The sequence below is a fragment of the Curtobacterium sp. 314Chir4.1 genome (assembly GCF_900215175.1).
GTDB classification, from domain to species: domain Bacteria; phylum Actinomycetota; class Actinomycetes; order Actinomycetales; family Microbacteriaceae; genus Curtobacterium; species Curtobacterium pusillum_A.
In genome coordinates, this window is record NZ_OCMI01000002.1 from 684,516 (window position 1) to 854,549 (window position 170,034).

Consider the following 170,034-nt stretch of genomic DNA (forward strand, 5'->3'; position numbering starts at 1 on the left):
GCCGGCGTCGTTCACCTGGGCGACCGGAGCGAGGCTGGTCGACACGATGCCGACGAACGGCAGGATCACGACGAGGCAGATCACGAGCAGGACGAAGCCGGTCAGGAGCCGTCCGGGCAGCGGCGGGGCGTCCGGTCCCCCGCGCTTGCGCTTCCGTGGCCCGGGGACGGTGACGGTGTGCGTGGCGGTCACTTCGACTCCTTCTGGTAGACGCCCGCTTCGCCGAAGACGTGCGCGAGCTTGTTGGCGCCGAGGACGAGCAGGACGCCGACGACGCCCTTGACGAGGCCGACCGCGGCGGCGACGCCCCACTGCCCGCCGAGCACGCCGTTGTTGTAGACGTAGGTGTCGAGGACCTCGCTCGCGGCCCGGCCGACGGCCTGCTGCTGGAGGAGGATCTGCTCGAAGCCGACCGTCAGGGAGTCCCCCAGCCGGAGGATGAGCAGCAGGATGATGATCCCGCGCATGCCCGGCAACGTGACGTGCCAGAGCTGGCGCCAGCGGGAGGCGCCGTCCATCTTCGCCGCCTCGTACAGGCTGGCGTCGATCGAGCTGAGGACGGCGAGGAACAGGATCGTCGCCCACCCGGTGTCCTTCCAGATCACCTGGCTGGTGAGCAGGGCGATGAAGCCGTTCGGGTTGCCGAGGAAGTCGATCGCGTCGCCGCCGGCCGCTCGGATGGCGTTGTTGACGAGCCCCGATCCGCCGAGGATCTGCTGGAAGACCGCGACGACGATCACCCACGACAGGAAGTGCGGCAGGTAGAGGACCGACTGCACGACCTGCTTGATCCGCTCGGAGAGCAGCGAGTTGAGCATGAGCGCGAGGATGATCGGCGCCGGGAACACGAAGACGACCTGCACGAGCGTGATGAGCAGCGTGTTGCCGAGGGCGCGGAGGAACTCGGGATCGCCGTCGAAGATCACCGAGAAGTTCTCGACGCCGACCCACGGGCTGCGGCCGAGCGGCACGAACGGCAGGTACTCCTGGAACGCGATGAGGTTGCCGAGGAGCGGCAGGTAGTGGAAGGCGAGCAGCAGCGCGACGCCCGGCAGGCCCATGAGGAGCAGGACCCGGTCGCGCCGGATCCGCTGCCAGGTGCTGCGGCGGCGGAGCCCGGGGTCGGGCGGTGGTGCGGTGTGCGCTGTGGTCGTCGCGCGGACGTCGAGCTTCGTCACTCGTGGGGCCTCCTCCGTTGGATTCCTGGAGCGACCCTCTCGGCCGTGGCAACGGTGCGGCAACCCGTTGCCAAGAATTTCCATCGTTGTAACGGTCCATCGTCGGCGCGCTCGCGGCGGTGGCCGATGATCGGACTGGAGGCACGTGGCGGCCCCGCCCCGCGCCTCCGGGATTCGTGTCGTCACCACACGACGCGGTAGATTCGCAGCGCGCGTCGCAGCCGCGCATCGCGTCGTCGAGCAGTCGCGCATCGCGCAGCAGGGGGGATTCCGTGACCGTCGCGCCACCGGCGCCCCGCCACGACGTCGCGGCCGCCCGCCACCGGGCCGGACGCGTCAGGCGGCATCCCGGCACCGCGGCGTCCACGAAGAACCTGCGCCTCGAGATCCAGGCCGTCCGTGCCGTCGCCATCGCCGCGGTCGTGGTCTACCACCTGTTCCCCGGCATCCTGCCCGGGGGCTACGTCGGCGTCGACGTCTTCTTCGTGATCTCCGGCTTCCTCATCACGGCGCACATCGCGAAACCGCTCGCCGCCGGCCGGTTCAGCTTCCGTGTGTTCTACGCGCGACGAGCGTGGCGACTGTTGCCCGCGTCACTGGCCACCCTCCTGGTGACGGTCGTGCTCACCGCGGTGTTCGTGCCACGGACACTGTGGATGGACTTCACCGAGCAGATCATCGCGAGCGCGCTGTACGTCGAGAACTGGGCACTCGCCAGCAACTCCGTGGACTACTCGGCGCTGGCCTCCGACTCGAGCATCGTGCAGCACTTCTGGTCGCTGTCCACCGAGGAGCAGTTCTACGCCCTGTGGCCGCTCGTGCTCTGGTTCTGCGCGCGGCTCCGCTACCGCCGCCGCCGTCGCAGCGGGGTCTCACTCGCCCCGGCCATCGCGATCGCGCTCGGCGCCCTGTTCGCACTCTCGCTCGCGTACTCGATCTGGCAGACCGGCGAGTCCTCGGCGGCCTACTTCGCCACCACGACCCGCGCATGGGAGTTCGCCGCGGGCGGGCTGCTCTGGCTCGGGCTGCAACGGGTCCGGATCCCGGACGTCCTCGCAGCGTCGATGGGCTGGGCCGGGCTCGCGGTCATCGCGGTGACGGCCCTGACCTTCGACGCATCGACGCCGTTCCCGGGGTGGATCGCGCTCCTGCCGATCACCGGGACCGCGCTCGTGATCGCCGGCGCGATGCCCGAGGCACGCTGGGGTCCGGGGTTCCTGTACCGGCTCCGCCCCGTGCAGTGGCTCGGCGACGTGTCGTACTCGCTCTACCTCTGGCACTGGCCGCTCCTCATCGTGATGCCCTTCGTGATCGGGCTCGCCAGCGGTGTGGCGACGCCGCTCTGGGCGAAGGGCGTCGTGCTCGCGATCGCCCTCGTGCTCGCACACTTCTCCCGTCGCCTGATCGAGCTCCCGGTGATCGCCTTCTCGACCGAACGGATGCGCGCTCCCCGTCCGCGCCACCGCGGCGTCCTGGTCCTCGCCGTCGCCGGTCTGCTCGTGGTCGCCCTGCCTGCCGCCGGCATGTACGGCTCGGCGGCGCGGGAGCAGGCCGCCGCGACGACCACGGTCGGCGTCACCATCGCCGCCGACGGCACCCTGACGATCCCGTCGTGCTACGGCGCCGCCGCCATGCAGGACGGTGCCGACTGTCCACAGGTCGAGCGGGCCGACATCGTGCCGAGCCCCGTCCAGGCCGCGGCCGACGACTTCGCCGACACGTCGGGGAAGGGCTGCCAAGTCGAGGGCTCGGACACCACGGTCAAGGGCTGCGAGGTCGGCGACCCCGACGGCACCGTGCGACTGGCGATCGTCGGGGACTCCCACGCGGCGAACGTCGTCCCGGCACTGCAGCTCATCGCGAAGGCGCACCACTGGAGCCTCACGACCTACCTGCACTCCGGGTGCCCCATGACCCGGGCGGACATCACGCCGTCCTGCGACACGTGGAAGGCCGACACGCTCGACACGCTGCAGCAGGAGCGGTACGACGTCGTGTTCGTGGCGGCGATGTCCCGGACGCCGTGGCCCGGCGGCATGGTCCGCAAGGCCGACGAACTGACCCCGGCGATCCGCGACCGGGCAGCCGCGGCGTACGCGACGACGTGGGAACGACTGCAGCAGGCCGGGTCCACCGTCGTCGCCCTGCGCGACAACCCCGACCCGAGCATCGGCGGCGTGCCGGACGTGCCGAGCTGCGTGGAACAGTCCGGCGACGGCGACGCGTGCGACTTCAGCGAGGCCGCAGGGCTCCTCGACGACCCGGTGGCGCAGGCCGCGCGGACGACGCCCGGCGTCCGACTGATCGACCCGACCCCGCTGTTCTGCGCCGACGGCACGTGCCCGTCGGTGATCGGCGGGGTCGTCGTCTACCGGCAGGTGCAGCACGTGACCCAGACGTACGCGAGGTCGATGGCGCCGTTCCTCGAGCCCGAGGTCGTCGGCGCGGTCGACGCCGCGCGCACCAGCTGACCGGCGGTGCGGGCATGCTGGGGGCATGACCTTCGAGCAGCACGCACAGTCGTTCGGAGCAGCGGCCGACGCCTACGAGCGCGGACGGCCCGGGTACCCGGACGCCGCGGCCGCCTGGCTCTTCCCGGACGGCGCCCCGCTCGTCGTGGACGTCGGAGCGGGCACCGGCAAGTTCACCCGGACGCTCCTCGGCCACGCGACCGAGGTCGTCGCCGTCGAACCGGACGCCGCGATGCGTGCGCGCCTGCAGACGGCGTTGCCCGAGGTCCGGGCACTGGACGGTGCGGGCGAGTCGATCCCGCTCGGCGACGGTCTGGCCGACGGTGTCACCTTCGCCCAGGCATGGCACTGGGTCGACCCGGCGCGGGGTGCCGCCGAGGTGGCACGGGTGCTGCGCCCCGGTGGCGTGCTCGGCCTGGTCTGGAACGTCCGTGACGAGACGAAGCCCTGGTCCGCACGGCTCGGAGCGCTCATGAAGCAACCGGAGTCCCGGGTGATGGACTACGGCGCACCCGTCGTCGGTGCACCGTTCGACGACGGCGAGTACGAGCAGTTCTCGTGGGTCCACGAGCAGGACCGATCGGCGTTCCTCGACATGGTCGCCTCGCGCAGCTACGTCATCGTCCGGCCCGAGTCCGAGCGGACCGCGCTGCTCGACGCCGTGCAGCGACTGCTCGACGACGACCCGGACACCGCGGGACGAGCGACCGTCCCCGTCGAGTACACGACGTACGTGCACAAGTACGTCCGCCCCTGACGCCACCCCGCGCTACGCTCGACCCGATGCGCGCAACCGTGCGGGACGTGGCAGCCCTCGCCGGGGTGTCGCCGAAGACCGTCTCCAACGTCATCAACGGCGGCGTCGTGGTGCGCCCGGAGACACGGGAACGGGTGGAGCAGGCGCTCGCCGAGCTCGACTACGTGCCGAACCTCTCCGCCCGGGGACTTCGCAACGGCCGTTCCGGGGCGATCGCCCTGACCCTGCCCGAGATGGCCAGCGCCTACTCGGCGGAACTCGCACAGTGGTTCGTGGAGCTCGCACGCGAACGCGGGTGGACCGTGCAGCTCGACCAGACCGGCAACGAGCCGACCCGCGAGCGCGACCTCGTCTCCCGCGCGCGGGCGCACCTCGTCGACGGACTCATCCTCAACCCGGTGTCGCTCAGCGCGAGCGTGCTCGCCTCGACCGAGGGGCTGCCGCCGACCGTCGTCATCGGGGAGGTCGAGCCAGAGCACGTCGACCAGGTGCACGTGGACAGCCGAGCGGCGGCCGAGCAGGTCACGGCGTACCTGCTGTCCCGCGGACACCGTCGGATCGCGATCGTCGGTGCCGCACGGGCCACGGCGGCGACGGCGACGAGCGAACTCCGGGAGCGCGGCCACCGCACCGCGCTGGCCGCCGCGGGCATCGAGCCCGATCCGACGCTCCGCGTGCCGCTGCCCTCGTGGACCACCAGTTCGGCGGCCGAGACGTTCGCGGCCTGGCTCGACGAGCACCCGCTCCCCGACGCGGTCTTCGCCTTCACCGACTCGATCGCGTTCGCCGTGCTCCACGTCCTCGCCGCGCGGGGCGTCCGGGTTCCCGAGCAGGTGAGCGTCATCGGGTTCGACGACGTGGACGGGGCCGCCTACGCGATCCCGGCACTCAGCACGGTGTCGTTCGACCGGCGAGCCTTCGCGACCGCCGCCCTCGACCTGCTCACCCGGCGGATCGCCGAGCGCGACGCCGCACCCGAGACCGTCGTCATCCCCCACCGGATCGTCGAGCGCGCGAGCGTCGCCGACCGCTGAGGGCGGTCTGTCCGCCGAACCGCCACGACGGGCTCGGCGTACGATCCCGCGCATGACCGCCGCTGACCCGTCGATGCCGACGCTCGCCGCCACCGTCCTGCAGTCACCCGAGCCACTCGCGCTCGCCCGGTTCTACGGCGCGCTGACGGGCTGGAGCGTCCACGAGGACGACCCGACCTGGGCGCGCATCCGACCGGCGGACGGGCCCGGCCTCTCCGTGCAGTACGAACCCGCCTACGTGGCACCGACCTGGCCCGGCACCGAGGACGCCCCAGGAATGCAGCTGCACCTCGACTTCCAGGTCGAGGACCTGCCCGCGGCGGTCGCCCGCGCCGAACGGCTCGGTGCCCGCCAGGCGGAGTACCAGCCCCAGGAGGACGTGCGCGTGCTGCTCGACCCCGACGGACACCCGTTCTGCCTGTTCCTGCCGGGCGCCTGACGACCCGCCGGCGAACGGGAGCAGCCGACGCACCCGAGGTCAGGCCGAGCGCGCCGGGTCGGTCGCGGCGAGCACCTCGGTCCGCGTCCGCGGGTCACCGAGGATCCGGAAGTGCCCGCCGACGGGCAGCCGCACGTTGGTTGCTCCGGCGAGCTCGCTGCCCTCCGGGATGAGCGTGTCGAACACCCCGTACACCGACGTGATCCTCGTGTTCACCTCGAGTTCCCGTCCGAGCGCGGCGAGCACCGGGTCCGCCGCCCGGAACGCCCGGAGGTGTGGCACGGGGGCGAGCCGTGCCCACCCGGAGCCGCCGAACGGCGTCGAAACCGCGACCATCCGGTCGATGCGCCTGTCGTCGTCGTGGGTCATCGCGTACTTCCCGATGAGGCCGCCCTTGCTGTGCGTCACGAGCAGCACGCCGTGCAGGTCGAGTTCCTCGAGGGTCGCCAGGACCTCCCGCGCCGACTGCGGCACGGGCCGGACGTTGTGCCGCAACACCGGCAGCACGTGCACCGGGTGACCGCGGTCGTGCAGGGCGTCCATGAGCGGGCGCATGAAGTGCCAGGTCTCGTAGACCCCCGGCACGACGACGACCGGCTGGCCGTCGCCGTCCCGGTAGTCGTCGGCGGTGGTCGGTCCGAGGCTCCGGACCTGCCACCGGATCGCGTACCACCAGTCGAGTGCGGCCCATCCGGCCCGGCGCAGCAACGGCAGGCGGACTGGAGGCGCGACTCGGCCCGCGTCCGTCGGCCCGCCTCCGGGCGTGGTCGGGTCGGTCATCGCAGGCCCTCGAGCGTCCGCACCCGCTGGAACTCGTCGACGAGCCGGGCGAAGGCGACCGGCTGGCGCTCCTGCACGTGGTGCGGCCCCGGCAACTCGACGAGGACGCCCCGCTGCGCGGACGACGCCACCCGCCCGGACCAGTCCTCGCGGGCGATCGGGTCCTGGGTGCCGCGGACGACGAGCACGGGCTGGGTGAGCCGCGGGACGGTGTCCTCGAGGCGGTGCCGGAGCATGGGCCGGAGTTCACGGAGGTACTGCGGCACGCTCCGGAGGTAGTCGGTCGTGAGGACGGTGTTCATCCGGACCCCCTCGACGAACGAGTCCCGCGCGAGGTCGACCGCCTGCAGGACAGCCGACCGCCGCTCCGGCACGATCACGGGGCTGATGAGGACGACCGAGCGGACGATCTCGGGGTGGAGCCGCGCGGCCTCGGCGACGACCTGGGTGCCCATCGACTGCCCGGCGAGGACCAGTTCGCCGGTACCGGCGGACCGCACCGCCCGGACGACGAGGTCGCCGAGCTCCTCGATGGACAGCCGTCGTCCGGCGCCGGGGACCCCGCCGAAGCCGGGGAGGTCGACGCTCACCGTGCGGTGCTCGGCGGCGAGGGCCACCTGCGACCGGTGGAACGAGCGGTGCGACATGCCGATCCCGTGCACGAGGACGACCGTCGGGGCGAGGGAGTCCCGCACGCGTCCCGCGGGAGCGAGGGTGTGGAGGCGCACCCGGAGTCCCCCGACCTCGACCGTCTCGACCTTCGCGCGCACGACGTCGACCGTACGCGGCACTCCACAGTGCGGCGTCAGCGTCGCCATCGTCGGCTCATAGGGAGGCGGTGTGCACTCGTCCCCATGACCGACACATCCTCCACGAGCCCCGCGGACCGCGGCGACACGTCCGTGGACCCCACCATGACGCCGACCCCGTCCGCCGGGCCGGCTCCCACGCACGCGCCCAGCCCGGCCGAGTGGGGAGCGGCTCCGACGCCGACCCCGACCGCGACGCTCGACGCCTCGGCCCCCGCCTCCGCTGACCCGTGGGGTGCGCAGAACCCGTACGCGCAGCAGAACCCGTACTTCCAGCAGTCCGCGCACGCCGGAACGTGGAACGCAGCGGCCCCGGCCGGCACGACGCCGTGGTACGGCTCGGCGGGCACGACGCAGAGGAAGCGCGGACCGAAGCCCCCGTGGTTCTGGCCCGTGGTCGCGGTGGCCGTCGGGATCGCGGCGCTCCTGGTCGGCGGCGGCATCGGGTTCGCCGTCGGACACGCGATCGGCGCGCACACGAGCACGTCGACCACGCAGGTACCGGGCACGAACGGCGGGACGAACCAGTTCCCCGGCGGCGGCACCGGACGGTTCCCGGGCAGCGGCACGCAGGGCGGGACCGGCACGGGTTCGGGCTCGGGCACGGGTACCGGTGCCGGTGCCGGTTCGGACACGAGCGGTTCCGCTTCGAACAGCTGAGCGCTACGCTCCGAGCATGCGCAAGGTCACCGCAGGCCTGTTCACCTCCGTCGACACCGTCGTGGACGAGCCGTACAAGTTCCAGTACGACAGCTTCGACGACGAGCTCGGGGCGGGGATGGGCGCGTTCATGGCCCGCACCGACACCGTCCTGCTCGGGAGGAACAGCTACCTGGAGTGGGCCGAGTGGTGGCCCGCCCACGCAGACGACCCCTTCGGCCAGTGGATCAACCCGATCGAGAAGCACGTGGCCTCGACCACGCTCGGCGACGACCTGGCGTGGGAGAACAGCACCCGGATCACGGGCGACGTCCCGGAGTTCGTCCGCGGGCTGCAGCAGCAGGACGGCGCCGACATCGCGGTGTGCGGCAGCGTCACGCTCGTCCGCAGCCTGCTCTTCGCGGGGGTCCTCGACGAGCTGCAGCTCATGGTGCACCCGGCGATCGCCGGGTCGGGCCGCAAGCTCTTCGAACCGACCGACCCACCCACGCGCCTGCGCCTGGTCGACAGCACCGTGACGAGCAAGGGGAACGTCGTGAGCACCTACGCGAGGCTCGACGTCTGACGGGCGTCAGCCGCGCCTCCAGGTCAAACAGCCCGCGGAACCGCGCGTACCCTCGGTGGTGACCATCTCACCATCCGAGGAAGCCGGAGTCAGCATGCCCCAGGACACCCGCCCGCACGTCGTCATCGTCGGCGGTGGATTCGCCGGTGTCGCCGCCATGCGCGAGCTCGCCGACGCACCGGTGCGGGTGACCCTGGTCGACCGCCACGTCTACAACATGTTCCAGCCGCTCATGTACCAGGTGGCGACGGGCGGGCTGAACGCCGGCGACGTGACGTACTTCCTCCGGAGCCTCCGCGCGAAGCAGAGCAACGCTGAGTTCCGGCACGGCCTGCTCACCGGCATCGACCCGGTCGAGCGGGTCGCCGAGATGTCCGACGGCGAGCACCTGCACTACGACTGGCTGATCCTCGCCAACGGCGTGAACACGAGCTACTTCGGCACCCCGGGGGCGTACGAGTACGCGTACTCGATGTACTCCCGCTCGCAGGCGCTCCGCATCCGCGACGAGCTGTTCACCCGCCTCGAGGAGGCCGCCGCCAACCAGGGCCCCGACGAGATCAAGATCGTCATCGTCGGCGGTGGCGCGACCGGCGTGGAGATGGCCGGTGCGCTCGCCGAACTCCGCGACCAGGCCCTCGTCGGCGCGTACCCGGAGATCGAGCGGGGCAACATCTCGATCACCCTTGTGCACCGCAGCGGCGAACTCCTGAAGCCGTTCGCTCCGCGTCTGCGTCGCTACGCGGCCAAGGTGCTCCGCAAGCGCGGGGTGGTGCTGCGGCTCAACACCGGCGTCTCCGAGGTGAAGCCGGACGGCGTGATGACGGCCGCGGGCGAGTTCATCCCGGCCTCGCAGGTCATCTGGGCGACCGGTGTGGCCGCGCACAAGGAGGTCTCCGGCTGGGGCATGCCGCAGACCCACGGCGGACGCATCCAGGTGAACGACGACCTCAGCGTGAAGGGCGTCGAGCGCATCTTCTCGGCCGGCGACATCGCCGCGCAGGACGACGCGCTCGCCCAGCTCGCCCAGCCGGCGCTGCAGGGTGGACGGCACTCCGCACGGCAGATCAAGCGTCTGCTCGAGGGCAAGCCGACCGAGCACTTCAAGTACTTCGACAAGGGCACGATGGCGACAATCGGCACGAACGCCGCGGTCGCCCAGCTCCGCGGGGGCATCACGATGGTCGGGCCGGTCGCGTGGGCGGCCTGGGTCGCGGTGCACATCGCGTCGCTGCTCGGCAACGGCAACCGGCTGTCGACGCTGTCGCACTTCTTCGTGCGCTACCTGTGGTTCATGCGGAAGCGGGCGATCCCGATCGTCGGCGACGTCCGGCCCGTGCGGCCGAACGGCGACCGCGAGCCCGAGCCGTGGCAGATGCAGAAGGCGGAGTAGTCCGCCCGGCGCGCGGTCGCCCGTTCAGTGAGCAGAAGTGGTCGGGTCCGGAGACGGGACCCGACCATTTCTGCTCGCTGGATGCGGTGGTGCCGACCGGCGACGGCCTGGAGGCGCGGGGCAGGGCCGCCACGCGCCTCCAGGCCGGTCGGTGGTTGCGTGGGGCTGGCGCCGCGCGCGGACCGACCCGATGCGACAACGTCGACGTCGTGCGACAGCGCCTTCGTCGCTCCGCGCGCCGCGCGGCATCCCGTGCGCGCAACGAACGACAACACCGATGTCGTACGACATCGGTGCTGTCGTTCCGGGTCGGTCGGGTCAGCGCCGCGCGGTCACCTCGAAGTAGGCGCCGGCGGCGATGTCCTCGAGCAGCCCCGGACCGGTGGGCTCCCAGCCGAGGAGCTTCCGCGTCTCGTCCGAGGTCGCGGACATCTCCATGCCGAAGAACTGCCCGATGAACCCGAAGTGGGACACCGCGTCGGCCGGGTCGACCGAGGTGACGGGGAGCCCGAGTCCCTCGCCGATGGCCTCGGCGATCGCCCGGGTCGTGATCGCGGTCTCGGCGACGGCGTGCAGCTTCGTGCCGGCGGGCGCCTGGTCGAGGCCGAGCCGGACGAGTCGCGCCGCGTCGGTGACGTGCACGGCGGCCCAGCTGTTCGTGCCCTCGCCGATGTAGCCGGACACGCCGCTGCGCTGCGCGGCGCCGACGATCGCGGCGATGAAGCCGTGGTCGCCCGTGCCGTGCGTGGTCGGGCTGAAGCGGGCGGCGATGGTCCGGACGCCCTGGTCGACGAAGTCGAAGCCGCGGTTCTCGCTACCGCCGCGCATGCTCTCCGGCCCGACGAACGGGTTGGGGTCGGACTCGGTCGAGGGGCGACCCTGTGCGAGTCCGGCGACGCCCGAGGCGACGACGAACGGGCGGTCGGTGCCGACGAGTGCCTCGCCGATCGTCTCGACCGCGGCACGCTCGCTGGCGTTCGTGGCGGCGGCGTTCGCCCAGTCGTGCTTGTTCGCGAGGTGCAGGACGCCCTCGGACCCGGAGGCCCCGCGGCGGATGGCGTCGAGGTCGTCGAGGTCGCCCCGGAGGACGGCGACGCCCTTCGCTTCGAGCGCTGCGGCGGAGGCGTCGGAGCGTGCGAGGCCGGTGACGGCGTGTCCGGCGGCGAGGAGGTCGTCGACGGTGTGGGAGCCGATCCAGCCGGAGGCTCCGGTGACGAACACGTGCATGTGTCTTCCCTTCACAGGTGTCCACGGCGGTGATGTCATGAACTGACATCACCGTAGCACTCGATGTCAGCCGCTGTCATCAGTAGACTGCGCACATGGCCCGATGGCAACCCGGAACCCGTGAACGTCTGCAGACGACCGCGCTGCAGCTGTTCGCGGAGCAGGGCTACGACCAGACGACCGTCGCCGGTATCGCCGCCGCCGCCGAGGTCACCGAGCGCACCTTCTTCCGGCACTTCGCCGACAAGCGCGAGGTCCTGTTCGCCGGACAGGACGACTTCCTCGGCATGTTCACCACCCCGATCGAGGCAGCACCGGCCGACGCACCGCCGTTCGACCTCGTCCGTCGCGCGCTCGAGGCCGCGGCTGCGTTCTTCCCAGAGGAACGCCGTCCGTGGTCCCGCACCCGCCAGGGCATCATCGACGGCAACCCGGCGCTCGGCGAGCGGGAGCTCGGCAAGCTCGCGACCCTGAAGGTCCGCCTGGGCGAGGTCCTGCGCGACCGCGGCGTGCCCGAGCCGGCTGCGACGATCGCCGCCGAGACCGCCGTCACCGTGTTCCACCTGTCGTTCGCCCAGTGGATCGCCGACGACGAGGACCGGCCGTTCGCCGAGATCGCCCGCGAACGGCTCGACGCCCTGACGAGCCTCGTGCACCCCGGTCGTTGAGACCGCTCTTACGTTCCGCGAGCATCCTGTAACGAAACGGTCACGACCCGACGGTCGGTGACCCCCGCAACCCCATCTCGCAGGAGGCGTCCGTGGCGACCACCACGCTCACGCCGGAGCGGACCCGTACCACATCCGCACCGGCCGACACCGACGGCAGGGCCGCACGACCGACGCCCCCGCCGCCGCTGACCCACCGGGCCCCGGCGCTCGACGGCCTGCGCACGGTGGCGATCCTGATCGTGATCCTGTACCACCTGCACGTGCCGCAGTTCGAGGGCGGCTTCATCGGCGTGACGGTGTTCTTCGTCCTCTCCGGGTTCCTCATCACGACCCTGCTGCTCGGCGAGCGGCGTCGCACCGGCCGCATCCGACTCGGCTCGTTCTGGACGAAGCGACTCCTGCGCCTCTACCCCGCGCTGCTCGCACTCGTCGTCGTGGGGCTCGCCCTGTGGAACTGGGTCGGCGACTACAAGGGCGCCTCGTTCTCCCCCGGTGAGGCCGCGTTCATCGCGCTGAGCTACACCGGCAACCTCTTCCGCTCGTACTGGGACACCACGCAGGGCGTGTTCGCGCACACGTGGAGCCTGTCCATGGAGGAGCAGTTCTACCTCGTCTGGCCGCCCGTCCTCGTGCTGCTGTTCGCCCTCCGTTCCCGCCGCCTCTGGCTGATGACGGGCCTCGGCGTGGTCATCGTCGGAGCGGCTGCCGCGTCGTGGCTGAGCTACCGGACCCCGAACGCCGGCGCGACACCGGACGTGTACTTCTCCCCCGTGCTGGGCGTCGTGCCACTGGCGACCGGGTGCCTGCTCGCGCTGCTGCTCGACGACGAACGCATCCGGACCTGGGCGTCCGGGATCGCCGGACACGTCGGCACCTGGGTCGGCATCGGGTTGCTCGCCGGCGTGCAGTTCTGGATCGACGACGACTGGACGCAGCACGCGTGGTCGTTCGGCGTGGTGCTGCCGGTGACCGGACTCATCTCCGCGCTGCTCATCGGCGGCCTGGTATCCGTGCGGTCCCCGCTGTCGGCAGCGCTCGCGTGGCAGCCGATCTCCTGGTTCGGCCGACGCGTGTCGTACTCGGCGTACCTCTGGCACCCGCTCGTGATCGCGCTGCTCGGCACGTTCGCGATCGGCGCCTGGGGAAAGGTGTGGCTCGTCGGCGCCGCGCTCCTCGTGGCCGTCGGTGCTGCCTACGCGGTCGAGGTGCCGGTCGAGAAGGCGCGGAAGCGCTTCCGCGAGGCGCGACGCCTGGTCGCCGCGGACCGGTCCGCGCGCGACACGGCGGACGCGACCGGCTGACCGGACCACGTCCCGGACCGGAGGCACGGGTCGGGCCCGCCCCGCGCCTCCAGTCCGGCTGTTCGAACGTCCTCGCCGCGCGCGAGACGCCGCGCCGCGCGCGAGACACCGCCGGATCCGGCGGTGTCTCGGTGATCGCACGATGTCTCGTGCCCGCGGCGGCGCCTGGGCGGCCAGCGTGCCGCCGTCCGTAGGCTCGGCTCGTGACCACGGAGCGCGTCGACGTCCTCGTCGTCGGCGGCGGCCCCGTCGGCCTCTTCGCCGCGGCGCTCCTGGCGGCGCGGGGCGTCCACGTCGCCGTCTGGGAACGTCGCACGGCCGATCCGACCGGATCCCGCGCGATCGGCATCCACCCGCCGTCCCTCGACGCGTTCGCCGCGATCGACCTCGACGGACCGGTGCTCGCCGAGGCCACCCGGGTCCGCGCCGGCGTCGCCAGGAGCCGGGGACGCGACCTCGGCACCCTGACCTTCGACCGGGTCTCGGCCACGCACCCGTACGTCGTCACGCTCGACCAGCACCGCACCGAGTGCCTGCTGCGCGACCGCCTCGCGGACCTCGCGCCCGGAGCACTGCGGGTCGCCACGACCCTCACCGGACTCGAGCGGCACCCGGACCACGTCGACGCGACCGGCACCGGACCGGACGGCGGCAGCGTGGCCGTGCGGGCGTCGTTCGTCATCGGAGCGGACGGTGCCCGGAGCGCCACCCGCGGTCTGCTCGGCATCACGACGCGTGGACGGGACTACCCGGACCACTACGTGATGGGCGACTTCGCCGACGTCGAGGGCGCCGCCGCCCGGTCCGCAGCGATCGTCGACGTCGGACCCGCCGGGGTCGTCGAGTCCTTCCCCCTGCCGGGAGGCCGCCGCCGCTACGTCGTCCTCGTCCCCGACGGATCCGGGGTGGACGCGCCGCGGCTCGCCTCGATCGTCGCCGAGCGCACCGGCACGGCGCCGGACGGTGCGAGCTGCACGATGCTCAGCGGGTTCCGGGTCCGGCGACGCGAGGCGGTCCGCGTCGGGGTCGGCCGCGTGGTCCTCGCCGGCGACGCCGCGCACGAGATCAGCCCGATCGGCGGGCAGGGCATGAACCTCGGTTGGCTCGACGCCGCCGAGCTCGCGCCGCTGCTCGCCCGGGCGGTCGCGTCCGGCGCGCCCGGCCCGTGGCCGGACCACGCCCGACGACGCCAGGCGGTGGCCCGCCGGGCCGCGCGGCAGGCGGAGGTCAACATGGCCCTCGGCCGTCCGCTGGGCGGGTTGGGGACGATCGGCCGGGAGGCACTGCTCCGGACGGTCCTGTCCCTCCCGACCGCGGACGGGCTGGCCGGGGTCTACGCGATGCGCTGGGCGTGACGGGTCGCGGTGTGCGGTGCCGTTCGGCCCGCGCTGCTCGCTGACGTTGCTCGCGCGGTCACCCCACCAGGCGGGCGCCGGCGAGGCCGAGCTCGACGACCAGGACGAGCGACGAGGCGATCACCAGCCGGAACAGCGTCCGCGACGCCAGGCCCCGCACCACGAGCCGGACCCCCGCCGCCGCGAGCACGACCACCACGACCGTCCCGAGCGCCGCCAGGGCCACCCCGACACCACGCACCGGGTCCGTCCCGGACACCTGCCCGCCGAGCACGAGCAGCGCGGCGACGACGAGCGCTCCGAACGCCGTGACCCCGGCGCCACGGAGCCCCAGCCGGTGCGGGAACCCGCGGACCCCGGTGGCCGCGTCGTCGACGAGGTCCGGCAGGACGTTCGTGCAGTGGATCGCGACGCCGAACACGGCTCCCGTCGCGATCGCCCACCACGCCGGCCAGTCGCCGTCCGGCCCGGCCGACACCGCCACGACCGGGAGCAGCCCGAACGCGACCACGAACGGCACGACCGACCACACCGTCCGCTTCAGGCCGGCGTCGTAGGCCCACCCCGCGGCGACGAGGACGAGGTGCGCGACGGCAGCGACCGGTCCGAGGAACACCGAGAGCACGACCGCGACGCCGGCGGCGACGAACGCCGCGGTCCGGACCGTGCCGACCGCGATCAGGCCCTGGGCCACGGGCTTGTCCGACCGGCCCACCGACCGGTCGCGATCGGCGTCGATCCAGTCGTTCGCCAGCCCGATCGACAGCTGTCCGGCGACCACGGTGAGCGCCACGAGGACGACCAGCCACGCCGGGTGTCCGACTGCGGCGGCGATCACCGCGGCGAGCACGGTCACCGTCACGGTCGGACCAGGGTGGGACGACGCGAACAGCAGGCGTGCGGTCGAGGGTCGGCGGCTCGGGGTCACACGGTCAGCGTACGGACGGGGTACTGCGCGGGCGCCTGCGCAGCGGTCGTCGCCGCTCCCGGACGCAGTCGAGCCGTTCCGGGAGCGCCGCGAAGCCGGCAGACCGGTAGGTCGCGACGGCGCTGTCGAGGCCGCTCGGGGTGCAGACCCACGCGATCGACGCTCCCATCTCGCGGAGCAGTGCCGCGGCAGCGGCGCAGATCGCGGTCCCGTGTCCGGCACGACGGTGGTCGGCGTGGACGCCGAGCGGCTCGATGAGTCCGGGACGGCCGGGGCCCGCCGACCAGACGGTGATCCCGGCGACCGGGACCTGCGCGTCGTCCCTGCCGAGCAAGCAGCTGGCCTCGGCGAACGGCGCACCGGCGGACATCGCGCCCCAGAGCTGGTCGCTGAACGACCCGTTGTCCCAGGCCGATCGGTGCACCGCGGTGAACTCGGACGTGTCCGTGCCATGCACGACCTCGACGTGCAGCGCCGATCCGTGTGCTCCGACCGGTTCGGACAGGTCGAGGGACAACGGCGACCACGCCTCGCCGGCTCCCCATCCGGCAGCGTGCAGCGCTTCCCGCACCGCGGTGCCGTCCGGTACCTCGATCGAAGCGGGGCCGCTCGGGAGCACGCCGGCGCCCGGGTCGGAGACGTCGGCCACCAGGACGCGCGCGAGGCCCGGGTCCGTCCAGCGCTCCGGCGCCACCGTCATGCGGAGCGTGGCCGGCCCGTCGAGGAAGCCGATGGCGACGATCCGCCCGTCGTCCTCCCAGGTGCGGACCGCACGCGCGACCGCGTCCGGCCCGTGACGCCATGCCCAGCCGAGGTCGCCGGGTGGAGCTGCACGAGCGCATCGTCGCGCTGCCACGACCGCAGCGCGTTCACGACACGATCGAGTCCGGCCGGCGAGGGTGACCGCACCACGGTGCCCATCGCCACGTCAGCCGGCCGCCGGCACCTCGCGCGCACCGAACCGGTCGACCAGCTCGCGCTTGAGCACCTTCCCGCTCGGGCCCAACGGCAACGCGTCGAGCACGTGCACGGCGCGCGGGTACTTGTAGGCGGCGATCTCCGCGGCCACGAAGTCGATCAGCTCCTGCGGGGTGACCGCAGCCTCGGCACGCAGGACCACGGCTGCCTCGACCTCCTGGCCGTGCACCTCGTGCGGCACCCCGAACACCGCGGCCATCGCCACGTCCGGGTGGGCTGCGAGGACCTCCTCGACCTGCCGCGGGTACACGTTGTAGCCGTTGCGGATGATCATGTCCTTGGTCCGGTCGACGATCGTCAGGTACCCGTCGTCGTCCTTCGTGCCGAGGTCACCAGTCCGGAACCAGCCGTCGACGATCGCCGCCGCGGTGTCCTCGGGACGGTCGAGGTACCCGTTCATGAGGTTGTGCCCGCGGATCACGAGCTCGCCGATCTCGCCGTGGGGCAGCATCACGATCGCGTCGTGCTGCTCCGGGTCGGCGATCTCGACGTCGATGCCCCACACCGGTGTACCGATCGTGCCGGGGCGTGGCGGCCGTCCGACGTGGTTGAAGGTCGCGACGGGCGAGGTCTCGGTGAGGCCGTAGCCCTCGTGGATCGGCGCGTCGTACACCTGCTGGAACCGCTCGAGCACGGCCAGGGGCAGCGAGGCACCGCCGGAGATTGCGTAGCGCAGGGACGGTCGGGCGTCGGAACGCGTCGCGGCGTCGAGGAGCGCCATGTACATCGTCGGGACGCCCATGAAGACTCCGCAGCCGTGCTCGACCATCGCGGCGAGCGCCGAGTCCCCGTCGAACTTCGGCAGCATGACGATGGTCGCGCCGACTCGGAAGCCGGTGTTCATCGTGCAGGTCTGCCCGAAGGTGTGGAACAGCGGCAGGGCGCCGAGCAGGACGTCCCCGCGGTGCATGTCGAACGTCGTCATCAGGTTCGTGTTGACCTGTTCGAGCAGCGAGAAGTGCGACCCTTCCGCCCCCTTGGGCTTGCCGGTGGTGCCGCTCGTGTACAGGATCGTGGCGGTGTCGAACGGGTGCCGGGGGACGTAGGTGTCGAGCGGTTCCGCCTGCTCCGCGAGCGCTTCGAGCCGGTCCGGGGACCCTGCCGGTGCGAGCACCGTCACCACGTCGACGTCGGCGAGCTCGGCACCGGCCTCGCCCTCGCCGAGCAGCGGTGCGGCGCAGACGAGCAGCGAGGCGCCGCTGTCGCGCAGGACGTACTCGATCTCGCGGCGCTTGAGCAGCGCGTGCACCGGCACCGCGACGGCGCCGAGTGCGAGCGTCGCGTAGTAGACCCGCGGGAAGTCCTCGACGTTCGGCACGAGCATCGCCACACGGTCTCCCGGCCCCACACCGCGGACCCGCAGCGCACCGGCGTACGCGAGCGTCTGGCTCCAGAGCTCGGCGTAGGTGGTGCGCCGGTCGCCGACGATGACGGCGACGTCCTCCGGGTACCGCGCTGCGGACTCGGCGAGGATCGCCGCGACCGAGGCGGTGGCGCTGGTGTGGTGGGTGGCGGTCATGACCGGTCTCCGTCTCCGTCGACGACTCCGTGGACGACTTCTCGGCCGATCCTACGGCCGGGGCCGCTTCCGGATCCGGCCCCCGTTCAGGCGGGAGCTCGCACGCCCAGACGCCGCCGGCCCACCACACCCGAGGCCAGGGCGATGCCGAGCAGCACCACGAGTCCTCCGACCGGCTCGTTCCACCGCACGTGCTCGCCGAGGACCAGCACGCCGAGCACCACCCCGACGACCGGCGTCAGGTAGGTGACCGTCGAGGCACGGCCCGCTCCCCACGCCTGCACCAGTCGCGTGTTCCACGCGTAGGCCAGCCCCGTGCCGACGCAACCCAGGGCTGCCATCGCGGCCACGATCCTCCAGTCCAGCTGCACCGGGCCGGTGGCGATGACGGGCGCGACCAGCAGGAGGAGTCCGGAGGCCAGCGTCAGCTGGACCGTCGCGAGCGTGACCGGGTCGTACGAACTGCCGACCGCGACCCGCCGGAGGTACGCGAGCCCGATGCCGTAGCAGGCGGTCATCCCGAGCAGCGCGACCTGACCCGGGACGCTCGCCAGCACCGCCGGGTCACCGACGACGCTCCACGGCCCGACCAGCACGAGCACCCCGACGATGCCGAGCACGATCCCGAGGACCTGCCGCCCGCGGAGCTTCTCGGACGGCACGAGCACGGCGAGCGCCGCCATCGTCATGATCGGCGTCGTCGCGTTGTAGATGCTCGCGAGACCGGACGGCACCGTCTGCTCGGCCCACGCCATGAGCGACGACGGCACGGCGTTGAGGAACACCGAGACGACGAGCAGGTGCCCCCACACACGCGGTTCGCGGGGCCAGCGGCGTCGGGTCGCGAGCAGGACCGCGACGAGCGTGAGGGCGCCGAGGACCGTGCGCACCGTGGCGACCTGCTGCGGGGCGAGCCCGTCGAGACCGATCTTCGCGAAGAGGAAGCTCGAGCCCCAGGTCAGTGCCACGAGGAGGTAGAGGACCGCGTTCATGTGGCCTAGTGTCGACATCCTCGGCGCATGCGGCAAACGCATGCCGCTCATGATCAGATGAGGAAGACGCATGCCCGTTTCGGTGCCGCAGCTCCGCGCGTTCGTCGCGACCGTCGACGCGGGCTCCTTCACCAGCGCCGCCCTCGCCCTCGGCGTCGGCCAGTCCGCCGTGTCCCACGCCGTCGCCGGACTCGAACGCGAGGTCGGCGGCCCGGTGGTCCGCCGCGGCGCCGCCGCGGTCCCGACCTCGCTCGGGGACCGCCTGCTGGCGCACGCCCGCAGTGTGCTCGCCTCGGTCGACGCCCTGGAGGCAGTGGTCCGGCCCGCCACGGCGCGCGGCACCGTGCGCCTCGCCGCCGTCCCCACCGTCTGCCAGGGCCTGCTGCCGCGGCTCCGCGAGCTCTGGGCGGTCACCCTGCCCGACGTGGACGTGCAGGTCTACGAGGGCGACGACGACGAGATGCCCGAGTGGCTGGAGGCCGGCACGGTCGACGCCGCCGTGCTGGTCGACCCCTCGCCGGTGCCGGACGGCGGGGTCGTCGTCGCGCAGGACGAGATGGCCGCGGTCGTCCGCCGGGACCACCCGCTCGCAGACCTGCCGGCGCTGACCCTCGACGACCTGCACGAGGACGGCCTCGTCGCGGGCGGGGGCGGCTGCGAACGGCAGATCCAACGGTTGCACGAGCTCGAAGGGCAGCCGTTCCGGTGGGCGCACCGCGTGCGGGAGATGAACACCATGTTCGGGATGATCGAACGCGGCGAGGGCGTGTCGATCGTGCCGACACTCGGGCGCGGGATGCTGCCGCCTGACCTCGTCATGGTGCCGATGGCCCGGCGACTCGAACGGACGCTGGTGCTGAGTGGGCCGGTGTCGCGGGAGTGGCACCCGCTGGCGAGGGCGCTCGTCGACGCAGTCTGACGCCGCCGGCCCTCTGACCCGGCACGGAGGGACGCTCGGCAGGATGGGCTGATGGCCGAGACGCACGTGAAGACCTTCACCGATCCGCACGAAGCCGCAGCCGAAGCCGCCGGTCTGGCCTGGCTGGCCTCTGCCGAGGACGCTGGCGGCACCCGGGTCGCCCGGGTCCTCGGACGCCCGACCCCGACCGTGCTCGAACTGGAACTGATCGACAACGGCTCGCCGACCTCGGCGCAGGCGGAGCGCTTCGGACGCTCCCTCGCGCACACGCACGCCGCCGACGCTGACGGATGGGGAACGCCCGCGCCGGGCTTCCCGAACGACGGACCACTCCGGATGGGTCGGTCGGGCACACCGTTCGTCACCGCGGCGGACGCCCCTGCGACCTGGGGGGCGTTCTTCGCCGAGTACCGCATCCGTGACTTCGTCCGCCGGATCGTCGACCGCGGCGGGTTCGACCACGCGCAGGCGGCGGTGTTCGACCGCGTTGCCGATCGCGTGCAGGACGGGACGCTCGGGTCGCCGCAGCCGGCGCTCGTCGGGGACCGTCCGGCGAGGTTGCACGGCGACCTGTGGGCGGGGAACGTCCTGTGGCCGGGCGACCCCGCCGAACCCACCGGCGCGGTCCTCATCGATGCCAACCCGCACGGTGGCCACGCGGAGACCGACCTGGCGCTCCTCGGGCTCTTCGGACTCCCCCGGTTGGAAACCGTCCTCGCCGCCTACGACGCCGAGTCCCGGCTCGCTCCGGGCTGGCAGGAGCGCGTGGAGCTGCACCAGCTCGCACCGCTGCTGCTGCACGTGTTCCTGTTCGGCGGCTCGTACACGGGTGCCGCGCTCCGGGCGGCGCAACGGTACGCCTGACCTCGCACGGTGCGAGGTCAGCAGCGGCACGGTGCGAGGTTCCGCGCAGTGTGCGACCCGCGGGGCATCCCACGCTGCGCGGAACCTCGCACACTGCCGCCCGCCCGCGAACCTCGCACGCTGCCGCCCGCCCGCGAACCTCGCACGGTGCGAGGTCAGCCGCGCGCGGCGGCTCTTAGGAACCGCCAAGCCCCGCCATCGGGTCGTTCGGGGAACGCCCGGAATCCTCACTGGCATGACCACGTACCCGATACCCGTGACCGATCGACGCGACCGCGCGCACAGTGACGCGCGGGATCGGCGTCGCAAGCCCCTCGCACGCCTCTTCCTCGGCGAACGCGAGGACGCCCGCTGGCTCCGCCCGGCGTTCTGGGCGCTCCTCGTCGTGACGGCGGTGGTGTACCTCTGGGACCTCAGCGTCTCCGGGTACGCCAACAGCTTCTACGCCGCAGCCGTCCAGGCCGGCACGAAGTCGTGGGAGGCGTTCTTCTTCGGCTCGCTCGACTCGTCGAACTTCATCACGGTCGACAAGCCGCCGGCCTCGCTCTGGGTGATGGTGCTGTCGGCGCGGCTGTTCGGCTTCTCGAGCTTCAGCCTCCTGCTCCCTCAGGCGCTCATGGCCGTCGGCTCGGTCGCCCTGGTGTGGGGTACGGTCCGCCGCACCCTGGCCCGCCTCGGCGCGACGACCGCGAACGTCGGTGCGCTGCTCGCGGGGTTCGTGGTCGCGGCGACCCCGGCGGCGGCGTTGATGTTCCGCTTCGACAACCCGGACGCGCTGCTCGTGTTCCTGATGACCGCGGGCGCGTACTGCACGGTCCGGGCGCTCCCGCGCGGCAGCTGGAAGTGGATCGCCCTGGCCGGTGTCGCCCTCGGCTTCGCGTTCCTGACGAAGATGCTGCAGGGGCTCCTGGTCCTGCCGGCGTTCGGGCTCGTGTACCTGTTCGCCGCCCGCACCACCTGGGGCAAGCGGGTTGTCGGCCTGCTCATCGCCGCGGGCTCCCTCGTGGTCTCCGCCGGGTGGTGGGTCGTCGCCGTGTGGCTCTGGCCGGCGGAGTCCCGCCCGTACATCGGCGGGTCGACGAACAACACCGTCCTGGACCTGGTGTTCGGTTACAACGGCCTCGGCCGCATCTTCGGCGGGTCGGGCAACGGCGGCGGTGGAGGCGGCATGACCGGCGGCACCGCGGGCTCCTCGTTCGGCGGCTCGACCGGGCTGAACCGACTGTTCTCGTCGGAGATGGGCCTCGAGATCTCCTGGCTCCTGCCCGCGGCGCTCATCGCGCTGGTGCTCGGTCTCGTCGTCGTCGGCCGCCGGCACCTCGCCGATCCAGCTCGTGCCGGACTCGTCCTCTGGGGCGGCTGGCTCCTCGTCACGGGGCTCGTCTTCTCGTACATGTCCGGGACGATCCACCCCTACTACACGGTCGCGCTCGCCCCCGCGATCGCCGGTCTCGTCGGCACCGGAGGCGCGCTCCTCTGGCACGCACGCGAGCGGTTCCTGGGTCGCCTCGGCCTGGCCGCCATGATCGGGATCACCGCGTTCTGGGGCTGGTGCCTGCTCAACGAGAACCCGAGCTGGATGCCGTGGCTGCGCTGGGTGATGCTGTTCGGCGGGCTGCTGTCCGCCGCGGTGATCGTCATGGGCAGCGTGCCGACGCTCCGCAAGCTCGTCACCGTCGGTGTCCTCGCCGGCACGCTGTTCGGGCTCACCGGCACCACCGCCTACGCCCTCGCGACGACGACCGTCGCGCACTCCGGGTCGATCCCGAGCGTCGGTCCGGCGGGCAGCAGCTCCGGCGGCACGGGTGGTGGTGGCGCGGGTGGCGGTCTGCCTGGAGGCACGGGGGGACCCGGTGGGTCGGCCTCCGGTTCCGAGACGGACGGCTCCGACAGCACGGACGGCACCCAGCAGGGTCCCGGCGGCACACCGCCCGAGGGCATGACCGGCGAGATGCCCGGCGGATCGGCCGACGGGACGTCCGGCGGTGCGCCGAGCGGCACCGGAGGCGGCACGGGCGGCGAGGGATCGACGACCTCGTCGGCACTGCAGAAGCTCCTCGAGGCCTCGGACGCCAAGTGGGCCGCCGCGGTCAACGGTTCGCAGTCGGCGGCCCAGATCGAGCTCGACACCGACACCGCCGTGATGGCGATCGGCGGCTGGTCGAGCGACCCGGCGCCGACGCTCGCCGAGTTCAAGGCCTGGGTCGCGGCCGGCGACATCGGCTACTACATCTCCTCGGGGACCGGTGGCGGCATGGGCGGCGGATCGTCCACGGCCTCCGCCATCCAGGAGTGGGTCGCGGCGAACTACGCCAGCACGACGGTCGGCGGCCAGACCGTCTACGACCTGAGCGCCACGAAGTGATCGGCGACGAGGGCGCGGTGGATAGGCTCCGGGACATGCCCGCGTCACCGCTGCAGCGCACCGACGGCGGCCCCGTCCGCGCCCTCGTCGTCGACGACGAGCACGCCCTCGCGGACGCCGTCGCCCTCGCGTTCGAGGGCGACGGCTGGTCCGTGCGGGCCGTGCACCGCGGACGCGACGTCCTGTTCGCGGCGCGGGAGTTCCAGCCCGACGTGATCGTGCTCGACGTGATGCTGCCGGACATCGACGGCTTCGCGGTGCTCGAACGGCTGCGGGACGCCCGGGACGACGTCCGCGTGCTGTTCCTCACCGCGCGGGACGCCCCCGAGGACCGGCTCGCCGGGCTCACCGGTGGCGGCGACGACTACCTGACGAAGCCCTTCGGCGTCGACGAGCTGCTCGTGCGGGCCCGGATCCTCGCACGGACCTCCGCCCGGGTGGCGGCCACCGGTGGCGCGTCGGAGACGACCGTCGGCGACCTCCGCCTCGACGAGGACGCCCGGACCGCGAGCCGTGCCGGCGACCCGCTCGACCTCACCCCGACCGAGTACGAGCTGCTGCGGCACCTCGCCCGGAACGCCAACCGGGTGCTGTCCCGGGAACAGCTCCTCGCGAACGTGTGGGGCATGGACTTCGGGACGTCGTCCAACCTCGTGGACATGTACGTGTCGTACCTGCGGAAGAAGCTCGACGCCGGACGCGAGCCGATGCTGCAGACGGTCCGCGGGGCCGGGTACGTGCTCAGGCCGACGACGTGAGCCGATCGCCCGAGGCGATCCGCGCCTCCAGGCCGCGTCGCGTGCCGTCGCTCCGGTGGCGGATCGTGGCGGCCGTGGCGCTCCTGCTCGTCGCGACCAACGTCGTCGTGGGAGCCGTGACCGTCGTCGCGTTCCGCGGGTACCTCGTGCAGCGACTCGACGCCGAACTGTCGACGGCGGCGAACCGGACCGTCGGCGGGCCGGACGGCCAGCGGCCACCCCCACCCTCGAGCGCGACGGGCTCGGACCCGGACAACGCGTTCATCGGCGCACCCGGACAGTCGGCCGGCACCGTCGTCGCGATCTTCCGCGACGGCAAGGTCGTGCTCGGCGGGTACACCGACAGCGACGGCCAGCAGCACGGGCTCACCTCGGCGCAGGAGCGGACGCTCGCCGCGGTGTCGAGCGACGGCGACCCCGCCACGATCGACCTCGGCGCGCTCGGCACGTACCGGGTGCAGGCGGTCGGCGACGACGGCGACGTGTTCGTCACGGCGCTGCCGCTCGGCGACCTCGACGCGGCGATCACCCGACTCCTGCTCGTCATCGGCGTCGTCACGGTGGTCGGACTGCTCATCGCGGCGCTCGCCCTCCGACTGCTCGTCCGGCGATCCCTCCGGCCGCTCGAACGCGTCGCGTCGGTGGCGTCCGACGTGACCGCCCTGGACCTGGAGCGCGGCGAGCCGGAGATCCCCCTCCGCGTCGCCCCTGCCGACCTGGAGGCGAACCGGGAGGTCGCGCAGGTCGGCACCGCGCTGAACCGGTTGCTCGGACACGTCGCCCGTGCGCTCACCGTCCGGCGTGACGCCGAGACCGGGATGCGGACCTTCATCGCCGACGCCTCGCACGAACTGCGGACGCCGATCGCGACCGTGCGGGCGTACGCCGAGCTCACGGCGACCTCGACGGACGTCGACGCGATGCACCGGAACGTCGACCGGATCGGGCGTGAGGCCGTGCGGATGGGCGACCTCGTCGAGGAACTGCTGCTGCTCGCGCGCCTCGACGCCGCGGCGATGGCATCCGGGCCGGCACCCGCTCGGGAGCCCGTCGACCTGACGTCGCTCGTCGTCGAGGCCACCATGGACGCCCGCGCGACCGCCCCCGGACACCGGTGGACGCTGCAGATGCTCGACGACCACCCGCTCGTGGTGTCGGGCGACCCGCGGCAGCTCCGCCGGGTGGTGACGAACCTGCTCGCCAATGCCCGGACGCACACGCCCGCCGGCACCGCGGTCGTCGTGTCGTTGCAGCGGGTCGGCGACGTCGTGCGCTTCGTCGTGGCCAACGACGGACCACCGATCCCCGCTGAAGCCATGTCGACCCTGTTCGACCGGTTCACCCGTGGCGAGGCCGCACGCTCCCGGGAGGCCGGGACGAGCGGCCTCGGCCTCGCGATCGTCCGGGCCGTGGTGACGGCGCACGAGGGGCTCGTCCGGGTGGCTTCGGAGCCGGGCCGCACGGCGTTCACGGTGGACCTGCCCGCAACGGGGCGCACGGCGCACACTGGGTCCACCGGGACGAGGGGGTCACGATGACGAACGCCGACGACTTCGCACGACTGCCGGAGCGTCCGCGCGCCGACGACCTCGTGGTCGAGGTGCCCGCGTTCGAGGACGACCGGCCGCAACCGGAGCCCGCGCCGCCCGCGGCAGCCCCCGAGCTCGTCGCCGCGACGGAGTTCGCGCGCACCTCGCACGCCCGACCAACGATCCGCCGGACGCAGATCCGCGCTGGCGTCTGGATCGCCGGGGTCCCGATCGTGGCGCTCGCGGTGGTCGCCGTCGTGCAGATCCTGCTGTCGCGCTGACGCGCAGGCAGCGCACGCGCGACTCTCGCGCTGAGCGACACATCACGCGCTTGCGTGCCCGAGGAGTGTCGCTGCGCACGAGACTCGGCCATCGCGTGCCGAGCCGGGGTTCTTAGGGACGACACAGGCCACTGCTTCGGTCCCCGTATGCCCGCTGCCGAGCATGAGCGCATGACGGAGACGAACCAGACCCTCGACATCGACATCGTCGTCCCCTGCTACAACGAGCAGGACACGCTCGCCGCCCACGTCCGACGCCTGCACACGTTCTGCCGCACGTCGCTCCACCACTCGTGGCGGATCACGATCGCGGACAACGCCTCGACGGACGACACCGCCCGGATCGCGGACGACCTCGCCGCGATGCTCCCCGACGTGCACGCCGTGCACCTGCCGCAGAAGGGCCGTGGCCGAGCGCTCAAGGCCGTCTGGGGCGCCTCCCCGGCGACCGTGCTCGTCTACGTCGACGAGGACCTGTCGACCGACCTCGCCGCGCTCGAGCCGCTCGTGGCACCGCTGCTGTCCGGGCACTCGGACGTCGCGATCGGGACTCGGCTGGCCGACTCGGCGCGGGTGGTGCGCGGCGGCAAGCGCGAGTTCATCTCCCGCTCGTACAACCTGCTGCTCCGCACCACGATGGGGGTCTCGTTCTCCGATGCGCAGTGCGGGTTCAAGGCGATCACCCGCCAGGCTGCCGAGCACGTGCTGCCGCTCTGCGAGGACGACGCCTGGTTCTTCGACACCGAGATGCTCGTCCTCGCCGAACACGCGGGGCTCCGCATCCACGAGGTCCCCGTCGACTGGGTCGACGACGTCAACTCGTCGGTGCACATCGCCTCGACCGCGACGGAGGACCTCAAGGGCATGTGGCGGGTCTCCCGCGGCATCGCGTCCGGCCGTGTCCCGGTCGCCGACGTGTACGAGGCGATCGGCCGTCGACCGTTCACCCCGCCGCATGTCGGGATACTCGGGCAGGTACTGCGGTTCGGCACGATCGGGGTGCTGTCGACCATCGCGTTCGCGGTGCTGTACGCCCTGTTCCGGCCAGCGATCGGCGCACAGACGGCGGACTTCCTCGCGCTGCTGGTCACCGCGATCGGCAACACCGCACTGAACCGACGGTTCACCTTCGGGGTGCGGGGCAGGGCGGGTGCGGGCCGGCACCACGTGCAGGGACTCGTGGTGTTCGGCATCGCGTGGGCGATCACCTCGGGGTCGCTCGTGGTGCTGCACGCCACCGCTCCGGGGTCGTCGCACGGTGCGGAGATCGTCGTGCTGACGGCGGCGAACCTCGTCGCCACCGGCGTCCGGTTCGTCCTGTTCAAGGCGTGGGTGTTCCGTGCCCGTCGGCGGCCGGAGCTCATCCGCCCGGGCACGACACCGGCAGCGGACGCGAGCACCGCGGCCACCGAGCCGATCGCCGCGGTGGAGGACCGCGCAGCGTGACCCCGGCGGCTTCCGGCCGCCCGCCGACTGCCCGGCATTCGCACAACCGAAGTCACTCCGAACCGCGGGAATCCGTGGCGCGGAGTGACTTTCGTTGTGCGAGAGCGAACCGCGCCACACCCGCACCGCGCCCGCACCGCAGCACCCGCCGCGCGACCCGACGTCGCGGTGTTGCGCGGGCGGTATACCGCGCCGTAGCATCGCCTCACCGCACCACAACCCCACAGGGCCCGACTGCCACCACCGGTCTGCCCGCGGCGAGCGCTCCACTGATGCAGCCTGGCCGTCCGCTGCCGGCAACGCCCCACTGGACCCGCACACGTGAACCCCTCCTCCTTCGGTCTCTACGACCCTGCCCGCGAATCGAGCGACTGCGGCGTCGGTTTCATCACCCGACTCGACGGCACGCCGAGCCACGACGTCATCCGCAAGGGCGACGAAGCGCTGTGCGCCATCCCGCACCGCGGCGGCAAGTCCGCCGAGGGCGTCGGTGACGGTGCGGGCGTCAGCATCGACCTGTCGGTGGAGTTCTTCAGCGCGATCACCGGCGAGGAGCTCCGCGCGGGCCACTTCGGCGTCGCGAACTGCTTCGTGCCGTCCGGTGCCGACGAGCGGACGGCAGCCCAGCGGACCGTGACGGACGCCATCGAGCACGAGGGCTTCGAGCTCCTGCTCGTCCGCGACGTCCCGGTGGACCACTCGGTCGCCCGCCCGGAGGCCGAGCAGTACCAGCTGCCGATCGTGCAGTGGGTCTTCCGCGCGCCGGACGAATGGACGAGGGAGGACGTCGACGCCGCTGCGAACCGTGCCCTGCTCGCGATCGAGGCCGTCTCGTACGGGCAGGCCGCCGCCGACCACGCCGAGCACGCCGCCCTGTACCCGCTGTCGCTCAGCGCGCGGACCCAGATCCTGAAGGGGCGTCTGAACTCCGGCGAGGTCATCGGCTACTTCACCGACCTGCGGGACCCGCGCCACTCGGTGCGGACGCTGTACTTCCACACCCGGTTCTCGACCAACACGGAGCCGCACCCGACGATGGCGCAGCCGTTCCGCCTGATGGCGCACAACGGCGAGCTGAACACCGACCGGAAGAACCGGCTGTCCGACGAGGCCCTGGCCCGCGCGCGCACCCGCAGCATCGTCCGCCCGCCCGGACAGTCCGACTCGAGCCGGCTCGACCAGACCCTGCAGAGCCGCGTGTTCGACGACGGCCTCGAGATCGTCGAGGCCGTGGTGTCGCTCATGCCGCCGGCGTGGGAGAACGACCGCACGCTGACGCCCGACGTGCGGGACATGCTCGAGTACTTCTCGTTGTACGAGGAGAAGAACGACGGCCCGGCCGCCGTGATCTTCAGCGACGGCGACGTCGTCGGCGCGCGCCTCGACCGCCTGGGCCTGCGCCCGCTGCGTTCCGTGCAGACCGCCGAGTACCTCATGGTGTCGTCCGAGGCCGGTCAGGTCGAGTTCGACGCCGACGAGGTCGTGCACCGCGGCCGGATCGAGGCCGGCGGCATGCTCGTCGTCGACCACCGCACGGGCACGCTCATGCGCACGCGCGAGGTGCTCGAGATGCTCGCGGCGCGGAAGCCGTACGGCACGCTGCTCGACGCCGCCCGCGTGAACCTCGACGACCTGCCTGCACCGGAGTACCAGCGCACGACGACGACGCTCGGCTACGAGGGCGACCTGTCGCTCGCGGGCCGCTACGTCGCGTACTCGCTGAACCAGGAGAGCTTCCGGTTCATGCTCGACCCGATGCTGCAGAACGGCTCGGAGCGCATCTCGGCGATGGGCTACGGCAACGCCATCAACGCCCTGAGCGACACCGAGGGCGGCATGGCGAAGTACTTCTCGCAGCGCTTCGCCCAGGTGACGAACCCACCGCTCGACTCGATCCGCGAGGCCGACGGCATGTCGATGCGCGTGGCCCTCGGTGCGAAGCCCGACGGCACGGGGTCCGCGACCCGGCAGCTCGTCGTGCAGTCCCCGATCCTCGGACACCTCGACATGGTCCGACTGCGCGACCAGGACATCGTGCCGCTCGAGCGGTTCGAGATGCTCTACGTGCCGGTGCTCGGCGACGAGCAGGCGAACGCGGCCGCCGTGCGCACCGCGGTCGACGAGCTCTGCGCCGCCGTCGAGCAGTTCGCCGAGCGCACCGGCGGGATCGCCGTGCTCACCGACCGCAACGTGTCCTCGACGCACGCGCCCCTCCCGGTCATCCTCGCCGTCGCCGCCGTGAACCAGCGGCTCATCGAGACCGGCCTGCGGCTGCGGGTCTCCGTGGTCGCCGAGTCCGGTCAGCTGCCATCGTCACACCACGTGGCGACGGCGCTCGGCTTCGGTGCCGCCGCTGTGTACAGCCTGTCGGCACGGCTGCGTGCGGAGGAGAAGTACCCCGCCGCCCCTGCCCCGGCCGGCGAGCTGACCGCGACCGACCTCGCGCTCAAGCAGTTCCGGAAGGCGGCCGAGAAGGCCCTCGCGAAGACGATGGGACGCGTCGGGCTCTGCACGGCTGAGAGCTACATCGGCGGCGAGTTCTTCGAGCCGAACTACCTCGACACCCGTGACGACCTGTTCGCCCGGGTCTTCCCGCACATGCAGGCCCCGGTCGGTGGCGTCGGCTTCGCCCGGATCGCGCAGGCCGCGACGGACTGGCACGAGCGCGCCCGCAGCGTCGAGTCCGAGGGCCAGGTGCCCATGCTCGGCCTGTTCAAGGAGCGTTCGGACGGAGCAGGGCACTCGTTCGGTGTCGCCAGTGTCCGCGGCTTCGGCGGCATGACCGAGGAGCGGCCGTCCTTCGAGCGCTCCGGCGACTCCGAAGCGCTCCGGCTCCTCACCCTCGGGCAGCTCGACGACGCGTTCGGCATCACCGACACGGCGTACCGGAACACCGGCTACGACCGGCTGAGCGACGCCGAGATCGACGCGCACCGGATCACCCCGGGCTACGTCACGTTCCTCCAGACCACGCACGACGAGCGCTCGCGCCGTCCCGCGGCCCTCCGCGACGTGCTCGCGCTGCCCGCGGACGTCACCGGCATCGACACGGCAGAGGACTTCGCCCGCGAGCTCGGCCGCTTCGCGACGAGCGGCAACGCGAGCATCACGGTGCGCGGACTGTCCGGCTCGCGTCCGGCGGACGACCAGGACCTGCCGGGAGGCACGACCCGCTTCCGCCTGGAGCTCACGTCCACGGGAACCACGGGTGCACTGCGCCACGCGGCCCTCGCGGACGGGCTCGCGCTGCTGCACCCCGGTCAGGTCGACGTCGACTCCGTCGACGCGACCCAGGTGACGCTGCGCGCCACCGGCACGGCGGTCGACCTGCTCGTGCTGCTCGAGAGCGCCCCGGACAGCGTCGCGCTCGACGAGGTCCAGCCGGCGCACGAGATCACCCGGACCCTGGCGTCCGGCGCGATGAGCCACGGCGCGCTCGTCGCCACCGCGCACGAGGCGGTGGCGCACGGCACGAACATGGTCGGCGGCATGTCGAACAGCGGTGAGGGCGGCGAGCACCACTCCCGTTACGGCACCATCCGCGGCTCGCGGATCAAGCAGTTCGCCTCCGGCCGGTTCGGCATCTGGGCTGGTTACCTCGCCGATCCGATGCTCGAGGAGCTCGAGATCAAGATCGGCCAGGGTGCGAAGCCCGGCGAGGGTGGGCAGCTACCCGCGCCGAAGGTCACGGTGGACATCGCCGCGGCCCGTGGTGGCACGCCCGGCGTCGAGCTCATCTCGCCGCCGCCGCACCACGACACGTACTCCATCGAGGACCTCGCGCAGCTCATCCACGACTGCAAGGCCGCCCGCGTCCGGGTCATCGTGAAGCTGGTGTCCTCCGAGGGCATCGGCACCATCGCGGTCGGTGTCGCGAAGGCCGGCGCGGACGTCATCAACGTCGCGGGCAACACCGGCGGCACCGGTGCCGCGGCAGTCACGAGCCTGAAGTACGCGGGTCGCTCCGCGGAGATCGGCGTGGCCGAAGTGCACCAGGCCCTCGTCGCGAACGGCCTCCGCCAGAAGGTCACGCTGCGCTGCTCCGGCGCGCACCAGACCGGCAGCGACGTCGTGACGAGCGCCCTGCTCGGCGGCGACAGCTTCGAGTTCGGCACCACCGCGCTCATGATGCTCGGCTGCGTGATGGCGAAGAACTGCAACGTGAAGTGCCCGGCGGGCCTGACCACGAACGCCGAGGCGTTCGAGGGCGACCCCCGTGCGCTCGCGCAGTACCTGCTCAACATCGCCCACGACGTCCGGCAGATCCTCGCCCGCCTCGGCCTGCGCTCCCTGCGCGAGGCCCGCGGCCGGACCGACCTGCTGCAGCTCCTCGACCACCCGGCGAGCGTCGGACGCCTCGACGTCCGGAACCTCCTCGCGCAGGTCCCGGAGAAGGTCGTCGAGGACCCGGAGTACCTCGAGAAGGACTTCCACACCGACGACGCGCTGCTCGAGCGGGTCCGCACGGCCCTGGTCGACCACGAGCAGGAGCACGTGCTCGTGCACGGCGTGCTGCTCGGCAACAGCGACAAGTCGGTCGGCGGCCAGCTCGGCATCGACGTCGAGCGACTCCTCAACCACGAGCTGCGCGACACCGACCTCTCCGGGCACCCGGCGATCACCACGGACGACCGTGGCCGCCGTCGCCTGGTGGACGGCGCGGTCACGATCCGCACCCTCGGGTCGGCCGGGCAGTCGTACGGCGTGTTCAACAACGACGGCATCGTGCTGGAGCACACCGGCACCGCGAACGACGGCGTCGGCAAGAGCCAGAGCGGCGGCCGGATCATCGTCCGTGCCCCCGGCGGTGGCAGTGGCCAGCAGGGCGGCAACGTCCTCGTCGGCAACTTCGCCCTGTTCGGCGCGACCGGTGGCCGCACGTTCGTCGAGGGCGAGGCCGGCGACCGGTTCGCCGTCCGCAACTCCGGGGCGACCGCGGTCGTCGAGGGCGTCGGCGACTTCGGCTGCGAGTACATGACGGGCGGTGCCGTGTTCAACCTCGGTGCGTTCGGCAAGGGTCTCGGCAACGGCATGTCCGGCGGGTTCCTCTACCAGTACGACCCGTCCGGCCAGGTCACCGAGCGCGCGAGCACCGACTCGCTCCTCGTGTTCCCCGTCACCGACACCGAGCGCGGGTCCTTCCACGAGGCAGCCGCCCGCCTGCTGCTCGAGTGGCACCTCGAGGCCACGGGTTCGGCGCTGGCCGAGCGCCTGCTCGCCGAGTGGGAGACCACCCGCCGGCACGTGTACGTCGGGATGCCCCGGGCACTCCTGCTCACCCAGGACGCCGGCGAGATCCTGGCCGCGGCGAGCCGGAACGAGCTGCTCGACGAGCTGGCGACCTCGATCGCGACGGACAAGCTCCGCGCGTTCAAGGTCGACTACCGCGACCAGCGCGCCGTGCTCGGCGGCCGTGCCCCGGCGCTCGGCGACCAGGGCGACGACATGTTCTCACTACTGTCGTCGTACACGGTGCTCGGCGTCGCGCAGGACCTCGCGCTCGAGCGGGTCCCCGGTGCCGCGGGTCCGAACGACCCCCGTGTGACCGAGGCCGTCAAGAACCTCATCCTCACCGAGGACTTCTTCGTGAAGCAGCGCGTCGTGAAGTACCTGCGCGGCACGCTCGACCGGTTCGCGGACGACCAGCTCGCGACCCTCATCGCGATCAAGCGACTCGACGACTACAAGCGCGCGCTCACGCAGCGGAACAACCGCAGCATGGACGCGCCGGGCACCACCGGGTGGATCATGCACCAGAACGCCAAGAACGACGGCCGCGTCCGCGAGGCCCGCTTCGACGAGCTGCTCGCGAACGCGGCGCTCGAGGACATCGCCCGCCGTGCACCGCAGGCGCCGACCGAGGCGGTGTCCGCGTGAGCCTCCTGCCCCCGACCGGATCCCTGATCCCGGTCGACGCACCGTTCTCGGCCGCCCAGGAGTCCTGGCTCGCCGGGTTCATCGCGGGCATCGCCGCCGCGGGCAAGCGCGCGTCCGGGAACGCCCCGACGACCACGATCGACGTGCTGTTCGGCACGCAGACCGGCAACGCGGAGTTCCTCGCCGACGAGCTCGTCACCGGCGCGAAGGCCCGCGGGCTCGGCGGTCGGGCCACCGCGCTCGACGCCGTCACGCCGGAGCAGCTCGCCGGGATGTCGCACGTGCTCGTCGTCACCTCGACGTACGGCGAGGGCGAGATGCCTGACAACGCCGGCCTGTTCTGGGACGCGATCCAGGCGACCACCGTGCCGCGGCTCGAGGGGCTGCAGTACGCGGTCCTCGGACTCGGCGACACCAGCTACGACGAGTTCTGCCAGGCCGGCAAGCTCCTCGACACCCGCTTCGAACAGCTCGGCGCGACGCGGATCCACGACCGTGTCGACTGCGACGTGGACTTCGAGGACCCGGCTGCGCTGTGGACCGCCGCGGTGCTCGACCGACTCGCGGCAGAGGCCGGTGCGCAGCCCGGCGCGTCCGGCCCCGCCGGCGACCCGGCCACGTCGGCGACCGCGACCGGCGGGGCGGGCGCGAGCCGTGCCTCCAGGCCGGGTTCCCAGTGGAACAAGCGCAACCCGTTCCCGTCGAAGCTGGTCGAGAACCGGCTGCTCTCCTCGCCGCGCAGCGCGAAGGAGATCCGGCACTACGAGTTCGACCTCGGCGACTCCGGCATCGAGTACTCCGCCGGTGACGCCCTCGCGGTCGTGCCGGTCAACGACGAGGTGTTCGTCGGCGAGCTGCTCGAGCAGGTCGGCGCGAACGGGTCCGAGTCGCTGGACGGCCGGCCGATCGCCGAGGTCCTGCGGACCGACCGCGAGATCCGGACGCCCTCGAAGGACCTCATCGCCGACCTCGTGCAGCGCGCACCGTCGAGCGAGCTCGCCGCCGTGGTCTCGCACGGTGACAAGCACGAGCTCGACCGCTGGCTCTGGGGACGCGACGTCCTCGACCTGCTGCGCGACGCCGGTCCCGCGGCACCGGGACTCGACGAGCTGCTGCCGAACCTGCGCCCCCTGCAGGCGCGGCAGTACTCGATCTCGTCGAGCCCGCTCGCGCACCCGGACCGGATCCACCTGACGATCGCGTCCGTCCGCTACGGCGACCCGCACCGCATGTACGCCGGTGTCGCGTCGACGTTCCTCGCCGACCGGGTGTCCCCCGACGGCACCGTGGACGTATACCTGCAGCCGAACGCCTCGTTCGGGGTGCCGGCGGACCCGTCCGCGCCGATGATCATGATCGGCCCCGGAACCGGTATCGCACCGTTCCGCGGGTTCCTGCACGAACGTGCGGTCGCGGGTGCCACCGGCCGGAACTGGCTGTTCTTCGGCGACCAGCACCGCGACACCGACTTCGTGTACGAGGACGAACTCACGACGCTGCAGGAGCAGGGCGTGCTGAACCGTCTCGACCTGGCGTTCTCGCGCGACCAGGCCGAGAAGGTCTACGTGCAGACCCGGATGCTCGAGCAGGCGTCGGAACTGTACGCCTGGCTCGAGGACGGCGGACACGTGTACGTGTGCGGCGACGCCTCGCGGATGGCGAAGGACGTCGAGTCGGCACTGCTGTCCGTCATCGGGTCGCAGCGCGGCAAGGGCGAGGACGACGCCCAGGCGTACCTCGCCGACATGCGCCGCGGGAAGCGGTACGTCCGCGACGTGTACTGAGGCGCGGGGGCGGCGGCGCGGGCGCGGGGGGCCGCGGACCGCTCGGCCGGCTCCGCCGGCTCGGCAGTGTGCGAGGTTCCGCGCTCCGTGCGAGGGCGCGAGCGTCCCACCGTGCGCGGAACCTCGCACACTGCGGCGGGCCCGTCGCACCGTGCGAGGGCACGCGGCACGCACACGCGCACGCGCACGCGCACGCGCACGCGCACGCGCACGCGCACGCGCACGACGCCGTCGTCCCGGTGCGGAACCCGAATCCGCGACCGGGACGACGGTGAGGGGGCGTGGGCCGGGAGGCCCCTGATCCGGGACTCCTCGCGCGTCGCGTGGTTCCCCCCTCGACCGCCGGCGGACCCGTTCCGGCTCCCTGGGCCGGCGCAGACGCTCGCGGTGCACCTCAACCTACGGCCTTGCACGTGCGTGCGGTACCCGTTGACCGCGATGGCTCGCTCGTGCTACCGGCCGGAGTCGTCCTCCGCGTCGCCCGGGACCACGGCGCGCGACCAGGCCGAGTCCTCCGCGGTGCTGGTGTCCGGCGGCTCGGGGGTCAGGACCAGACCGGAGCCGGAGGTCGCCGCCGCGTAGAGCTCCTCGAGCCAGCTGCGGTTGATCGAGGGCACCCGGCTGCCGGAGAACTTGAAGTGCAGGCTCACGTTCGGGTGGAGCCAGATCGCACTCCGGCCGTCGCCGCGCAGGACGTCGTCCTTCCACGAGAACACGAACCGGTGCTCCCGGCGGAGCAGGTTCACGATGACGATCTGCAGGTGCGTCAGGGCGCGGTCGTCCACCGTGAGGTCGAGTTGCTCGCCCGCGTAGATGAGGTGACCCATACGCCCTTGTACACCGACCCTCTTGTGCGATGCGCCCACTCGGCGTAACGTGCAACCAAATGGTTGTACGAATCGAACTGAGCGACGCCGAGGTCGACCGGGTGTTCCACGCACTGGCCGACACGACCAGGCGCGACATCGTCCGTCGCACCCTCGTCGGCGAGGCGTCCGTGAGCGAGCTGGCGGACGCCTACGCGATGTCGTTCGCCGCCGTCCAGAAGCACGTCGCCGTCCTCGAAGGAGCAGGACTCGTGACCAAGGAACCCCGGGGGCGCACCCGCATCGTGCGCGCCGACCCGGGACAGATCGACCGGGTGCGCGGGCTGCTGGACGCCTACGCCGACCTGTGGCGCGGGCGGATCGACCGCCTCGACGCACTGCTGGGAGCCAACCAAGCACCGCGTGACGACCACGCGCCGCGCGACGACCACGCGCCGCGCGGCGACCACGCGCCGCGCGACGACCACGACCGAGAACACGACCGCGAACAAGGGAGCCACTGATGCCGACCACGTCCGTCCACACCGACCCCGAGGAACTCACGATGACCCTCGTGGCCGCGTTCCCCGTCCCCGTCGAACGCCTCTGGGCCGCGTTCGCCGATCCGCGCCAGCTCGAGCGGTTCTGGGGTCCGCCCGGGTTCCCCGCCACGTTCACGTCCTTCGACCTCCGCCCCGGCGGCCGCGCCGACTACCGGATGACCTCCCCGCAGGGCGAACGCTTCCTCTCCCTGTGGCGGATCAGCGAGGTGGACGAGCAGCGTCGGATCGTCTTCGAGGACCTGTTCTCCACCGAGGACGGCGCCGTCGACGAGTCGATGCCGGGGAGCGAGACCGTGTTGTCGTTCGAGCGTGTCGGCGACGGCTCCCGCGTCACCGTCCTGACCTCGTTCGGGTCCGCCGCCGACCTCGACCGGATGCTCGAGATGGGCATGCTCGAGGGGTACACGCAGGCGTTCGGGCAGCTCGACACCGTGCTGGCCGACCTCCGCGAGTACGCCCTCGGCAAGGGCACGGTCACCGACCTCGTCGACGACACCCACGTGAAGATCACCCGCGCGTTCGCTGCGCCGCGGCACCTGCTCTGGCGCGCGCACACCGAGCCGGAGCTGATGCGGCGCTGGCTGCTCGGACCGGACGGGTGGGAGATGACGGTGTGCGAGAACGACCTGGTCGTCGGCGGCTCGTTCCGGCAGGCCTGGGCGCCCGTCGGGGACACCGAGGGCGAGCCGTTCGGATTCGAGGGGGAGAACCTCGTCGTCGAGCCGGAGCGCCGCATCGTCACGACCGAGCGGATGACCGGCGCGCCGTTCCCGGCGAACGTCAACGACCTGCAGTTCGACGAGGCGGACGGCGTCACCCTCATGACGCTGCTCGTCACCTACCCGGACCAGGCGCAGCGGGACATGGTCCTGGCGACCGGCATGACCGACGGGATGGAGTCCAGCTACGCACGTCTGGAACGCGAGGTACTGACCGCCGCGGCGTGAGCAGGAGACGGCCTGGAGGCGCGTGGCGGGCCCGCCACGCGCCTCCAGGCCGTCGCTGGGTCGCGTCGGACCGAGGCAGTCGCTGCTGCCGAAGCGACGGATGCCTGCCTTCGCCGCGCGTCGCTCCCGCGGAAGCGACAGTCTCCCGCGGGAACTCCGCGGGAGACTGTCGCTTCCGCAGGGGCGGCCGGCCCGAAGCGGCGGGGGTCGCGTCAGACCGAGGCGGTCGCCTCGTACCGGCGGGCGCCGCCGCGCACCCCGGCGAACCGGTACGGCGCAGCCGTGACGTGTGGACGCTCGACGTCCTCGCTCGTCGCGGCACCCGCGGCGTGCAGCTCCCGGTACGCGTCCACCGTCAGCGGCACCCGGGCGGCGAGGAGTTCGCGGACCCGACCCTGCCGGCGGTGCTCCCGGTACGCGGGCTGCACGATGCCCGTGATGAGCTCGCCGACGCTGCCCGAGCCGTAGCTGAACAGGCCGATGCGCTCCCCCGCGAGGTCGTCGTCGAGGTCGAGCAGCGCCGCGAGGCCGATCCAGAGCGACGCCGTGTACGTGTTGCCGGTCTGCTTGTTGTAGGTGAACCCGAGCGCGAGTTCGGACTCGTCGAACGGGACGCCCACGTGCTGCGTGAGCTTCCGGTGCGCCTTCAGCGCCATCTTCGTGAACGGCTGGTGGTGCACGAAGCGGACGATGTCCTCGTAGGCCGGACCGCCCTGCGCGGCGAGGTCGTCCCAGGCGCCGACGAACGCGTCGACGTACGCGCTGACCGACAGGCGACCGTCGACCAGCGCGGTGGAGCGGTCGTTCGGTCGCCAGAAGTCGTCGACGTCAGCGGTGAAGACGCCCGCGGCCGGTTCGATCTCGATGAGGTCGGGGTCGGCCGAGACGAGGATCGCGGCGGCCCCGGCACCCTGGGTGGGCTCGGCGGCGGTGTCGACGTCGTAGCGGGCGACGTCGGCGGCGATGACGAGCACGCGCTCCTGCGGTGCCCGCGCGACGATGCCGAGGGCGAGCTGCACGGCAGCGGTCCCGCCGTAGCAGGCCTGCTTCAGCTCGACGACGCGGACGTTCTGCGGCAGGCCGAGCAGCCCGTGCACGAACACCCCGGCGGCCTTCGACTGGTCGACGCCCGACTCGGTCGCGAACAGCACCGTGCGGATGCCCTCGACCCCGTGCCGGTCGACGATCTCCTTCGCCGCGGCGGCGCCCATGGTGACGATGTCCTCGTCGGGAGCCGGCACGCTGAACGCGTCCTGCCCGATGCCGACGTGGTACTTCGCCGGGTCGACGCCGAGACGCTCCGCCAGGTCGTCGAGCTCGAGGACGTGGTGTCCGGTCGCGACGGCGAGGTCGTGGATGCCGATGCGGGTCATGCTGCGCCTCCGGCCGGCTTCGCGCCGCGGCGCTCCATCGCGACGTGGGCGGCCATCAGCTCGCCCGGGTTGGTCTGCGCGGCGAGCAGCGAGAGCTCCCCGCAGAGGACGGTGGCCGCGCACAGGGCGGCGAGGCGGCGGGCGTTGGCGCCGGGTTCGCCCTCCTGCCGGCAGCCGAGGCGCACGAGGGCGTCCTCGACGACGGGCAGGTCGCCGCCCTTGCCGTTGCCGACCGTGCCGACGATGAGGTGCGGGAGCGAGGTGGCGAAGTACAGGTCGCCGTCGCGGTCCTCGGCACTCGTGATGCCCTGGGAGCCCTCGACGATGTTCGCGGCGTCCTGCCCGGTGGCCAGGTAGAAGCCGAGGAGCATGTTCGCGTAGTGGGCGTTCGCGGAGCGGATGGCCCCGGCGATGGTCGACCCGACGAGGTTCTTCGCGACGTTCAGCTCGGCGATGCGCGCAGCGCTCGACCGGAGCCGCTTCTCGACGACCTCGCCAGGGATGACGATCTCGGCGATCGTGTTCCGGCCGCGGCCGCGGATGCCGTTCACGGCGGTGGCCTTCTTGTCGGTGCAGAAGTTCCCCGACACGGACACGTACCGCAGGCCCGGCTCCCACGCGAGGATCGCCGGCAGGAGCTTGTCCGCCGCCTGCGTGACCATGTTGTGCCCGGAGGCGTCACCCGTGGTGAACGCGAAGCGCAGGAACAGCAGGTCCCCGACGATCTCCGGGTGCACCTCGATGAGCTTCGCGAAGCGGCTCTGTCCGGCGACGATCTGCTCGAGCTCGTCCTGGCGGGCGAGGATGCGCCCGGTCGCGAGGTGCGCGGCTGCGGCGCTGTCGGCGCGGACCACCACGGAGCGGGTCATGCGCTCGTCGACGACGGTCGAGACGATGCCGCCCTCGACCATGCGCGAGATGCGGGCGCCACGGCCGACGGACGGCCAGAGGGGCGACTCGTAGGTGGCGAGCGGCACCTCGTGCTCACCCTCCACCGCGTTGCCGCTGATGCGGATCGGCCCCACCCACTTCGTGGGGATCGGGGTCAGCAGGTCGGTCATTCGACGCTCCCTTCGGGCGCTTGCACCGCGACGCTGAGGTGTCTGATGTCGTGCGCCTCCCAGGCGCGGTGGATGCCGGCGAGGTCGGTGTCCGCCGGGACGAGCGCGATGCCGCAGTCGCCGCCGCCGGCTCCGGACGGCTTCGCCGCCCCGCCTGCCGACTCGACGACGTCGCACAGGGTGGCGAGGCGCTCGGTCTCGATCTGCGACCCGACGGACGCGCCGAGACGCTGCAGCAGCACGCGCGCGCGACGCAGGGCGTCCAACGTCATGGAGCCGTCGCCGGTCTGGAGGCCCGTGGTCAGGTCGTCGACGCAGGTGCGGCTCTCGTCGAGGAACGCCTGGTACCCGCCGTTGCGGTGTCGACGGACGACGCCGACGAGCTTCGTGGTGGACGCCGGCGAACCGGTCCAGCCGACGAGCAGCTCGAGGTTCTCGGGCGCGGGCAGCCGCTGGACGTCGAAGCCCTCCCACGCGTCGCCGCCGTGCTCGGTGTCGTCGAGGATCTCGGTCACGGTGCGGGTGTCGAGGTGCGCCGCGAGCCGTTCACGGTCCGGCGCGCTGTACCGCAGCCAGCCGCCGAAGGTGCTCGCTGCGAGGTCACCGCCGGACGCGCGGGGGTTCACCCGGATCGTCGCGAGCAGGGCGAGCTGGAATCGCTTCCGCTGGGACAGGCCGAGCCCGTAGAAGCGGTCGAGCGCTCCGACGGTCGCCACGGTCACCGCCGCCGAGGACCCGAGCCCGAACTTGCGGCCGCTGGCGTCGTCGAGCTGGCTGTGGATGCGGAGGTCGTGGAAGCGCGGGGCGATGCCCTGCTCGTCGCGGAGCTTCTCGACGAGGTCGATGGTCGCCATCACGTAGTCGTACGGGTGGTGCTCGGTGTCCAGTGCGATGCCGTCGTCCGCGCGGGTCCAAGTCACGGGGAGGTGCCCGTACTCCTCGGAGTGCACGCTGCCCGAGCCGTGGCCCTCGGTCACCCGAGCGGTGATGGCGCGGTCGAGCGCGATGAGCACGGACGGCTGCCCCGGCTCGACGACGGCGTACTCCCCCGCGACGAACAGCTTGCCGTGGGCACGGAACTCGATCACTCGGCGCTCTCCTCCGGGTCGGGGACGACACCCGGGTCGGGCGTCCCCGTTCCTTCGGAGCGGACGAGGCGCGCGCCTGGTCCGGTGCCGGACTCGATGACGTCGCCGAACCCGGCCAGCGCGGACGCGACGGCACCGCGGTCCTCCGGCTTCGTGAGCACGACGACGTTCGGCCCGGCGTCGGCGGTGGCGTAGGCCTCGACCCCGGCGGCACGGAGCTCGGCGACGGCGTCGAACACCGCGACGCTGCGGGCGTTCAGGTAGCGGATCGGGGGGAACGCGCCCTCGATCGTGGCGTGCATGCGGAGCGCGTTGCTCTCGGTGATCTCGCCGATGCGGGTGAAGTCCCCGGCGGCGCACGCATCGAGCATGTCGCCGACGGTCTCGGTGGTCGAGGTCACCCAGGCGGGGTAGAACGGCGAGGTCGCAATCGTGCGCCGCATGGCCTCGCGCGACCCGATCGGCTTCGGGCCGGCGTCGATCGTCACGACGACCATCGCCATGGGCGGTGCGGGGATCGGCTCGGCGTACGAACCCTGGTCGTCGCCGGCGTGCCAGACCGCCACCCCGCCGGGGATCGACCGCGTGGCCGAACCCGAACCGCGCCGTGCGAGCCGGGAGAGGTCCCGCACGGACAGGTCGAGGCCGTACGCCGCCGAGGCCGCCGTGGCGAGGGCTGCGAAGCCCGAGGCGCTCGAGGCCAGTCCGGCGCCGGTCGGCACCGTGTTCTCCGACACCACGGACGCACGCGCCGAGGACCCGGCGAGGTCGCGCACGAGGTCGAGGAACTCCGTGACCCGCACGAGCGCCCCGTCGGTGGAGACCGAGTCGTTGAGCGTGAGGGTGTCGTCCGCCATGTTCCCGACGGTCACGGTCGTCGTCGTCGGGAACACGTCGAGCCCCATCGACACGCTGCCCGTGGCGGGCAGCGCGAGCGATGCGTCCGCCTTGCCCCAGTACTTGACGAGGGCGATGTTGGGGTGCGCGACGGCGGTGGCGGTCATCAAGCGCGGGCTCCGATCGTGGTGGTCCAGGTGGCTGCGGCACCTGCGCCGCGGAGTGCGGCCGCGATGCGGTCCGCGTGCTCGCCGTCCGTGGCGAGGGCGAGGACGCATCCGCCGCGCCCGCCACCGGTGAGCTTCGCGCCCAGGGCGTCCGCAGCACGTGCGGCGCCGACGAGTCGGTCCAGGTCGTCGCTCGACACGTCGAGGGCGGTGAGGAGGTCGTGCGCGGCGTCCATCGTGGCACCGAGTCCCTGTGCGTCGCCGTCCACGAGCGTCCCCCGGGCTCGTCGGGCCAGTGCACCGATGCGGTCGATGACGCCGCCGACGGTCGCCGGGTCCGCGTCGTGGCGGTCCCGGACGGCGGCGACGGCTTCGCGCGTGTGACCCGGGACCCCGGTGTCGGCGACGACGAAGGTGAACGGTGCACCGAGTTCGACCGGTTCGATGCGCCCGGCCTCGAACCAGACGGGTGCGTCCGCGACCACCCCGCGGGCGTCCAGGCCGGAGGGACGGCCGTGGGCGACGCGCTCGCACTCCTGGATGAGCTCGTGGTGCGCCTCGGCGTCGAGGGTCTCGCCCAGTGCGTCGGCGACCGCTGCGGTCACGGCGGCGGCGACGGCGGCGCTCGACCCCATCCCGCGGGCGGTGGGGACGTCGCTCTCGACCCGGACGTGGAAGTCCTGGTCGGTGATCCCGAAGTGCCGCAGTGTGGCGGTCACCGCGGTGACGGTGGGCATGACAGCGGCGGGGGCGAGGTCCAGGGGTCCGGTGTGGACGGCGGACTCCAGGTGGTGCCCGTCGCCCGAGGACACCGGGGTGACGGTGGCGACGACCGTTGCGTCGAGGACCGGCAGCACGAGCGCGGGTGCGCCGTAGACCACGGCGTGCTCCCCGATCAGGATCGTCTTGCCGTGGGACGACGCCCTCCCGGTGCGGCGAGTGGTGCCGGCTCCCGTGGTCGCTGGGTTGTCGAGGTCGTTGCTGGTCATCTTGGGTCACGTCAGCCTAACCGTCCCGGCCATGCGCGCGCTCGACGGTGTCCGTACCCCGGCCGTGCGCGCGCTCCACGCTCGGCCAAGAAGGTTGTGCACAACTGAGTTGCGTGCAATGCTTGCGTCATGCCTGTGACCGACGAGATGGTGTGCTTCTCCCTGTACGCAGCGAGCCGAGCCACCACGCAGGCGTACCGGACCCTGCTGGAACCCTGGGGACTCACTTACCCGCAGTACCTCGTCCTCGTAACGCTGTGGATCGAGGGCGACCAGACCGTGACGAGCCTCGGGGACCACCTGCAGCTCGACTCCGGCACGCTCTCGCCACTCCTCCGCCGCATGGAACAGGGCGACCTGGTCCGCCGGGAGCGCCGGAGCACCGACGAGCGGGTCGTCACCGTCACACTCGGCGACCGCGGCCGCTCCGTCCGCGGCGAACTGGCGCACATCCCGTCGACGATCGCCGCCGGGATGGGCCTGCCCGACGAGCACGCCGCGATGGAACTCATCGCGACGCTGCACCGGCTGACCGAGACCATGCACGCCGCCGCGACGCCGAAGCGCGCCGCCGCGGACCACTGACCCCCACGAAGGAAGGAACACCATGGAAGCCCTCTACACCGCCGAGGCCCTCTCCACCGGCGCCGGCCGCGACGGCCGCGTCGCCACCAGCGACGGATCGTTCGCGCTCGACCTCGCGATCCCGAAGGAGATGGGTGGCTCCGGCAACGGCACGAACCCCGAGCAGCTCTTCGCCGCCGGGTACGCCGCGTGCTTCCACTCCGCACTGCAGGGCGTCGCCCGCAGCCAGAAGGTGAAGATCGAGGACTCGTCCGTCGGCGGTCGCGTGCAGATCGGCCCGAACGGCGAGGGCGGCTACCAGCTCGCCGTCCTGCTCGAGGTCGTCCTGCCCGGCCTCTCGCACGAGGTCGCACAGGGCCTCGCGGACGCCGCGCACCAGGTCTGCCCCTACTCGAACGCGACCCGCGGCAACATCGACGTCACCATCACCGTCTCGGAGGACTGAAGCATGACCACCACCCCCACCACGATGCGCGCCGTCGTCCACGAGACCTTCGCCGAGCCCGCCGAGGTCCTCGGCGTCCAGGAGCGCCCGGTCCCGACCCCCGGCGCCGGCGAGGTCCTCGTCCGCACGGTCCTCTCCCCCATCCACAACCACGACCTCTGGACCGTCCGCGGCACCTACGGCTTCAAGCCCGAGCTGCCAGCAGCTTCCGGCACCGAGGCACTCGGCGTCGTCGAGGCGCTCGGCGAGGGCGTCACGAACCTGACGGTCGGCCAGCGCGTCGCCGGCGGGGCGTTCGGCGTCTGGGCCGAGTACTACACCGCGAACGCCGCCGGGCTCGTCCCGGTCCCCGACGCCATGCCCGACGAGGCCGCCGCCCAGCTCGTCTCGATGCCGTTCAGCGCCATCAGCCTGCTGCACTCGCTCGACCTGCACGAGGGCGACTGGCTCATCCAGAACGCCGCGAACGGTGCGGTCGGCCGCATGGTCGCCCAGCTCGGTGCTGCCCGCGGCATCAACGTCATCGGGCTGGTCCGCCGCGCCGCCGGCGTCGAGGAACTGCGCGAGCAGGGCATCGAGCGCATCGTCGCCACGGACGCGGACGACTGGAAGGCCCAGGTCGCCGCGATCACCGGCGGCGCCCCGGTCGTCGCGGGCGTCGAGTCCGTCGGCGGGAAGGCAGCCGGTGACATCGCGAGCGTCCTCGGCGAGAACGCCACGCTCGTCGTGTTCGGCGCGATGGCCTCTCCCACGCTCGAGATCCCGTCCGGCAAGGTCATCTTCGGCCAGCTCACCGTGAAGGGCTTCTGGGGCTCCGTCGTCAGCAAGACGATGCCCGGCGAACTCAAGGGGCAGCTCTTCGGCGAGCTCATCACCCGTGTGCTCGACGGCTCGCTGACGCTCCCCGTCGCCGAGACGTTCGCCTTCGAGGACGTCCGCGACGCGGTGCGCGCCTCGGACACCGCCGGCCGCGTCGGCAAGGTGCTCCTGCGCCCGTAGACGCAACCGATGACGGACGGGAGGCCCGTGGCGGGATCGCCACGGGCCTCCCGTCCGTCACGCGGCGGGACCAGGGCCCGGAGCGCGTCCGTCTCAACCGCCGAACGCCGAGATCTCCTCCGGGAGCGGCTCGTCCATCGCCTGCCGGAGCGCCCGCATGCCCGCGATGACCGCGGGGCGATCGGCTCCGGGCACCCGGTCGAGGATGCGCTCGAGCTCTCGGGCACGCTCGGCGCTCACCTCGTCGACCAGTGCCCGGCCGGCATCGCTCGCCGCGATCAGGACCTCGCGCCGGTTGTCCTCGCTCGCCTGCCGCACGACCCAACCACCCGCGACCAGCCGGTCCACGTTCCGGGTCAGGGTGGACGGTCCGACGGCCAGGCGCTCGGCAAGGTCACCGGAACGGGTCGGCCCGAGGGTCGTCACGAGCACGATGAGGCGGAACTGCGGCACGGTGACGTGCTCGAGCGCTGACGTCAGCGAACGAGCGACGACACCGAGCAGCCCCCTGGAGGCTGCGAGGACTTCATCGAGGTCGGCCACCCGTCCATCTTCGCAGGGCCTCACATCGCTTCCTTGAGCCCGATGCGCACGAGCCACGCGTTCACCGGGAAGGCGCAGGCGAACCCGGCGACCATGGCGAGTTGCATCGCCACCCAGAACTCCGGGGTGAGCGCCGTCGCCCGGCCGCCGAAGACCGCCGGGAACAGCGCGAACTGGAACACCGCCATGACGCCGTACATCCCGACCTGCCACGCCGAGATCGACAGCGCGTCGGCCTTGAGCGCCGCGACGATGCCGTCCCGGACACCGAGGCCGCGCATCGGTGCGATCGCGAAGTACTGGAACGCGATGCCGACCACGAACGCGATGACGAAGTCGATCACCCACCCGGCGACGATGCCGTCGTGGTACAGCCAGCCGAGGCCGACGAGGGCACCGAGACCCGGGAACGCGACCAGACCGAACTCACCCACCAGGTCCCCGAGCGCACACCCGGCGCCGCAGTGGCTCGTGTCGATGGCCGTCCCCGCGAACCGACCGTGCGGCGGCGAGGTCGCCCGCCCGCGCCGCAGGTAGAAGGCGAACCACACGACGCTGCCGAACAACATCGTCAGCGGCCACACGATGGCCATCACCCGCATCTGCGGCGGGTGTCGCACGACGTCGACCGTCACGGCGACGCAACACACCATCGCCACCGCGAGCAGGACCCAGCACACGGCCGTGAGCGTCTCGGGGAACAGGTCAGCCCCCGATCGTGTGGATGCCGTAGCTCGCGAAGAACCCGACGACCGCGATCAGGCCCGTCCACGTGCCGGTCTTCCGGAACGCCTCGGGGAGCATCGTGTCGGCGAGCATCGCCAGGATGGCGCCCGCAGCCACCGCCGTGACCGCACTCTGCACACCGGCCGGGGCGTGGCCGAGGAGCGCGTACCCGCCGAGCGCGGACAGGGCGCAGGCGACGGCGATGCTCCCCCACACCGTGAACACGTAGCCCGCGCCTCGACCGTTCTGCTTCATGTCCGCCGTGCTCGAGAGCCCCTCCGGCAGGTTCGAGATGATCACGGCCGCGACGACCGCCACGGACAGACTGCCGCCCGCAGCGAGCCCGATGCCCTGCACAGCCGTCTCGGGGATGCCGTCGAGGAGCGCCCCGAGCGCGATGCCGAGCCCGGTGCCGGACCCGCCAGAACCGCCCCTGCTGCGGCGCTTCCGCGACCCCATCCGGTCGAGCAGGACGTCGAGCAGGACGTAGACGACCGCGCCGCCGAGGAACCCCGCCATCGCGGTCCAGAAACTGCCGGAGCGGGTCGCTTCCTCGACCAGGTCGAACGAGAGCGCGGAGATGAGGACGCCGGCGCCGAAGGCCATGATGGCTGCCACCACCGTCCGCGGGACGCGCACGAACCAGGCCACCGCCGCGCCGACGACGAGCGCCAACCCGGACGCCAGGCCCGCTCCGGTTGCCAACACAATGGGGTGCACCGCGCTCCTCCGATCGCTTGTACTCGTACAAGCGACGAGCGTAGAGAAGTCGCGTCCGCCCTTTCCCAGGTCCGCCCGAACGGACGGGAGGCACGGTGCCAGCTGGCACCGTGCCTCCCGTCCGTCTGTCGGTCGGTCCTACCGCCGCGCCTTCTTCGCGGGGACCGTGAAGATGTTGCCGGTGGTGACGCCCTCTTCGACCTCTTCCAGGGTGCGACCGCGGCTCTCGGGCACGAACTTCCAGATGAAGAGCAGTGCGAGCACGCCGACGATCGCGAAGCCGAAGAACGTCCCCGTGATGCCGGTCGCCGCGACGATGGTCGGGAAGTAGAGCCCGAGGAACGCGTTCGCGATCCAGAGACAGAACACCGAGATGCCCATGCCGAGCGCTCGGATCTGCGTCGGGAAGATCTCGGACAGGATCACCCACGTGGCGATGTTGAGGAACGTCTGCATCGAGCCCACGAACGCGACGACGAGGAACAGGATGACCCACGGGCGAGCCGGGTTGCCCTCGACGAGCGTCATCGAGGCGATGCCGATGAGGAAGTGGCAGACCGTCGTCAGCGAGTAGCCCAGGATGAGCGTCGTGCGGCGATTGATCTTCTCCATGTTGTAGATCGCGATGACGCCACCGATCACCGCGATGATGCCCGGGGCGATGTTCGCGATGAGTGCCGCCGACTGCTGGAAGCCCGACTCGATGAGCACGGTCTGGCCGTAGTACATGATCGAGTTGATGCCGGTGAGCTGCTGGGCGACACCGATGCCGGCGCCGATGAGCACGATGCGGATGAGCCACTTGTTGCCGAGCAGGGTGCGCCAGCCGCTCTGCTGCTGGACCTTCGCCTCGAACTCGTTCGAGCGCTTGATGTCCTCGAGCTCGGCCTCGGCACGTTCCTTCGAGCGGATCTGCCCGAGGACCTCGAGCGCCTCGTCGTTGCGGCCCTTCGACGCCAGCCAGCGCGGCGATTCGGGGACGCGGAGCATGCCGATGAACAGTGCGATGGCGGGGAGCGCGCAGACGGCGAGCATGACGCGCCAGACGCCGTTGCCCTCGCCCCAGAGGTTGCCGATGATCGCGTTCACGACGAAGGCGGCGAGCTGCCCGATCACGATCATGAGCTCGTTGCGACCGGAGAGCGACCCGCGGATCTCGTAGGGGGCGAGTTCGGCGAGGAACACCGGGACGACCGTCGACGCACCGCCGACCGCCAGTCCGAGCAGGACACGACCGACCACCATCACGCCGAACACCGGGGCGAAGACGCAGATCAGGGTGCCGACGAAGAACGTGACCGCGAGCAGGATGATCGTCTTGCGGCGACCCCAGCCGTCCGCGATCCGGCCGCCGAGCATGGCGCCGATCGCGGCACCGAAGAGGAGCGAGCTGGTGACGACGCCCTCGGTGAGGTTCGTCAGGCCGAGCTCCTGCTTCATCGGCAGGAGCGCGCCGTTGATCACACCGGTGTCGTACCCGAAGAGCAGGCCACCGAAGGTGGCGACGAGGGCGAGGACGCCGAGCCGGCGGACGTGCGGACCGTGTCCGACCGGCGGGAGCGGGACGCTCGGGGCTGTCGGTTTGATGTCGACCATGCGGGTGACTCCTTCGTCAGTGATCAGGCTGCATCGCTTGGAAGGATCGTAACCCGTTTCCATGTCCTGTCAATCGGTCATGAAGACATCTGGACGATTGGACCGGTCCACACAATCCCTGATCAGCGGTCAGTCTGCATCCGAGGTCGTTTCGTCGGCGTCCTGGGCGGGCTGGTCGAGCACGTCCCCCAGCGAGGGCATGTCCGCCCCGTGGTCCGTGTACCGGCGGACCGTCCGGCGGGCGGCGGCACTCGCAGCGCCGGAGAGTCGTGGGTTGCGCTTCGCGGCGTCGGCGACCCGACCGGCGTGCCCGGCCGTGGACAGCAGGACGTTCGCCAGTGCCCGGGCTTCACCCGGTTCCGGGACTCCCGCGATCGACCAGGCCGAGCGGACCTGCTCGTCCGGCGTGACACCCCGCCGGGTGCCCATCCGGTGCCAGTCCGACAGCGCGCCCTCGGTCCGGGAGGCCGCACGGTCTGCCTCGCCCACCCGGTGACGCTCGCGATCGGCGTCCGCAGCCTCGCTCCGCTCGATCCGGTCGGTCAGGCCGTCCGCACGCTTGCGGACCGCTTCGGCCCGCTCTCGTGCAGCGGCGTCGTCCCCGCCGGCTTCGGCGATGCGGGCGGCGTGTGCGGCGGCGGCCGCGGCGAGGATCTCCGAACGCTCCATGCCGTCGACGGTAGCCGGTCCGACCGACACGGGCGCCGTGCGGAGCGGCCGAGCGGTGGCGGCAAGCAGGAGGGCTGTACCCGAGGACACATCTCGATCACGATCCCCCCTGCGCCACCCGGTGCTCGGCTAGCGTCGAACCGAGGGGGAATCATGAAGCGGATCGTGACGGTCGGTGCCGTCGTGCTGGCCACCGTCGCGCTGTCCGGTTGCTCGTTGCTGCGCGGGTCGGACGGAGCGTTGCCCGCTCCGTCCAGCCCGCCGGCGACCACCGCGTCACCGACGCCGAGCGACACCGCGACGCCCGACGGCGAGTCAGCGGCCGACCTGCTCGAGGCATCCGCGAACCCCCGGACGCCGACGCCCGCCCCGACCGAGGCCGCCGCCCCCGCTCCCACGCTCACGCCGATCCCGGCCGGGACGGTCCTGGCACAGGGCGACGTCGCCTCGCCGAAGGGCAGCATCCACTTCCACTTCCGGATGGTCGCGAACGGTGACGACACGTTCACCGCGCAGTACTCCGGGGTGACGTCGACGCTGCCCGTCCCGATCGGCGTCGGCCTGTTCGACCTGTCCCGGAAGGTCGGGGACGGCCTCACCTACCGGGGCGTCGGGGACCACACGCTCGGCGGACCGACCAGCACGGCGATGGCGGCGAACGTGCCCCTGAGCGGCTCCGGCGTCGACCCGTCCCACCTCGGCACCCTCGTGACCTACTCGGCAGCGGCCCCGGGGCAGGACGTCCCCGTCGAGATCGCCGCCGAGAAGGTGCTCGCGGTCACGTCGGTGCGCTGGTCGGTGCCGGCACGGCAGACGAACGTGCACCCGAAGGACGCCGGCGCCCGGGCGAACGCGACCGGCTCCGTCACCGCGACGACCGCCGGCGGGGCCCCGAAGTCGTACACGGTCGCGCCGGACGACCTGATCGGCGACGTCGCCGCACGCTTCGGCATCACGGTGCGGGCGCTCGTGTGGCTCAACGAGGGCGTGCAGGTCTTCGGCGAGGACCAGCACCTCTACGAGGGCACCTCCCTCAACCTCGACCCGCTCGGCCGCTGACCCGGCGGGCCGGGCCCGGCCGGGCCGCTCCGGCGGCCGGCCGCGCTCAGCTCTGACCGCGAAAGCGACAGTTTCCCGCCGGATTCCGGCGGGAGACTGTCGCTTTCGCGGAGGGGTCCGTGGCTCGCACCAGGATCTTGTCGCTTTCGCGGCACTTGGGCGCGACCCATGGACAGACCGGAGGCCCGTGGCGGATCCGCCACGGGCCTCCAGGCCGTCAGGTGCGTGCGTTACTCGCCGCGCAGCTCCAGGTACTTGGCGATGAGCGCCTTCGTCGAGGAGTCCTGCGCGTCCAGCGCAGCCTGGTCGCCGTCGACCGCCGGAGCGATCTGCAGCGCCAGCTGCTTGCCGAGCTCGACGCCCCACTGGTCGAACGAGTCGATGCCCCAGATGGTGCCCTCGGTGAACACGATGTGCTCGTACAGCGCGATGAGCTGGCCGAGCACGCTCGGGGTCAGCTCCGGCGCGAGGATCGACGTCGACGGCTTGTTGCCGGTGAACGTGCGGGCGGAGACGATGGCCTCGTCAGTGGTGCCCTCGGCGCGGACCTCCTCCGCGGTCTTGCCGAACGCGAGCGCCTTCGTCTGCGCGAAGAAGTTCGCCAGGAAGAGCGCGTGGACGTCCTGGCCGGGCTGCACGGCCTTGCCGTCGCCGGTCTCGTCCTTGAGCGGACGGGCCGGCTTCGCGACCGTGATGAAGTCCGTCGGGATGAGGCGCGTGCCCTGGTGGATCAGCTGGTAGAAGGCGTGCTGGCCGTTCGTGCCGGGCTCGCCCCAGAAGACCTCGCCGGTCTCGGTGGTGACGGGCGAGCCGTCCCAGCGGACGCGCTTGCCGTTCGACTCCATGGTGAGCTGCTGCAGGTACGCGGCGAAGCGGTGCAGGTACTGCGTGTACGGCAGGACCGCGTGGCTCTGCGCGCCGAGGAAGTTCGAGTACCAGACGTTCAGCAGGCCCATCAGGACGGGGACGTTCTGCTCGAGCGGCGCCGTGCGGACGTGCTCGTCGATGGCGTGGAAGCCGGCGAGGAACTGCTCCCAGTTCTCCGGACCGATCGCGATGACGACGCTGGTGCCGATGGCGGAGTCGACCGAGTAGCGGCCACCCACCCAGTCCCAGAAGCCGAAGGCGTTCTCCGGGTCGATGCCGAACGCGGCGACCTTGTCGAGGGCGGTCGACACGGCGACGAAGTGCTTCGCGACGGCGTTCGACTTCTCGTCGTCCGAGGCGTCGGTGAGGCCGAGCTTCTCCCAGAGCCACTGGCGGGCCAGCCGGGCGTTCGTCAGGGTCTCGAGCGTGCCGAAGGTCTTCGACGCGACGATGAACAGCGTGGTCTCGGGGTCGAGGTCCGCGGTCTTCTCGTAGATGTCCGCGGGGTCGATGTTCGAGACGAAGCGCGCCTCGAGCCCGGGCTGCACGTACGGCTTGAGGGCCTCGTAGACCATCACCGGACCGAGGTCCGAGCCGCCGATGCCGATGTTCACGACGGTCTCGATGCGCTTGCCGGTGACACCGGTCCACGATCCGTCGCGCACCTTCGTGGCGAAGGCGTACACCTTGTCGAGCGTGGCGTGCACGTCGGCGTCGACGTCCTGGCCGTCGACGACGAGCGCCGGCGAGGCACCCTTCGGACGGCGGAGCGCGGTGTGCAGGACCGCGCGGTCCTCGGTGGCGTTGATGTGCTCACCCGCGAGCATCGCCTGGAAGCGCTCGGCGACGCCGGTGTCCTTCGCGACCTGCAGCAGGTCCTGGAGGATCTCGTCGGTGACGAGGCCCTTCGACAGGTCCACGGTCAGGTCGGCGGCCTGGAAGGTGTAGCGCTCGGCACGACCGGGGTCGGTGTCGAACCACCCTCGCAGGTCCGGGGTGAAGCCGTCGGCGATGCCGGCGAGCTTCTTCCAGCCGTCGGTCGATGTGGGGTCGACGGGAGCGGATTCGGTCACTTGGGTCCTCCTGGGATCACCTTCAAGACGGTCAAGCCCGCGGGTCACCGCAGCATCGCGTCGCGGACCGTGTTCGAGCGTAGCGCCGTCCGACTGGTGGTGCGCACCGCCGGACTGGAGGCACGTGGTGCGTTCGCTGCGCGCGTCACCCGAGCAGCGTGGCGAGTGCGTCCGCGACGGGTCCGGTGGGTGCGTCGCGCCAGGCGCGTCCGGCCCACAGGTGGAGACGCTGCGCGTCGTGGCCGGCGGCCGCAGCGCTGCGGATCGGCTTCGTGAGGTGGTGCAGCGCCGGGTAGCCGAGTGGTGCGTCGGCGTGCGCGCGGACGAAGTCGTTGACGAGCGCCCGCGCCGGACGGCCCGTGAACGCCCGGGTGAGTGCGGTCTCCTGGAACGCCGGGTCGGCGAGCGCGCTGCGGTGCGTGTCGCTCGTGCCTGCCTCGTCGGTGCGGAGCACGAAGGTACCGACGGCGGTCGCCCCCGCACCGGCGGCGAGCGCGGCGGCGACGTCGTCCCTGGTGCCGATCCCGCCCGCTGCCACGACGGGCAGCGCGGTCGAGCCCACCACGGCCCGCACCAGGTCGGGCAGCGGCCGGTCGGTGCGTGCCCGTGCGGGGTCGAGCACCGCGGAGTGTCCGCCCGCGGCGATGCCCTGCACGACGAGGGCGTCGACACCGAGGTCCTCGGCCGCCCGCGCCTCGTCGGGGTCCGTCACCGACTGGACGGTGACCGTGCCGCGCCGCCGGAACGCCTGCACGGTCGTGACGTCGGGCAGCCCGAAGGTGAACGACACGACGGGCACGGGGTCGTCGAGCAGCAGGGCGACCTTCTCGTGCCAGGCGTCGTCGTCCTCGCGCTTGGCCACCGCCGTGGCGCCGGGCTCGTGCGCCAGGAGCGCCCGGTAGCGGTCGTACTCGGCGTCGTCGATCGGCACCGGGTTCGGCACGAAGAGGTTCACACCGAACGCGGTCGTCCCCGCGGCCCGGACCGCAGCGATCTCGGCGGCGACGGAGTCCGGCGTCCGGTACCCGGCCGCCAGCTGGGCGAACGAACCCGCACGTGCCGCGGCCGTGACGAGGGTCGGGGTGCTCGGGCCCCCGGCCATCGGCGCGACGTGGACGCACCCGACGGTCCCGAGGACGCCTGGCAGCTGCACCATCTGCCCATCCTGCCCGATTCGGTGCCGACGAAACACCGGCGATGTCGTCCGTCAGGTCCCGCCGTGCCATCGTGGCCGGATGCCTGGAGGGACATGATGCTGCACGCCTAGATCGACGAGAGTGCGCGCGTCGCGAACGCTGAACCTCCTGCCTACTTCCTCGGGGGCGTCATCGCCGCGCCCGATGCGAGCGAGGCCCACCGTGACGCTCTGCGACCACTCCAGAACACCCGCCGCAAGTTGCACTGGCGGGACATCGACGGACCACACCGGCGGCGAGTGATCTCCGTCATCCGCGGCTTCGACGTCCGCCACGTGGTGGTCGTCGCGACACCGATGGACCCGAAGCGACAGGAACGTGCTCGCGCGCTGTGCCTGGAGCGTCTCGCGTGGGAACTCTGCGAACGCCACCGCGTGATCCACACGACGTTGGAGGCGCGCACACCCTCGTTGATGCAACGTGACCGCCGCACCATCGACGCGTTGCGCGGTCGCGGAGGCCTGCCGCGAGGGATGCGCGTCGACCACGGCAATCCGCTCGACGAGCCGATGCTCTGGATCGCCGACCAGGTCGTCGGCGCCGCGGGTGACGCACACACGGGGGACGATCGATGGTTCCGCGCCCTGGCCGACTCGGTCGAGCTCGTTCGCATCGAGCTCTGAACAGCGCGAAAGCCGGGTCCCGTCAAAGGGCGGGGGTCCCGGCTTCTACTTCCACATCCCCCAGCGGGGGCAGGCGCGTCCAGTGTACACCGGGCGGCGCGCCCCCGCGGGGAACGGCTCCCGTCAGGGGAGCGGGGTGAAGCGGCGGAGCCGCAGGCTGTTCGTCACGACGAAGACCGACGAGAACGCCATCGCCGCGCCGGCCAGCACCGGGTTGAGCAGTCCGGCCATCGCGAGCGGGATCGCCGCCACGTTGTACGCGAACGCCCAGAACAGGTTCCCCTTGATCGTGCGCAGGGTGGCCCGGGACAGCCGGATCGCCTCGGCCACGACCGTCAGGCGACCGCTGACCACGGTGATGTCGCTCGCCGCGATCGCCGCGTCGGTGCCGGCACCCATCGCGATGCCGAGGTCCGCCGCGGCGAGGGCTGCGGCGTCGTTCACACCGTCGCCGACCATCGCCACGCTCCGCCCCTCGGCCTGCAGGCGACGCACGGTGTCGAGCTTCGACGCCGGTGTGGCCCGGGCGTGCACCTCGTCGATGCCGACCGCGGACGCCACCGCACGGGCGGCTCCCTCGTTGTCACCGGTGAGCAGCACGGGGCGCAGGCCGAGTTCGACGAACCGGCGCACGGCGTCGGCGGCCTCGGGCTTCACCGTGTCGCCGACGACGACCACGCCGAGCGCGGTGCCGTTCCGGGCGACGACGACCGCGGTGCCGCCCTCGGACTCGGCGGCGTCGACGGCGTCGGACACCTCCGCGGGGACCGTGATCGACCACGAGTCGACGAGCCACCGGACCGTGCCGACGAGCACGACGTCGCCGTCCACGACGGCCTGCACGCCCGCACCGGGCGTCGCGGTGAACTGCTCGGCACCGGTTGCGTCGAGGCCGCGCGCACGCGCCGCCCGGACGACGGCACGGGCCACGGGGTGCTCGGAGCCGTCCTCCACCGCCGCTGCGAGTCGCAGGACGGTGTCGTCGTCAGCGTCCGGCGTGCCGGTCACCGATCGGAGGGTCATCGTCCCGGTGGTGACGGTGCCGGTCTTGTCGAGGACGATCGTGTCGACGCCGCGGGTCTGCTCGAGGACCTGGGGTCCACCGATCAGGATGCCGAGCTGCGAGCCGCGCCCGGTGCCGACCAGGAGCGCCGTCGGTGTCGCCAGGCCGAGCGCACAGGGGCAGGCGATGATGAGGGTCGCGACGGCGGCGGTGAACGCGGCGGTCAGGGAACCGCCGAACACGAGCCAGCCGGCGAACGCCAGGACGGCGAGACCGATGACGATCGGCACGAAGATCCCGGAGACCCGGTCGGCGAGGCGCTGGACCTCGGCCTTCCCGGTCTGCGCGTCCTCGATGAGCCGACCCATGCGGGCGAGTTCGGTGTCGGCGCCGACGCGGGTGATCATGACGACGAGCCGCCCGCCGACGTTGATCGTGGCGCCCGTCACGGCGTCGCCGGGGCGGACCTCGACGGGGACGGACTCGCCGGTGAGCATGCTGAGGTCGACGGCGGAGGAACCCTCGCGCACGGTGCCGTCACTCGGGATCCGCTCCCCCGGGCGGACGACGACCACGTCGCCGACGACGAGCGAGGCAGCGGGCACACGGGTCTCGATCGCCCCGCGCAGCACCGTGGCGTCCTTCGCGCCGAGTTCGAGCAGGGCGCGGAGCGCGGCGCCGGACTGCTGCTTCGCGCGGGCCTCCATGTACCGCCCGGCGAGGATGAACACCGTGACGGCGGACGCGACCTCGAGGTAGAGGTCGCTCGCCTCGGGATCGGTCGCGAACCACGAGAACGTCATGTGCATGCCGGTCGTCCCGGCGTCGCCGAGGAACAGCGCGTACAGCGACCACCCGAACGCCGCGAGGACGCCGACGCTCACCAGGGTGTCCATCGTCGCGGCGCCGTGCCGGGCGTTCACCCACGCGGCACGGTGGAACGGCAGGGCACCCCACACCGCGACCGGGGCGGCGAGCGCGAGGGCCAGCCACTGCCAGTTCGGGAACTGCAGCACGGGCACCATCGACAGGACGACGACCGGGACGGCGAGGACCGCCGAGACGACCAGGCGCTGCCGCAGCGGCCCCGACGGGTCGTCGGTGCGGTCGCCGGGGGCGTCGTCCGGCGCCGGCGGTGCGGGCACGGAGGCCCCGTACCCGGCTGACTCCACGGCGGCGATGAGGGCATAGGTGTCCGAGCTGCCGGACACGGTGGCCTTCTCGGTGGCGTAGTTCACGGTCGCGGTGACGCCGGGGAGCTTGCCGAGCTTCCGTTCGATGCGGTTCGCGCACGAGGCGCAGGTCATCCCCGTGATGTCGAGCTCGACGGCGCCGTCGGTCATGACCGCACGACCTCGTACCCGGCCTCGGCCACGGCACCGCGGAGTGCGTCTGCGGGGACGGGAGCGTCCGTCGTGACGGTGACCTCGGAGCGACCACCGGGCACGAGCTGGACGGCCACGCCGGACACCCCGGCGACCTCGCCGAGTTCCTCGGTGACGCTGATCACGCAGTGTTCGCAGGTCATGCCCTCGACGAGCAGGAGTTCGGTGTTCACGGTGGTTCCCTTCTGGATGCGGACGGGGGTCAGGAGCGGACGAGCCGGGCGATCGCCTCGCTGGCTTCGCGGACCTTCTCGTCGGCTGCGTCGCCACCCTCGGCCACGGCCTCGGCGACGCAGTGCTTCAGGTGGTCCTCGAGCAGCGACAGCGCGACGCGTTCGAGCGCCCGGTTCGCCGCGGAGATCTGGGTGAGGACGTCGATGCAGTACGTCTCGTCCTCGACCATGCGGGCGATGCCGCGCACCTGCCCCTCGGCTCGACGGAGTCGCTTGAGCAGGTCGTCCTTGTCGCCGATGTAGCCGACGTGTTCGTGCATGCTGACCTCCGTCGTGTTCAATACGGTACCCCCCTAGGGTATTCCCGGACGCGCGGAGCGCAACCGTGGCAGGATGCGCGCATGACCGACGCGGCGACGAACGGCTTCCGCAGACTGCGGTTCACCGACGCCGACGGATCGGACTACTCCGCCATCTTCGAGGCCGAGTACCACGGCTCGGACTTCGCCTCGGAGACGTACGCGACCGAGGACGCCCGGTACGAGTACACCGTGGTCGGCGACGACGACCTGACGCTCCGGACCATGCGCGCCGAGGGTGGTCGACGCGGCGGCGTGATCGGCGCCCGGGACGACCACGTGGTCTTCTGGCTCACCAGGGGTCGGCTCGAGATGCACTTCGCCGACCGTTCCCGTGTGGTCGAGCCGGGGAGCCCGTACATCGCGTCGGCGTCGGAGGCGTACCGCTTCGAGTCGACCGGGACGGTCTACAACGGCGTGCACATCGCCGACCGCTTCCTCCGCGCGGTCGGTCGGGACCTCGGCTTCCGACTGCCGGACGGTCCCCTGTTGTTCGACCAGCAGGACGAAGCCGTCGCCCGCCAGGAACCGCTCCGACACCTCATCGGCGAGATCGGTCCGATGCTCGTGGACGACCGGGTGGTCGGTGCGATGCGCACGGCCCTCAACCGGCGGTTGGCGATCGTCGTGCTCGACACGTTCCCGATCCGGAACCGCGGCGCCGACGTACCGGTCGCGAACCGCCTGCGCGATGCCGTGCGGTACATCGAGGCGCACGCCGCCGACCGCCCCTCGGTCCCCGAGATCGCCGCGGCCTGCGGACTCAGCCAGCGCGGGCTGCAGGACGTCTTCGCACGGACGCTCGACTCGAGCCCGCACCGGTTCCTCCGCGACCACCGGCTCGACCGCGTCCGCCGCGAGCTCCTGCGCGCCGACGGCGACGACACCGTCGCCGTGATCGCTGAGCGGTGGGGTTTCACGAACCACGGCCGGCTCGCCGTCGCGTACCGCGACCGGTTCGGCGAGGACCCCGCCACCACCCTCCGTTCCGCGCGCGCCGCCCGGCCGGGTCGGGCATCGTGGCGGCTCCGACGGGCCGTCGCGTTCATCGAGGAGCACCTCGACGAGGACCTGACACTGCAGGCGGTCGCCGACGCCGCCGGCGTGCGTCCACGACGCCTCCAGCAACTCTTCCTGGAGGAACGGGGCGAGTCCCCGATGGCGGCCGTGCGGTCGATCCGTGGTGCGTCCACACGCAACGCAGCAGACGGTTCCGGCGACCGCGACTGACCGCGAGACCCTCCGGGGTACGGGAACACGGGCATCCGGCGGTGTCACTGGAAAGTTCCTGAATCCGGATGCCCCGGTGTGACGAACGTCAGGTGAGCCCCGTCTCATCCGTGAACAGCAACCGCTGGGAACGCCCGGCGGGTCATCGGAAGGAACGAACATGGCTGACACCACGACCACCACCCCGGCCGCCACCGCGCCCCGCGCGATGACCTCCACCGCCGCGACCGGCGGCGTCACCGGCAAGACCGTCATCGACGACACCGTCGTGTCGAAGGTCGCCGGGATCGCCGCCCGCGAGGTCAACGGCGTGCACTCCCTCGGCAACGGCGCCGCGCGTGCCATCGGCGCCCTCCGCGACGCCATCGGCCAGCGCGACTTCGGTCAGGGCGTCAAGGTCGAGGTCGGCGAGAAGCAGGTCGCCGCGGACATCGTGATCGTCGCCGAGTACCCGGTCGCCCTCCAGCAGGTCGCCGACGGCGTCCGCGCTGGTGTGGCCCGTGCGCTCGAGCAGATCGTGGGCATGGAGGTCGCCGAGGTCAACGTGACCGTCCAGGACGTCTTCATCCCGGGCGACGACGACGACAAGGACGACGAGAAGAAGGAAGCGCGAGTCGCATGAGCAACACACTGATCGGCGCCCTCATCGGCGCAGTCCTCGCCGTCGTGGCGCTGCAGTTCGGCTTCTGGGGCTTCGTGCTCGTGGTCGTGTTCGGAGCGGTCGGGGCCCTCGTGGCCGCACTCGCCACCGGGCGCATCGACCGCGGTGCCCTGACCGACGTCCTGACCGGACGCCGGAGCTCCCGGTGAACGCCGGCCCGGACGTCCCGGGCCGCGTCGAGATCACTGCTCGTGCGCTGACCTCGCTGGCGCGGGCCGTCGCGGCCGAAGGGCTCGGCGCCCCCGCCAAGCGGGTGCGGGTCGGACTCGGCGACGCCTCGGGGGCACTGTCCCTCGACATCACCGGCCCGATCGCCGCGCACGACGACCTCGTCGCCCACGCGGGGCAGGTCGCCGACGCGGTCAAGGTCCGCGTCGGCGAACTCACCGGCCGCCGTGTCGGTAGCGCCCACATCGAACTGACGGGGATCGTGCGCGAGCGCGAGACCCGGATCCGCTAGGAGGCCATCATGAGCAACGGTTCCGTCGAACGACGCATCCGACGCCGGAGCGTGCACCGCTCCCGCTCGACCGCAGTGGCGGTGTCGCTCGTGGTGCTCGCCCTGGTGGCCGCCTGGATCGGCACCGAGTCCGTGCTGCGGGCGATCGGGCGACCTCCGCTCCTCGCCGACCCGCAGACCGCGGTCGACGCCGCACTCCGGCCGGACGCCGCGTTCGTCACGATCGCCGAGGTCATCGCCGTCGTGCTCGTGGTCCTCGGGGTCGTGCTCGTCGTCCTCGCCCTCAAGCCCGGTCGGCAGCACCGCTCGGTCGTCCAGCACGACCGCGGGGCCGTCATCATCGACACCCGCATCGTCGCCTCCACCGCGGCCAACGCGGCCGGATCGGCAGCGGGTGTCCCGGAGGGCAACGCCTCGGCCACCGCCCGTGGCCGCCGCACCGACGTCCGCGTCGTCCCGGTGACGGGCGTCCCCGTCGACGAGAGCGTCGTCCGCGATGCCGTCCGGGACCGCCTCAGCGGTCTCGACGAACGCTTCGGCCAGCGCGTCCGCGTCCGGGTCGAGGAGAAGGGAACCCTCGCATGACCAGGAGCAACCGGACCCTCAACCGGATCATCCTCTTCGTCCTCGGACTCGTCGCGATCGTGGTCGGCCTCGTCATCGGCGCGGGTGTCCTGCCCGCCGTCCGTGACGCCCTCGCCCCGTACGTCGACATCCCCCGACGCCTCGACGTCCCCGCGTCGTCGCTCTGGATCGTCGCCGGCGTCTGCCTCGTCGTCATCGTCCTCGCCCTCGTCTGGGCGACCACCCGAGGTGGGGGCGGCACGTCCGTCGCCGTCCGGGAGCGCACCGGCGACGACGCCGTGACCGTGAACGTCGCCCTCGTCCGTGACGTCGTCGAGCACGAGCTCGCCGGTGTCCGTGACGTCGTCGGCTCCCGGGTCGACACCTACCTCGTCCGTCGGCAGCGCGCCGCACGGATCCGGGTCGCCGTCCGACGGGGTGGCGACGCCGTCACCGCCCTCGAGGCCGTCGACCGTGCCGTCGCCGTGCTCGACCGGACCCTCGGTCGGCAGGTGCCCGTCCTGGTGCACCTGACCGGCGGAACCCGTTCGGCGCTCGCGAAGCCGACCCGCGTCCGCTGACAGCCGTCAGCCGGACGCAACACCGGGCCTCCCGGCCCACCTTCCTGGAACACCCACCGGGCGCATGCCCGACCGACGAAAGGACCCGTCATGGGACTCGACGACAAGATCAAGAACGCTGCGCAGGACCTCGCCGGCAAGGCGAAGGAAGCCGTCGGCAAGGCGACCGGTGACGACCACAAGGTCGCCGAGGGCAAGACGGACCAGGCCTCCGCGAGCGTCAAGCAGACCGGCGAGGACGTCAAGGACGTCTTCAAGAAGTAAGACCCTCGAACCGTGCCGGGGCACCCGCGAGTCGGGTGCCCCGGTGCGTTCCGGCGGAACCGAACGAGGAGGAACCATGCAGCACGACCCGAACGCGCACACGCAGGTCACCGAGGTGGCCCTGCCCGCGGAGCTCACGGAGCCGCTGCCCGACGACGCGAACACCGTGACGATCGTCGCGCGGACCGCGGCGGAGACCGCACTGGCCGTGCCCGGCGTGCACCACCTCGGCGGGATCGCCGCCCGAGCCGCCGACCAGCTGCGCAAGCAGCTCGGCCGGAGTGCGGGCACCGCCGGGGTCCAGGTCGACGAGGACGACGGCGCGCTCGGCGTGCAGGTCTCCGTCGTCGTCAGCTACCCGCACCCGGTGATCGCGGTCGCCGACGAGGTGCGCAAGCAGGTGTCCGCTGCCACGCGGCAGGTGTCGGACGTCCCGACGACCGTCGACGTCCGGGTGCTCGACGTGCACGGCCCGTTCGACGACGAGCCCTCCCCGCTCGGCCGCGCCGCCGAGGCGACGGGCGATGCCGTCACGCAGGCCGCGGCCGCCACGACCGACGCGGTCAAGCAGGCCGCGAACGCCACCGGAGACGCCGTCACGCAGGCCGCCGAGGCAACCCGCGACGCCACGAAGCGCGCCGCGACGGCCACCGCGGACGCGACGAAGCGCACCGCGGAGGCCACCGCCGACGTCACCCGCCGGGCGGCCGACGCGACGGCCGACGCCGCGAAGCACGTCGTCGACGGTGCTGCCGAGACCACCGACCGGGTGGGTGACGCCGCCGCCGGTGTCCTGGCCCGGTCGTCCGAGCTCGCCGCCGATGCAGCCGAGTCCGCGAAGGACGCCGCCGCAGGTGCCCGTGACGCGGTGACGCCCGCGACCCCCGCCGACCGTGCCGCAGCAGCGGCCGACGCTGCCGACGACGCAGCGGACGCAGCACAGGACGCCGCAGACGCGGCCGAGTCCGCAGCCCGCTCGGCCGAAGCCGTCGACCGGCAGGACCGACCGTGACGACCGCGTGGTCGGGCAACCGGCGGACGAAGGTCCGTCGGCCCCGCCCGCGCGGCGTCTGGATCGCGGGCGGGATCGGCGTCGTCCTGGTCGTCGGCACCGTGCTCGGCGTGTTCCTCCCCCTCGTCGGCTTCCTCGGTGGCATCACGGCCACCACGGCGGGCCTCGTGCCGTTCCCGTTCCTCCGTGTCACGGTCGCGGCACTGATCGGAGTCGTGGTCGTGCTCGCGCTGTTGCTCCTCGCGTTCACGCGTCGGCACACCACCACGGCCTCGATCGCCGTCGTCCTCGCGGTCCTGGTGAGCCTGGCCGTCACGGCCGTCCCGGTCGTGCTGGTCGCCGTGGGGTCCGCGGACCGTGCGGGCGACGTCTGGCCGATCGTCACCGAGCTCTGGCAACGCTTCACCGGCTGACGGACGCTCCCCACATCACCATCGGATCACGACACGCGGAACCCGCGGCGTGATCCGTGTCATGTTCGTCGTTCTCTCGACATTGTTCAGGTGAAGGGAGAACCGTGGACAACACCGCAGACGACGACGCCGGTCTCGTACGGCGCCTCGCGTCCGGGGACCGAGCAGCGCTCGCGACGGCGTTCGACCGCTTCGCCCCGACGCTCACCCGGTACGCGTGGGCGATCGCGGGCAGCCGCCAGGACGTCGAGGAACTCGTGCAGGACACGTTCCTGACCCTCTGGCAGCGTGCCGACGGGCTCCAGCTCCCGACGGGGACGCTCCTGCCGTGGCTGCTGGTCGTGTGCCGCAACCACGCGAAGAACCTCGCACGACGGAACGCGAAGCACGCCGACGACGAGCTCCCCGCCGAACTCGCCGCACCCGCGGACACCACCGAGGCGTCCGAGCAGCTCCGCTGGGTCCGCGACGAGATCGCCGCCCTGCCGGAGACCGACCGCCGGATCTGCGAACTCTGCCTCCTGCAGGGACACTCCTACGGCGAGGCCGCGCAGCTGCTCGGCCTCAGCGTCGGAGCGGTCACCCAGCGCGTCTCCCGATCTCGTCGACGACTGCGGAAGGCGGTGCGCCACGATGAACACTGAGCCTCCCGTGGGAGACGACCTGCAGCGCATGCTCGTCTCGATGAAGCAGAACGTCCTCGAGCGCGCCACCCCGCGTCCGAAGCGCCGCGGCCGCCGAGCCGGCATCGCGATCGGCATCGTCGGCGTGCTGTTGCTCGGTGCCGCCGGTGGCGGTGTCGCACTCGGCCTCATCCCGACCTCCCTCACCGCCGATCCCGCCCCAACGGCGACGACGACGCCGGAGCCGACGCAGACCGAGACGCCCTCGGGCGCCCCGGTCATCGGCCGACCGACGCCGACGCCGACCCCCACACCGACGTCGACCCGGCCGCCGTACTCCCTGTCGGACCCGGGCACGTGGACGATCTCCGGGGATGAGGTCGGGCCGATCGCGCTCGGCGGCCAGGACGCCGTCGAGACGGACGACCTGACGGGCGTCTTCACCGCCGACACCGGCTGCCTGAACCCGAACGTCACCTTCTGGGTGCCGGTCGATCCCGCCTCACCGTGGCTCACGGTCGTGCGAGCAGACGACGGGACCGTGCAGAGCATCCAGATCGGGAACGGTGCGCAGAACGAGGGGCAACGCGGCCCGACCACCGTGCAGGGGATCGGGGTCGGCAGCACACTCGCCGAGGTGCGCGCTGCGTTCCCGGACGCCCGCTACACGGAACCGGGGAACGACACGGACGCGGTCCCGTCGGACTCCCCGTACGGCGGCTGGACGACGACCATCAACGGCGTGTACGTGAGCTTCCGGGTTCCGCCCGTCAACGAAGAGCAACGGGTCGACGGCGTCTGGGTGAGCACGACCGACCAGGATCCGCCGACCGAGTTCTGCGGCTGACGCCGCGTGCCGGACTGGAGGCACGGATCACGCGGGCCGGTCGGCTCGCGTGATCCGTGCCTCCAGTCCGCTACCCTCGCGACGTGAAGCGTCTCTCGCCCGGCCAGCGCTGGGTCATCGGTCTCGGCACGTTCGCGATGGTCTGCCTCGTCGTGGGGATCGTCGCGATCGCCGTCGGCGTCGCCAACGGCAACGCGATGTGCGGACCCTTCGATGAGGACGGTGTCCTCGAGGCCTGCCCTGGTGACACCTCGGGCATCGTCTGGGGCAGCGTCCTCGGCGTCGTCGGGCTGCTCCACCTCGGCCTCACCGGGCTCGCTGGAGCGCTCGTGTGGACCTCGTCCCCGACGATCGGCCCGAAGCCGGTCGTGCGCCCCGCTCCCGTCGCCGGCGCCACGCACCGGGTGTTCTCATACGGGACGCTCCGGCAGCCGCTCGTGCAGGAGTCGCTGTTCGGCGACCACGTGCCGACCGAACCGGACGCCCTGCCGGGGTGGCGACTCGACTGGGTGACGATCACCGACCCGGACGTCATCCGGACGAGCGGCTCCGACCGGCACCCGATCCTGCGCCGGGGCACGCCGGAGGACCGCGTCGACGGCTCGTACCTCGTGCTCGGGTACGAGTGGCAACTGCGCGCGGTCGACGACTACGAGGTCGCGGACTACCAGCGGATCGAGGTCACCCTGGCGTCCGGCACGACCGCGTGGGTCTACGTGGCCGCCGAGGACGCCTGAGCTTCGCCGCCGCCGGCCGAGACTCGCGCCGGGCGGGGCGAGACTCGCGCTGAGCGACCGTTCTCGCGCTCGAGCGCCCGAGAACTGTCGCCCAGCGCGAGACTCGGGTCACGGGGCGCCAGCGCGCGGCCGCGTCAGCGCGCGGCCGCGGCCAGGCGCGCCAGGCCCTCGTCGATCGACACGGCGGGCGCCCACTGCAGGTCGTGCCGGGTCCGACGCTGGTCGAACCAGTGCGCCGTCGACAACTGCTCGGCGAGGAACCGCGTCATCGGCGGTTCGTCCTCCCCCGGTCGCACCCGCCACACGGCCTCGACGAGGGACCCGGCGACCCGTGCGACGCCGGCCGGCACGTGCACCCGCGGCGCCGGGACACCGGACGCGGTGCAGATGCCGGCGAGCAGGTCGCCCACGGGGCGGGGTTCACCGTTCGTCACGACGTACGCGTTCCCGTGCACGCCGTCGTCGGTGGCGTGCTCCAGAGCTGCCACCATCGCGGACGCCGCGTTGTCGACGTAGAGCGTGTCGATGAGCGCTGCGCCGGAGTCGAGCAGCGGCAACCGGCCCTTGCTCGCGCGGTCGACGATCCGGCCGACGAGCTGCGTGTCGCCCGGGCCCCACACCAGGTGCGGGCGGACCGCGACGACGGCGAACCCGGGGTCGTCCGCTCCGAGGGCGACGAGTTCGGCCGCGGCCTTCGTGCGGGCGTAGTCCCCCCGGGCATGCGCGGGTTCAGCGGGCCCGGCACCGGCGCCCACGAGGGACGAGCCGGTGTGCGCGACCGACGGCGAGGACACGAACACGAACCGGCCGACCCCCGCCGCACGGGCAGCCTCGACGAGGGTCCGGGTCCCGTCGACGTTCACGCGGACGAAGTCGGCGGGGTCGCCGGCGAGTGAGACCTTCGCGGCGAGGTGGACGACGGCGTCCGTGTCCGCCACAGCACGGGCGACCGCGGCACCGTCGGTCATCGAGCCGAGCACGTCCGACACCCCGGGTACCCCCGACGGACGGCGCTGGAAGGTCCGGACCTCGTGGCCGGCGTCCCGCACGGCAGCGGCGGTCGCCCGACCGAGGAAGCCGCTGGCGCCGGTGACGAGGACCCTCACGGCCGGGCCATCCGTCCACCCGACAGCACCGAGTCCGCCCACCGGGACAGCCGCGCCCGGTCGACCTTCGAGTTGTGCCGGATGTCGGTCGGCAGCACCGGCACGACGAGCACCGCGGCGAGCGGGATCCCCGCTGCGGAGCGGACGGCTGCGGCGACGTCGGGATCGGCGAGTGCGGGACGGCGGACGCGGCGGGGACCGGTGGTCTCCACGACCGCGACGGCCTGCTGGGTCCCACTCGGCCCGATGCCCGCGAGCCCCGCACGGCCGACACCGTCGACGCGCTCGATGCGCTGCTCGGGACCGACCGGCGTCACGACACCGTCCGGGGTGGTGAGCACGTGCTGCAGCCGACCCTCGACCCAGAGCCGACCGGAGTCGTCGAGGTGTCCGACGTCACCGGTGCGGTGCCCACGAGGGTCGTCCACGCCGAGCCGCGAGACCCGGTTCTGTCGCCAGAGCCGGTCGTAGCGCTCCCGGACGTGCGGCGCGGCCACCACGATCTCGCCGGTGACACCCGGCTCGTCCGTCAGCGCACCGGTCGGCTCACCGGACCCGTCGAGCGGCGCGATCCGGACCCGGACGTTCGCGGCAGGGACCCCGACGCAGATGCCCTCCTGGTCGGCGGCACCGGCGGCACGCACCCCGTCCAGGTCGACGTCGGTCATGAGCAGCCCCTCGGTCATGCCGTACGGGGTGTGTGCGCTGGCGTTCGGCATGAGCTCGGTCGCCGCGGTGAGCAGCGCGGCCGACACGGGAGCGCCCGCCGACAGGAACAGCCGCACCCGGCCGAGCGCCGCACGGTCCGCCTCGGTCAGCGCAGAGGCGGTGGCCACGACGTTCGCGAGCGCCGCGGGCGAGAGGAACACCACCGTCGCGTCGGCCGCCGTCACGGATGCGGCAACGGCCGTCGCCGTGAGGGTCCGCGGCGCGGTGACGTCCATGTCCGGCGCGACCGAACGGGCACCGAGCGCGGGGCCGAGCAGGGCGAAGGGGGCGAAGCCGGCGACGAGTCCGGTGCCGACACCGATGTCGTACTGGGTGGCCAGGGCGTCTCGGACGGCACCGAGCTGACCGTGCGTGTACACGACGCCCTTCGCCGGACCGGTCGAGCCCGACGTGAAGAGCACGGCGGCGGGCGCGTCGGACGACGGCGCCTCGGGCAGGGCGGCACCGTCAGCGAGGCGCCGGGCACCGCGACGGGCGACGTCGACGAGCGTGTGCTCCACCCGCAGTGCACGACGAGCGGGCGCGGGCAGCGCCACGGTCGCGATGCGCCGACCGGGCCAGCCGAGCGCGCGGGCGGCACCGAGACCCGGCAGCGCGCCGATGATCCAGTCGGGGCGGGCGCCGCGGACGGCACGGGTCAGCCCGCGCAGCCCCAGCCCGGCATCGGCCACGACGACGACCGCGCCGATCCGCACGCACGCGTACAGGACGGCCGTCAGGTCTGCGCCGGGGGTCACGAGCAACGAGACGCGGTCACCCGGTCGGACGCCGAGGTCGACGAGCCCTGCTGCGATCTCGTCCACCCGTCGGGCGAGGAGTCGCCACGACACGGTGCGGGGGCCGCCGGCGACGGCCATCTCGACGAGTGCTGCCTCGTCGCTGTCGCGCAGGTCGTCGAGTGCCGCCCAGAGCGGGCGGCTCGCGTCGGTACTGCTGTCGCCGTCGTCGGACTGGAGGCGCGGCTCGGCCCCGGCTGGCGTGTGGCCGTCCGGCAGGTGGTCGCCGAGCCAGTCGAACACCGTCCCGGCGACGTCGGCGTCGTCCGGCAGCAGGTGGCCGGCGCCCTCGAAGCGGTGGACGTCGGCGTGCGGCAGCCGCTCGGCGAGGTCGTCCAGGTACCGCTCGAGGAACACCGGGTCGCGCGGCCCCCACATGAGCAGCGCCGGGACCTCGAGCGCCGCGACCCCCGCGGCGATCCGGTCGAGCTCGGGCGCACTCGGGTGTGCCGCGTCGACGGGGATGTCCGCCACGAAGCCCCCCACGCCACCACGGCGGGCAGCACCGCGGTACGGCGCCCGGTACGCGTCGGCGACGGGACGGTCGAGCCGGGGATGCGCGATCGCGAGCGTCGTCTCGAGGAACGCCGGCGTCAGGACGGTCGCCCGACCGAGCAGCTGCGGCCGGAGTGCGAGCCGCAGGGGTGCGGGGATCTGGGCGTCGTCGGGTTGGTGCACGGCGGTGTTGCACGTCGTGACGCCCACCACGAGGTCCGGGTGGTCGACCGCCCACCCGAGCGACACCACGCCGCCCCAGTCGTGGCCGAGGGTGACGACCGGTCCGGTCAGTCCGAGTTCGTCGGTCAGGGCACCAAGGTCGGCGACGCGCTGCGGCAGCCCCCGCTGGACCCCGGTGCGCTCTGAGAAGCCCATGTCGAGCTGGTCGACCGCGACCACGCGCCAGGCGGGACCGCCGGCGGCGGCGACCTCGAGCGAGGTGCGGAGCACCGACCGCCACAGGTACGACCACGTCGGGTTGCCGTGCACGCACAGCAGCGTGCCGACCGGTTCCACGCCGAGCGCGGCCAGGGAGCCGGCCGTGTCGAGGAGGTGCCACGTGCGCTCGTGGCGATCCGTGCCTCCCGGACGATCTCCGGACCTTGCCGGCACCGTGACCAGACGCGACCACGCGGGGTCGAGCCCGGGCAGGGAGGGCGGCTGCGTCGCCGGAGCCGTGCTCGCGGCGACGCGGGGCAACCCCGCTGTCACCAGCGGAGTTCCATCATCGCCGTGTTGATGCCGGAGCCGACCCCACCGAGGAAGACCCGGTCGCCGGGGCGGATCGACCCGCGGGCGACCTCGTCGGCCAGGGTGATCGGTATCGACGCCGGGCCGACGTTGCCGAAGCGCTCGTACGTCGTGGGCACCTTGTCGCGCGGGACGCCGATGGCCTCGACGAAGGCGTTCGTGTGCACGTCGGAGACCTGGTGCAGCACGTACCGGTCCATGTCGGCCCAGTCGAAGTGCGCGCGGGCCTCGTTCCAGGCGGCGACGACGAGCTCCATGCCGCCCTTGAGCAGCATCTTGGCGTCCGTGAACATGCCGTCGACGCTGCCGACGCAGAGGTCGTACCACTGGGTCGCCGCGCGGGTGACGCCGCCGACGATCCGGTGTCCGCCCGGGTGCTGGTCCGCCGGGCCGAGCACGGCCGCGGCAGCGCCGGAGCCGAGCGTGAGGCTGGCGAACTCGCTCATGAAGTCCTTGCGGTTCCGGCCGCCCTGGTTGAGGCGCTCGATCGTGTTGAGCTGCACCTGGTCGGCGTCCTCGCCGTCCACCACGAGCGCGTACTTGATCTGACCGGAGTCGATCATGCCCGCAGCGACGCTCATCGCGTTGACGAACCCGAGGCACGCGTTCGCGATGTCGAAGTTGATCGCCGACGAGGGCAGACCGAGTCCGTGGTGCAGGCGCACGGCGACGCTCGGCTCCAGGTGCGGGCGCGTCACCGACGTGTTGATCAGGAGGCCGACGTCCTCCGGGCGGATGCCCGCCTCGGCCATGGCGCGGCGACCGGCGTCGATGGCGGCGTCCTGGAAGGACTGCCCCTCACCCCAGTTGCGGCGCTCCTTGACCCCGGCCACGCGTTCGAGCAGACCCATCGGCAGGCGCAGGCGGCGGAGCACGCCGCGGAGCTTCTCCTCGATGTCGGCCGAGGTGGTCACGCGCTCGGCCACGGTGGTCGCGACGGAGAGCAGCGCGACGTTGTCGTGCTTGGCCGTGGCGTTGCCGGGCCGTTCCGTTTCGCTGCTCGTCGCCTGGTCGACCGGCCGTTCCGTCATGATCGTCACCGACACATACTTCCGCATCCGGCCTGGGTACGCGATCCGGATGCGCTGTACGGCGGGTTCACGCCTCGGTCTGGCGGGGTTCCTTCGGCAGTTTCCGGAGCTTGGCGCGGCGCTTGCGGCGCTCCGGGATCATCGACCGCATCTCCTCGAGCTTGCCGAAGCACAGGAGCCGGTCGCCCGGTTCCAGTGCGACGCCGCTCCGCGGGTTCGGGATCACGCCCGAGCCGCGGTGCAGCGTGAGGACCGTGATGTCGCGGTCCCAGAGACCCGATTCCTTGATGGTCTTGCCCACGAGGTCCGCGTTGGTGTGCACGAGCAGCTCGGCGACGCCGTACCCGGTCGACACCGACAGCCGCTGCCGGACGTCGATCTCCGGGAACGCGACCTGGTTCGCGATGAAGTCGATGATCGCGCCGGCGATGTCGAGGCCCGTGGCGCGCTCGATGCCCTCGAGCCCCGGTGACGAGTTGACCTCCATCACGAGGGGTCCCTCGTTGCCCTCGAGCATGTCGACGCCGGCGACCCGCAGGCCCATGATCTGCGCCGAACGGACGGCGGCCTCTTCGTACTCGGGCGTCAGGGTGACCTGCTCGACCGTCCCACCGCGGTGCACGTTCGACCGGAACTCGTCACCGGACGCACTCCGACGCATCGCGGCCACCACCCGGTCACCGACGACGAGCGCCCGGATGTCCTTGCCGCGGCTCTCCGAGATGAAGCTCTGGATGAGGACGTTCTGCTTCGTCGAGTGCAGCGTCTCGACGATCGACTCGGCGACCTTCGCCTCGGGCGCGAGGATCACGCCGATGCCCTGCGTGCCCTCGAGCAGCTTGATCACGACGGGCGCTCCGCCGACGCGCTCGATCGCCCCACGGACGTCGGCGCGGCCGTTCACGAACGTCGTCGCGGGCATGCCGATGTCGTGGCGGGACAGGATCTGGTTCGCCCGGAGCTTGTCGCGGGAGTTCGTGATGCCGTTCGCGGTGTTCGGCGTGTACACGTCCATCTGCTCGAACTGCCGGACCACCGCGGTGCCGTAGTAGGTGATCGAGTTGCCGATGCGCGGCAGGACGGCGTCGTAGTCGGAGAGCAGCTTCCCCCGGTACTGCAGGTCGGGGTCGTCCCCGGTCAGGTCGATCGCGAACCGCAGGGTGTTCAGCACCTTGACCTCGTGCCCGCGGTCGATCGCGGCGGCCCGCAGGCGCTCCGTCGAGTACGCGTGCGGGGCACGCGACAGGATGGCGAGTTTCATCGGGGGTGCTCCGCTGGGTGATCGGTATCGACGGCGACGCTCCATCAAAGCATGCGGACGACCGGTCCGAGCATGCGACAGGATGGGCACATGGCCCGAACACCGAAGTCCCCGAACGGCGGTCTCGTCGTCGCCGGGTGGCGGGAGTGGGCGGCGCTGCCGGACCTCGACATCCCCTGGATCAAGGTCAAGCTCGACACCGGCGCCCGCAGCTCGGCGCTGCACGCCTTCGACCTCGAGGAACTCCCCGGAGACCGCGTCCGGTTCTCGGTGCACCCCTGGCAGGACACCGATGCCGACGCCGTCACGATCGAGTGCGACGTGCACGATCGACGCATCGTCCGGAGCTCGACCGGCCACACCCAGGAGCGGATCGTCGTCCTCACGAAGATGACCCTCGCCGGGCGTGTCTTCGACGCCGAGGTCACGCTGAGCAACCGCGACCAGATGGGCTTCCGGATGCTCGTCGGCCGCGAGGCCCTGCGCCAGGGGTTCCTCGTCGACCCAGCTCGGTCGTTCATGGCCGGTCGGGCGCCGAAGGAGGTCCGGCGCCGCAACCGCGGGCGCGCGTAGGGGTACTCGGTCGATTCGGGCGTACCTGGTCAGTTGTTCTGTCCTGTTACGCCCGATCCGACCAGCCATCGCGGGCGTTCTGGGAAAGCTCGGGCACAGAGTCAGGCGTGCAGGTGGCGCGCGAGGAAGGCGAGCTGCTGCGGTGCGAGCCGCCGCCAGTAGGCCGTCGTGTGCCCGCCCGGTTCGAACCCACCGGCCGGTGCGGTCGCGAAGCCGTCGACGTACGTGCGGACCGCCGGCTCGAAGCCGTCGCCGGTGCCGCAGTCGACCCGGACCGCGATGCCGTCGAGCGACCGTTGCCGTCCGATGACCGTGTTCGCCCGGAAGTCCGCCGCGTCGTCGAACGCACCGCGCGCGGTGTCGCCCGCCGACGTCCAGAGCGCGGGGCTGATCGCGGAGACCGCGCGCACCCGCGCCGTGCCGAGGACGCCGGCGAGGTGGAGCGCGCCGTACCCGCCCATCGAGTACCCGGTGAACGCGAGCCGCGCGGTGTCGAACCCGCGACGCGCGAGCAGCGGGAGGAACTCGTCGACGACCATCGCGCCGGGGTCGTCGCCGTCCGCCCGTCGGTGCCAGTAGCGGTTGCCGCCGTCGACGGCCGCGATCGCGAAGGGCACGCCGCCGGCGGCCACGTGCGCGGCGAGGAACCGGTCGTAGCCGAGGTGGGAGCCGAAGAAGTCCGTGTGGTCGTCGCCGTAGCCGTGCAGGGCGACCGCGATCGGCAGGGGCCCGTCTGCCTCGGGCGCGGCGATGGTCCAGCCGACGGTCTCACCCCGCCGTGCGGACGAGACGAACGATCCCGAGGTCGACGGGACGGGGTCGACGTCGGGAACGGTGCCGGCCGGGCCGTCGAGCCCGAGCACCCGGTACATCGTCGACCGGCCGGGCAGGAGGCGCAGGTTCACGGCCTCGGCTGCGGCACCCGCGACCACCACGGCGGCACCACCGACGACGAGCGACCGGCGCGTGATCCGGGCCGCGCGCGAGCCGGTCATGCGAGGGGCACCGTGCCGTCCGAGGTCACGCGCTTCATCACGAGGGTCGAGGAGATCCGCTGCACACCGGGCAAGGTACCGAGTTCGGTGTCGTAGAACTCCTGGTACGCGGCGAGGTCACGTGTGAGGACGCGCAGGAGGTAGTCCGGGTCACCGAACAGCCGCTGCGCCTCGACCACGTTCGGCATCGCCCGGACCCGCTCCTCGAACCCGCCGATCGTCTCGAGGTCCGTCCGCCCGAGCGTGGCGAAGACGATCGCCTCGAAGTGCAGCCCCACGGCCTCCGGTGAGACGACGGCGCGGTACCGCTCGATGGCTCCGGACTGCTCGAGTGCCTTGAGCCGACGGTGGCAGGACGACAGGCTCAGTCCGACCTCGGACGCCAGGTCGGTGGCACTCATCCGGCCGTCGTGCTGCAGCAGTGAGAGGATCTCCCGGTCAAGTGCATCCATGGCGGCAATCATTGCAGAGCAAGCGGGTGTCGCGCGGAAGAACCGGAGCACATTCCAGCCGATTGTCCGTAGCGTCTCGGGCTGTGGACCTGACCCTCATGCTGCAGTTCTGGACGGTGGCGCTCCTGCTCGCCCTGACCCCAGGGGCCGACTGGGCGTACGCCATCGCGGCGGGTCTCCAGCCGCGGTCCGTGGTGCCCTCCATCCTCGGCATGGTGAGCGGCTACGTGGTCGTCGTCGTGGTGGTGGCGCTCGGGATCGGCGCCCTGGTGACGGAGTACCCGGCGGCCCTCACGGTCCTGACGCTGGCGGGAGCGGCGTACCTGCTGTACCTCGGCGTCAGCACGCTGTCCGCGCGGACCGGCACCGTGGTGGCGGCGAGTGACCGGCCGCTCGGGACGAGTGCGCGGTCGCGGTTCCTCCGCGGCGCCGGGGTGAGCGGCATCAACCCGAAGGGCGTGCTGCTGCTCCTCGCGCTCCTGCCTCAGTTCGTGTCGCCCGGGGGCTGGCCGGCTCCGGTGCAGATGGGCGTCCTCGGCAGCCTGCACCTGATCGACTGCGCGGTCGTCTACCTGCTCGTCGCCCTGGCCGCACGTCGGATCCTGCGGTCGCGTCCGCGGGCGAGTGTCGTCGTGACGAAGGTGTCGGGTGTGCTGATGGTGCTCATCGGCCTCGGGCTGCTTGCCGAGCAGGTGCTCCCGCACCTCCACTGAGCGGAGCGCCAGCACCATCAGCGGCACCGAGCAGGGCGTCGGCGATGGACCGCGCCGCGCCGGTCCCGAGGCCCGGGTCACGCAGACGCATCGCGAGGTACCCGGACACGACGAGCAGCAGCTGGTCGGCGAACGCCGCGGACCGGGCGCCGACCACGGGCACCGCGAGTTCGGCCAGGCGGCGACGCAGGGTTCCCGTCTCCAGGTCGAGCACCGCGCGCACGCCCTCCGGGGCGTCGACGTACTCGGCCGCCGTCCCGAGGAACGCACACCACCGCGACCCGGCCGGGGTCGAACGGTAGGCGTCGAGTGCGTCGAACACGGCGAGCAACCTCCCCCGGTCGTCGTGCGCTGCGGCGACGGCGGCGTCCCACGTGGCGAGCCAGTCGTCGTGCCGCCGTCCGAGTGCCGCTGCGACGAGGGCCTCCTTGCTGGCGTACCCGCGGTAGAGCGTGGCGCTGGAGATCCCCGCCCGCTCGAGCACGGCGTCGATCGGTGTCGCGGCGATGCCCCGGGTGAAGAAGAGTTCCTCGGCGGCGTCGAGGAGCTTCTGCTCGGTTCCTGGACGCATCGCCATGAGAGCACCCTAGGCTCTCAAAAGTGAAACGATCGTTTTTGTTGCGACAGCGTGTCCTGGTCGCGAGTGGACTCGGGCTCATCGCCGCGACCTACGGGCTCGTCCGGCTGGCGTACGGACTGTTCCTGCCCGACGTGCAGCGCGACCTCGGGCTGTCCTCCGGCGCCGCCGGGTGGATCTCGTCCGGAGCGTCGGTGCTCTACTGCGTCGGCGCGCTCGTCGGCTTCGTCCTCGCCGCGAGGGCGCCGCGGGCCCTGGTGCTCGCGGCCGCGCTCGTCGCCGGGGCCGGAGCACTCGGGATGGCGGCCGCTCCGGGCACGATGGTGTTCGGGGCGGCCTCGGTGCTCGGGTCTGCGGGCGCGGGACTGGCCTCGCCCGCACTCGTGCGGCTCGTCGCCGAACAGGTGCCGGACGCCGCGCAGGGTCGAGCACAGTCGATCGTCAACGCGGGCACCGGGCCCGGGCTGGTGGGCGCGGGGGTGCTCGCGCTCGTGCTCCTGCCGGACTGGCGTGCGGCGTGGGCGGTCTCGGGGGTGTTCGCGCTGGCGGTCGGCGGCGTCCTGCTCGCGGCGAGCCACGGCCGCGGCGGCGGTGGCGGTGGCGGTGGCGGTGGCGGTGGCGGTGGACGCACCCGGCACGCGGCATCCGCGAGACGCCCGGACCGCAGATGGACGCGAGCGCACCGCGGGGTGGTCGGCCTCGCCCTGCTGTTCGGCGCGGGTTCGGCGGTCGTCTGGACGTACGGTCGCTCGGCCCTGGTCGACGCCGGAGCGCCGGTCGCCGTCTCCGTCTCGGCGTGGATCGCGCTCGGCATCGGCGGTGCGGCCGTGGTGCTGACGGCACGGTGGACGAGCCGGCTCCGTGCGGCGACGGCCTGGACCGCCACGACGGGTGCCGTGGCGGTGGCCGTCGTCGTCCTCGGCGTCTGGCCGCAGTCGACCGTGGCCGCGCTGGTGGCGTGCGCGGTCTTCGGCTGGGGCTACACCGCGGCGACCGGAGCGCTGATCACCTGGACGACCGAGATCGATGCAGACCGGTCGTCGGCGGGCACCTCGGTGCTCTTCGTGGCGCTGGTGCTCGGTCAGGCCGCGGGCGCTGCGCTCGCGGGAGTGCTCGTCGGATCGGCCGGCACCGTCGTGGCGTTCGTGGCCGGGGCCGTGGTGACCGTGGTCAGCGCCGCGCTCGGGCCGGTCGTCAGAGGATCGGCCGCAGCTCGATCTTCCGGTTGCACGCCACCGACGCCTCGTTCGCGACGCGCAGGGCGGTCTCGGCATCCGGCAGCTCCATGACCCAGAAGCCGGCGACGAACTCCGCGGGGTCGCCGAGCAACCCCGGCGTCCTGGTCGCTTCGCCACCGCGGGCGTCGACCACGACGGCGTCGGCGGGAGCGGACACCCCGGCCGCGATGACGACCGCGTCCCCGAGGCGCTGGTTGAGCGCGTCGACCGCGTCCATCTCGGCCCGGGAGGCGGACTCGGTCCGACCGGCGGCCTCGGCCTGCCCGTCGTCGATGACGTTGACGAGGAACTGCATGGTCTCTCCCCTGCTCCGTTGGCCGGAGGCTACTCCTGCGGTAGCGTGACGGCGAACACCCGATCCCGACGACAGCGGAGTCATGGCAACGAAGCGCTGAGCCGGCACCAGAGCCGGCTCCCCCTCCACGCGGACCACCCGTCCGCACGCTTCCTGCACGCCCGCGCGGCACCGACGCCGTGCGACGACACCGAGGGTCTCCCGTGTTCTCCATCCGCGCCCGTTTCCGGGCCTCGTTCTCCACGCTCTCCGAGCACCGCTTCGTCACGTTCGCGGTGCTCGTCGACACCATCGGCGCCGGCCTCACGCTGCCGCTGACGATCGTCTACTTCACCCTGACGACCGACCTCTCACTCGCGGTGATCGGCGTGCTGTCGACCGCTGCGTCACTGCTCGCACTGCCGATCGGGTTGCTCGGCGGAGTGGTCACCGACCGGTTCGGCGCCAAGGCGTCCATGATCACCAACAACCTGCTGTCCGCCGCCGGGTTCACGCTGTACCTCGTCGCCCACGACCCGGTGGTGGTGTTCGCGGCGATCTTCCTCGCGAACGCGTCCGAACGGCTCTACTGGACGTCGTGGACGGCGTACGTCCACGACCTGTCCGACGGCCGGCCGTTCGAGCGTTGGTTCGCCTTCCTCGAGGCCACGAAGGCCGCAGCCCTCGGCGCCGGCGCGATCGTCGCCGCCGTGACGCTCGCGGGCGGCGGGCACGACGGGCTGCGCTGGCTCGTGGTCGCGAACGTCGTGACGAGCGTCGCCGCAGCCGTCGTGTTCGCCTCCCAGCGGACAGGTGGCGTTCACCCAACCGCACCGCGGGCGCGGGACCTCGACGACATCAGGACCGGGTCGCTCCGCGAGTTCGCCGCCGACCGCTCGATGCGGCTGATCACGCTCGGGCAGTTCCTGATCGGGCCGGCGATGGTGCTGCCGAACGTCGCGCTCAGCGTGCTGTTCGTCGAGCGGTGGCACATGCCCGCGGCCGTCGCTCCCGTGCAGTTCGCCGTCGCGACCGGGCTCGCCGCCTGCCTGCAGACCTCGGTGACGCGGTGGGTCGCCGGCTTCGACCGCGGCGTGCTCGTCGCGGTCGGAGCAGCGCTGACCGCGCTCACCGCCGTGCCGCTCATCGTGCTCCCGCCGCTGGAGGGGGTCACCGCCTGGGCGTACGTGGTCCTCGTGGCGGTGCTGCTGGCCGTGGCGGACATGATCGCGTTGCCGGCCGCGAACGCCGTGATGGCCGAGGCGCCGCACCCCCGGATCCGTGGCCGGGCGATCGGGGTGTTCCAGACCGCGAGCTCGGTGGGCATGGCACTGTTCCCCCTGTCGCTCGCGTTGCTCGACACGGACGTGCCGTGGGTGCTCTGGCTACTGACCGCCCTGGTGTTCGCGGCGGCGGCCTGGGTGTGGCGCGCCGCGGTCGCGGGCCTGCCGGCCCGTGTGCGCATCGCGACGACGGCTGACGCCGACGGCTGACGGCCGCAACGGGCACTGGACTGGAGGCGCGGTGCGGGTGACCGACGTCGGTCACCCGCACCGCGCCTCCAGTCCGACGGCCCCACCCGCTAGCGTGGTCCGCATGGGGACGGCGACGGAGTGGACGCGGCTGCCGGTGGGGCGCCGAGAACTCCGTCAGGACGCGGTCCTCGCGATCGTCCTCGGTGCCGGCCTGGCGGTCACCACGACGCTCTACGCCGCCGCGGGCACCTACGGCGACGACCAGGCGGCGTGGTGGGTCTCCGCGCTGATGATCGTCGCGAACGCCGCCCCGGTCGCGTTCCGCCGGCGCTGGCCGATGAGCATGGCCGTCGTCTCGGCCCTGGCCTTCGCGGCGCTGCAGATCCTGCACGTGCCCGAGGTCTTCCTCGTCAACTTCACCCTGTTCATCGCGCTCTACACGGTCGGCGCGTGGTGCTCGGACCGGGTCCGCGCCGAGGTCGTCCGGTGGGTCGTCATCGGCGGCATGTTCGCGTGGCTCTTCATCGCGATCGCCTTCGGCTGGGCGGTCCCGAACGCGTTGCCCAACGAGGACGACAGCCTCATCCCGCCGTACATCGCGTACTCGCTGCTCAACATCGTGATCAACGTCATCTACTTCGGGGCCGCCTGGTACGCGGGCAACCGTGCGTGGGCCTCGGCCGTCGCGAAGCACGAGTTGGACGTCCGGACCGCCGAACTCGCCGCCGAACGCGAGCGCAGCGCCGCACAGGCCGTGACCATCGAGCGCGTCCGGATCGCCCGTGAGCTGCACGACGTCGTCGCGCACCACGTCTCGCTGATGGGCGTGCAGGCCGGCGCCGCCCGACGCGTGGTCGACCGCGACCCGGCGCAGGCCACCGTGTCGCTCGGCGTGGTGGAGGAGAGCGCCCGCACCGCCGTCGAGGAGCTCCGCCGGATGCTCGGCACCCTCCGCTCCCACGACGATGCCCCAGCGGGCGACGACCACCGCGACGCGCCGAGCACCGAGGGACTCGGTCGCATCGGGGAGCTCGCCGACGCCGCGCGCACGGCAGGTCACCCGACCGAGTACGTGGTCGTCGGCGACGCGCGGGAGGTCCCGCCGACGGTGTCCGCCGTGGCGTACCGGATCGCACAGGAGGCCGTGACGAACGTCCTCAAGCACGCCGGTCCGACCGCCCGGGCCGACGTCCGCGTGCGGTACCTCGCCGACTGCGTCGAGGTCGAGGTCACCGACGACGGACACGGCGACCGCGCTCCGCGGAACACGGCGGGCAGCGGACTCGGCCACGTGGGCATGCGCGAACGCGTCGCCGCAGTGGGCGGACGGATCGAGATCGGGCCGCGCGCCCGGGGAGGCTACCTGGTGCGGGCATGGCTGCCGACGACCTGACGATCGTGCTCGCGGACGACCAGGACCTCGTCCGGGCCGGCTTCCGCGTCATCCTCGAGTCCGAGCCCGGGTTCCGCGTCGTCGGCGAGGCGGCGGACGGCGCCGAGGCAGTCGAGGCCGTCCGGCGACACCGGCCGGACGTGGTCTGCCTCGACGTCCAGATGCCGAACGTCGACGGGCTCGAGGCCGCGCGGCGGATCGCGGCGCTCCCCGATCCCCCGGCGGTGCTCGTCCTGACGACGTTCGACCACGACGACGCCCTGTTCCAGGCGCTCGAGGCCGGGGCGAGCGGGTTCCTGCTGAAGAACGCCTCGCCCGAACGGCTGATCGACGCGGTCCGCACGGTGGCCGCGGGTGACGCGCTGCTCGCGCCGGACGTGACGCGGCGGGTGATCAGCCGGGCCACGGCGACCGCCCCGCCGACGAGCGCCGACGCCGTGCCCACCGCCGACGCGGCGCTGGCGTCCGCGGGGCTCACCGAGCGGGAGACCGAGGTCCTGCGGCTGCTCGCCCGTGGCCTGAGCAACGCCGAGATCGCCGCCGAGCTGTTCGTCGGGGACGCGACCGTGAAGACCCACGTGTCGAACGTGCTGCAGAAGCTCGGCCTCCGCGACCGCATCCAGGCCGTCGTGTGGGCGTTCGAGCACGGCGTCGCCGGCACCGCGGGCTGACCCGGCACCGCGCGCGGCTCCGGCACCACGGGCTGACCGCGGTCGCCTCCCCTCCCCCGCGCGGCGGAGCCGCCCGCGCCCCGATCCCCGTCCCCCGCCGGAGGCACCGCCCCGGCCCGGCGCAATAGCGTCGACGCAGGCGGACCGAACCGCCGCGAGAGGGGAACGACATGCTCACCATCGACGGGGTGACCAAGCAGTACGGCGACCGCCGCGTGCTCGACGACGTCACGTTCACGGTCGGTGACGGACGCCTGACCGGGTTCGTCGGCGGCAACGGTGCCGGCAAGACCACGACGATGCGGATCCTGCTCGGCGTGCTGCAGGCCGACGCCGGCACCGTGTCGATCGACGGCACCACCATCGGCCCGGCCGACCGGCGCCGGTTCGGCTACATGCCGGAGGAACGCGGGTTGTACCCGAAGATGCCCGTCGCCGAGCAGATCACGTACTTCGCCCGGCTGCACGGCGTCGACAAGCGCACCGCAGCGAGCCGCACCACCGACCTGCTCGACCGGCTCGGCCTCGCGCCGCACGCCGACGACGCGGTCGAGAAGCTCTCGCTCGGCAACCAGCAGCGCGTGCAGGTCGCGGCCGCGCTCGCCCACGACCCCGAGGTCCTCGTGCTCGACGAGCCGTTCTCCGGCCTCGACCCGATGGCCGTCGACGTCGTGCTCGCGGTGCTGCGCGAGGCCGCGGCCGGCGGTGTCCCGGTGCTCTTCTCGAGCCACCAGCTGGACGTCGTCGAGCGGCTCTGCGACGACGTCGTGGTGATCGCCGGCGGCACCATCCGTGCCGCCGGACCGCAGGACGAACTGCGCAAGCAGGCCGGGCCCCCGGCGTGGGAGCTGCTCGTCGAGGGCGACGTCGCCTGGCTCCGCGACGAACCGGGCGTCACCGTCCGCGAGTTCGACGGCGGCTACGCCGTCTTCGAGGCTGACGACACCACCGCCCAGCGGGTCCTGCAGCGAGCCGTCCAGCACGGCACCGTCGGGTCGTTCTCGCCGCGTGTCCCGCGGCTCAGCGAGGTCTTCCGGGAGGTCGTCCGGTGAACGGCTCGTTCGTCCAGTCCGTGCGGCTGGTCGCCGCGCGCGAGATCCAGGCACGCGTCCGCAGCAAGGCGTTCGTCGTGTCCGCCTGCATCCTCATCCTGATGGTCGTCGCCTCGATCGTCGTCGGTGGCATCGTCGGCAAGGCGACCGCGGGCGACACCACCCCGGTCGCGGTCGTCGACGGCGTCAGCCTGCCCACGAGCAAGGGGCTCGACGTCACGGAGGCACCGACCGTCGCCGCCGCCGAACGACTCGTCGAGAACGGTGACGTCGACGCGGCGGTCCTGCCCTCGGACGACCCGCTCGGCTACAAGGTCGTCGGGCTCGACGACGCCCCGACCGACGTCGTGCAGGCGCTCAGCGTCTCGCCCCGCATCGAGCTGCTCGACCCGAACGCGATCCCCGGTGGGCTCATCTACATCGTCGCGCTGGCGTTCGGGGTGGTGTACTTCGCCTCGGCCGTGACGTTCGGCCAGTCGATCGCGCAGAGCGTCGTCGAGGAGAAGTCCACCCGGGTGGTCGAGATCCTGATGGCGGCGATCCCGGCACGGGCACTGCTCGCCGGCAAGGTCCTCGGCAACAGCGTCATGGCGTTCGCGCAGATCGTCGCGGTGGCGATCGCGGCGGCGGTGACGCTCGCGGTCACCGGGCAGGACAACATGTTCACCGTCCTCGGGCCGAGCATGCTGTGGTTCGTCGGCTTCTTCGCGATCGGGTTCGTGCTCATCGCCTCGCTGTTCGCCGCCGCCGCGGTGCTCGTCTCCCGCCAGGAGGACGTCGGCAGCGTCACCACCCCGGTGATGATGCTCGTGATGATCCCCTACATCCTGATCATCGTCGCGTACAACAACCCGACCATCCTCGGCGTCATGTCGTACGTGCCGTTCAGTGCGCCGATCGGCATGCCGATGCGGATCTTCCTCGGGACCGCCGAGTGGTGGGAGCCGATCCTGTCCCTCGTGATCGTGGCCGTCTCGGTCGTGCTCGTCGTCGTCATCGGAGCGCGGATCTACGAGAACGCGCTCCTGCGCACCGGCAGCCGGGTGAAGCTGGCGGAGGCGCTGCGCGGCTGACGCCGCGGTGGTCGGACTGGAGGCCCGGATCACGTGAGCTGGTCGGCTCACGTGATCCGGGCCTCCCGTCACTGCATCAGGCCGGGAAAGCGCGCAGCGCGCGTTCGACGACGGCCGCCAGCTCCTGCCGGGTCGCGCCGCTGCTCGCCTGGACGGCGAGCCCGGCGGACACCGTCACCACGTACTTGGCGAGCTCGTCGGGGTCCTCCTCCGGAGCCAGGTCACCGGCGTCCCGCGCCGCGTGGAACCGTTCGGCGATGCGTCGCTCGCCGCCGGCACGACTCTCCTCGAGGAAGTCGACGATCCGGCGGTCCTCGTCGCCCGCGGCGAGTCCGCCCTGGATCGAGAGGCACCCCGCCGGCCGCCCCGGGGTCGTCACCGCGGCGACGTTGCTGCGCAGGTAGTGCTCGGCGACCGCACGTGCCGTCGGCTCCGCGAGGGCATCCCCGACGTAGGCCATCTCGACCTCGGCGTACCGCCCCAGCGCCTTGCGGAACGTGGCCTCCTTGTTGCCGAACGCGGCGTAGAGACTCGGACGGTTGATGCCCATCGCGGTGGTCAGGTCCTCCAGGCTGGTGCCGGCGTACCCCTGGCGCCAGAACACCTCGACCGCGCTGTCGAGTGCTTCGTCCGTGTCGAACCCGCGCGGCCGTCCTCGTGCTGCCATGACGCGCCTCCGATCTGTACCGATCGGACCAGAATAGCGCGTCGGTCGATTTCATACCATCCAGTACAGATTTGACAGATCGAGCCGAGCGGTCTACGTTCCATATCTGTACCGCTTGGTACGCAAATGAGAGGAACGATCATGGGTGACTTCACCGGGACCACAGCACTCGTCACGGGCGGGACGTCGGGCATCGGCCTGACCGTCGTCCACCGACTCGTCGCGGAGGGCGCGCACGTCGTCGTCACGGGGCGACGCCAGCACGCACTCGACGCGGTGGCGGCCGAGCTCGGCGACGCCGTCACCACGGTGCAGGGCGACGTCGCCGTGGCCGAGGACGTCGAGCGGGTGTTCGCGGCGGTCTCCACGCGCGGGGACGGACTCGCGCTCGTGTTCGCCAACGCCGGCGGCGGCGAGTTCGCACCGCTCGGGCAGATCAGCTGGGACCACTACACGACCACCTTCAACGCGAACGTCGGCGGCGTGATCAACACCGTGCAGGGCGCGCTGCCGTACCTGACGAAGGGGTCCGCGATCGTGCTCACCGGCTCGAACATCGACGTCAAGGGCAACCCCGCGTTCAGCGTCTACGCCGCGACGAAGGCCGCGGTCCGGTCCCTCGCGCGGAGCTGGGCGGCCGAGCTGGTCGAGCGGGGGGTGCGCGTGAACGTCGTCGCCCCGGGGCCGATCGGCACGCCGGGCCTGTCCGGGCTGGCGGGCAGCCCGGAGGACGCCGAAGCACTGCTGGGTGGCCTGGCCTCCGGCGTCCCGATGCAGCGTCTGGGGACGGAGGACGAGGTCGCTGACGCCGTGCTCTTCCTCGGGTCGCCGCGCAGCAGCTACGTCACGGGCGCAGAGCTGTACGTCGACGGGGGCGCGAGCCAGGTCTGACGGACGCCGCTCCGGCGCGTCAGAGCAGTCCGAAGACCGCCTGCGCGCCGAGGCTCGTCCCCGCCACGAGCACCCAGAGCGCGATGCCGAGCAGCATCGGTCGGAACCCCGCGCGCCGGAGTGCGCCGAAGTCCGTCGAGACCCCGATGGCGGCCAACGCCACCGTGATGAGGAACGTCGCGGCGGTGGAGAACCCCGGGGCCGCGGCGGCCGGCAGCACTCCGAGGGTGCGGAGCAGGACCACCACGAGGAACCCGATCAGGAACCACGGCACCAGCCGGAACACGCGGACGCCCCCGGCGCGACCCGACCCGTCGTCGGCGGCGAGCTGCTCGCGGGAGGCTCGCCGTGCCTCCAGGCCGGCCAACCCGATGACGATCGGGATGATCATGAGCGTCCGGACCAGCTTGACGACCACGGCGGTGTCGGTCGCCTGGCGACCGTAGACCGTCGCCGTGGCGACGACCGAGGACGTGTCGTTCACGGCCGTGCCGGCGAAGATGCCGAAGGCGTGCTGCGAGAGCCCCAGCGCGTGACCGAGCAGGGGGAAGACGAAGACTGCGGCGATGTTGCAGAGGAAGATCGTCGACATCGCGTAGGCGACGTCCGCGCTGACGGCACCGATCACGGGCGTGACGGCCGCGATCGCCGATGCCCCGCAGATGCCGGTGCCGACCCCGATGAGCGTGCGGAGCGCGCTCGACACCCGCAACAGTCTGCCGATCCCCCACGCCGCGGCGAGGCACACCACGAGGGTCGTGAGCATGACCGGGAGCGTCTCCCCGCCGATGCGGAGCACCTCGCCGATGGACAGCTGCGCACCGAGCAGCACGACGGCGAACTGCAGCACACGGCTCGACGCGAACTTGACGCCGGGTCGGAGTGCGTCGAGTCCGCCCTGTCGTCGACGCCGGACGAGCCAGCCGACGACCGCACCGATGACGACGGCGGGCACCGGGCCGCCGATGACCGGCACCTCGGTCCCGACGAGGGTGGCGACGAGTCCGATCGCGACGGCGAGCGCGATGCCGGGGACGACGGCAGCGGCGTCCGCACGCGTGAGGGGCATGCCCTCCAGCATGGCAGGCAGGGCGTCGGACGACCGTCAGCCGACGGGCGGCGTCTGTCCGCTCATGTCGACGCGGCCGGTGCTGTCGTTCCACGTGAAGGTGGCGTTCGTGCGGCCGCTCGCCTCGGCGGTCGACTCGTCCGGCTTCGCGTAGTGGTAGGTCACCGCGATCGTGGACGGGTCGGTGCGCGCGACGTCGGGGACGAACGAGTAGGCCTCCTTGGTCGCGGTGCCGAGGTACCGGCCCTGGTGGAACAGCAGGATCGCGACCGGTGAGCTGCCGGTCGCGTGGTCCAGGTTCACGAGCGACCAGGACAGCGGGGCGCACGCGTCGTAGCCGGAGTAGTCGGAGTTCGCGGCGTCCCACTCGGCGTCCTCGAGGCCGGTCGGCAGCGGCAGGTCCGCGATCGCCCGCGAGGCTGCTTCGGCGCCGCTCGACGGACCGCAGGTCTGGGTCGGCGTGGGCGTGGGCGTCTCCGCTGCTGCCGTCGCGCTGGCCGTCGGGGTGGCCGTCACGGTCCGGGTGACCGTCGGCGCGGCCGGTCCCCCGCCGCTGCAGCCGGTCAGGCCCGCGGCGAGCGCCGCGACGAACAGGAGTCCCCCGGTGGTCCTGGTGATGCGCATGCCCACAGATTCCTCCTCGCCGTTCGCAGAGTTCACGGCGTATTCTTGGGTTCGGAAGCAACGACGATTCCGGCCATGCCTCGTCGTGCTCGCGTTCCCCGGGCCCGACGGGACGAACTGCGACCAAGAGCCCCTTCGTGTCTGAACACCTCATCGAGTACGTCGCCCGTGACCGAACGGGCATCACCGCCGTCGTGACGACCACCAGCGTCATCGACGTCGACACCGTGATCAAGAACATCCACGCCGGGCACGCCGGGTACTACGTCGCGGCCGACTCCTGGAAGCGCACGCCCGTCCGGAGCCTGTCGTTCCTCGGCGGCGCGTACCTGTTCGCGAACTGGGACGGCTCGAAGCGGAACATGCTGCACGACCTCGCGTTCCGCGCGCCGACCCGCTCGATCGAGACGAAGCCCGTGGCACGTCCGCGGCCCGGTCTGCCCCGGCTCCTCGCCGCACTGTTCGGCCGACGGCGGAGCCCGCGGCACTGATCCTGCGCGGGCGGCGTTGCGGCGCGGCGTCCGGCCGCTGCGTCTGCTCGCGTCGACGACAGGTGCGCACGGTCCACCATGCGCACTCGTCGCCACGACGCGCACATGACGCAGACCGCCCGGCAGCTCGACGCCCGGACGACGCAGTCCGCCCAGCACCCCGCCGTCCGTGCCAGTCTTGGCGCAGTCCCGGAAGGAGCCGCACCATGGAGACCGTCGACGTCGTCGTGATCGGAGCCGGGGTCGCCGGGCTCACCGCCGCGCGACTGCTCGCCGGCGAGGGCCGTCGGGTCGTCGTGCTCGAGGCCCGCGAACGCATCGGCGGCCGAGTCCACTCCGACCGGACCGGCGGACACGTGACCGACCTCGGCGCCTCGTGGATCCACGGCGTCGACGGCAGCCCGGTCGCCGAGGCCGTCGCCGCGTTCGGCATCCGCACCGTCGAGTTCACGGTCGGCAGCTACCAGGTGGACAGCCGCCCGATCGCGTACCACGGAGCCGACGGACACCGGCTCGACGACGACGCCACCCGACGGTTCGCCGCTGACGTGCACACGGTCGACGCCACGCTGGCCGACGTCGTGGCCGGATCGGGTCCGACCGACACCTACCGCGACGTGGTCGAGCGCGCCGTCGACCTGCAGGGCTGGGACGCGTCGCGGGCCGAACGGGTCCGCGAACACCTGGAGCACCGGAGCGAGGAGCAGTACGGGGTCCCGAGCGACGAACTCGCGGCGCACGGCCTCGACGACGACAGCATCGACGGCGACGAGGTGGTGTTCCCGGACGGCTACGACGCGCTGCCCACGCGCCTGGCAGCGGGACTCGACGTGCGACTCCGCCACGTCGTCCACAGCGTGCACCACGGCGACGACGGCGTCGAGGTCACGATCGATCACGGGTCCCTCCACGCCGCTGCCGTCGTCGTCACGGTGCCGGTCGGGGTCCTGCAGTCCGACGACTTCGTGATCGAGCCTCCACTGCCCGAACGCCACCGGCAGGCCCTCGGACGGCTGCGGATGAACGCGTTCGAGAAGGTCGTCCTGCGGTTCCCGGAACGGTTCTGGGGCGAGGACGTCGCCGCGATCCGGCAGCTCGGTCCCGAGGGCCGGTGGTGGCACTCCTGGTACGACCTCACCCGGCTCGACGGTGTGCCGACGCTGCTCACCTTCGCCGCCGGGCCGGCAGCCCGGGCGATCCGGGGGTGGAGCGACGAGCAGGTCGCCGCCTCCGTGCTCGAGCAGCTGCGGCGGTTGTACGGCGACCACGTTCCCGCACCCACGTCTGTGCAGGTGACGGCGTGGCATGACGACCCGTTCGCGCGGGGGTCGTACGCGCACATGCTCCCGGGGTCGACCACCGACGACCACGACGACCTCGCGGTGCCGGTCGGCGGTCGGCTGCACCTGGCCGGCGAGGCCACCTGGACCGACGACCCGGCGACGGTCGCGGGCGCGCTGCACTCCGGCCACCGCGCGGCGGAACGCGTGCTCGGGCGGGACGTGCCGATCGCTCGGCTCTGGTCCGGTGCCCTGAGCGGCACCACCTGACGGACGGGAGGCGCGGGTCGGGCCCGCACCGCGCCTCCAGTCCGACGATCGGTACCGTCTACAGCCGCAACGCCAGCGCGTTCGCGGTGAGGCCCGCGGCCGTGCCGCACAGCAGCACGGTGTCGCCCCGCGACAACCGCCCGTCGTCCAGGCAGCGCGCCAGCGTGTACGGCACCGACGAGGACACCATGTTCCCGTACTCCGCGACCGCGTCCACGTACGCCCCCGACGGGATCCCGATCCGCCGCATCGCGATGCCCAGCGCACCGCTGGCCTGGTGCGGGACGACGAGGTCGACGTCCTCGAGCCCGAGTCCCGCCTTCGCGAAGAACCGGTCGAAGAACCCGGGCAGCACCTTCAGCATCCCCATCAGCGCGCGCCGTCCGTGCATGTCGAACCGGTAGTCGGCGGGGTCACCGTCGGCGTAGTCCTGCGCCGGGTACCGGGACAGGCCGCCCCGCAGCTCGGTGTCGTGCGCGTGCTCCGGCCAGGTCTGCTGCAGGCTCGCGAGCACGCCCTGCCCGTCGTCGCCGCGCGTGAGCACGACCGCCGCGGCAGCGTCCGAGAACAGCTCGAAGGACTCCCGCTGCTCGGGGTCGAGGAACCGGGTGCCGACGTCCCCGGACACGATCAGGATGCGCTCGTACTCGCCGTCCGCCAGGTACCGCGAGGCGACGTCGACCGCGGTGATGAAGCTCGTGCACGTCGAGTTCACGTCGAACGCGGCAGCACGGGCACCCGGCGCGACCCGCTCCATGACGAGCGCAGCGGTGCACGGGATCGGCTGGACGCCGGCCGCGCAGGCGGCGATGACGCAGTCGACGTCATCCGGGCTGATGCCCGCGTGGCTGATGGCCCGCTCGGCGGCCGTCGCGAGCATGTCGAGGTGCGAGACGTCGTCGGCGATCCGGTACCGGGTGACGGCGCCCGACCTCGACGGGAACGTGACCGTCGTCTCGGGCAGGGACGTGCCCCATCCGCTGATCCGGCAGCTCCTCATGACGGTCCCCCTTCGTCGGTGCGCTGGTCCTGCAGCAGGTCGGTGTCCACCGGGTGGTGGTCGTGGCTGAACAGCAGGCGGACCCCGGCCCGTTCGGCGTCGAGCAGGAGCCGCGCGGTCTCGGCCTGCGCCGCCGCGTCGTGCGCGACGGCGCGCGGGACCGGGCGGATCCGTGCCTCGTGTCCGAGCAGGTCGCGTCCCCAGGCGGCGTCGCCGGCCAGCAGGACGTGGCCGTCGACCAGCGCGCCGACGTGGCCGTCGGCGTGGCCGGGCAGGTCCACGAGTCGGTAGGTGCCGTCGCCGAACAGGTCGACGGTCCGGAGCCCCGTGGTCGCGTCGATCCGGAACGCCCGGTCGGGCACGGCCTGGAGGCGCGGCTCCAGCCCGGCGGGCAGCAGCCCTTTGAGCACACCAGCACGCAGCGTCGGATCCGCCATGGTCCGTCGCATCGGCTCGGTCACGACGACGGTGGCGTGCGGGAACGCCGCGAGGCCGCCGATGTGGTCGGGGTGCAGGTGGGACAGGACGACGTGCGTGACGGTCGCGGTTCCCGCTCCGAGCTGTTCGCCGATGCTCGCGCCCGGAGGGACCGTCGGCGGCAGCAGTCGTCGGTAGGCCCACCCGGCGGGTCCGGTGCGCCAGGGCAGCGGGGCGTAGCCGGTGTCGAACAGGACTCGGCGGTCGCCGTCCTCGTACAGGAAGGCGTTCGCGGGGAAGACCCGCCGTTCGCGAGGAGCGCCGCGGAGGAGCTGGTGCACGCCGTGGACGGTCGTGCCGCAGGCGAGGGCGCGGAGGCTAGGCACGGTCGGCTCCGGACGCGTAGCTCGCCAGGCTCTCGTCGAGGGTGACCGTCGGCTCGTACCCGAGCACCTCGCGAGCCCGGGTGATGTCGAGGGTCTGCGAGTGCGTGATCGTCGACACGGTGTACCGCGTGACCGGTGGTTCGGGACGGCCAGGGAGCACCCCGCAGACCGCCTCGAGCAAGCCCGCGACGCCGTAGACGACACGTGCGGGCAGTCGCCGGTGGCGGAGCGGGAGCCCGAGGCCGGTGAGGAGCTGGTCGAGCAGGTCGACGAACGGCCGCGGGTCACCGTTCGTGATGTTGAACGCGCGTCCGGCCGCCTCGGGCACCTCGGCCGCGAGCCGGACGGCGAGCGCCACGTTCTCGACCGCGGTCAGGTCGACGAGGCCACGGCCGCCGTGCATGAGCGGGACGCCGACCCGTTCGTGCACGCGGAGCAGGCGCGGGACGAGCGCGGGATCGCCCGGTCCGATGATGCCGCGCGGACGCAGGACGACGACCTCGGGGCGGTCGTTGCGGTCGTTGCGGTCGCTGCGGTCGCTGCGGCCGCTTGCGGCGCGGAGCAGCGCCTCGGCGTGCAGTTTCGAGCGGATGTAGTGGTTCATTGGGCGGCTCGGGTCGACCTCGTGCTCCCGGATCGCCACGCGGTCTCGCGGTGCGGCGTAGATCCCGGGCGACGAGACGTGCACGAACCGCCGGGCACCGACCCGTCGGGCGTACTCGAACGCCCGCGCCGTCCCGGTGACGTTCGCGTGCTCGAACTCCGACCACCGCCCCCACGGCGATGACAGCGCAGCGCAGTGCACGACGACGTCCACCGGGAGGTCGAACCGGGCCAGGTCGTCGAGGTCACCGACGAAGGTCGCACCCTCGGGCAGTGCCGCGGCACGCCGACCAGCAGCCGTCACCGCGTAGCCGTGCGCCCGCAGGTCCCGGACGACGTGGCCGCCGAGGAACCCGCTGGCACCCGTGACGAGCGCGCTCTCCCCCATCCCACCGATACTAGGTGCCGCCCGCGATGCCGTCGTTCGGCACCGCCGGCTCCTCCCCTAGGCTCACGCGTGTGCGGATCGCCCTCGTCACCGACTACTACCTGCCGACGCTCGGCGGGGTGCAGACGGCGGTCCGGGCCCTGGCCGAGAGCCTCCGAGCGGACGGACACGAGGCGATCGTCTTCTGCCCGCTGACCGGTCCGTCCGACGATCCCGAGGTCGTCGGGCTCCCGGTCTCGAGCGTGTTCCGGCCGGACGGGTACCCGTTCGCGTGGTCGCCGCGACGCCTGCGCGAGGTGCTCGGTCGTGAGTTCGCCGCGCGCCGCATCGACGTCGTGCACACCCACTCCGAGATGTTCGCCGCGCTCGGGGCCATCCGCGCCGCGCACGACCTGGGCGTCCCGGTCGTGCACACGATGCACGGCCGGATCGACGTCTACACCCGGAACGTCCTGCCGCTCCCCGCCGTCACGACCATCCTGCTCGCAGCGCTGCACGGTCGGCAGGTCAGCGCCGCCGGGATCCAGGTCGCCGGCGACACGCCCTACACGGCCACCCGCACCGCGCGACGGATGTGGCGGGTGATGCTCGCGCAGTCCCGCGCGAGCGACCACGTCCTCGTGCCCTCGCAGCACTTCGCGGCGAAGCTCGTCGCGCAGGGTGTCCGGACGCCCGTCACGGTGCTCACCAACGGCATCGAGCCGTCCGTGCTGGACAGCATCGGCGATGCACCCGTCCGCACCCTCCGGCCCGACGAGCCACTGCGCATCGTGTGGGTCGGGCGGCTCTCCCCCGAGAAGCGTCCAGACGTCCTGGTCCGTGCCGCGCACGCGTTCCCCGGCGGGGTCCACGTGGACGTGTACGGCGACGGGGTCGCGCGTGCGGCGATCGCCCGCGCCGCCGCAGGGGCACCCGTCACGCTCCACGGCTCGGCCCCACACCCCGAGGTCCTCGCCGCCATGCGCTCGGCCCACCTGCTCGTCTCGAGCTCGTTCGACTTCGACAACCAGCCCATGGTGATGCTCGAGGCGATCGCCACCGGGCTCCCCGTGCTGTACTGCGACCCCGACCTCGCCGAGGTGGTCCCGGACGGCGGCGGCTTCCGCACGGTGACGCCCGACGCGGACGGCATCACGACCGAGGTCCGGCGACTGCGGGACGATCCGGACGCGATCGCCCGGGCGTCCGAGGTGATGATCGCCGCCCGACCGCGTATCGAACAGCGCACCGAGACGGTCGTCGACGTGTACCGATCCGTCGTGGCCCGCTGAGCACGGCCCTCGTGCCAGGATGTCCTGGCAAGCACAACGAGGGGGACGACATGCTCGCAACGGACGTGGCCGCCAAGCGGTTCCAGCCGACGAAGTTCCGAGAGGGCTACGACCAGGGGGAGGTCGACGACTTCCTCGATCGGGTCCAGGCGGTCTTGGCTGGGTACGAGCAGGGGCGGCCGGTCGACGCGCTCACCCCGGAGGACGTCGTCAACACCCGGTTCCGCCCCACTCGTTGGCGTGACGGGTACGACCAAGACCAGGTCGACGACTTCCTCGACGAGATCGTCGTCGCGCTCCGCCAGCACGCCACTCGCTGACCGTGCTCGTGGGGACGACGCAGCGCTGGCCGGTCGCCGCGACGGTGCTCGTCGCCGCCGTCGCGTTGACCGGCTGCGCATCGGCAGCACCGGGCGACGCGCAGCGGACCCAGGGCCGCTCGATGACCGCGGAGTCGGCGAACACCGAACAGCTGGACCTGCTCGACGCGCTGAAGGCGGCGGCCCCAGCGTCCTGGGGTCAGACGATGGTCAATCGATTCCGGACCTGCAGCACCGCATCGGGCGAGGGCGGCATCCAGATCACCCGTGAGATCCGCGGGAGCGGGATCTCGGACGCGCGTGCCGCCGCCCGCGCGTTCCGGGACGAACTCACGGCGAACGGGTTCGACGCCGAGATCCGCCGCGGAACCGAAGTCGTCGGGACCGGACCCCTGAACCGCTTCGCCGCGTTCAACGCGGACGACGGAGCGTCGATCATCCAGGCGTACAGCGCCTGCTACCGGTTCGACCTGGAATCGAGTACCCCGACCGTGCCCGCGACCGCTGACGACTGAGTTCTCCACCGGACGTCGTCGCTCGACTTGCAGCGGATGCTCGGTTCCGTAGTATGTTGCGTACAAGGGGGCACCATGGGGAACGGGTGGAAGGTGGACATCGCCGGGTCGGAGGCGATCGTCCGAGATGCAGCGACGGCCGGGTCGTCGATGCAGAACGCAGCAGCGGACGTGGACACCGCGCTCCGGGACGTCGTCGCAGCGCTCGCGGGAACTGACGCCGCCGGCGCTGCCCAGGGGTTCCTCGGCGCGCGACAGGGTGACGCGACCAACGCTGTCGGCGCCGTCGAGAAGGCGATCAGGGCCGCAACCGGCGCGATGAACGCGTTCGCCGAGGCAGACGCCGGGATGGCAGACCACGCCACCGCGAGTACGCCACGCGGCTTCGGGCGGACCGTCAAGTGAGCGCGACACTCATCGACGAGAGCGCGCTGCCGACCGTGACACCGACGGCCGCAGCGGTGAACGACAGTGCGACCGCCTTGCGGACCTCCACTGATGCAGTGCGCCAGGCTGCCCAGGACGCACAGCGCTCGTGGAGCGGCATCGACGGCGTGCTCTCCTCGCCCGGCGCGACCGACGCCCTGTCCGACGCGATGAGCGCAGCAACCGGACCGGCCGATGGGCTCGCGACCGCAGCCGGTTCCGTGGCCACGGCGCTCGAGACCTTCGCCGACGACGTGACCACGATCCGCCGGACCCGTCGCTCCCTGTTGGCCGACATCGAAGAACTGCGCGCGCGCGTCGCGGCATCGGACAGCGACGACGCCGTCCCCGACGAGTACCGCGCCGCGAACGACGATCTGCACGCGCGGGCGAGTCGACTGCACACCCGTTGGCGAACGGCGCAGGACGACCTCGCCCAGGCGATCCGCGGACAGATCGGGGGCGCTCCACGGCTGTTCCCGACGCTCGGTGGCAGCATGCTCGCCGCGCCGTTCGCCAGGATCGACTTCGGCGCGGCATCTCGTGCGTTCCGGGATGCCGGACGTCTCCCGCTGCTCGCGGGCCTCGCGGCGCAAGGGCCGGACGCGCTCCGGAAGTGGGCCGCGGACCACCCTGGGGAAGCACAGCGGCTGCTCGACCACCCGCCGTCGGCCGACGACGTCAAGGCGTGGTGGGCCGGCCTCGACGCGGATGATCGCACCGCGCTGGTGACCGGTCTGTCGACAGTGGTCGGGAACCTCGGGGGTGTGCTGTACGCCGACCGCGGCCGTGCGAACCAGCACACGCTCGACACGGAGCTCCCGAAGGCACAGGCGCGCTACCGAGAGCTCTCCGGCAAGGTGTCCCGGAACGACGAGCTGACGCCCGCCGAACGAGCGGAGTACGCGCGGCTGTCGGAGATCGTGGGATCGCTCGAAGCCCTCGACAAGACGCTGCTGGCGGGCACTGCCTCGGCGCCGCGAACGATCGTCTCGCTGACGCTCGGACACCCGCCGCTCGCCGCCGTGGCGATCGGTGACCTCGACACGGCGACGAACGTGACGGTGAACGTGCCGGGGATGGGCAACACCGTGGCCGAGAGCATGCAGGGATGGGCGGGTGGCGCGGACAACCTGTTGAGTGAGCAGCGCGTCGCTGCCCAAGAGGCGCATGCAAGCACGAACATCGCCACCGTCGCGTGGATCGGCTACGACACCCCCGACATGCCGCCGAGCGTCGAGGTGCTCGCCTCAACGAAGGCCGAAGCGGGCGCTCAGAACCTCAGCCGATTCCTCGGAGACGTCTCTGGCACCAGGGGCTGGAACGGCGGAGATCACCTGTCGGTGGTTGCTCACTCCTACGGCACGACGACTGCGACGCTGGCGACGGCGAAGACCCCCGTGAACAACCTGACCCTGCTCGCTTCCGCTGGCGTCGACGGGCGAGTGCCGACTGTGCACGCGGTCGAGGTGCCGAACGGTCACGTCTGGGCTTCGCAGGCCAACACCGACCTCGTCGCGAACATCGGCCGGGGATCCGTCGAGACTCCGTGGGGCTACGTCCTCGGGCGCCAACCCATCGACACCGGAAACCCCTTCACCTCGACGCGAGACCAGATCCTCACCCTGCCGAGCACGCACCGACTCAATCCCGGAGATCCGTCCTGGGGTGCTCGAACCTTCTCGTCCGATCCCGACGTCATCAACGGAGAGCCCTACGCTGGGTCTGACGGTCACCCGGCAACGCCGGGTACTGAGGCCAAGATCGCAGGCGAGGACAGTGACGCACACGGGTACCTGGATGCCGGAACGACCTCGCTGTACAACACTGCCCGCACGAGTCTCGGGTACACGCCCGAAGGGAATGCCATCCCATGATCCGAGAACGCACGGGCCGCCTCGTCACCCTCGCAGCGCTCCTCGCAGCAGGACTCGCCCTGACGGGGTGCGCGAGCGATCCCGCACCGAAGGAGCCACGTATGACCGCGTCGAACAACAGCGCTGCGAAGCAGGTGTGGGACGAATTCAACGCCGAGGCCGAGGCATCCCAGGAAGTCATCGGCGGAAGCTGGCTCGCCTCCGACACCGCGGCGCGTGCGTGCGGATCCGGGGGAGCTCAGTGGGTGTTGACGCGGCTCGGACCCGGGACGACCGTCGCCGACCGTGACCGGGTGCTCGCGGACCTGTCGACGCGTTGGCAGGCGAAGGGGTGGACGGCGGACCGGTCTGCGACCACGGGCGACTACCCAGGCGTCCAGCTGCGGTACCCCGGGGGTTCCACACTGGAATCCGGCTTCTTCGTTCGCTTCCGTTCCAATGAGAACGGTTCTTCCCTGCAGATCCAGACCCCCTGCACCCCCGGCGACGTCGACCAGCTCAACCGCGAGAAGTACGCCGAGAAGCACACGAACACCCCGCCCGACATCCCCGGCGCATCGAGTCCCTCGGCGGAGGCCACCCCGTGAGCGCCCAGATGGGGGCGGATCACCTCGCCCGCGAGCAGGAGCGCCTCGACCGCCCCCGCGGCTGGTGGATCGCCGGACCAGGTCTCGGTGCCGTCCTGCTCGGCATCGTCTCCGCCGCGGTGGCAGGCGGTGCGATCGAGCACATCTGGCTCCTCGCGGTGATCGCCCTGGTCCAGGTCGGACTGCTCATCTGGACGGCGATTGCTCTCCACACGGTGCGCGGTCGGCGGCCACTCGCGCGGACGGCCGGCATCATCGGCATCGTCGTCGCGGCGCTCTCCATCCTGCAGGGGCTGGGCTTGGTCGTCGGGTTGGCCATCCTCAGCACTGCCGTCTGAGACTCCCGCGATCGGCCCGGCGCAGACGCTCAGGCGCTTGCGGCAGCTTCCGCCGCACCGATCCGCAGTCCCGTCTCGACGAGTCGCCCCACTGACGGCGTCGACCGACCTGCCGGCCACGCGAGCACAGTCGTCGCGAGGGGCGCGTCGAGCACGGGTACCGCCACGTGCTCGGGCCACTGCCACGCTCGGCTCGAGCGCGGGATGACCAGGAGCGTCCGCCCGAGCGCGACGAGCTGCGCGAGCTGGGACTGCGAGTGCACCTCCGGCCCGGGGCCGGGCGGGTAGCTCCAGTCAGCGAGCGGCCAGCGAGCCATCGGGAGGTCCGGCACCGACGAGACCTCGGCCATCGTCAGCGACCGCCGTCGAGCGAGCGGGTGCGACGCCGGGACGATCGCGACCTGGGGCTCGGAGTACAGGTCGACGGCGTCGATGCCCGTGAAGTCGTCGAACGGTCGGTGCATCACGGCGACGTCGGCGGTGCCGTCGCGCAGCAGTCCTGCCTGCTCCCCGATCTCGCACAGGGTGACGTCGACCGGCAGGTCGTCGGGGGCGGCGTCGAGCAGCGCCTGCAGGAACTCGTGCGACGATCCGGCCTTCGTCGCGAGGACCAGTCGGCGCTCGGGAGCACCGGCACGACGGGCGCGGCGGACCGCAGCCCGGACGGCGTCGAGAGCTGCCGGAGCCTCGCGGAGCAGCGCTTCCCCGGCAAGCGTCAGGCGCACGCCCCGCCGGTCGCGGTCGAACAGCCGAGCGCCGACACGCTCCTCGAGCTGCCGGATCGCCCGTGACAGGGGCGGCTGTGCCATCCCGAGCCGGAGCGCCGCCCGGCCGAAGTGCAGTTCCTCGGCCACGGCGACGAAGTACCGGAGTTCACGGGTCTCGACATCGTCCACGGGCCGAGCCTACGTCCGCGATACCCGTCGGGTACCACAGCGGACCGGATCGGTGTTGGACGCTGAGCGAGCTCCGGACGGACGATCGAGCCATGCAGAACGAGAACACGACAACCGCCCTGGTGACGGGCGGCAACAAGGGCATCGGCTACGCGATCGCCGAGGGGCTCGGCCGGCAGGGACTCCGCGTCCTCGTGGGCGCCCGCGACGACGACGCGCGCCGCAGGGCCGTCGAGCAGCTCCGCGCGAGCGGGATCGACGCCGACGGCGTCCGCATCGACGTGACCGACGACGCGAGCGTAACCGCTGCCGCGACCGACGTCGAGGAGCGCTTCGGTCGGCTCGACGTCCTGGTCAACAACGCCGGGATCTCCGGTCCGTTCGACCCGGTCACGTGGACGCAGGACCCGACGACACTCGACCTCGACGTGGTCCGGCAGGTCGTCGACGTCAACGTGTACGGCGTCATCCGGGTGACGAACGCGATGTTGCCGTTGCTCCGCCGCTCCCCCGCGCCGCGGATCGTGAACGCGTCGAGCAGCATGGGCTCGCTCGGTCGACAGCCCGGCCCGGTGATGGCGGCCTACTCGCCGTCGAAGACGTTCCTCAACGGGATCACGACCCAGTACGCCCGTGCGTTCGCGGACACCCCGGTCATCGTGAACGCCGCGTGCCCGGGCCTCGTCGCGACGGACTTCAACGGCTTCGCCGGCGAGCGGACGGCGGCGCAGGGTGCCGCGACCGCGGTCCGGCTCGCGACCCTGCCGGACGACGGCCCGCGCGGCGGGTTCTTCGAGGACGCGGGCGTCGTCCCCTGGTGACCTCGAGCCCGAATCACGAGGCGGGAAAAACCGAATTCCGATTGCGATTCATTTGCGAACCGCGATAGGTTTTGGCGACATCCGAGAGATACTCGGAATTTCGCAAGGGAGCGGAGACCTCATGAAGAACATCCTCAGCCGGAGCATCAAGATGGCGGTGGCAGTCGCAGTGGTCGGCGGAGCAGTCCTCGGGACAGCCAGCACGGCGAGCGCCGACACGATCACGCTCAACAAGGGCGCGAAGGGTGCCCCGAACTGCAGCAAGGGGACGCAGCAGGTGTTCACCACTCCGCTCACGTACTACATCTGGGGGCGGACGAACGGGTCGAAGACGAAGTACGTCGGCACGCTGTGGGTCTACCAGTCGCAGATCGGGTGGCTGTCCTCGAACACCACCTACAAGTACAACTGCTGACCCACCGCCATCGCGGCGACGACGAGGCCCTGCTCATGCTCCGCACGGTTCGGAGGTGAGCAGGGCCTCTTCGTCGGTCAGGTGCTCCCGTCTCCGAGGCCGTGGCCCGACGTCAGGAGGTGCGACCCATGGACGAAGCATCGACAGTGGGCGCTCCCTCGCCGTCCACGATCACGCGACTCCGGTGGTCGCCGCCGCCCGGACTCTGCCCTCGCGGGTCACCGGCTCGGCGCGGCGCTCGCCGCACGCCTCGGAGCGTTCTGGCGCTGAGCCACGCGGGGCTACTCCGCGTCGCCGTCCTCCTCCGGGTTGAAGTGCGAGTCGTCCCCGACGTGTCCCGCGGCGAGACCGTCGGGCTCGTTGGGGATGGTGCCGTCCTCGCCGAGGCCGTCCGGCTTCGGGGTGCCCTCGGAGTCGTTCTCCGGCGTGGTGCCCTCGGTGTCGCTCATGGTCTGCTCCCTCGCAGTGGTCGACCCGGAACCGCCGTGGCTCCGGTGCTGCTGACTCGGAACGTACGTGCCGTCCCTGACGAGATCCCTCGGGGCACGCCTTGTGGACGGCCCGGCGCCTAGGCTGACCACGTGAACTCGGCGCGTCAGCAGCTGTCCGCGCTCGTCGGACCGGGCGCCGCGCCGCTCGTGACCGGGATGCCCGTGGCCGATGCCTCCCGGAACGCTGCGGTCCTCATCCTGTTCGGCGAGCTCGACGACGTTCCGAGCGACCGTGCCGCCGACGACGCGTCGGTGACCCGGGACCTCGACGTCCTGCTGCTCGCCCGGGCCGCCACGCTCCGCGCGCACCCCGGCGAGGTCGCGTTCCCGGGTGGCCGGGTCGACCCCGGCGACACGGACGCGATCGCCGCCGCCCTCCGCGAGGCACGCGAGGAGACCGGACTCGACCCGGCCGGTGTGGACGTCCTCGGCACGATCGCCCCGGTGCCGCTCGCGTTCTCACGGCACCTCGTCACCCCGGTGCTCGGGTGGTGGCGGGAGTCCTCCGCCGTGCGCGTGGTCGACGAGGCCGAGTCCGCAGCGGTGTTCCGTGCCCCGGTGGCCGACCTGCTGGACCCCGCACACCGCGGGGTGACGGTCATCCGCCGCGGCGGGCAGGAGTGGCGCGGCCCGGCGTTCACGGTCGACGACGCGTCGGGCGAGCACGTCGTCTGGGGGTTCACGGCGATGCTGCTCGACGCCCTCTTCGACCGCCTCGGCTGGGCCGAGCCGTGGGACGACCGCCGCGAGATCGCCCTGCCGAGCCGACGGACGTGACGGGCTCCGACGATCAGTCGAGCCGTTCCACGGCGTCGGGGACGATGAGCCGCCAGAGCCCGTCGCGCTCTTCGTGCAGGTACAGCCGGTAGGCACCGGGCTCGTCGAGCGGATCCCCCTCGGAGTACTCGACGGCCTGCCCACCGGTGGTGCACTGGTCCGACGGTGCGAACACGTCGAGCGTGCGTGCCGGCGCGGTCCCCTTCCGGACGTCGGTCACGGTGGCAGCGTGCAGCCGGTACACGCCGTCGACGTCCACGGTCCGGTCGGTCGTCCTCACCCGGGCGTCGACCACGAGGGCGGCTTCGCCTGTCCACGCTTCGTCGGTGTCGAGCTGGACGTAGTCGCGGCAGGAGCTCGTCTGCAGCGCGCAGCCGGTCAGGCTCGCGACGAGCAGCACCAGCAGTCCCGCCCCGGCACCGATCGTCCTCCGCACGGCTTCCCCTCCCCTTGCCCTGCGCACACCCTGCCACACCGTCACGTACTGTTCGACTGTGCCCACCGACCCGCGCGACTGGTTCCTCTCGAGGGAGGAACGCGGCAACCTCGCCACGAGCATCCACGCCGGGCGCGCGAGCGACGACGCCACGAGCGCAGACACCGGAAGCGCAGCCCCCGACGCCGAGGGCGACACCGGCCGCGACGCCGCCCCGTAGTCCGAGGGCAACCACGTCAGCCCGCTGGTGCACGGCGCCCCCTACTTCGCCCGCATCGAAGCCGAGCTGTCCGCGCTCGAGCCCGGCGACCGCGTGTTCTTCGCGGACTGGCGCGGCGACGCCGACGAGCGCCTGCTGCCCGACGGCCCGACGATCGGCGAGCTGCTCGCCGACTCCGCGCGCCGGGGCGTCGAGGTCCGCGGGCTGATCTGGCGCTCCCACGGCGAACGGATCTCCGCCTCGATCAGCGCCCGCTCGAACGAGTTGCTCGGCAGGAAGATCAACGACGCCGGCGGCGAGGTCCTGCTCGACCAGCGGGTTCGGGTGTTCGGTTCGCACCACCAGAAGTTCTTCGTCATCCAGCACCGTGCCGACCCGTCCCGCGACGTCGCGTTCGTCGGCGGCATCGACCTGTGCCACAGCCGTCGCGACGACGCCGCACACGAGGGCGATCCGCAGCCCGTGTCGATCGACGCCCGCTACGGCGAGCGCCCCGCCTGGCACGACGCGTCGATGGAGCTCCGGGGCCCGGTGGTCGCCGACGTGCTCGCGGTGTTCGCGGAGCGGTGGGACGACCCGCTCCCGCTGGACCGCAGTCTGCCGTACCGGATGCTCCTGCAGCGTCTCGTCCACATGCCCCGTCGCCCCGAGCCGTTGCCGGAGCGCACGCCGCCACCCCCGGCTGCGGGGAGCCACGCCGTGCAGCTCCTCCGCACCTACGGGGTGAAGCACCCGCCGTTCCCGTTCGCTCCGCTCGGCGAGCGGAGCATCGCACGTGCGTACGCGAAGGCGTTCACCCGGGCCCGGTCGCTGCTCTACATCGAGGACCAGTACCTGTGGTCCCGCGAGGTCGCGACCGGCATCGCCGAGGCCCTCGAGCGCAACCCCGACCTGCACGTGATCGTCCTGGTGCCGCGGTACCCGAACTCCGACGGTGCCCTCGGTGGTCCGCCGAGCCGGCTCGGACAGTTCGACGCGCTGCGCACGCTGCGCCGGACGGCCCCGGACCGGGTCGGCGTCTTCGACCTGGAGCACGAGTCGGGCCGCCCGATCTACATCCACGCGAAGGTCTGCATCGTCGACGACGAGTGGTTCACGATCGGGTCGGACAACTTCAACCGGCGCTCGTGGACCTCCGACAGCGAGCTCACGTGCGCCGTGGTGGACACGAGCGAGGACGGACGCTCGCTCGCACGGGACCTCCGCCACGAGCTCTGGGCGGAACACCTCGCGACGACCCCCGACGACGAACGGTTCGCCGGGTCCGGTGCGGAACTCCTCGCACTCTGGCGCTCGCACGCCCGCGCGGTCGACCACTGGGACGAGGACGGCCGGTTCGGCCCCCGCCCTGCCGGCCGCATCCGGCAGCACGAGCCCGAGCCGGTCTCGGCGCTGCAGCGCCTGTGGGCGCGCCCCGCCGCGCGCATCGCCGTCGACCCGGACGGCCGGCCCCGCGGTATGCGCGGCTCGACCCGCTTCTGACTGGAGGCGCGGTGCGGGCCCGCCCCGCGCCTCCAGTCCGACATCCGCGGTCGTCCACCGCCGTCGCCTACGGTGGACGCGTGGGGGCACGCGAGGACTGGTGGGACGATCCCGGGGACGACCTGGAGCTGCACCCGGCACGCGCCGAGCGGGTCCGGAGCGCTCAGGTCCCGGGGACGGCCGACCTCGTCGCCACCGTCCTGCTCCTCGGCGCGGCGGTCCTCGTGAGTCCCGCGGCCTGGTTCGGCATCCTGGTCGGCCAGCTGGCGTTCACCGGGTGCGCGCTTCCCGACCCGGGGTGCGCCACTGCTCCCGACCGCGGGACGATCGTGGCGGGGTGGCACCTCGCACTCACGATCGTGGTCCTCGTCGGGGGGATCGTCGGAGCGGCGGCACGCCGTGCTCGTCGGCGCACCGGATGGCCAGTGGCCCTCGCGACCCTGCTCGGCGTCCTGGGCGTCTTCGCCGGGGCGGTCGTCGCGCTCCAGATCGCCAGCGGCGGCAACCTGTTCCTGTGACGACCCACGCGGCCGTGCAGGCACCACCGGCGCTCAGCCGAACGGGATGACCCGCACCACGATCGCCACCGCGAGCATCGCCACGGCGACCACCGCCGCCCGCCAGAGCACCTTCTTGTGGTGGTCGCCGAGGTTCACGTTCGCCAGGGACACGAGCAGCAGGATCGCCGGGACGAGCGGACTCTGCATGTGCACCGGCTGCCCGACCACCGATGCCCGCGCCATCTCCGCGGGCGTGATGCCGAACGACGCCGCACTCTCGGAGAGCACGGGCAGGATGCCGAAGTAGAACGCGTCGTTGCTCATGAAGAACGTCAGCGGCATGCTCAGCAGACCCGTGATGCCCGCCAGGTACGGCCCCATCGAGTCGGGGATGACCGCGACGAGCCAGTCGGCCATCGCGGACACCATGCCGGTGCCGTCGAGCACGCCGATGAGGACCCCGGCCGCGAACACCATCGAGACCACGCCGACGATGCTCGGCGCGTGCGCGACGATCTGCGCGGTCTGCTGCTTGAGCTGCGGGAAGTTCACGAGCAGCGCGATCGCCGTGCCGATCATGAAGACGAAGTGGAGCGGCAGGAGTCCGACCACGAGGGCGACCATGACCGCGACGGTCAGTCCGAGGTTGACCCAGATCCTGCCGGGTCGGAGCGTCGGGCGGTTCGGGTCGAGCATCGTCTCGGCCATCGTGCCGGCACCGTCGGGCTCACCGGACGAGGTCGGTCCGTCCACGCCCTCGCCGTCCGCGCGGCGTCCGTCCGCCTTCCCGCCACGCAGGCCGAGCGCGACCGTCGGACTGGTGAACATGCCACCGCCGGTGCCGCCGACGGCCGCGAGCATCCGGGACCCGGCACGCGAGCCAGCGGACGCACCGGCCGTCGCCGGCTCCCGTCCACCGCGTGCCGCCGTGGTGAACTCGATCAGCCCGAGGCGCTTGCGCTCCCGGAGCCCCATCGACCACGCGAACCCGAAGCACAGCAGCAGTCCGACGACCAGGGACGGCACGAGCGGCACGAAGATGTCCGTCGGGTCGATCCCGAGCGCCGCAGCGGCACGCGCAGTGGGTCCGCCCCACGGCACGATGTTGAGTGTCCCGTTCGTGAGTCCCGCCACGCAGGTCATCACGACCGGACTCATCCCGAGCTTCAGGTAGATGGGCAGCATCGCCGCCGTCACGACGATGAACGTGGTCGATCCGTCGCCGTCGAGCGAGACCGCACCCGCCAGGAGCGCCGTCCCGAGGACGATCTTCGCCGGGTCGTTCCCCGTGACGCGCAGGATGAACCGGACGAGCGGGTCGAACAGGCCGACGTCGATCATCAGCCCGAAGTACATGATCGCGAACATCAGGAGCGCCGCGGTGGGGGCGAGCGTCCCGATCGCCTTGGTCACCATGTCCCCGAGCCCCAGCCCGGCGCCGGCGAAGAGGCCGAAGACGGTGGGAACGATGATCAGGGCGAGCACCGGTGACATGCGCTTCGTCATGATCAGGACCATGAAGGTCAGGACCATCGCGTAGCCGAGGATGACGAGCATCAGGACTCCTTCGTCCGTGTCGAGCAGTCCGGGCACGCTACGACCCGGCCTGGAGGCACGGCTCGCTTCTGCGCGTTGGCCCACCAACGCGCGTTGACCGCTTTCTGCGCGTTCTGCTCACGAGCGTCGGCTCGCGATCCGTACGCTGTCCCCGTGACCGACGACCGCTCACGGCGCCCACGGCTCCGCTTCGCCACCGAGGTGCTCCTGCTGCAGCTCCTCGTCGTGGTCGCGGTCATCGCGCTGACGAGTGCGGTGTTCGTCCGGATCGAGGTCGGCCGGCTCGAACGGGCAGCGGAGGGGACGGCCCTCGCGATCGCGCAGAGCGTGGCGTCCCAGCAGGACCTCCGCTCCGAGGTCGCCCGGCTCAGCGTCGACGGCACCTCCCTCGACCGAGCCGCACTCGCCGACGGCCCGGTCCAACGGGCGGCACGCGCGACCCAGCGGCGCACGGGAGCGCTGTTCGTGGTCGTCACCGACGACCGCGGGATCCGGCTCGCCCACCCGGACGCCGACCGGATCGGGCAGATGGTGAGCACCTCGCCGGAGGAGGCCCTCGACGGCCGCGAGTCCGTGTCCTGGGCACGCGGCACCCTGGGCGAGTCGGCGCGGGCGAAGGTGCCCGTCCGCGCACCCGCAGCCGGCGGGACGGCGACGAGCCGCGCCTCCAGTCCGCTGCCCGTCGTCGGCGAGGTGAGCGTCGGGTTCAACCGGGCCCGCGTGTACGACACGCTCGTCGAGGACAGCGTGCCCGTCGTCGGGGCGGGACTCGTCGCCGTGCTGCTCGCGGTGATCGCGTCGGTGCTGCTCCGCCGACGCCTCGTCCGGCTCACCCTGGGGCTGCAGCCCGAGGACCTGGTGACCCTCGTGCAGAACCAGCAGGCCGTCCTCGGCGGCGTGGGGGAAGGCGTGATCGCGATCGCACCGTCGGGGGCCGTGACGGTCTGCAACGACGAGGCCGCACGCCTGCTCGACCTGACCCGACCGGTCGGGCGTGCGCTGCCGTCGCTCGCACTGCCGGCTCCGTTGGCGGACATGCTCGACCGTTCCGCGCCCGTCCCCTCGAGCGCGACGATCGTCGCCGGCCACCGGGTGCTGCTCGTCGACGTCCGCGCGGTCCACCGCGACGGACGCGACCTGGGTCGGGTCGCCGTGCTGCGCGACCGGACGGACGTCGAGGCCCTCACCCGCAGGCTCGACGCGGTCGGTTCGATGAGCGCCGCCCTGCGCGCCCAGCGGCACGAGTTCGCGAACCGCCTCCACGCGATCTCCGGCCTGCTCGACACCGGTGAGGCCGACCGGGCGCGGGCGTACCTGGCCGACGTGCAGGAACGCGGGCCGCTGCACTACCCGGTGCAGCACGCCGATCGGCTGACCGAGCCGTACCTGCAGGCGTTCCTCGGCGCGAAGGGCGTCGAGGCCGCCGAACGCGGAGTCCTGCTCCGGATCGGACCGGAGACCCTGGTGCAGGGCACGATCACCGAGCCCGGGGACGTGACGACCGTCCTCGGCAACCTCGTCGACAACGCGGTGACGGCGGCGCTCGGCGGTGACGACCCGTCGCCGTGGGTGGAGGTCGAGGTCCTCGACGACCGCGAGACGCTGCACCTGTCGGTGATGGACTCCGGACCAGGGGTCGTGTCCGGGGAGGACCTCTTCACGCGAGGCGGGCCGGACACCGGCGCTCCTCGGGATCCCGCGCAGGTGCACGGTCTGGGGATCGGCCTGCCGCTCTCGCGGGAGATCGCTCGACGACGCGGTGGCGACGTCTGGCTCGCGTCCCCCGGTGGGGACGACCACGGCGCGGTCTTCTGCGCCCGACTCGAAGGAGTGGTGGCATCGTGACCGCGACGTTCACCGTGCTGGTGGTCGACGACGACTTCCACGTGGCCGACCTGCACCGCCGGCAGGTCGACGAGGTCCCGGGCTTCCGGGCGCTCGACCCCGTCGGGACGCTCGCGGCCGCACGGTCCGTGCTCGCGTCGACCGTGGTCGACCTGGTGCTCGTCGACGTGTACCTGCCGGACGGCAGCGGACTCGACCTGCTGCGCTCCGTCGACACCGACGCGTTCGTGCTCAGCGCGGCGTCGGACTCGGACACGGTGCGCCGGGCGATGCGCCGCGGTGCCCTGGCCTACCTGCTCAAACCGTTCCCGTCGACGCTGCTCGCGGAGCGACTGCGGTCGTACGCCCGCTTCCGGAACGTCCTGGACGAGCGCGCGACCCTCGACCAGGAGGCCGTCGAGCGGGCGTTCCGGATCCTGCACTCCGGCGATGCTGCTGGTGCCTCCCCGTCACGAGCGGCGACCGCGGCGCTGGTGCTCGAGCAGCTGTCGGTCGACGTCGAGCGGTCGGCTGCGGAGGTCGCCGCCGGCATCGGGGTCTCCCGGGCGACGGCGCAGCGGTACCTGGCGCAGCTCACCGCCGACGGCACCGCGGCGATGCAGCTCCGGTACGGCGCGGCCGGGCGTCCGGAGCACCGGTACACCCGTCGTTGACCCGGCCGGACGGCCGATGTCCGTCGCGGGGATGACGACCGACGGAGGCGTGCTCCGTATCGTGGCTGCCGCCCGGATGGTCGTCGTCACGGGCGACGAGGGGAGAACGACATGCTGGGCAACGTCAGCGGAGCACACGTCCTGGTGATCGCGGTGATCCTGGCGATCGAGGTGCTGGCGCTCGTGCAGGTCTGGCGGGACCGGCGGCGCAGCGACGTCGTCAAGGTCGTGTGGACCGTCGTGATCATCGCGGTGCCGGTCATCGGCGTCGTCGGCTGGGCCGTGAACTGGTTGCTCGGCCGTGCCGCCGAGCGGTTGAACCGCTCGAACGGACCCGCCGCCTAGGACCGCTCGTCACCGATCGTCCGAGCGGCGAGCTCCGAGCCGAGCATCATCGTCATCGCGACGTCGACGAGCCGGTCGCCCTCAGGTCGTGGGATGCGGTGCGACGCGACCAGCGCCGCGATCCCCTGCATGGTGGCGGCGAACAGGAGCTTGAAGGCATCACGGTCGCCACCCGTGTCGGTGTCCGTGGCGGCTCGTCGGGGGCCCATCGCCTGGTCCAGCTCCGTGAACAGCGCACCGGCGGCCTCCTGCACGGCTGCGCCTCCCCCGTCCGCCTTCGCCTGGAACATCAACTCCATGAGCGCGGCGTCGTCGATCGCGAAGTCGACGTAGGCCTGCGCGACCCGGTGGAACCGATCCGGGAGGTCACGCCCCGCGGCGAGCGCTTCCCTCGTCCGCTGCCGCAGACGGTCGAAGCCCTGGACGGCGAGCGCGTCGAGCAGGGCCCGCCGGTCGACGAAGTGGCTCCGGGGTGCTCCGTGGCTGACACCGACGCGACGAGCGAGGTCCCGGAGCGAGAGCCCGTCGACACCGGAGCTCCGCAGCACCGTCACGGCCTCGTCGAGCAGGGCCGCTCGGAGGTTGCCGTGGTGGAAGGGCCGCTCGGTCATGCCGCCATCGTACCGAGAAGTGGGCATTGACTACTTTCTAGGCAGTGTCTAGATTGAGTGCATGAGCACACAGCAGTCCCTCCTGGTCCTCGGCGCGACCGGACAGACCGGACGCCACTTCACCCGGCTCGCCCTCGCCGACGGTCGTCGTGTCCGCGCGCTCGCCCGGACCCCCGGCAAGCTCGGGATCGCCCACGACGCGCTCGAGGTCGTCCAGGGCTCGATCACCGAGCCGCTCGACCTCGACCGGCTGCTCGACGGCGTCGATGCCGTGGTCGCCATGCTCGGGGACGTCGTCGCGCAGCGCGAGCGGCAGGTGAACACGGAGTTCGTCCGAGCCCTCGTGCCGGCGATGCGCCGCAACGGCACCCGTCGCTTCCTCTACCAGGCGGGTGGCCTCAGTGCCACCCCCGGGACCCGCCTGGCGCTTCCGCTCCGCCTCGTCCGAAGCACGCTCGCCCGCGGGTACATCGGACAGCACGAGGACAACGAGGCGGTGATGCGGTACCTCACCGACGAGGCCACGGACCTCGAGTGGATGGTGCACCGGGCCGGCATCGGGTCGGACGGACCGTCGAAGGGGGCCCTGCGTCGCTCCCGACGGTGGATCAGCATCGCCACGTTCGTGGACTGCGCGACCTACAGCCTGCGGATGCTCGACGACGACAGCGCGGTCCACAGCTGCGACGGGAGCGCCTACGCGCGGGGACGCTGACGCCGCACCGGGTCAGACCGTGGCCTGGGTGCCCCGCACCTTCCCGACGACCACGTCCACGATGCCCGCGAGCAACGCCGCCCCGACGAACCCGAGCGACACCCCGAGCCCGAGCGGGAGCCCCTGCGCGTAGTCGCCCTTCGAAGTCGCCAGCACCGAGTAGAAGACGCTGCCGACCGCGGCGATCCCGATGGCGGACCCCACCCGGGCACCGACCTGGATGAGTCCGCCCGCCGAGCCGCCCTGCGCGACCGGCACCTCGGACAGGGTGAGCGTCTGGTTCGGCGAGATCGTCAGCCCCGAGCCGATGCCCGCGACGAGCAGCGGCACGACCAGCCACCAGCCGAGGTCGGACCGGTAGTGGTTCGCGACGACCCAGACCACGGCGCCGAGCCCGAGGAGCACGAGGATCGTCCCGATGACGATGAGCTGGCGACCGAATCGGTGCACGATGCGGCCGCCGATCGTCGAGGCGACACCGGAGCCGACCGCGAACGAGACCGACGACAGCCCGGCCAACAGCGCCGAGTAGTGCAGCCCGGACTGCAGCGCGAGCGTCAGGACGAAGAACAACGGGGTGAACCCGGCGAAGTACAGCGTCGCGAGTCCGACACCGAGCGAGAAGGACCGTCGGCGGAACAGCGCCAGGTCGATCACCGGCTCCTTGGTCCGTCCGTACCGCCGCTCCCACAGGACGAACAGCACGGCGAGCACGACGGCGACGACCACGAGCCACCACTTCGTGTTCCCCTCCCACACCTGCGACTGCACGAACGGCAGGAGCAGGGCGACCACGGCGGCGCCGAGCAGCACGATGCCGACCGGGTCGAAGTCGTGCCGCTTCCCCCGCTCCGCTCGGCTCGCGGCGGGCAGGTACCGGAAGGCCAACAGGATCGTGACGAGCCCCACCGGCAGGTTCACGAAGAAGACGAAGCGCCAGCCGTTCTCTGTGCCGAAGGCCGTGATGAGCAGACCACCGACGAGCGGACCGATCGCCGTGGCGATGCCGACCGTGGCGCCGAAGAGCCCGAAGGCCGTGCCGCGTTCCCGGCCGCGGAACAGCTGCTGGATGAGCGCGGTGACCTGCGGGGTGAGCAGACCACCGGCGAGCCCCTGCACGAGGCGGGCGATCACCAGGACGATGCCGTTCGGGGCGAAGCCGCAGAGGGCGCTCGCCAGGGTGAAGAGCCCGACGCCCGCGATGAACATCCGCCGGCGTCCGGTGGCGTCGCCGAGGCGCCCGCCGGGGACGAGCAACAGGCCGAACGACAGCGCGTACCCGGAGAGGATCCACTGGACGGCCTCGGGGGTCGCGCCGGGGAGCCCCGTGGAGATGGACTGCAGCGCGACGTTGACGATCGAGACGTCGAGCAGCACGATGCCACCGCCGAGCAGGCAGATGACGAGCGCCTTCCAGCGGTTGGGGTCGGGCTGGTCACCGGTGTCGGCCGACCCGGCAGGCGTCTCGGGTGACTCGGGTGCTTCGGCGGTGGCCGCGTGGTGCGCGGCGTGGTGCGCGACGAGCGGAGCCGCATCGGGCTCGACGGGTTTGCGGTGTGCAGCTGCCATGACGATGCCACGCTAGGCCGCGGTTGCTGTCCGGTCCGGAGACTCCGGGCCCGTTCGTACCCCACCGCCGGTCGGCTAGGCTGCCCTCGAAGGAAAAACACGGCCGATCCGGTCGTGGCGACACGTGGGCCGTCCGGTCCGCCACTTCTGAGCAGTCAGGAGTGCGCGATGCACGACACCCTGTCCCGTCCCCCGTTCGACACAGAACTCAGCGGCTTCCTCGATGCGCTGCACGCCCGCGGACCGTTCCGCTTCGACCCGGCGATGCTGCCCCGGATGCGGCAGCTCGACGGCACCGAGGCCGAGCTCGACGCTCGGCTCGCCGCACGCGGCCTCGAACGCCACGCGCGGACCATCCCGGGGTACCTCGGTGACCCGATCACGATCGCCGTCATCCAGCGCACCGGTCGGACCGGCACCGCGCCGGTCTTCCTCGCGATGCACGGCGGCGGGATGATGTTCGGCCACCACCTCGGCAACCTGGAGTCCTACGATCCGCTGCTCGAGCACGACGCCGTCCTGATCAGCGTCGACTACCGGCTCGCACCCGAGCACCCGGACCCGACCCCGGTGGAGGACTGCTACGCGGCCCTGCTCTGGACCGCCGCGCACGCGGACGAGCTCGGGATCGACCCCGAGCGGATCGTGCTCGTCGGCCAGAGCGCCGGCGGTGGGCTCGCTGCCGGCACGGCGCTCCTCGCCCGGGACCGACGTGGCCCCGCGGTGTTCGCACAGATCCTGGTGTCGCCGATGCTCGACGACCGGGACGCCACCGTCTCGACGCAGCAGTTCGACGGCGTCGGTGTCGCCGACCGCGACTTCGTCCGCACCGGGTGGAGTGCGTACCTGGGCGACCGGCGCGGCACGGACGCCGTCTCGCCGTACGCCGCGCCGGCCCGCGCGACCGACCTGAGCGGGCTCCCGAAGACCTACGTCGACTGCGGCAGCGCCGAGGTGTTCCGCGACGAGACCGTCGCGTTCGCCAGCCGGCTCTGGGCCTCCGGCTGCGATGCGGAACTGCACGTCTGGCCCGGCGCCTTCCACGGATTCACGAGCATGCAGCCCGACGCGCGGATCTCGCACGTCGCCGTGGCGGCGCTAGCCGACTGGACGGCGCGGCTCTTGCAGGCGTAGGGACCACCGGACGGGAGGCGCGGGGCGGGCCCGACCCGCGCCTCCCGTCCGGTGGTCGGTCCGGCGCGTCAGCGGCGGTTCGCCGCCGACGAGTGCTGGGACTCGTTCTCGGGCTCGACGATGGTGCGGACCGTTTCGGTGGAGATCCGCTCCGTCTCGGACTCCGTCGCAGCCGAGCCGCCGTGGTCGTCGGCGGACATCGTGCGCTCGTCGAAGGGCGAGCCGCCGGAGAGCACGCGCTCCACCTGGTCCTTGTCGATCTGTCGCGTCCACGTACCGACTAGGACGGTCGCGACCGCGTTCCCGGTGAAGTTCGTCAACGCGCGGGCCTCGGACATGAACCGGTCGATCCCGACGATGAGGCCGACGCCGTTCACCAGGTCCGGGCGGTGCGCCTGCAGCCCGCCGGCGAGGGTGGCCAGTCCGGCACCGGTGACGCCCGCCGCACCCTTCGAGGCGATGATCATGAACACCAGCAGCGAGATCTGCTCGGGGATGTTCAGCGGCGTCCCCAGGGCGTTGGCGATGAACAACGACGACATCGTCAGGTAGATCGCGGTGCCGTCGAGGTTGAACGAGTACCCCGTCGGGACCGTCACACCGACCACGGGCTTGGAGACACCGAGGTGCTCCATCTTGGCGATGAGGCGCGGCAGACTGACCTCGCTCGACGACGTCGACACGATGAGCAGGTACTCCCGCCCGAGGTACTTCATGAGCCGGAAGAGGTTCACCCCGGTGACGACACGGAGCAGGACGCCGAGCACACCGACCACGAAGACGATGCAGGTGATGTAGAACGCGACCATCAGCGTGCCGAGGGCGACGAGCGCCGACACCCCGGTGGCGCCCACCACGGCTGCGATCGCACCGAACGCGCCGATCGGGGCGACCCACATCACCATCGCCAGGATGCGGAACACGAGCGCCTGGAGGTGTCGGATCCCCGTGAGGATCGGGGCGCCCTTCGGCCCCATCGCCTGCAGCGCGAACCCGACGAGCAGTGCGACGAAGAGGGTCTGCAGGATGCTGCCGCTGGTGAGGGAGGACACGAGCGTCGCCGGGATGATGCTCAGCAGGAAGCCCGACGTCGACGACGTGTCCTCGCCGGTCGCCGCGGGTGCCTCGTACGTGGCCTTCGACATGTCCAGGTGGTCACCCGGGTGGATGAGGTTGCCGACGACGAGCCCGATCGCCAGCGCGAACGTGGACATCGCGATGAAGTAGCCGAGCGCCAGCCCGCCGACCTTGCCGACCGTCGCGGCCTTCGCGATCGACCCGACGCCCAGCACGATCGTGCAGAAGATCACCGGCGCGATCATCATCTTGATCAGCGCGATGAAGCCGTCGCCGATCGGCTTGAGGCCCACAGCGAAGGACGGCGCCGCGAGTCCCACGGCGACGCCGGCGGCCACCGCGACGATGACGGCGATGTACAACCAGTGCGAACGGTCGAGGCCGCGGCGTCGGCCGGAGCGCGCCACGGAGGATTGCGTCGATGCCATGAGACTTCCTTGTCGTCAGGACCGGAGCGTCGTCGCGCCGGTCGGCTGCTCCCCGAGGGATCTGCCCACCCTGGTGCCGCCGGCGGCCGGGTGACGGGTTGCGTTCATTACGTTCACGGGCGGTGCCGTCGGTGGCGTCGATGCCGTGGAGAATGGTGTTCCCGCAACGAGGCGAGGAGGCCGGGTGGTGACAGGGAGACGGTGGAGCATCGCTCGGAGGCTCTTCGCGCTCCAGCTGCTGTTCGTCGTCGTCGGGGTCGCGGTGGGCGGCGCCTGGAGCTGGGCCTCGGCACGAGCCGACCTGGAAGCCGATGCGGGCGCCGAGTCCACCGCCGTGGCCGTCGCGATCGCGCGCAACCCGTTCGTGCTCGAACAGGTCCGCACCGCGGACCCCTCGGCGGAGCTGGAACCGTACGCGCTCGACGTGATGCGTCACACGCACACCGACTTCATCACGATCATGGCGCCGGACCGGACCCGGTGGACGCACCCGGATCCCGCCGAGATCGGGCGGCCGTTCCGCGGGACGATCGCCCCGGCGCTCCGGGGGACGACCTTCACGGAGACCTTCGCCGGGACCCTCGGACCCTCGGTGCGTGCCGTCACACCGATCAGCGACCGGGACGGGGAGGTCGTCGGGCTGGTCGCCGCCGGCGTCACCGTGGCCAACATCTCGTCCGCGCTGGTCCCGAGGCTCGTGTCCGTCGTCGTTCTCGCCCTGGCCGTGGTCGCCGTCGCGGCGCTGTTCTCGTGGCTGCTCAGCCGATACCTCGGCCGGGTCACCGGCGGCCGCGGTCCGGAGGAGCTCGCCCGCGTCTTCGCCTCGTACGAGGGCGTGTTGCACTCCGTCCACGAGGGACTCCTCGTCGTCGACCGCTCGGGGTCCGTGGTGCTGCGCAACGACCGCGCCGCGGAGCTCCTGCACCTCCCCGCCGGCGCGGAGCACGACGCCCGGTCCCCCTCGCCGCGATCGACCTGCCCGACGGGCTCCGGACCTTGCTCGTCTCGGGTGACCGCGCCGTGGACGAGACCCACGCGACGCGGGATCGTGTCCTCGTCGTGAACCAGGAGATGGCGTTCTCGCGGGCGACCGGCAAGCCGCTCGGCACGGTGGTGACCATGCGCGACCAGACCGAGTTCCTGCACCTGTCCGGTGAGCTCGCCGCGACGCGGACCCTCACCGACGCGCTGCGGTCGCAGACGCACGAGTTCGCGAACCGCCTGCACACCGTGGTCGCCCTCATAGAGCTGGGGCGCGTCGACGACGCGATCCTGTACGCGTCGGACGAGATCGACCGGCACACACGGGCACGCTCGGACGGGGACGCGCCGGGCGCCGGCGCCACCGCGGAGGTCATCGAGGTCGTCCTCGCCGCGAAGCAGGCACAGGCGCGCGAGCGTGGGGTCACCCTGACGGTCGACACCACCCGGCTCCGTGGGACCCTGCCGTCCGACCCGGGCGACGTGGTGACCGTCATCGGCAACCTGGTCGACAACGCAGTCGACGCCGTCACGGAGGCCCGGTCCGAGGACAGCGACCGCGACCGCGACCGCGACCGGAGCGTCTCCGTCACCGCGGAGACCGTCGGCCGCGGGGCCCGCTTCGTCGTCCGGGACGACGGGGCGGGCATCCCCGACATCGACGCCGCGTACGGGCGAGGATGGTCGTCGAAGTCGTCCGGCCCGGAGGGCCGAGGGATCGGCCTAGACCTCGTGCGGTCGACCGTCGCGCGGATCGGCGGCGGGGTCACCGTCACGACCGGCCCGGACGGCACCACGTTCGTGGTCGACCTCACGCCCGGGGAGGCACCCGCGTGACCGACGTCATCCGTGTCCTCATCGTCGAGGACGAACCCCTCACAGCGGAGGCGCACGCCGCCTACGTCTCCCGCCTCGACGGGTTCACCGTCGCCGGTTCGGCCGCGACCGGCCGGGCGATGCTGGAGGCCGTCTCGTCCGATCCGCCGGACCTCGTCCTGCTGGACTTCAACCTGCCCGACGCGCACGGGCTCCAGCTCGTCCGTGCCCTGCGGACCGCCGGTTCAGCGGTCGACGTCATCGCGGTGACCGCGGCGCACGACGCACGCGCCGTCCGGAACGCGATCGCGCTCGGGATCGTGCAGACCTCGTCAAGCCGTTCAGCTTCCGCACGTTCGCCGAGCGGATGAACACGTACCGCGAGTTCCGCCGCGGGTTCGAGGACCGACGCTCACTCACGCAGGCCGACATCGACCAGAGCCTCGGCACACTCCGTCCGGCCACGGCGCCCGACACCGAGAAGGGCATCGCCCCCGAGACCCTGCAGTCCGTCCGGGAGGTCCTGCGGCAGGCGTCGGAGGGCGTGTCCGCGACCGAGGCCGGCGTGGCGTCGGGCATCTCCCGGGTGACCGCACGCCGCTACCTCGAACACCTCGTCACGGTCGGTCAGGTCGACAAGGACGTCCGGCACAGTGGCCCCGGTCGGCCCGAGTACGAGTACCGATGGCTGCGGTGAGCTGCGGCACAGGGCACCTCAGCCGCAGACCACTCCGGTGATCGGACACCGGTTGCCGTCGAGTTCGTCCGTGTACTCGTCGCCGTCCCCGAGCAGCACGTGCCGGTACGCCGCGTCCCCGATCGGCTCCGCGGAGCGGACGGCTTCCCGCAGGACCGCGACGTCCACCTCGGTCCGGGCGCTGACCGCGACCAGGGTGTCGCCGACGACCGCGGACACCTCGTGCCCGTGGGGACTCACCCGGTGGGTGAAGCGATCGCCGACGGTGCACGAGGTCTCGGACTCGGATCCGCCGTCCACCCCGACACCCTCGACCGGTCGACCGCAGACGGCCGTGTCCGCCGCGACGGTGACGACGGTCAGGTCGTCGCCGCTGGTCTGCCCCGGCGCGTGCCCCTTCGACGCCGGCGACGAGAACACCTGCAGGAACCCGGGCAGGCGCTTCTCGATGTTGGCCTCGAAGATCGAACCGTAGCCGGACGGGGCGATCGTCACCGGCCGGAAGTCGGCGCCGATCTCGACCTGGGCGCGGGCGATCGCCTGCTGATCGCGTTGCACGACCCCGTTGTGGGCGCTGACGCCGACCACCGTGGCGACCACGACGATCGCGACGACCCCCGCGCCGGAGACGGTGAGGCCGACCAGCCGTGCTCGTCCGGCGTGCAGCAGCAGCGCGGGCGCGGCAGCCAGGACCGCGCCGACGGCGTACGGGAGCAGCCCGGGCGACGGGTCGAAGGCGCCGGCACCGCCTCCGCCGCCCAGGAGCCCGGGACCGAAGTCCGCGAGGAGCACCGCGGGCACCAGGACGACCGCGCTCAGCCCGAGCCACGCGCCGGCGGCTCGACGGGTCCCGACCACGGCGACCGCGGCGAGCGCCACGCCGGTCGCCGCGGTCACGACCAGCAGCGCCACGAGCCCGCCGACGCCGGTGAAGAAGACCAGGAAGGCCGCGACGTGCGCGAAGTGTGCGGCTCCGACACCGACCACCGCGGCCAGCAGCGCGTGCAACCACGGTCGTGCGGTCTCGGCGGCACGCGGCCCGGTGGCGGCCGAGGGGTCCGTGTCCGTCATGGCACGAGCATGGCAGACACCCGACTCGCCGTGGCGGACGACGGACCGGAGGCCCGGGGCGGACCCGACCCGAGCCTCCAGACGGGTTAGGCTCGCCCGGTCCACCCGACGCGCCGACGGCCCTGCCGGGTCAGATCCCACGAGAGGCACCTGCGATGAGCATGGAAGGCGCGGCCTGGAGCTCGCTGTACAAGATCTCCTCCGCCCGGGACGGCGGGCGCGGGTTCTCCCGCGAGTCCCTCCGGCGGATCATGACGTTCGCAGTCCCCTACCGGGCCAAGCTGGTGGTCTTCATCGCGCTGTCCGTCGTCGGGGCGTTCCTCGCCGTCGCGACACCGGTGCTCGCCGGCCAGGTGGTCGACGTCATCGCCGCTCGGGGCGCGGTCTCCACCATCGTCTGGCTCGCCGTCGTCATCGCCCTGGTGGCCGTGGCCGACGCAGCCGCGTCCCTGCTGACGCGCTGGTACTCGGCGCGCATCGGCGAGGGCGTGATCCTGGACCTCCGCACCGCGGTGTTCAACCACGTGCAGAAGATGCCGATCGCCTTCTTCACCCGGACGCGCACGGGCGCCCTCGTGAGCCGCCTGAACAACGACGTGATCGGCGCGCAGCAGGCCTTCAGCGGCACCTTGTCCGGCGTCGTCACGAACCTGGTGGCGCTCGTCCTCACCCTCGCGGTGATGCTCAGCACGTCCTGGCTCGTGACCGTCATCGCGGTGGTCATGCTCCCCGTCTTCCTGATCCCGGCCCGCCGGATGGGCAGCCGCCTCGCCGCGCTCCGTCGCGAGGCCGCGGACCACAACTCCGCGATGAGCACGCAGATGACGGAGCGGTTCTCCGCGCCGGGCGCCACCCTGGTCAAGCTGTTCGGCCGGCCCGACGAGGAGGCCGAGGAGTTCCGCGTCCGCGCCGCACGGGTCCGGGACATCGGGGTCCGCACCGCGATGCTGCAGTTCGTCTTCGTCACCGCGTTGATGCTCGTCTCCGCACTGGCCCTCGCGCTCGTGTACGGTCTCGGCGGCTCGCTCGCGCTCGGCGGATCGTTGAACACCGGCGACGTCGTCACCCTGGCGCTCCTCCTCACCCGCCTGTACGCCCCGCTCACGAGCCTCGCCAACGCGCGGGTCGAGATCATGAGCGCGGTGGTCAGCTTCGAGCGCGTCTTCGAGGTGCTCGACCTCGAGCCGCTCATCCAGGAGAAGCCCGACGCGTCCGCCGTGCCCGAGGGGCCGGTGTCCGTCGAGTTCGACGACGTCCGCTTCGCCTACCCGTCCGCCGACAAGGTGTCGCTCGCCTCCCTCGAGGAGGTCGCCACCCTGGACACCCGCGGTGGCGAAGAGGTCCTGCACGGTGTCTCCTTCCGGATCGAACCCGGGCAGACCGTCGCCCTCGTCGGGACGTCCGGCGCCGGCAAGTCCACGATCGCGCAGCTCCTCTCGCGCCTGTACGACGTCGACAGCGGCGCCGTCCGGCTGGCCGGCGCGGACGTCCGCGACGTGACGTTCGCCTCCATGCGGCACACCCTCGGCATGGTGACCCAGGACGGCCACCTGTTCCACGAGACCATCGGCTCCAACCTCCGGCTCGCCCGGCCCGGAGCGACCGACGACGAGGTGTGGGACGCCGTCCGCCGTGCGCGACTCGAACCCCTCATCCGGTCCCTGCCGGACCAGCTGGACACCATGGTCGGTGAGCGCGGCTACCGACTGTCCGGCGGCGAGCGCCAGCGCATGACCATCGCGCGGCTCCTGCTCGCCCAGCCGCGCGTCGTGATCCTCGACGAGGCCACCGCGGCACTCGACTCGACCTCGGAGGCCGCCGTGCAGGCCGCCCTGAGCGAGGCGCTGGAGGGCCGCACCGCGATGGTGATCGCCCACCGGCTCTCCACCATCCGGAGCGCGGACCTCATCCTCGTGGTCGAGGACGGTTCGATCGTGCAGCGCGGCACCCACGACGAGCTCCTCGCCGCGGGCGGACGGTACGAGGAACTGCACCGGACCCAGTTCGCGGTGCAGAAGAACGTCGCCGCCGACGAGAGCGCGCTGCACGCACCCCGGTGACGGCGCCGACGTCGCGCCCCTCCTCGTGTGGCGCCGGACTCGTCAGTGACGAGCGGCGAGGCGGCGCAGGCGCGCGATGACGGTCAGGCCGACGCCGGCCAGGAGCAGTCCTCCCGCGACGCCGAGGGGCACGGTCGGGTCGCTGCCGGTGAACGCGAGCTCACCGGTCGGGGTGGTTCCGCCACCGCCCGCCGCGGCCGTCGGTGTCGCATCGGTGACCGGCGTCGTCACGGGGGCGGACGGCGTCGGGGTGGACGACGCCGTGGCGATCGGCTGGACGGTGATGACCACGGTCTGGGTGTCGTTCGGCGCAGTGCCGTTGGACGCGGTGATCGTGACCGTGGAGGACCCCGGCGTCGTGGGGGTGCCGGAGATGACACCGGTGGTCCCGTTGATCGTCAGGCCGGCGGGCAGGCCGGTCGCGGTGTAGGTCGGGGTCGGTGTCCCCGTCGCGGTCACCGTGTACGAGTACGGCGTCCCGGCCGTCGCCGTGCTGGGCGCGCCCGAGGTGATGACCGGCGCGGTCGTCTCGGAGGGAGCGCCAGGAGCGGGGCAGCCAGAGGACGCGGTGATGGTGTTGGTGTCGAGCGTCACGGCACCGGTGCGGGCGAGCAGGCGACCCTGCACGGTCGCGCCGGTCGTGGCCGTCACGGACTGCTGTGCCAGGACGGTGCCCTGGAACTGGGCACCGGTGCCGACCGAGGCCGAGCTGCCGACCTGCCAGAAGACGTTGCACGAGCTCGCGCCGCCGGTGATCGTGATCCGGCTGGCGGAGCCGATGGTGAGCGTCGATGCCGCCTGGAACACCCACACGGAGTCCGCGCTGCCGGCCAGGGTCAGTGCGCCGTTGTCCGCAAGCGCCAACGCGCCGCCGGAGTACACCCCGGGCGTGAGCGAGAGCCCGTTGAGTTCGGTGAGCCCGGTCTGCGTCGGGGACAACGACGCAGCGACGTCGTACGCCGTCGTCGTGTCGCGCTGGGCTTGTGCCGCGGCGGCGTCGGTCTGGTGCGTGGTGCCGTTGACCGAGCCGTTCGGTGCGCCACCGAAGCCCGTGATCGACGTTCCCGGCGACAGCCCGAGGTCGCCGTTGACGACGGACGGGCCGGTGTTGGTGACCGCGCTTGCACCGAGGACGCCGTAGGTCGCGGCCGTGCCGAGGTTCACCGGGCCGTCGATGACGGTCGCGGCAGAGGCTGCGGAGGTCGTCATCACCGACAGCGAGGCAGCAAGACCGATGCCCGTCAGGGCGACGATCGTGGGACGGAGGAAACGGGCGGTGGCCATGCTGGCCCCTGTCTGATCGGGAGAGGCACTGGTTGCACGTCGACGACGCGGGAACGTTCTCCGTCACCGAAGCATGCGCGGAGACGGCTGGGAGCAGTCACAGCCTGCCTGCGCTTTCCGACGACGCTGCACCCGCCCGGTGTCACGACGCGCGCTCGTCGCGCCCGACGGTCCGGTTGATCCGGTGCGCCTCGATGAACGCATCGATCGGCGGCCACGTCGCCGCCGGGTTCTCCAGGTGCGGGAGGTGTCCCGCTTCGGGGACGACGGCGAACTCGGCGGTCGGGATCGCCGCGGCGACCGCTCGGCCGTGTGCCGGTGTGACGACACGGTCGCTCGCGCCGAAGAGGACCAGCACCGGGACCTCGAGGTCGCCGAGCCGGGCGAGGAGGTCGGGGTCGCTCATCGACCGCCCGGCGATCGCCGCCATCGTCTTCCCGTTGGCCAACTGCACGGCTCGCTGCTCGTCGGTGAACGACGACGGATCGACGAAGCCGCGGTCGGGGTCGTGCCAGGCGGCCTCCGCGAGCTGCCGAGGATCCAGGGAGAAGAAGTCGGCGATCGGCTCCCCGTCGACGACGGCCCCGACCCCGTCGATGTCGACGACGGCTCCGATGATCCCGGCGAAGCGCTCGTCGGACCGGGCTCGGATCGCCATCTCGAGCGCGATCCACCCGCCGATCGAGGATCCGACGAGGAGGACGGCCCGGCGCCCCTCGGCGTGCAGGCGATCTAGGTAGACCCCTGCGAGCGCTCGGATCGAGTCGATGTCCTCGGGCCGATCGGTGCCGTCCCAGCCCGGATGGGTCGGTGCCAGCACGTCGAACGTCGGCGTGAGGTGCGCGACGATCGGGGCGACGGTTCGTGGGCCGCCACCGCCGTGCAGGACGAGCGCGAAGGGAACTCGGGGGTTCATGACCACTCCTGTCTCAACATGTTTATGTAAGCCTGTTGATACAGTAGCACCATGACGACGGACCTGGAGGCGCTCGGTCAAGCGATCAAGCGGGCGCAGTACCGCAACCACCGGGCGATGGACGCAGCGCTCCGCCCCATCGGGATCTCACTGGTGCAGTGGGACGCGCTGCGAGCGATCGCCCGCATGCCCCATGCGTCGGGCCACGACCTCGCCGTCGCGACGTTCCAGAGCGACCAGGCCTTCGGCACCCTCGCGGCGCGGCTCAGTGACGCCGGACACATCACCCGGACGGCAGGTCGCGGCCGGCGCCTCGAGCACTCGCTGACTCCGAGCGGCGAGGCCGCGCTGCAGGCCGGACACGAGATCGCCGTGGACGTGCTGGAGGACCTCTTCGCACCGCTCGACGAAGCAGACCGGCGGAACCTCGCCACGGTGCTCACTGCACTCCTCGCGGACGTCCACTAGGGTCCTGCCGTGCTCGAGTTCCCCCTGCTGACCGAACGCTTCGCACTCACGCCGCTCGGCTCCGCCGACCGGGTCGCGTTCACCGCGTACCGGCGTGACCCGGACATTGCCCGGTTCCAGTCATGGAGCCCCGACTGGTCCGACGCAGACACCGATGCCCTCATCGCGGACCAACCGACAGAGCTGCGCTCGCAGTCCGGCGCGTGGCTCCAGCTGGCCGTCCACGATCGGACCACCACGAGGCTCGTCGGGGACGTGGCCGTCCACGCCCTCGCCGACCAGCCCGACACGTACGAGGTCGGCGTGACCCTCGCGCCGTCCTCGCAGGGCGTCGGGGCCGGCCTGGAGGCACTCGGTCACCTCGTCGACGTCCTCTTCCGCGCACAGGGTGCTCACCGCATCACCGCATCGACGGACGTCCGCAACGCTGCCGCGGCACGCCTGTTCCGGCGGCTCGGCTTCCGGCACGAGGGCCGGGCCGTCGACGCCGACTGGTTCAAGGACGAGTGGACGAGTCTCGACACCTGGGCCGTGCTGCGCGACGACGGCCGACCGGTTGCGCCCGCTTTCCGCCTCAGAGGTGCTGTGGAAGCGGACCACGACGCCCTCGTCGCGGTGTGGCGGCGAGCCGTCGACGCAACGCACCACTTCCTCGCCGAACGCGACCGCGACGCGATCGAAGAACTCCTGCCCACGCAGTACCTCCCTGCGGTGACACTGATCATCGCCGAGGCGGACGGTCAGCCCATCGGGTTCGCAGGCGTGCACGACGGCGCGCTCGAGATGCTCTTCGTCGACCCGACCCACCATGGTTCCGGTGTCGGTTCGGCGCTCCTGACCGCTGCGGTCCAAGACCACGCGGTCACCCGTGTCGACGTCAACGAACAGAACGCCGCAGCGGCCGACTTCTACGCCCGCCGAGGGTTCGAGGTCGTCGGACGGAGCAGCGTCGACGACACCGGACGGCCGTACCCGATTCTCCATCTGGAACTGCACCCGCCCCGGTGAGGTCGGAACTCCTAGGAGAAGACCTGCTGGAACGTGGTGACGGCCCGCGCGATCCCCAGCACGACTCCGAGGACCGCGACCGCGATGCCCACCCAGAGCGGCCACATCGGCCGACCGGGCGCCACCTTCCGGACGACCACGTACCGGCCGATGAGGTAGAGGACCGGCGACAGGAGGAACGCCCAGCCCCACGAGAACGGACGCACCACCCCGCGACGCCGCAGTTCGCGGTGGTCGAAGAACGCGAGGACGACCTCGCCGGCGAAGAGCAGGACGCTGAAGAGCTGCAGCAGGAAGTACGCGGGCGTGTAGATCGAACTCGGGTCCACCGTCCGGACCCCGCCGGGTGCGAGCGTGGTGGACCGGAACTCCGGGTGGTACATGAGCGAGATCGGCAGCGCGATGAGCGGGAGCAGCGCGAGGATCCAGACGAAGACGGTGTCGGTGGACACGTGGTCGGAGATCCGCGGGCGGCCCGCCTGTGCGGTCGGCCCGTCGACGTGCTGCGTCCACTGTCCGCCGTCCCACCACCGGGTGCCGTGTTGTCCGGACGGGTCCGGGTACCAGCCAGGGGGTGTCGTCGACATCGAAGCTCCTCGTGATCCGCGGGAGCGGCGGGCCCCCGGTTCCGACCGTAGAGCAGGTGGGAGCGGACGGCTGCCATTCGGACATGCCGGATCGTTCAGTTCCGTCCGCCCAGCTCCCGCGGCGTTGACTGCGTCCATGATCTCCAAGAGCCTCATCCACCAGGTCGAGGGCGCGACGCTCCGTGACCGCGACGGCGCGTCGGTCGGCAGGGTGACACAGGTGTTCCCCTCCGACGAGGACGGAAGCGCCGCCTACGTCAGCGTCGCGTCGGGCCTCCTCGGAAGGCGCCAGGCGCTCGTCCCGGTCGAGGACGCCACCCTCGACGGCACGGACCTGCACGTCGGGTACACCAAGGACGCCATCGACGGCGCGCCCCACCTCGGGCCCGGACACACGCTGTCCGTCGCCGAGGCGAACGCCGTCCGCACGCACTTCGGGCTGTCCGCCGTCGGCGCAGCGACCGGGGACATGGGCGACCCGAACGAGAACCTCGACCAGGCCGGGACGGGTCCTGCAGGCGCGGACGACACCGAGGGCGCAGGGACCACGCCGCCGGCGTGAGCGGAGACGGGCAGCGTCATCGGTCCGTCGGCAGACTGGGTCCCATGCATCCCACGCCGAAAGCCGACGTCACCGCAGCACTCATCGACCTCACCGGGCGGGGCGAGCACCCCATCGTCGTCACCGCCGACGGCGACCGCGTCACGGGGACCTGGTCGACGAACCTGTCCGGGCAGCCCACCGGGGACGGGGGCATGACCCTCCTCGGCAACGCCACCTGGAACTGGCACGTCACCCTCCTCGAAGGTGGTGTCTACAAGGCGTCGATGAGTTCGAGGAACTGGCCGAACGACGGCGGGTTCTTCACGTTCAAGTCGTCGTGGGTCGCCGACCCGATGAAGCAGGTCCTCGCCGACCACGGTTGGCAGCGTCGGAAGAACCCGTTCGCCCGCGCCTGGGGCGCGCTGACCGGCAGGCGGTGACGGCCGCGCTGCCCGACTCCTCAGACTGGAGGCGCGGTGCCAGCTGGCACCGCGCCTCCAGTCCGTCGCTCAGCGGCCCGCTGGCTCGTCGACGTCGTCGACGTCGCGCCAGTTCCCGATCACCGGGAACTCGGTGACCCGCAGCCGAGCGGAACCGTACGGCACCAAGCGGAGGTCGTCATCGGGCCCGTGGTCGAGCACCGGACTCGCCGGCGGCACGTCCGCCTGCGCTCCCGCCATCCGCCACTCGGTCGCCCGGGCGCCTGGCGCGTGCAGCACCACCGCAGCACTCCGCCGGTCACGGAGCGACCACGGTGCTGTCGGAACGGCTCCGCGGGTCACCCGCCACGAAGCCGCTGATCCGACCCGATCAAGCGCCCAGTTCCAGGAGCCGCGCGGGTGCACCTCCCACTCGCCGATGCCCGGGGCCCCGTCGTGCGACACCCACCGCTCGCCGGGCGAGTAGACCATCGTCAACGGGCCGAGCCGCACCGCAGCCGCCTGGCGTTCGCGTCGGACCACCCGGGCGCGCATCGGCAGCACGAGGACGACGTCACCGGCCGAGGACCAGTCCCGCGACAGCGTCACGTACCCGTCGACGGCGGTGTCCAGCGCGACCGCCGCTCCCCCGACGGTCAGCGTCGCTTCGGTCGCCCACGTCGGCATCCGGAGCCGCAGTGCGAACGGCTCGGTCCGCTCGGTCGTCACCCGGATCGTCACGGTCTCGTCGAACGGGTACTCGGTGTCGACGGTGATCGCCACCGGGTCGTCCCCGACGGACGTCGACACCTCGGAGGGTGCGTACGCGACCACCCGCAGCCCGTCGCCGTCGCGCAGCCACAGGTGCGACACGAACTTCGGCCACCCCTGGTGCAGGTTCGCCGTGCAGCACCCAAAGTGCGGCTCGAGGCCGAAGATCCCGGCGTCGTCGGAGGAGAAGCTCCACTCCCGACGGGCGACGGACACCTCGACCTGGTTCGCCTGCTGGTGGTACTGGTGCCCGCGCATCTCGGGGTCGCTCGACGCCGGCAGCAGGTTGTACGCCAGGTTCTCGAGCCGGTCGCCGTCGACCGCGCGCCCGTACACCTGGGCGTGCACCGACGCGGTGAACATCATCTCGACGACCTGGCAGGTCTCGATACCGGCGGTGGCCTCGCGGCCACCGAGCCACTCGTCGCCGGAGAACCAGCCGTTCGCCTGACCGTGCCAGCGGTCGAGGTTCCCGAACGACGACTCCGTCCGGCGCGCATGGCCGTCGACGTCGTGGTCTCGGAGTGCGTCGACGGCACCGGTCTTCAGTCCCATCGCCACGTTCGGCCCGTGGGTCCGGTGCGAGAACGTCCGCGCGGGTCCGGTGATGAGGTCGTTCGCCAGGTAGTCGTCCCACCGGATCGTCTGGGCCGCCAGCAGGTCGACGAGCTCGAGCAACCAGGCATCCCCGGTCCGCTCGTACAGCCACCAGACGGACAGCGCGTTGTCGGCGCCGCGGGCCCGGCCCCAGGACGTCAGCGGGCGCCCCGGCAGGGCATCGAGCTGGTGTCGGAAGTACCGTTCGAGGAAGGGTGCGACCCGCTCGTCGCCCGTGGCGTCGGCGTGCTGCGTGAGCACCTTGAGGGCGACCATCCGCGGCCACCAGTCGTCGTTGCCCGACGGCCCGAAGAACCCGTCCTCGCGCTGCGACCCGAGGATCCACTCGATCCACGGCGTCGCGAGGTCGAGCAGCCGCTGGTCGTGCAGCACGTGCGCGAGCGGCACCAGGCCGTCGAGGTAGTACGGCCCGCGCTCCCAGTTCTCACCAGGGCCGCCGCGCCAGCCGCTGTCCGGGCCGACGTCCGGCCAGAGCGCCTCGAGCTGCCCGGTGATGTTGTCCGCCTGCAGCCGGAGCTGGGCGAGCAGCCAGCCGCGGGGTCCGATGCTGCCGAGCGACAGGGGCCGGTGCGGCCGACCGCCGGGGGTGGGAGCGTCGGCAACGGTGCCGGTGGTCGGGGTGTCCGTGATGGTCATTTGATGGATCCTCCGATGAGACCTCTGGTGTAGTACCGCTGCAGTGCGAGGAACAGCACGACCACCGGGACGGTCGCCACGCAGGCGACGGCGGTGAGGAGCCCCGGGTCGATCACCGGCACGCCGGGGATCTTGAAGGACGTGCTGATGCTCGACAGCGCGAGCGGGAGTGTGTAATTGCTGTCGGTCGACAGGAACGTGACCGAGCTGAGCAGGTCGTTCCAGCCGGCCATGAAGCCGAACAGCGCGGTGGTGACGAGCCCCGGCCACGCGAGCGGGAGCATCACCGATCGCAGGATCCGCCCGGTGCCGGCGCCGTCGATGGCCGCCGCGTCCTCGAGCTCCGAGGGGATGCCGTCGAACGTGTTCCGCATGACGAACACCGAGAACGGCAGCTGGAGCGTCACGAGCACCAGCACCACCCCGGCGAGCGAGTCGAGCAGCCCGAGCTTGCCGAGCACGATCGACAGCGGCGTGAGCAGCCCCTGGAACGGCACGACGAGCGGCGCCAGCAGGAGCACGAACACGATCGTCGAGCCGCGGAACCGGATCTTCGACAGCGCGTACGCCGCGAGCGTGGACACGATCGCGACGAGCACGGCGACCGAGATCGCGACCACGAACGAGTTCACGATGTTCTGCCGCAGGTCCACCGACGGGTCGAACACCTTCGTGTAGTTCCGGAGCGTCAGCGTCGCGATCGACTCGAGCCCGATCCCCCGGGCGTCGGCGTCCGCCGGCAGGAAGGAGCGGAACAGGATGTACAGGACCGGTGCGATGAAGAGCAGTGCGAGCACCGTGCCCACGACGACGTACGCGACGCCGCTCGCGTGCACCCGACGACGACGCGGCGGGGTCACGCCCGGCACGTCGGTCCGGTTCGGTACACCGGGCCTGGAGGCGCGGCTCGCCTCGCGCCCGCCGGCTGCGGTCGTGCGCCGGGTCACGTCGGTGGCGCTCATCGCTCGTCCTCCTGTCCGGTGGCGCGCAGGGCCCGGAGCTGGACGATCGCGATGACGAGGATGATCACGGTGAGGATCATCGACAGGGCGGCGCCGTAGCCGAGGTCGTAGCGGACGAACGACTGCTGGTACGTGTACATGACGGTCGTCGTGGTCGACCCGCTCGGGCCGCCCTCGGTCAGGACGTAGAACTGGTCGAACACCAGGATCGAGCCGGACACGGCGAGCAGCATGCACAGCGCGAACTGCCGTCGGACGAGCGGGAAGACCACTGAGCCCTCGCGGCGCCACCACCCGGCACCGTCGATCTTCGCCGCCTCGATCACCTCGGTCGGCACGGCCTGCATGCCCGCCATCAGCAGGATCATCGCGACGCCCATCGACTTCCACACCGTCAGGACGATGACCGCCCAGAACGCCGTGTCGGGCGACGTGAACCACGCGGTGTCCCCGTTCGTCAGGCCGATCGACTGCAGCAGGACGTTGATCACGCCGGTCCCCGGCACGAGCAGCACGTTCGCCATGTACGCCGCGGCGGTGAACCCGATCACGACCGGCATGAAGAACGCCGTCCGGACGAAGGACACCAGGCGTCCCTCGCCGCGGACCATCGTCGCGGCGGCGTAGCTCGCGGCCATCCCGAGCGGCACCGACACCACGGTGAAGAGCAGCGAGAAGCCGAGGGAGCGCCAGAACGCGGTGTCCTGGAACGCCTGCGCGTAGTTCGCGACGCCAGCGACGCTGACCTTGCCGAGCAGCGGCCAGTTCGAGAACGACATCCCGACGAGCAGCACCATCGGGACGACGAAGAACACGACCGCGAGGACGAGCGCCGGCGCCACGAGTACCCACGCGAGCGTCTGGCGACGACGGCTCGCGGAGCGCGGACGGGAGCGCTTGGCCCCGTCCGCGACCCCGGCGAGCGCCGAGGAGGTGACGGCTGTCACTGCCCGACCTGGCTGTACGCCTGCTCGATGAGCGAGTTGGCCTGCTTCTCGGCGCTCGCGAGGGCGGTCTTCGCGTCGGCGCCCTGGAAGATGACCTTCTGGGACTGCTGCGCCCACGGGCCGTTCGGGTCGTTGATCACCGCGTTGTAGGCGATGCTCTTCGGGAGCTTGCCGATCGCGAGCGTGTCGACGATGTCCTTGGACCAGTCGTCCGTCGCCAGGCTCTTCGCCACCGTGAGGTCCGGCGCGATCCAGCCCTGTGACAGGTCGATCTCGGCGGCCTGCTTCGAGCTGACGAGCCACTTCATGAGCGACCACGCGCCGTCGGCGTTCTTCGCCCCAGCCGTCATGCCGATCTCGTCACCACCGAGGAACGAGCCGGAGCCGCCGTCCACGCCGGGGATCCCGACCGCGCTGACGAAGTCGGCCTTCTTCGCGGTGAGGGTGTTCGCCCCGCCGAAGACGATGCCGACCTTGCCGTTGAGGGCGTTCTCCTGCCCGACGTTGCCCGGGTCCTGGTTCGGCTGGTCGGTCTTCTGCATGAGCCCGGACTTCCACATGTCCTGGTACCAGTCGACCATCCCGACGAGCTCGGGGCTGGTGAACTCCGCCTTCTGGCTCTTGCCCGCCGCCGTCAGGACGCTGCCGCTCTTCGCCCACGAGCTCGGGAACCCGGTCCACGCCTGCCCGACACCGCCGAGGGTCGAGAACCCGGTGACCCCGCCGCCGAGCGCCTGGATCTTCTCCGCCGCGGCCTTCACCTCGGCGAGGGACGTCGGCGGCTTGGTCGGGTCGAGACCAGCCTTGGTGAACAGCGACTTGTTCCAGAACATCTGCGAGCCGGTGAGCGCCACGGGCAGGGCGTAGTTCTTGCCGTCGAGCGTGCCGATCTCGACACCGGCCGGCGCGAGGTCACCCTTGTTCGACAGGCTCTTCACCTTGTCGGTGACGTCGGCCAGCAACCCCTGGGTCGCGAGCAGCGGGGTGTTGACGATGTCGTAGCTGACGAGGTCCGGGACCGATCCCGCACGGGCGGAGTTCGCGAGCTTCGTGAGGTACTGGTCGGCCTGGATCGTGGAGAGCTTGACCTGCACGTCCGGGTTCGCCTTCTCGTAGGCCTTCACCTGGTCGGTCAGGTCGACGCCGCCGTCGCGCTGCCAGAGCGTCACCGTGCCCTTCGCGGTGCCGCCCCCGCTGTCGGCCGTCCCGCTCGAGGAGCACCCGGCCAACCCGAGTGCTGCGATCGTCAGTGCGGCTGCCGCGATCGCGGACCGCCGGATCGTGGATGTCTTCATCGTCATCTCCCGCTGTGCAGCTCGCCGCATCGTTGCGGCAATGTTTGCTGTATTTGCCGAAGGTAGAACGGGACGAAAGCCGTGTCAATGCTTGACGTCCTAATCGCGATGCGGCAATGTTTGCCGAGTGCCGTACGCTCGCATCGCAAGGAGGACGCCGTGGTCAACCGCCGTGAGGTGACGCTCGCCGACGTCGCCGCCCAGACCGGCGTCTCCGTCGGCACGGTCTCCAAGGTCCTCAACGGCCGCGGGCAGATCGCCGAGGGGACGCGGCAACGCGTCGCTGCAGCGGCGACCGAGCTGGGACTGAGCGTGCGCGCCGAGACGCGAGCCGCGCCTCCAGGCCGGTCCTTCCTGGTCGGGGTGCTCTCCACCGACGCCTACGGACGGTTCACCATCCCGATCCTCACCGGGGCCGAGGACACCTTCGGGCCGGGCGAGGTGTCGATGCTGCTCGCCGAGAGCCGTGGCGACCCCATCCGCGAGGCGCACTACGTGCAGACGTTCCTGAACCAGCGCGTCGACGGCATCGTCGTGACCGGTCGCTCCAGCGACCCGCGGCCCTCGATCACCGGACTGCTCGGGGTGCCCGCGGTCTACGCGCTCTCGCCGTCCCTCGACCCGTCCGACGTCTCGATCGTGCCGGGCGACGAAGCCGGCGCCGCACGCGCCATCGACCACCTGATCGGCTCCGGCCGTCGTTCCATCGCGGTCATCTCGGGCGCGCGGCGGCACACTGCAAGCTCGCACCGTGTCGAGAGCGCGAAGCGCGCGATCGCCGCCGCGGGGGCCACTCTCGCCGGTGGCGACGCCCTGTACGGCGAGTGGAGCGAGCGGTGGGGGTACGAAGCCGCCACGCGACTGCTCGGCACCGAGTTCGACGGGGTGTTCTGCACGAGCGACCAGATCGCCCGGGGCGTCGTCGACTGCCTGCGCGAAGCGGGGATCGCGGTGCCGACGCAGGTCGGGGTCGTCGGGGTCGACAACTGGAGCGTCATCACCGATGCGGCGCGACCCTCGATCACGTCGGTCGACCTCAACCTGCGCGAGGTCGGGCGACAAGCGGCTGACCTGCTCATGCGGAAGATCGCCGGGGAGGTCGTCGAGGGTGGGGTCCGGACGGCGGAGTGCTTCCTCGTGCCGCGGCAGTCGACGTGATCTCGATCGATGGCGTGCTCGCTGCTGCTGGTCTGCCGGTCGATGGGCACTACGAGGCGAAGGGTGGATGGGTCAGTCGGGCGTGGGTGGGACACGACTTCGTCGTGCGGATGGGCGATGCGTCGGCGTCGAGCGCCTACGAGCACGAGGCGTCCGTCGTGGCGCTGCTCGAGGGGACGGAAGTGCCGAACGCTCGGCACATCGCGCACGGGACCACGGCGGAGGGTGCCTGGTACGTGTCCTCCCGGCTGCCCGGGCGGACACTGCACGATGCGTGGCCGACCGCCTCGGTCGCCGAGCGTCGGTCGATCATCCACTCACTCGGGGAGGCGTTGCGCGCACTCCATCAGGTGTCGGCTCCCGCTGGGCTGATGCCGCCGTGGCTTCACGGGGCCCTGGCCGGAGGGGCGTGGCCGGCGTACCACCCGCCGGTCGTTGGTGCGGCGATGTCCCTCGTCGAGGATGCCGGATCGTCCGCTTCTGTCCATTCTTGGGTTTCCTCACACTTGCCGCTGTTCGACGCCGATCAGCACGTGCTCGTCCACGGAGATCTGCACGGGTCGAACATCATGGTCGACGACGGACGGGTCACGGGGTTGATCGACTTCGCCGAGGCCGTGGCGCAGCCGGCGGACGTCGAGCTCGACACGATCCTGCGGTGGTGCGCGCGGCCGGAGGAGTTCCCACCGACGCCGTCGTCGCGGGGGCTCGATGTGGCGTCGCTGGCTCCGGTGCGGGGGTGGTTGGAGGAGGCGTACCCATCGTTGTTCGCGCGGCCGTCCCTTGGTTCGCGGCTCGCGTTCTACGACCTGTGGGTGGAGTTGGCGATCTTCGGGCACCATCCGGATGCGAGGGTGCGAGCGGTGGCGGAGGGGCGGATCCGGCGGACGGTCAGCGGGTCAGGTCCTGCTTGACGAGGGCGGCGGCGATCTTGTCGGCAGCGTGAGGTGGTTTCGCGAGGGCGTGGACGACGGCGGTGACTCCGCTGGCTTCTGCTATCACCGCGCCGGCCGCTCGCACCTCGCCGTTGATCCAGGTCGTCGCTCCCTCGCACTGCCAGCTCACTCGCCGTGCGGCCGGAGCATCGTCCGCGAGGGCCCACTCGGCGTAGCGACAGAGGTCCTCGAAGGTCGACCACACGCCACCCGCTGCGGCATACGGCGAGCCGGACAGCGCCCACGGCGTGATGGTCTTCCCGAAGATCACCTTCGGAAGTACACGCCGGTCCGGATCGGGGTCGGTCGTCGCCGTGCGGATGCCCGCCGGCTCGAGGACGTGCTCGCGGACAGCTCCGAACCAGTCGCCGTGCACGTGGTCGAGGATCTCGCCGAGGAGCGCGTAGCCGAGGTTTGAGTAGACGTACTCGCCGCGAGGCGTGACCGGGACCATCGCCGCGTGGTCGAGTGGTTGGCCGACCGTGGCGCGGTAGGGGTCGCCGAGCGGGTTGTCGCCCATGCCACTCGGGAGTCGAGTAAGTCCCGAGGTGTGGTGGACGAGGTCAGCGATCGTGATGCGCGCGTCGGGGACCTGCGGGAGAAAGTCCGCGACGGGACGGTCGACGTCGAGTGTTAGGCAGACCGTGGTGCCGACGAGGCCCTTCGTGATGCTGCCCCACTCGACGAGGGAGCCGGTCGAGTAAGAACCGCGGGCGCCCCGAACGACGCGCCGAACCCCACTCGTCCGGATGCTCGCGCGCCGGTGTCCCGGCGTCTTCCGTAGATCGCGCACCACATCGTCCTTCCCTGCGAGGGTAACGCTGAGCGCCGTTGAGGCCCCTCGGTCTTCTCGGGGCCTCAACGGAGTCAATGGTCACGGCGACTCACATGACATTCACGAGCCGTCGACACCGTGTCCAAGCTCGAGCGACCGTTCGCGGCGACGGGCGACGAACCAGGCCAACGGCCCGATGTACGGGACGACGAGAACTACGAGCGCCCATGCGAGCTGTCGCCACCCTGAGGGAAACGTGGCGCGGAGGACCGAGATCAAAGCGACCAGGGCCAGGATCAGGGCGACGAGTGAGCCGATCGTCAGCACTCCATCGAGCGCTGAGGGAACAAGTGGATTCATGCTCTACTCCTTGGTCCTGCAGGTGATTTCTTCATTCCCAGCGGTTGTAGGTGACCGCGCCGTTGCCCTTCGCGCTGAGGCGCTGGATCGCGGAGTAGGTGCTCCAAGCGATTGTTCCCCACGGCGTCGGCACGCCTCGCCGCACAACGACCTTGCACTTCGCGGTCGCCTGACCTCCACTGACGTAGCCGCTGTTCTTCGACGTCGTCACCTGGGTGAACGGCTGAATGTTCCTGACGACCGTGCACGAGTAGCCAAGCATCTTCTTCGCAGTGGTGCCGCTGTACTCGTATGACATGGACACCTTCGTCTCACTCAGTCTGATCCCAGCGAAGGCGAACCACTGGGTGCCCCACGACGATCGCGAGGCAGCCCTGATCGCTGCCGCGTTTCCATCCTGATCCGGCACGCCTGCGCCCGGTTCCACCTCCCCCCACTCGAAGTCTCCACTCGTGCGGACCGTCGTCGGCCCGAGCACGCTCTCCGTCGAGTCAGCCGACACCGCTGAGGCCACAGCCGGGTCGAGGAAGTACGACGTGAGTTCACCACGCTGACCAGAATCCAGCTGATCGAAGGCCTCGACGTCCGCGGCTTCACCCGCGGCAACGAGCTCGGCACGAATGGCCGACAACACCGCAGACGGCGTCGTCGGTGTGGCGATGTCCCCCGCGGCAGGCGTCGTGGCCGACGCATTGGCCGGCGCCGCAACGATGACAGACGTGGCAACGACAGCGCATGCCGCGCCGATCGAGACGATCCGGCTGCGCGTTGACTGATTCATGAGTGGTCCCCTCGTTCTCCGGCATCGGTGCCGGTATCCGTGGTCAGCGGCGTTGCTGACCAGATGAGCCAACCATCTCATACATCACATCATCAACTTCAATCTGAGGCCGGGCGTGTCGCGTGCGAGCAACCCTCCGCGCCGCGATCCGAAGGACCGCTGTGCAGCCCTCGGCGCACTCCTGCGTTAGAGTCGGACGACTTAGCAATCACGCGACGCGCGTGGTGATAGCAATAGCAGGCACGGCCGTGCTTACGACGAGCCAGCCGCACGAAACTCGTTGAGGACGCGGCCGAGGTCAGCGACGGCTCCCCCACGAGGGCGAATGGCACCGTGCAGGTCGCGGGGCAGCATCCCAATCACATAGGAGCACTGCGGCGTGCAGGCCCGTCGCTCGGCTTCGTCACGGCGGAAGGTGCAGCTTCGGGAAGGCGGGCAGACGCTGGTACCGCCGGCGGCAGAGCTTCCGAATGCTAATCACCGCAAGCGCGATCTCCGCTCGTGCGATAGGTGACGACCCCTTGGAACGATGCCGACTCGCTTCTTGCGATGCGACTCAACGCCCGCCCAGGTCGAAGAGCCCGAGAAGTTCTGGCACGAGCGCGATGAGCAGCAAATGCCCCCTTGCCGATACATCCGACACCCAGTCGTGAGCAAACTTCAGGAAAATCAGGCCACCAACAAACGTTCCTGCTGCCAGCCCCCACGCACCTAGGACGACAAAAAGAGCGATTGATGCAATGATGAGGGTTAATAGAACGGCGCGCACGGTCTTTCGACGCGCCAATATAGCTCTATCTGCACCTTCCCTATTCATCGCATCGAGCTCGGCCTGCAACTCATCACGCTCTTTCGCTGCAGCTAGGTGATTTCGCTGCGCGGCTTGCGCGGCGACCTTGGCACCTTCGGCCTGCAGGGCCGACTCCTGCACCTTCGCTTCATTCCTCGACCGCTCGCTGTCCAATTCCTTCTTCTGCGACGCGTTGGCATCCGCCATGCGGCGGGCACGCTTGGCCACAACAGCACCAGCAACGGACTCGCCATTCGGCTGAGTCCCTTGAAGCCCATCGAGCATGTCGGTCACTGTGAGCTGGACCATGCGGCGGTCTGTTTCGGAGGTCGGAGATTCTGAAAGCGACCTCGCGAGTGATAGAGCAGTATCTGGCGGATACCGCACAGAAACCCGCAGAAAGGCATCCTGCCGAGCGAACGAAGCAGCCGCTTCGACAAGTTCATTGACCTCGGGCGCCGGAGCAGCCTCAATCAGGAGTGTGGCAAGCTGTGCTGGAGTGAGAACGATAGGCTCGAGGTCGGTAGTTTGTACCTCCTGGAATGTACGGCCCAGGCGACGATCATTCGTTACAATCCATCCGCCAGGCCACATCGAACTATCTCCACGCTGGAGCCTAGACCGCCACACCATCGCAATGCTTTCGGCGTCTCGTTCCATAGCCTTAGCGCCTCTGCCACCGCCCGCGCGCTCAATCTCTTTTTTCAATGCACTTTCGATGCGAGTAACCTGTTCCCGCTCAAAGTTCCCGTGGTCCCTTATCTGTACTCCAATGGAGCTAAGCTCAGATGTGAGCCTCGACGCCCTACGAGCGAACTGCTCCCAGGTGCTATACTTTCTTTCCTCAGCGGCGTCCAGGAAGTATTCCAGAACCTGTTCGTCGACTGTGCGCGCGTAGATTTTTGCGCTGATGCCTGATTGGACCGACTGAAGCATTCCCGGGACGCTTTCACGCTCGACGCGTTCGATGACGTCGGCGAGTTCGTCGAGTACATGGGTGGGGACGATGACTTCCATTCCAGCTTGAACGGCAAGATGCAGTGCACCCTCAACATGAGCCGAGTTCCGAGACGGCCCCAGAAATGCCAGCAGGACGTTCGTATCGAGTAGCAGTCGTTGATTCTCCAGCGAAGCGCGATCAGCATCATGCATGCGACTTCGGCCCGCAATGACGGAATGTAGAACGCAACTTGTGGCAATGTAGCTCACAACTTCATTCCCGAACGGATCACCCTCGTCGATAGCCGCGAGCGCACACGCTTGAAGGAAGTCGCAGACCCCCGGCTCGAAATTGTGCTCCACAATGCGTCGCAAAATCTCCGCTCCGTCGATCGAAACGGGGCGAATGCGCCCGGCACCTGCTCTCGACAGCTCGCCCGAATATATTTCCGGTATCTTACTGATGGTGCCGGTGAAGACCTCAATCAAACGCTCGGCCCACAGCAAAGCAGTTTCTGGGCGTAAAGACCCAAAATCGTCTGCGGCCCTTTCTTGCACCTGCTCGGAAAGGCGCTTGAGAGCGTCGTCGTACCAAGACGCGCTCATCGACGCCTCGTCATGCCCGGCTCGCGTGAGACCCCAATCCTGTCCAGTGAGCGTGTCGACCCGGATCAGAATGCCCGCTGCGACTCCATTCTCGAGTGATTGCGAAAGACGCGGGGCGGTGATGCGGGCACCGGGCCAAACCCCATTGACTTCTTCCAGGAGCGCGGCCGTCGACGCAGGACCGCCCGCCAATGTCTCGATACAGGTCGAGATGATGAGCTCATCTTCGTCCGCCACGCGCTCAGAGCTCAGTAGCGTGTAGGCAGCGCCGAGCATCTCCCGACCACGTTCACTTACGGCGCTTTCCAACCGCTCACTTGACACGATTACTCCTCACGTTGTGTTCAGTTTAGTGCGAGTTTTGTTCCCGTCTGCGACGGCCCATGTCCGGAGGCCGGTCGTCCTGCGGCCGCACCAACGCTTCGCCGCATGCTAGGTCCTGCTCGTCTCTCACGGCCCGTCCGAACCGCTCCGCGATGAGGGCCCCAACGCGAACGCGTCCGGTCGCGCAGAACGCCCCGCCAGCCGAAGCCAGCGGGGCGTTCTAAGGATTCACTCCGGGATCAGAAGTCCCAGTCCTCGTCCTCAGTGTTCACAGCCTTGCCGATCACGTACGACGACCCCGACCCCGAGAAGAAGTCGTGGTTCTCGTCAGCGTTCGGCGACAGGGCGGAGAGGATCGCCGGGTTCACGTCCGTGATGTTCTTCGGGAACATCGGCTCGTAGCCCAGGTTCATCAGCGCCTTGTTGGCGTTGTAGTGCAGGAACTTCTTGACGTCCTCGGTCAGACCGACCTCGTCGTAGAGGTCCTGCGTGTACTGCACCTCGTTCTCGTACAGCTCGAACAGCAGCGAGAACGTGTAGTCCTTCAGTTCGTCGCGCTCCGCCTGGCCGAGCTGCTCGAGCCCCTTCTGGTACTTGTACCCGATGTAGTACCCGTGGACGGCTTCGTCGCGGATGATGAGGCGGATGAGGTCGGCGGTGTTCGTGAGCTTCGCCCGCGACGACCAGTGCATCGGCAGGTAGAAGCCGGAGTAGAACAGGAACGACTCGAGCAGCGTCGAAGCGACCTTGCGCTTCAGCGGCTGGTCGCCCTGGTAGTAGTCCATGACGATCTGGGCCTTCTTCTGCAGGTTCGGGTTCTCCTCGGACCAGCGGAAGGCCTCGTCGATCTCGGGCGTCGACGCGAGGGTCGAGAAGATCGACGAGTAGCTCTTGGCGTGCACCGACTCCATGAACGCGATGTTCGTGTAGACGGCTTCTTCGTGCGGGGTGATCGCGTCGGGGATGAGCGACACGGCGCCGACGGTGCCCTGGATGGTGTCCAGGAGCGTCAGGCCGGTGAAGACGCGCATGGTCAGCTTCTGCTCGGCCGGCGTGAGTGTGTTCCACGACTGCACGTCGTTCGACAGCGGCACCTTCTCGGGCAGCCAGAAGTTGTTGACGAGGCGGTTCCAGACCTCGACGTCCTTGTCGTCCTGGATGCGGTTCCAGTTGATGGCCTGGACCGAATCGATGAGCTTCAGCTTCTCGACCAACGCACGTTCCTTCGTAGAGATGGTGACTAGGTGACGGCCTGGAGGCGCGGTGCGGGCTGGCACCGCGCCTCCAGGCCAAGGATGATTGCGCAAGCAATCAGAGCAAAAGGCTCACAGCATGCAGCTGACGCAGCCCTCGACCTCGGTGCCCTCGAGCGCGAGCTGGCGCAGACGGATGTAGTAGATCGTCTTGATGCCCTTGCGCCATGCGTAGATCTGCGCCTTGTTGATGTCGCGCGTGGTCGCGGTGTCCTTGAAGAACAGCGTGAGCGACAGGCCCTGGTCCACGTGCTGCGTCGCCGCGGCGTACGTGTCGATGATCTTCTCCGGGCCGATCTCGTACGCGTCCTGGTAGTAGTCCAGGTTGTCGTTCGTCATGAACGGCGCCGGGTAGTAGACGCGACCGAGCTTGCCTTCCTTGCGGATCTCGATCTTCGACGCGATCGGGTGGATCGACGACGTGGAGTGGTTGATGTACGAGATCGAACCGGTCGGCGGGACGGCCTGCAGGTTCTGGTTGTAGATGCCGTGCTCCTGGACGGAGGCCTTCAGCGCGGCCCAGTCCTCCTGCGTCGGGATGGCGATGTTCGCGTTCGCGAAGAGGTCGCGCACGCGGTCGGTCGCCGGCGTCCAGGCCTGGTCGGTGTACTTGTCGAAGAACTCACCCGACGCGTACTTCGAGTCGCGGAAGCCGTCGAAGGTCTCGCCGGTCTCGATCGCGATCTTGTTCGACGCGCGAAGGGCGTGGAACAGCACCGTGTAGAAGTAGATGTTCGTGAAGTCGATGCCCTCTTCGGAGCCGTAGTACACGCGCTCACGAGCGAGGTAGCCGTGCAGGTTCATCTGGCCGAGGCCGATGGCGTGCGACTTGTCGTTGCCGTCCTCGACGGAGCGGACCGACGAGATGTGCGACATCTGCGACACCGAGGTGAGGCCGCGGATGGCGGTCTCGATGGTGCGACCGAAGTCCGGCGAGTCCATCGTCAGCGCGATGTTCAGCGAGCCGAGGTTGCAGGAGATGTCCTTGCCGATCTCCTTGTAGGAGAGGTCCTCGTTGAACGTGGTCGGCGTGTTGACCTGCAGGATCTCCGAGCACAGGTTGGACATGTTGATCCGACCCTTGATCGGGTTGGCCTTGTTCACCGTGTCCTCGAACACGATGTACGGGTAACCAGACTCGAACTGGATCTCGGCGATCGTCGTGAAGAAGTCACGCGCCTTGATCTTCGTCTTCTTGATGCGCGGGTCGTCGACCATCGCGCGGTAGTTCTCGGAGATCGGGACGTCGCCGAACGGGACGCCGTAGACCTTCTCGACGTCGTACGGCGAGAACAGGTACATGTCCTCGTTGTTCTTCGCGAGCTCGAACGTGATGTCCGGCACGACGACGCCGAGCGACAGCGTCTTGATGCGGATCTTCTCGTCGGCGTTCTCACGCTTGGTGTCGAGGAACCGCATGATGTCGGGGTGGTGCGCCGACAGGTAGACGGCACCGGCACCCTGACGCGCACCGAGCTGGTTCGCGTAGGAGAAGGAGTCTTCCAGCAGCTTCATCACGGGGATGATTCCAGAGGACTGGTTCTCGATCTGCTTGATGGGGGCGCCGGCCTCGCGGATGTTGGAGAGGAGCAGGGCCACGCCGCCGCCGCGCTTCGAGAGCTGCAGCGAGGAGTTGATGCCGCGCGAGATCGACTCCATGTTGTCCTCGATGCGGAGGAGGAAGCAGGAGACGAGCTCGCCGCGCTGGGCCTTCGCGGTGTTGAGGAACGTCGGGGTCGCGGGCTGGAAGCGGCCGGCGACGATCTCCTCGACGAGGTCGATCGCGAGCTGCTCGTTGCCCTGCGCCAGGCCGAGGGCGGTCATCACGACGCGGTCCTCGAAGCGCTCGAGGTAGCGCTTGCCGTCGAACGTCTTGAGCGTGTAGCTCGTGTAGTACTTGAACGCGCCGAGGAACGTCTGGAACCGGAACTTCTTCGAGTACGCCAGGTCGTTGAGCTTCTGGATGAACTCGAGCGAGTACATGTCGATCGTCTCGCGCTCGTAGTACTCGTTCTCGACCAGGTAGTCGAGCCGCTCCTTCAGGTTGTGGAAGAAGACGGTGTTCTGGTTGACGTGCTGCAGGAAGAACTGCTTGGCGGCCTCACGATCCTTGTCGAACTGGATGTTCCCGTCCGCGTCGTAGAGGTTGAGCATCGCGTTGAGGGAGTGGTAGTCCATCCCCGTCTGCGGCGACGTCAGATCGACGTCTGCAACTGCTGCGTCCAAAATGCATCCAATCCTGAGTTGACCGCCGACACGTCGTCAGGGGTCCCGAAGAGTTCGAATCTGTAGAGAACGGGGACGTTGCACTTCTGTGCGATGACGTCCCCCGCGAGGCCGTAGGCCTCACCGAAGTTCGTGTTGCCGCCGACGACCACACCGCGGATGAGCGAGCGGTTGTGCGCGTCGTTGAGGAACTTGATGACCTGCTTGGGGACCGCGCCCTCGCCGTTGCCGCCGCCGTAGGTGGGCAGGAACAGCACGTAGGGCTCGTCCACGTGGAGGAAGGGTTCGCTCGGGTAGAGCGGGATCCGGTCCGCGTCACGGCCGAGCTTCTCGACGAAGCGTGCGGTGTACCCGGACACGCTCGAGAAGTAGACCAATCGGCTCAAGGTGCGCTCCTGTGGTGAAGGTGCGGAACAGGCGGACCGGAGGGTGTCCTGTGGGCGGTGATCCGGGCCTCCTGAGCGGGTCCGGGGTGACCGTCCACAGGACGGGAGACGACTACGCCAGTTCGGCGCTGAGCGTCGCGATCTTGTCGGGGCGGAAGCCCGACCAGTGGTCGTCGTCGGTGACGACGACGGGGGCCTGCATGTAGCCGAGGCTCTTGACGTGCTCGAGCGCGGCCTCGTCCGTGGAGACGTCGTGCACTTCGTACTCGATGCCCTTGTTGTCGAGGGCCCGGTACGTCGCGGTGCACTGGACGCAGGACGGCTTGGTGTAGACGGTGACGGCCATGTTCTCCCCTGGTTTCTTGCTGGTTGGTGCTGGCTGTGAAGGTGGTGCTGGTACCGGCGCCGGGTGTTGCAGGCACCCGGTGTTGCAGGCACTGTGCAGCAGGTTCCGGGAGGGGCCGCTGCGATGGCTCCACACTACATCTAGTGGCTGGCGGAGTCACCGACCACAAGAGGAAGTGTTACAGCCATGTAGTTCTCCACAAGCTCCTCCACAGTGTGAACAGCTCGGAGAAGCCCGTGATTCCGCCATTCTCCGGCGCACCACCGACACTTCCCCACACCCGTGGACAGGTTCGATCCACATGTGTGGAATCAGCGCGTCGGCGTGTCGCGGATGCCTCGCGAGCGGACCGCCGTCCACACCTCCCCCGGACGGGTGACACCCCCTGCCGTCCGGTCCGTACACTCGTGTCGTGAGCACGTACGGCCCCCTCCTGAAGACCCCTGGCGTGGGTCGTGTCATCGCTGCGCAGCTCACCGCACGCTTCCCGTTCGGGATGCTGTCGCTGGCCTACCTGCTGCACGTCGAGCACGTCTTCCACTCGTACGGCGCCGCCGGTCTCGTGCTCGCGACCACGAGTGTGGGGCAGGCGCTCGCGGGACCGCTCACCAGTCGGTGGATGGGCAGCTGGGGCATGCGCCCGGTCCTCGTCCTGACGAGCCTGGTCGCACTCGCGAGCATGGGCGTGATCGCCTTCGTGGTCATGCCGCTGTGGGGGTACGTGGTCGTCGGGTTCATCGGCGGCCTCGCGGTCCCGCCCGTGCAGCCCGCCGTGCGCACCATCTACCCCAAGATGGTGACCTCGTCGCAGCTCACTCCCCTCTTCTCCCTCGACGCGAGTGCGCAGGAGCTGATCTGGGTCGCCGGCCCGGTCATCACCACGTTCGTCGCGACGCAGATCGGCACCGTGCAGGCGATCGTCCTGGCGATGGTGTTCCTGGTCGTCGGTGGCACCTGGTTCATCGCCTCCCCCGAACTCGGCCGGGTCCGCATCCCCCGCTCCAAGCGCGCGTTCGGCGTCGTGCTGAAGCGGCCGTCCGTCGTCGTGGCCACTCTGACCGGGCTCCTCCTCATCGGGGCGTGCGCCGCGGTCGAGGCGAGCGTCACGAGCGTCTTCGGCGAGGGCAGCCCGAACGCCGGCATCGTCCTGGCCGTCTTCGCGGTCGGTTCGCTCATCGGCGGCCTCACGCTCGGTCACCGTCCGATCTCGCGGAACACGCTGTGGACGCGCATGTCGATCGTGTTCGTGGGGCTCGCCCTGGCCGTCGGCGGCACGAACTTCTGGTGGCTCTGCATCGCCCTCGTGATCGCGGGTGCGGGCATCGCCCCGGCCCTCGCCGTCATGTTCGGATCGGTGTCCGCGACGGTGAAGTTCTCCGACACGGCAGAGGCCTACGGCTGGATGGGCACCGGCCAGCTCATCGGGGCTGCGGGCGGTTCGGCGGTCGCGGGCTTCCTCATCGACAGCCACGGTGCGTCGGGCGGCATGATGGTCAGTGCCGTGATGGCCGCCGTCGGGGTCGTCCTGCCCCTCGTGACGAAGCGGTGGCTCCCCGACCTGCGCGGTCGCGACGCGAGCCCCATCCCCGACACCGAGCCGGTGATCATCCCCACCTGATCCCGGTCGGGCCGTTCCGTGCGTACCTGCCACGTTCGGGCGTAGCTGCCCGGAAGTTTCCACCAGGTACGCCCGATTCCGCTTCCCATCCCGTCCGTCATGGGAAGAAGCGGCCACGAGACCTCGGCGCGGCCCCGGACTCGGCCCCCGCGCACCCCTGCGCCCGGGCGTTCCGGGCGTACCTGCCACGTTCGGGCGTACCTGCCCGGAAGTTTCCACCAGGTACGCCCGATTCCGCTCTCCACCGCGGCCGATGTGGGAAAGAACAGGCAGCGCGCATTCTCCACAACCGGCTTGGAGGCACGGCGCGCGCCCGCCACGATCGGCAGGATGGGTGCATGGTCACCTCAGTCCCCCTCCGCGACGGCGCGTCGATCCCCGCGATCGGCTTCGGCGTCTACAAGGTCGACGACACCGAAGCCGAGACGGCCGTCGGTCTCGCGCTCGACGCCGGCTACCGGCACGTCGACACAGCCGAGATGTACGGCAACGAGACAGGCGTCGGGAAGGCGATCCGTGCCTCCATGACGGACCGTGACGACGTCTTCGTGACGACCAAGGTGTGGAACGACCACCAGGGGCGCGACGCGACCCTGCGGGCGTTCGACGGCAGTCTCGAGCGGCTGGGGCTCGACGCGGTCGACCTCTACCTCATCCACTGGCCGGCCGCGGCGAACGACCGCTACGTCGAGACCTGGCGGGCACTCGTCGAACTGCGGGAGTCGGGCCGGGCACGCAGTGTCGGCGTCTCGAACTTCCAGGTGCCGCACCTCGAGCGGATCATCGGCGAGACCGGCGAGGTCCCGGCGCTCAACCAGGTCGAGCGGCACCCGTGGCTGCCGCAGCGCGAACTCATCGCGTTCCACGAGCAGCACGGCATCGTGACGGGTGCGTGGTCGCCGCTCGGACGCGGTCGACTCATCGAGGAACCGGTGCTCACGGGCATCGCGGACGCCCACGGGGTGAGCGTCGCGCAGGTGCTCGTGCGGTGGAACGTGCAGCAGGGGGTGGTGGTGCTGCCGAAGTCGGTGACGCCGTCGCGCATCCGGTCGAACCTCGACGTCGACGGGTTCGTGCTGAGCGAGGACGACCTGGCGGCGATCGCGTCGCTCGAGTCGGGGCAGCGGACGGGGTCGCACCCGGACTCGGTGTCGTGATCGACCCGCAGCAGACCGCACGGCAGCAGCTCCGTGCGGACGAGCACCTGTACTGGGCGGGCGTCAGCGATCCGGGGAAGCTGTTCTCCGGCCGAGACGCCTTCCTGGTGCCGTTCTCCCTCTTCTGGGCGGGGTTCGTGGGCTTCGGGTTGGTCGAGAGCCTCCGCCAGGGCACGCTCGGCGTCGCCGTGGTGATCCCGGTCGTGCTGTCGATCGTGGGCCTGCACCTGGTGTTCGGTCGGTTCCTCGTGAAGGCCCACCGCAAGCGCACCACCGTGTACGCCGTCACCGATCGTCGGGCGCTGATCATCACGCCTCGGGGCACACGGGACGTCCCGGTCGGCAGGACCGATCGGACGACGACGTGGGACCGGGGACGTCGGCACTGCTCCGTCGAGTGGAACAACGGGGATCCCCACGGTGTGACGGCGCTGTTCGGCGGCGCTGCCGCCACCCGCATCTACGCGAACACCGGACTCGACGGACTCTTCGGGCCGCAGGTGTTCGCGTTCTGGGACGTGCGCGACGGAGACGAGCTCGTCCGGGAACTCGACCGGGCGTCAGGCTAGCCCTCGCGGTCCTCCTCGGACTGCCACGGCAGGAGCAGGTCGCCGGGCTCCGGTTCGACGTCACCGGCGTCGTCCGCGCCACCCGTGCCCGGTGCCGCGACGACCCGCGACGGGTCGATGCCGTCGGCCTCGAGGTCCGACCGGTCCCGCTGCTGGGTCTGCGACGCGACGGTCTCCCGCTCGCTCGACGGGCTGTACGACGTGTCGGCCGCTCGTTGCTCGCGGTCGTCCACGCCGCCGGCCCCGTCGTGGCGCGCGGCATCGCGCAGTTCGTCACTGCGGGCTCGGTCGTCGGACTGTTCCGGGCCGGGTACGTCGGGGGTGTCGTCACGCATGGTGCCTCCTGCGCCGGACGGTAGTCCGTGGTTCCCGAGTACCGGTTCGGTCACGACGGCCGTCCGCTCTGCGAGTCCCCGTTACGATCTCGGCGAGGGGGAACGATGCGAGGAACACGCGCCGCGACGACGGCGGTCATCGGCACGGTACTGACGGGGCTGCTGCTCACCGGCTGCACGGTGTTCGGCGGGGACGACAGCGTCCCGAAGCCGACCCGGCAGGCCGGTGAGGACGCCACGGGTCAGACGCCGCAGCCGGACGGGACGCTCGACACCGAGCACGTCACGTCGAAGCAGGTCGTCCCCGCGGGTACCGTCGTCGCCGAGGCCGACGCGGTGTCGAAGAGCGGGGACACCAGCATGCACGTCCGGGTCGTCGCCGACGACGACGGCACGTTCGAGGCGCAGTTCTCGGGCTACCGGACGACGGAACCGCAGCCGATGACGGTCGAGTTCCGTCGCACGGCGAAGTACGGCGACTACTGGGACAACGCTGCCGTGGGTCAGGCGACCTGGGGCGGGGATGCTCCCGTCCCGACGAGCGTGACCCTGCGGACGGCTGGGGCGTACCCGGACTGGCTGCGCTACGTGGTGCTCGTCCCCGCTCCGTCCGCCTCCGGTAACGACTCCGATCGCCCGTGGGTGGGATCCGTCCTGGCGGTCGGGGCCCTGCCCTGGAAGATCCCCGCCCCGTTCCCGGACGTCCACGTGACCGTCGGCAAGGACCGCCCCGGCGCGTACGGCTACGTGTTCGGCAAGGACGGCAAGGTCCTCTCCGACGGGGGCACGCCGTCGACGTACCAGGTCGCCCACGGTGACGAACAGTCCACCGTGGCGGAGCGCTTCGGCATCACGATGGCAGAGCTCCGCTGGCTCAACCCCACGATGAAGGTGCGGGACAACGGCTGGATCTACGAGGACACGATCCTCAACCTGGACCCCGCCACGCGCTGAGCACCGCGGGGTCGGTGCCGTCCGTTACGGTTGACCAGCACTCGCCACACGCAGGAGGTCCCACCGTGACGATCGTCGCCGCAGCAGACGGCTCAGCCCTCGGCAACCCCGGCCCCGCCGGCTGGGCCTGGTACGTCGACGACGACCGCTGGGCCGCCGGGGGTTGGCCGAACGCCACGAACAACCAGGGCGAGCTCACCGCCGTGCTCCAGCTGCTCCGGGCCACGAAGGACACCGGCGAAGCGCTGCACATCCTCTGCGACAGCCAGTACGCCATCAAGGCCTGCACCGAGTGGCTCGCGGGGTGGAAGCGGAAGGGCTGGCGGAAGGCCGACGGCAAGCCGGTCATGAACGTCGAGATCATCAAGGAGCTCGACGCCGAGCTCCAGGGGCGCACGGTCACGTTCGAGTGGGTCCGCGGACACGTCGGCCACGAGATGAACGAGGCAGCGGACGTCCGCGCCCGCGGTGCCGCGACCGCCTACCAGCAGGGCACCGAGGTGCCGCACGGCCCGGGGTGGCCCGGGGTCGAGGTCACCGAGCCGGCCGCGCTGCCCGAGGCGACCCCGCCCGCGACCCTGTTCTGATGCAGCCGCGCGGCGCTCAGTAGGTGCCGTCGCGACGATCCTGACGCGTGATCTGCTCCCCGGACGCCGGGTCGACCCCGCTCCGCGTCGTGGTCGTCGTGCGACGTCCGCCGAACGCCACCGCGAGGCTGATGACGAGCAGGACCACGCCCGCTGCCATGAGGATGTAGCCGATCAGCCGCAGGTCGACACCCGCGAGCTGGATGTTCAGGGCGAACGCCACGATGGCGCCGACGACGATCAGGGCGATGCTCGATCCGATGCGCACGATGGTGTCCTCTCGATCCTGGTCGCGGACCGATCGGCCCGGGACTGGCGTCGAACGTACCCGTTCGTCAGAGCGGCCGTTCCCAGAGCGCGACCGTGCTGACGAGGTGGTCGTACCGGTACGGCTGCTCCTCCCCCGTCGGCTCGTACCCCAGCGCGCGCCAGAACGGCTCCGCCACCGACGCGTTCGTCGCGACGACCCCGAGGCGCAGACGCTCCACAGGCACGCGCTCCACAGGCAAGCGCTCCACGTCCGAGTGCCCCGTGCGCGAGCCCTCGGACGCCGCCCGTACCCGCTCGACGACCGCTTCGTGCATCGCCCGCCCGAGCCCCCGGCCCTGCTCGCCCCCTCGGACGACCAGCAGCCCGATGTACGCCGTGGACGGCACCGGGTACCCGAGCAGCACGTCCGCGAACGCCACGAGCCGCTCACCCTCCCACAACCCGAGCCCGGCCTTCCCCGCCGGGTCGAACCCGTCCGGCACCGACTCGAGCAGGTCCTGCAGGGCGGCGACGTCACCGTCCGCCGAGGCCCCGCCGAGCTCGCGCACCACGGCCGGCATCAGTCGACGTCCACCTCGGCCCACCCGTCGAACCGCCCGATCTCGGTGACCCGCACGACGGCCTCGCCGGCTTCGTCCGACGCGTCGAGGTCGATCGTCGCCGAGAACCCGAAGTCCTTGTCGCCGGCCGGGTCGGCGAAGATCTGCCGCGCCCGCCATGTCCGTCCCTGTTCGGACAGGACCAGGTACTGCATCGACCGCGCGTCGGCATCCGTCCCGACCTCGTCGTGCGCCTCGTAGTACTCCTCGAGCACGGCGTCCCACGCGTCCTCACCGAAGCCCGCGGCCCCGTCCAGCGCAGCGAGTCCGGCGACGTCGTCCGCCGCCGCGAGCAGCACCCGCTGGAACAGGGCGTTGCGCACGAGCACCCGGAAGGCCCGAGGGTTCCCCGTGAGCCGCGAGGGCTGCGGCGGCGCGATCTCCTCGTGCTCCTCCGACGCGAGCAGGACGTCTCCGTTCAGCAGTGCCTCCCACTCGTCGACGAGCGAGGAGTCGGTCTGCTTGACGACCTCGCCGAGCCACTCGATCAGGTCGTCGAGCTCCGGGGTGCGCTGCTCGTCGGCGATCGTCTGCCGCATGGTCCGGTAGGCGTCCGACAGGTAGCGGAGGACGAGCCCCTCGGATCGGGTGAGCTGGTAGAACCGCACGAAGTCGCCGAAGGTCATCGCCCGCTCGTACACGTCGCGCACGACGGCCTTGGGCGAGAGCGCGAAGTCGAGGACCCACGGCTGCTCGGCGGCGTAGGCCTCGTAGGCGGCCGTCAGGAGCTCGTCCAGCGGCTTGGGCCAGGTGACCTCCTCGAGCAGCTCCATCCGCTCGTCGTACTCGATGCCCTCCTGCTTCATCCGGGCGACGGCCTCGCCACGCTCCTTGAACTGCTGCTGCGCGAGGATGGCCCGCGGGTCGTCGAGGGTGGCCTCGACGATGGACACCATGTCGAGCGCGTAGGTGGGCGATGACGGGTCGAGCAACTCGAACGCGGCGAGCGCGAACGGCGACAGCGGCTGGTTGAGCGCGAAGTTCGGCGCGATGTCGACGGTCAACCGGTACTCACCGTCGACCTTCTCGATCACCCGCGCGTTGATGAGCGTGCGTGCGATGGTCAGGGCCCGCCGGGCCATCGCGAGTTGCCGTGCCCGGGGTTCGTGGTTGTCGAAGACGAGCGACCGGACGGACTCGAACGCCGAGCCGCCGCGCGCGACGACCGAGAGCACCATCGCGTGCGTGATCCGCATCCGCGAGACCATCGGCTCGGGCTCGGCCGCGATGAGCCGCTCGAACGACGCCTGTCCCCACGAGACGAACCCCTCGGGCGCCTTCTTCCGCTTGACCTTGTTCTTCTTCTTCGGGTCGTCACCGGCCTTGGCGAGCGACCGCGCGTTCTCGATGTCGTGCTCGGGCGCCTCGGCCACGACGTCACCCTCGGTGTCGTACCCGGCCCGCCCGGCGCGACCGGCGATCTGGTGGAACTCACGGGCGGACAGCTGCCGCATCTTCGTGCCGTCGAACTTCGTCAGGCCGGTGAGCAGCACCGAGCGGATCGGCACGTTGATCCCGACGCCCAGGGTGTCCGTGCCGCAGATCACCGGCAACAGTCCGCGCTGGGCGAGCTGCTCGACGAGCCGTCGGTACTTCGGCAGCATGCCGGCGTGGTGGACGCCGATGCCGGCACGGATGAGGCGGGACAGGGTCTGCCCGAACCCGGCGCTGAACCGGAAACCCGCGATCGCTTCCGCGATCTCGTCGCGACGTTCGCGTGATGCGACGCGAGCGGACATCAACGCCTGCGCCCGTTCGAGTGCCGCGGCCTGCGCGAAGTGCACGATGTAGATCGGCGCCTTGCCCTCCTCCAGCAGCCGCTCGACGGTCTCCTGCACGGGCGTCATGACGTACTCGTACTCGAGCGGCACAGGTCGGGAGACACCGGTCACCCGAGCGGTGGGGCGTCCGGTCCGCCGGGACAGGTCGTCGGCGATCGTGGTGACGTCGCCGAGGGTCGCGGACATGAGCAGGAACTGTGCGCGCTCGAGCACGAGCAGCGGCACCTGCCAGGCCCACCCGCGATCGGGGTCGCCGTAGTAGTGGAACTCGTCCATCACCACGACGTCGACGTCGGCGTCCGGTCCCTGCCGCAGTGCGAGGTTCGCGAGGATCTCGGCGGTGCAGCACACGATCGGGGCGTCGGCGTTGACGCTCGAGTCGCCCGTGACCATGCCCACGTTCTGCGCGCCGAACAGTTCGACGAGCTGGAAGAACTTCTCCGAGACGAGCGCCTTGATCGGCGCCGTGTAGTAGCTGCGCTTGCCCTCGGCGAGCGCGGCGAAGTGCGCGCCGGCGGCGACGAGCGACTTGCCGGTGCCGGTGGGCGTGCTGAGGACGACGTTCGCGCCGGACACGAGTTCGATGACGGCTTCGTCCTGCGCCGGGTAGAGCGGGCGCCCACCCTCGGCGGCCCACGCGGCGAAGGCCTCGTAGACCTCGTCGGGGTCGACGGCGCCGCCGTCGGCGGCCGGCAGTGCCGCGACGAGCGGTGGGAGCGTGGTGACGTCCGTCATGGGTCCATCCTCCCAGGTGGACGGTGACCACCCCACGGACTGGAGGCGCGGTGCGGGCCCGACCCGCGCCTCCAGTCCGGCGTCTCCGCACCACCAGGACGTATCTCGATGCGTGCGCATAGACTCGCGTCGTGCGCGAACTCGGCTTCCTCTCCTTCGTCCCGAACCACGGCGGCACCGCAGGTGCGGCCGCCGCCCTCGAGGACGGGCTCCGCCTGTTCGAGACCGCCGAGGCACTCGGCTACGGGACGGGCTGGGTGCGTGGACGCCACTTCGAACCCTTCCTGACCAGCCCCATGACCTTCTTCGCAGCGGCGGCCCAGCGCACGCGCACGATCGGGTTCGGCACGGCCGTGCTCGGCATGCGCTACGAGGACCCGGTGCGCCTCGCCGAGGACGCCAGCACGGTCGACCTCCTCAGCGGCGGCCGGGTGCAGCTCGGCATCAGCACGGGCATCGCCGGGTACGGGCCGATCCTCGACCCCGTGTTCGGCGGCTCGGAGCGGAGTTTCCGCGACGAGGCCGAAGCCCGCGCGGCGCGGCTGCTCGAGGTCCTCGACGGCGACCCGCTCGGCAGCGCCGGGAAGGGCTACGAGAGCATCCCGGCCGGCGCCGACCTGACGCTGCAGCCGCTCAGCCCGGGCCTCCGCGACCGTGTGTGGTGGGGCGGCGGCAGCATGGCCACGGCGGTCCGGACGGCCGAGAAGGGCCTGCTGCTGCACTGCTCGACGCTCAACACCGAGGACACCGGCGCGCCGTTCGCCGAGGCCCAGGCGGCCCAGATCGCGGCCTACCGCGACCGGTTCGCCGAGCTGCACGGCGCTGGTGAACACACCGACCGCACGCCGAGGGTCGCCGTCGGCCGCATCGTCGTGCCGCTCCTCGACGACCACGACCGCGCCGTGCACGAGGAGTTCCTCACCGGGTACGCGAGCGGCATGGACGACGAGGGGCGCCCGCTGTCGGGGACGCCGCCGTTCCGGTTCAGCAGCGTGCTGTCCGGCGAGCCCGCGGCCATCGTGGACGCCCTGCTGGCCGATCCCGCTGTGACGGCGACGGACGAACTCGTGATCACCCTGCCCGCGAACGGCGACGCGGCGTCCCACGAACGCATCCTGCGCATCGTGGCCGAGGAGATCGCCCCGGCGGTGCGCGAGGCCCGCTGACCACCAACCGAACAGGGCATCCGGCGGGCCCGCGACGGGAGATGGTGAGGCTCCCGGGAGCCCGGCCGGATGACCATCTCGTCCCTGATCCGTACGGGATGGTGCACTCATCGTTCCACCTACCGTGCGGTTTGTCACACGCAATCGCGGATTGTGGACCGATTTGCTGACACATTGTCAGCAGTTTGTTCGAGCGAGCAAAAACGATCAATCGGGGTCAACCGGTTGACCCCGAAGCACGAATGCGCCCCCGCGCGGACGCGGGGACGCATTCTGGACGCACCAGGGTAGCCAGGGCTCCATCGGCCGGATCAGGAGGCCGTGTCGCTCACATGGCGACCCCGTCTCGGTGCGCGCGCCGACGGTAACCAGCCGCCTGGCGCAGATCGATGTTACTGAATGAACATCGCAAGAGCGCGGAAACCGGACGACTTCAGTGCACTTCGACCCGAACGGTGCCGGATTCGGCCGTGACCGATGCGCCGACGTGCAGCGTGAAGGCGCCGGACTCGTAGGCCCAGGCGCCATCCCGGTGCTCGCCGACCCAGTGCGCGAACGCCCGGGCGGGGACCTCGATCGACACCTCGGTCGACTCGCCTGCACCGATCCGGACGGGCGCGAACCCGACGAGCCAGCGCACCGGACGGTCGACCGCCGAGGACTCCCGCGAGGCGTAGACCTGCACGACGTGCTTGCCGGCCCGGTCGCCGGTGTTGGCGACGGTCGCAGTCACGATCACCGCGTCGCCCTCGCGGACCGTCGGCGTCGCGGTGACGCCGCCGATCGTCCAGGTCGTGTACCCGAGGCCGTGGCCGAACGGGTACGCCGGCTCGGTGCCGGCGCGGAGCCAGGCCCGGTAGCCGATGTGCACGCCCTCGTCGTAGGACACCTTCCCGTCGACCGGGGTGACGTCGAGCACGGGGACGTCGGCCATCGTCGCCGGCCAGGTGGTGGGCAGGCGTCCGCCCGGCTCCGTCGCACCCGTGAGCACGTCGGCGACCGCGTTGCCGTACTCCTGCCCGCCGAACCAGGTGAGCAGGACCGCTGCGACGTCGTTCCGCCACGGCATCTCCACCGGCGACCCCGCGTTCACGACCACGATCGTGTTCGGGTTGGCCGCGGCGACCGCACGGACGAGGTCGTCCTGACGTCCGGGGAGCGCGAGCGAGCTGCGGTCGTACCCCTCGGACTCGACCTTGGAGTTCGTACCGACCACGACCACGGCGACGTCCGCGCCGGTGGCCGTCGCGACGGCGGCGTCGATGAGGACCGACGGGTCCTCGTCGGACGGCTCGGTGCCGAACTGGTACGCGAGCACCCCGCCGAGGGTCTCGTCCTGGATGACGTCGTACTCGATGCGGATCGCGACCTGCTGGCCCGCCGTCACGGACACCGGGACGGAACGCGCCGGCGGGTTGAGGAACGCCGCACCGAGCTGGTCGCCCTCGAAGGGGACGTCCTCGTCGAGCAGGAGCTCGCCGTCGATCCACATGCGGGAGCGGCCGGCCGCACCGATGCCGATCCGGACCGTGCCGGTCGTGGGCGCCGTGTACGTCGTCGTGATGTCGAGCCGGTCGGCCTCGCGCGTCGGGGCGTCGCCGCCGAACCAGAACAGCGCGGTGGCACGGCGGTCCTCGACGTACAGCTCCTCGCCGTCCTTGACGAACGCGACGCGGGCACCGGGCTCGCCGGTCGCGGGGTTCGTGATGGTGGACAGCGGGAACTCGGCGATGCCCTCCTGCACGACCGCGCCGATCGCGTGGTCGACCGTGGCACCCGGGAACGCCGAGCGGATCCCGTCCAGCGGCGAGACGACCTGCGACGGCACGACCGTGGCCGATCCGCCGCCCTGGGTGCGGGCCTGGTCGGCGTTGTGGCCGATCACGGCGATGCGCGACACCGCGTGGGCGTCGAGCGGCAGCACACCGGTGTTGCGGACGAGGACGGTACCCTCGGCCTCGGCCTCGCGGACGAACGCGACGCCGTCCTCGACGTGCACCGGCTGCGCGGCCACGGGCTCGAAGCCCTCGAGTGCGCCCACACGGGCGGCGAGGGTGAGGATGCGGCGGACCTTCCGGTCGATCGCGGCCTCGGGGACGTCACCGGACTGCACGGCGGCGAGCAGCGGCCCCTCGCTCCACCACTGGTTCGGACCGGGCATCGCGACGTCCTGCGACGCCTTCGCCGAGTCGACCGACCGCACGCCGGTCCAGTCGGAGACGACGATGCCGTCGAAGCCCCACTCGGAGTTCAGCGGCGTCTCGAGCAGCTCGTTCTCGGACGCGGTGACGCCGTTGATCGAGTTGTAGGACGACATGACCGCCCAGGCGTGCGCCTCGGTCACGGCCTTCTCGAACGCGAGCAGGTACAGCTCCCGGAGCGCCCGGTCGGAGACCTCCGTCGACGCGGTGAAGCGGTCGGTCTCGTAGTCGTTCGCGATGTAGTGCTTCGGCGTCGCGGCGACGCCGTTCTCCTGCACGCCCTCGACGTACGACGCCGCCAGGTCGCCGGTGAGCACCGGGTCCTCGCTGAACGCCTCGAAGTGCCGGCCGCCGAGGGGCGAGCGGTGCAGGTTGATGGTCGGGCCGAGCACGACGTCGACGCCCTTGCGGCGGGCCTCGACGGCCGCGGCGGCGCCGTAGCGCTTCGCGATCGCACGGTCCCACGACGCCGACAGGGCGGTCGCGGACGGCAGGTTCAGCGACGGGTCGCGCTCGTCCCAGACCTCGCCACGGACCCCTGAGGGGCCGTCGGACATCAGGATGCGTCGCAGCCCGATCTTCTCGATCGGCCAGGTGGTCCAGAAGTCACGCCCGGTGAGCAGCTGCACCTTCTCCTCGGTGGTCAGCTGCTCCAGGAGCGCGTCGATGCGCTCCGCCAGCGGACCGGAGGGGGTGCTCGCGGTCTGCAGATCAGTCACGGTGATCAGTCCTTTCGTGGGTCGACGGGCGTCAGCGCACGCCGCGGATGCGGGACACCGAGGCGATGCCGAGCAGGCCGACGACGGCACCGGTGATGAAGAAGCCGCTGTAGCCGCCGGTCAGGGCGATCACACCGGGGGCGGCGGCCGGGACGATCGACTGCGGCAGGGCCTGCGCGATGTTCACCACGCCGAGGTCCTTCGCGTTGTCCTGGTCCGAGGGCAGTACGTCGGTGATGAGCGCGAGGTCGACCGCGTAGAACACGCCCATGCCGGCGCCCATGACGAACTCGCCGACCAGGACCATGCCGAGCGACGGAGCGAGTGCGATGAGCACGAGACCGACGACCCCGACGATGCCGGCGACCGCGACGAAGAGCTTGCGGCGTCCGAGCCTGTCCGACAGCCAGCCGGCGACGAGCGAGGTCAGGACGATGCCGACGACGTTCCACAGCGTGCCCTGGAACACGGCGTTCGCGAGGTTCGACGCGTTCACGCCGATGTCGTCGCGCAGGAAGTAGGTGAGGTAGCTGACCGCCGTGTACTGCGCGGCGACCATCATGAAGCGGGTCAGCCAGGCCCAGCCGAGGTCCGGGTGCTTCACGGGGTTGAAGACGAACGAGCCGAACAGCTGCCCGATGCCCAGACGCGAGCTCGGACGGTTCGTCAGGACGCGGTCACGGAAGACGAGCGCGTAGATCACGACGACGATCGACCCGATGGCCCCGGGGACGATCATCTGCGTCGCCGAGGTCGAGAAGAGCTGCACGAGGAACGTGCCGCCCACCAGGGCGAGGTTCTGCGCGAGGCCGAGCAGCGCCGCGACCCGACCGCGCTGCGAGCGCGTGACGTGGTCCGGCATGACGGCGGTGAGCGCCGCGATCGTGGCGTTGTAGGCGATCTGCGCGACACCCCAGCCGATCACGAGCACGACGGTGGACGACGTCGTCGCGACGACCACGAGGGCCGCGAACCCGACCACGGTGCCACCGATGATCCACGGACGACGCATGCCGAGCCTCCCGGCCGTCCGGTCGCTGAAGCGACCGGCCAGGGGGTTGGCGACCATCGCTGCGAACGCGCCGATCCCGAGCGCCAGGCCGAGCACGCCCGCCTGGTTGTCCGGCGCGATCTCGGCGACCTTGAGCGCCATGGCGACGAGCACCGGCGGCAGCAGCGCGATGAACAGACCGAACATCGCGATCGGCATGCCGAGCGTGTACATGAGCGGCGCACCTCGACCGCGCGTGGGCGCGACTGCGGTCGGGGTGTCGGAAACGGTCAGGGCGTCGTTGGCCACTGCAACCTCCATCGGGTACGCCACCGTCGTCGGTGACTCGCACGCCTTCTTCGGCGGCTCACGTCACCGTACCACCAAAACCAATTAGCACTAGGTTTTCTGCGTGGACTCCGGGCGGTACAGTCCTGCCATGGCACGACGGGGTTCGTACGCGAAGGGCATCGCGAAGCGTGGGGAGATCCTCACGACGGCGCTCGAGCTCGTCGCGCAGCAGGGCTTCCGGCGCACGAGCATCAAGGACATCGCCGACGCCGTGGGGCTCACCCAGGCCGGGCTGCTGCACTACTTCGACTCGAAGGACGAGCTCTGGGTCGAGATCCTCCGCCGACGCGACGAGATCGACAACGCGACGGACTGGCACACCTCCGACCCGGCCGAGCTCCTGGCGGCGATCGTCCGGCACAACACCGAGGTCCCCGGGCTCGTGCAGATGTTCGTGAACCTGTCCGCCGCAGCCGCCACCGACCCGGAGCACCCGGCGCACGAGTACTTCCGACAGCGGTACGAGAACTCCCGGCGCGACCTCGCCGCGGACTTCCGGACCATGCAGCAGGAGGGCCGGCTCCGCCCGGACGTCGACCCGGAGCAGCTCACGAGCGTGCTCCTCGCCATCTCGGACGGCATGCAGATCCAGTGGCTCTACGACCCGACGCGCGACATGGCGGAGCACGTCGAGTTGGTCGCGCGGCTCGCGATCGCGCAGGCGGTCCCCTCCTCCTAGCCTGGGCCCACACCGCCGGTTCCGGACCGACGCGCCAGCGACGGGCCGGCCGTGCCGGTGGAGAGAGGGACGGCGCGCGTCCGACGGACAGGTACCGCCAGTGCCTGGTTGCGTCCAGGGCACGCACGGCAGGATGGAGATCCCGACGACGATGTGGAGCGACGCGATGACGCGTGTAGTGGTGACCGGTGGCAGCGGCAAGCTCGGACGAGCGGTGGTGCGCGACCTCGACGCGCACGGGTACGACGTGGTCCTGCTCGACCGCGTCCCCTCCCCCGACAAGCCCGAGCGGGTGCAGTTCGTGCGCACCGACCTCGGCGACTACGGGCAGGTCCTCGGCGCCTTCACGGGCGTCGACGACCGGTACGACCACGTCGACGCCGTGGTGCACCTCGGCGCGATCCCGGCCCCTGGACAGGTGCCCGACGTCGCCCTGATCACGAACAACGTCACGGCGTCGATCAACGTCTTCCACGCCGCCCGTGCCGCGAAGATCAAGAACCTGGTGTGGGCGTCGAGCGAGACCCTGCTCGGGATCCCGATGGGCGAGCACCACCCGCCCTACCTGCCCGTCGACGAGGACTTCGCGGTCCGCCCGAAGTCGTCGTACTCCCTCGGCAAGGCCGTCGAGGAGGAGATGGCCCGCCACTTCACCCACTGGGACCCCGAGCTGAAGATGATCGGCCTGCGGTTCTCGAACGTGATGGACGAGACCGACTACCCGGCGTTCCCGTGGGACGCCACCCCCGAGGCGAAGACCTTCAACCTGTGGTCGTACATCGACTCACGGGACGGCGCCCAGGCCGTGCGCAAGGCCGTCGAGGCCGAGCTCACCGGGTTCGAGGCGTTCGTGATCGCCAGCCCGGACACCGTCATGGACACCCCGACGATCGAGCTCGTCGACCGGTACGTGCCGGACATCGAGCGTCGTGCGGACATCGACGGCGTCAGCTCACTGCTGTCCTCGGAGAAGGCCCGCGAGCTCCTCGGCTACGCGCCCGAGCACAGCTGGCGCGACCACCGCGCCTGACCTCAGGCCCGGGGCGCCAACAGCCCGTCGAGCACGAGGTCACGGGCCGCCGGCAGCAGGTCCGCGGCGAGCGCGTGCTCGTCGACGCCCGTGATCTGCGCGAGCGCCCCGACGATCGCGGCCACCGACAGGTCCCCGTCGCACGCACCGACGAACGCGGCGAGCGCCGTGTCGGCGTCGACACGACGACCGAGCCCACCGCCCTGCACGAGGGTCATGACGGTGGGGTCGTCGTTGCCGGGCCAGTAGTGGCGCTCCTCGGTGACGTCGCCGGCCACGACCAGGTGCGCCGATGCGAGCGCGACGTCGTCGTGGGCGGCCAGCCACGTGGCCGCGTCGAGGGCGCGCGCCACCGTCGCGCCGAGCCCCGCGGGGTTGGAGCCGAGCGCCTCGGGGACGCGCTCGAAGCGGCGGAGGTGCGCCGTGCCGCTCCCCACGGGCTCGGGCTGTGGCTTCCGGACCACGACGTAGCCGAAGCCGACGCCGGTGACGCGACGGTCCTGGAAGTCGTCGAGCCAGGCGTCCACCAGGTCGTCGAACGCGTCCGTGCCGGGCTTCGTACCGCCGTCGCGGATCCAGGTCTCGGCGTAGGCGGCGGGGTCCTGCCGCTCCCGCTCGAGCACCCACGCGTCGAGGCCACGTCCGTCGGCGTCGGCGTCCTCGAACCAGGAGCGGACGCGATCGAGGCCGTCGACGCCCCAGTGGTACTCCCAGTTGCCGAGCAGCTGCGCGGTCCCGCCGGGCTCCAGGTGGTCCGTCAGCCCGCGGAGGACCGTCTCCACCAGGGCGTCGCCGACCATGCCGCCGTCGCGGTACTCGTACGAGGGCACGCCCTCGCGGCGGGGCGTGATGACGAACGGCGGGTTCGACACGATGCGGTCGAAGCGCTCCCCCGCGACCGGTTCGTACAGCGAGCCGTACCGGAACTCGATCCCGTCGACGCCGTTGAGATCCGCGTTGAACCGGGCGATGTCGAGGGCACGCCGCGAGATGTCGGTCGCGACCACCTGGTCGGCGAAGCGCCGGGCGTGCAGGGCCTGGATGCCGCAGCCGGTGCCGAGGTCGAGCACGCGGCGGACGGGCACGGGCACCTGCAGGCCGGACAGCGTGGTGGTCGCACCGCCGATGCCGAGGACGTGCTCCTCCCCGAGGGCCGTGCCGAGTGCGAGCTCCCCGAGGTCGGAGACGATCCACCAGCTGCCGGCGCCGAGGTCGTCCACGAAGGCGTACGGGCGGAGGTCCACGGTCGGACGGACGACCTCGTCGTCGTCGTCCGCCCGGACCAGCCCGGCAGCGGCGACGGCCGGCACTCCGGTCGTCGCGAACGCACGATCAGCGTCGGCCCGCGGGACCGGGAGCCCGAGCACGAAGAGCGTGGCGAGGGTGGTGAGCGCCGTCGTGTCCCGAGCGGCGAGGGCACGGAGCGCGGCCACTCGGGAACCCCGGTGCAGCGACGCGGCGGCTTCCGCGCCCCACAGTGCGTCGACCCGCTCGACCGTGAACCCGGCGTCGGTCAGGTCCTGGCGCAGCGCATCGGTGACGGCAGCGTCCGCGACGATCGTCGGCAGGGTGTGGGCGTCGGTGGCGCTCACGCGGGGACGTCCTCGCGCATGAGCGCCGCGGGGACCTGCCACGCGAACACCAGGTCGAGCAGGCCCGGGAACCGCGCTTCCACGTCGTCGATGCGGACACGGCTCGAGCGGGTGAGGCCCTCCTGCTGCTGCTCGAGCAACCCGGCCTCGCGCAGGACGCGGAAGTGGTGGGTCAGCGTGGACTTCGGCCGGTCGATGCCGACCCACCCGCAGCTGCGGATGCCGCCGGCGGCGTCCACGAGGTACCGGTGCAGGATCGCGAGCCGGATGGGGTCGCTCAGGGCGTCCATGACGACGGGGAGGTCCATCTCCGCCACGGACGGTTGCGGCAGGTGTTCGGGGGCATCCACGGGCGCGGGCATGGACGGGACGCTACCACCGTTCGGCTCGTAGTACGACTTGCGTCGTACAGCATGACTCGATACTGTACGACTCTCTTCGTACTGTCCCGTTCGCAACGGAAGGTGGCGCACATGGCGCAGTCAGCTCGCTCGGTCGCCGGGTTCTGGATCCTCGCGGCGATGCTCCTGGTGTCCGTCGCCTCGTCGGCGGTCCCCTCGCCGATCTACCCCGTCTACGCAGCAGAGTGGCACCTCACGCCGCTCATGCTCACCGGCGTGTTCGCGATCTACGTCGCCGGCCTGCTCGCGAGCCTGCTGGTCGCCGGTCGCCTGTCGGACCACGTCGGCCGCAAGCCCGTGCTCGTCGTGGGCGGACTCGGGGTCGCGCTGTCCCTCGGGCTCTTCGCGATCGCGGACGGTGTCGGCGCACTCATCGTCGACCGCATCGTCCAGGGTGTCTCCGTCGGACTGCTCATCGGCGCCCTCGGAGCCGCCCTCATCGACAACTCCCTCGAGCGTTTCCCGAACCTCGCCGGCGTGCTGAACGGTGTCATCCCGCCGATCGCCCTCGCCACCGGCGCCATGTCGAGCGGTGCCCTCGTGCAGTGGGGTCCCGCTCCGGAGCAGCTCGTCTACGTCCTGTTCGGATCGCTCCTCGTGCTCATGGTGATCGCGCTCGTCGTCGTCCCCGAGCGGGTCACCCGACGCCCCGGTGCCCTGCGCTCCCTCGCGCCGCGCATCAGCGTCCCCCGGTCCTCGCGCCGCCTCTTCCGCAGCGTCGCCGGCTCCCTCGTCGCGAGCTGGGCCCTCGGCGGGATGTTCCTGTCGCTCGTCCCCTCCGCACTCGGCGCGGTCTTCGGCATCACGAACCACTTCGCCGCCGGGGCACTCATCGCCGTCGTCACCGGCGTCGGTGCGCTGACCGGACTCGCGACGCAGCGGATGGACGCCCGCCGAGCGGTCATGGTCGGACTCGTCGCCCTGGTGCTCGGGCCGATCGTCACCGTCGCGTTCGTGATGGCGCACTCCCTGCCCGGACTGGTCGTCGGCAGCGCGATCGCCGGCGTCGGCTTCGGCGCCGGGTTCCAGGCACCGCTGCGGATGCTCCTCGCCACCGCAGCCCCGACGCACCGCGCCGGACTCCTGTCCACGATCTACGTCGTGAGCTACCTGGCGTTCGGCGTCCCCGCCGTCATCGGCGGCCTGCTCGAGCCGACGGTCGGCCTCGTGCCGGTCATCGCCGGGTACGGCGCGTTCATCGTCCTCGCCGCCGCGGTCGCCCTCGTGCTGCAGCTCGTGTCGCGGGACGCCGCCGTGGTGGAGGAACACGCCGCCGAGGTCCTCGAGCGCACCTGCACCGGCACGATCCGGGTGGCATCCGCCGACTGACCGCGGCACGGCCGGCACGGCCGGCCGATGGCCGGTCCCGCAGTGTGCGAGGTTCCGACCACCGTGCGACGCGCATCGCCCCGCACACTGCGCGGAACCTCGCACACTGCGTGGCCGTCCTCGCACACTGCGTGGCCGTCCTCGCACACTGCGTGGCCGTCCTCGCACGGTGCGAGGGCGCGCGGCCCGCAGCGCGCGTCAGTGGCCGGGACGCGGGCGCTTGCGGACGCCGACACCGCGGCGGGCGTCGGCGTGTGCCGCATCGACGTCCGCCTTGCCCCGGTCGGCAGCGTTCCGCAGCCACTGCGGCCCGTGCGCCTTCGCCCAGTCCCAGAAGCGGTGCAGCTGCGCCCGGAGCCACGTGATGATCTTGTGGAAGAAGTGGAACTCGCTCGCGAGGATCGTCAGCCCGATGAACACCACGAGCCACCCCGGCCCCGGCAGCGGGACGAGGATCAGCCCGATCACGACGACCAGCCCGCCGACGATCCCGACCAGCACCTTGTAGAAGAGGTGCAGGTGCGGCCGGGCGTGGATCCAGGCACGGACGTCGTGGAACCACTGGAACCGACGGTGCGGCGCCTCGGCGTGTTCGACCGCGTCGGTCCGGTCGTTCGGGTCGCCTTCCATGTGCGGAAATGTAGGGCGCGCGGCTGGGAATCCGCGGCGCACGCGGTGGACGCGCGGTGCGTTCCGGACTGGAGGCGCGGGGCAGGGACGACCCGTGCCTCCCGTCCGTCAGGTCGTGACCGTCTGCAGGCCCGTCACGCGTGGGCGACGCACGTCGCGGCCCACGGGACGGCGTCGAGCCGGGCCTCCGGGATCGGCTCGCCGCCGACCGCGCAGCGCCCGTAGGTGCCGGCGTCGAGCCGCGCGAGCGCGGCGTCCACCAGCCGGAGTCGCTCGCGCGCGTCGTCGCGGACGGCACCGAGCGAGCCGCGCTCCCAGGCGAGGGTCGCACCCTCCGGATCGTGCTCGTCGTCGGAGTTGGCGTCCTGCCGGGCGTCGCTCACGTCCTGCATGCTCCGCTCGACGTCGGCCAGGAGGCGCTCGTTGCGGGCGCGTTCCGTCTCGAGCGCCTGCCGAGGATCGTCCATGCCGGACACCGTAGTCGTCTCGGAATGGGCGCGCGGTCGGATGCGTTCGTATCGACATGACGAAGATCGGGTTCCTGTCGTTCGGACACTGGCGCGACGTGCCGGGCTCCAAGGTGCGCAGCGGCCGCGAGGCCCTCGTGCAGGCGATCGACCTCGCCGTCGCGGCCGAGGATGCCGGCGTCGACGGCGCCTACTTCCGCGTCCACCACTTCGCGCCGCAGCAGGCCGCGCCGTTCCCGCTGCTCTCCGCGATCGCCGCACGGACCAGCCGCATCGAGATCGGCACCGGCGTGATCGACATGCGGTACGAGAACCCCCTGTACATGGCGGAAGAAGCGGCAGCCGCCGACCTCATCTCCGGCGGACGACTGCAGCTCGGCGTCTCCCGTGGTTCACCCGAGACCGCTCTCGCCGGTTACCAGCAGTTCGGGTACGTGCCGGACGCGTCCGACGAGAACGGTGGCGACATGGCGCGGGCGCACACCGACGTGTTCCGCCGCGCGATCGCCGGGGAACCGATGGCGAACGCGAACCCGCAGATGACCGGCTCGGTCGGCTCGCTGCCGATCTCGCCACTGTCCGAGGGACTCGGCGACCGCATCTGGTGGGGTGCCGGGACACGGGCGACCGCAGAGTGGACCGCCGAGCAGGGCATGAACCTCATGTCGTCGACCCTGCTCACGGAGGACACCGGTGTGCCGTTCGACGAGCTGCAGGCCGAGCAGATCGCACGCTTCCGGTCGACCTGGGAGCAGATGGGGTGGGAGCGGACCCCGCGGGTCTCGGTCTCGCGCAGCATCATCCCGATCATCGACGACGAGTCGCGGCACTACTTCGGCGTCCGGGCGCAGGTCGAGGGGCAGGACCAGGTCGGGCACCTCGACGGCGGCCTCGCCCGGTTCGGTCGCTCGTACATCGGGTCGCCCGAGGACCTCGTGGCGGAGCTCGCAGCCGACAAGGCCGTGCGGGCGGCGGACACGGTGCTCGTCACGGTGCCGAACCAGCTCGGCGTCGACTTCAACGCGCGGCTGCTCGCGTCGGTGAAGGACGTCATGCGCGAGGTGGACGCGGCACCGGTCCCCGCCTGAGCCGCTACGGTTCCGACATGGGTGTCACGCTGGCCGGCTCCGAGATCCTGCACCTGGACGCGACACAGATGTGGGTGCAGACGACCCACTTCGCCGTGTCCGACGCGACCGACGACCGCACGGTCCTCGCGGAGATGCTCGCCGCCGACGGCTACGGCCACGACTACGCATCACCCTTCGGCGGCCGGAACACCGACGGACCGGTGCCGGTGCACGGCAGGTGGACGCTCGCGAGCATCACGCCGACGTCGTTCGAGCCCGCGGATCCCGACCGCGCCGGCGACGTCCTGCGCACCTGGGCGACGGTCCAGAACTGGACCGATCCGGAGTTCACCCTCACGAGCGAGACCCGCTCCGAGCTCGATCGCGTCATCGGCACGCTCCGTCGTGGCACCCTCCTGCGCCTCGTGCACCCGGGCGACGAGCACGAACACGGCTACGGGTGGGTCACGGGAGACAAGGGCTTCCACGAGTACGTCGTGATCGACCGACCGCACGATCGCGTCTCGGTCGTGGTCGCGTCCGACGACTGACGCGCTGGTCCCCCTTCCTGCTGACACCCGGCCTGGGACTGTGGCCGGTTTCCGCACTCCCGTAGCGTCGAGGGGCACCATCCACCGCACCTCGAGGAGCTCCCCGTGACGCTGCCGGCCGCCGGCTGGTTCCCGGACCCGCAGGACGCCAGTCGCCTGCGCTGGTGGGACGGTCACGCCTGGGGAGCCGCCACGCGAGCGCTGCCGAGCCGTACCGAGCCCATCGTGCCGGTCGTCGTCGCACCGGTGGGACCGTCGTTCTCGGTGCAACCGGCTGCCGTCCGGACGGGGTCCTGGGCGTCGGGCGGCTCGGGCGTGCACCGGTTCAGCGCGTTCTCGTCGCTCGCCGTCCTGTTCGCCGCGCTCTCGATCGTCATGAACCCGTGGGGCGTGTGCAGCGCCGCCGCGATCGCCACCGGCTTGCTCGCGGTGGTGTGGCCGGGCGCGACCGGCGGCTGGCGCGTCCTGGCCCGGAGTGCTTCGGCGAGCGCCCTGGTCGTCGCGGTGGCGACGGCCGCCGTGGCCGCGTCGTCGCAGTTCCACCTGTTCTGACGGACGCGCACGGGTCCCGAGACCGGTTCGCGAGCGCGCGCACCCGACCGTTCCTGCTCACGGAGTGCGCCGTGCCCGTGGGTGCGCCGTCTGGTACACGTCCCGGAGCATGTCCGCCGTGACCATCGTGTAGATCTGGGTCGTCGCGACGCTCGCGTGCCCGAGCAGCTCCTGCACGACACGGACGTCGGCCCCACCCTCGAGCAGGTGCGTCGCGAACGAGTGCCGGAAGGTGTGCGGCGACACGTGCTCGGCCAGTTCGGCGCGCGACGCCGCCGCCTGGATCACGAGCCAGGCGCTCTGCCGGGACAGCCGCGCACCCCGGGCACCGAGGAACAGCGCCGGCGTGGAGGCACCGCGTGCCGCGAACACCGGACGCGCCCGCACGAGGTACGCGTCGACCGCCGCCCGGGCGTAGCTGCCGAGCGGGACGACGCGCTGCTTGTTCCCCTTGCCGGTGACCTTCACCACGGAGAGTTCCCCGCCGGAGTCCGACAGTGTCGTGACGTCGTCGACCGACAGCCCGACGGCCTCGGAGATCCGCGCACCGGTGGCGTAGAGCAGCTCGAGGAGCGCCTTGTCCCGCAGGCCGACGAGATCGTTGGCCACGCCGTCGGCAGAGCCGGTCGACGCCGCTGCGAGCAACCGCTCCATGTCGTGCACGGAGATCGCCTTCGGCAGCCGCATCGGTGCCTTCGGCGGACGGACGGATGCGCCCGGGTCGAGCTGCAGCCACCCCTCCCCCGCCGCGAACGCCGTGAACGAGCGCACGGAGCTGAGCATCCGCGCGACCGATCGCGGTCCCAACGGACCCGACGGCCGGGTGGCCAGGTACGTCACGAAGCCGGCGAGGTCCGCACGGCAGATCCGACCGACGTCCTCGAGGACCGCCGACCCCCCGGCCCGGTCGGCTCCGTCCGAGTCGACGACCGGGGCAGCGGCGATCCAGGACGCGAACGTCCCGAGGTCCCGCCGGTACGCCGACAGGGTGTGCTGCGACAGTCCCCGCTCGATCGCGATGTGCCGCAGGTAGGTCTCCGTGGCACGGTCCAGGGGCATCACCCCGACAGGCTAACCGGCGCGCCGCTCCGCAGCGTCCACCGCGAGCACGGCCACGACGAGCCCGGAGTTGTGCAGCCGACCGTCGAGGATCGCGTCCACCAGCTCGGCCCGCGGCACCCAGCGCTTCACGATGTCGGCTTCCTCGGCCTCGCGGTCGAAGGCCGTGGCGGTCGGCCGGACACCCCGGGCGCGGTAGATCTGCAGGAACTCGTCGCTCCCACCGGACGACGTGTTGTACGTCACGAGCGGTTCCCACTCGTCGGCCTCGAGGTCGGCCTCCTCCGCCAGCTCCCGCTTCGCCGCGGTCAGCCGGTCCTCGCCCTCCATGTCGAGCAGGCCGGCCGGCAGCTCCCAGTCGCGCACGCGGACGGGGTGCCGGTACTGCTGGATGACGAGGACGCGGCCCTCGGAGTCCTCGGCGTACACGGCGACGGCACCCGTGTGGTCGATGTACTCCCGCACCATCGTGTCGTCGTGGTACGCGATCGTGTCGCGTCGGACGTCCCAGACCGCCCCCTCGTAGACGACGGTGGAGTCGGTGACCTCGAAGGAGGCTGGTTCGTCGGAGAGAGGCGCGTCAGTCACGCGACCATCCAAGCACGGGCCGCTGACGCGACCGCAGACGGACTGGAGGCGCGGTGCCAGCTGGCACCGTCCCTCCAGGCACGGCCGTCACCCCGCTGGCGCGGTGCGCCGGTACCGGCTGGCGGGGCCCACCTCCAGTCCGATCGTGGCTGGGCTGCGCTTACGCGACCTGCTCCTCGTTCTGCGGGTCGAAGAGGCTGGACGCCTCGTGCCGCGTGATCGCGGCCTCGACGAGCCCCGCGAACAGCGGGTGCGCGTTCGTCGGACGCGAGCGCAGCTCCGGGTGCGCCTGCGTGGCAATGTAGAACGGGTGCACGTCGCGCGGCAGCTCGACGTACTCGACCAGGGTGCCGTCGGGCGAGGTGCCCGAGAACACCAGGCCGGCGTCGGCGATCTGCTGGCGGTACGTGTTGTTCACCTCGTAGCGGTGACGGTGCCGCTCGGAGGCCTCCGCGGCGCCGTAGAGCTCGGCGGCCAGCGACCCGTCCGAGAACGTCGCCGGGTACAGGCCGAGGCGCATGGTGCCGCCCAGGTCGCCACCGGCGATGATGTCGACCTGCTCCGCCATGGTCGCGATGACCGGCGTCGTGGTCTCCGGGTCGAACTCGGTGCTCGACGCGTCCGTGAGGCCGGCCTCGTGCCGGGCGTACTCGATGACCATGCACTGCAGGCCGAGGCACAGGCCGAGCGTGGGGATGCCCTGCTCACGCGCGAAGCGCAGCGCACCGAGCTTGCCCTCGATGCCGCGCACGCCGAACCCGCCGGGGACGCAGATGCCGTCGACGTCGCCGAGGTGCTTCGCAGCACCCTCGGGCGTGGTGCAGTCGTCCGACACGACCCACTTGAGCGTGACCTTGGCGTTGTGCGCGAAGCCACCCGCACGGAGCGCCTCGGTGACCGACAGGTACGCGTCCGGGAGGTCGATGTACTTGCCGACGAGGGCGATCGTGACGTCCTTCTTCGGTTCGTGCACCGCGTGCAGCACCGGCGTCCACGCCGTCCAGTCGACCGCGCCCGCGTCGAGGTGGAGCGCGTCGACGATGACCTGGTCGAGGCCCTGGTTGTTGAGCAGCGTCGGGAGGTCGTAGATCGACGGGACGTCCACCGCGTTCACCACGGCGTCCTCGTCGACGTCGCACATCAGGGCGATCTTGCGCTTGTTCGCGTCCGACACCGGGCGGTCGCTGCGCAGCACCAGGGCGTCGGGCTGGATGCCGATCGAGCGGAGCGCGGCCACGGAGTGCTGCGTCGGCTTGGTCTTCTGCTCGCCCGAGGCGTTCATGAACGGCACGAGCGAGACGTGCACGAAGAACACGTTGTTCCGGCCGAGCTCGTGGCGCACCTGGCGTGCCGACTCGATGAACGGCTGCGACTCGATGTCACCGACCGTTCCGCCGACCTCGGTGATGATGACGTCGGGCTGCGGGTCGTTCTGCGCCTGCTCGCGCATCCGCCGCTTGATCTCGTCGGTGATGTGCGGGATGACCTGCACCGTGTCGCCGAGGTACTCGCCGCGACGCTCCTTGGCGATCACCGTCGAGTACACCTGGCCGGTGGTCACGTTCGCGGCCTGCGACAGGTTGATGTCGAGGAAGCGCTCGTAGTGCCCGATGTCGAGGTCCGTCTCCGCACCGTCGTCGGTCACGAAGACTTCGCCGTGCTGGAACGGGTTCATGGTGCCCGGGTCCACGTTGAGGTACGGGTCGAGCTTCTGCATGACGACCTTGAGGCCGCGTGCCGTGAGGAGGTTGCCGAGGCTGGCCGCTGTGAGGCCCTTGCCGAGAGACGAGACGACCCCGCCGGTCACGAAGATCTGCTTCGTCACCTTCGGGGTCGCGTTCGAGGAATTGGTTCCGCCGCTGAGAGTGTCCGCCACGGGATTCCATCGTACGTCAGAACTGCCGGGAGGCGCGACCTCGGTTCGCCGTGGGCGTTGCGTCGGGCGTGTGGCCGGGTTCGCGGGCCGTGGTCGGCCCCGCCGGTCGGCTGGCCGTCAGGCCTTCTGCCCGGCGACGTCCAGCAGCTCGCGCGCGTGCTCGATGCCGCTGGCGCTGTCGCCGAGGCCGGACAGCAGTCGCGCCATCTCCTGCAGACGGTCCTCGCCCTCGAGCCGACGCACGCTCGACGACGTGACCGCACCGCTGGCGTCCTTCACGACGTTGAGGTGGTTGTTCGCGAACGCCGCGACCTGCGCCAGGTGCGTCACGACGATCACCTGCGTCCGCTCCGCGAGCTTCGCCAGGCGCCGGCCGATCTCGATCGCAGCCGCACCACCGACGCCCGCGTCGACCTCGTCGAACACGAAGGTCGGGACGGTCGTGGTGCCCGCCATGACGACCTCGATCGCCAGCATGACGCGTGAGAGCTCCCCGCCCGATGCGCCCTTGCTGATCGGCCGCGGATCCGTGCCGGAGTGCGGCTGCAGCAGGATCGACACCTGGTCGCGTCCGTGCCGGCGGTACTCGCCCGCGTCCGACACCTCGACCACGAGGGACGCACCGGCCATCGCGAGGGTCTTCAGCTCCGCCGTGACGCGCTTCGCGAGGTCGTTCGCGGCCTTGGTGCGCGCCGTCGTCAGGTCGGTGCCGGCGGACTCGAGTGCCTGGAAGTCCTGCTCGACGGCCTGCTGCAACGTGGCGATGCGGTCGTCGTCGCCGTCGAGCTCGAGCAGCCGGTCGCTCGCCCGCTGCCCGTACGCGATGACGTCGTCGATCGTGTCGCCGTACTTCCGCGTGAGCCCGGCGAGCAGCGCCCGACGCTCGTTGATGAGCTCGAGGTCGTGCCCCGCGTCCGGTTCGAGGGACCCGAGGTAGCTCGACAGGCTCGCCGAGGCCTCGGTGGCCTGGATGCCCAGCTCGGTCAGCTGTTCGAGCACCGGCTGCAGTTCGGCGTCGGAGCCGGCGACGCGTTCGATCGCGCGGCGAGCGGACTCGACCAGCCCGACGACGTCGTGCACGCCGTCGAGGGACTCGCTCGACAGCGCCTCGTGCGCGAGCCCCGCCGACAGTCGGAGTTCCTCGAGGTTCCCGAGCCGCTCGGCACGCTCGGCGAGCTCGGCGTCCTCGCCCGGCTGCGGATTGGCGGCCTCGATCTCGTCGGACGCCGCGCGGATGCGTTCGGCCTCGGCCACGCGGTCGTCGCGGTCCCGGGTCAGCGTCTCGAGCTCGCCGGCGTGCTGCTGCCAGGCGTCGTACGCCGTGACGTAGCGCTGCAGGGCCTTCTCGAGCGCCGCACCGCCGAACCCGTCGAGGGCGGCACGCTGCGCGGTCGCCGAGGTCAGGCGGATCTGGTCGGACTGGCCGTGCACCGTCACGAGCTGGTCGGCGAGCTCGCCGAGCACCGCCACGGGAGCGCTGCGGCCGCCGACGGTCGCACGGCTCCGGCCCTCGGCCGACACCGTGCGCGTGAGGATGAGTTCGCCGTCCTCGACCGCGCCGCCGGCGTCCTCGACGCGTTCGGCGACGGCGTCGTGCTCGGGAACGTGCCAGCGGCCCTCCACGACGGCGCTCGAGGCACCACGACGGACGGAACCGGCGTCGGCACGTGCACCGAGCAGGAGGCCGAGCGCGGTGACGATCATCGTCTTGCCCGCACCGGTCTCGCCCGTCACGACGGTGAACCCGGGTCCGAGCTCGAGGGTCGTCTCACCGATGACCCCGAGGTCGGAGATCTGGATCTCCTCGATCACCGGACGTCCTCGCAGCCGTCGGAGACCACGATGCTGCGCCCACCCACGCCGATCACAGGGTGTCCTCGTCGTCCGTCTGCGGTCCGCGCCACCCGGCGACGGGCAGCTGGAACTTCGCGACGAGACGGTCGGTGAAGGGAGCGTCCTTGAGACGTGCGACGCGCACGGGGTCCTGCGACCGCCGCACCTCGACGCGCGCGCCGGGCGGGAGGTCGTGGGTCCGCCGGCCATCGCACCACAGCACGCCGACGCCGCTGGTTCGCCGCAGGACCTCGATCGCGAGGGTGCAGTCCGGCCCGACCACGATCGGCCGGGCGAAGAGGGCGTGCGCGCTCAACGGCACCATGAGCAACGCGTCGACGTCCGGCCAGACGATCGGGCCGCCGCCGGAGAACGAGTACGCCGTCGACCCGGTCGGCGTGGACACGACGACACCGTCGCACCCGAACGACGACAGCGGACGGCCGTCGACCTCCGTCACGACCTCGAGCATGCGCTCCCGCGAGGCCTTCTCGATGGTGGCCTCGTTCAGCGCCCACGACGAGTAGACGACCTCGTGCCCGACGACCACGTCGACCTGCAGCGTGACGCGTTCCTCGACGTGGTACTCGCCGGAGAGTGCCCGCTCGACGGTCGCCCGCAGGCCGTCCCGCTCGCTCTCGGCCAGGAACCCGACGTGGCCGAGGTTCACCCCGACGATCGGTGCCCCGGTCCCCCGGACGAGTTCGGCCGCACGCAGGATGGTGCCGTCGCCGCCGAGGACGATGACGATCTCGAGCTGGTCGGACTGGACGTCCACGCCGAGGATGTCCACCTGTCCGACCGACGCCTCGGCCCGCCGGATGTCGGCGTACTCGTCGAAGGGCATCACCGGGACGAGGCCGGCAGCGTGCAGGAGGTCGCAGACCTCGACCGCAGCGTCGATGGAGTCCCGTCGGCCCGTGTGGGACACCAGGAGGATGTGCCGGTCGTCGCTCATGCTGTCCCTTCCGCCAGTGCCGTCGCGCGGTCGATCCATTCTGTCGGATTGGCACCGACACCACGCTGGAAGCGCGCCAGGTACTCGTGGTTGCCGTGGGTGCCGACGATCGGGGACGCTGCGACCCCGGTCGTACCGAGCCCGAGGTCCCAGGCGGCCCAGAGCACGTTCATCAGGGCGTCGCTCCGCAGCGCGGGGTCGCGCACGATGCCCTCGCGGACACCACCGCGACCGACCTCGAACTGCGGCTTCACGAGCAGGACGAAGTCGTCGGCCGGCACGGCCTCGGCCAGGGCGGGCAGCACGATCCTGAGGGAGATGAAGGACAGGTCGCCGACCACCAGACTGGTCTCGCCGGCCGCCGGGTCGAGCGCCGCGTAGTCCTCGGCGGTGAGGTTCCGCGCGTTCACGCCCTCGACGACCGCGACACGGGAGTCGAGTGCGACGACGGGGTCGAGCTGCCCGTGACCGACGTCGAGCGCCACGACGCGACGGGCACCGCGCGACAGGAGCACCTGGGTGAACCCGCCCGTGCTCGCGCCCACGTCGAGCACCACGCGGTCGGTCGGGTCGACGCCGAACGTGTCGAGCGCGCCCACGAGCTTGCGCGCCGCCCGGGAGACCCACTCGTCCTCGGTGTCGACCTCGATCGCTGCCGCCGGCTGGACCGCGGCAGAGGGCTTCACGACCGCGGTCCCGGAAACCGTCACGCGGCCGGCCTGGATCAGCTTGGCGGCTGCCGTGCGGGACTTCGCGAGCCCGCGCGCGGCCACGAGGGCGTCGAGCCGGACGGGCGACGAGACCTGTCCGACCACGGAGTCGTCAGGCACTCGCGGTGCCACCGCTCTCGAGCCGGGTGCGCAGCTCGTCGTGGAGTGCGGAGAACGCGTCGGCGCGATCGGGCAACGGGAGTGCCTCGACCGCAGCGGTGCGCTGGGCGAAGTCGTCGGGTCCCTGCTCGTCGTTCGGCACGTGGCCCACGCTACTCGCCGCCGTACAGCTTCGGGTCGACGTCGAGGCCGTAGATCGCCAGGCCGGACTCCCAGATGAGTGCTGTCCCCGCACGCAGCAGGTCGATCGCGTCGCCGTCGTCGAGCACGCGCACGACGTGCCCACGCATCGCGACCGTGACGTCGCCGACGGTGGCGTACCGGGTGCCGTCCGGGTCCTCGCGCCGGATGGTCACCGGGTACGGCTCGGACAGGCCACGCAGGTCGGCGAGGATGTACGTGGGACGCGAGCGCTGGTCTGCCGCGAGGACCTGCTTCGCCTTGTCGATGCCGGTCAGCACGAGGACGCTCGGGATGCCGGCGTCGTTCGCGCCCTTGATGTCGGTGTCGAGTCGGTCGCCGATGAACAGCGGGTGTTCGCCGCCGAACCGGGCGACGGCCGCGTCGAAGATCGGTCGCTCGGGCTTGCCCGCCACGACCGGCATCCGGCCGACTGCCTGGTGCACGGCGGACACGAGCGTGCCGTTGCCGGGCGCGATGCCGCGCTCGACCGGGATCGACCAGTCCATGTTCGTCGCGACCCAGGGGATCTCCGGGTCGGCGAGGGCGAACGAGGCCTCGGCCAGGTGCGTCCAGCCGAGGTCGGGCGAGAACCCCTGGATGACGGCTGCCGGGGAGTCCTCCGCACTCGTCGTCACGGTGAAGCCGGCGGCCTCGACGATGCTGGTCAGCCCGAGGCCGCCCGTGACGAGGACCGTCGAGCCCGCGGGGACGAGGGTCTCGAGCAGACGCACGCCCGCCTGCGACGAGGTCACGACGTCGTCCTCGGAGACCTCGAGCCCGTAGCGCTCGAGGTGCTCCGCCACGTCGACCGGACGCCGCGAGGCGTTGTTCGTGATGTAGCCGACACGCGCGCTCAGCGAGGCCCGGGTCAGCGCCTCCACCGCGTGCGGGATCGCGTTGCGGCCGCGGTACACGACGCCGTCGAGGTCTGTGAGGACGACGTCCACACCGTCCGTCGGCGGCTTCGGCACGTCAGTTCGCTGCGGAGCCGTCGACGTCGGTGGGGTTGTCGTCGTCGAGTTCGCCGGGCTCGTCGCCTGCGGGTTCGTCGTCGTCGGGCTCGTCCCCGAGGGGCTCGTCGGCGAGTTCGGCGTCGGGCTCGTCATCGACCGCTCCTGCGAGCTCGTCTCCTTCGACTTCGAGCGTTTCCTCGACCACATCAACTGTCTCCCAAGCGTTCTCGTCGGCGACCTCGGCGAGGGCCTCGGCAGCGCGATCGACACGGGCCCACCACTCGTCGGCCTCGTCCTGACGGCCGAGCTCCTCGAGCGTGGCCGCGTAAGCACTGTAGAGGGCCGGGGACCAGGTGTACGCAGTGGACGGGTCGAGCTGTGGAATCTCCAGCTCGCCGAGTGCGGCTGTGGGGTTCCCGAGGTCGAGGCGGGCGCCGGACATGGCGATCGCCAACTCGACCTGCACGGGGGTGTCCAGCGCGGCGCGGTCGACGGACCGCCCCAGTTCGAGCGCGCGTTCCGGTCGGCCCAGGCCGCGCTCGCAGTCCACCATCATCGGCAGCTGGTCGTTGCGACCCGAGATGCGTCGGTAGGTGCGCAACTCGCGGAGCGCGGTGGCGAAGTCGCCGAGTCGGTACGCGGTGATCGCGGCGGTCTCCCGCACGACCCCGACGCGACCGGCGCGACGAGCGGCGCTCAGTGCGTGCTGGTTCGCGGTCTCCGGATCGTCGTCCACGAGCATCGCGGCGGCGACGAGGTGTCGTGCCACCCAGTCGGCGTTGTCCTTGCTGAGGGTCTTCAGCTCGGCACGAGCGACCTTGTCGAGGTCACGCGCGTCGATCTCCTCGGGGATCTCCGGGTCGTCGTGCCGCGGGCGGATCGACTTCGTGCCGTACGGGTCGCGGTCCTCCCAGTCGTCGCGCGAGGACTCGCCGAACCGGGCACCGGCGTGACGGCTGCCGTCCCCGAAGCGCTGCCGGTCGTCGCGGCCGCCGCGGTCACGGTCGGAACCACCGCGGAACGGCCGGTCACCATCACGACGCGGACGATCGCCGTCGCGAGCCGGACGGTCCGAACGGAACGGGCGGTCGCCGTCGCGACGGGGACGGTCACCGTCACGAGCGGGACGGTCGGAACGGAACGGACGGTCACCGTCACGACGCGCACGATCGTCGTTGCCGCGGAACGGCCGGTCACCGTCACGACGCGGACGATCGCCGTCACGGGCCGGACGGTCGGAACGGAACGGACGGTCACCGTCACGACGCGGACGATCGCCGTCACGCGCCGGACGGTCGGAACGGAACGGACGGTCACCGTCACGACGCGGGCGGTCGGAGCCACCGCGGAACGGACGGTCCCCATCGCGACGCGGACGGTCACCGTCACGAGCCGGCCGATCGGAACGGAAGGGACGGTCGCCGTCACGACGGGGTCGGTCACCATCACGCGCGGGACGGTCCGACCGGAACGGACGGTCGCCGTCACGGCGCGGACGGTCGTCGTTGCTCCGGAAGGGGCGGTCACCGCCGCGAGGACCATCACCACGCGGCGGCCGGCTGGAGTCGTCACGATCGCCGCGCCAAGCGGGTCGACGTCCACCATCGCGCAACGACCGGTCGCCGTCACGGAACGGACGCCCGCCGTCGCGCGAGGAGCCGCCGCTCCGGGCGGGGCGATCGCCGTCACGACGAGGGGCGTCCCGACGCTCCCCCTCGCGACGTTCGAAGTCACGAGGACCGGACGACCAGCGGTTCCCGCCGTCGCGTCGAGGACTCCGGTCGCCGTCACGGCGAGGTCGGTCTCCGCGGTCGCCGTCGTTCCGCCGCTGATCGTCGTCGTTCGCCACCGTTGCTCCTCGTTGCGTGCCCGAGCTCGTGCCCGGGCGATCGTCCGCTGTGTCGTTGTGTTGGCGCCGCATCGGTCACCCGTCGCTCGTCGTCCAGTCCATCACGAACCGGCGCACGAGTCGAGTGCCCCACGGCAGAAACAGAAGTAGCCACCGGCCTCCCGAGAACGAGGGTCTCCCCTGCGAGTTCTCGATGGAGGGCCGATGGCCACATCTTCTATCTACGTTAAGTCCGGCGGCGTCCTACTCTCCCACAAGGTCCCCCTTGCAGTACCATCGGCGCTGAGAGGCTTAGCTTCCGGGTTCGGAATGTGACCGGGCGTTTCCCTCTCGCTATGACCACCGGAACACTGTCGACCATGATCTGGTCTCAAACATGTTCTCAGCTGTAGCTGAAGTATTCAGTTTGATTCCCGATCGTCTGTCGGGAACCACAAAGTGGACGCGAGCCCCACACCG

At 71.4% G+C, this 170,034-nt stretch carries 172 protein-coding genes, 1 rRNA gene and 2 pseudogenes (1 of these 175 cut by a window edge); 91 read left to right on the forward strand and 84 right to left on the reverse strand.

Annotation, left to right across the window (positions count from 1 at the left end):
- On the reverse strand, window positions 1-192 hold the beginning of the coding sequence (locus CRP27_RS08190) for a carbohydrate ABC transporter permease (RefSeq protein ID WP_097180167.1). Its footprint begins 735 nt before the window's first position; 192 of the gene's 927 nt are visible here — the first part of the coding sequence; the start codon lies at window positions 190-192; its stop codon lies beyond the left edge, outside the window.
- The gene (locus tag CRP27_RS08195; RefSeq protein ID WP_255257483.1) at window positions 189-1,178 is read right to left on the reverse strand and encodes a sugar ABC transporter permease; all 990 of its coding nucleotides are present in this window, start codon (window positions 1,176-1,178) and stop codon (window positions 189-191) included. The genes CRP27_RS08190 and CRP27_RS08195 overlap by 4 nt, the downstream gene beginning before the upstream one ends.
- 272 nt (window positions 1,179-1,450) lie before the next feature.
- Here CRP27_RS08195 and CRP27_RS08200 point away from each other — a divergent pair, with 272 nt between their 5' ends.
- The 4 genes from CRP27_RS08200 to CRP27_RS08215 are packed head-to-tail and all read left to right on the forward strand — an operon-like array spanning window position 1,451 to window position 5,879.
- Window positions 1,451-3,649: an acyltransferase family protein gene (locus tag CRP27_RS08200; protein ID WP_176505513.1), complete on the forward strand. Its 2,199-nt coding sequence runs from the start codon at window positions 1,451-1,453 to the stop codon at window positions 3,647-3,649.
- Between the two features lie 25 nt (window positions 3,650-3,674).
- Window positions 3,675-4,406 carry a class I SAM-dependent methyltransferase gene (locus CRP27_RS08205; RefSeq protein WP_097180169.1) on the forward strand — a complete coding sequence of 244 codons (732 nt, stop codon included), beginning with the start codon at window positions 3,675-3,677 and terminating at the stop codon, window positions 4,404-4,406.
- 26 nt (window positions 4,407-4,432) lie between these two features.
- Window positions 4,433-5,440: a LacI family DNA-binding transcriptional regulator gene (locus tag CRP27_RS08210; protein WP_097180170.1), complete on the forward strand. Its 1,008-nt coding sequence runs from the start codon at window positions 4,433-4,435 to the stop codon at window positions 5,438-5,440.
- A gap of 52 nt (window positions 5,441-5,492) precedes the next feature.
- Window positions 5,493-5,879, forward strand: coding sequence for a VOC family protein (locus CRP27_RS08215; protein WP_255257484.1), 387 nt, complete (start codon window positions 5,493-5,495; stop codon window positions 5,877-5,879).
- A 39-nt stretch (window positions 5,880-5,918) separates the two neighbouring features.
- Here CRP27_RS08215 and CRP27_RS08220 read toward each other — a convergent pair whose 3' ends face one another.
- Together CRP27_RS08220 and CRP27_RS08225 are read right to left on the reverse strand one after the other, a co-directional pair.
- A complete protein-coding gene (locus CRP27_RS08220) occupies window positions 5,919-6,659 on the reverse strand; it encodes a triacylglycerol lipase (RefSeq protein ID WP_255257485.1) in 741 nt (246 codons plus the stop codon).
- Entirely contained in the window at window positions 6,656-7,429 is a 774-nt protein-coding gene (locus tag CRP27_RS08225; RefSeq protein WP_176505514.1) for an alpha/beta fold hydrolase, read from the reverse strand. The genes CRP27_RS08220 and CRP27_RS08225 overlap by 4 nt, the downstream gene beginning before the upstream one ends.
- An 84-nt stretch (window positions 7,430-7,513) precedes the next feature.
- On the opposite strand from CRP27_RS08225, the gene CRP27_RS08230 reads away from it, so the two are divergent.
- The 3 genes from CRP27_RS08230 to CRP27_RS08240 are packed head-to-tail and all read left to right on the forward strand — an operon-like array spanning window position 7,514 to window position 10,086.
- Window positions 7,514-8,128: a hypothetical protein gene (locus CRP27_RS08230; RefSeq protein ID WP_097180172.1), complete on the forward strand. Its 615-nt coding sequence runs from the start codon at window positions 7,514-7,516 to the stop codon at window positions 8,126-8,128.
- A gap of 16 nt (window positions 8,129-8,144) precedes the next feature.
- Window positions 8,145-8,693 carry a dihydrofolate reductase family protein gene (locus CRP27_RS08235; RefSeq protein WP_097180173.1) on the forward strand — a complete coding sequence of 183 codons (549 nt, stop codon included), beginning with the start codon at window positions 8,145-8,147 and terminating at the stop codon, window positions 8,691-8,693.
- 58 nt (window positions 8,694-8,751) lie between these two features.
- A complete protein-coding gene (locus CRP27_RS08240) occupies window positions 8,752-10,086 on the forward strand; it encodes an NAD(P)/FAD-dependent oxidoreductase (RefSeq protein ID WP_255257486.1) in 1,335 nt (444 codons plus the stop codon).
- A gap of 318 nt (window positions 10,087-10,404) precedes the next feature.
- Here CRP27_RS08240 and CRP27_RS08245 read toward each other — a convergent pair whose 3' ends face one another.
- Window positions 10,405-11,313 (reverse strand): SDR family oxidoreductase, encoded by a 909-nt coding sequence (locus CRP27_RS08245; RefSeq protein WP_097180175.1) that lies wholly within the window; start codon window positions 11,311-11,313, stop codon window positions 10,405-10,407.
- Between the two features lie 95 nt (window positions 11,314-11,408).
- Here CRP27_RS08245 and CRP27_RS08250 point away from each other — a divergent pair, with 95 nt between their 5' ends.
- From CRP27_RS08250 to CRP27_RS08260, 3 genes are all read left to right on the forward strand, one after another.
- The gene (locus CRP27_RS08250; protein ID WP_097180176.1) at window positions 11,409-11,981 is read left to right on the forward strand and encodes a TetR/AcrR family transcriptional regulator; all 573 of its coding nucleotides are present in this window, start codon (window positions 11,409-11,411) and stop codon (window positions 11,979-11,981) included.
- A gap of 92 nt (window positions 11,982-12,073) precedes the next feature.
- Window positions 12,074-13,285 carry an acyltransferase gene (locus tag CRP27_RS08255; RefSeq protein WP_176505515.1) on the forward strand — a complete coding sequence of 404 codons (1,212 nt, stop codon included), beginning with the start codon at window positions 12,074-12,076 and terminating at the stop codon, window positions 13,283-13,285.
- Between the two features lie 203 nt (window positions 13,286-13,488).
- Window positions 13,489-14,640, forward strand: a complete 1,152-nt coding sequence (locus CRP27_RS08260) for an NAD(P)/FAD-dependent oxidoreductase (protein WP_097180178.1) — start codon at window positions 13,489-13,491, stop codon at window positions 14,638-14,640.
- 58 nt (window positions 14,641-14,698) lie between these two features.
- Here the strand turns inward: CRP27_RS08260 and CRP27_RS08265 are convergent, their stop codons facing one another.
- The 4 genes from CRP27_RS08265 to CRP27_RS08280 all read right to left on the reverse strand — a co-directional run bounded on the left by CRP27_RS08265 (window position 14,699) and on the right by CRP27_RS08280 (window position 19,057).
- Window positions 14,699-15,568, reverse strand: a complete 870-nt coding sequence (locus tag CRP27_RS08265) for a UbiA family prenyltransferase (RefSeq protein ID WP_097180179.1) — start codon at window positions 15,566-15,568, stop codon at window positions 14,699-14,701.
- Window positions 15,569-15,572: 4 nt separating this feature from the next.
- Window positions 15,573-16,424 carry an N-acetyltransferase gene (locus tag CRP27_RS08270; RefSeq protein ID WP_255257487.1) on the reverse strand — a complete coding sequence of 284 codons (852 nt, stop codon included), beginning with the start codon at window positions 16,422-16,424 and terminating at the stop codon, window positions 15,573-15,575.
- A 72-nt stretch (window positions 16,425-16,496) separates the two neighbouring features.
- Complete coding sequence (locus CRP27_RS08275) at window positions 16,497-18,065, reverse strand: long-chain fatty acid--CoA ligase (protein ID WP_097180180.1); 1,569 nt, start codon at window positions 18,063-18,065, stop codon at window positions 16,497-16,499.
- Window positions 18,066-18,151: 86 nt separating this feature from the next.
- Window positions 18,152-19,057, reverse strand: coding sequence for a DMT family transporter (locus tag CRP27_RS08280; protein ID WP_097180181.1), 906 nt, complete (start codon window positions 19,055-19,057; stop codon window positions 18,152-18,154).
- 70 nt (window positions 19,058-19,127) lie between these two features.
- On the opposite strand from CRP27_RS08280, the gene CRP27_RS08285 reads away from it, so the two are divergent.
- The 9 genes from CRP27_RS08285 to CRP27_RS08325 all read left to right on the forward strand — a co-directional run bounded on the left by CRP27_RS08285 (window position 19,128) and on the right by CRP27_RS08325 (window position 34,880).
- Window positions 19,128-19,976, forward strand: a complete 849-nt coding sequence (locus CRP27_RS08285; RefSeq protein WP_097180182.1) for a LysR family transcriptional regulator — start codon at window positions 19,128-19,130, stop codon at window positions 19,974-19,976.
- A gap of 51 nt (window positions 19,977-20,027) precedes the next feature.
- Window positions 20,028-20,840, forward strand: a complete 813-nt coding sequence (locus CRP27_RS08290; protein WP_097180183.1) for a fructosamine kinase family protein — start codon at window positions 20,028-20,030, stop codon at window positions 20,838-20,840.
- A 235-nt stretch (window positions 20,841-21,075) separates the two neighbouring features.
- Entirely contained in the window at window positions 21,076-23,205 is a 2,130-nt protein-coding gene (locus CRP27_RS08295) for a glycosyltransferase family 39 protein (RefSeq protein ID WP_255257488.1), read from the forward strand.
- A 35-nt stretch (window positions 23,206-23,240) separates the two neighbouring features.
- Entirely contained in the window at window positions 23,241-23,963 is a 723-nt protein-coding gene (locus tag CRP27_RS08300; protein WP_097180184.1) for a response regulator transcription factor, read from the forward strand.
- Window positions 23,960-25,501 (forward strand): cell wall metabolism sensor histidine kinase WalK, encoded by a 1,542-nt coding sequence (locus CRP27_RS08305; RefSeq protein WP_097180185.1) that lies wholly within the window; start codon window positions 23,960-23,962, stop codon window positions 25,499-25,501. The genes CRP27_RS08300 and CRP27_RS08305 overlap by 4 nt, the downstream gene beginning before the upstream one ends.
- Window positions 25,498-25,773 (forward strand): hypothetical protein, encoded by a 276-nt coding sequence (locus CRP27_RS08310; RefSeq protein WP_097180186.1) that lies wholly within the window; start codon window positions 25,498-25,500, stop codon window positions 25,771-25,773. Before CRP27_RS08305 ends, CRP27_RS08310 begins: the two co-directional genes overlap by 4 nt.
- A 171-nt stretch (window positions 25,774-25,944) precedes the next feature.
- A complete protein-coding gene (locus tag CRP27_RS08315) occupies window positions 25,945-27,219 on the forward strand; it encodes a bifunctional glycosyltransferase family 2/GtrA family protein (RefSeq protein ID WP_176505516.1) in 1,275 nt (424 codons plus the stop codon).
- 321 nt (window positions 27,220-27,540) lie between these two features.
- Window positions 27,541-33,096 (forward strand): glutamate synthase-related protein, encoded by a 5,556-nt coding sequence (locus tag CRP27_RS08320; protein WP_097180188.1) that lies wholly within the window; start codon window positions 27,541-27,543, stop codon window positions 33,094-33,096.
- Window positions 33,093-34,880: a sulfite reductase subunit alpha gene (locus tag CRP27_RS08325; protein WP_097180189.1), complete on the forward strand. Its 1,788-nt coding sequence runs from the start codon at window positions 33,093-33,095 to the stop codon at window positions 34,878-34,880. Before CRP27_RS08320 ends, CRP27_RS08325 begins: the two co-directional genes overlap by 4 nt.
- 452 nt (window positions 34,881-35,332) lie before the next feature.
- Here the strand turns inward: CRP27_RS08325 and CRP27_RS08330 are convergent, their stop codons facing one another.
- Complete coding sequence (locus CRP27_RS08330; protein ID WP_255257489.1) at window positions 35,333-35,707, reverse strand: ATP-dependent DNA ligase; 375 nt, start codon at window positions 35,705-35,707, stop codon at window positions 35,333-35,335.
- A 59-nt stretch (window positions 35,708-35,766) separates the two neighbouring features.
- Here CRP27_RS08330 and CRP27_RS08335 point away from each other — a divergent pair, with 59 nt between their 5' ends.
- Both CRP27_RS08335 and CRP27_RS08340 read left to right on the forward strand, forming a co-directional pair.
- Complete coding sequence (locus CRP27_RS08335) at window positions 35,767-36,210, forward strand: helix-turn-helix transcriptional regulator (protein ID WP_097180190.1); 444 nt, start codon at window positions 35,767-35,769, stop codon at window positions 36,208-36,210.
- Window positions 36,210-37,196 carry an SRPBCC family protein gene (locus tag CRP27_RS08340; RefSeq protein WP_097180191.1) on the forward strand — a complete coding sequence of 329 codons (987 nt, stop codon included), beginning with the start codon at window positions 36,210-36,212 and terminating at the stop codon, window positions 37,194-37,196. Before CRP27_RS08335 ends, CRP27_RS08340 begins: the two co-directional genes overlap by 1 nt.
- Before the next feature lie 212 nt (window positions 37,197-37,408).
- On the opposite strand, the gene CRP27_RS08345 is transcribed toward CRP27_RS08340, so the two are convergent.
- From CRP27_RS08345 to mvk, 5 genes are read right to left on the reverse strand one after another with little or no spacing between them, the layout of a single operon-like run.
- On the reverse strand, window positions 37,409-38,569 hold the full coding sequence (locus CRP27_RS08345; protein ID WP_097180192.1) for a hydroxymethylglutaryl-CoA synthase: 1,161 nt from the start codon (window positions 38,567-38,569) through the stop codon (window positions 37,409-37,411).
- Window positions 38,566-39,630, reverse strand: a complete 1,065-nt coding sequence (locus tag CRP27_RS08350; protein WP_097180193.1) for a hydroxymethylglutaryl-CoA reductase — start codon at window positions 39,628-39,630, stop codon at window positions 38,566-38,568. The genes CRP27_RS08345 and CRP27_RS08350 overlap by 4 nt, the downstream gene beginning before the upstream one ends.
- On the reverse strand, window positions 39,627-40,718 hold the full coding sequence (locus CRP27_RS08355; protein WP_097180194.1) for a phosphomevalonate kinase: 1,092 nt from the start codon (window positions 40,716-40,718) through the stop codon (window positions 39,627-39,629). The genes CRP27_RS08350 and CRP27_RS08355 overlap by 4 nt, the downstream gene beginning before the upstream one ends.
- On the reverse strand, window positions 40,715-41,722 hold the full coding sequence (gene mvaD / locus CRP27_RS08360) for a diphosphomevalonate decarboxylase (protein WP_255257490.1): 1,008 nt from the start codon (window positions 41,720-41,722) through the stop codon (window positions 40,715-40,717). The genes CRP27_RS08355 and mvaD overlap by 4 nt, the downstream gene beginning before the upstream one ends.
- Window positions 41,722-42,711, reverse strand: coding sequence for a mevalonate kinase (gene mvk, locus CRP27_RS08365; RefSeq protein ID WP_097180196.1), 990 nt, complete (start codon window positions 42,709-42,711; stop codon window positions 41,722-41,724). The genes mvaD and mvk overlap by 1 nt, the downstream gene beginning before the upstream one ends.
- A 129-nt stretch (window positions 42,712-42,840) precedes the next feature.
- Here mvk and CRP27_RS08370 point away from each other — a divergent pair, with 129 nt between their 5' ends.
- From CRP27_RS08370 to CRP27_RS08380, 3 genes are read left to right on the forward strand one after another with little or no spacing between them, the layout of a single operon-like run.
- Complete coding sequence (locus CRP27_RS08370; protein WP_176505517.1) at window positions 42,841-43,296, forward strand: MarR family winged helix-turn-helix transcriptional regulator; 456 nt, start codon at window positions 42,841-42,843, stop codon at window positions 43,294-43,296.
- 22 nt (window positions 43,297-43,318) lie between these two features.
- A complete protein-coding gene (locus tag CRP27_RS08375; protein ID WP_079236961.1) occupies window positions 43,319-43,741 on the forward strand; it encodes an organic hydroperoxide resistance protein in 423 nt (140 codons plus the stop codon).
- A 24-nt stretch (window positions 43,742-43,765) separates the two neighbouring features.
- Window positions 43,766-44,740, forward strand: coding sequence for a zinc-binding dehydrogenase (locus CRP27_RS08380; RefSeq protein WP_097180375.1), 975 nt, complete (start codon window positions 43,766-43,768; stop codon window positions 44,738-44,740).
- A gap of 93 nt (window positions 44,741-44,833) precedes the next feature.
- Here the strand turns inward: CRP27_RS08380 and CRP27_RS08385 are convergent, their stop codons facing one another.
- From CRP27_RS08385 to CRP27_RS08405, 5 genes are all read right to left on the reverse strand, one after another.
- The gene (locus tag CRP27_RS08385; protein ID WP_176505518.1) at window positions 44,834-45,283 is read right to left on the reverse strand and encodes a MarR family winged helix-turn-helix transcriptional regulator; all 450 of its coding nucleotides are present in this window, start codon (window positions 45,281-45,283) and stop codon (window positions 44,834-44,836) included.
- Between the two features lie 20 nt (window positions 45,284-45,303).
- A complete protein-coding gene (locus CRP27_RS08390; protein ID WP_217990709.1) occupies window positions 45,304-45,963 on the reverse strand; it encodes a DUF4396 domain-containing protein in 660 nt (219 codons plus the stop codon).
- A gap of 25 nt (window positions 45,964-45,988) precedes the next feature.
- Window positions 45,989-46,714: a ZIP family metal transporter gene (locus CRP27_RS08395; RefSeq protein ID WP_255257491.1), complete on the reverse strand. Its 726-nt coding sequence runs from the start codon at window positions 46,712-46,714 to the stop codon at window positions 45,989-45,991.
- 153 nt (window positions 46,715-46,867) lie between these two features.
- Window positions 46,868-48,325 (reverse strand): sugar porter family MFS transporter, encoded by a 1,458-nt coding sequence (locus CRP27_RS08400; protein WP_097180199.1) that lies wholly within the window; start codon window positions 48,323-48,325, stop codon window positions 46,868-46,870.
- Window positions 48,326-48,454: 129 nt separating this feature from the next.
- Window positions 48,455-48,994: a hypothetical protein gene (locus CRP27_RS08405; RefSeq protein ID WP_097180200.1), complete on the reverse strand. Its 540-nt coding sequence runs from the start codon at window positions 48,992-48,994 to the stop codon at window positions 48,455-48,457.
- Window positions 48,995-49,147: 153 nt separating this feature from the next.
- Between CRP27_RS08405 and CRP27_RS18195 the strand changes: the two genes are divergently transcribed.
- Window positions 49,148-50,053 carry a LysM peptidoglycan-binding domain-containing protein gene (locus tag CRP27_RS18195; protein ID WP_176505519.1) on the forward strand — a complete coding sequence of 302 codons (906 nt, stop codon included), beginning with the start codon at window positions 49,148-49,150 and terminating at the stop codon, window positions 50,051-50,053.
- Window positions 50,054-50,283: 230 nt separating this feature from the next.
- Here CRP27_RS18195 and pgi read toward each other — a convergent pair whose 3' ends face one another.
- From pgi to CRP27_RS17960, 3 genes are all read right to left on the reverse strand, one after another.
- Window positions 50,284-51,993, reverse strand: coding sequence for a glucose-6-phosphate isomerase (gene pgi, locus CRP27_RS08415; RefSeq protein WP_097180201.1), 1,710 nt, complete (start codon window positions 51,991-51,993; stop codon window positions 50,284-50,286).
- A gap of 145 nt (window positions 51,994-52,138) precedes the next feature.
- On the reverse strand, window positions 52,139-53,149 hold the full coding sequence (locus CRP27_RS08420) for a nitronate monooxygenase (protein WP_097180202.1): 1,011 nt from the start codon (window positions 53,147-53,149) through the stop codon (window positions 52,139-52,141).
- A gap of 51 nt (window positions 53,150-53,200) precedes the next feature.
- Window positions 53,201-53,560, reverse strand: coding sequence for a hypothetical protein (locus CRP27_RS17960; RefSeq protein WP_141399716.1), 360 nt, complete (start codon window positions 53,558-53,560; stop codon window positions 53,201-53,203).
- A 42-nt stretch (window positions 53,561-53,602) separates the two neighbouring features.
- On the opposite strand from CRP27_RS17960, the gene CRP27_RS17965 reads away from it, so the two are divergent.
- Complete coding sequence (locus CRP27_RS17965; RefSeq protein WP_141399717.1) at window positions 53,603-53,812, forward strand: hypothetical protein; 210 nt, start codon at window positions 53,603-53,605, stop codon at window positions 53,810-53,812.
- 123 nt (window positions 53,813-53,935) lie between these two features.
- Here the strand turns inward: CRP27_RS17965 and CRP27_RS08430 are convergent, their stop codons facing one another.
- The 3 genes from CRP27_RS08430 to CRP27_RS08440 are packed head-to-tail and all read right to left on the reverse strand — an operon-like array spanning window position 53,936 to window position 56,693.
- Window positions 53,936-56,158, reverse strand: a complete 2,223-nt coding sequence (locus CRP27_RS08430; RefSeq protein ID WP_097180204.1) for a cation-translocating P-type ATPase — start codon at window positions 56,156-56,158, stop codon at window positions 53,936-53,938.
- Complete coding sequence (locus CRP27_RS08435) at window positions 56,155-56,373, reverse strand: heavy-metal-associated domain-containing protein (protein WP_255257492.1); 219 nt, start codon at window positions 56,371-56,373, stop codon at window positions 56,155-56,157. The genes CRP27_RS08430 and CRP27_RS08435 overlap by 4 nt, the downstream gene beginning before the upstream one ends.
- Before the next feature lie 29 nt (window positions 56,374-56,402).
- The gene (locus tag CRP27_RS08440) at window positions 56,403-56,693 is read right to left on the reverse strand and encodes a metal-sensitive transcriptional regulator (RefSeq protein WP_079239032.1); all 291 of its coding nucleotides are present in this window, start codon (window positions 56,691-56,693) and stop codon (window positions 56,403-56,405) included.
- Between the two features lie 81 nt (window positions 56,694-56,774).
- Here CRP27_RS08440 and CRP27_RS08445 point away from each other — a divergent pair, with 81 nt between their 5' ends.
- From CRP27_RS08445 to CRP27_RS08500, 12 genes are all read left to right on the forward strand, one after another.
- Window positions 56,775-57,962 carry a helix-turn-helix domain-containing protein gene (locus CRP27_RS08445; protein ID WP_097180205.1) on the forward strand — a complete coding sequence of 396 codons (1,188 nt, stop codon included), beginning with the start codon at window positions 56,775-56,777 and terminating at the stop codon, window positions 57,960-57,962.
- Between the two features lie 208 nt (window positions 57,963-58,170).
- Window positions 58,171-58,584, forward strand: a complete 414-nt coding sequence (locus CRP27_RS08450) for an Asp23/Gls24 family envelope stress response protein (protein WP_255257512.1) — start codon at window positions 58,171-58,173, stop codon at window positions 58,582-58,584.
- Window positions 58,581-58,772 carry a DUF2273 domain-containing protein gene (locus CRP27_RS08455; protein WP_079236972.1) on the forward strand — a complete coding sequence of 64 codons (192 nt, stop codon included), beginning with the start codon at window positions 58,581-58,583 and terminating at the stop codon, window positions 58,770-58,772. Before CRP27_RS08450 ends, CRP27_RS08455 begins: the two co-directional genes overlap by 4 nt.
- On the forward strand, window positions 58,769-59,083 hold the full coding sequence (locus tag CRP27_RS08460) for a hypothetical protein (RefSeq protein WP_097180207.1): 315 nt from the start codon (window positions 58,769-58,771) through the stop codon (window positions 59,081-59,083). The genes CRP27_RS08455 and CRP27_RS08460 overlap by 4 nt, the downstream gene beginning before the upstream one ends.
- Before the next feature lie 9 nt (window positions 59,084-59,092).
- On the forward strand, window positions 59,093-59,668 hold the full coding sequence (locus CRP27_RS08465) for a DUF6286 domain-containing protein (RefSeq protein WP_097180208.1): 576 nt from the start codon (window positions 59,093-59,095) through the stop codon (window positions 59,666-59,668).
- Window positions 59,665-60,228 (forward strand): FtsX-like permease family protein, encoded by a 564-nt coding sequence (locus tag CRP27_RS08470; protein WP_097180209.1) that lies wholly within the window; start codon window positions 59,665-59,667, stop codon window positions 60,226-60,228. Before CRP27_RS08465 ends, CRP27_RS08470 begins: the two co-directional genes overlap by 4 nt.
- 90 nt (window positions 60,229-60,318) lie before the next feature.
- On the forward strand, window positions 60,319-60,492 hold the full coding sequence (locus CRP27_RS08475; protein ID WP_097180210.1) for a CsbD family protein: 174 nt from the start codon (window positions 60,319-60,321) through the stop codon (window positions 60,490-60,492).
- Window positions 60,493-60,568: 76 nt separating this feature from the next.
- On the forward strand, window positions 60,569-61,504 hold the full coding sequence (locus tag CRP27_RS08480; protein ID WP_097180211.1) for an Asp23/Gls24 family envelope stress response protein: 936 nt from the start codon (window positions 60,569-60,571) through the stop codon (window positions 61,502-61,504).
- Window positions 61,501-61,917, forward strand: coding sequence for an MFS transporter permease (locus CRP27_RS08485; protein WP_097180212.1), 417 nt, complete (start codon window positions 61,501-61,503; stop codon window positions 61,915-61,917). The genes CRP27_RS08480 and CRP27_RS08485 overlap by 4 nt, the downstream gene beginning before the upstream one ends.
- A gap of 104 nt (window positions 61,918-62,021) precedes the next feature.
- Window positions 62,022-62,561 (forward strand): RNA polymerase sigma factor, encoded by a 540-nt coding sequence (locus CRP27_RS08490; RefSeq protein ID WP_097180213.1) that lies wholly within the window; start codon window positions 62,022-62,024, stop codon window positions 62,559-62,561.
- Window positions 62,551-63,387, forward strand: coding sequence for a hypothetical protein (locus CRP27_RS08495; protein WP_217990710.1), 837 nt, complete (start codon window positions 62,551-62,553; stop codon window positions 63,385-63,387). The genes CRP27_RS08490 and CRP27_RS08495 overlap by 11 nt, the downstream gene beginning before the upstream one ends.
- A gap of 83 nt (window positions 63,388-63,470) precedes the next feature.
- Window positions 63,471-64,124, forward strand: coding sequence for a gamma-glutamylcyclotransferase family protein (locus CRP27_RS08500; RefSeq protein ID WP_255257493.1), 654 nt, complete (start codon window positions 63,471-63,473; stop codon window positions 64,122-64,124).
- 134 nt (window positions 64,125-64,258) lie between these two features.
- On the opposite strand, the gene CRP27_RS08505 is transcribed toward CRP27_RS08500, so the two are convergent.
- From CRP27_RS08505 to rimK, 4 genes are all read right to left on the reverse strand, one after another.
- Window positions 64,259-65,230 carry an NAD(P)-dependent oxidoreductase gene (locus CRP27_RS08505; RefSeq protein WP_097180379.1) on the reverse strand — a complete coding sequence of 324 codons (972 nt, stop codon included), beginning with the start codon at window positions 65,228-65,230 and terminating at the stop codon, window positions 64,259-64,261.
- Window positions 65,227-67,944, reverse strand: a complete 2,718-nt coding sequence (locus CRP27_RS08510; RefSeq protein ID WP_255257494.1) for an alpha/beta fold hydrolase — start codon at window positions 67,942-67,944, stop codon at window positions 65,227-65,229. The genes CRP27_RS08505 and CRP27_RS08510 overlap by 4 nt, the downstream gene beginning before the upstream one ends.
- Window positions 67,941-69,014, reverse strand: coding sequence for a 3-oxoacyl-ACP synthase III (locus CRP27_RS08515; protein WP_097180380.1), 1,074 nt, complete (start codon window positions 69,012-69,014; stop codon window positions 67,941-67,943). The genes CRP27_RS08510 and CRP27_RS08515 overlap by 4 nt, the downstream gene beginning before the upstream one ends.
- A 67-nt stretch (window positions 69,015-69,081) precedes the next feature.
- Window positions 69,082-70,275, reverse strand: a complete 1,194-nt coding sequence (gene rimK, locus CRP27_RS08520; protein ID WP_097180216.1) for a 30S ribosomal protein S6--L-glutamate ligase — start codon at window positions 70,273-70,275, stop codon at window positions 69,082-69,084.
- Window positions 70,276-70,365: 90 nt separating this feature from the next.
- Between rimK and CRP27_RS08525 the strand changes: the two genes are divergently transcribed.
- Window positions 70,366-70,848 carry a RimK/LysX family protein gene (locus CRP27_RS08525; RefSeq protein ID WP_097180217.1) on the forward strand — a complete coding sequence of 161 codons (483 nt, stop codon included), beginning with the start codon at window positions 70,366-70,368 and terminating at the stop codon, window positions 70,846-70,848.
- Between the two features lie 101 nt (window positions 70,849-70,949).
- On the opposite strand, the gene CRP27_RS08530 is transcribed toward CRP27_RS08525, so the two are convergent.
- Together CRP27_RS08530 and CRP27_RS08535 are read right to left on the reverse strand one after the other, a co-directional pair.
- The gene (locus CRP27_RS08530; RefSeq protein ID WP_097180218.1) at window positions 70,950-71,843 is read right to left on the reverse strand and encodes an alpha/beta hydrolase family protein; all 894 of its coding nucleotides are present in this window, start codon (window positions 71,841-71,843) and stop codon (window positions 70,950-70,952) included.
- The gene (locus tag CRP27_RS08535) at window positions 71,840-72,295 is read right to left on the reverse strand and encodes an Lrp/AsnC family transcriptional regulator (protein WP_079236983.1); all 456 of its coding nucleotides are present in this window, start codon (window positions 72,293-72,295) and stop codon (window positions 71,840-71,842) included. Before CRP27_RS08535 ends, CRP27_RS08530 begins: the two co-directional genes overlap by 4 nt.
- An 83-nt stretch (window positions 72,296-72,378) precedes the next feature.
- On the opposite strand from CRP27_RS08535, the gene CRP27_RS08540 reads away from it, so the two are divergent.
- Window positions 72,379-73,008 carry a LysE family translocator gene (locus CRP27_RS08540; RefSeq protein ID WP_097180219.1) on the forward strand — a complete coding sequence of 210 codons (630 nt, stop codon included), beginning with the start codon at window positions 72,379-72,381 and terminating at the stop codon, window positions 73,006-73,008.
- Here CRP27_RS08540 and CRP27_RS08545 read toward each other — a convergent pair.
- Window positions 72,959-73,585: a TetR/AcrR family transcriptional regulator gene (locus CRP27_RS08545; protein ID WP_097180220.1), complete on the reverse strand. Its 627-nt coding sequence runs from the start codon at window positions 73,583-73,585 to the stop codon at window positions 72,959-72,961. The two genes, CRP27_RS08540 and CRP27_RS08545, sit on opposite strands and share 50 nt — an antisense overlap.
- 38 nt (window positions 73,586-73,623) lie before the next feature.
- Here CRP27_RS08545 and CRP27_RS08550 point away from each other — a divergent pair, with 38 nt between their 5' ends.
- On the forward strand, window positions 73,624-74,874 hold the full coding sequence (locus tag CRP27_RS08550) for an MFS transporter (RefSeq protein ID WP_176505520.1): 1,251 nt from the start codon (window positions 73,624-73,626) through the stop codon (window positions 74,872-74,874).
- Here CRP27_RS08550 and CRP27_RS08555 read toward each other — a convergent pair.
- Window positions 74,780-75,118 (reverse strand): YciI family protein, encoded by a 339-nt coding sequence (locus CRP27_RS08555; protein WP_097180222.1) that lies wholly within the window; start codon window positions 75,116-75,118, stop codon window positions 74,780-74,782. The genes CRP27_RS08550 and CRP27_RS08555 overlap by 95 nt on opposite strands.
- Window positions 75,119-75,321: 203 nt before the next feature.
- Between CRP27_RS08555 and CRP27_RS08560 the strand changes: the two genes are divergently transcribed.
- The 5 genes from CRP27_RS08560 to CRP27_RS08580 all read left to right on the forward strand — a co-directional run bounded on the left by CRP27_RS08560 (window position 75,322) and on the right by CRP27_RS08580 (window position 80,761).
- On the forward strand, window positions 75,322-76,590 hold the full coding sequence (locus tag CRP27_RS08560) for an MFS transporter (RefSeq protein ID WP_176505521.1): 1,269 nt from the start codon (window positions 75,322-75,324) through the stop codon (window positions 76,588-76,590).
- Between the two features lie 103 nt (window positions 76,591-76,693).
- Window positions 76,694-77,965, forward strand: coding sequence for a sensor histidine kinase (locus CRP27_RS08565; protein WP_097180224.1), 1,272 nt, complete (start codon window positions 76,694-76,696; stop codon window positions 77,963-77,965).
- On the forward strand, window positions 77,947-78,636 hold the full coding sequence (locus CRP27_RS08570; protein ID WP_097180225.1) for a response regulator transcription factor: 690 nt from the start codon (window positions 77,947-77,949) through the stop codon (window positions 78,634-78,636). Before CRP27_RS08565 ends, CRP27_RS08570 begins: the two co-directional genes overlap by 19 nt.
- Window positions 78,637-78,806: 170 nt before the next feature.
- A complete protein-coding gene (locus tag CRP27_RS08575; protein ID WP_097180226.1) occupies window positions 78,807-79,688 on the forward strand; it encodes an ABC transporter ATP-binding protein in 882 nt (293 codons plus the stop codon).
- Entirely contained in the window at window positions 79,685-80,761 is a 1,077-nt protein-coding gene (locus tag CRP27_RS08580) for an ABC transporter permease (protein WP_097180227.1), read from the forward strand. The genes CRP27_RS08575 and CRP27_RS08580 overlap by 4 nt, the downstream gene beginning before the upstream one ends.
- Window positions 80,762-80,837: 76 nt before the next feature.
- On the opposite strand, the gene CRP27_RS08585 is transcribed toward CRP27_RS08580, so the two are convergent.
- Window positions 80,838-81,428: a TetR/AcrR family transcriptional regulator gene (locus CRP27_RS08585; RefSeq protein ID WP_097180228.1), complete on the reverse strand. Its 591-nt coding sequence runs from the start codon at window positions 81,426-81,428 to the stop codon at window positions 80,838-80,840.
- 141 nt (window positions 81,429-81,569) lie between these two features.
- Here CRP27_RS08585 and CRP27_RS08590 point away from each other — a divergent pair, with 141 nt between their 5' ends.
- Window positions 81,570-82,319 carry an SDR family NAD(P)-dependent oxidoreductase gene (locus CRP27_RS08590; protein WP_097180229.1) on the forward strand — a complete coding sequence of 250 codons (750 nt, stop codon included), beginning with the start codon at window positions 81,570-81,572 and terminating at the stop codon, window positions 82,317-82,319.
- Between the two features lie 19 nt (window positions 82,320-82,338).
- Here the strand turns inward: CRP27_RS08590 and CRP27_RS08595 are convergent, their stop codons facing one another.
- A complete protein-coding gene (locus CRP27_RS08595; protein ID WP_097180381.1) occupies window positions 82,339-83,388 on the reverse strand; it encodes a YeiH family protein in 1,050 nt (349 codons plus the stop codon).
- Window positions 83,389-83,424: 36 nt separating this feature from the next.
- Window positions 83,425-84,012 carry an LppP/LprE family lipoprotein gene (locus tag CRP27_RS18200; RefSeq protein WP_176505522.1) on the reverse strand — a complete coding sequence of 196 codons (588 nt, stop codon included), beginning with the start codon at window positions 84,010-84,012 and terminating at the stop codon, window positions 83,425-83,427.
- A 137-nt stretch (window positions 84,013-84,149) separates the two neighbouring features.
- On the opposite strand from CRP27_RS18200, the gene CRP27_RS08605 reads away from it, so the two are divergent.
- The gene (locus CRP27_RS08605) at window positions 84,150-84,503 is read left to right on the forward strand and encodes a hypothetical protein (protein WP_097180231.1); all 354 of its coding nucleotides are present in this window, start codon (window positions 84,150-84,152) and stop codon (window positions 84,501-84,503) included.
- Between the two features lie 206 nt (window positions 84,504-84,709).
- Entirely contained in the window at window positions 84,710-86,053 is a 1,344-nt protein-coding gene (locus tag CRP27_RS08610) for an NAD(P)/FAD-dependent oxidoreductase (protein WP_097180232.1), read from the forward strand.
- A 58-nt stretch (window positions 86,054-86,111) separates the two neighbouring features.
- On the opposite strand, the gene CRP27_RS08615 is transcribed toward CRP27_RS08610, so the two are convergent.
- From CRP27_RS08615 to CRP27_RS08625, 3 genes are read right to left on the reverse strand one after another with little or no spacing between them, the layout of a single operon-like run.
- Window positions 86,112-87,053: a 3-oxoacyl-[acyl-carrier-protein] synthase III C-terminal domain-containing protein gene (locus CRP27_RS08615; RefSeq protein WP_097180233.1), complete on the reverse strand. Its 942-nt coding sequence runs from the start codon at window positions 87,051-87,053 to the stop codon at window positions 86,112-86,114.
- Window positions 87,050-87,856, reverse strand: coding sequence for an MBL fold metallo-hydrolase (locus tag CRP27_RS08620; protein WP_176505523.1), 807 nt, complete (start codon window positions 87,854-87,856; stop codon window positions 87,050-87,052). Before CRP27_RS08620 ends, CRP27_RS08615 begins: the two co-directional genes overlap by 4 nt.
- Window positions 87,849-88,847, reverse strand: a complete 999-nt coding sequence (locus CRP27_RS08625; protein ID WP_097180235.1) for an NAD(P)-dependent oxidoreductase — start codon at window positions 88,845-88,847, stop codon at window positions 87,849-87,851. Before CRP27_RS08625 ends, CRP27_RS08620 begins: the two co-directional genes overlap by 8 nt.
- A 71-nt stretch (window positions 88,848-88,918) precedes the next feature.
- On the opposite strand from CRP27_RS08625, the gene CRP27_RS08630 reads away from it, so the two are divergent.
- From CRP27_RS08630 to CRP27_RS08660, 8 genes and pseudogenes are all read left to right on the forward strand, one after another.
- A complete protein-coding gene (locus tag CRP27_RS08630) occupies window positions 88,919-90,118 on the forward strand; it encodes a glycosyltransferase (RefSeq protein ID WP_176505524.1) in 1,200 nt (399 codons plus the stop codon).
- 50 nt (window positions 90,119-90,168) lie between these two features.
- Window positions 90,169-90,264, forward strand: a pseudogene (locus tag CRP27_RS18355) (DivIVA domain-containing protein); the annotation flags it as partial.
- Between the two features lie 9 nt (window positions 90,265-90,273).
- Window positions 90,274-90,423 (forward strand): annotated as a pseudogene (locus tag CRP27_RS18360) (DivIVA domain-containing protein); the annotation flags it as partial.
- 23 nt (window positions 90,424-90,446) lie between these two features.
- Window positions 90,447-90,953 (forward strand): hypothetical protein, encoded by a 507-nt coding sequence (locus CRP27_RS08640; protein ID WP_141399718.1) that lies wholly within the window; start codon window positions 90,447-90,449, stop codon window positions 90,951-90,953.
- 75 nt (window positions 90,954-91,028) lie between these two features.
- On the forward strand, window positions 91,029-91,358 hold the full coding sequence (locus CRP27_RS18205) for a hypothetical protein (protein WP_097180238.1): 330 nt from the start codon (window positions 91,029-91,031) through the stop codon (window positions 91,356-91,358).
- Complete coding sequence (locus CRP27_RS08650) at window positions 91,355-93,256, forward strand: alpha/beta hydrolase (protein WP_097180239.1); 1,902 nt, start codon at window positions 91,355-91,357, stop codon at window positions 93,254-93,256. Before CRP27_RS18205 ends, CRP27_RS08650 begins: the two co-directional genes overlap by 4 nt.
- Entirely contained in the window at window positions 93,253-93,843 is a 591-nt protein-coding gene (locus tag CRP27_RS08655) for a hypothetical protein (RefSeq protein WP_141399719.1), read from the forward strand. The genes CRP27_RS08650 and CRP27_RS08655 overlap by 4 nt, the downstream gene beginning before the upstream one ends.
- Entirely contained in the window at window positions 93,840-94,181 is a 342-nt protein-coding gene (locus CRP27_RS08660) for a hypothetical protein (RefSeq protein ID WP_141399720.1), read from the forward strand. Before CRP27_RS08655 ends, CRP27_RS08660 begins: the two co-directional genes overlap by 4 nt.
- 29 nt (window positions 94,182-94,210) lie before the next feature.
- Here the strand turns inward: CRP27_RS08660 and CRP27_RS08665 are convergent, their stop codons facing one another.
- A complete protein-coding gene (locus CRP27_RS08665; RefSeq protein ID WP_097180242.1) occupies window positions 94,211-95,077 on the reverse strand; it encodes a LysR family transcriptional regulator in 867 nt (288 codons plus the stop codon).
- Window positions 95,078-95,169: 92 nt separating this feature from the next.
- Between CRP27_RS08665 and CRP27_RS08670 the strand changes: the two genes are divergently transcribed.
- On the forward strand, window positions 95,170-95,898 hold the full coding sequence (locus tag CRP27_RS08670; protein ID WP_097180243.1) for an SDR family oxidoreductase: 729 nt from the start codon (window positions 95,170-95,172) through the stop codon (window positions 95,896-95,898).
- Window positions 95,899-96,019: 121 nt separating this feature from the next.
- Entirely contained in the window at window positions 96,020-96,313 is a 294-nt protein-coding gene (locus tag CRP27_RS08675; RefSeq protein ID WP_097180244.1) for a hypothetical protein, read from the forward strand.
- Between the two features lie 281 nt (window positions 96,314-96,594).
- On the opposite strand, the gene CRP27_RS18210 is transcribed toward CRP27_RS08675, so the two are convergent.
- The gene (locus CRP27_RS18210) at window positions 96,595-96,762 is read right to left on the reverse strand and encodes a hypothetical protein (RefSeq protein WP_176505525.1); all 168 of its coding nucleotides are present in this window, start codon (window positions 96,760-96,762) and stop codon (window positions 96,595-96,597) included.
- Between the two features lie 198 nt (window positions 96,763-96,960).
- On the opposite strand from CRP27_RS18210, the gene CRP27_RS08680 reads away from it, so the two are divergent.
- Entirely contained in the window at window positions 96,961-97,581 is a 621-nt protein-coding gene (locus tag CRP27_RS08680) for a CoA pyrophosphatase (RefSeq protein ID WP_097180383.1), read from the forward strand.
- Window positions 97,582-97,594: 13 nt separating this feature from the next.
- Here CRP27_RS08680 and CRP27_RS08685 read toward each other — a convergent pair whose 3' ends face one another.
- Window positions 97,595-98,017, reverse strand: coding sequence for a hypothetical protein (locus CRP27_RS08685; RefSeq protein ID WP_097180245.1), 423 nt, complete (start codon window positions 98,015-98,017; stop codon window positions 97,595-97,597).
- A gap of 58 nt (window positions 98,018-98,075) precedes the next feature.
- On the opposite strand from CRP27_RS08685, the gene CRP27_RS18450 reads away from it, so the two are divergent.
- The 3 genes from CRP27_RS18450 (at window position 98,076) to CRP27_RS08695 (ending at window position 100,237) form a co-directional block, all read left to right on the forward strand.
- A complete protein-coding gene (locus CRP27_RS18450; RefSeq protein WP_255257495.1) occupies window positions 98,076-98,237 on the forward strand; it encodes a hypothetical protein in 162 nt (53 codons plus the stop codon).
- A gap of 27 nt (window positions 98,238-98,264) precedes the next feature.
- Window positions 98,265-99,719 carry a phospholipase D-like domain-containing protein gene (locus CRP27_RS08690; RefSeq protein WP_255257496.1) on the forward strand — a complete coding sequence of 485 codons (1,455 nt, stop codon included), beginning with the start codon at window positions 98,265-98,267 and terminating at the stop codon, window positions 99,717-99,719.
- Window positions 99,720-99,799: 80 nt separating this feature from the next.
- The gene (locus CRP27_RS08695; protein ID WP_097180247.1) at window positions 99,800-100,237 is read left to right on the forward strand and encodes a hypothetical protein; all 438 of its coding nucleotides are present in this window, start codon (window positions 99,800-99,802) and stop codon (window positions 100,235-100,237) included.
- 33 nt (window positions 100,238-100,270) lie between these two features.
- On the opposite strand, the gene CRP27_RS08700 is transcribed toward CRP27_RS08695, so the two are convergent.
- On the reverse strand, window positions 100,271-101,776 hold the full coding sequence (locus tag CRP27_RS08700) for a CitMHS family transporter (protein ID WP_097180384.1): 1,506 nt from the start codon (window positions 101,774-101,776) through the stop codon (window positions 100,271-100,273).
- A gap of 153 nt (window positions 101,777-101,929) precedes the next feature.
- Between CRP27_RS08700 and CRP27_RS08705 the strand changes: the two genes are divergently transcribed.
- The 3 genes from CRP27_RS08705 (at window position 101,930) to CRP27_RS08715 (ending at window position 104,619) form a co-directional block, all read left to right on the forward strand.
- Complete coding sequence (locus CRP27_RS08705) at window positions 101,930-103,621, forward strand: ATP-binding protein (protein ID WP_097180248.1); 1,692 nt, start codon at window positions 101,930-101,932, stop codon at window positions 103,619-103,621.
- On the forward strand, window positions 103,618-104,274 hold the full coding sequence (locus CRP27_RS08710; RefSeq protein ID WP_097180249.1) for a response regulator: 657 nt from the start codon (window positions 103,618-103,620) through the stop codon (window positions 104,272-104,274). Before CRP27_RS08705 ends, CRP27_RS08710 begins: the two co-directional genes overlap by 4 nt.
- Window positions 104,275-104,385: 111 nt before the next feature.
- Window positions 104,386-104,619 carry a PLDc N-terminal domain-containing protein gene (locus CRP27_RS08715; protein WP_097180250.1) on the forward strand — a complete coding sequence of 78 codons (234 nt, stop codon included), beginning with the start codon at window positions 104,386-104,388 and terminating at the stop codon, window positions 104,617-104,619.
- Here the strand turns inward: CRP27_RS08715 and CRP27_RS08720 are convergent.
- The gene (locus CRP27_RS08720) at window positions 104,616-105,230 is read right to left on the reverse strand and encodes a TetR/AcrR family transcriptional regulator (protein ID WP_097180251.1); all 615 of its coding nucleotides are present in this window, start codon (window positions 105,228-105,230) and stop codon (window positions 104,616-104,618) included. The genes CRP27_RS08715 and CRP27_RS08720 overlap by 4 nt on opposite strands.
- 61 nt (window positions 105,231-105,291) lie before the next feature.
- Here CRP27_RS08720 and CRP27_RS08725 point away from each other — a divergent pair, with 61 nt between their 5' ends.
- A complete protein-coding gene (locus CRP27_RS08725) occupies window positions 105,292-105,945 on the forward strand; it encodes an NAD(P)-dependent oxidoreductase (protein ID WP_097180252.1) in 654 nt (217 codons plus the stop codon).
- A gap of 12 nt (window positions 105,946-105,957) precedes the next feature.
- Here CRP27_RS08725 and CRP27_RS08730 read toward each other — a convergent pair whose 3' ends face one another.
- Complete coding sequence (locus CRP27_RS08730) at window positions 105,958-107,514, reverse strand: MFS transporter (RefSeq protein ID WP_097180253.1); 1,557 nt, start codon at window positions 107,512-107,514, stop codon at window positions 105,958-105,960.
- 168 nt (window positions 107,515-107,682) lie between these two features.
- Between CRP27_RS08730 and CRP27_RS08735 the strand changes: the two genes are divergently transcribed.
- A complete protein-coding gene (locus tag CRP27_RS08735; protein ID WP_097180254.1) occupies window positions 107,683-108,648 on the forward strand; it encodes an alpha/beta hydrolase in 966 nt (321 codons plus the stop codon).
- A 68-nt stretch (window positions 108,649-108,716) separates the two neighbouring features.
- Here the strand turns inward: CRP27_RS08735 and CRP27_RS08740 are convergent, their stop codons facing one another.
- Entirely contained in the window at window positions 108,717-110,153 is a 1,437-nt protein-coding gene (locus CRP27_RS08740) for a cation:dicarboxylate symporter family transporter (protein WP_097180255.1), read from the reverse strand.
- Window positions 110,154-110,340: 187 nt separating this feature from the next.
- Here CRP27_RS08740 and CRP27_RS18455 point away from each other — a divergent pair, with 187 nt between their 5' ends.
- The 4 genes from CRP27_RS18455 to CRP27_RS18470 are packed head-to-tail and all read left to right on the forward strand — an operon-like array spanning window position 110,341 to window position 112,647.
- A complete protein-coding gene (locus tag CRP27_RS18455; RefSeq protein WP_255257497.1) occupies window positions 110,341-111,216 on the forward strand; it encodes a PAS domain-containing protein in 876 nt (291 codons plus the stop codon).
- The gene (locus CRP27_RS18460) at window positions 111,174-111,971 is read left to right on the forward strand and encodes a sensor histidine kinase (RefSeq protein ID WP_255257498.1); all 798 of its coding nucleotides are present in this window, start codon (window positions 111,174-111,176) and stop codon (window positions 111,969-111,971) included. The genes CRP27_RS18455 and CRP27_RS18460 overlap by 43 nt, the downstream gene beginning before the upstream one ends.
- Window positions 111,968-112,321, forward strand: coding sequence for a response regulator (locus CRP27_RS18465; protein ID WP_255257499.1), 354 nt, complete (start codon window positions 111,968-111,970; stop codon window positions 112,319-112,321). The genes CRP27_RS18460 and CRP27_RS18465 overlap by 4 nt, the downstream gene beginning before the upstream one ends.
- On the forward strand, window positions 112,318-112,647 hold the full coding sequence (locus CRP27_RS18470; protein WP_255257500.1) for a hypothetical protein: 330 nt from the start codon (window positions 112,318-112,320) through the stop codon (window positions 112,645-112,647). The genes CRP27_RS18465 and CRP27_RS18470 overlap by 4 nt, the downstream gene beginning before the upstream one ends.
- Before the next feature lie 18 nt (window positions 112,648-112,665).
- Here the strand turns inward: CRP27_RS18470 and CRP27_RS08755 are convergent, their stop codons facing one another.
- Window positions 112,666-113,718 (reverse strand): hypothetical protein, encoded by a 1,053-nt coding sequence (locus tag CRP27_RS08755; protein WP_097180256.1) that lies wholly within the window; start codon window positions 113,716-113,718, stop codon window positions 112,666-112,668.
- Window positions 113,719-113,873: 155 nt separating this feature from the next.
- Here CRP27_RS08755 and CRP27_RS08760 point away from each other — a divergent pair, with 155 nt between their 5' ends.
- Window positions 113,874-115,778, forward strand: coding sequence for an ABC transporter ATP-binding protein (locus CRP27_RS08760; RefSeq protein WP_097180257.1), 1,905 nt, complete (start codon window positions 113,874-113,876; stop codon window positions 115,776-115,778).
- A gap of 42 nt (window positions 115,779-115,820) precedes the next feature.
- Here CRP27_RS08760 and CRP27_RS08765 read toward each other — a convergent pair whose 3' ends face one another.
- Together CRP27_RS08765 and CRP27_RS08770 are read right to left on the reverse strand one after the other, a co-directional pair.
- Window positions 115,821-117,062, reverse strand: a complete 1,242-nt coding sequence (locus CRP27_RS08765; protein ID WP_097180258.1) for an ice-binding family protein — start codon at window positions 117,060-117,062, stop codon at window positions 115,821-115,823.
- A gap of 142 nt (window positions 117,063-117,204) precedes the next feature.
- Window positions 117,205-117,978, reverse strand: a complete 774-nt coding sequence (locus tag CRP27_RS08770) for an alpha/beta fold hydrolase (protein WP_097180259.1) — start codon at window positions 117,976-117,978, stop codon at window positions 117,205-117,207.
- A gap of 51 nt (window positions 117,979-118,029) precedes the next feature.
- Here CRP27_RS08770 and CRP27_RS08775 point away from each other — a divergent pair, with 51 nt between their 5' ends.
- Window positions 118,030-118,446 carry a MarR family winged helix-turn-helix transcriptional regulator gene (locus tag CRP27_RS08775; protein ID WP_097180260.1) on the forward strand — a complete coding sequence of 139 codons (417 nt, stop codon included), beginning with the start codon at window positions 118,030-118,032 and terminating at the stop codon, window positions 118,444-118,446.
- Between the two features lie 9 nt (window positions 118,447-118,455).
- Window positions 118,456-119,454, forward strand: a complete 999-nt coding sequence (locus tag CRP27_RS08780) for an acetyltransferase (protein WP_097180261.1) — start codon at window positions 118,456-118,458, stop codon at window positions 119,452-119,454.
- An 11-nt stretch (window positions 119,455-119,465) separates the two neighbouring features.
- On the opposite strand, the gene CRP27_RS08785 is transcribed toward CRP27_RS08780, so the two are convergent.
- Window positions 119,466-120,041, reverse strand: coding sequence for a DUF2510 domain-containing protein (locus CRP27_RS08785; RefSeq protein ID WP_176505526.1), 576 nt, complete (start codon window positions 120,039-120,041; stop codon window positions 119,466-119,468).
- A 136-nt stretch (window positions 120,042-120,177) separates the two neighbouring features.
- Here CRP27_RS08785 and CRP27_RS08790 point away from each other — a divergent pair, with 136 nt between their 5' ends.
- A complete protein-coding gene (locus CRP27_RS08790; protein ID WP_097180263.1) occupies window positions 120,178-120,603 on the forward strand; it encodes a PRC-barrel domain-containing protein in 426 nt (141 codons plus the stop codon).
- Between the two features lie 44 nt (window positions 120,604-120,647).
- Window positions 120,648-121,025: a hypothetical protein gene (locus CRP27_RS08795; RefSeq protein ID WP_097180264.1), complete on the forward strand. Its 378-nt coding sequence runs from the start codon at window positions 120,648-120,650 to the stop codon at window positions 121,023-121,025.
- A 69-nt stretch (window positions 121,026-121,094) separates the two neighbouring features.
- Here the strand turns inward: CRP27_RS08795 and CRP27_RS08800 are convergent, their stop codons facing one another.
- The 4 genes from CRP27_RS08800 to CRP27_RS08815 are packed head-to-tail and all read right to left on the reverse strand — an operon-like array spanning window position 121,095 to window position 126,233.
- Window positions 121,095-123,029 (reverse strand): beta-L-arabinofuranosidase domain-containing protein, encoded by a 1,935-nt coding sequence (locus CRP27_RS08800; RefSeq protein ID WP_097180265.1) that lies wholly within the window; start codon window positions 123,027-123,029, stop codon window positions 121,095-121,097.
- The gene (locus tag CRP27_RS08805) at window positions 123,026-123,991 is read right to left on the reverse strand and encodes a carbohydrate ABC transporter permease (protein ID WP_097180266.1); all 966 of its coding nucleotides are present in this window, start codon (window positions 123,989-123,991) and stop codon (window positions 123,026-123,028) included. Before CRP27_RS08805 ends, CRP27_RS08800 begins: the two co-directional genes overlap by 4 nt.
- Entirely contained in the window at window positions 123,988-124,938 is a 951-nt protein-coding gene (locus tag CRP27_RS08810; protein WP_097180267.1) for a carbohydrate ABC transporter permease, read from the reverse strand. The genes CRP27_RS08805 and CRP27_RS08810 overlap by 4 nt, the downstream gene beginning before the upstream one ends.
- Window positions 124,935-126,233 (reverse strand): ABC transporter substrate-binding protein, encoded by a 1,299-nt coding sequence (locus CRP27_RS08815; RefSeq protein WP_176505527.1) that lies wholly within the window; start codon window positions 126,231-126,233, stop codon window positions 124,935-124,937. Before CRP27_RS08815 ends, CRP27_RS08810 begins: the two co-directional genes overlap by 4 nt.
- Before the next feature lie 159 nt (window positions 126,234-126,392).
- Here CRP27_RS08815 and CRP27_RS08820 point away from each other — a divergent pair, with 159 nt between their 5' ends.
- Window positions 126,393-127,391 carry a LacI family DNA-binding transcriptional regulator gene (locus CRP27_RS08820; RefSeq protein ID WP_176505528.1) on the forward strand — a complete coding sequence of 333 codons (999 nt, stop codon included), beginning with the start codon at window positions 126,393-126,395 and terminating at the stop codon, window positions 127,389-127,391.
- Window positions 127,388-128,305 (forward strand): phosphotransferase family protein, encoded by a 918-nt coding sequence (locus CRP27_RS08825; RefSeq protein WP_255257501.1) that lies wholly within the window; start codon window positions 127,388-127,390, stop codon window positions 128,303-128,305. The genes CRP27_RS08820 and CRP27_RS08825 overlap by 4 nt, the downstream gene beginning before the upstream one ends.
- Here CRP27_RS08825 and CRP27_RS08830 read toward each other — a convergent pair.
- The 8 genes from CRP27_RS08830 to nrdH form a co-directional block, all read right to left on the reverse strand.
- Entirely contained in the window at window positions 128,283-129,119 is an 837-nt protein-coding gene (locus CRP27_RS08830) for a serine hydrolase (RefSeq protein ID WP_176505529.1), read from the reverse strand. The genes CRP27_RS08825 and CRP27_RS08830 overlap by 23 nt on opposite strands.
- A gap of 102 nt (window positions 129,120-129,221) precedes the next feature.
- Window positions 129,222-129,461, reverse strand: a complete 240-nt coding sequence (locus CRP27_RS08835; protein ID WP_097180272.1) for a PLD nuclease N-terminal domain-containing protein — start codon at window positions 129,459-129,461, stop codon at window positions 129,222-129,224.
- A gap of 31 nt (window positions 129,462-129,492) precedes the next feature.
- Entirely contained in the window at window positions 129,493-130,242 is a 750-nt protein-coding gene (locus CRP27_RS08840; RefSeq protein ID WP_097180273.1) for a hypothetical protein, read from the reverse strand.
- A gap of 556 nt (window positions 130,243-130,798) precedes the next feature.
- Complete coding sequence (locus CRP27_RS17975; protein WP_141399721.1) at window positions 130,799-132,901, reverse strand: hypothetical protein; 2,103 nt, start codon at window positions 132,899-132,901, stop codon at window positions 130,799-130,801.
- A 239-nt stretch (window positions 132,902-133,140) separates the two neighbouring features.
- Window positions 133,141-134,115: a class 1b ribonucleoside-diphosphate reductase subunit beta gene (gene nrdF / locus CRP27_RS08850; RefSeq protein WP_079237121.1), complete on the reverse strand. Its 975-nt coding sequence runs from the start codon at window positions 134,113-134,115 to the stop codon at window positions 133,141-133,143.
- A 111-nt stretch (window positions 134,116-134,226) separates the two neighbouring features.
- Window positions 134,227-136,332 (reverse strand): class 1b ribonucleoside-diphosphate reductase subunit alpha, encoded by a 2,106-nt coding sequence (gene nrdE, locus CRP27_RS08855; protein ID WP_079237122.1) that lies wholly within the window; start codon window positions 136,330-136,332, stop codon window positions 134,227-134,229.
- 17 nt (window positions 136,333-136,349) lie between these two features.
- Window positions 136,350-136,766: a class Ib ribonucleoside-diphosphate reductase assembly flavoprotein NrdI gene (gene nrdI / locus CRP27_RS08860; protein ID WP_079237123.1), complete on the reverse strand. Its 417-nt coding sequence runs from the start codon at window positions 136,764-136,766 to the stop codon at window positions 136,350-136,352.
- A gap of 112 nt (window positions 136,767-136,878) precedes the next feature.
- Window positions 136,879-137,112, reverse strand: a complete 234-nt coding sequence (gene nrdH, locus CRP27_RS08865; RefSeq protein ID WP_017886897.1) for a glutaredoxin-like protein NrdH — start codon at window positions 137,110-137,112, stop codon at window positions 136,879-136,881.
- Between the two features lie 412 nt (window positions 137,113-137,524).
- Here nrdH and CRP27_RS08870 point away from each other — a divergent pair, with 412 nt between their 5' ends.
- From CRP27_RS08870 to CRP27_RS08880, 3 genes are all read left to right on the forward strand, one after another.
- A complete protein-coding gene (locus tag CRP27_RS08870; protein ID WP_097180275.1) occupies window positions 137,525-138,730 on the forward strand; it encodes an MFS transporter in 1,206 nt (401 codons plus the stop codon).
- Window positions 138,731-139,068: 338 nt separating this feature from the next.
- Window positions 139,069-139,887 carry an aldo/keto reductase gene (locus CRP27_RS08875; RefSeq protein WP_097180276.1) on the forward strand — a complete coding sequence of 273 codons (819 nt, stop codon included), beginning with the start codon at window positions 139,069-139,071 and terminating at the stop codon, window positions 139,885-139,887.
- A complete protein-coding gene (locus CRP27_RS08880; protein WP_097180277.1) occupies window positions 139,884-140,456 on the forward strand; it encodes a hypothetical protein in 573 nt (190 codons plus the stop codon). Before CRP27_RS08875 ends, CRP27_RS08880 begins: the two co-directional genes overlap by 4 nt.
- On the opposite strand, the gene CRP27_RS08885 is transcribed toward CRP27_RS08880, so the two are convergent.
- The gene (locus CRP27_RS08885) at window positions 140,453-140,791 is read right to left on the reverse strand and encodes a hypothetical protein (RefSeq protein WP_097180278.1); all 339 of its coding nucleotides are present in this window, start codon (window positions 140,789-140,791) and stop codon (window positions 140,453-140,455) included. The genes CRP27_RS08880 and CRP27_RS08885 overlap by 4 nt on opposite strands.
- 105 nt (window positions 140,792-140,896) lie before the next feature.
- Between CRP27_RS08885 and CRP27_RS08890 the strand changes: the two genes are divergently transcribed.
- Window positions 140,897-141,745 carry a hypothetical protein gene (locus CRP27_RS08890; protein WP_097180279.1) on the forward strand — a complete coding sequence of 283 codons (849 nt, stop codon included), beginning with the start codon at window positions 140,897-140,899 and terminating at the stop codon, window positions 141,743-141,745.
- 65 nt (window positions 141,746-141,810) lie between these two features.
- Window positions 141,811-142,332: a ribonuclease H gene (locus CRP27_RS08895; protein ID WP_097180280.1), complete on the forward strand. Its 522-nt coding sequence runs from the start codon at window positions 141,811-141,813 to the stop codon at window positions 142,330-142,332.
- Window positions 142,333-142,348: 16 nt separating this feature from the next.
- On the opposite strand, the gene CRP27_RS08900 is transcribed toward CRP27_RS08895, so the two are convergent.
- The 3 genes from CRP27_RS08900 to CRP27_RS08910 form a co-directional block, all read right to left on the reverse strand.
- Window positions 142,349-142,600, reverse strand: a complete 252-nt coding sequence (locus CRP27_RS08900; protein WP_079237130.1) for a DUF6458 family protein — start codon at window positions 142,598-142,600, stop codon at window positions 142,349-142,351.
- 67 nt (window positions 142,601-142,667) lie between these two features.
- Window positions 142,668-143,162, reverse strand: a complete 495-nt coding sequence (locus tag CRP27_RS08905; protein WP_097180281.1) for an N-acetyltransferase — start codon at window positions 143,160-143,162, stop codon at window positions 142,668-142,670.
- Window positions 143,162-145,717, reverse strand: coding sequence for an RNA helicase (locus CRP27_RS08910; protein ID WP_097180282.1), 2,556 nt, complete (start codon window positions 145,715-145,717; stop codon window positions 143,162-143,164). The genes CRP27_RS08905 and CRP27_RS08910 overlap by 1 nt, the downstream gene beginning before the upstream one ends.
- Window positions 145,718-145,848: 131 nt before the next feature.
- Between CRP27_RS08910 and CRP27_RS08915 the strand changes: the two genes are divergently transcribed.
- The gene (locus tag CRP27_RS08915) at window positions 145,849-146,883 is read left to right on the forward strand and encodes an LLM class flavin-dependent oxidoreductase (RefSeq protein WP_097180283.1); all 1,035 of its coding nucleotides are present in this window, start codon (window positions 145,849-145,851) and stop codon (window positions 146,881-146,883) included.
- 433 nt (window positions 146,884-147,316) lie between these two features.
- Here the strand turns inward: CRP27_RS08915 and CRP27_RS08920 are convergent, their stop codons facing one another.
- Entirely contained in the window at window positions 147,317-149,794 is a 2,478-nt protein-coding gene (locus CRP27_RS08920; RefSeq protein ID WP_255257513.1) for a glycoside hydrolase family 3 C-terminal domain-containing protein, read from the reverse strand.
- Window positions 149,795-149,834: 40 nt separating this feature from the next.
- On the reverse strand, window positions 149,835-151,103 hold the full coding sequence (locus CRP27_RS08925) for an MFS transporter (protein ID WP_255257502.1): 1,269 nt from the start codon (window positions 151,101-151,103) through the stop codon (window positions 149,835-149,837).
- Window positions 151,104-151,233: 130 nt separating this feature from the next.
- On the opposite strand from CRP27_RS08925, the gene CRP27_RS08930 reads away from it, so the two are divergent.
- Entirely contained in the window at window positions 151,234-151,824 is a 591-nt protein-coding gene (locus tag CRP27_RS08930) for a TetR/AcrR family transcriptional regulator (RefSeq protein WP_097180284.1), read from the forward strand.
- Between the two features lie 133 nt (window positions 151,825-151,957).
- Window positions 151,958-152,854 (forward strand): NAD(P)-dependent oxidoreductase, encoded by an 897-nt coding sequence (locus CRP27_RS08935; protein WP_255257503.1) that lies wholly within the window; start codon window positions 151,958-151,960, stop codon window positions 152,852-152,854.
- A 2-nt stretch (window positions 152,855-152,856) separates the two neighbouring features.
- On the opposite strand, the gene CRP27_RS08940 is transcribed toward CRP27_RS08935, so the two are convergent.
- Window positions 152,857-154,446, reverse strand: a complete 1,590-nt coding sequence (locus CRP27_RS08940; RefSeq protein WP_255257504.1) for a methyltransferase — start codon at window positions 154,444-154,446, stop codon at window positions 152,857-152,859.
- Window positions 154,443-154,808: a helix-turn-helix transcriptional regulator gene (locus CRP27_RS08945; protein ID WP_079237136.1), complete on the reverse strand. Its 366-nt coding sequence runs from the start codon at window positions 154,806-154,808 to the stop codon at window positions 154,443-154,445. Before CRP27_RS08945 ends, CRP27_RS08940 begins: the two co-directional genes overlap by 4 nt.
- Before the next feature lie 111 nt (window positions 154,809-154,919).
- Here CRP27_RS08945 and CRP27_RS08950 point away from each other — a divergent pair, with 111 nt between their 5' ends.
- The gene (locus CRP27_RS08950) at window positions 154,920-156,176 is read left to right on the forward strand and encodes an MFS transporter (protein ID WP_097180285.1); all 1,257 of its coding nucleotides are present in this window, start codon (window positions 154,920-154,922) and stop codon (window positions 156,174-156,176) included.
- Between the two features lie 198 nt (window positions 156,177-156,374).
- On the opposite strand, the gene CRP27_RS08955 is transcribed toward CRP27_RS08950, so the two are convergent.
- Both CRP27_RS08955 and CRP27_RS08960 read right to left on the reverse strand, forming a co-directional pair.
- Entirely contained in the window at window positions 156,375-156,806 is a 432-nt protein-coding gene (locus CRP27_RS08955; RefSeq protein ID WP_097180286.1) for a TIGR02611 family protein, read from the reverse strand.
- Window positions 156,807-156,940: 134 nt separating this feature from the next.
- Window positions 156,941-157,273, reverse strand: a complete 333-nt coding sequence (locus CRP27_RS08960) for a TraR/DksA C4-type zinc finger protein (RefSeq protein ID WP_097180287.1) — start codon at window positions 157,271-157,273, stop codon at window positions 156,941-156,943.
- A gap of 50 nt (window positions 157,274-157,323) precedes the next feature.
- Here CRP27_RS08960 and CRP27_RS08965 point away from each other — a divergent pair, with 50 nt between their 5' ends.
- From CRP27_RS08965 to CRP27_RS08975, 3 genes are all read left to right on the forward strand, one after another.
- Window positions 157,324-158,361 (forward strand): LLM class flavin-dependent oxidoreductase, encoded by a 1,038-nt coding sequence (locus CRP27_RS08965; protein WP_097180288.1) that lies wholly within the window; start codon window positions 157,324-157,326, stop codon window positions 158,359-158,361.
- A 17-nt stretch (window positions 158,362-158,378) separates the two neighbouring features.
- On the forward strand, window positions 158,379-158,894 hold the full coding sequence (locus CRP27_RS08970; protein ID WP_097180289.1) for a hypothetical protein: 516 nt from the start codon (window positions 158,379-158,381) through the stop codon (window positions 158,892-158,894).
- 105 nt (window positions 158,895-158,999) lie between these two features.
- Complete coding sequence (locus tag CRP27_RS08975) at window positions 159,000-159,446, forward strand: DUF2510 domain-containing protein (protein ID WP_097180290.1); 447 nt, start codon at window positions 159,000-159,002, stop codon at window positions 159,444-159,446.
- A gap of 57 nt (window positions 159,447-159,503) precedes the next feature.
- Here CRP27_RS08975 and CRP27_RS08980 read toward each other — a convergent pair whose 3' ends face one another.
- The 11 genes from CRP27_RS08980 to rrf all read right to left on the reverse strand — a co-directional run bounded on the left by CRP27_RS08980 (window position 159,504) and on the right by rrf (window position 169,922).
- Window positions 159,504-160,505: a site-specific tyrosine recombinase XerD gene (locus tag CRP27_RS08980; protein WP_097180291.1), complete on the reverse strand. Its 1,002-nt coding sequence runs from the start codon at window positions 160,503-160,505 to the stop codon at window positions 159,504-159,506.
- A 12-nt stretch (window positions 160,506-160,517) separates the two neighbouring features.
- Window positions 160,518-161,093 carry an NUDIX hydrolase gene (locus tag CRP27_RS08985; RefSeq protein ID WP_097180292.1) on the reverse strand — a complete coding sequence of 192 codons (576 nt, stop codon included), beginning with the start codon at window positions 161,091-161,093 and terminating at the stop codon, window positions 160,518-160,520.
- 160 nt (window positions 161,094-161,253) lie between these two features.
- Window positions 161,254-162,969 (reverse strand): CTP synthase, encoded by a 1,716-nt coding sequence (locus CRP27_RS08990; RefSeq protein WP_097180293.1) that lies wholly within the window; start codon window positions 162,967-162,969, stop codon window positions 161,254-161,256.
- 117 nt (window positions 162,970-163,086) lie between these two features.
- Entirely contained in the window at window positions 163,087-164,781 is a 1,695-nt protein-coding gene (gene recN, locus CRP27_RS08995) for a DNA repair protein RecN (RefSeq protein WP_097180294.1), read from the reverse strand.
- A gap of 52 nt (window positions 164,782-164,833) precedes the next feature.
- Window positions 164,834-165,760, reverse strand: a complete 927-nt coding sequence (locus CRP27_RS09000) for an NAD kinase (protein WP_097180295.1) — start codon at window positions 165,758-165,760, stop codon at window positions 164,834-164,836.
- Entirely contained in the window at window positions 165,757-166,590 is an 834-nt protein-coding gene (locus tag CRP27_RS09005; protein ID WP_255257505.1) for a TlyA family RNA methyltransferase, read from the reverse strand. Before CRP27_RS09005 ends, CRP27_RS09000 begins: the two co-directional genes overlap by 4 nt.
- Window positions 166,583-166,732 carry a hypothetical protein gene (locus CRP27_RS18215; protein WP_167590898.1) on the reverse strand — a complete coding sequence of 50 codons (150 nt, stop codon included), beginning with the start codon at window positions 166,730-166,732 and terminating at the stop codon, window positions 166,583-166,585. The genes CRP27_RS09005 and CRP27_RS18215 overlap by 8 nt, the downstream gene beginning before the upstream one ends.
- Window positions 166,733-166,742: 10 nt before the next feature.
- Window positions 166,743-167,744 (reverse strand): HAD-IIA family hydrolase, encoded by a 1,002-nt coding sequence (locus CRP27_RS09010; RefSeq protein WP_255257506.1) that lies wholly within the window; start codon window positions 167,742-167,744, stop codon window positions 166,743-166,745.
- A 1-nt stretch (window position 167,745) separates the two neighbouring features.
- Entirely contained in the window at window positions 167,746-168,495 is a 750-nt protein-coding gene (locus tag CRP27_RS18475; RefSeq protein WP_255257507.1) for a hypothetical protein, read from the reverse strand.
- A gap of 29 nt (window positions 168,496-168,524) precedes the next feature.
- Window positions 168,525-169,460: a hypothetical protein gene (locus tag CRP27_RS17980; RefSeq protein ID WP_217990711.1), complete on the reverse strand. Its 936-nt coding sequence runs from the start codon at window positions 169,458-169,460 to the stop codon at window positions 168,525-168,527.
- A gap of 345 nt (window positions 169,461-169,805) precedes the next feature.
- Window positions 169,806-169,922 (reverse strand): 5S ribosomal RNA (rrf, locus tag CRP27_RS09015).
- Between the last annotated feature and the right edge of the window lie 112 nt (window positions 169,923-170,034).

Bases quoted from the DNA above. Each gene is read 5' to 3' on its own strand.
- CRP27_RS08960 (WP_097180287.1), bottom strand. From the start codon at position 157,273: ATGGACGATCCTCGGCAGGCGCTCGAGACGGAACGCGCCCGCAACGAG.
- CRP27_RS08545 (WP_097180220.1), bottom strand. From the start codon at position 73,585: ATGGCGATGCGTCCAGGAACCGAGCAGAAGCTCCTCGACGCCGCCGAG.
- CRP27_RS08800 (WP_097180265.1), bottom strand. From the start codon at position 123,029: ATGACCATCACGGACACCCCGACCACCGGCACCGTTGCCGACGCTCCC.
- CRP27_RS08370 (WP_176505517.1), top strand. From the start codon at position 42,841: ATGCCTGTGACCGACGAGATGGTGTGCTTCTCCCTGTACGCAGCGAGC.
- CRP27_RS08955 (WP_097180286.1), bottom strand. From the start codon at position 156,806: ATGGAAGGCGACCCGAACGACCGGACCGACGCGGTCGAACACGCCGAG.
- CRP27_RS08700 (WP_097180384.1), bottom strand. From the start codon at position 101,776: ATGCTCGTCATCCTCGGCTACGCGATGGTCCTGACCTTCATGGTCCTG.
- CRP27_RS08910 (WP_097180282.1), bottom strand. From the start codon at position 145,717: ATGACGGACGTCACCACGCTCCCACCGCTCGTCGCGGCACTGCCGGCC.
- CRP27_RS08595 (WP_097180381.1), bottom strand. From the start codon at position 83,388: ATGCCCCTCACGCGTGCGGACGCCGCTGCCGTCGTCCCCGGCATCGCG.
- CRP27_RS08210 (WP_097180170.1), top strand. From the start codon at position 4,433: ATGCGCGCAACCGTGCGGGACGTGGCAGCCCTCGCCGGGGTGTCGCCG.
- CRP27_RS08730 (WP_097180253.1), bottom strand. From the start codon at position 107,514: ATGGCAGCTGCACACCGCAAACCCGTCGAGCCCGATGCGGCTCCGCTC.
- CRP27_RS08400 (WP_097180199.1), bottom strand. From the start codon at position 48,325: ATGGTCGACATCAAACCGACAGCCCCGAGCGTCCCGCTCCCGCCGGTC.
- CRP27_RS08755 (WP_097180256.1), bottom strand. From the start codon at position 113,718: ATGACGGACACGGACCCCTCGGCCGCCACCGGGCCGCGTGCCGCCGAG.
- CRP27_RS08285 (WP_097180182.1), top strand. From the start codon at position 19,128: ATGCCCGTTTCGGTGCCGCAGCTCCGCGCGTTCGTCGCGACCGTCGAC.
- CRP27_RS08220 (WP_255257485.1), bottom strand. From the start codon at position 6,659: ATGACCGACCCGACCACGCCCGGAGGCGGGCCGACGGACGCGGGCCGA.
- CRP27_RS08375 (WP_079236961.1), top strand. From the start codon at position 43,319: ATGGAAGCCCTCTACACCGCCGAGGCCCTCTCCACCGGCGCCGGCCGC.
- CRP27_RS08340 (WP_097180191.1), top strand. From the start codon at position 36,210: ATGCCGACCACGTCCGTCCACACCGACCCCGAGGAACTCACGATGACC.
- CRP27_RS08930 (WP_097180284.1), top strand. From the start codon at position 151,234: ATGGCACGACGGGGTTCGTACGCGAAGGGCATCGCGAAGCGTGGGGAG.
- CRP27_RS08275 (WP_097180180.1), bottom strand. From the start codon at position 18,065: ATGACCGCCACCCACCACACCAGCGCCACCGCCTCGGTCGCGGCGATC.
- CRP27_RS08840 (WP_097180273.1), bottom strand. From the start codon at position 130,242: ATGAATCAGTCAACGCGCAGCCGGATCGTCTCGATCGGCGCGGCATGC.
- CRP27_RS08735 (WP_097180254.1), top strand. From the start codon at position 107,683: ATGCACGACACCCTGTCCCGTCCCCCGTTCGACACAGAACTCAGCGGC.
- CRP27_RS08670 (WP_097180243.1), top strand. From the start codon at position 95,170: ATGCAGAACGAGAACACGACAACCGCCCTGGTGACGGGCGGCAACAAG.
- CRP27_RS08655 (WP_141399719.1), top strand. From the start codon at position 93,253: ATGATCCGAGAACGCACGGGCCGCCTCGTCACCCTCGCAGCGCTCCTC.
- CRP27_RS08445 (WP_097180205.1), top strand. From the start codon at position 56,775: ATGACCGACGCGGCGACGAACGGCTTCCGCAGACTGCGGTTCACCGAC.
- CRP27_RS08875 (WP_097180276.1), top strand. From the start codon at position 139,069: ATGGTCACCTCAGTCCCCCTCCGCGACGGCGCGTCGATCCCCGCGATC.
- CRP27_RS17965 (WP_141399717.1), top strand. From the start codon at position 53,603: ATGCAACGTGACCGCCGCACCATCGACGCGTTGCGCGGTCGCGGAGGC.
- CRP27_RS08945 (WP_079237136.1), bottom strand. From the start codon at position 154,808: ATGCCCGCGCCCGTGGATGCCCCCGAACACCTGCCGCAACCGTCCGTG.
- CRP27_RS08575 (WP_097180226.1), top strand. From the start codon at position 78,807: ATGCTCACCATCGACGGGGTGACCAAGCAGTACGGCGACCGCCGCGTG.
- CRP27_RS08495 (WP_217990710.1), top strand. From the start codon at position 62,551: ATGAACACTGAGCCTCCCGTGGGAGACGACCTGCAGCGCATGCTCGTC.
- CRP27_RS08350 (WP_097180193.1), bottom strand. From the start codon at position 39,630: ATGACCGACCTGCTGACCCCGATCCCCACGAAGTGGGTGGGGCCGATC.
- CRP27_RS08335 (WP_097180190.1), top strand. From the start codon at position 35,767: ATGGTTGTACGAATCGAACTGAGCGACGCCGAGGTCGACCGGGTGTTC.
- CRP27_RS08570 (WP_097180225.1), top strand. From the start codon at position 77,947: ATGGCTGCCGACGACCTGACGATCGTGCTCGCGGACGACCAGGACCTC.
- CRP27_RS08715 (WP_097180250.1), top strand. From the start codon at position 104,386: ATGCTGGGCAACGTCAGCGGAGCACACGTCCTGGTGATCGCGGTGATC.
- CRP27_RS08420 (WP_097180202.1), bottom strand. From the start codon at position 53,149: ATGGTGCAGCTGCCAGGCGTCCTCGGGACCGTCGGGTGCGTCCACGTC.
- CRP27_RS08740 (WP_097180255.1), bottom strand. From the start codon at position 110,153: ATGGCATCGACGCAATCCTCCGTGGCGCGCTCCGGCCGACGCCGCGGC.
- CRP27_RS08475 (WP_097180210.1), top strand. From the start codon at position 60,319: ATGGGACTCGACGACAAGATCAAGAACGCTGCGCAGGACCTCGCCGGC.
- CRP27_RS08455 (WP_079236972.1), top strand. From the start codon at position 58,581: ATGAGCAACACACTGATCGGCGCCCTCATCGGCGCAGTCCTCGCCGTC.
- CRP27_RS08315 (WP_176505516.1), top strand. From the start codon at position 25,945: ATGACGGAGACGAACCAGACCCTCGACATCGACATCGTCGTCCCCTGC.
- CRP27_RS08770 (WP_097180259.1), bottom strand. From the start codon at position 117,978: ATGAACCCCCGAGTTCCCTTCGCGCTCGTCCTGCACGGCGGTGGCGGC.
- CRP27_RS08440 (WP_079239032.1), bottom strand. From the start codon at position 56,693: ATGCACGAACACGTCGGCTACATCGGCGACAAGGACGACCTGCTCAAG.
- mvaD (WP_255257490.1), bottom strand. From the start codon at position 41,722: ATGACCGCCACCGCCGTCGCGCACCCCAACATCGCCCTCGTCAAGTAC.
- CRP27_RS08205 (WP_097180169.1), top strand. From the start codon at position 3,675: ATGACCTTCGAGCAGCACGCACAGTCGTTCGGAGCAGCGGCCGACGCC.
- CRP27_RS08785 (WP_176505526.1), bottom strand. From the start codon at position 120,041: ATGTCGACGACACCCCCTGGCTGGTACCCGGACCCGTCCGGACAACAC.
- CRP27_RS08970 (WP_097180289.1), top strand. From the start codon at position 158,379: ATGGGTGTCACGCTGGCCGGCTCCGAGATCCTGCACCTGGACGCGACA.
- CRP27_RS08585 (WP_097180228.1), bottom strand. From the start codon at position 81,428: ATGGCAGCACGAGGACGGCCGCGCGGGTTCGACACGGACGAAGCACTC.
- CRP27_RS08590 (WP_097180229.1), top strand. From the start codon at position 81,570: ATGGGTGACTTCACCGGGACCACAGCACTCGTCACGGGCGGGACGTCG.
- CRP27_RS08345 (WP_097180192.1), bottom strand. From the start codon at position 38,569: ATGACCCGCATCGGCATCCACGACCTCGCCGTCGCGACCGGACACCAC.
- CRP27_RS08565 (WP_097180224.1), top strand. From the start codon at position 76,694: ATGGGGACGGCGACGGAGTGGACGCGGCTGCCGGTGGGGCGCCGAGAA.
- CRP27_RS08775 (WP_097180260.1), top strand. From the start codon at position 118,030: ATGACGACGGACCTGGAGGCGCTCGGTCAAGCGATCAAGCGGGCGCAG.
- CRP27_RS08760 (WP_097180257.1), top strand. From the start codon at position 113,874: ATGAGCATGGAAGGCGCGGCCTGGAGCTCGCTGTACAAGATCTCCTCC.
- CRP27_RS08310 (WP_097180186.1), top strand. From the start codon at position 25,498: ATGACGAACGCCGACGACTTCGCACGACTGCCGGAGCGTCCGCGCGCC.
- CRP27_RS08935 (WP_255257503.1), top strand. From the start codon at position 151,958: ATGGAGATCCCGACGACGATGTGGAGCGACGCGATGACGCGTGTAGTG.
- CRP27_RS08625 (WP_097180235.1), bottom strand. From the start codon at position 88,847: ATGGGGGAGAGCGCGCTCGTCACGGGTGCCAGCGGGTTCCTCGGCGGC.
- CRP27_RS08230 (WP_097180172.1), top strand. From the start codon at position 7,514: ATGACCGACACATCCTCCACGAGCCCCGCGGACCGCGGCGACACGTCC.
- CRP27_RS08675 (WP_097180244.1), top strand. From the start codon at position 96,020: ATGAAGAACATCCTCAGCCGGAGCATCAAGATGGCGGTGGCAGTCGCA.
- CRP27_RS08795 (WP_097180264.1), top strand. From the start codon at position 120,648: ATGCATCCCACGCCGAAAGCCGACGTCACCGCAGCACTCATCGACCTC.
- rimK (WP_097180216.1), bottom strand. From the start codon at position 70,275: ATGAAACTCGCCATCCTGTCGCGTGCCCCGCACGCGTACTCGACGGAG.
- CRP27_RS08835 (WP_097180272.1), bottom strand. From the start codon at position 129,461: ATGAATCCACTTGTTCCCTCAGCGCTCGATGGAGTGCTGACGATCGGC.
- CRP27_RS08530 (WP_097180218.1), bottom strand. From the start codon at position 71,843: ATGACCGGCTCGCGCGCGGCCCGGATCACGCGCCGGTCGCTCGTCGTC.
- CRP27_RS08235 (WP_097180173.1), top strand. From the start codon at position 8,145: ATGCGCAAGGTCACCGCAGGCCTGTTCACCTCCGTCGACACCGTCGTG.
- CRP27_RS08980 (WP_097180291.1), bottom strand. From the start codon at position 160,505: ATGCCCCTGGACCGTGCCACGGAGACCTACCTGCGGCACATCGCGATC.
- nrdH (WP_017886897.1), bottom strand. From the start codon at position 137,112: ATGGCCGTCACCGTCTACACCAAGCCGTCCTGCGTCCAGTGCACCGCG.
- CRP27_RS08525 (WP_097180217.1), top strand. From the start codon at position 70,366: ATGGCCCGAACACCGAAGTCCCCGAACGGCGGTCTCGTCGTCGCCGGG.
- CRP27_RS08535 (WP_079236983.1), bottom strand. From the start codon at position 72,295: ATGGATGCACTTGACCGGGAGATCCTCTCACTGCTGCAGCACGACGGC.
- CRP27_RS08720 (WP_097180251.1), bottom strand. From the start codon at position 105,230: ATGACCGAGCGGCCCTTCCACCACGGCAACCTCCGAGCGGCCCTGCTC.
- CRP27_RS08515 (WP_097180380.1), bottom strand. From the start codon at position 69,014: ATGACGGAACGGCCGGTCGACCAGGCGACGAGCAGCGAAACGGAACGG.
- CRP27_RS08885 (WP_097180278.1), bottom strand. From the start codon at position 140,791: ATGCGTGACGACACCCCCGACGTACCCGGCCCGGAACAGTCCGACGAC.
- CRP27_RS18205 (WP_097180238.1), top strand. From the start codon at position 91,029: ATGGGGAACGGGTGGAAGGTGGACATCGCCGGGTCGGAGGCGATCGTC.
- CRP27_RS18210 (WP_176505525.1), bottom strand. From the start codon at position 96,762: ATGAGCGACACCGAGGGCACCACGCCGGAGAACGACTCCGAGGGCACC.
- CRP27_RS08905 (WP_097180281.1), bottom strand. From the start codon at position 143,162: ATGCCGGCCGTGGTGCGCGAGCTCGGCGGGGCCTCGGCGGACGGTGAC.
- CRP27_RS08290 (WP_097180183.1), top strand. From the start codon at position 20,028: ATGGCCGAGACGCACGTGAAGACCTTCACCGATCCGCACGAAGCCGCA.
- CRP27_RS08615 (WP_097180233.1), bottom strand. From the start codon at position 87,053: ATGAGGAGCTGCCGGATCAGCGGATGGGGCACGTCCCTGCCCGAGACG.
- CRP27_RS08765 (WP_097180258.1), bottom strand. From the start codon at position 117,062: ATGGCCACCGCCCGTTTCCTCCGTCCCACGATCGTCGCCCTGACGGGC.
- CRP27_RS08245 (WP_097180175.1), bottom strand. From the start codon at position 11,313: ATGCACGTGTTCGTCACCGGAGCCTCCGGCTGGATCGGCTCCCACACC.
- CRP27_RS08950 (WP_097180285.1), top strand. From the start codon at position 154,920: ATGGCGCAGTCAGCTCGCTCGGTCGCCGGGTTCTGGATCCTCGCGGCG.
- CRP27_RS08295 (WP_255257488.1), top strand. From the start codon at position 21,076: ATGACCACGTACCCGATACCCGTGACCGATCGACGCGACCGCGCGCAC.
- CRP27_RS18200 (WP_176505522.1), bottom strand. From the start codon at position 84,012: ATGCGCATCACCAGGACCACCGGGGGACTCCTGTTCGTCGCGGCGCTC.
- CRP27_RS08805 (WP_097180266.1), bottom strand. From the start codon at position 123,991: ATGAGCGCCACCGACGTGACCCGGCGCACGACCGCAGCCGGCGGGCGC.
- CRP27_RS08680 (WP_097180383.1), top strand. From the start codon at position 96,961: ATGCCCGTGGCCGATGCCTCCCGGAACGCTGCGGTCCTCATCCTGTTC.
- CRP27_RS18470 (WP_255257500.1), top strand. From the start codon at position 112,318: ATGAACACGTACCGCGAGTTCCGCCGCGGGTTCGAGGACCGACGCTCA.
- CRP27_RS08405 (WP_097180200.1), bottom strand. From the start codon at position 48,994: ATGGAGCGTTCGGAGATCCTCGCCGCGGCCGCCGCCGCACACGCCGCC.
- CRP27_RS08480 (WP_097180211.1), top strand. From the start codon at position 60,569: ATGCAGCACGACCCGAACGCGCACACGCAGGTCACCGAGGTGGCCCTG.
- CRP27_RS08470 (WP_097180209.1), top strand. From the start codon at position 59,665: ATGACCAGGAGCAACCGGACCCTCAACCGGATCATCCTCTTCGTCCTC.
- CRP27_RS18195 (WP_176505519.1), top strand. From the start codon at position 49,148: ATGAAGCGGATCGTGACGGTCGGTGCCGTCGTGCTGGCCACCGTCGCG.
- CRP27_RS08250 (WP_097180176.1), top strand. From the start codon at position 11,409: ATGGCCCGATGGCAACCCGGAACCCGTGAACGTCTGCAGACGACCGCG.
- CRP27_RS08555 (WP_097180222.1), bottom strand. From the start codon at position 75,118: ATGCAGTTCCTCGTCAACGTCATCGACGACGGGCAGGCCGAGGCCGCC.
- CRP27_RS08815 (WP_176505527.1), bottom strand. From the start codon at position 126,233: ATGAAGACATCCACGATCCGGCGGTCCGCGATCGCGGCAGCCGCACTG.
- CRP27_RS08610 (WP_097180232.1), top strand. From the start codon at position 84,710: ATGGAGACCGTCGACGTCGTCGTGATCGGAGCCGGGGTCGCCGGGCTC.
- nrdE (WP_079237122.1), bottom strand. From the start codon at position 136,332: ATGGACTACCACTCCCTCAACGCGATGCTCAACCTCTACGACGCGGAC.
- CRP27_RS08215 (WP_255257484.1), top strand. From the start codon at position 5,493: ATGACCGCCGCTGACCCGTCGATGCCGACGCTCGCCGCCACCGTCCTG.
- CRP27_RS08300 (WP_097180184.1), top strand. From the start codon at position 23,241: ATGCCCGCGTCACCGCTGCAGCGCACCGACGGCGGCCCCGTCCGCGCC.
- CRP27_RS08450 (WP_255257512.1), top strand. From the start codon at position 58,171: ATGACCTCCACCGCCGCGACCGGCGGCGTCACCGGCAAGACCGTCATC.
- CRP27_RS09000 (WP_097180295.1), bottom strand. From the start codon at position 165,760: ATGAGCGACGACCGGCACATCCTCCTGGTGTCCCACACGGGCCGACGG.
- CRP27_RS08465 (WP_097180208.1), top strand. From the start codon at position 59,093: ATGAGCAACGGTTCCGTCGAACGACGCATCCGACGCCGGAGCGTGCAC.
- CRP27_RS08330 (WP_255257489.1), bottom strand. From the start codon at position 35,707: ATGGGTCACCTCATCTACGCGGGCGAGCAACTCGACCTCACGGTGGAC.
- CRP27_RS08725 (WP_097180252.1), top strand. From the start codon at position 105,292: ATGAGCACACAGCAGTCCCTCCTGGTCCTCGGCGCGACCGGACAGACC.
- CRP27_RS08280 (WP_097180181.1), bottom strand. From the start codon at position 19,057: ATGAACGCGGTCCTCTACCTCCTCGTGGCACTGACCTGGGGCTCGAGC.
- mvk (WP_097180196.1), bottom strand. From the start codon at position 42,711: ATGACCAGCAACGACCTCGACAACCCAGCGACCACGGGAGCCGGCACC.
- CRP27_RS08430 (WP_097180204.1), bottom strand. From the start codon at position 56,158: ATGACCGACGGCGCCGTCGAGCTCGACATCACGGGGATGACCTGCGCC.
- CRP27_RS08380 (WP_097180375.1), top strand. From the start codon at position 43,766: ATGCGCGCCGTCGTCCACGAGACCTTCGCCGAGCCCGCCGAGGTCCTC.
- CRP27_RS08890 (WP_097180279.1), top strand. From the start codon at position 140,897: ATGCGAGGAACACGCGCCGCGACGACGGCGGTCATCGGCACGGTACTG.
- CRP27_RS08790 (WP_097180263.1), top strand. From the start codon at position 120,178: ATGATCTCCAAGAGCCTCATCCACCAGGTCGAGGGCGCGACGCTCCGT.